This is a genomic window from Pseudomonas sp. PAMC25584 (genome assembly GCF_058135675.1).
In genome coordinates, this window is record NZ_CM176870.1 from 1594817 (window position 1) to 1818843 (window position 224027).

The following is a 224027-nucleotide window of genomic DNA, read 5'->3' on the forward strand; positions in this document are numbered from 1 at the left end:
GGAGGGGGCTTGCTCCCGATAGCAGAGGTGAAGTGCGCCCCAAAAGTTGGACAGTGATTGTTAGGCTACAGCGGACCTGGCTCTGTACGCTACAGGGCTCAGTCCGCCAAGTTTCGTTTTGATTCGCTTATGGTTGTAGTAATGGATGTATTCAGCCAGTCCAGCCTGCAACTGAGCCACACTCTCGAAGCTTTCCCGGTAGTAAAACTCTGACTTCAACGTGCCGAAGAAGCTCTCCATTGTGGCGTTGTCATAGCAGTTTCCTCTGCGTGACATGCTCTGTTCCAACCCTGCTTTTTCTAGTCGATCCCGGTACTTCGGGTATCGATAGTGCCAACCTTGATCCGAGTGCAACATGGGCTTGACGCCCTCAGGCAAGCGCTCAAGAGCTTGTTCCAGCATGTCGCCCACCAGGGCATATTGGGGGCGCGTGGCGGTTTGATAGGCCACAATTTCTCCGTTGTACAAGTCTAAAACTGGAGACAGATATAGCTTTTCGCCTGCCACTTTGAACTCGGTGACATCCGTTACCCATTTCTGATTCGGTTGCTCAGCCTCGAACTGACGAGCCAGGATGTTAGGCGATACTTCTCCCATTGGTCCTCGATACGATCTGTATTTCTTCGGTCGCACCGTACATTTCAGACTCAACTCCCCCATCAGTCGCCGCACAGTTTTACTGTTGATCAACTGTCCGTCGCTCCGCAGAGCTAAAGTCATACGGCGATAGCCGAATCGCCCCTTATGCTCGTCTTGAAGGCTCTGGATAGAGGCTTTTAGCGAAACGAACCGGTCTGCTCCGTCCATCGCCTTGAGTTGGTAGTAGTACGTGCTGCGGGCGAGCCCAGCCAGCTTGAGCAAATGGTCCAAGGGGAAGCTGTGCCTCAACTCAGAGACTAATTGGGCTTTTTCTTCGCTTCTTTCTCGCGCCTCATCACTGCCTCGCCTAACTCCCCAAGCTTTTTTAGGTAGGCGTTCTCCATGCGCAAATACTGGAGTTCATCAAGTAAAGCCTTGTGAGCACGTTCTTGGTCGGTGAGTGGAATGGCCGTTTTTCGAGGTTTAGCAGGTAGCTTGGACATAGCGGTATTCGATCCTTTTTCCCCTGAGGCCAGGGCTTCAATACCGCCACTGTAATACTGCTGCTGCCATCTGCCCACTTGGGTAGAGTCACCCAGATTGAAGAGTGCCGCTGCGCGGCGAAAAGAAAGGGAGTCACGCCACATGCGTTGCAGAACGGAGAACTTGAACAAAGCACTGTAACGTCCACCGGTACTACTCAGACTGGCCTCACCGTGCAGCCGGTAAGCTTCCACCCAACGGCGAAGTAAAGTGGGGTCCATTTGAAATCGAGCAGCAATATGGCGAAAGCCTCGGCCTCGTTCCAGGAAGGCGGTAATGGCGGAAAGCTTGAACTGCGTTGTGTACTTGCTCATGAAAAAGCCCCAGGAGTTGGATGGGTGTCCAACTTCTGGGGCGCACTTCACCGGAGTGGCCAAATAGCCAAAAAGGTGTGCGTATCAAACACAATCAGGAGGAAGACGGGGCAGGCGAAAAAAACCACACATGCGAATGAAAAATATTCTCATGTTGGCCGTTTCGGGGCTATTTCCGCAGTTCGATTCTGACAATGCCCTCGGCCGAGGTCACGGTTTTCACCGGCAACAAGGCGGGTAGGGCGTTGAGCAGGGCATCCGGGTCATTCACGTCCAGATTGCCCGACACCTTTAGATGCGCCACGGCGTGACTCACCTGCAGCGGAGGTTGGGGGCGGTACAAACTCAATTCATCGATCAGGCTGGCCAGTTCGCGATTGCGGAACGACAAGTGCCCGCTGCGCCAGTCGGCGACCACCTCGGCGGTGAGAATTTGTTGTTGCACGGTGCCCTTGGCATAGTCAAAGGTGGCGCGTTGCTGGGCGCCGAGCAATGCCACCGGGTTTTTCGCATCTGGCGCAAACGCCACCTGGCCGTGGGCAACACTGACCACCAGCTGCTGCTGGCTGCGGCGCACGTCAAAAGCGGTGCCCACCACGCGCACCGTCGCCTCGCCGGCTTGCACGTACAGGGGGCGTTCCTTGTCGGCTGCCACTTCGATATACAGCTGGCCCTTGTCCAGGTGAACGATGCGTTGGTGGGCACTGAAGTCCACGCGCAGGCGGGTGTTGGCATTCACGTAGAGGTTGCTGCCATCGGGCAGGTTCAGGGTGCGCATGCCTTTGGCGTGGGCTGCGACCTGGGTGTGATACAGCTCGCGCGGGGCGCCGACGGGCGTGGCCAGTACGGCGCAGAGCACGGCGGCAGCCACGGCCAGGGCCGGGCGCCAGATCGCGGTTTTGCGCTTGGGCAGCGCCACGGGTGTGTTCAGTTGCTGCAATTGGCCAAGGTCGGCCCACAGCTGTTCGAATTCGGCATAGGCACGGGCATGGGCCGGCACGGCCTGCCAGGCGGCAAAGGCCTTGCGGTCGGCGCGTCCCATGGCGTTGCGGTTACGTGCAAACCATCTGGCGGCTTGGGCATCGACGGCGTCGCTCGCGTCGATGTCCAGGGCGTCGATGTCGCTCAGACGGTTCATGCTGGCTGCTCCGTGCCGGGGTCAGGTTGAAGGCGTCGCTTGCAATGCAGCAGGGCAAACGCGATGTGCTTTTCCACCATGCTGATCGAAATGCCCATGCGTTCGGATATCTGTGCCTGACTCATACCTTCGAAGCGATGCAGCATAAGGGCTTCTCGCCTGCGGGGCGAGAGTTCGGCGAGGACTTCTTTCAACTGTTCCAGGCGTTGCAGGCGAAGCGCTGCGGCCATGGGCTCGTTCTGCGCGTCAATGACCGGCTCGGCACCCCTTTCAGCCTGATCGGCGTGGACGCTCTGCCGCACCTTCTGTTTGCGCCAGTGATCGCGCAACAGGTTGCGCGCCATCTGGAACAGAAACGCCCGCGGCTGCTCAACCTTAGCCCGGTCGCGGTAGTCCAGCCATTGGGTAAAGACATCCTGGGTCATGTCCGCTGCGTCGCTGGCGTTGTCCGTGCGCTTGCGCAGGAAAAACAGGATATCTGCGTAAAACCCGCGAAAGGCATCGGCCGACAGCGGGTCGGGCTTGGGACGCGACATGGATATCCTTCTTGACGAAGCACGACGTAGAAAAGTCGCAAATGATATCGAGAATTATTGTCGTTTGTCTCCAGGCAAATACGCTGACCCTGTGGGAGCGCTCAGGACCTCAGCGTTCGACCGGCACCGACAGTGCAGGATTGCCCAGCGCATGGGTGCGCGCAGCAAAGAATCTCAACGCCACGCCGCTGCCATCAAACAACTGCGAATACCGCCGCTTCTGCTGGCGGATAAACCCATCACTGCGCCCCGATACCGCGATCGCGAGGGTCGTCACCCTGGCCTGGCGAATCGCATCCACCAGGTGTTTGTCCTGCGGCCCCAGGTCATGGCCGAAGATGCACAGCGCACCCTCGTGGCCGAGCAATTGCTCATAGCAGAACGACAGATAATCCGAACTGCGGATGGTCTTGAGCTTCTCCTCCACCTTGCCCTCACTGACAAACAACGGCACGTCGTCCAGGGTCTTGATCGTGTTGTTGATCGCAAAACTGCTGAGCAAGGTGCTGTCGGTGGTGGGTAATTTACGTGCGGTGCCGTCGAGGTTGCGCACCAGGTGCAGGCCGCCGTGCAGGTAGAGGATGCGCGTGGTGTCGGTGCGGGTGTCACGCAGGTCGAAGCTGGCGTCGGCGCTGCGGAACAGGTCGTCGATGCCGGGGGTGTGCAGGATCGCCCAGTAGTTGAGCAAGTCGTAGTTGCTGGTGAATACCGTGGCGTAGTTGGTCAGCTCCGCGTTGATTGTCGCCAGCGTCGATGGCTGCACCAAGCGCCACGGAATGTGTACGGCGTGGATGGTGTTGATCAACGCTTCCTTGATCGCGTAGTAGCGATTGCGCGGTGCCGCCGAGCTGACTGCGAGGGCTTTGTTGACCCGGCTGGTGGTCTTCAGCGCGCTCAGGGCTTGCTCGAAACTGCGGGTTTGCAGGGCGTCGAACACGCTCAGTTCGGATTGGCTCAAGGGTTTTTCTTCAACGGTGCGTGCGTTTTCGAACAGCGAGTCGTAGGCAAAGTCTTCCCAAATCGCCCGGCTGGCGCCGTTGCCGATCAGAATCCCATTGAAGTCGATAGCGCTGCGCAGTGCGCTCCAGTCTTCAAGGTGGGCGTCAATATCCTGGAAATCCTTCATTGCGGCGGGTCTACTCAAAATCGGCGGGGCGGTGACTTTATCACGAGCGTGGGTTGATCCTGATCAAGATGGGCCATGTGATGACGGTTGATGCTGTCGGCATAACGCCTCTGAGGATTAGCCATGAGCAGCACCTTCTTCATTCCCGCCGTCAACATCATGGGCACTGATTGCCTTGACGATGCGATGGTCGCCATTCGCAACTACGGTTTCCGTAAGGCCCTGATCGTCACCGACGCCGGCCTGGCCAAGGCGGGCGTGGCCCGCATGATTGCCGAAAAACTCGCGATGCAGGACATCGACTCGGTGATCTACGACGGCGCCAAGCCCAACCCCAATGTGGACAACGTCGAGAAAGGCCTCGCGCTGCTGCAGCAGAGCGCCTGCGATTTCGTGGTGTCCCTGGGTGGTGGTTCGCCCCATGACTGCGCCAAGGGCATCGCACTGTGCGCGACCAACGGCGGGCATATCGGCGACTACGAAGGGGTCGACCAATCCAGCAAGCCACAACTGCCGCTGGTGGCGATCAACACCACCGCTGGCACCGCCAGTGAGATGACCCGCTTCTGCATCATCACCGACGAAACCCGCCACGTGAAAATGGCCATCGTCGACCGCAACGTCACGCCGCTGCTGTCGGTTAACGACCCGTCCCTGATGGTCGGCATGCCCAAGGGCCTCACCGCCGCCACCGGCATGGACGCCCTGACCCACGCCATCGAAGCCTACGTGTCCACTGCCGCCACGCCGATCACCGACGCCTGCGCGATCAAGGCCATCGAACTGATCAGCGCCAACCTGCGCCTGGCGGTACGCGACGGCAGCGACAAGGCCGCACGGGAAAACATGGCCTACGCACAGTTCCTCGCCGGCATGGCGTTCAACAACGCCTCTCTGGGCTTCGTGCATGCCATGGCCCACCAACTGGGCGGTCTGTATGACTTGCCCCACGGCGTGTGCAACGCGGTGCTGCTGCCTCATGTGCAAAGTTTCAACGCCAGCGTCAGTGCCAAACGCCTGAGCGACGTCGGCCGTGCGCTGGGTGCGGACATCACCGGCAACTCGCCAGAAGAGGGCGCCCAGGCCGCCATCGCGGCCATTCGTGCTTTGTCTAAGGACGTTGAAATTCCCGCCGGCCTGCGTGAGCTGGGCGCCAAATTGCAGGACATTCCGCTGCTGGCCACCAACGCGCTGAAGGACGCGTGTGGGCTGACCAATCCGCGGCGGGCGGATCAGCGTCAGATTGAGGAGATTTTCCGCAGCGCGTTCTGATCCGACCGGCAGCGTGCGACGCACACAAACGCGCCGCCCGCCAGAGCCACACACAACAGCGCCAACGGCCATGCCTGCTGACTCACCAGCAGGCTTGCCACGCCACCGATCAACGCCGCCATCAACTGATGTATAAAACCACTCAACGCCATGGCATAGGAGCCGCTGACCGGTGACTCATCATTGGCCACGGACAAACTGATGGGGTAACTCATCGACTGCCCCAGTACCGCCAGGCAATAGGGTAACCACAGCAACAATGCGAGCCCGCTGGCAAACACACTGCCAAGCAGCATGATCGCGGTACCAAGCAACACTAACGCCACGCCCCAGCCCATCATCGTCAACCGTCCCGTGTGCGCGACGAAGCGATTGACCATCAACGCTCCCGCCAGATACGCCCCGCTGATTGGCCAGCCCAGCCAGCCATATTGCGCGGCACTCCACTCGAAATGCCCCTGCAAAATCAGCGGCGCGCAGGTGTTGAACGCAATGATCACCCCATACCCCAATCCGCCGGCCAACGCCGCATGCAGGAAGGCGGGGTGTCGCACAATTTGGGTGTAAATTCGCCAGGCTGACGCCGACGAATCGGCCTTCAGCAGTGTCGGAAAAATTACGCGTGGCAACACCAGCATCAACATGACGGCGCCGATCGCCAGACCATAAAAGATTGCCTCCCAGCCAAACGCTATCTGCAATAACGAGCCCACGAACTGGCCGATGCCGAGCGCGATCACAAAGGTCATCCCCAGCCAAGAAAGGCCCTTGGCCAATAGCGCACCGCTGAAACTGTCCCGCACCAACACCCGTGCCATCACCGATACGCCGCCCGCGCCCAGGCCTTGAATCAGGCGCAACGCCAGAAAAGATTCAACATTGAACGCCGATGGAATCGCGGCACTCGCCGAGGCATACACCGCCAGCGCCGCCAGCAACACTGGCTTTCTGCCAAAGCGTTCGCCCAGGCTTCCCCACAGCAACATCGGAAGCGCCATACCCACCAGGTACACTGCCAAGGCCAGGGCAACGTGGTCTTCGGCCGCCGGTAGGGACTGGGCAATGGCCGGGACCGCCGGCAAATAGCTGCTGATACCGACTTGGGAAAGGAAGGCGGCGCTGCAGGCGAGGGTGAGGGGTGTGGTGCTTTTCAATAGGCTCGTCCTTCACTCTAAATTTCGAGAGAGTTGTTATAAATCTTATATGGTTATCAGGATTTTAATCGTGTCTAGTTCTTAGGGGTTTTAATAATCAATGCAAGTAGGTGGGTGCTGCTTTTTTAGTCGGGGGGAGTATTAACTATTGATTTCGTACTTGTCCAATAGGGAGGTTAGGTGCGAGCAGAATAATATTATTGTTGTGGGGGCCATGTCTGACCGAAGAGTGACGCGTATTGCAGCTTTTCCTCTTGGTACTACCGGGAAAAATACGGCGGATGTAAAAAAGCCTTTTTCCGCAAGATGAGTCGCGAGGGTGTTTGCTTTTTTCGCTTCACCACAGGTAATCAGCCGTATTGCGCTACTCGTACCGTATTGGTCAGTATGTAATAGGCTATCAAATAATTTAATGTTGACTTGTAGTTTTTCTTGAAGTAGAAGTAACTCTTCTGTTTGATGTATTTTTATTGAGGCTAGTCCTGCTCCTATAGCTGCCGAGTTTAGGCTTTGGGACCAGTTGCTAGGGCCCCCATATCGGTGCATTGAGCTCTTTTGTCTTTCGCTGCCCAACATTATTAGTCCCCCGCTAGCGCCAAAGGACTTACCTAGGGAGGCTACAATTAAAGTTTGATCGTCTAACGTGTGCATGTGTGGTCGGATGAAACCACTTCCATTTTTTCCAAATGCTGATAGCGCGTGGGAATCATCCATGTAAAGAAATAGCCCGTAACGCGCTTTTAAATAAAGTAACCCCTCGATGTCCGCAATTCCGCCCATGCTATATATGCCGTCGCCTATGTAAGCGACTTTTTTTCGTCTTTTACATAAGTCCTCTATGAAGGAGATGTCATTATGGGGGGCTGTTATTACTTCGGTCTCATCAGCGCATGAGGCTTTAATATGATTCATGGAGTAGTGAGATTGCTTGTCGAACACCATCGTGGGTGGACAGTTATTTGTAAACGCCCCGCTGGCGAGTAAGGGGAGCAGGCCGGAACTGGCCGAGCTGCAAGATAAAGTACTCAAACAGATCGAATCGAAGTGAGTCGAAAGCGCCAGTTCGTACCGTTCCAGAATTTCAAGTTTGCATCGGTTTTTTGAGTTTGCAATTCGAAGGGTTTTGGCTTCCCTTATACCGCCAATAGCCCCCTCTATTATGTCCTCATGGTAATCAAGGCCGAGATATGAGGTTGTGCAGAAATGATGGAATTCGCGTCCATGCTGGTCGGTCAGGTAGTTATTGTTTTTGACGGTGACGTTGAGTTGGCATATTCGGCCTGTCTTCGCTGAATGCCAGTCTGCTTCAGCTAACTCGATTAGTTTTTTGTAGTTTGAGAATTTGTTCGTGAGCGATGTATTTTCCATTTTTTATTCGTCCTTGGAGATTGGCGAAAAACAGTAACGGGGAAAACCTTGTGAGATAAGTCAGGTGTTTCCTTTGCGCGCTACTCCAGATGGAGTTTTTGGCGTGAGTAAGGTCCTACTTTTTGTGATGGCGAATGGACATCCCAACAGATGCCTTCTAAAGCTGTATCTGGTGTATCAAAGGCGTGTTCGGTTGTGTCGCTTTCGTATGTGGTGATTTTTGTGGGGGTGAGCGCATGCAATTTATTGAGGTTGTGCATCACGGGATTGGGTAAGGTGTCAGCGTGCAAACGGATGTGCCGATAGCGTTCAAACGATTTGTCTGTCGGCTAGGCAAAACTAGCGGGATGAAGGGGGATTTGATGAGAGTTCTGTTATTCGGTGCCACCGGCATGGTCGGCCAGGGCGTTCTGCGCGAGTGCCTGCTGGCCGCTGACGTGCAGGAAGTCGTCGCCGTCGGCCGCACGCCGTTGACGCAGGAGCACGGCAAACTGCATCAGGTGCTGCACACGGACATGCTGGATTTTCAACCGCTGGAGAACCTGCTGCAAGGCTTCGATGCCTGTTTCTTTTGCCTCGGTGTTTCATCGGCGGGGATGAATGAAACCCGCTACACCCATCTCACCTATGATCTGACCCTGGTCGCCGCCAGCACCCTGGCGCGGCTCAATCCGCAGATGACGTTTATCTATGTGTCCGGCGCCGGCACCGACAGTTCCGAAGCGGGCCAGTCGATGTGGGCGCGGGTCAAGGGCAAGACCGAGAATGCCTTGCTGCGCCTGCCGTTCAAGGCGGTGTATGTGTTCCGGCCGGGGGTGATTCAGCCGTTGCACGGCGTGCGTTCGAAGACGCCGTTGTACCAGGCCTTCTATACCGTGCTTGGGCCGTTGCTCTCGTTGGTGCGTCGGATAAAGCCGGGCTGGGTAGTCAGCACCGAGACCGTCGGCCGTGCGATGTTGGCGGCGGCGCGTAACGGCGCGTCGCAGCCGGTGGTGGAGCAAGCCGAGATCCATCGGCTGGCCGCCGGCAAGCTCTGAGCCCTGCGCACCAGCGTTTATCAGCCCGCCGTCGCCAGTGCGCAGGCGGGCGTGGCGCCGCCGTTTCATATTCCGTCGTTTGCGTTTGAGCTGGCGTGGCATGCGCGGCGGGTTGGGGATTCGGGGTTGCAGTGGTTGAAGGAGCTGGTGCAAAAGGTATTGCGTGCGTAAACCCGTATTACCAGGATTTTGGTGGCTGGCGTCGGGTATGAAATATCCGCATGACCTGTAACCGTCCATCTCGAATACGATACGGAACGATATAAGGCCATTTAGGCACTACCCATTCCCGAGTGCCGGGAATACGCCCCTCTTTACCCATTGAGGGAAACTCCGCCACGCGCTCGAGTCCCGTTAGCATGGCCTGCACAAATTCGTGCGCAGCTTTGGGGTTTTCCTGAGCAAGGTAAGCGGCTTCTTCATCGAGGTTGCGCAGTGCTGTTCTTAGCCACTCAACTTGCATGCTTACGCCATTTGTCAGCGATGGCTTTCACGTCAGCGGTACTCGCAAAATCACCGGCGTCGGCCTCTTGCAAGGCTTTTTGGATTTCCTCGATTTGCCAGGCTTCACGTGTCAAGTATTCACGTATGGCATCGACCGCCAGAAAGGATTTGCTGCGCCCGGTAGCCTTGGCGAGACTGGCGAGCGTATCGGCGATATCTTCAGGTATGCGTAAGGACATAACCGACATAAGTGCCTCGATGTAGTGGAATGTAGTGCAGCATACTACATCGTAGTTGGCGCACGCTTCTGCGCCGTTCGTCTGCGCAGAGTTGAAACGGAAAAGGATGTTTTCATGCTCACCGGCCTCAACCACTTGACCCTGGCCGTCACCGATTTGCCGCGCAGCGTCAGTTTTTACCATGACCTGCTGCAACTTCGCCTCGACGCCACCTGGGACAACGGCGCCTACCTGTCATTGCCGGGGTTGTGGCTGTGCCTGTCCCTCGACCCGCTGCGCCCGTCGGTGCCGGCGGCTGAATACACCCACGTGGCCTTTACGGTCGGCGCGGACGACTGCGCCGCGCTGGTGCAACGCCTGCGAGCCTCCGGCGTAGTGGAGTGGCGCGACAACCGCAGCGAGGGCGCCTCGTTCTATTTTCTCGACCCCGATGGCCACAAGCTCGAAGCCCATGTCGGTGATCTGGCCTCGCGCCTGCAAGCCTGTCGCGTCAAGCCTTATGCCGGTATGAAGTTTTACCCGTAGCGCGCGAAGGTGCAGAATCCCTCCACCTCTCAACTGTTTGTCAGAGTCGCGCCCATGACCCCATCCTTGCTGCTTGCCGTCCTCGCTTCGGGTTTTATCTATGGCATTACGCCGGGCCCGGGGGTGTTGGCCGTGTTCGGTATTGGCGCGGCCCGGGGCCGTCGCGCCGGGGCCGGTTTTCTGTGCGGGCATTTGCTCGGCGATGTGCTGTGGTGCAGCACCGCGCTGATTGCGATCGTGGGTGCGCGGGAAGTCGGCAGCAGCGCGTTTGATGTGCTGGGCGTGCTCAGTGGCACGTACCTGTTCTGGCTGGGCTGGCGCGCGATCCGTACCCAGCGCCGTAGCAGTGATGCACCCCAGGGCGCGGCGCGGCATCCGTTCTGGCACGGCATCCTGTTTGGCCTGACCAACCCCAAGGCGTACCCGGTGGCCGTCGCCACGTTTACCGCGTTGCTGTCCAGCCGTGCCGAGTTGCTGACCTGGGCAATGCTGCCGTCGTTGATCTTGCTGAGCTTTATCGGTGGGCTATTGGCCTACGCGATTCTGATCGGCGTGGTGGGCGCACAGCGGGTGCGCACGGTGTATCAGCGTCACGAAATCCTGATCACCAAGCTCTGCGGGGTGATGTTTATCGGCTTCGCCATCAATGCGCTGGCCCACGCGTTGCCGGGCCTGTTAGGCAGTAAACCGGCCTGAGGCGGCCACGACCGTTCGTCGCACAGGCAAGTTTTTTCTAAACCTTTGCAGCTGTTAAAATTCGAATCCAGAGCGGGGTGTCTGTCCCCGCACCTATTTTTGCCCTGGAGGAACCCATCATGAGCCGCATGGCTATCCGGTTACGCACCGCCAGTTTCGCGATGCTGCTGGGCCTCGGCGCCAGCAGTGCTTTCGCCCAGTCGCCGGCTGAATTCATCGAGCAGGCGTCGGCCAAAGGCATGGCCGATATCGAAACCAGCCGCATGGCTCACGCCAAAACCTCGTCCCAGGAAATCAAGGACTACACCATCGAGGTGATCAACGAGCGCACCTTGGCCAACCAACACCTGGCGGCCATCGCCAAGAAGCTCGACCTGCCCGTGGCGCCGCGCGAGAAGATCGTCGATAAAGCCGAAACCCTGATGCCCGAGCTCAAGGACGGTGACTCCTTTGACGCCGCCTACACTGCGCAGCAGGTCAAGGAAAATGAAGACGCTATCGCCCTGTTCAAACAGGAAGGGGCCGCGTCGGATGTTCCGGAAATAAAGGCGCTGGTGGATGAGACGCTGCCCAAGCTCGAAGAGCGTCTGCAAAAGGCTCGCGCCTTGGCCTCTACCTACGGCAAAGGCCATCAAGGCGACGGTTGAGGCCTGTACTTGATATGGAAAACGGCGGTTGGAGCCTGAGGGATCCCCACAAATTTACTCCAAGCTCTGCGCCTGATGATGCACCTCATCACGCAGAGCATGCTCCAATATTTCCAAGTGTTCTCGGTCACCTAAACCAGTGCAACTGCGACAATACTCCAGGCCTAAACACCACAATGAAAGTACGATGGCCACCCAGACCATTTACTCCTTCGGTAGCCCATATTTTGTTCACGGTTAGGAGTCTGACAGACCAATAGGTAAACTTTTCTAAAATAGCCCCCAAGTTCTTCACCTTCAGCCCTGAAATTTTGGACGCGAACCCCCTACTGTGATTTTCGGAAATTAATTTGCTGGGTAATATCCTCCCATGCCTTTTATATATCGTGAACCGCAAGGGTCTTGGTAGCTATTGGTACAGAGATGGGTTTTTGTCGGATCGCCGTTTTTAAAATTTAGCTCTCCCATGCACCATTTTTTAGAAACCGGGTCTGTCACGTCATCACAAGCTCCAGGGTAAGCGGGTGTTCTTGTGTACACATTTACTATGTGTGAATCATTAACGAGCGCAACATTAGCAAACAAAAAACTAATAACATATTTACCATTCGACAAACCAAACCCAATGTGAAAAGCCACTTTGTCTTCGACGTAGAACTTGTTCCGATTAGGAATTGGGCTATTGCCATACACATACCTTATGCATTCAATGATGGCATCGTATATCGGAGCAGGGATAAATACGACCCTATTGTTATTAGCAAGCAAACCCAGTGCGCCCAAATTAAGTTTATATTCATCTATAGGCCGAAACGAGCTTTCTTCCCATTTATTTTCCTCCATGCAACCAGCGATTGGCAAACCTGCTACAAGGTCCTGATCGTCATAATCGTACATGGCTTTTGCATAGTTCATCTTATTCACCGTCAGCATTAGGAGCGAAAACAAAAAGCTTGCCGCCCAGCCTTTTCGATAAGAACTGACCATGATGTACTCCACTTAGTGATTTTCGTATTGGGCGATTTCAGTATGGGTGCCAAGAAAAAAACCGAAAACTGTAAGAATTAACAGTTCTTTATAAAAATTCTCGATTATCACTATAGCCAATCTGAATTAACAATATTTAGCACCCTAGAAATGAGATATTTCTACCTCTCTGTGACAGGCTAGTGAACCGCGTTCAAACTCTCATTCTCTTTGCACAAATATCCCCATAAGCATGAGCAAATTGATTCTGACTGAGAGGGAAAGCTTTTTCGAAAGCAGCATGCCAGCGGGCCATGGGAATAGGGGGTTGACCCTGAGGGATCCCCACAAATTTACTCCAAGCTCTGCGCCTGATGATGCACCTCATCACGCAGAGCATGCTCCAATATTTCCAAGTGTTCTCGGTCACCGAAATCAGTGCAACTGCGCCAATACTCCAGGTCTAAACGTCACAATGAAAGTACTCGCCTTTCTTTGAGGCTGTTGCTTTGATAGCGCCGCTCCAATTGGTTCTCCCGTGCCTGCAACCCCGCTAAGAAGATGAGGTAGTTGGCCAAAATGGCAATCAACAACAATACTTCGATGCGCTTTGGACAATGGCTTCGATGCAGATTCAGACCCAATCCCAGGTGTTCACTTTTTACGTCTCGGAAGCCTTCTTCGATCTACATACGGCGCTTATAAATCGCCACGATTTTTGCTGGGCTCCACTCGATTTGCGACAAGTTACTGGCAAGTAACCACGGCTCGCGCTCACGTTTGGCGGACTGCCGGCTGAGTTTGCTTCTGGCAATTGAGCCCGTAACGCGTTGGTGTTTGCGCCCCTTGGCTGAATGGCGGACGCGGTAAAAACCGATGAAGTGAGGGGCGCTACGCGTCATCTCGACACGGCCTAACGACTTAGGGAAACTCCGAACAAGTCCTCAGATGTGCTGAAATACACTTTCACCACCTGACCCGAGCCACGCATGAGCCAGATGAGCTTTTCCGACTTTGAATACGCCGGCAAGCGCAGGCAAACCCGCCGTGAACGCTTCCTTGCCGAAATGGATCAGGTGGTGCCCTAGAGTGGTTTGTTGGGGTTGATCGAACTGTATTACCCGAAGGCTGGTGGTGGCCGTAAACCGTATCCGCTGGAGACCATGTTGCGCATCCATTTGCTGCAAAACTGGTTCTCGCTGAGCGACCCGGCCATGGAAGAAGCGCTTTATGAAATCACTCCCATGCGTCAGTTCGCCCGCCTTACATTAAGCGCGCCGATCCCTGAAGACACCACAATCATGAACTTCCGGCACTTGCTGGAGACGCATCAACTCGAACCTGCGATCCTTGCTTGCAGGAAAAAGGTCTGTCGCTGCGCCAGGGCACCATCGTCGATGCCACCATTATTCACGCTCCTAGTTCGACCAAAAACGAAGAGGGAAAGCACGATCCCGAGATGCAACAAACCAAGAAAGGTAATCAGTACTTCTTTGGAATGAAGGCCCATATTGGCGCGGCTGCAGAGTCAGGATTGGTTCATCACGTCCACGGCACAGCCGCGAATGTGGCTGACGTAACCCAAGTTGCTGAGCTGCTACATGGCGAGGAAAGCGCGGTCTATGCAGACGCTGGTTACACCGGCGTCGAGAAGCGTGATGAGCACGAAAATCGTAAAGTGATCTGGCAGATCGCGGCGCGACGTAGCACTTATTCACGACTGAATAAACGGAGCCGACTCTACAAGGCCAAGCGCAAATTCGAGTACTGCAAAGCCCTGACGCGGGCCAAGGTCGAGCATCCGTTTTGGGTGATCAAGCGCCAGTTTGGTTATGTGGAAGTACGCTTTCGTGGGCTGATGAAAAACACCGCTCAACTGACCATGCTGTTTGCTCTGTCGAACCTTTGGATGGCTCGAAAACAGCTGATGGGTATGGGCGAGTTACGCGTGTAACGCGGGGATCTGGGCTGAAAAGCCCGACGAAGCAGTGCCGACGGGCCTTTGTGTGTTAAGCAACGCTGAAAGTCGTGTTTGTTTCGACTAACAGCACGCTCACCGCGATGTTGATCGGAGTTTCCTTAGGTGATGAGGTAGCCAGAGCGTACAAATTTTTCACCGGTTGCCAGTCATTTTCTTCGCGACAATAGAGCTCACGACTTCGTATTCGGGCCACGTAATACCAGCCCTGCGCCGCTACGGCCTTCATCCAGAGGCGCCGGAAACCGGCATCAGTGACCAGGACTGGAACGCATCCATCAGGCAGTAATTCAGCCAACATTTTGATCAGGCGGCTTTGATATTTTGGGCAACTCTAGCGCTCATGAACGCTTTCATAAATAGGAAACGAGCGCCCCGCAAACGGGACTGCAGCCCTCAACAAAAAGGCGTCGCCAGGTGTATCAATTCTCGACCAGTCGACCAAAATTAAAGAATGCTTCAGGGAGCCCAATAATGCCTGCAGCATCACCCAATAGAACAGTGGCCTCTCTGCTCTCAGGTGTTGATTACCCTACAATCGGTCCACTCGCTTGATCGCGTGTTTTAGATACGCCTGACCTGGCATAAAACGTCCCAGCGCTGTCAGCGTCAGGCGACGGCCTTGTAGTAACGAACTGACACAACTCATCAGCGTTGTCAGGCGGCGAGAATGGATTGAAGGCAGTGCTTGAGCGAGCGCTCTGTGTAAAAAACGGGTGGCCTGTATGGGTTCGGTTTCTTGTTTTTGTGTGGTGCAAACCAAGTTGCCGACTCATGTAGGCTTCTTCAATGTTCCTACTTCTTGATTTTCGGTAAGAAAAATCGGGGATACCTCAGGGTCGGAGCTCATCCCACCGCCGTTTTTTATGCCGGGTTCTGGTCGGTCGCCGGCGCACTCAGAACCGCATTTCTGCCTGGCCTGTGCCTTCCAGTGCGAGCAGATACTGCTTGGCCGCAAGCCCGCCGGCAAACCCGGTCAAGCTGCCCGACGCGCCAATGACCCGATGGCACGGTGCAATGATCGAAATTGGATTACGCCCATTGGCCGCGCCCACTGCGCGCACGGCTTTCGGGTTGCCGATCTGCTGGGCGATCTGGCTGTAGCTGCGGGTTTCGCCGAAGGGGATGGTCAGGAGTGCCTGCCAGACTTGCTTCTGAAAGTCGGTGCCGGTGAAGTCCAGTTCCAGCTCGAACTGATGACGGGCGCCGGCGAAGTATTCCTGCAACTGGCGCGCGGTTTCCAGCAACACGGGGTTGTGATTGGCCTCGTGCAATTCACCCAGGCGTACACGGTTGGCGCGCTCGCATTCCCACAGGATGGCGTTGAGTTTGCCATTGCGCGCCACCAGGGTGAGCTCGCCGACGGGGGAGGGCATGAGTGTGTATTCGTAGGGCATGAGCGGGCTCCTGGGCGAGTGGGTGATGGCTCAGTCTAGAGCAACCCATTCCACTGGAAACTGCGTTTCTTGCGGTCGAATTCTCCGCCACCTTAGACGTTCCAGTAAATCCAATCGGCAAGAGAGTGATACCAATAAGGCCATGAAAGGTCATGGAGCGCCATGAGTGGCGAAGCGGTCCCCAGCACAACCATCGAGACGATGTTAAGTAGGGTGCCGATCAACGCCAGCACCATCACACGCCGGCTGGCATGGCGCCTGGCAAACCTGACGCCATACGCGGACGCAACGATCGACCCGAGCGCCAGGACCAGCCCCAGGGGAAACGGAAGCCTTACCAGAGCGACCAGCAAGGGCAATACCAGCACCCAGCCGAGCACTTGGCGCAGTACGGGTTTTGGCGTTCGGTGTTCAGGTTCAAGCATGGCAATCATCCCGGTCTTGCGGGTTGGACAGGGCGACATCATCCCGCTACGCAGGCGCTGCTGCATTCAGACTTTGCTTGAGTTGCAGCTAGCGATCCTGTTGCAGCACCTTGAGCGCCGCCGACACGAGGAACCCCGAACGGCTTTTTCACGGGGCTTTCGCAAGCGCGCTTTGCGAAGGCGATTGATGTGCCCGTGGGAACGCTTCAGAACGGGGAGCAGGGGCGCCGTGAACCTGAAGGACCGGCAAGGGCATTATTGCGTGCCCTCTACAATGATCCTGGTCACGTATTGGCGGCCCTGGAGCATAGATAACCGTCTGTGATGACCGTGTGGATTAAGCCGAGTAAGTTCTTTCGCGCAAGGCACTAGGCTGATCTTCCCTGGCCGGGAAGGTCAGCCAAAGAATGAAACGCGCCTTAGAAGGACTGGGCCAACGTAAACGGAACACGCAACGCACCGATGGGGCCTTCACGTGTACCGCACATTTCATCGTGGACGCAGTGCTGCACCAGCACACACGGAAACGGCGGAACCCGTTGCAACAGGTCGCGCAAATGCGTGGTGGAGCCGATGCGCATCGGCTTCGCATCCTCGTCCAGCAGCGTCATCGCCGTATGCTCGAGCCTGACGCGTGCGATGTAGAAACCGCCCTCCAGCGACAGCAGTTCCAACTCGCGTACTTCACCCTTCACGGCCAGTTCGGTCAGCATTTGCATATTCATGATTCACCCTCGCAGTGGGTCGTTCATTGGCGACGAAAGAACAGCGTGACCTGGCCCCATTCGACGCCAAACTTGGTCATGCTCGAACGGTTGATCAACGTGTCTTCGTCCATCAAGTACATCCAATCGTCAAAACCGACTTCGTAAACCGAGCCATCCACCGCCAGGTTGAGGCGGTAGCGCCAACGCAATGCGTTGCCGGCGACCTCGCCAATTGCCTCGCCAACCACATCACCCGCGCGCCCGCGCCAGCGCCCGGGGCCATCCGGTGTCAACGTCCACACCCGCTGCTGGCGCGTGCCATCGCTGTAGAGAAAACGCTCGTCGAGAATCAAAGCATCGCCCTCGCGTCGGCTGGCGATATCCACCTCAAAGCGCTTGGCCACTTCCCCCGAACGCTTCTGGAATATGCCCCAGGCCTTGACGGGTTTGCTGAAGAAACGCTCCAGGTCCAACTGCGGTTGCTGGTCGGCGTAGTGGTCGACCTCTACGTTGCCGCAACTGCTCAGGCTCAATACCAGAAACAGTGAAATCAGTAGGCGTGCCATGGACCGGCTCCTTGATCGTGTGGGGCTGAGTGTCGACGTTCAAGGTGTGATAGTTGTACATAAAAATATATTTGTACAGGTTTTTAGTGGGCGCTATTTTGGGAGGCTGGAAAGGTAGGGAAGCGCTGAGCGCAAATTTCACTCATAAAAAAACCGGCCACCAAGGACCGGTTTTTTACATCTCCCGTCAAAACCATCCTGACGCGAGACCAATATCTGAGTGGAGCGGGTGAAGGGAATCGAACCCTCGTTATCAGCTTGGGAAGCTGGAGTAATGCCATTATACGACACCCGCTCAGAGCGGCTGACTTTGTACCAGATGTGCGCCGGGATTTGAAGTTTTTCTTCGAAAAATGTGCAGGTTGCGTGTGTTTGCGTAGGCGACGCGCCGACCGACTGTAGGCGCGGGCATGCTCGCTCCTGCAGTCGGCTGTGTTTCAGAGTGCAAAGGCATGTTGCGTCTGGCTCGGGTGATAGCGCAATCGGCTGGCCTGCCGCGCAGGCTTCAGAAAGCCCACCACGGCGTCCCGGCTGTCGCGGCAGGCGGCTTTGTGTTCCATGTCCAGAAAATGCCCGGTGGCCTGGATTGTGCTGAAGCTGCTGTTCGTCACGTATTGCCCGAACAACTGGGCATCCTCGGCGCTGGTGTATTCGTCCCATTCGCCGTTCAAAAACAGCACCGGCACGCTGATCTGGCGCGCGGCCTTGAGGTAGCACAGACGGTCGCTATTGAGGACGTGGCTGATGTGGAAGTGCATCTGCCCGTACTCGTGCTCGGCCAGGCTGCTGACGTGGCGGTAGTTGAAGCGCTTGAACAGCGACGGCAGGTGTTTGCCGATGGTGCTGTTGACGAGGTGGCCGACGCGGTCGCGGTCGAGGTTGCCGAGGTAGTCGACGCCGCGTTCGAGGTAGTCGCGCATGGGCGCGTTGATCACCGGCGAGAATGAGCTGATCACGGCTTTTTCCACGCGGCGCGGGCGCTGGGCGAGGGCGACCAGGGTGGCTGCGCCGCCCCAGGAGAACGACAGCACGTGTTCGGCGGCGAAGTGGTCGATGAGTTCCAGGAGGATCTGGCCTTCGACTTCCTTCGTCAGCATCTGCTCATGGCGGTTATGGATTTTGGAGCGACCGGCGTAGGGCTGGTCGTACAAAACCACATTGAACTGCGGGTACAGGCTTTTCACGGTTTGGGCGAAGGACGCCGTGGTGGCCATGGAGCCGTTGACCAGGATGATGGTCTTTTCAGCCGCGTCCGCGCGATAGAACTCCGTGTAAACCCGATACTGACCCTGTATATCCAACACAGCGATTTCTGGCCTCATGTCGTAAGACTCCTGGCAAGCGGGTAGTGCGCGCAGATCACTCTGCACGAGCTTTATGACAGGTAGGCATACGCCTGGAAGATGAGTGCCCATGTCGAGCCGATGACGGCTGGCCGACGGGTGTTATCAGGGCGGGCTGTTTGCCGGGGAGGCCCGTGGATCAAGCGCGGGCGGGGCAAGGTGTTTCTTGGAGGTTATAGGCGACTCGCCAGTCATAATTTGGCTGACGGTTTGATTCAAGCAGTCGGTTCGGGATGTCGCAAGTCGCCGAGATGGGTTTTAGCCATCACCGGCCGAACGGTCGTCAGACCAGCAAAATTTCATCGGCGCTCAACGCCCGATATTCACCGGGCGCCAGCGCGCCATCCAGTTCCAGCGGCCCCATGCGTTCCCGATGCAGGCCGATCACCTTGTTATTGAAATGCCCGAACATGCGTTTCACCTGGTGATAGCGGCCTTCGATGATACTCAGGCGGGCCAGGCGCGGTGCCAACACTTCCAGCTCGGCCGGTTGAGTCGTCAGGTCTTCAAACGCGAAATACACCCCCGCCGCGAAGGTGGCGGCGTATTGCGCACCGATCGCCTGCTCGGTCTCCACACGGTAGACCTTGGGCAGTTTGGTCGTCGGTTGCGTCAGGCGCCGCGACCACTGGCCGTCGTTGGTGATCAGCATCAGCCCGGTGGTGTTGAAGTCCAGGCGACCGGCGATATGCAGTTCGTCTTTGTCCGGTTCATCCAGCCAGTCCAGCACGGTCGGGTGCTGTGGGTCGGCGGTGGCGCTCACGCAGCCCGGCGGTTTGTGCAGCATGAAATAGCGCGCCGGTTTACCCGCCTGCAGCACCTCATCGTCCACGCATACCCGGCTGAATTCGCGCACTTCATGGTGAGGATCACTGACCGGCACGCCATCGACGCTCACGCGCCGTTCCACCAACAACAGGCGGACTTGCTGGCGATTGAAACGCGGCAGGTTGCTGAGGAATCGATCAACGCGCATTACAACGGCTCATCCCCACGCAACTGCGCGTCCACCTGGGCACAGCGCGGGCACAGGCAGGCCTGGTTGCGTAATGCATCGGGCAGGGCTTCGAGCACCGCCGGGTCGATGGTGACGCTGTAGCACCAGCAGGCCTGGTCGGCGGTGCGCGGGTCGGCCAGGGTGCAATCGTTGCGGGCGCCGCAGGCGGGGCAGAGGGTGGCTGTGGTCATTGCTCGGTTCAGGCTGGATCGGGCAGGGCGCCGAAGGTCCCTGCACGATACAGCGCCGCTCAGTCGCGTTCCAGCACCACGACCCGCTGGCCGGCGCCAATCCCGCTGCCGGGCTGCACCGGGATCTCCCGCACCACGCCGGCAAACGGCGCCAGCAGTGGAATCTCCATTTTCATCGACTCCAGCACCACCAGCACAGCGCCCGCCGCGACGCGCTCACCCGCAGCCACCTGGACCTGCCAGAGATTGCCCGCGATATGGCTGTCGATGCTGTACTCATTGGCCTTCAGCGGCGTGTCTTGCCCGAGCGGCGCTGGCGGTTCCTCGCTGTCGAAGTGCGCCTGGCCGCTGGCGATCCAGCGTTCGCGCTCGGCATTGAAGGCCTGTTGCTGGTGCGCCCGAAACGCATCGATACCCGCCGCTTCACGCGCCAGAAAATCCTGGTAATCCGCCAGGTTCAACACGCTGTCCTCGATGTTCAACGCAAAGCGCCCCAGCGGAAAATCCCGACGAATCTGCACCAGCTCTTCGGCACTCACCGGGTAGAAGCGGATCTGGTCGAAAAACCGCAGCAGCCACGGTTTGCCGTCGAAGGCCGCGACTTCCCGGTAGCGGTTCCACATCTGCAACGTGCGCCCCACGAACTGATAACCGCCGGGGCCTTCCATGCCGTACACGCACAAATACGCGCCGCCGATGCCCACCGAGTTCTCGGCGGTCCAGGTGCGGGCCGGGTTGTATTTGGTGGTCACCAGCCGATGACGCGGGTCCAGCGGCGTGGCCACCGGGGCGCCGAGGTAGACGTCGCCCAGGCCCATCACCAGGTAGCTCGCCTCGAACACGCTGTGGCGCACCGCGTCGAGGTCGGCCAGGTCGTTGATGCGGCGGATGAATTCCAGGTTGCTCGGGCACCACGGCGCGTCCTTGCGCACGGTGGTCATGTATTTTTCGATGGCCAGTTGGCACGCCGGGTCATCCCAGGACAGCGGCAAGTGGACGATGCGCGAAGGCACTTGCAGGTTGGGCGTGGCGCATACGGCCGTCCATTCGCCGCTGATCAGCGCCAGCAGGTCGGCCAGGGGCAGTTGTTCTGGCTGGTAGTGGACCTGCAGCGAGCGGATGCCCGGCGTCAGGTCGATTACGCCATGCCGTGCGCGGGTTTCGAGGGCCTGCATCAGCGCGTGGCCACGAAAACGCAGCACCAGGTCGAGCTCGGGCGCGCCGATTTCCAGCAGCAGGTGGGTGTCGCCGGCCAATCGGGCAACCAGACGCGTATCTTCCTGGCCGATATCCAACACCACCGGCGACGCCGGCCAATGTGGGAGCGGGCTTGCTCGCGATGGCATCTCCTCGGTGTTGCTGTGAGACCGCGTCGCCTGCAGTGCGGGCACGCCCGGCGCCCACAGTTGATCCCATTTCAGCGCGAGATCGCGGGCGGTCTTGAGGTCCACCGGTTCGAAGCGCAGTTTGTCGCCGGCCTTGAGCTGTCCGAGTTGCCACAGGTCGGCTTCGATCACCGTCACCGGGCACACGAACCCACCCAGGCTCGGCCCATCCGGCCCGAGGATTACCGGCATGTCTCCGGTAAAATCCACCGCGCCGATCGCATAAGGGTTGTCGTGGATATTCGACGGATGCAGCCCGGCTTCGCCGCCATCGGTGCGCGCCCACACGGGCTTGGGGCCGATCAACCGCACGCCGGTGCGGCTGGAGTTGAAATGCACTTCCCACTGCGTGGCGAAGAACGTGTCGATGTACTCCGGCTGGAAGTATTCCGGCGCGCCGTGGGGGCCATAAATCACCCGCAGCGTGCGCACCTGCGCCAGCGGTTCAGCGCGCAACTGCTGGCCCGCGTTGACGTCGACCAGCGGCAACAGATGCAGCACGTCGCCCGCGCGCAAAGCGCGCCCGCCGTGCCCGCCGAACTGGCCCAGGGTGAAGGTACTTTTGCTGCCCAGATAGTCCGGCACTTGCAGCCCGCCGCGCAGGCACAGGTAACTGCGCGCGCCGGCTCCGGCGAGGGTGCCGAGGCTCAGCACCGATCCGGCTTCGATCAGCAGCGCGGTGTTCATCGGCACGGGTTGATCGTTGAGCAGCAGCGCAATATCCGCGCCCGTCACGGCCACCACGGCGGCGCAATTGAAGCGCAACAGCGGCCCGCTCATGGTGATTTCCAGCGCTGCGGCGCCTTCGCGATTGCCCAGCAGACGATTGCCCAAGCGCAGTGCGCGGCTGTCCATCGGCCCGGAAGGCGGCACGCCGACGGCCCAATAGCCGAGCCGGCCGGGATAGTCCTGCACGCTGCTCTGCGTGCCTGCGCTCAGGACTTCAACGGTGTCGGCGTGGTAGACCAGATCTTCCAGGCAGCGCGTCCACGGTTGGCCACTGGCAAAGGGCGCGGCCAGCAGAATCTGACGCAGGTAGTCGCGGTTGGTTTCCACGCCATAGAGCTGGCTGTCGCTCAAGGCTTGATGCAGCGCCAGGCGCGCCTGTTCGCGGGTGGGCGCCCAGGTGATGAGCTTGGCGATCATCGGGTCGAAGTACGGCGGGATCTCGCAACCGGCCTCGACCCACGTGTCGATGCGCAACCCTTCGGCCACTGGAAAGTCCACGTGGGTCAGCAAGCCCGGGCTCGGCTGGAAATCCCGGCCCGGGTCTTCGGCATACAGGCGCGCCTGGATCGCATGCCCTTGCGGGTTCAATACCAGACTGGTCAACGGCGGCAGTTTACCCGCCGCCAGTTGCACCATCCAACGCACCAGATCGACGCCCCACACTTGTTCGGTGACGCCGTGTTCCACTTGTAAGCGCGTGTTCACTTCGAGGAAGTAGAAGCGGCCGTCGGCGCGGTCGAAGATAAATTCCACCGTGCCGGCGCTGCGGTAATTCACAGCCTTGGCCAGGGTGATTGCCGCCGCGCACAGGGCCTCGGCCATGCCCTCCGGCAGGTTGGGCGCCGGGGTTTCTTCGAGGACTTTCTGGTTGCGCCGTTGCACCGAACAGTCGCGCACGCCGAGGGCGATCACCTCGCCTGCGCCGTCGCCGAACACCTGCACCTCGAGGTGGCGGGCGTGTTCGATGTACTTCTCGATAAACACGCCGGCATCGCTGAAATTGTTCTGCCCCAGGCGTTTGACGGCCTCGAAGGACTCGTTCAACTGCGCGATGTTGCGGCACACGCGCATGCCGATGCCGCCACCGCCGGCGGTACTCTTGAGCATCACCGGGTAGCCCACGCGGGCGGCGGCGAGCAAGGCCGCGTCGAGGCTGTCGAGCAGTTCGCTGCCTTCGAGCAAGGGAATCTGCTGTTGCTTGGCCAGCGCCCGGGCCGTGTGCTTGAGGCCGAAGACGCGCAGTTGTTGCGGGGTCGGCCCGATAAAGGCGATGCCGGCGTTTTCGCAGGCTTGTGCGAAGGCGGCGTTTTCCGAGAGAAAACCGTAGCCGGGATGAATCGCCGTGGCGCCGCTGGCTTTGGCGATGGCGAGGATTTTGTCCACCGCCAGGTAGGTGCCGGCCGCTGCGCCTTCACCGAGGCTGTAGGCTTCGTCGGCTTGTTGAATGTGCAGGCTGGCCGCATCGGCTTCGGCGTACACGGCGACGCCCTTGACGTGCAGTTCACGCAAGGTGCGCAGGATGCGGCAGGCGATGGCGCCACGGTTGGCAATCAAGAGTTTTTCGAACATGGGCAAAACCCTGCGGGCCGTCCCGCAAAGTGAGGGAGCACTACGGTCGTCCGCAGTGCCTGTCATGAGTGTGGGAGGGTGCTTGCTCCCCCCTCAGGGTTCAGCGGTTTCGCAGGCACTGCCCGCTGCGGGCCTGGCACAGCGCAAACAGCCAACCGCGCAAGCGCTTGAACTTCAGTTCCATACGAGTAACTCCGCCGGGGTCGGGTTGTAGGCATTGCACGGGTTGTTCAATTGCGGGCAGTTGGAGATCAGCACGATCACGTCCATCTCGGCGCGCAGGTCGACGTACTTGCCGGGGGCGGAAATGCCGTCTTCGAAGGTCAGCCCGCCGTCGGCCGTGACCGGCACATTCATGAAGAAATTGATGTTCGGCCCGATGTCGCTTTTGCCCAGGCGGCCGTCGTGGGCGCAGGCCCGCAGGTAGTTGTCGCGGCAGCTGTGCATGTAGCGCTTTTCCAGGGCGTAGCGCACGGTGTTGCTCTCTTGGGCACAGGCGCCGCCGAGGGTGTCGTGGCGCCCGCAGGTGTCTTCGACGAGGGTCAGCATCGGCTGGCCGAGGTTGGAATACAGCACGCTGCCGGTGCCCAGGTACACGTTGTTCTGGCGGCGCAACGTGCGTTGCACGTCGTAGCGCTCGCGCGGGTTTTTTGCGCTGTAGAACAGCGTATCGACCGCCTGGTTGCCCTCCAGATCAAGGATGCGCAGGGTCTGCCCGGCCTTGACCTCCATCAGCCACGGCTCGCCGGCGGGGATGGTGGCGCGGTACACCGCTGCGTCCGGTTGTTTCAGTGCGATAGACATGGCAGCTCCTCAGGCGAACAGGCGGTCGGTGTTGATAAAACCGCGCGCGTTTTCCGGGCGCGAGGTGCGGCAGTGTTCGGCGACGCTTGGGTCGGCGTTCATCCAGCTCAGTTTCAGCGGTTGTGGGGCGTATGCGGGGTTGGGGTCCATCGGGTGTTGCAGGGCGGTGAGCACCACCAGGGTGTCCATCGGTGCGTAGAGTTCGATGTAGTCGCCAGCGGTGGAATTGCCCGGCACGAAGTGCAGGCCACCGTCGTCATCCACGCTGACTTTGCTGAACAGGTTGAGGGTCATCAGCAGGTCGGACAGGCCCAGGCCCCACTTGCCCAATTCCACCAGCAGGTTGTCGGCGCCGTTGCGGTAGAAGCCGTTGCGCAGTTCCTGGTAGCGCCCCTGGCCGTACTTCTCGGCCACCTCGGCCGCGCACAGCACGCCGCCGATGCTGTCACTCCAGCCGCAGGTGTCGGCGGTGATCGCCGCCAGTACGCGGCCCATGTCCGAGTACAGGCAATGGCCGCGGGTGAGCTTGGCGGTGTGTTGGCATTTGAGGCTGTCGGGCAGGTTCAGGCGTTCGGTTTTTTCGTTGGCGTTGAGCAGGGTCAGGCTGACGTTGGCGCCGCCGCGAATATCGGTGAGGCGCAGCAGTTGGCCGCGCTTGAGCACGAAGGAACGGTGGCCGCCGCCGGGCAGCATTTCTTCGGCGAACGGCGGGAACAGTTGAGTCGAATCGGTCATTGGGAAGTCGCTCCAAGTTCGGCAGCGAGCGCCTTGCGGCGTGCGCTGTTCAAAGGGATGTCGTAGGTGATACGCGCGCCATAGGCGCCGGGGGCGTGGGGGTCGACGCGGACTTTGTCGAACACCAGCAGGCGCGTGCCGAGGCTGAAGCCTTCGCTGAGGTCGTGGGTGACCATGAACACCGTCAGCCGGGTTTCGCGCCACAGTTCCAGCAGTAGCTGGTGCATGTCTTTGCGAATGCCGGGGTCGAGGGCGCCGAAGGGTTCGTCCAGCAGCAATACGCGCGGTTTCATGATCAAGGCCTGGGCGATGGCCAGGCGTTGTTGCATGCCGCCGGAGAGCTGCGCCGGGTACTTATCGAGGGCGTGGCCGAGGCCGACTTTGTGCAGCAGCGTGGTGGCCTGTTCGCGGGCGGCTTTTTTGGCCTTGCCGAACAACCGTCCGAGCAACGGCGAGCGTGGTAGCTCAAGGCCTAGGGTGACGTTGTCGAGCACGCTCAGGTGCGGGAACACCGAGTAGCGCTGGAACACCACGCCACGGCTGGCATCCGGCTCGCCGGCGAGCGGTTGGCCGTCCAGCAGGATCAGGCCCTTGCTCGCGGTTTCCTGGCCCAGCAGCAGGCGCAGAAACGTCGATTTGCCACAGCCCGAGGTGCCGACCAGCGTGCAAAATTCGCCCTCGGCGACCTGCAGATTCAACCCCTCCAGCACCACCTGATCGCCATAGCGCTGCCACACGTTGTTGACGCTGATAAAGCTCATGCCCGCGCTCCTTCGTACCAGGGGAACGCGCGCCGGGTCAGGGCCTTGAGGCCCCAGTCCATCAGCCAGGCGAGCAGGGTGATCCACACCACGTAGGGCAAGATCACGTCCATCGCCAGGTAGCGGCGCACCAGGAAGATCCGGTAACCCAAGCCGTCGGTGGAGGCGATGGCTTCGGCGGCGATCAGGAACAACCACGCTGAGCCCAGCATCAGCCGCAACGAGATCAGCAGGCGCGGCAGCAATTGCGGCAACACCACGCGCAGCATCAGGGTCCAGGTCGAGGCGCCGAGGGTCTGTGCCTTCACCAACAGCTCCAGCGGAATCTCGCGTGCGCGCTGTTCCAGGTCGCGGGCCAGGCACGGTGTGACGCCGATGACGATCAGCATCACCTTGGACAACTCCCCCAGGCCAAACACGATGAACAGAATCGGCAGGATCGCCAGCGGTGGCACCATCGACAGCACCGTCAGCAACGGTGACAACGGCGCGCCGAACAACGGCAACGTACCGGCGGCAATGCCCAGGCACAGGCCGGCGAGGGCGCTGATGCCCAGGCCGAGCGCGAGGCGGCGCAGGCTCGACGCGCTGTCTTGCCACAGTACGTAGTCGCCGGTGCGGCTGTCGGCGCTGAACGCCAGGCGCTTGACCGCCTCGAACATTTGCCCGGCACTGGGCAGCAGCTTGTCGTTGGGGTTATCCGCCAGGCGCTCGGCCGAGCCCACGAAGTAGGCGAACAGCAGCAGGGCGAACGGCAGCAGCACCAACAACAGGCGGCTGGAACGGTCCGGGTGACGGTTGATCAGGCGCATGGCCGGGTCCTCTTACAGCGTGCCGTCGGCGGCCATCTGCACGTAGCGGGGGTCGAATTGCAGCTTGAGGTTGGCTTTGTCGCCGCTGGTCACGCCGTTGGCGAAGCTCATGCCCACGGCGCTGGTGTCCTTGGCGCCTTCACCCAACAGGCCGTGTTGGAAGGAGAACTCGGCGACCTTGCGCATGGTCGCTGGCAGCTGTGCGCTGGTGGCGAAGGCCAGGGCTTCCTTGGGGGTGGCGAACAACTTGGTGGTGTCCAGTTGCGACTGGAACCCCTTGAGGTCGGTACCGGAGGCCTTGGCCATATGCTCCAGGGCTTCGCTGCTGGCGGCGCCTTTGGCGTTCATCAGCGCGACCACTTCGAACCAGGCGCCGGTGAGGGCTTTGCCCAGGGCCGGGTTGTCCTTGAGGGTCTGGGTGTTGACCACCATCATGTCCATGATTTCGCCGGGCACTTTGCTGGAGTCGAACACCTGGGTGACGCCGGGCTTGACGTTGATCTCGGAGAGCATCGGGTTCCAAGTCGTCACCGCTTGCACCTGGTCGGTGTTGAAGGCAGCGGCGATGTCGGCGTCGGAAGTGTTGACCACTTTCAGGTCTTTCTCGCTGAGGTCGGCCGACTCCAGCGCACGGGCCAGCAGGTAGTGCGACACCGAGAGTTCCACCAGGTTGACGTTCATGCCCTTGAGGTCGGCCACGGTCTTGCCGCTGCCTTTGAGCACCACGCCGTCGTTGCCGTTGGAGAAGTCGCTGACGATCAGTGCGGTGCTGTCGACGCCACCGGCGGCGGGGATGGTCAGGGCGTCCATGTTGGTCATGGTGCAACCGTCGAACTGGCCGGCAGTGTACTGGTTGATGGATTCGACGTAGTCATTGAGCTGCACCACGTCGATGCTGATGCCGTACTTCTTGGCCCACTTGTCGAGGATGCCTTGGCTGCCGGCATACTCCCATGGCATCCAGCCGGCATAGATCGTCCAGCACACGCTGAAGTGGTCTTTGGCGGCGGCTTGGGTCTGGACGCTCAGTAGAGCGGCAAAGGCGGCGGCGAGCAGGGCGGGTAAACGGATTGCGGGCATGGGGCTTCTCCAGTTGATCGAGGGCGAGCAGGAGCAACGCGGCACCGTGAACGGTGGCTTGTCTCCCGGGCTTTTATCCCGCCGTGTAACCTCAACTGGAGGTCGCCAACTCTCGGACCAGCCACTCGCGTTTCGCGAGCCGGAACCCTAGTCGGCCATTGCAAATTGTGGTGCCGCGAACCTGTGATGAATCCTGCACGCAAGAGACAAAGCGAGAGTCGTGCCAAGTAGGACGCGGGCGTGTAGATCGCGGGTTTGCGCGAAACGCCCCACGTCTGAGTGCGGGCGGGTGCGTTGCACTGGTGCGTCGCCGCACTGCAATGAGGCGCTCGGTTTGCCCGAAACAGATGTTTCAGTCTGTGTCGAAATCGCACCAGTTTCGCTTTTTGATGTCAGATGTTTCGTCATTCAGCAAACGCTGAATGCCGCTCCCCAGCGTCGCTGGCGGTGCTCTTTCGCGGTCCAGGAGGCCGCCATGTATCGACGACTGCTTCTTCTCGCTGTGCTCGGTCTGACCCTTTCTGCGTGCGTGCCCTATTACGATGGAGGCCCAGGTTATTACCGTTCCGAGGTCTATACCGCACCGGCCCCGGTGTATTACTACGGCGGCGGCCCGGCGTATCAATATCGGCGTGACTATTACCCGGCACCGCGTTACTACGCGCCCGCCCCGCGTTATTACCCGCCGGCGCCGCGTTACTATCCAGGGCCCCGCATGGGGTACCGGTCTTATCCAAACCAGGGCTGGGGTGATCGCTGGGGCAATGGCGGGCGTGGTCGCGGTGGCGATCATGGCGGAGGCCGCGGTGGCCATCGTTGACAGGTCTTGAAGACAAGCGGCGCAGGAAGCGCCGCTTTTTCGTGGCGTTTAGCGCTACTGTCAGATTTAACAGCTATTGTTTGGGGTTCTAGTGTATTCAACTGGGAGAGGCCGTTGCGCCTTTTCGATTGCCCAGTGAGCGAATGGAGCCCAGATGATCAGACAATTGGTGTGCGTTTTACTCCTGATGGTCGGTGGCGTTGCCCACGTGCAAGCGGAGCAAGGCTGCCCTTATCCCTCGGCAATCAAATATGTCGACGGCTACTTCCAGGCGACGGCTGGAACATTGGTGTGGCAAAGCCCGAAGATCGGTCATCGGCAGTTTGTCGACCAGTTTATTGGCGCCATTTTTACCCCGGGCTGGGAGCAGGATCGGGACGGCGGCTATATCGACAAGTGCAGCTACCTCACCAACGAAGGGCAGAGGGTGGACTTGCGATACGGCAGATCGGGGGAGGTGGAGACGATGTCGCTGACCGGCACGTTGCATTGGCGCCTCGCCAGCGACCCCTTCGACCTGCCGGTGTATATCTGCCAGGACAGTCAGCCGGACAATTGTTCATTCAGCGTTAAAAAGCCAAAAACCTGACTGTCAAAAGTAGGAGAAATCCGCAAGCGGATGGCGGCCTTCCCAGGCTTTGTTGAAGTGGGCCTGTACCACGGCTTCTGGAATGGCATTGATATCCGGCCAATGCCAGTGAGGCTTCTGGTCTTTGTCGATCAACCGCGCGCGGACCCCTTCGCTGAATTCCGGGTGGCGGCAGCAATTCAGGCTCAGGGTGTAGTCCATCTGGAACACCTCGGCCAGCGACAGGTGACGGACGCGCTGCTGTTGTTCCCACACCAGGTGCGCGGTCAGCGGGCAGCCTTCGCTGAGGGTCGTGCCGGCGCGGCTGAACAATGGGTCTGCGTGGTCGCGCAACAGGCTCAAGGCACGCCAGGCACAGCGCACGTCACTGACATCCAGCCATTCATCGATCTGCGCTCGGCGTGGCAGCCATTGCGCCTCGGGTTGCTGGTCGACGGCTTCCTGGGCCAAGGCCTTGAGCAGGCTGTTGAGCTGCATCGCGGTCTGTTCCTGCCAGTTCAGTTGCAGCAGGCCTTCGAGCAGTTCGTCTTGCTGGTCCTCCCGCAGGAAACGGTCGGCCAGGCCCAAATCCAGCGCGTCGCGGCCGTTGATATGCGCGCCGGTAAGGCCGAGGAACAACCCGAGCTTGCCTGGCAGGCGCGACAGGAACCAACTGGCGCCCACGTCCGGGTACAGGCCGATGCTGATCTCGGGCATGGCCAAACGGCTGCTGGGGGTGACGATGCGCACCGATGCGCTTTGCAGCAAGCCCATGCCGCCGCCCAGCACATAACCGTGGCCCCAGCAGATCAACGGTTTGGGGTAGGTGTGCAGGCGATAGTCGAGGCGATATTCCGCCGCAAAAAACTGCGCGGCCAGGTCCGGCACCACGCCGGGTTGTTCGCGGCAGGCCTGGGCCAGGCTGCGCACTTCGCCGCCGGCGCAGAACGCTTTGGGCCCATTGCCGCGCAATAGCACGCAGACGATGTTCGGGTCTTTGGCCCAGACGTCCAGGCGTTCGCCCAGGGCCAGGATCATCGGCAGGGAGAGGGCGTTGAGGGACTTTTCGGCGTCCAGGCTGGCGATGCCGATGCGAGCGCCACCGCTGCCGGTCAGCTCTTCGAAGTGCAGGTTCATCGTGACCTCAATCGGGAAGGTGAAGATTCAGTATGATCGCTTCATGGGAAAGCGCCGGTTGTGTGTCAGATCAATTGACAAGCGGGGTCGGCTTTCCTAGGGTTCGCCTCATTCTTTTTTACAAGACAAGTCAATCATGACCGAAGGCGACCGTATCAAACTCGAACCCAGCTGGAAACACGCCCTGCGCGATGAGTTCGAGCAGCCCTACATGACCCAACTGCGTGAGTTCCTGCGCCAGGAGCACGCGGCCGGCAAGGAGATCTACCCGCCTGGCCCGTTGATCTTCAACGCCCTCAACTCCACGCCGCTGGACAAGGTCAAGGTGGTGATCCTCGGCCAGGACCCCTACCACGGCCCCGGCCAGGCCCACGGCCTGTGCTTCTCGGTGCAACCGGGCGTGCCGGCGCCGCCGTCGCTGGTCAATATCTATAAAGAGCTCAAGCGCGACCTGAACATCGACATCCCCAACCACGGCTGCCTGCAACGCTGGGCCGACCAGGGCGTGTTGCTGCTCAACACCACCATGACCGTGGAACGCGCCAACGCCAACGCCCATGCGGGCAAGGGCTGGCAGTTCTTTACCGACCGGATTATCGAAGTCGTCAGCGAGCACCAGCCGCATTTGGTGTTCCTGTTGTGGGGCGCCCATGCGCAGAGCAAGCAGAAGCTGATCGATGCGACCAAGCACCTGGTGCTGACGTCGGTACACCCGTCGCCGTTGTCGGCGTATCGCGGGTTTCTGGGCTGCGGGCATTTCAGCCGCACCAACAAGTTTCTTGAGCAAAATGGTGAAGCGCCGATTGATTGGGTGTTGCCACCGGTCTGACGCTAGGGCTGCGATGAAAGACTGTCTTTTGATATAAGTTTTTGATATTTAAAGTATTTTTTGTTTTTCATGGCGCACCCTTTTTCTTCAGTTGGCGGATGTACCTGTTAGTTCTGACAGTATTCACCTTGAGCTCAAGCGTATTAACTATTCTCTCTGACCTCCGGATCGGGTAACCCCCCAGGCGGTGGTCAATGGCCGTTTTTTGAAGATCGCCAAGGAGACTAGACATGACCGAACCGACTCCGCTTACCTCGAAACCCCGCCGTAGGATAGACCCCGGTGTCTTGGTGCTGGATGCGCCCGAAGCGCCTGATGCGTTACCCCTGGAGGCAGATGATACCGGCCATAAAATACCGGTGACCTTTCAAAGCACGGGGTTACGGGTTGAGGTGCCCGCGATGTGGTCCGGTGCTGACCTTCTGGACCCCGGGGATATCACTCTCGTTGAATGGCTCTTGAATGGCGTGCCGTTTCAGAGCAAAAGATTGACGGCGCCTTATGATGCGACCGACCTTCCCGATGCCGATGGTTTGGTCCCTCCAGCTCTGATGGATGTTCCTGGTCTGCATCGCTTGCAATACCAAGTGATATTAAGAGAAAGCAGCGGGAATGACCCCGTTCCTTCATTCGTCACCTTGTTGGACAGTGACAAGGTCGGGCCCAATCAGGGGCAGCGCGGTACGCCATTACAATTCGATATTGATATTCAGACCCAGGGTGTCACCGATGCGTATCTTGACAATCCCGCCAACAACGACAGGGTTGTCGCGACCATTACCCCAGCGTGGCTGGACATACGCCTAGGCGATGTTGTCGAGGCTGACCTCACGCCACTGCCTTTCAGCAGGCCTTTGCGCAAACGCCCACGGCAACTGACCGTGGTCGCCACCACGACTATCGTCCAGGCGCACAAGGACGGCACTTTGCCCATTGAGATTCATTTCCCGGGCGACTTTCTGCGCGGTTTGGCCAATCGGGAATACAACGCCCATTATTACCTGCGAGACCGCTCGGGCCGCGAGTCTGGCCCATCGCGTACCGCCGTGCTGTTAATCAATCTGACGCCCACGCCCGTCAACCTGCCGATTGTGGATATCCCTCAATTGGATGATGGGTTGATCAACCTCAGTGACGCCCGTGAACTTGGCGGCGTGTTTATGAATATCCCTGAAGTGTTCGGTACGGCACCGGGCGACTTTCTCCTGCCCTCATGGGATCTTAACCCCCTGTCGCCTATCCAGATTGCTGATGTTCAGCACTGGCCTATCACGGTGCCCATCCCGTATGCGGTTTTGGCCAGTGGTGGCGCTGAGTTCGTCCGTGGGACCGTCAGGGCAGAATACCGCTGGCAGCGTGGCACAGCGCCCGCCAGGCCATCGCCCATCCGGTTTGTGCCAGTAGACCTTACGGTTGCCGGCGCCGTGAGCCCGAATAATCCAAACCCCGTCAACCAGTTACTGGAGTTGGTGACGGTCAAGGGTAGGGATGGTGACAACCGGTTGACCATCAATGACGTGGGGTTACAGGTGCGTGTGGTAACCCGCCTTTATAACGCGCCTGTTGCCGGCCAACTGCTGGAGTTAATGGTAGGCATCCATCCCGACCCCCTCGCGACGTACCAGGTGCTAGCGAGTGACGTTGCTGGGCAGGAAGTCGAGTGGCTAGTCGATTGGGATGTGATTGAGCCTTTGTTGATTGGCGGCACGGTCCCCTTCTTCTATTGGACGTTCAACGGTGTTAACCGCCAGCGTGCGCAAGACACCCAGGTGGACGTCAATATCGTAGCCATCGTTGACGTGAAAGACCTTGAATACGTAGGGGTCGACTACGGTCCAGGGCCCGATGCAGGGTTTATCGGTTGCGCGTTGCGGCCTTGGGTGAACGGCGTAGGTGTCTACATACCCGCAGACAACCGCTGGGACGATGGGGATGAGGTGGTTTTGCACTGGGCAAGCTATGCAAACCCGAGCGGAAACCCAGGCGGCATTATCCCTGAAGCGGTTCAGATGTTCAGTCATACGTTGACGGCGGAGGAGGCCCGTGACGGGTATGAATTCCGGGTGCCGTTCGACCCCTATATCCTGCTTCCAGGGTTGGTGAAACCGCCGGCAGGTGAGCTTAATCCTCGACATGGCTCTGCCGTAGCACGCTACCAAATTATCAAAGCCGGTGGAGGCGGGATGGGCTACTCCCCATTTAGGTTGGTGTTTATCAAGTTGATTCGGCCGGGTGGTGCGCCGCCTTGCCTGTCGGACGATTAAACCGCTTCGGAAGGGCGCAATGCCCTTCCGTTTCTTGGGCGGGTTGATTATTAAAAACCAGTTGAGCCGCGTTAGATTATTTTGGTGTTAAGGGGCCACGGTGAACACTCCGTTATTGCGCTGCTGATGCAATTTGTATGTTCGTCGGCAGGCAGCACACTTGGGCGGGGGGGCGATACTGTCAAGTTTGACAGTTACGGGGCGACGATTAATTTCATTTAATAAGTGGGCTGTCAGCAACTATACCGACTCGGCGGTGTTGATGATTGTTGGTGTATTCCGAGAAATGATACCTGGGTGTGCAGTCACGCAGAGGTTTTATACCCGGATAGATACTTTTCCTTATCAGGAGTTTTAATCATGTCCAACAAAACGCCTCCGATTGTTAATAATCAACCCATCACTCCCAATGAGGACTGGGATGATCCCGACAATGATCCCTCTTTGCATGAGGCTCCGATTGTTATTGGTTTGCTTCAACCCGTCCCGGGGGATCCTCACAGGAATGTCGTGCCACGGGCGATGCAACTGGCGGGGCTTGTACTGAGACTTCGTCCGTGGAACCGGGGTACTGAAGTGGAGGATGAAATACTTAGCGTGTTTGTAGACAATAAGCGTGTGTTTATAGACTTCTATCCGCGGTTGGACCCCCTGCCCGATCCCGTCGTTATTGATCTCGGGCCTAAGTCCGCGCTACAAAGCCATGGGGTCAAAGACATCGACGTCCATGTGATCAACTCCTCTGGCAACCCTGAAGACTACAACACCCTGCGTGTTTATGTAGACGTTCAGGACCCGAACCAAAACGTACAGCCCGGTATCATTGAATTTGAAGACTACGGTTCTGAGCTGACCCCCGGCTTTCTGGTCGGAAAGACTGGCTTGACCTGTACCATTCCTGAACCTGCAGACCGTCGCGGTGGTGACACCTATCGTATTTGGGTGGGGGACTCCACGGTTTCACTCGACGGTACTGTGCCGCTGACGGGGCCCATTACTGTCATTATCCCAACGAATATTATTCTGGCGAAAGCCGGTGTGATTGAAGTTGCTTATAGCCTGACTGATCGGGGCGGTACCGCCACTGTTCGTTCCCTTCCCAACTATGTGCGAGTCAGCCTCAACGAAGCACCGGTATTTGGCACCATTTCGGTACTCGAAGGGCCGTTGATCGATAAGGAAGAAGCGCGTAACGGCGTGACGGTTCGACTGCAAACGTTGACCGGCCATCTGCCAAATGATGTTTTGGTGGCTCGCTGGGGGACAGTTGAGATCTACCGTCAATCTATTGGCATGGCCATTGTCCCTATTGATATTCCGGCAAATTATGCCGCTATTGCAGACGGCGGCAACTTCTACACGGCGACTGTCCAACTCACGATTGAACGCACGGGGGGGCCAATCTACCCAGCGGCACCGGTGATGGTGGATGTTGACTTGCGTGAGCCGGGCACCACAAACCCTGGTGAAGGCCCTGTAGACCCCGCCCTGGCTAAACCGCAGCTTATTGGCGGCGGGCCGCTGCCCAGCCCGCCCAACCGTCTCTCTGAAAAAGATCGTGGTTTTGATGCAACGGCCACTTTCCTGTTGCCAGAGGGGTTGGAGTCAGGTGATTTCATTGATCTCGTCTACAAAGACATAGTGGTCGGCACCTACCCCGTAACAGGCACAGAGGCGGTAGGGTTTCTAGTGCCTTTTACGGTGGATTGGGACGATATTGACACTGTGGGCAACGGTACCATCATGCTGTATTGCGTCATCCGGGATGCCGTCAATTACAAACACTCGCCCCATGAAGATGTCATCGTGGAAATCTTCAATTTGGCAGGGCTGGCCGATGCGGCCTTTATCAGATTCAGGCCCGTCACAGGCAATCCCAACTACAACGCGCTCATCAATTGTACGCATGTTCCATGGACGGGCGTTCCCATCAAAGTCCTGGACCCTTTGGTGCTCGAGGTGAATGACAGGGTCATCGTTGAGGCCACTCGGTATGCTTTCCCCCTGGTTGGGATGCCTATCGGCGCGCCTGTCGGCACACCCGTGGAGAGTGCTGAGTTCACGATCGACAGCAGCCATGTCAACCTCGGGCTGGACGTGCCCCTGAATTTGAATGCCTGGTTCGAAGACTTCACGGGGACTAACGGTCGAGGCATTGTCGGCATACGTTGGAAACTCTTTCGGCCCTCGACGGGAGACCGGGGTATTTCCGACGAGGTCCGGGCAGGTTGGGATCTTTTCAGTACCGGCAGCACACCTCCGACCTGTGTTCCTGGTGCGACCCGTCGCAGCGGAACACTTTGATAGATGACTTGGCCCGCGCTCCTCTCGTGAGGGGCGCGGGCCTTTCTATTTAAGCGGTGAACTATCGCCGTTATTACTGGATACCTTAAGGAAAGTCCTACACGCATTGGGAACTCAGGTCATTAGTCTCTGCGCCGTGGAAAACGGAAACCTCTTCGATACGGGTTCCGGGTTCAAACTGGCACTTACTTCTGAGACTACATGACATGACTTTTTCGGCTTCTCATTGTTTTCGTTATTCGCGTTTATCGACCTTTGTCAAACTTATGGCTGTTGCGCCGTTGTACCTGCTGAGTCAGCAGGCGTTTTCAGCGGTGATTGTGGATGGCGGCATTGGCAGCGGCAAACTTGACGTCGGCCCTGGAACCGCTGCCCAGGAATATATTGCCCGCAATAATGCAACCCTCAATGTCACCACGGGTGCTGTTGTCAAACGCCTTCAGGCTACCACCGGGTCGACGCTGAATGTGACGGCCGCCACGGTGACCTCTGCTGATAGCACCCAGCCGGCGATTTCGCTCAGCAATTCGACCGCCACGATTTCGAACTCCCAGGTTACGAGTCATAACAATGGTGGTTTGAACGTCGCTCGTCAGGTTGACACCACCACCGGCTCCTATGCCCAGGTAAACAGCAGTGGGATCACTGGGGCGACTTATGGCGCCAACGTCACCTCCCACAGCGTGCTGGAACTCAACAACTCGGTGCTGACCGGGAAAAGCCGAGAGGGCTTGAGGCTGCTGGGTGGCTCGGCCATCGCGACGGGCAGTGAGATTACCGGCGCCACCAGTGGTGTTCGCATGGGCCGTGATACCTTGACGGCAAGCGAGTCGCCGCATTTGACGCTGGACGGTTCTCGGGTGATCGGTCTTAACGGCCCGGCGATCAACGTGGACGGCCCGATCACGGCGGAAATCGACATACTGAATGGCTCTACCTTGAACGGCCAGAATGGCAACATGCTGGAGCTGACCGGCGGCGGCAATGCCAACATGCGCGTCAACAACAGCGCCTTGGCCGGCAACATCCAGGTGGGTGCGGGCAGTGCCCTCGACCTGAGCCTTGACGGCGCATTCATGAACGGCGACGTGATCAACACTGGTGGCAACGCGAGTGTCGGTCTCAACAACGGCTCGATCCTTACCGGCCGCCTGGAGAACGTCGACAAACTGGCGATCAACAGCGACGCCACCTGGGTGATGGTCGACCACCAGCAGGTCGGCGACTTGTCCCTGAGCGGCGGTAACGTCAAGTTCGGCGAGACCGGTACGTTCTACCAGTTGGACGTGGCCAACCTGTCGGGTAACGGCACCTTCATCATGAGCGCGGACTTTGCCACCCTGACCGGCGATTTCCTTAACGTGACCGGCACTTCGTCGGGCGACCACAAACTGCTGATCGCCAGCAGCGGCGCCGACCCGTTGAGCGGTGACCGCCTGCACGTGGTACACACCGCAGACGGTGGCGCCCAGTTCAGTCTGATCGGCGACCGCGTGGATGTGGGCACCTACTCCTACAGCCTGATCAATGAAAACGCAGGCCAGGACTGGCTGCTCGACCCGGACAGCAAGGTGATCAGCCCGGGCACCAACTCGGTGTTGGCGTTGTTCAACGCAGCGCCCACTGTGCTCTTGGGTGAAATGACCACCCTGCGTACCCGCATGGGCGAACTGCGTTTCAGCGAAGGTCAGTCGGCCGGGTTCTGGACCCGCGCCTACGGCAACAAGTATGAAGTGTCCAACGACAAGACCGGCCTGGGTTACAGCCAGTCGCAACGCGGCTTCGCGCTCGGTGCCGACGCGCCGGTATCGGGTGGCGATGGCCAGTGGTTGATCGGTGCAATGGTCGGTCACAGCACCTCGGACCTGGACTTGAAGCGTGGCAGCAGTGCAACCATCAACAGCTACTATGTAGGCGGTTACGCCACCTGGCTGGATGCCGAGAGCGGGTTCTACTTCGACGGCGTGCTCAAGTTCAACCGCTTGCACAACGAGTCCGATGTGGCCATGAGCGACGGCAAGAAAGCCAAGGGTAACTACACGCAAAACGCGGTGGGCGCCTCGGCGGAAGTCGGTCGCCACATCACACTGGACGACGGTTTCTTCGTTGAACCGTATGGTCAACTCGCTGCCGTGATCACCCAGGCCCAGAGCTACACGCTGGACAACGGCCTGGACGCCAAGGGTGACCGCTCCAGCACCGTGATCGGCGAACTCGGTACCACCGTGGGGCGCAATATCCAGCTGGAAAGCGGCGGCGTATTGCAGCCGTACTTGAAGGCGGCGGTGGCCCACGAGTTCGATCAAAGCAACAAAGTGTTCGTCAACGACAACTCGTTCAACAACGACTTGTCGGGTTCGCGCCTGAAACTGGGTGCGGGTGTGGCGATGTCGGTGTCGCAGAACCTGAAGCTGCATGCGGATCTGGAACACAGCACGGGTAAGAATATCAAGCAGCCGTATGGGGTGAATGTGGGGTTGCGGTATGACTTCTAAAAAGCCGTAGTGCTCGGTTGTGGTTTAAACGGGAAAGTTAGTAAAAAAGCCCCGCATCTTAAGATGCGGGGCTTTTTTTGGGTTTTAAAATAGATTGCAGGTGCCTAGTTTAAATATCCACCACATCTACGGTCGTGCCGGCGGAGTTTGAGACATATGCTAACTTTCCGTCGGGCGAGATCACAATATCAAATGGTTGATCAAAACCGTCAATAGCACCCTCGACCTCCTCTGTATCTGTATTGATGACTATAACGCGGTTATTCGCCAATTCTGTTACATAAACTCGCGGTTGGGTGGGGTGAAAGGCAGCGTTTTGAGGCGCCATGATCCCGGTCAGGGATTTGACCACTTTCAGTTGGTCTTCACTGGTATCGAAGATGAGGACCTTGTTTTCGGTCGATACGGGCACGTAGAGTCGTTGGCGGCTTGCGTTGCTGGGGCTGTGGGCAAGCCCAGAAGCGTATCCGGAGTTGCCAACGCTTTGAGTACGTTGGCCACTGCTTAGAATGAACCGTTCTGTGACGGTACCTGTTGTAAACAATGCTGTGCCGTTTGGGTTAGTTGTGATCGCGCGAGCGGGGGATGTTCCGGTGTAACTTCTGTCTAAGGTGTTGTTAGCTGTGACATAGCCAGAGGTTACATTGCTACCGAGTCGCGCTATAAATACTCGTGAGCCGCTGGGATTAAAGGCAATATCGCCAGCATATCCGAAGCCAGGGAATGGGCTTGTCCAAGTGTTGGTAGCTGTATCGAAAACGCCAAGACTTGTATTGCCCGTGTAGAGCTGATTGATCGAGAAGTACAACTTTGGCTGTGTAGGGTTCAGACCTAAATATGCAACGGTCCCATTAGCCGGGGAATTGCGGGTTGTATAGCTGGGGAGGTCGATAATAGTACTGCCGAGCGAACGCGAGAGCGCGACACAGATCATTGAGCCATCTCGATTCATTTTTAGCAGCTTAGGGCCATTTCCAACGTTGATACTACGAATGATCTCCCCCGATCCCTTACGCGTCACATAAGTGGCCACCTTGAAGTACTGGGCCGTTTCCAGGCTGTTGGATTCATCCATCGATACGAAGGCTACGACCTCGACCTTGCTGTTGTTATCCAGGCTCGACAAATAGCTGGCGGGTATCAGGTCAAGCGTGCGCCCGGCATTGAATTCCGCCGATGTCACGCCGACCGCAAGCCGCAGGTCGCGATTGGTCGTGCTGCGTAACTGAATCCACACGGGCTGCCCGACCCTGCAAAACGGCCATTTATCAATCCGCACGTTGTTCGCCACCGCCGTATTGATCACCCCACCCGAGGCTTCAGGAATGCTGACCAAGTCGAAATCCTGCTCCGACAGGTTCTCGACTTCCAGCGTCAATTCCCGGGACGGGGTGGTGGCGCCGTCGCGAGTCACCTCGAAAAATACCCGGCACGTGCGACCCAGGTTTGCCCCTACGAATACGTTGGTCGTGGTGAACGTGATGTAATCCGTCCCTGCATCAGGGATGCCGGGTTTCATCGGGATATTCGGTGTCCCAATCCCGAAACCGTTTGCTCCGATGATGTGCACTTTGACGTTATCGCTGGCGAGCATGGCATAGGTCACGCGGACCGTGACAATGGCAGGGCGCGGCGGCAGTACATGTTGGGGGTTGATCGAGGCGAGGCTGGGCGGCTTGATCGGGGTAGCCTCCAGTACGACCGGTTCTGGCAACTCCAGTGCGCCGCCTACGGTAATCACCAGGTCATGGGAGATGAGCTGGCGTGGCTGTCCAGGTGCATCGACGGTGTAGTAGAGGCGTGCCGAACCGTTCAGGTTATTCAGGACGATATTTCGGGGAATCGTGAAGGGCAGGTCGGTCCCCAACCAGTTTGAATCGATCGGGAAGGCGATGGGCGGATTGCTGCCGCCCGCCTTACTGCCCTCAAAGTGCAGGGTCACAACGGCATTCAGTACGAAACTGACATGGTGGTGAACGGTGACGTTCAGGTTGGCCTTGCTGACGAGCGGGTTGAACACATGATCGGGCGGCACAGCCTGCCGCGTGGTCGGGGCGAGCAATGAGGCCTGGGTCTCGCCGATACTGAGCTCCAGTCGACGTGATGGCGGCCGATTGTTGACTCGGTAATAAAGCACGAGAGAGCCGCCATCCAACTGAGCGATGGGCCCGCTGGGGCCGTTGGGCAAGTCAAAGTAAATGTTACCGGTGCCTGCCATATCGCTGTATTCGGCGTAGTAAGGCTTGCCATTGGCGAAGGTACCTTCCAGTACCAGCGTGACGCGATCGTTGGAAAGCTGGCCAGGGTAGGGCTTGATGAGCACTTCAAACGGGTTGACGGTGGGATCAGGCAGCGTGCCGCCAATGGCGGCATCAACAATGGGGGCTGCCAGGCCGGTCTCGACGGGCGTGCCGATGATGTTGAGTTTCGCGCTCTCGGAGTTTTGCGGTAGAACGCCTGTGCGTATGCGCTGATAGGTTAGCTGAATGCGGCCTTTGACCAGCGGCAGGATGTCTGCGAACGGCCAGGGGATCTTTGCGGTGAGGATGGTCGGTGAGACGACCGGGAAATCGTAAAACGTGATAATCCGAACACCATCGGCGGTGAGGCCGTTGACCCTCACACGAATCGTATCGTTGGCGAGATAACCTTCATTGCGTACTGCAACAATAATCGTCGCCGGTTTGCCATCGAGCGCATCGGCATCGAGTTGATCGTGACCGTCGGCATCCTGCTCGGACTCATCAATATAGGCTTGACGCAGCAGCGGCTGCGTCCCATTGTCAAGGCGCACCTCCAGTTCTTGGTCGGGTGAGAACCCTAGGGACGCGTTGCCTACCTCGTCGATAACGTTGTATTCACAGATATGAACCCCGCTGCCCACGGTGGCCCAGGTGCTCGCGTAGACCCAGATGGTAATGGGTGCAGTACCCGCAGCTTCAAATTCGCTGACACTGTGTTCAACCACCACCCCGCCGATGCTCAGGCGAATGCGATCTCGTACCTTGCGGTGGTTGACGACCGGTAGCCCGCGGTCCACCGGGTAATAGTCGATGATCACCGGTACGCCTTTACCCGCGGTGTCGCTGTCCACGCCAAATTGTATGACGTCGTCGGGAAATATCGGCTTGGGCAAGTTTTCGTTTTGCCCTGTGTTGGCTATCGGGTCGCGGCCACCGGGGTGTTCGATGTCAACCTTGATATTGAAGCGTTTGGTCTGTTGGCCGTTGCCTCCCAACGGTGTTACGAATGCCTGCAGCGTATTGCCTGCCTCCCGGATGAAACGCTCGCTGGGTGCGTACAGGACAATCTGCGTGCCTTTGACGGCTTCGTCTTCGGTCACGGTGTGAAAACCAACCCGATCGTCGTTGAGCTTCAACTCGATGAAGTCGTTTTCTGCCTGGTTCAGGTAGCTGAACAGAATGCAGGTGACACCTTTGTCACTCACCTCCAGCGCCGCCCAGTTAAGCCCGCCGTCGAAACTGACGACAGGGTTACTCAGCGTCGGCAGGTACAGGGGAAGGTCGGCGAACGGCGTCTGGCGAAACGACTGAGGGGTCAATACCGCGCCGTCGACTTGAGGCAACGTGAAGCCTTCCGGCCGTGGCTCGTCTGGCTCGCGTGTGCTGTATTGATCGTTTGGAGGATCGTAGGGCAACACGGGCAAAGCGTCGTTGGCGGGAATGAGCGCTTGGTCATCGGAGACTGTAGTCATGATCGTAATCCTCAGCAGTTGATTGGACGACTGACGCGAGGCGTCGGCTCGTTCGATTCAACGCCGTGAGCCAGGGGCTGCCTAGCTGTGAGAAATGACAGTGCCGACGAACGGTAAACCCCGACTTGTCCGTCAGCTAAAACACCACCAGCGACACTGAATCTCCGCCGATATTGGCCACGTAGCCGTGGGAACCGTCTGGAGCCACCACCACCCCGCGCGGTTTGTTGAACCCGGCATAGCTGCCAGTCACCCGTCGCAAGCGCGTATCGATAATGCCCAGCAGGTCGCCGTCGGTCTGCGACACGTAGGCCAGATCACGCCCGCGTTCGAAGGCGATGTCGTAGGGGCCCTGCAACCCGGTCAGGGTCTGGTCGATGCGCTGGGTCAAGGTGTTGCCGATCGTGACGCTGCCGCCTTCTCGGCCGCTGATGTAGACCTGCGAGCCACGGGGGTTATGGGCAATGGTGACGGGGGCGGAGCGGGTGTCGGCGCTGTTGATCAGGCTGTTGGTCGGCAGATTGATGATGGACCAGTCGAAGAATGTGGCCACGTGTGCGCGGTTGTTATCGGGGCTGATGGCGACATCGATAGGCGCACGCACAGGGATCGAGGCCACGCGTTGGTGGTTGCTTGTATCGATGACGACCAGGCGTGACGCACCTTCATCGGCCACATACAGGCGCGAGCCGTTGGCATTGAAGCGAATGCCTCGGACGGTGGTGAACCCGGTCAGCGTTTCGATCAGCGAATGGTCTTGCGTGCTGTAGAGGCGAATCGGCGTGTTGGTGGCGCTGCTGTTGTCGGTCACATACAGGCGCTCGGCCGTTGGATGAATGGCCAGGCGCAGGGGCGAGCCTGGTACGTCGAAGCTGTCGATGACGCGGTTGCGTAGGGTGTCGATGACCCAGATCGACGTGCGGCCGAAGGCGCAGGCGACGTAGAGCCGCGTACCGTCCGGGCTGAGCACCAGGGCGTTGGGTGAACTGCCCACCGGGATCGTGGCGAAAATGCCGACCGTGTTGGCAATGCGGTAGTTGACAGGGCGCAACGCGATGGCGAAATCCTTGTGGGCGCTGCCGTTCAGCGATACCCGCGCCTCAACCGTCAGGGTGCTTAGGGTCGGCAAGGAGCGCAGGTACTCGGCGGGTAACGCGACTTCCACACGTTTGGCATTGAACTCTGCGGCGGTCAGCGGCGTGCCGTTGCGCAGCACCCGATTGGCCGCTGCCTTGACGTCGATCCACACCGGTTGCCCGGTGCGCATGAACGGCCATGCCTGAATCACTGCGCTATGCGCCGCGTTGGCGTTAATGATGCCGTTCGACGCTTGGGGCACGTTGACCAGGTCCAGCACTTGCTCAGCCAGCGGGTCGATGGTCAAGGTCAGCACCTGGGATGCGGTGGTGGCACCGGCGCGGGTCACGGTGTAGGACAACTCAGCGTCTGCGCCCAGGTTGGCGGCAATCACCCGATTACCGATGATGAAGTCGACATAGCCCTTTACCGGGTCGCCTGGCAGCGGATTGACGGCGGGCGTTCCGATCCCGTATGTGCCCCTGAATCTCGGCTGGATATCATCGCCGGCCAGCATCGGCTTGTAGCTCACCCGAAACGTGCAGACCGGCGGCTCCAGCACATGTTGCGGGTTGAGCCTGGCGGTGGAGGGGTCGGCGACGTTGATCGTGCTTTCCAGAATATGCGGCACCGGCAGTTGCAGGCCGCTGCCGACGGTCATCACCCGCGCCTGGGAGTAACGGGTGCGCTGGCCGGTTTTCTCCACTCGGTAGTAAATGCGCGCCGAGCCGTTGAGGTTGGCCACGACAAACACCCGTGCGATGACAAACGCCAGGTCCTGCCCGACCCATGGCCGGGTGATAGGGAACGGGTCCGGTGGGGCACTGCCGCCCATGGCGCTGCCTTCGACGTACAGTGTGACCGTCGCGCCTTCAGTGAACGCGGCGTGCGCTGCAACCCTCACGTTGGCATTGCCTCGGGATTGCTCGGGGTCGAAGGTGAAGCCGGGGGCGGGTGCTTGCAATACCTCCGGCGCGGGCAGTGCGTCCTGGGGCTCGCCGATGTTGAGGTGCAAAATGGTCGACGGCGGGCGCTCCCCGGCGGTGTTGATGTAGTAGTAGAGCATCAGCTCGCCGCCATCGAGCTGGCGGATGTCACCGTCAACCCCGTTGCGCAGTTCGAACACGACGGTGCTTTCGCCGGCCGGCAGCGAGTGCTCCTGATAAAAACGGTGGCCATTGGCATAGGTGCCTTCCAGCACCAGCGTGACTCGATCAAACGGCTTTTGGCCGGTGTAGGCGGCGATCGTAACGCTCACCGGATCGGTCAAGGGATGCAGGACGTCGCCGCTGGCGGCCGGCACTTGCGGTGCTAAAAGGCCGGTTTGTTCGGGGGTTCCGTTCACTTGGACGAAGGTGTTTTCCGAGGGTAAATTGACCGCTCCCGTACGAATTCGCTCATAGCTCAGTTGGATCAATGCGCCGATGAGCAGGCGCACGTCAGCATTGGGCCATGGGACGTCGACGGAAGGCGTTGTGGTCGAGGTGATACTGGTGTTGTAGGTCTGTTCGACATCGACGCCTTCCGGCAAACGCCCCCGGAGGGTCAGTCGAAGACCGTCGCCCGACGCCCAGCCTTTCCCCGCGACGGTGACCCTGAGGGTTGCGTCTTTGCCTTCCAGCCTGTCCGCATCCAGCGTGCCTGTCGGGGCTTCGACAATCTGGGCGGCGTCCAGCAACCGTTCGTTGGGGTTAAGCCGCACTTCGATCAGTTGCATCGGCGAGCGCCCCGGCGCGTAGTTGCCGACCTCATCGATGACATCGTAGGCACAGGCCTGAAAGCCGCTGCCGATGCTTAGCCAGGTGCCGTAATAGACCGTGATCGAAATCGGGTTGCGGCCGCTGGCCTCGTTCTCTGTGACGATGTGCTCGATGATTTGCCCGCCGATGATCAGGCGAATGCGATCGCGTACCGCTCGGTAGGTACTCGGAGGCCGGTTGAGGTCCAGCGGGTAAAACGGGATTCTCACGACCACGCCGCGTCCGGCTGCGGCCGAGTCGACCAGGGTCTGCGCCGGTTGTGGCCGTGGCAGCTGTTCATTGACCCACGGCGGGCGGGTAATGGGGTCGTTACCGGTGGGCGCCACGGTGTCGATCTTGAGGGTCAGGCGTTGGGTTGCTTCTACGCGGTGATCAAGGTGCGTCACCCGGAAAAACACGGGCCCGGCCGCACCGTCGGCCAAACGGGCCATGGAGATGTGCAGGGTAATCGGCTTCGCTTCGCGCGCTTCTTGCTCGGTGACAGTATGGAAGTCGACCGGGACCAGCAGGTCGCCACAGAGCAACTCGATGAAATCCCCTTCAAGCTGGCCTGCGTAGGCGCGCAAGATGCAAATCAGGCCCGTGCTGCCATGGCTCTCCAACAGCAGTTGATACACGCCGCCGGAGAACCCCACGACCGGGGTCGTCAGGCCGGGAATATAAGGCGACAACTGCGAGACGAAAGGGGGGGCGTTGAGGTCTGGAGCCATCGTGATCACCTCGTGCAGGGCAAAGGGGCCGAAAAGGACCGGGGCACGCAAGGATTGAACGCAGAAGGGGCACGCGCAGGCTAGCTGTTAGAAATGACAGTGCCGACAGGCGGTAGTGACCCAGGGCGGGCCACCCTCGGCAGACGCTAGGGTTGGCGGTTCCAATGCCTGAACAACGGCTCCGCCAGAAACAACACGAACAACAAGCGCATCACCTGCATCGCCGTCACCAACGGCACCGACAGTTGCAGGGTTTCAGCGGTCAAACTCATCTCGGCAATACCGCCGGGCATCATGCCCAGCGTCAACGAGCGCAGGTCCAGTTGGGTCATCGCACTCAAGCCCACGGCGGCCAGCGTCGCCAGCACCATGGTCAAGGCGGTGCCGATCAAGGTGCGCGCCATGAACGACGGCGCACGGCGGAAGAACTGACGATTGAAGTGGCACGCCAAGCCGCTGCCGATCAGCCACTGGCCAAGCTGGCTGCCGCCGTCGGGCAGGCCGATGTGCAGGTCCCACACCACACTGGCGGTGGCACTCACCAGCAGCGGCCCGAACAACCACGGGTTCGGCTGACGCAAGCGCTGCCAGCCCCAGGCCACCAGCGCGCCGGCGGGAAACAGCAGCGCCAGCCAGGCCCAGCTCACGGGGGCTGGATGAAACTGCGGCGCGCCACCGTCGAGCACATACTTGAAGATCGCCGGTACGCACAGCACCACCACCAACACTCGCAGACTCTGCCCCGCCGCGACCCGGCTGAGCACCGCGCCATTGCGCGCGCCGAGGTTGACCATCTCGCCGGAACCGCCCGGCATGCTGGAGAAAAATGCGGTGGCGCGGTCTTCACCGCTGCGGCGCATCAACCACACGCCGACCACGCTCGACAGGCTGGTGACCAGCGCGCCGAAGAAGATCAAACCGAAGTGGCTCATCACTTGCTCGATCACCACCGGGGTGAAGTGCAGGCCGATGCCGATGCCCACCACCCATTGCCCACATTTGCGCCCGCCGGGAATCTCCGCCAACTGCCACGGCGTGAGGCAACGCACGAGGATGATCGCCAGCAATGAACCGACCATATACGGCAATGGCCAGCCGATCAGGCTGGCCAGGTAACCGCCGGCCAGACCGACCAGCGGTGTTCCCCACCAGTGTTTAAAGGTGACCTCAGACATCGGCCACGGTACGACGCTGCAGCGCTCGTTTGCGATAGATGCGTACCAGCGGGAACAGCAGCATCAAGGCGGTCAATACCCAGACGCCGAAGGTGATCGGGCTGGACCACAGGATCTCCAGCGCACCATTGGAAATCGACAGCGCGCGGCGCAGGTTCTGTTCCATCAGGCCGCCGAGGATAAAGCCCAGCAACACCGGCGACAGCGGGAAGTCCAGCTTGCGCAGGATGTAGCCGAAGATGCCGATACCAATCATCAGGAACAGATCGAACGTGGTGGCATGCACCGCGTACACCCCGATTGCGGTGATGATGGCGATCACCGGCACCAGCGCCCAGTTCGGCACGGCAAGGATGCGCGTGAAGAGGCGGATCATCGGGATGTTGAGGATCACCAGCATGGTGTTGGCGATGAACAACGAGGCGATCAGGCCCCAGACGATATCCGGTTGCTGTTGGAACAACAGCGGGCCGGGCGTGATGTTGTACAGCGAGAGGGCGCCGATCATCACCGCCGTGGTGCCCGAACCCGGTACGCCCAGGGTCAGCATCGGCACCAGTGCGCCGCAGGCGGAGGCGCCGATGGCGGTTTCCGGTGCAGCCAGACCGCGCATGTCACCCTGCCCGAATTTACCGCTGGCCCCGGCCAGGCGTTTCTCGGTCATGTAGGCCACCGCCGACGCCAAGGTCGCACCGGCGCCCGGTAATACGCCCATGATGAAACCGAGCAGGCCGCAACGGATGTTCACGGCAAACACCGACGAGGCTTCCTTCAGGTTAAACATCATCCGTCCGGTGGCTTTTACCGCTTCCTGGCCACGGTGGGTTTTTTCCAGCAGCAACAGGATCTCGCTGATGGAGAACAGGCCCAACACCAACACCACAAACTGGATGCCGTCGGTCAGGTGGATGTTATCGCCGGTAAAACGGTACACGCCGCTGTTGGCGTCGATGCCCACCGCCGACAGGAACAGGCCGATCAGCGCCGCGACAAAGGTCTTCAGCGGTTTGTCACCGGCCATGCCGCCGAGGCAGACAATCGCGAACACCATCAGTACGAAATATTCCGCCGGGCCAAAAGCAATCGCCCATTTGGCCAGCAGCGGGGCAAACAGCACCATGCCGCAGGTGGCGATAAACGCGCCGATGAACGAACTCCACGCTGACAACGACAAGGCCACACCGGCCAGGCCTTTGCGGGCCATCGGGTAACCGTCGAGGGTGGTCATCACGGTGGAGGCTTCGCCCGGGATGTTCAGCAGGATCGAGCTGATACGCCCGCCGTATTCGCAGCCCAGGTACACGGCTGCCAGCAGGATCAGCGCCGACTCCGGCGGCAGGCCCAGGGCGAACGCGATGGGGATCAACAGCGCCACGCCGTTGATCGGGCCAAGGCCCGGCAGCAGGCCGACCACGGTACCGATCAAGGTGCCGCACAACGCGGTCACCAGGTTGTAGGGGGACAGAGCAACGCCGAAGCCCTGGCCCAAATAGCCGAAAGTATCCATATCAGTTCTCCAGAACGTCGAGCAGGCCGAGGGGCAGCGGAACGTCCATGGCTTTATCGAACAGCAGATAAAGGCCGACGCTCATCAAGGTGATGATCACCGCACTGGGCAACCAGCGGCCGCCATACAGCCGTGCCATCGGAATACCGATCAACATGCTGCTGAGAATGAAACCCAGGGATTCGAAGGTGCCGGCAAACACGATCAACAGCGCGACGCAGATGCCGATCTTGATCAGGGTGGCGCGGTCCAGCGCGGGTTCGTCTTCGGTGTGCTGGGTCGGCTGCGGGCGAAACAGCATGTAGGTCAGCGCCAGGCTCATCAGCCCGAGCATCAGCAGCGGGTAGGCCCTAGGCCCCACGGGCTCGTAGGAAAACGACGCCTGGTAGGGCCAGGCCATCAATGCCAGGACCGCGCAGGCCAGCAGCAGCACGGCGGCGAATATGCGTTGTAAGAGCATCTAGAACTCCTGGGTCACGCCCCGGGTTCAGCAGGGCGTGGCCGAACGGCAGAGGGGCGTTTACTGGATCAGGCCGAACTCTTTGGCCAGCACTTTGTAGTCCGCCACCTGTTTCTTCACGTAGGTGTCCAGCTCCGGGCCGGTCATGGCGAACGGGAACAGCTCGCGCTGGTCACGCAGCTTGGCGAAGTCTTCGGAGGCCAGCAGTTTGTCGAAGGCGTCTTTCCACCAGGCGTAGTCGGCATCGCTGACTTTTGGCCCGAGGTAGAAACCGCGCACCACCGGCCAGACGATGTCGTAGCCTTGCTCTTTGGCGGTGGGAATATTCTTCATTTCCGGCTCGTCCAGGCGCTCGTCAGAGAACACCGCGAGCAGACGCATGTCACCGCTGAGGATGTGCGGCATGGAGTCGGAGATGTCGGTACTGCCCACTTGGATATGCCCGCCGAGCAGGGCGGTGGCGATTTCACCGCCGCCTTCCAGCGCCACATAGCGCAGGTCGCGCGGGTTGATCCCGGCGGCTTTGGCGATCAGCGCGGTTTGCATCCAGTCCTGGCTACCCACGGTGCCGCCGGAACCGATGACCACTTTGCTCGGATCTTTCTTGAGTGCTTGCACCAGGTCGTCGAGATTTTTGTAAGGCGAATCACTTTTTACCGCAATCGCGCCGTAGCTGGTGCCGACCGCCGCCAGCCACCGCACGGCGCTTTCATCGAAACGCCCGAACTTGCCCTGGGCCAGGTTCAGCAGCGAACCGCTGGACCAGGCCACCAGGGTCCCACCGTCCGCCGGGCGCTGCGCGACCACGGCGTTGTAGGCCACCGCGCCCACGCCGCCGGGCATGTAGGTCACGCGCATCGGTTTGCTCAGCAGCTTCTCGTTGACCAGCGCGCTTTGCGCCAGTTTGCAGGTCAGGTCAAAACCGCCGCCGGGGGAGGCCGGCGCGATGCATTCCGGACGCTTGGGTTCGTCGGCGGCCAGCAGTTGGCCGGCGAACAGCAGGCAGCCGGCGGCGAGGGCGAATTTACGCAATGAAAGGGTCATGGTGATCTCCGTCGTTGTTGTTATGAGTGGCTATTACCAGGCACTGCTTACCAGAGCGCGACGCTGTAGCTGACCAGCAGGCGTACTTCATCGGCATCACGGGCTGAATAGTTGGAGCGATACGTCGCATTGCGCAGGCGCACGGCCACATCCTTGAACGTGCCGCTTTGCACCACGTACTTGATCTCGCTGTTGCGCTCCCACTCCTTGCCGGTTTCGCCGTTCTTGAGCTTGATATTGTCACCCGAGAGGTAACGACTCATGAAACTCAGGCCGGGAATGCCCAGCTTGGCGAAGTCGAAGTCGTAGCGTGCCTGCCAGGAGCGCTCCTCGGCGCCGGCAAAGTCGTTGATCTGCACGAAGTTGACCAGGTACGGGTCGCTGCCATCCACATACGGGAACGCGCTGTCGCCGGACATGTGCTGGTAGCCGGCGCTGAGCTTATGGCCATTGAGGGCATAGCTGAACAGGCCGTTGAGGGAGGTGTTGTCGATTTTACCGCCACGGGCGGCGCCGGTGTCATCGCTGATCGCCAGGCGCAGGTCGGTGCCGAAGGTGCCGGGGCCCATCGGGCGGGCGGCCACCAGGCCGAGGAAGTGCTGACGGTACACGTCATCGAGCTGGGCGAAGTGGTAGCTGCCGGTGATCTTGTCGGCGAACTTGTAGTCGACGCCGCCGAAGTTGAAATGCTTGCCGGTGGCGCCACTCAGGAAGCGGCTGTTCTTGTTGTTGAGGGCGATGTCCTCGTAGTTGCTGTCGTCGCGGTCCTTGGCTTTATCCAGGCGGCCGCCGGTGAAGACCAGGTTCTTGAATTCTTTCGAGGTGATCAGGCCGCCGTTGAAGGTTTGCGGCAGGATGCGCCCGTCGTTGGGCTTGAGGATCGGCAGCTCGGGGATCAGCGCGCCGATCTTCAGCTCGGTGGCGGAGATCTTCACTTTGCCGGTCAGGCCCAGCTTGGAATACTCGTTGGCGGCGCGGCCATCGTCATGCGTGGGCAGCAGGCCGGTGCCGGTGCGGTCGGGGCTGGAGTCGAGCTTGACTCCGAGCATGCCCAGCGCATCCACGCCAAAGCCGACGGTGCCGTCGGTGTAGCCCGATTGCAGGTTGAGCATGAAGCCTTGGGCCCATTCGTCACGTTTGGATTGCTGGGCGCTGGTGCCATCGCGAAAGTCACGGTTGAAGTACATGTTGCGGGTTTCCAGGGTCGCGCTGCTGTTTTCGAAGAACGCGGCTTGGGCAAGCGGCGAAAAGCCGGCAAGGGTGGCGGCACTGGCGAGGGCGGTCTGGGTCAGGCGGGAAAAACGTACAGGCGGGTAAGCCTGGGGCTGTGTCGACAGCATCGTTGAGTACTCCGTTATTGTTCTTATTTTGGCGAAAACGCTTCGAGGCGTTTTTCGGGCGCTACGGGTCAGGTAGCTTGGCGGGCATGGCCTACCGTGGCTGGATGCTAAAGGGTGAAACTTTCATTAACCTTTCAGTTGCCTTTCAATGTTTTCGGGCTTCACAGGCTAGGCCGCGCCTGTAAACTGCCTCGCAAAGCGTGGCGCCGACCACCCCCGAATGAGGTAAAAATCCATGCGCGTCCTTCTGGTTGAAGACCATTTGCAACTGGCTGAAAGTGTCGCCCAGGCGCTCAAGAGCACGGGTTTGACCGTCGACGTGTTGCACGATGGCGTGTCCGCTGACCTGGCCTTGAGCAGTGAGGAATACGCGGTGGCGATCCTTGATGTGGGCTTGCCGCGCATGGATGGTTTCGAGGTGCTGGCGCGTTTGCGAGCGCGTGGGAAAAATCTGCCGGTGCTGATGCTGACGGCGCGCAGTGATGTGAAAGACCGCGTGCATGGCCTGAACCTGGGCGCCGACGACTACCTGGCCAAGCCGTTTGAGCTGACGGAGCTAGAGGCGCGGGTCAAGGCGCTGTTGCGGCGCAGCGTGCTCGGCGGCGAGCGCCAGCAGGCGTGCGGCGTGCTGGTCTACGACCTCGACACCCGCCGCTTCACGGTCGGCGGCGAGTTGATGACCCTCACATCCCGCGAGCAAGCCGTGCTTGAAGCACTGATCGCGCGGCCGGGCCGGGTGATGAGTAAGGAGCAACTGGCTTCCCAGGTGTTTGGCCTCGACGAAGAAGCCAGCCCGGATGCCATCGAAATCTACATACATCGCCTGCGCAAGAAACTCGACGGCCAGCCCATCGCCATCGTGACGTTCCGTGGCCTCGGCTACCTGCTGGAAGCCCGCGATGCATAAGCCCAGCAGCCTGCGCTGGCGGCTGTTATGGAACCTGGCGCTGTTGCTGGTGCTGTTGATGGTCGCCAGCGGCATGAGCGCCTACTGGAACGGCCGCGAAGCCGCCGACACCGCCTATGACCGCACCTTGCTGGCCTCGGCACGCACGATTGCCGCCGGTCTGACCCAGGTCGACGGCACTTTGAGCGCGAATGTGCCATATGTGGCCCTGGACACGTTTGCCTACGACAGCGCTGGGCGTATTTATTACCAGGTCAATGACATCAATCAGAAGCTGATTTCCGGTTATGAAAACCTGCCCGGCCCGCCGCCTGGCACGCCGCGCACCGATGACTACCCGGCGTTGGCACGTTTTTACGACGCTACGTACCAGGGCCAGGCAGTGCGCGTAGTGAGCCTGCTCAAGGCGGTCTCCGAACCGAACATGAATGGCATGGCGGAAATCCGCGTGGCCGAGACCGATGAAGCGCGCGTCAGCATGGCCCGCGGCCTGATGGCCGACACCTTGCTGCGCCTGGGCATGCTCGCCATCGGCGCATTATTGCTGGTGTGGTTTGCCGTGAGCGCGGCGTTGCGCCCGCTGGAGCGCCTGCGCACGGCCGTGGAAGAGCGCCAGCCCGATGACCTGCGGCCATTACCGCTGGTCGAAGTGCAGCTTGAGTTCGGCCCGCTGGTGCGTTCCCTCAACCATTTCACCGAACGCCTGCGGGGCCAGTTCGAGCGTCAGGCGCAGTTTATCGCTGACGCTGCCCACGAACTGCGCACGCCACTGGCCGCGCTCAAGGCACGCCTGGAACTTGGCCTGCGCGCCGAAGATCCGGCCATCTGGCGCAGCACCTTGCAAACCGCCGCGCAAGGCACCGATCGCCTGACCCATCTGGCCAATCAATTGCTGTCCCTGGCGCGCATCGAAAACGGCGCACGGGCGATTGCCGAAGGTGGCGCGCAACTGCTCGACCTCAGCCAGTTGGCCCGCGAGCTGGGCATGGCCATGGCGCCGTTGGCCCATGCGCGTGGGGTGGCGCTGGCGCTGGAGGCGGACACACCTGTGTGGATGCGCGGGGAGCCGACGCTGCTCAACGAGCTGCTGAGCAACCTGGTGGATAACGCCCTGGCCCATACGCCGCCCGGCGGCAATGTGATCCTGCGCGTGACGGCACCGGCGGTGCTGGAAGTGGAAGATGATGGCCCAGGCATTCCGCTGGACGAGCGCGACCGCGTGTTCGAGCGCTTCTATCGTCGCAGCCAGCAGGGCATGGGCTCTGGCCTTGGCCTGGCGATTGTTGGTGAAATCTGTCGCGCGCATTTGGCCCAGATCAGCCTGCATGATGGCGAATCGGCAGGCTTGAAAGTGCGGGTCAGTTTTATCGCCGGTTGATCAGTAGAACATCGACCGTGCTTCGTCCAGCTCTGCACGCACGCTGTCGCTGTAAGGGTCCAGGCGCAGCTTCTTGATCGCCGGCAGGCTGGAGACCGGCACATCCGCCAGTGGATGCGCGGTGCCACGATGGCAATACAGCACGGCAACTTGGACCAGGTCGATATAGTCGAGGCGCGCAGAGTCGCGTTCCAGGTCGAGGTATTGGCCTGGCAGTTTCGCCAGCATTTCCGGGAAGTCCCAGACCGCTAGCAGTTTGTCGCCGAGCATCGGGTGGATGCTCTCGATCATGTGGTTGAGGCTGACCGAATCAGAGAGCAATTCGTAATGGTCTTCGGCGTAGGTCAGGATCGGCAGCACACCGATCTGATGCACCAGCCCGCCGAGCGCTGCCTGGTCCGGCTTGAGCTGGCTGTGGCTGCGGCACAAGGCATAGCTGACGCCGGCCACTTCCAGGCTGCGGCGCCAGACGTCGCGCATTTTCTGTTCGACCACTTCGGAGCGGGCGTGGAAGATCTGCTCCATCACCAGGCCGATCGCCAGGTTGCTGCTGTAGTTGGTGCCCAGCCGGGTGATGGCGGTGTGCAGGTCGGTGACTTCCTGTGTCGCCCGCAACAGCGGGCTGTTGACCACTTTGATCAAGCGCGCCGACAACGCGGTGTCGCGACCGATCACTTTGCTCAAGTGGCTGATGCCGATCTCCGGGTCTTCGGCGGCCTGACGAATGTTCAGGGCCACTTCCGGTAATGTCGGCAGCACCAGGTCATCGTTGTTGATTGCCGCAATCAAAGCCTGTTGGACTTTTTCCGCCAGCTCGTTCATTCATGCTCTCTAAGGTGTTGCAAAGGGGTGCGGCGATCAGTGCTGGATCTCTCGATCCCGGTCCAGTTGGTATGGCAGCTCAAGCAGTTGCAAGCCGGGACCTTCGAGGGTGCCTAAATGCACATCGCCACTCTCGGCAGCTTCGGCTTGCAGCACGGCCAGAAGTTCAACCCCTTGGTCAGCTTTTGCCGCGATCACCACTTCGCCGATCGAACTGTTGTGGCTGGGAGAAAACAGTGGGGTGCCGGGCTCGGGCAATTCTGCGGCATTCAGGCTCAGGCGGTACAGGCGACGCTTGAGTTTGCCCAGGTACTGCATGCGCGCGACGATTTCCTGGCCGGTGTAGCAGCCTTTCTTGAAGCTGACGCCGCCCACGGCCTGCAGGTTGAGCATCTGTGGGATAAACAGCTCGCGGGTCTGCGGCATGACCTGGCCGATGCCGGCGCGGACCTGGCCCAGCAGCCATTCATTCAAGTCAGCCTGTTGCAACTGCGCGGCCAATTGGCTGCGCACGGCTTCGGCTTGCTCGGCGGGCGCCCAAAGTTCGATGCGACCTGGGGATACGCGGATAGCGATCAACTGTTCGCTGCGGGCGACGCTGTCGGTCGCGGCTGGCAGCTCCAGACCGAGGCTTGCCAGCGCCTGATCCGCGTCCTCCAGGCCGAAACGCGCCCAGGCGGCGCTTTCGTCGGTGAGTTTGGATTTGGAGAACACCGCGTACTTCTTCAGGTCCGCCAGTTGCGGTTCCAGCAACTCGGTGGCCATGGCAAGCAGCACGCCATCACTTTGCAACAGGATGCGAAAGCTCGACTGCATGCGGCCTTTTTGCGTGCAGCGCGCGCCGAGGCTGGCCTGAGTGTCGCTCAGATAATTAAGGTTACAGGTGAGTTGGCCCTGCAAGAACTTGGCAGCGTCGGCACCGCGGACGGCGAGAACGCCTTCGTGGGTGATGGGGCAGAAGAAAGCAGAGTCAGCCATGGGTCATCGCAGGTCAAAAAGTCTAGGTGCATCATAGAGGGGCGCCCGGCAAATGGATAGTTTCTGTAGGGTGCGACCAAAGCCGACTGTTCCGGTGCCTTAGGGCCTGTATACTTGCGATCTATTTGAGGAGCGTTCCATGGTCGAAGATGTAGAACTTAATCGCCTCTACTGGCACAGCCGTCGCGGCATGCTTGAGCTGGATGTGTTGTTGGTGCCGTTCGTCAGAGAGGTTTACTCGACCCTCAACCAAGTGGATCGCGACTGTTACGTCCGCCTGCTGGAATGCGAAGACCAGGACATGTTCGGCTGGTTCATGGAACGTGCCGAATCGGAAGACCCGGAGCTGCAGCGTATGGTTCGGATGATTCTGGATCGTGTCCAGCCCAAGTAATCCCGTCTTCGAATGCCGCTGGCAGGCCTCGCGGCGTTTGCTGGCGGCCTATCTCCTTGCCCAGTCGTTCGCGCTGGGTGCGCTGCTGCTTCTCGACCTGCCTTATTCAAGCCTTGGCCTGTTGCTGTGCCTGGCTCACGCCGCCTGGGTTGTCCCGCGCCATATCCGGCTGACTCACCGTTCGTCGATTCGCGGCCTGCGCCGTGATGAAAACGGGTGGCAGCTATGGAGCGCTGCGCGTGGCTGGCACCGCGTGCAGCTACGTCCCGATAGCCTGGCGCTGCCGTTGATCGTAGTGCTGCGCTATCGGGTACAGGGCGAATGGGCGGTGCGGTCGATCTGCGTGCCCAGCGATTCGCAGGCCGCCGATGTCCACCGGCGCCTGCGGGTTCGCCTGAAGTTCAGTCGCCGTAGGTGGTTGGCACCAGAATAGTGTCCCGGGCCTCGGGCAGCATCTGCGGGTAGTCGAGCGTGTAATGCAGGCCCCGGCTTTCCTTGCGCTCCATGGCCGAGCGGATCATCAGTTCGGCCACTTGGGCCAGGTTGCGCAACTCAATCAAGTCGCGGCTGACTTTATAGTTGCTGTAGAACTCGTCGATCTCATCCAGCAACAGGCGCACGCGGTGTTGCGCGCGTTGCAGGCGTTTGTTGGTGCGCACGATGCCTACGTAGTCCCACATGAATCGCCGCAGTTCGTCCCAGTTGTGGGCGATGATCACGTCTTCGTCTGAATCGGTCACCTGGCTGGCGTCCCAGCGGGGCAGGGCGTCGGGTACGGTGATGTGCGGCAGTTGTTCAAGAATGTCTGCCGCCGCCGAACGCGCATAGACGAAACATTCGAGCAGCGAGTTGCTGGCCATGCGGTTGGCGCCGTGCAGGCCGGTGAAGCTGGTTTCGCCGATTGCGTACAGGCCGGGAACGTCGGTGCGCCCGTGTTGGTCGACCATCACGCCGCCGCAGGTGTAGTGCGCGGCCGGCACCACCGGAATCGGGCCTTTGGTGATGTCGATATTGAAAGTCAGGCAGCGCTCGTAGACCGTCGGGAAGTGGGTCTTGATGAATGCTTCGGGTTTGTGGCTGATGTCCAGGTAGACGCAGTCGATGCCCAGGCGCTTCATTTCATGGTCGATGGCGCGGGCGACGATGTCGCGCGGCGCCAGTTCGGCGCGCGGGTCGAAGCGCTGCATGAAGCGCTCGCCATTCGGCAGTTTCAAGTGTGCGCCTTCGCCGCGCAGGGCTTCGGTGATCAGGAAACTCTTGGCCTGCGGGTGGTACAGGCAGGTGGGGTGGAACTGGTTGAATTCCAGGTTGGCCACCCGGCAGCCCGAGCGCCAGGCCATGGCGATGCCGTCGCCACAGGCACCGTCGGGGTTGCTGGTATAGAGATAGACCTTGGCCGCGCCGCCCGAGGCGAGAAGGGTGAAGCGGGCGCCGTAGGTGTCGACTTCGCCGCTGTTGCGGTTGAGCACGTAGGCGCCGAGGCAGCGCTCGCCCGACAGGCCCAGGCGTTTCTCGGTGATCAGGTCGACGGCGACCCGTTGCTCCAGCAATTCGATGTTCGGGCGTTGGCGGGCTTGTTCGAGCAGGGTCTTGAAGATCGCGGCACCGGTGGCGTCGGCGGCGTGGATGATGCGCCGATGGCTGTGCCCGCCTTCGCGGGTCAGGTGGAACTCGAAGCCGCCGTCATCAGTGCCCGCGTGATCATCACGGGTAAACGGCACACCTTGGTCGATCAGCCATTGAATGGCTTCGCGGCTATGTTCGACGGTAAAGCGCACCGCGTCTTCGTGGCACAGGCCGCCGCCGGCGTTGAGGGTGTCATCGATGTGGGACTGCACCGTGTCGGTGTCGTCCAGTACGGCGGCAACACCGCCCTGGGCCCAGAACGTCGAGCCATTGGCCAGGTCGCCTTTACTCAGCACTGCAATGCGCAGGTGGCTGGGGAGGGTCAGCGCAAGGCTTAAGCCGGCTGCGCCGCTGCCGATCACCAGCACATCGTGTTGAAACTGTTGGCTCATTTGAAGGATTCCGCAAAAAGCGATCCACAGGGGCTGGCGCAAACAGGACGCCTGGATCGGCGAATCAAAGGGTCACACGGGCTACTAGTATATAGAGGGGGGGAGCGGCACAATAGCCGCGCATTCGTGGCAATGTGAAATTACGGTGCACGGCCAAGGTAAATAGACCGGTTATTGAAGTGGGAACTTTTTGCATAAGCCCCGACTCAATAGCAGGTTGCCCGAAAGCTGGGAAAACGTTGAGTTTATTGGCCCGTCGGGAGCATTGGACGCGTCAGGAAACCGGCGACAAGATTATTCGCGCAGCCGGCGTTGCCCGCGCTGCGTTTTTCGTGTGTGCCAAATCAGTGCATGCCGGAAACTTGCTTGGAGGGGAGAACTTTTGCGAAAAGTACGAGTCTATGTTTGCAAGCCTGATCGTTCAGTTATGCGAGCCTCCTTTAAGTACAACGAGGAGTGTTCATGCTAACCCAGGAAGAGGATCAGCAGCTGGTCGAGCGCGTTCAACGCGGCGACAAGCGAGCTTTTGATCTGCTAGTGCTGAAATACCAGCACAAAATTCTCGGGTTGATCGTGCGGTTTGTGCACGACACCCATGAAGCGCAGGACGTTGCACAGGAAGCCTTTATCAAGGCATACCGTGCACTGGGCAATTTTCGCGGTGACAGTGCGTTTTACACGTGGCTCTACCGCATCGCCATCAACACGGCGAAGAACTATCTGGTGTCTCGCGGACGCCGCCCACCGGATAGTGATGTCAGTTCGGAAGATGCAGAATTTTACGATGGTGATCACGGCCTCAAAGATCTCGAGTCGCCGGAGCGTGCATTGCTGCGCGACGAGATCGAAGGCACCGTTCATCGCACTATTCAGCAACTGCCAGAAGATTTGCGTACTGCGTTAACTTTACGTGAATTCGATGGTCTGAGTTATGAAGACATTGCGAGCGTCATGCAGTGTCCGGTGGGGACTGTAAGGTCACGGATTTTCCGGGCCCGGGAAGCCATCGATAAAGCCTTGCAACCGTTGTTGCAGGAAAACTAAAGACAGCGGCGACAGCCAAGAGAGGAACCGCCATGAGTCGTGATGCCCTGCAGGAATCGCTGTCCGCAGTGATGGATAACGAAGCGGATGAACTGGAACTTCGTCGGGTGCTCAACGCATTCGATGATGCCGAAACCCGTGATACCTGGTCTCGTTACCAAGTCGCTCGGGCGGTGATGCACAAGGATCTTCTAATCCCTCGTCTGGATATTGCTGCGGCCGTTTCTGCTGCACTGGCTGATGAAGCCGTTCCGGCAAAAGCTGCACGGGGTCCATGGCGTAGCCTGGGTCGCCTGGCAGTGGCCGCCTCGGTGACTGTTGCCGTACTGGCCGGTGTTCGCCTGTACAACCAGGACGAAATCGCCGGTGCCGAACTGGCCCAGCAGACTCAGCAACCGATCATGGCGGGTCCGCAAGTCAAAGGCCCCGCCGTACTGGCAGGCTACAAGGAAAGCTCCGACACTACCGGCCCGATGGCGAACGGTGTGCTTCAAGGGCAATCCGGCTGGCAAGATCAGCGTCTTCCAGGCTACCTGCGCCAACACGCACAGGAATCAGCCTTGAAAGGCACTGAAAGCGCTCTGCCATATGCTCGTGCGGCAAGCCTGGAAAACCGCTAAACCGTTGAGGAGCCCTATGCGCGCCATACCGCTCCTTACGCTTTTGCTCGGTGGTTGGTTTGCACTCCCCGCCCATGCTGATGAAGCCCAAGACTGGCTGACTCGACTTGGGCGTGCAGAGCAACAGCAAAGCTTCCAAGGTACGTTCGTCTACGAGCGTAACGGAAATTTTTCTACCCATGACATCTGGCATCGTGTCCAGGACGGTCAGGTCCGCGAGCGGCTTTTGCAGCTCGATGGTTCGGCTCAGGAAGTCGTGCGGGTAGACGGTCGGACGCAATGCGTCAGCGGTACTCTTGTCGCCGGCCTCGGCAATTCGCGTGATGCACCGTCACGTGCGCTTGATCCGCAAAAACTCACGCAATTCTACGAACTGGCCGTCATCGGCAAATCTCGCGTGGCCGGTCGAAATGCGGTGATTGTATCGATCACCCCACGTGACCAATACCGCTATGGTTTTGAGTTGCACCTGGACCGGGATACCGCGTTGCCTCTTAAATCCCTGCTGTTGAACGACCAGGGGCAGTTGCTGGAGCGTTTCCAGTTCACCCGATTGAACACCTCGGTCACGCCGGATGATCGCGACTTGCAACCTACTGGCGATTGCACGCCGATTGCAGTCGCTACGGCTAAAACGGCAGAGGTGCAACCTACCGAAGAATGGCATCTGGAATGGCTGCCGCCGGGTTTTCAGCTAACCAACAGCAGTGCGCGCAAAGACACCCAGACCAAAGCGACGGTCGACAGTCGGATGTATGAAGATGGGTTGGCACGGTTTTCGGTGTTCCTTGAACCGATCAGCGGGGCAAGCGTTACGGAGACCCGTACCCAGTTGGGCCCGACGGTGGCGGTGTCGCGTCGGCTGAATACGGTGGATGGCGAAATGATGGTCACGGTGGTTGGCGAAATTCCCATCGGCACCGCTGAGCGCCTCGCGCTGTCGGTGCGCGTTGAAAAAATGCCTGCCGCCAAGCCGTGAATCGTTAATCTTATGTTCATCCTGGCCTTTCACTCTAATTCCATGCGAGGTTGGCTGCCGATAGACATGAAATGTCTGGATCAGCATTTTCACTTGCAAAAATCCCTCATGTTTTTTATAGGTCAAGGCTTGTCGGCGCTGACCTTGTTTTGTTCGCGGAACAGAGATGTCGGTCGCAGTTTCCGGCGTTTTTTGAACCCTGTCGCTCAACCCTGCACGTCGTAACGGGAGCTGTATGTCGATACCACGCTTGAAGTCTTACTTATCCATAGTCGCCACGGTGCTGGTGCTGGGGCAGGCCGTGCCCGCGCTAGCGGCCGAACTGCCTGATTTCACCCAATTGGTCGAGCAGGCCTCGCCTGCCGTGGTGAACATCAGTACCACGCAAAAACTGCCAGAGCGCAAAGTCTCCGACCAGCAGACGCCGGACCTGGAAGGCCTGCCGCCGATGCTGCGCGAGTTCTTCGAGCGTGGTATGCCGCAACAACGCGCGCCCCGTGGCGGTGGTCAGCGTGAAGCGCAGTCCCTCGGCTCCGGCTTCATCATCTCGCCCGATGGCTACATCCTGACCAACAACCACGTGATTACCGGTGCTGACGAGATCATCGTCCGCCTGGCTGACCGTAGTGAATTAAAAGCCAAGCTGGTCGGCACCGACCCACGTTCCGACGTGGCGTTGCTGAAAATCGACGGCAAAGACCTGCCTGTACTGAAACTGGGCAAGTCCCAAGACCTGAAAGCCGGACAGTGGGTCGTGGCTATCGGTTCGCCGTTTGGCTTTGACCACACCGTGACGCAAGGCATCGTCAGCGCTATCGGGCGCAGCCTGCCCAACGAAAACTACGTGCCGTTCATCCAGACCGACGTGCCGATCAACCCGGGTAACTCCGGCGGTCCGTTGTTCAACCTGAACGGTGAAGTGGTTGGCATCAACTCCCAGATCTACACGCGCTCCGGTGGCTTCATGGGCGTGTCGTTTGCCATCCCGATCGACGTGGCCATGGACGTTTCAAACCAGCTGAAAAGCGGCGGCAAGGTCAGCCGTGGCTGGTTGGGCGTGGTGATCCAGGAAGTGAACAAGGACCTGGCTGAATCCTTCGGCCTCGACAAGCCGGCCGGTGCGCTGGTTGCACAGATCCAGGACGACGGCCCGGCTGCCAAAGGTGGCCTGCAAGTCGGCGATGTGATTCTGAGCATGAACGGCCAACCGATCGTCATGTCGGCAGACCTGCCGCACCTAGTGGGCGCGCTCAAGGCGGGCAGCAAGGCCAAGTTGGAAGTGATCCGCGAAGGCAAGCGCCAGAACGTTGAGCTCACCGTCGGTGCCATCCCTGAAGAAGGTGCGACCCTGGATGCCCTGGGGAATACCAAGCCGGGCGCCGAGCGCAGCAGCAACCGCCTTGGCATTGCCGTGGCCGAGCTGACGGATGAGCAGAAGAAAACCTTCGACCTAAAAAGCGGCGTGGTGATCAAGGAAGTGCAGGACGGTCCTGCTGCCTTGATTGGCCTGCAGCCAGGCGATGTGATTACTCACCTGAACAATCAGGCCATCGACTCCACCAAGCAGTTCACCGACATCGCCAAGGCGCTGCCGAAGAACCGTTCGGTATCGATGCGTGTCCTGCGTCAGGGCCGTGCCAGCTTCATTACCTTCAAGCTGGCCGAGTAACTGGCCAATAAAAAGCCCCGCCTTCGTTTAACGAGGGCGGGGCTTTTTTGTGGGCGATGGGTTTAGCTCATCATCCCTTTCACCAGGCGTTCCTGTTCGATCAGCTCACGCTGGCGTGCGTCGATACGCGACGACAGTGGGAAGTTGCTGCCGGCACGGCGCTTGGCGAAGTCCAGTTGTTGAATGGCTTGCTGGAAATCGCCGACCAGGGCGAAGTACTCGGCGCGCGCCTGATGCAGGCCGATGATGTTGCCGGACAAACCGCGCGTCTCGGCGACTTGGTACCACACGTCCGGATCGTCCGGGCGCGACTTGAGCAAGCCGTCCAGGGCTTTTTCCGCATCGGCGGTACGGTTCTGTTTAAGCAAAAGGTCCACTCGCACCTGGTTCAGCGGATAGTTGCCGGGGTATTGGGTGAGCATCCGGTCAGTGCGCTGCTGGGCGTCCGGCAAGCGGTTGTTAGTGATGTCCAGCTCGATCTGCGCCAGGTTGTAGGTAATGTCGTTGGGCGACTTGGCCAACAACGGGGCCAGGTTTTCCCGGGCTTCCTTGAGTTTGGTGCCCTTGATTTGGGCGATGGCCAGACCATAACGCGCCACGTCGTTTTTCGGATTTTCATCCAGTTGGGCCTGGAAGCGCTTGGCAGCGAGGCCTGGCGTGTCTTCGTATTTCAACTGCACCCGTGCGCGAATCAATTGATAGCGCAAGCTGTCTTCCGTGCCGCCAGGCTTGGCCTGTTCGGCGCGGTTGCGGGTGTCGGCGATGCGCGACTCTGTCACCGGGTGAGTCAGCAGGAATTCCGGCGGTTTGGCGTCGAAGCGGTATTGACGCATCAGGCGTTCGAACATGGTCGGCATGGAGCGTGGGTCGTAACCGGCTTTCTCCAGGTTGAGGATGCCGATGCGGTCCGCCTCTTGTTCGTTCTGGCGTGAGAACCGTCGTTGTTCCTGGATCGCGGCTGCCTGAGTGCCGGCAATCGCGGCAATACCGGCATCGCCCGCACCGGCTGCGGCGGCAATGATGCCGCCGAGCATCGCGGCCATCATCGGGATCTGCATGCGCTGTTGCGCTTCGACGCCCCGGGCGAAGTGGCGCTGAGACAAGTGAGCCAATTCGTGGGCCAGCACCGAGGCGTATTCACCTTCGGTCTGAGCGTTGAGGAACAGCCCGCCATTGACCCCGACTATACCGCCAGGCGCGGCAAAGGCGTTGAGCTGCGGGCTATCGATCAGGATGAATTCCAGGCGGCGGTCATTGACCTGGCTGGTCTCCACCAGCTTGTACACGCTGGTTTCGACGTAATCCTTGAGCTGCGGATCGTTGAGCTGCGAGACCTGGCCGCGCAAGTAGGCAAGCCAGGCGCGCCCCAGTTGGTATTCCTGTTGTGGCGAGACAATGGCAGAACTGGCGTCGCCAAGAGACGGCAGGTCGTCAGCGAAGCCCGGGGAGGCCAGCAGGCAGGCCAGCGTCAGCAGGGTGGGGCGCAAAAAAGTCATGCACAGAGCCTTTCGACAAAGAGCTTACTGTAGCCGGACACTGAGCTTCGGACCAGATATTCTAAGCAGCCTGAACGCTTGCCCGGAGTAAAACCATGACCGACGCTGTAGCCTTTGATGCCGAACTCGATGCCAGCGGCCTCAATTGCCCGTTGCCCTTGCTCAAGGCCAAGCTGGAGCTCAATCGATTGGCCAGCGGCGCAGTGCTCAAGGTGATTGCCACGGATGCTGGCTCCCAGCGTGATTTTCGCACCTTTGCCAGGCTGGCCGGCCACACTCTGCTGCATGAAGAAGACGTCGCCGGTGTCTACCGTTATTGGTTGCGCAAGGCCTGAACTGTTCGCCCCACCACCCGAGGTTGATTGATGTTCAAAGTGTTACGAGACTGGATTCAGCGCTACTTCTCCGACGAGGAGGCCGTGGTGCTGGCGGTCCTGCTGTTCCTGGCCTTTACCGCCGTTCTCACCCTGGGTGGCATGCTCGCCCCGGTGCTGGCAGGGATGGTGCTGGCCTACCTGATGCAGGGGCTGGTCACCACCCTGGAGCGTCTGCGTTTACCGGGCGCGGCGGCAGTGGGGCTGGTATTCGCCTTGTTCATGGGGCTGTTGCTGGTGTTTATCGTGGTGGTCGTGCCGTTGCTATGGCATCAGTTGATCACCTTGTTCAACGAGTTGCCCGGCATGCTTGCCAAATGGCAGTCGTTGTTGCTGCTGTTGCCGGAGCGCTACCCGCACTTGGTGTCGGATGAGCAGGTACTGCAAGCCATCGAAGTGGCGCGCGGCGAGATCGGAAAGTTCGGGCAATGGGCGCTGACCTTTTCCCTGTCCAGCCTGCCGTTACTCGTCAACATCATGATTTATCTGGTGCTGGTGCCGATCCTGGTGTTTTTCTTCCTCAAGGACCGCGCGATGATCGGCCGCTGGGTCAGTGGCTATCTGCCGCGTGAGCGGGCGTTGATCACGCGGGTAGCCGAGGAGATGAACCGGCAGATCGCCAACTACATCCGTGGCAAGGTCATCGAGATCATCATCTGTGGCGGGGTTACCTACATCGCCTTTATTGCCCTGGACCTGAACTACGCGGCCCTGCTGGCACTGTTGGTCGGTATTTCAGTGGTGGTGCCGTATGTTGGCGCTGTGGTGGTGACGGTGCCGGTCACATTGATCGCCTTGTTCCAGTGGGGCTGGAGCGATCAGTTCATCTACCTGATGGCGGTGTACGGCATCATCCAGACCCTGGACGGTAACGTGCTGGTGCCGCTGCTGTTCTCGGAAGCCGTCAACTTGCATCCGGTAGCGATCATCTGCGCGGTATTGTTGTTTGGCGGGTTGTGGGGGTTCTGGGGGGTGTTCTTTGCGATCCCCCTGGCGACGCTGTTCAAGGCGGTGCTGGATGCGTGGCCGCGGCAGGAACCGGTGGTGGCGCCCTTACTATGAAACGAAGGTGAGGGCGCTTGCGCCCTCACCCGATGACGCTCAGGCGCTGTGCAAAGCCTGAGCGGCAGCCAGCACCGCGTCCACATGCCCCGGCACTTTCACGCCACGCCATTCCTGGCGCAGCACGCCATCGGTGTCGATCAGGAAGGTGCTGCGATCTACGCCCAGGTATTCCTTGCCGTACAGCTTCTTCAGCTTGATCACGTCAAACAGTTGGCAAACCGCTTCGTCCTTGTCGCTGATCAGCTCGAAAGGAAACGCCTGCTTGGCCTTGAAATTCTCGTGGGACTTCACGCTGTCGCGCGACACGCCAAACACTTCGGTGTTGGCGGCCTTGAACGCTGCGTACTGGTCACGGAAACCCTGGCCCTCGGTGGTGCACCCCGGGGTGCTGTCCTTCGGGTAGAAGTAAATCACCACTTGCTTGCCCTTGAGGGCTTTGATACTGAAGGTTTGGCCGCTGGTGGCCTGGGCTTCGAAATCGGCTACGGGTTTGTCGATGACTACCGCCATGGGGGCTTCCTTACATTGGGTTCTGTGGGCGCCAAGGCTCGATCAATGCGTCGAGGTTCAACGCATCGGCGAAGTCCAGGAACTGGTCGCGCAGCCAACTGATCTGCACGCCGGCCGGCAAGGTCACGGTGAACGTGGCGTTGAGCATGGTGCCGCCGGTTTGCGGGGCCTGGTAGGTGTCGCAGGTGAGGTTTTCCAGTTCGACGTTTTGGTCGATAAAGAACTGGCACAACTCGTTGACGATGTCCGAGCGGTAGGCAGAGCTGACATACGCCACATAAGGCAGGGCCTGTGGGCGATTTTCCAGCGCGGCACTGCGTACCACATTGACGGTGAAGTTGTGCTTCTTGGCCAGGCCCGGCAAGCCGGTCTCCAGGCGCGCCAAAGCATCCCATGTGCCGGAAATCTGCAGCACCAGCGCGCTGCACTCGCCATGGCGCGTGAGGCGGGAGGTTACGACGGCGCAGCGGTTTTCATGGCTGGCGCGGCACAGGACGTTGGTCAGCTCCATGGGGTTGGCGCCGAGGGCACTGATAACAAGGAATTGTTCGCGAACTGTGGGGGTGGACATGCAGCCTTCCTAAAACGATGAGCGGTCGATACGGTGAGGGCTGTATCGATCAAAGCATGAAGGGTAGCGAAAAGCGTCGCCAAGGGATAGGAGGTGGCGTTTTCATTGCGTGATCAGCGGCTTTTTACTCCGCCTCGACCCGTACTTTCACGCAATGATGGCATTGCCCGTCGTTTAGTTGATCCAGAACGCGTCCTCAGGCGGTACTTCGCTTGTACAAGCATCTTGGCGCCAGTACCATTACGGCTCTCTTTTTCCGGCAGGAGCGGTTGCATGATTGCGGGCAGTATGGTGGCACTGGTCACACCCATGGATGCACAAGGTCGTCTCGACTGGGATAGCCTGGGCAAACTGGTGGACTTCCACCTGCAAGAGGGCACCAACGCCATTGTGGCGGTCGGCACCACAGGTGAATCGGCCACCCTCGACGTGGAAGAACACATCCAGGTTATCGAGTTCGTGGTCAAGCGTGTCGCGGGCCGTATCGCCGTGATCGCCGGTACGGGCGCCAACTCGACGCGCGAAGCGATCGAGCTGACCAAAAACGCCAAGAAGGCCGGCGCCGACGCCTGCCTGCTGGTGACCCCGTACTACAACAAACCGACCCAGGAAGGCCTGTACCAGCACTTCCGCACCATTGCCGAAGCGGTCGATATCCCGCAGATCCTCTACAACGTGCCGGGTCGCACCGCGTGCGACATGAAGGCCGAGACGGTGATCCGCCTGTCCACCGTGCCAAACATCATCGGTATCAAGGAAGCCACCGGCGACCTGCAACGCGCCAAGGACATCCTGGCCGGCGTGAGCAGCGACTTCCTGGTGTATTCCGGTGACGATGCCACCGCTGTCGAGCTGATCCTGCTGGGCGGCAAGGGCAACATCTCGGTGACCGCCAACGTGGCCCCGCGCGCCATGAGTGACATGTGCGCCGCCGCCCTCGCCGGCGATGCCGTGACCGCGCGTGCGATCCACGAGAAGTTGATGCCGCTCAACAAGACACTGTTTATCGAATCCAACCCTATCCCCGTGAAATGGGCGCTGTTTGAAATGGGCATGATGCCGGACGGTATCCGTCTGCCGCTCACCCGTCTCAGCGAAGCCTGTCACGAACCGCTGCGACAGGCCCTGCGCCAGTCCGGCGTCCTGGTTTAATTGAGGAAGCACTACGCATGAAGCGATTGGCCGGACTTTCCGCACTTGCCTTGATTATCTCCAGCACCAGTGGCTGCGGTTGGATCTGGGGCCCGGAAGGCTACTTCCGTGACCGCGGCAGCGATTACCTGGAAGCACAAGCAACCAAACCGATGCAACTGCCGCCGGACGTCAGCGTCGCCAAGCGCCTTGATCCGTTGCTGCCGATTCCGCGCAATGTCGCCGACGACACCGCCAAGGGTGAGTACGTGGTGCCGCGTCCACAGCCGATCTCGGCCGTGGCGAATACCAGCGACTACAGCCTGCAGAAGAGCGGCGACTCGCGCTGGATCGTGGCGCAGCGCCCACCTGCCGAAGTCTGGCCGGTGGCGGTGCAGTTCTTCCAGGACAACGGTTTCCGTATCGACGAGCAGCGTCCGCAGACGGGTGAGTTCACTACAGCGTGGCAGCAAGGCAGCGAGCTGTCGGCCAGCATGGCCAAGCGCCTGCAGTCCGGTGGCGTCGCCGCTGACGCCGAAGCCCGCGTGCGTGTGCGCATCGAGCCTGGTGTGCAGCGCAATACCAGTGAAGTCTATGTGGTCAGCGCCGAGCGTCCGGCTGGCAGCACCTCCAACGTCGAGTTCACCAATCGCTCGGTCAACACTGGCGTCGATGCTGCACTGGTCGACGAGATGCTGGCCAGCATGAGCCGTATCTCCGAGAAGGGCGGTTCTATCTCCCTGCTCGCCGCGCGTGATTACGACACCCCGAGCCGCGTCAGCCTCACCGAAGACGGCAGCGGCAACGTGGTGCTGAACCTGGGTGAAGACCTGGACCGTGCCTGGGCCAGTGTTGGTCGCGCGTTGGAACAAGGCCCTTGGCGTGTTGAAGACATCAACCGCAGCCTGGGCCTGTACTACATCAACGTGGCGGAAAAAGCCGAGAAGAAAGACGACGAGCCAGGTTTCTTCAGCAAGTTGTTCGGCAGCGCTCCGACCAAGGAAGAGATCGAAACCCGCGCCGAGCGTTATCAGATTCGTTTGAGCAAGGTTGGCGAAAGCGTGCAAGTCACCGTCGAGAAGAACATCAACACCGTTGCGCCGGCTGAAACAGCGCGCAAAGTGTTGGGCGTGATTCAGGACAACCTGGGCTGATCCGATGCGTTTTGCCGTTCTCGGCAGCGGTAGCCAAGGGAACGGCACGCTGGTCGCTCATGACGACACGTATGTGCTGGTGGATTGTGGTTTCTCGTTAAGAGAAACCGAGCGGCGCCTGTTGCGCTTGGGGGTTCACCCCTCGCAGCTGAGCGCGATTCTGGTGACCCACGAACATGCAGACCATGTGCATGGCGTGGGTTTGCTGTCTCGGCGCTACAATCTTCCGGTGTACCTGAGTCGCGGCACTTTGCGCGGGATGCGCAAACCCATTGAACCCGCAGGCTTCCTGGCTGGTGGCGAGCAACTGCAGATCGGTGCCTTGAGCATTGATGTGATTGCCGTGGCGCATGACGCCCAGGAGCCGACGCAGTATGTATTCAGTGGCGGTGAGCGACGTTTCGGCGTACTTACCGACCTGGGTTCCTACTGCGCCAACGTGCTGGACGGCTACCGGAACCTCGATGCATTGATGATCGAGTCCAACCACTGCCGAGATTTGCTGGCTCGCGGTCATTACCCGTACTTCCTCAAGCAACGGGTGGGCGGCGAACTGGGGCATTTGAACAACCACCAGGCGGCGTACCTGGTGTATGAGTTGGGCTGGCAAGACCTGCAACACCTGGTCCTGGCCCATCTGAGCAGCAAGAACAACCTGCCGCAGCTGGCCCGGCAATGTTTTGTCGATACCCTTGGGTGCGACCCGGACTGGCTGCAACTGGCCGATCAAGATTCAGGGCTCGACTGGCGACACATCGCCTAGCCCACCTCACTCAAAGCGGAGCCCATCATGGAAAAACGTGAAGAACTCTACCGCGGCAAAGCCAAGTCGGTGTACAAGACCGACGACGCCAACCGCCTGATCCTGCTGTTTCGCAACGACACTTCGGCGTTCGACGGCAAGCGCATCGAACAACTTGATCGCAAGGGCATGGTGAACAACAAGTTCAACGCGTTCATCATGCAAAAACTCGAAGCGGCAGGCATTCCGACCCAATTCGACAAGCTGTTGGGCGACAACGAGTGCCTGGTCAAGAAGCTGGACATGATCCCGGTTGAATGCGTCGTGCGTAACTACGCCGCCGGCAGCCTGGTCAAGCGCCTGGGCGTGGAAGAGGGCATCAAGCTCAACCCTTACACCTTCGAATTGTTCCTCAAGGACGACGCCAAGGGCGACCCGTTCATCAACGAATCCCACGTTGTGGCGTTCGGCTGGGGCACCGCCGAGCAACTGGCGCGCATGAAGGAATTGTCCCTCAAGGTCAACGACGTCCTGAGCAAACTGTTCGACGACGCCGGCCTGCTGCTGGTCGACTTCAAGCTGGAATTCGGTGTGTTCCACGATGGCTCCATCGTCCTTGGCGACGAGTTCAGCCCGGACGGCTGCCGCCTGTGGGACAAGGACACCAAGAAGAAGATGGACAAAGACCGCTTCCGCCAAGGCCTCGGTGATGTGATCGAAGCCTACGAAGAAGTCGCCAAGCGCCTCGGCGTACCGCTGTAATCGACGCAAGCATCTGATAGCACGGAAAAAAATCGCTTCTGCGCTTTGCTTTCCTGAGATGGGCTGTTATGATGCGCGCCGTTGGAGAGATGCCAGAGTGGCCGAATGGGACGGATTCGAAATCCGTTGTACCTTCACCGGTACCTAGGGTTCGAATCCCTATCTCTCCGCCATTATTAAAAGCCCTTGTAAATCAATGAGTTACAAGGCAGAAAAACGGTAATTATGTAGCAAAATTCTGTAGCAGCGCCTTTGAAGGCGGTGGAACAGAAAAAGCCTACAGATTGCCGTTTTTTTTCGCCCGCCTTTTTCTGGGTTGCCTCTCAGTCGCTGAATCACGTTACCTTGCCCTTGTGGTGGCCTTTGGATAGCATCGGGGCTTATCACAAGGATGTTTGACTATGCTTACTCGCTCGTTCAAAGAAACGGTCAGGTCCGTGGTGGAGGCTTCTCAGCAGCCTCTGACACCGCAAGAGATCAAAGAGGTCGTAAAGGCCCAATATCCAGAATTCCATGGTACGCCTTCACACCTTCGCAACGTTGAGCGGGGCCACTACACGACCTTAGATCATGCACTGTTAGCTCAGATTTATGGCGTGGTGAAGACCAATGATGAGTTCTTCTGTGACGACTCAACTAAACCTTACAAGGTATCACTGACTACTGGCGAGCTTGCTGAAGATGCACCTGAGCTAGAAGACTTTGACGTACCCATCGGCAACGTTTACGTGTTGAAAACAGGAACCTATACTCAGCAGGGTCGCGAGATCATCAAAATAGGTTTCACATCTCAAGCTATAGAAAAGCGAATTTTGCAGCTCTACACAACTGGTGTGCCTTTCGAGTTCTCTGTTCATAAGGTTTACTCAACTCGCAATTTTATTGAGCTTGAGCAAGCGCTGCACAAGTTGCTGACAGACTTTAGAATTAATAAGTCTCGAGAGTTTTTTACTGATGATGCTCTTCCATTTATTGATGGGGTAGTCGAGATACATAGGTTGATTCAGGCGGAAGCTAAGCAGTAGTTTTGTGCGATAAGGAGTTTGAAATGCCAAGAATTACGCTAACAGATGTTGTAGATATTATTTCTAAGTCCGGTACGCCTAAGGCAACGAAGGTAAATCAGATAAAGTATCGTCAGGCTTATTCTCCGCAGACTGACTTTTATAAGCCTCTAAGGGAATGGATTGTCTCTATCCATCAAAAAAATCATCCTAAAAGTCAGCTGGGTGATGTACTAAAGTTTCTCACGGACGAGAAAAAAATAAAAACTACCCCAAAGCTATTAGCGGTTATGAGAAATGGTGGGGAAGAAAGATTATTAGTTGGAATTCTTCTTTTAGTGCGGTTTATAGTTATCAGAATATCGATATAGGCATAAATCCGGAGCTTGGGTTGGTGGTAGATGGAGTTCCGCATCTCATGAAGCTTTATCTGAAAGACGAGCCCCTCCATAAGCTTCGGGTCGATGTTATTTTGGCATTAATGCAATCTGCATTAAGTTCTGGCGCGCCTGAAGATTGCAAGATGGCTATTTTAGATGTTAGAAATAGCAAGTTATTTTGCGCCAGTTACGATTCCGCGGGTCTAGAAAAGCTGATGAAAATGGTTAACGCCGAATTGGCGTATATTTCTGTTCTTTGGGATCAGATCTAAGTGTTGTATTGATTTTCGTGTCAGGTTAGAAATGTGGTGGCTGTAGGTTGGTTTGATATGCGGGTAATTTAAACTAAAGTGTTTTCTACGGCTCTGTAATCCAGCTTTTCTTCATTGGTTTAAGATAAGCTGGATCTGTATTTAAGCATTTGTGTTAATTGATATGCTATTCCGCTGTAGGGTAAGGCCTTGTTCCGTGAGAACTCGTCCAGCATGAGCGTACTCAGTACTGTAGGCCTTTTCTATCTGTCGTTTCATTGGGGAATCTGGAATTTTTCGAATAGCGTTGATGTCAGTTGTCGCTTCGATAGTTTGTAGCGTTTGAGCGATTTTTATCTCAGTCTCAAAATTCTTCAGCTCTTCACCATGAATTTGTGTTTGGATTAGTTTTATCTCTTCCTCCTTCTTCTTCTTTTCTAACTCGTGGAGTTCTTTTGCCCTTTTTTCTTGATTAATCGCTTGATATAGCGCTGCACCTCCTTCGATTATTGCTCCTAACGGGCTGTTACGTTTTATCTCTTTGAGTTCTAGGCCATTTTGTTCTTCTTTGTTTACAAGGGATCTGCCAAGGATCCTAATATTGTTGTTCCCTATTCGGGCACATACTAAAGGTCTGGTTGTTGTGTCAAAGCTTGTAAAAAACTCTGATAACATGCTTTTTAATCGTTTATCACCTTTGTGGGTGGGCGAAATTATTGTGCTTTTTTGATCATCACTTAACGTTAGGATGATGTCTAGGCTTGAAAAAATATATTCCTTATTTTTTCTGTATTTTTCTAGAGATTTTTCAAAGATCCCAGGATCTGGTTTATTTTTCTTCTCGCCGCGCTTTACTGCGTTTTCGTAACTTTTATCTGCTCTCGCTATAGCGAGATTGATTATGTAGTCTTCAGCAGCGGTAAGGCCTTCTGTTTGCAGTGCCTCAAATGCTGATGCGACTGTCTGAGTTCTGAACGGTTGAACGTGGGTTTTTCTCAGTGTTGAATTTATTGTGTGGAATGCTTTGTAGAAACAGTTGAACTCATATATATATTTGCTTGGAATTAACGGTATCGGCATGCCGATAGGGTAGAAAGTCTTCGCCGCGTTAGGTTCTGAGAGTAAGTTCATTTGCGAATACCGCTTATAAAGCGGAAGCGAATGGTCGAATATGAATATGTCTTCGGGAGGTATGCCGTGCTCTATTGCGGAGCATATGGAGTTTAAAAGTTCAAATTTGTAATATACGGTGTTGAGTTTGTTAAGAAAGCCAGCAATTTCCCAGGGGTACATAGGCTCATCTCTTTTTTGGATGAACTTCAGTTTTATCCTTGTGGAGGTGTTTTTGTAGTCGTAGTCGTCAAACATTTTATCTCCCTGATTTTTTAACTCATTATATCGGACGTATTTTTTTCTTTAGCACACAAATCATATCGACTGATATAAACCGCCGCATTGTACCTCGGGATAATCACAATCGGTAGTGGCGTATGGCCTTCTTGGTGCAAGGCAGCAGTAAGGCTACTGAGCTGAGATAGGGGGAGCGACGATCGTCTTGCGCGTGCATTGGGCGTTCGACCAATAGCTGCTGAGTTTACAGATGAGTAAATTCATCAAGAGATTTACGGTATTTCTGTAGCAAAAATATGTAGCAAAATCTGTGGAAACCCCCGCATATCCAGTGTTTACGGGGCTTTTAGAGCATTTGTCCACTGCTCCCTATCTCTCCGCCATTATTTGAAGAGCCCCGCAGATCAAGGTCTGCGGGGCTTTTTCGTTTCTGGATTGTACTGCTCGGTTGTACTGCTCAAACCCCTTGCCGCACTCCAAACCCTTCGCTACGCCCTCGATTTCCAATCAACTGATAACCAGGGCGTCTTCAGGCTCCACCAGTGAGTTCGCCTGCTAATGGCGGGCAATTGGAGCGCAGCTCTGCAATCTGCTTCAGCGTACCCTGGGGTTGACTACATTTGGCCAAAAGAGGCAAGGACGCTTCCAGCGTTTAGCCACGATGTACCGGGTTGTGCATTAGAGAAGCCTTACGAAGGCTGAATTTGAATCAGCACTCGACATTGAATTTTTGACATGCCACGCACAGTTCAATTGTCTTTAAGCCAATCATCTATGTGCGAATGATGCATGGGGTGCGAAAAGTAATACCCTTGGACAAAAAAGCAACCTAAGCTAATCAAGGTTTCCAATTCCTAGCGAGTTTCAACGCCCTCGGCTATACATTCCAGTTGCATGTCACTGCTCAAAGCAACTAAAGACTTTACAATTTTGTAGCTGGTGGGGTTTTCATCAATGCCAGCAACAAAGGTTCGATCTATTTTTATTTTGGTGAGTACCAGCGAAAGTAGTTGGCTAAGGCTAGAGTATCCAGTACCGAAATCGTCAAGGGCAACTCCGCAACCTAGCCGACAGAACCTGTCAATAGTATGTTGTACCTTAACAACATCCTGCATGATCGCTGTTTCGGTTATTTCCAGGTCAAGTCGCCTGGCGTCGAAATGGCTGGCTTTAATTATTTCGATTATTTGTCCGGCGATTTCGTCTGAAGCGCAGTCGTGTGTGGACAAATTAAAAGAAAGGCAAATGTGGCGGGGCCAATCAGAGGCAATCAGCAATGCCTTGCCGAGCAGGTGAATGGTCAGGCGATTTATTAAGCCAATCCGCTCGGCAATCGGAATGAATTGGCCGGGAGGGACGTCACCTAGCGCTGGGCTGCTCCAGCGTGCCAATGCCTCGAACGCGACAGTCCGCCGGCTACGCAAATCAATCACTGGCTGAAAAACCAGGCTGAATTCGTGCTCAATATCGACCTGACGCAACGCCTGTTCGATCATGCCTTGTCGTGTCAGTTGTTGATTGTGGGAAGGTGTGAGCATGAGCGTGAACCCCCCAGTTACCCAACCATAGGCAATAGGAGCGGTATTTTTTGACCGATAACGACAAATAAGTTCTTGCTGCTTCTCAGGCTCGGATACCTGCAGGCACCAAAAATCAATCGCATTTTCCTGCAGGCATAATTTTCGGCGTCCATGGGAAAATTCCTTAGCAATTCAACATCGTTCAGATAGTCAAAAAATGACTATACTGAAATTGGCTATAAAATAATAGTAATCTAGCCTTTTTATGATCTTCCTGGGGGGATGATTAGGTGTAAGCATTTGATTTTAAGTGATATTTACTATGAAGCAAAATGCCACCATCAGTATAGGCAAGCGAATCAAGCACTTACGACTAGACAATAAATGTACACAGGCCGCCCTTGCCGAAGCATTGGGGTGCGAGTCGATGACAGTGAGTCGTTACGAGAGAGGCGAATACGCCCCTAGCATCGAAATGTTGGAGCGAATTGCTGACGTCCTAGGCGTGGGACTGGAGGCTTTTTTCCCGAACCGGGATCACGCTGAACCAACAACCGCGAACCTTCGCCATTGCCTATGCGACATTGCCTATCAGGCAGATGAAACGTCGCTCAAAGAAATTCTTGGAGCCGCAAAACGGATCCTAAAAAATCGAGTGCAATAGACGTACTCGGTTCAATTCACCTAATAGCGAATACGCTCTTTTCAAGTTTGATCTTGGCAGGTGTGATAGATGTCATTAATTTGCAAAGCAAAGAGCAATTGTCTCAACGAACAGAACTTGCATTGACGCGGAAGGAACTTACAAAATTCACCGAAGCCCAGCATGAGCAAGCCAAAGTTCTATTGGGCTCCCCTGCGAGAGCCGTCTGGTCTCTCCGTCAGGTAAATCGCTAAATACCTCCGACTATCGCACCAGACGAGCCAAAAGACTGTCGATAAACACCGTTTCCGCCCGACTCATCTTCTGCTCCCGGTGCCACAACACATGGATATCCACATCCGCAATCCCCTCATCCGGCGGCAAGCGCCAGAGCAGTCCGTTCTGCACATCTTCCGCCACCACGTGAATCGGCAGGCAGCCCAGGCCAAACCCGGCAATCACCAGACGGCGCACTTCTTCCAGGCTGGATGACGACGCCACGATCCGCCCGCTGAAGCCCTGTTGGTCACGGAATATCGTCAATGGCGAGAGCATCCCGCCGATCTGGTCACTGGTAAAACTGACGAAGTTTTCCGACTGCAAATCCCTTTCGGCCAAGCCGTGACGCCCGAACAGTGGGTGGTGTTTTCCGCAGAAAAAACCATAACGTTGGTGCAGGAACAGATGTTGTTCCAGGCGCGGCTGTGGCCGGCGGTTGAGGCTCAGGCCCAAAGTGGCGGTTTTTTCCAGCAGGGCAGCGACGATGTCGGAGCTGCGCATCACCTCAACGTCCAGGTCGACCCGAGGATGTTCGCGGTGAAAGTCGGCCAGAAAGTCATCGAAAGTGTCGGAGTTGATGCGGCTGATCATCAGCAGGCGCACCTTGCCGATCACCTCATCGCCGGGTTTTTGCAGGGCGTTGCTCATCTGCGAGACCTGGCCGTACATCTCGCCGGCGATGGCGAAGATCTGTTCGCCAGCCTCGGTCAGTACGAAGCGCGGGCCACGGCGCGCGATGAGTTGGCAGTCGAGTTGCTCTTCCAGGCGTTTGAGGGCCTGGCTGATGGCTGGCTGGGTCAAGTGCAGACGCGCGGCAGCGCGGCTGATGCTCAGTTCCTGGCCGATGACGCGGAAGGTGCGCAGCAGGTTCCAGTCCAGGCGGTCGTTGAGCAACGGATGAATATCGCGGCGGGTTTCGGGCATGGCGCGGCTCAATAATAAGCAGGGTTTATAATTGGAATAATAAATAGAAAATTGACTAATTATAGACCGGCGACGATAAATCACCCTCAACAAGCGCCATCAGAGCGCATGCGTTCGACCTTTCTCCTGCCAAAAAAATAACCAAAGGAGCCAGCCCCATGAAGCCTTCCGCTTCGCCCCAGCCTCGCCGCGCTGCGGCCGCCGCGTTCATCGGCACGATGATCGAGTGGTACGACTTTTACATCTACGCCACCGCCGCCGCGCTGGTGTTCGGTCAGCTGTTTTTCCCTTCCGAAGATAAATTGTTCAGCACCATGGCTGCGTTCGGCACCTTTGCCGTGGGTTTTTTCGCGCGACCGTTGGGCGGCATTGTGTTCGGGCATATCGGCGATCGGATCGGGCGCAAGAAGTCGCTGGTGATCACGCTGGTCATGATGGGCGTGGTCACCGTGTGCATCGGGCTGTTGCCGACCTACACGCAGATCGGCGTCGCGGCGCCGGTCCTGCTGGTCTTGTTGCGCATCGTGCAGGGCATTGCCGTCGGTGGCGAGTGGGGTGGGGCGGTGTTGATGGCCGGCGAGCATGCCCCAAAGGGGCGGCGTAACTTCTTTGCCTCCTTTGCCCAGTTGGGTAGCCCGGCGGGGTTGATCCTATCGCTGCTGGCGTTCAGCGCGGTGACCCGTTTGCCCGAAGAAGACCTGCTCAGTTGGGGCTGGCGCCTGCCGTTCCTGGCCAGTGCCTTGCTGTTGATCGTTGGCCTGGTGATTCGCCTGGGGGTGAACGAGTCGCCTGAGTTCCTCGAAGACAAAGCCTTGGCCGAAAAGGCGCGGGTGCTCAAGCCGGACCAGGCCCCGGTGATCGAAGTACTAAAAACCGCCTGGCGCCCGCTGCTGCTGTGTATCGGTGCCAACACCCTGGGCATCGCCGGCGTGTATTTCACCAACACCTTCATGATTGCCTACAGCACTCAGCAATTGGGCCTACCACGTTCGTTGATTTTGGAATGTCTGTTCGTGGTCGCCATCATCCAGTTCTGCGTGCAGCCCCTGGCGGCCTGGGTCGCGGAGAAGGTCGGCGCCACGCGTTTTCTCTGCGCGATGACAGTGCTGGCGATGGCGTCACCTTACCCAATGTTCGCGCTGGTCAGCAGCGGCCAGGCGCCGTTGATCATCCTCGGCATCGCCCTGGCGGTGGTGTGCATGGCCTCGTTTTATGCGGTGATCGCAGGCTTTGTCAGCGGCCTGTTTGAAACCCGCGTGCGCTACACCGCGATTTCCCTGGCCTATCAGGTGTGCGGTGCGCTGGCTGGTGGCCTGACGCCGTTGATCGGCACCTGGCTGGCCCACGAATACCAAGGCCAATGGTGGCCGATGGCAGTGTTTTACAGCCTGATCGCGGCGGTCTCGCTGGTGTGCGTATTGGCCTTGTCGCGCCGCCACGCCACCGCCCACCGCCTGGAAATGGCCCCCAGCGTTTAATGGAGCGGGTGCAATGTTGAAGATTAAGGGTGAGCGTCTATGGGCCAGCCTGATGGCCATGGCCGAAGTCGGCGCGACCGCGCGCGGTGGTAGTTGCCGCCTGGCGTTGAGCGCCGAAGACCAAGCCGGTCGCGAGCTGTTCAGCCACTGGTGCAAGGCTGCCGGGCTGACCCTGAGCGTGGACGCCATCGGCAACCTGTTCGCCCGGCGCGCCGGTACGGATAAGGACGCCGCGCCGGTGATGATCGGCAGCCACCTCGACACCCAGCCCGAAGGCGGGCGCTTCGACGGCGTCTACGGTGTGTTGGCTGGCCTGGAGGTGATGCGCAGCCTCGACGACCACGGCATCCAGACCCGCAAGCCGCTGGAAATCGCGGTATGGACGAACGAGGAGGGCGCCCGTTTCACCCCCGCCATGCTCGGCTCCGCCGTGTTCACCGGTACGTTGGCGCTGGACCAAGCCCTGGCCACCACCGATGCCGACGGCGTCTGCGTGGCCGACGCCTTGCGCATGATCGGCTACCACGGCGAGCGTGTTTTGGGCGGGGCGGTGGATGCGTATTTCGAAGCCCATATCGAGCAAGGCCCGATCCTTGAGGACAACGCCAAGAGCATCGGCGTGGTCAGCGGCGGCCAGGCGATTCGCTGGCTCGACGTGCGGGTCGAAGGGCTGGCCGCGCATGCAGGCACCACACCGATGCCGCTGCGCAAGGACGCACTGTATGGCGCCGCAAAAATGATCCAGGCCCTGGAATGCCTCGCCACGGATTTCGCTCCCCAGGGCCTCACCACTGTCGGCGAGTTGAGCATTGCCAAGTCTTCGCGCAACACCATTCCCGGTTTGCTGACCTTCACCGTCGACCTGCGCCATCACCGCGACGCCGACATTGAGGCGATGGAGCAGCAGGTCAGGGCGCGCTTGCAGGCCATCGCGCGCAAGCGCGGCCTGAGCGTCACCATCAGCCCTCATTGGATCAGCCCGGCCACGCCATTCGATGCCGAATGCGTGGCCTGCGTGCAAGCGGCGGTGGACGCCTTGGGTTACAGCCAGCAGCCCATTGTCAGTGGCGCGGGCCATGATGCCATCCACCTTGCACGCTATTGCCCGACGGCAATGATCTTCATTCCCTGCGTCGGCGGCCTCAGCCACAACGAAGCCGAAGACGTACTGCCCGAGGACGTGCGCCAGGGCGCCGATGTCTTACTCAACGCCGTGTTGAAACGTGCCGGCCACGCCAACTGACCACCTCATTCTGGAAGACTGAAGACGATCCGCTATGGGTGCAGGCAAGTCAGCACCCACAGGCCACCGTGCTCACTCAGGAGATGCCCATGCAAACGTTTTTCCACCCCGAACAACTCCTGCATCATCCGCGCAGCTACTACTCCCGTGGTCAGATGCGCACGCCGCAGGAAGTCCCCGAGCGCGCCCGCAACCTGCTGCAGGCCGCGCAAACGCTGGGCTTTGAGATCGTGTCACCCGAGGACCAAGGTCTTGAGCCACTGCTGGCCGTACACGGCGCGTCCTATCTGGCCTTCCTACAGGAGGCTCACCTGCGCTGGAAGGAAATCCCTGAAGACTGGGGCGACGAAGTCATGTCCAACATCTTCGTGCGTGAGCCCAACGCCCTGCGCGGCATCCTCGCTCAAGCCGCGCGCTACCTGGCAGATGGCAGTTGCCCGGTCGGCGAACTGACCTGGCGCTCGGCCTATTGGTCGGCCCAAAGCGCCGTCGCCGCCGCCAAGGCCGTCCTCGATGGCGCGCCCGCCGCCTACGCGCTGTGCCGCCCGCCCGGTCATCACGCGCGCTTCGATGCGGCGGGTGGCTTCTGCTACATCAACAACGCGGCAGTGGCGGCGCAGGCGTTGCGCAAGGGCTTCCAGCGCGTCGCGGTCCTGGATACCGACATGCACCACGGCCAGGGCATTCAGGAGATTTTCTATGATCGCGACGACGTGCTCTACGTGTCGATCCACGGCGACCCCACCAACTTCTATCCCGCTGTCGCCGGTTTCGCCGACGAGCGCGGCAACGCGACGGGCGAGGGCTTCAACCTGAACCTGCCGATGCCCCACGGCGCCAGCGAGGCGGTGTTCTTTGAACAACTCGAACGTGCCCTCAAAGCGCTGAAGGACTTTTCTGCAGATGTGCTGGTGCTCTCCCTGGGCTTCGACATCTACGAACTGGACCCGCAAAGCAAAGTCGCGGTGACGCGGGACGGGTTTGCGCGGTTGGGTGAGTGCATTCGTGGGCTGGGGCTGCCCTGTGTGATCGTGCAGGAGGGCGGGTATCACCTGCAGACGTTGGACAGCAATGCGCAGGCTTTCTTCGGCGGCCCGCAGGCTTGGGCGAAGTAACCGGGTATCAGTCTTGCGGAGGTGTGATATCTTTGTGCCATCATATGTCGTGACGATCACGGAGGATGGTATGAAGAAGCTGTTATTGGTGGGGGTATTGGTGGTGTTGGCGTTTAGCCCGTTTATTGCGGCGGCGTGCCCGAAGGGGACGCATCCGGTTGGGGGCACGGGGTCGCATCACAAAGGTGGGACTTGTCAGTAGTCGATTGATCGACGATGCGTGTGAAATCACGGTTCGAGCGTCAACCCTTGCGAGTGCGCTTGAGGGCGGTTAACCGATGACCGCACCGAAAGGCCTGCTGAACTGAATGTTCTGCAGGCTTTTTCGTTTCGGATGGAGAGATCATGGTCTTTCCCGTGGACGGATTTTTCCGTATACGCAATTCCCCCTGTAACCCTGCATGACTGATCCCCGGCGCATGAGGGCGAAATGAATGACGTCTCTAAAGTCTTGTTCCTTGCGGCCGAAATATCCTTGTATGACATCTGATCACTAATAAGAGCCTCGAAAAATGTCCTTACGTAGCCTGTCCATCGCCCGCCGCGCGGGCCTGGGTTTTGCTCTGATTGCTTTGCTTGTGGCCATACTCGGGTTTTTTGCGCTCTCGAACATGGCCAGCATTCGTGAAAGTGCGGTCCAGGTTGAGCGCGGGCTGGTGCCTAAAATGCGTCTGGTCTCGGATCTCCGCGAGATCATGTTGCGCATTCGCACGATCTCTTTGCGTATGGCGCTGGACCCGAACCCGGCAAGCATCCCGCAATACCGCAGCCAGATGGACACGCGCAGCCAGGACCTGAGCAAAAGGCTGGCCGACCTCGATGCTGTGATCGACAGCCCCGAAGTACGCGCGTTGTATGAGCAGTTCCAGGTCTCGCTACGCCAATACCAGCAGGGCCTGGCCCGGTCGTTTGCGCTGGCCGACCAGCAGCAGGGCGCTGAACTCAACAAGTTGTTGCTGGTGGACATGAAAACCGTGGTCGACGGCTCCGGCGCCCAGCTCAATGCGTTGGCCGACTACTACAACGCGCAGATCAGCCAACAGGGGCAGGCGGCCGAGGCGCAGTATGGCCGTTCGCGCACGATGGTCTTCGGCTTTGTACTCCTGGCCGCCTTGAGTACCGTGGCGCTGGCGTGGCTGCTGACGCGCAGCATCGTCGGCCCGCTGAGTCATGCGGTGCGGGCGGCGGAAAACGTCGCCCGTGGCGATCTGACCGAAACGGTGGCGGTGACCGGCGACGACGAAGTGACCCGCCTACTCGTGGCTCTCCAAAGTATGCAAGCCAGCCTGCGCGGCACCTTGCAGCTGATTCGCCAGTCGGCCGGGCAGTTGGCGTCGTCCGCTACCGACCTGAACGGCATCACCGACCAAAGCAGTCGCAGCCTGCAAAAGCAGACTGCGGAAATCGAGCAGGCCGCCACCGCCGTCAACGAGATGACCTCGGCGGCTGATGAGGTGGCGCGCAACGCGGTGTCCACCTCCGAGTCCACACGTATGTCCAACGAAACGGCGCGCGAAGGCCAACATCGCGTGGGCGAAACGGTCAGCGCCATTCAAGCCCTGAGCACCAACATCGGCGAAACCTCGACCCTGGTGCAGCACCTCGCCGAGCAATCGCGGGATATCGGCAAGGTACTCGACGTGATTCGCTCCATCGCCGAGCAGACCAACCTGCTGGCGCTCAACGCCGCCATCGAAGCGGCACGCGCCGGGGAGTCCGGACGTGGTTTTGCGGTCGTGGCCGACGAAGTGCGCGCCCTGGCGCACCGCACCCAGCAATCGACCCTGGAAATCGACCAGATGGTCAGCGCCATGCGCGCGGGTTCCGACCACGCACTGACTTCGATGCAGTCGAGCACCGCACGCGCCACCGACACCTTGGCGTTGGCGGAAGGGGCCGGCGGTGCCTTGAGCCAGATCACCGATTCCATCGATCAGATTCACCAGCGCAACCTGGTCATCGCCAGTGCCGCCGAGGAGCAGGCTCAGGTCGCCAAGGAAGTTGATCGCAACATCGTCAACATTCGCGACTTGTCGGCGCAATCGTCTTCCGGTGCCGGGCAGATCAATGGCGCGAGCCGGGAACTGGCGCAACTGGCGGTCGCGCTGAACGAGGCGGTGGCACGCTTTCAACTGTAGTGAAGTGCGTCGCGAGTGGCGGCGCGCAGGATGGCGCTAATTCAGCGTCGGTTCTTCCACGATCTCAATATTGACCGCTTGCCACTCGCCCCCCGGCCCCCGTTCCACTTCGTAAGTGACGGTTTGCCCTTCGCGCAGCACCTGACCGCCCTGGGCGGTGCTGCTGCGAAAGAACACGTCTTGCGTATCGTGGACGGCAGTTTCGCTGCTGATGAATATTGCAGTCTGTGGAGTTTTACTGGGCATAGCCGTTCTCCTTTTCCAGTGCAATGCATGGCCCGTGGTGGGCGGGGTGAAGCGGTCATTCGAGGGCTTGTCAGTTGACCACTTGGACTTTTTCCGCCTGCATGCCTTTAGGCCCTTGAATCGCTTCGAAGCTGACTTTCTGCCCCTCTTTCAGTGATCTGAATCCATCGCCTTCAATCGCCTTGAAGTGTACGAACAGGTCGGGTCCGCTCTCCGGAGTGATGAACCCAAAGCCTTTTTCGTCGTTGAACCACTTCACTGTGCCGTTCTGTCTATCGCTCATTGTTCGTCTCCTCTAAACCCTTGTGTCCTGCTATGCACCGACGCGTTGTCGAGTGCGGCATGCATAATCAAAGACCCGCGCGAGCCAATCGTCAACACAGCGCGAGACCAGCGGTACTGTCATTTCTGACAGGTTCGCAGGCTATGAAAACGCGCCATACTGCGCAGTTTCATGCTGAAAATCTGGCGTATTCGAGCGGCAGTCCCCGCGCACATGGCGCCTCGTTACCGCCCATACGATAATCCCCCCATCCCGATCCCCATTGGCCGCCCTCCGTGATCATCAACTTCGACCTCAACGACCTCCAAGCCTTCCGCGCCGTAGTAGACAAGGGTAGTTTTCGCGCTGCCGCCGATGCCATCCGGATCTCGCAGCCGGCGCTCAGCCGTCGCATCGAAAAGCTCGAAACTGCCCTCGGTGTGAAGTTGTTCGAGCGCACCACGCGCCGAGTCAGCCTGACCATGGTCGGGCGCGCCTTCCTGCCGCAGGTCGAGCGCATCCTCGATGACCTCGACATCGCCCTGATGGGCATCAGCAACGTTGCCTCCACGCGTATGGGCGACGTGACCATCGCGTGTGTGCCGTCCACCGCGTATTACTTCATGCCTCATGTGATCTCGGCATTCCACAAGCTGTACCCCAAGATCCGCCTGCGGGTGCTGGATGCCAGTGCCGGCGAGGTGTGCAACGCGGTGGAAAGCGGCGAGGCGGATTTCGGCGTGAGTTTCAGCGGCAGCCTGGCCGATGAGGTGGAGTTCGAATTGCTGTTTCAGGAGCGTTATGTGCTGGCCTGCCGCCGCGATCACCCGCTTGCCGAGCGCGCCAGCGTAAGCTGGGCCGAGGCCTACGAGCATGACTACATCACGGTGGACAAAACCTCGGGCAACCGTTTCCTGCTGGACCAGGCCTTGCGCGGGGTGCGGGTGAAAAAGCCGAGCATCTGCGAGACGCACCACGTGACCACGATGCTCGGTTTGGTGGAGGCGGGGCTGGGCTTGGCGATGGTGCCGTCGATTGCCATGCCGGGCTCTGAACACTCGACTTTGCTGAGTGTGCCGCTGGAGGAGCCGCAGGTGATGCGCAATGTGGGTTTGATCAAGCGCCGCGGGCGGACGTTGCCGCCGGCGGCGCTGGAGTTGGAGCGGTTGGTGCGGGAGCTGCCGTATCGCTCAGCGTGATACCGAGTCCAGGCCGGTGGATTGCACCACCGGTTGCGCCTCGGGCGAGGCGAGGTACTGCAGCAGCGCCTTGGCCTGCGCCGGGTGTTCGGCGTTGACCGGAATGCCCGCCGCAAAGCGCGTCACCGATTGCACGTCTTCGGGGATCTTGCCGACGTAAGTCACCCCCGGCACCGGCAACAGTTCCGCCACCTGTTGCAAGCCCACCTCGTAGTCACCCTTGGCGACCTGTTCGGCCACGGGGATGCGTTCGATCATGGTGCCCTTGGCCGGCATGCCGAGTTTCTTGAACAGTTCCTTCTCGACATACACGCCGCTGGCGCTGTCCGAATACGCCACGGACTTGGCCTTGAGCAACACCGCTTTGAGTTCGGCATCGGTGCCGATGGCCGGTTTGGCCGCGCCTGCTTTCACCACCAGGCCGATCCGCGAATCCGCCAGTTCCACGCGGGACGCTTTGTCGACCTTGCCTTGTTTGATCAAGTCATCCAGGGCGTAGCCGACCATGATCACCACATCGGCGTGTTCGCCACGGGCCAGGCGGTTGGGAATCGCTTCCGGCGCCTTGCCCATCGACGGGCCGAGGACGGTGTCGAGGGTGTCGCCGCTGCGCTGGGCGTATTGCGGGCCCAGCAGCGTGTAGGCAGCGGTGAAGCCACCGGAGGTCATCACCGTGAGTTGTTCGGCCTGGGCCGTCAGCGCCAGGGCGCTGAGGGCGAGGACCGTCAGGGTGTTCAACAGCGCTTTCATTGCGCCGCTTCCGGCATCACCTGCCCACGGGTGTTGGCCCGGTAATACAACGCGAGGGTCGAGCACAGGGCGCACAGGGCGGCGAACATCAACCAGTAGGCCGGCGAAGCCTTGTCGTCGGTGATGTGAATGAACCAAGTGGAGATCGCCGGGGTGAAACCGCCAAAGACTGCGGTCGCCAGGCTATAGGCGAGGGAGAAGCCCGCCACGCGCACTTCCACCGGCATGATTTCGGTCAGCGCCGGGATCATCGCGCCGTTGTACATGCCATACAGGAAGGAGAACCACAGCAGGGTTTCGAGCATATGCGCAAAGCTCGGCGCGTTTACCACGTAGGACAGCGCCGGATAAGCCGTGAGCACCGTCAGCGCGGTCATGGCGACCAGCACCGGTTTGCGCCCGAAGCGGTCACTCAGGGTGCCGCCGATGGGCAGCCAGACAAAGTTCGATACGGCCACCAGCAAGGTCACCAGCAACGCATCCGACGTGCTCAGTTGCAGCACGGTTTTGCCGAAGGTCGGCGCGTACACGGTGATCAGGTAGAACGCAGTGGTGGTCATTGCCACCATCAACATGCCGCCGATGACCACGGACCAGTTTTTCGCCAGGGTCGCCAGCACTTCGCGCATGCTCGGGCGATGCTTGCGGTTGGCGAACTCTTCGGTCTCTTCAAGGTTGCGCCGCAGCACAAAGATGAACGGAATGATCACACAACCGACGGCGAACGGAATACGCCAGCCCCAGTCGGCCACAATCGCCGGTTCCATCCACACGTTCAGGCCATAACCCAGCGCGGCGGCGACCACGATGGAGATCTGTTGGCTGCCCGATTGCCAACTGGTATAGAAGCCTTTGCGGCCGGGGGTGGCCATTTCTGCGAGGTATACCGACACCCCGCCCAGCTCCGCACCGGCCGAGAAGCCTTGCAGCAGACGGCCGAGCAACACCAGCGCCGGTGCCCACAGGCCAATGGTGTGATAACCCGGCACCAGCACGATCAGCAGCGTGCCGCTGGCCATGATCGACAGGGTCACGATCAGCCCTTTGCGACGACCGACATCGTCAATGTAGGCGCCCAGGATTACCGCGCCCAACGGACGCATCAGGAAGCCCGCGCCGAATACGGCGAAGGTCATCATTAATGACGCAAACTCATTAGCGGCGGGGAAGAACGCGGCAGCGATGTAGGTGGCATAGAAGCCGAACAGGAAGAAGTCGAACTGTTCGAGGAAGTTGCCCGAAGTAACGCGGAATACCGCACCCACTTTTGAACGGGCAGAGTCGGGTCGGGTAGGGCTTGTCATGGTTTTGTGTCTCCAGCGTTCTTTTTAAAGTGCTTGTTTCGCTTAGGACTGAGGATAGTGGCTGACACATTTGGAAATGATAAGTGAGTAATTTGGATTGATTGATGCGTTTTGATTATCAATTGTCAGCGCAGACCCATTGTGCAGTCCTTGTTCTATGCTTGCAGGCGTAACCAACTCTTACGGCCGGGGGTGCCTATGACTGACGAACAGAAACAGCGGGACGAGCGGGAGCGGGAGCAACGTCGGCGGCGCTTGGAGGAAGAAAAGCCGCAGACCTGGAAGCATCCCGAGGACGGTACGGAGCTTTCGGAGCAGGATCAGGAAATTCCGCTGAAACCCTGATGCCCCAAGTGTGGGAGCGGGCTTGCTCGCGTTTGCGCTATATCCGTCAGCCAATCGAGCACCCTGTGTGTGGGGTTGCTGACCCTGGCGCTGCGTTTGCGCCCGGAACAGCCAACGGCCCCTCGGGTGGTTATGAGACCAGCAACGAAATAGGATAACCTGACGCCAGCACCAGATACGCCACCACCGCCGCCAGGCACAAACCGACGAATACCCGCAACAAAGTGCGGGCGGTGGGGTGCGCGATAAACTGGATGATCCAGATACAGAACCCGGCCAAGAGGGTGGCCGCGGCGAGAGTGACCAGCACGAGAGTGTTCCTGCGAGCTTGAAGAGCTGATTTATAGTCGCAAAGCTGTCTATTGAACAGAGTGCGCATAGACGCAGCCCCTTCGGGCTTTCTAAACTGCGGCTTGTCGTGGGGAAAGAGCAGGCGCTGATGAATCGCAATGAATTACGTAAGGCCGACATCAACTTGATGGTGGTCTTCGAAGCACTGATGCTCGAGCGCAATGTGACGCGGGTGGCGGAGAAGCTGTTTCTCGGCCAACCGACCATCAGTTCGGCGCTCAACCGGCTACGCACCTTGTTCAACGATCCGCTGTTTATTCGCGTCGGCCACCGCATGGAACCTACCGCGCGGGCCGAGGAAATCATCCTGCATTTGTCGCCAGCCCTGGACTCGCTGTCATCGGCCCTGAGCCTGACCCACGATTTCGACCCGTCCGTCAGCACCATGACCTTCCGTATCGGCCTGTCCGATGATGTCGAGTTCGGCCTGTTGCCGCCGTTGCTGCGCGCCTTGCGCCAGGAAGCGCCGATGGTGGTGTTCGTGGTGCAGCACGTCGACTACTGGCGGATTCCCGATCTGCTGGGGTCCGGTGATATCACCGTCGGCATCACCCAGACCCGTGGCCTGCCGGCGAATGCCAAGCGCAAGTTGCTGCGCCATATCCGCCCGCGCCTGTTGCGCGCCGACGCGTCCGACCGGCCGCTGACCCTCGATGAATATTGCGCGCGGCCCCATGTGCTGGTGTCCCACACCGCCAACGTGTCCGGGTTTGCCGATGAGTGGCTGGCGGAAATCGGGCGCAAGCGTCATGTGGTGTTGTCGGTGCCGCAATACAGCGCGCTGCCGGCACTGCTGGCCGGCACCGACCTGATCGCCAGCCTGCCGGACTACACCGCCGAAGCCATGTCGCTGTCGGGCAACCTGTTTTGTGAGCCATACCCGTTCGAGACACCCACCCTGGATTTGTCCATGGTCTGGCTCAGCCATGTGGACACCGACCCTGCCGAGCGCTGGATGCGTTCGCGGCTGGAGGCGTTTATGAGCGACCGCGACCTGGTGAAAAAGGCCTGACGCTTTTATCCGTGGTATATCTAGGAATCTTCCTACGGTTACTTCGGAGACTCCCATGCCACACCTGCACCTGGAATACACCGCCAACCTGACGCAACTGGACACCGATAAGGCTCTATTGCGTCTGAACCACGCGTTGGTGGCCTCCGGTCAGTTTGGCGCCGAGTTCGATATCAAGAGTCGTTCGATCAAGGTCGAGAGCTTTCGCGTGGGCACCGGCATGAACGTGCGGGGGTTTGTCGCCGTGCGCCTGGCGTTGCTCAGTGGGCGCTCGGCGCAGGTCAAGAAGCAGTTATCGGAAAGCCTGTTGGCCGTGGTGCAGGAGCTTGGGCCATGGCCGGAGGGGGTGCAGGTGCAACTGAGTGTCGAGTTGCTGGATATCGATCGCGATGCCTACAGTAAAGTTGCGATCGGCTGAGTGCTTCCGTCCTCCACAACCCTGCCGCTCTGCGTCGGTGCGTGAGCTTAGAGTAATCCCTGCTCAGCGCAGACTTTCACGACTTGTTCCCTGAACCAGGTATTGGCGCTGTCCTGTTCACTGGTTTCGTTCCACTGCATGTCCAGGGTGAACCCCGGCAACCCGTTGGGCGCCTCGCAATGGCCGAACACTGCGGCGGGTGCCAGCAGTCTTTGCACACGGCGGGGCAGGGTAACGATGAAGTCGGTGCCGGCGATCATCTTCAACGCGGCGCTGTAGCTGTTGGCCCGGGCGACCACTTGGCGCTTGTGAGCCTGGCGCGCCAGCCAGCCGTCGATCATGTTGGTGTCGGAGGTCCACGGCGTGGGGAATACGTGGCGTCGCTCGACGAAAGACTGCAGGCTGAACGCCGCCTCACGGGGCGCTGCACGTTTGTCGAAGACACACACCAGGTCGTCTTCGAGCAGCATCTGGGTCTTGAAGTCTTTATGGGCGCGGTGAAAGTGCGGGCCAAAACACATCACCAGGTCAAGGCGGCCTTCGCGTAGGTCGTCGGCGGGGATCTCGGTTTCCAGCTTGCGCACATTGACGATCACCGGCAGGTCGGCGCGGTCGAAGTTCTTCAACAGGCGCGGCAGGATCAACTGCTCGAAATACTCCGGGGCGCACACGTTGAAGGTCACGGCTTTCTGGGTGGGATCAAAGGCCTGGCCACCGGCGTGGCACAGGTTGATGCTTTCGAGGATTTTCTGCACATGGCCGTACATGGTGCTGGCCTTGTACGTCGGACGCATACCCGCCCGCGTGTTGATAAACAGCTCATCCTCGAAGCTGGTGCGCAGCTTCTTCAAGCTGTAGCTCACGGTTGACTGGCTGACGAACAGCGTTTCTGACACCTCGGTAACGCTGCTCTGGTCGTAGACGGCGATAAACACCATCAAATCCTGCATATCGAGCTTTCTGAGCAAGTTACTGTTTAGCATCCATTCCATCCGGTAAGCCTTGGCACTGTGGCAGCGCGCGACAAGGGTAGAAGGTTAACGGAACGGGCGTGCCAATAGAAAGCTCTGTAGGGTGTTTCTATGTTTTGTGTGGGACAAAAAGTGTTTGCAATACGACGTCAGCGAATGTGGTCCGCGTAATGCTTCGGATCGAAGCGCGTGACGATCAGCAGCATCACCCCGATCACCGCCGTCAGCGACCACCATGCCCATTCGAAACTGCCCAATTGATCGCGGATCATCCCGGCGATCAACGGCGACAGGCCGGCAATCAGGTAGCCGATGCCTTGCACAAACGCCGTCAGGCCACCGGCGCGGCGCGGGTGGTCGAGGTGGTCGAGGGACAGGATCAAACTCATCGGGAACAGCCCGCCGATGCCCAGGCCGAGTAGGCAGGGCCACAGCAAACTCAGGTATTGGGGCGCCAGGATCAGCCCGCAGAAACCGAGGATGATCAGCACCAGCAATACCGCCACCACTGCGCGTTTATCCTGGCGACGGTTAGCGATGGCCGGGGTCACGAGGCCCGAGATGACTTCCATCGCGGTGAGGAAACCCAGGAGCAAACCGGCATGCTGTTCGCTCCAGCCTTGTTCGACGTAGTACGGCGCCAGCCACGCCAGGACGCAGGTGTAGGAGGCTGTACCGAGGCCAAAAAAGATCGCCAGCAACCAGGCGCGACCATTGCCGAAAAATCCTTCCTGCTTGTCAGAACCGGCCTGGGGCAGGGCGGGCAGCGCCGCACGCTGGGCGGACCAGAAAACCAGGGCGAGCAAGGCCAGCCCTGCCCAGATCGCCAGGCCGATGCGCCAACTGCCGGTCTGCACCTGCACGAACGGCGAGAACGACGCCGCCAGCGCCGCACCGCCCATGATCGCCGTGACGTACAAGCCCATGAACAATGAAACGTTAGCGCTGAAACGCGACTTGATCAGCGCCGGCATCACCGCCTGGATCATCGCGATGCCAACCCCCGCAGCGATCGCGCTGACGATCAATTCCAGCGCCGAATCGAGGAACAACCGCGACAGCGTCGCCGCGCCGATCACCAGCAGCGACACCGCGATGCTGCGATGTTCGCCGAAGCGCTTGGCCAGGCCCATGCCGAAAAACATCGCCAGGCCCATGGCCATGACCGGCAACATGGTCAGCAACGCCGCGCTGCTGAAACTCAACGGCACCTCGCCGCGAATCGACGCTAACAACGGCCCTACGGCCGCCATCGACGGGCGCAGGTTAAGCGCGACCAGCACGACGCTGATCATCAGCCAGACGGCGGTGGTGGATTTTACGTGAACGTTTGCCATGAGCCTGCCTTGAGTGAACAAGGGCGAATCAGGCCACGCACGGGGAGCGGGGGCAAATGAGAAAGTCGCAGGGGCTATCTAAAAAACGCAGTTAACTGAAATACCGCACATCAAAATGTGGGAGGGGGCAAGCCCCTTCCACATTGGGCCACATTCCATAGGGAGGCAGCGTCGTCAGTTAGACCGGATCACGTGCTTGATCTCCTGAAACGCCGCCAACCCCCACGGGCCCAGCTCGCGGCCGATGCTGCTCTGCTTGTAACCGCCCCACGCCGTTTGCGCGAAGATCAGCTGCGGCGCGTTGATCCACACCATGCCGGCCTGCAAGGCATTGGCCACGCGTTCGGCGGCTTCGCCGTTGCGGCTGACCACGCTGGCGACCAGGCCGAAATCGCTGTCGTTGGCCAGGGCGATGGCCTCGTCTTCCGTGGTAAAGCGTCGTACACACAGCACCGGGCCGAAGATTTCTTGCTGCCACAACGCGCTGTCCAGCGGCACGTCGGTGAACAGCGTGGGACGAATGAAATAGCCCTTCGCCAAGTGTGCCGGGCGCTCACCGCCGCACAGCAAGCGGGCGCCGTCCTGCACGCCGCGCTGGATATGCGCCAACACCCGTTGGTACTGCGCGTGGTTGATCAGCGCGCCCATTTCCACGTCTTCGGCAAACGGGTCAGCGACGCGAATCCCTTCAACCCGCGCGGTCAAACGCTGCAGGAATTCATCCGCGAGACTGTCCGCCACCAGCACGCGGCTGGTCGCCGAACACATCTGCCCAGCGTTGAAAAAGCCGCCACCACAGGCCAGCTCAAGCGCCAGGTCGAGGTCGGCATCTTCCAGCACCAGCAGCGAGGATTTGCCCCCCAGCTCCAGGCTCACGCCCTTGACGGTTTCGGCGGCGCGTTGCATCACCTGCACGCCCACCGCATTGCTGCCGGTGAAGGAAATCTTCGCCACGCGAGGCGCCGCTGCCAGTGGGGCGCCCACGGCCAGGCCGGTGCCGCAGACGAGGTTGAACACCCCCGCCGGGAAGCCGGCGCCGGCGATGATCCGCGCCAGTTGCAATTCCGCCAACGGTGTCACTTCCGACGGTTTGAGCACCACGCAACAGCCGGCGGCGAGGGCCGGGGCGAGTTTCCAGGCGGTGGTGACCATGGGGAAATTCCATGGCACGATCAGGCCCACCACGCCGCAGGGTTCGCGGCGCAGGCGGGCGCTGAAGGCGTCACTGGGCAGCGCCACCGCACGGTCTTGCTCGGCGTCCAGCGCCTCGGCGAGACCGGCGTAGTACTCGAAGGTGGCGATCACGTCGTCCACATCGATACCCGCTTCGAACAACGGTTTGCCGCTGTTGCGCGACTGCACGCGCATCAACGCCTCACGCTGTTCGCTCACACCCTGAGCCACTTTGCGCAGCAGGGCGCCGCGCTCACGCCCGGTGCTTTGCGACCAGCCGATAAACGCCGCGCTGGCCGCATCGACCGCCTCGGCCACGGCGCTCGCATCGCCGACGCTGACCTGGGCCAACGTCTCCTCGGTGGCCGGGTTGATCACCTCCAGCACGTCATGGCCCGCACGCCACGCACCATTGATATACAGACCGTTCATGACTGCGCTCATACCGCCACCTCCTGCATCCAACGTTGCTGGTCGATTTCAATCAGCGTCGGCCCCTGGCGATCAGCGGCGGCCCGCAAGGCAACGCGCAGCGAGTCCACGCCCTGGATGCGCTCGGCGGCGCAACCGAGGGCCGTGGCCACGCCGATAAAGTCCGGAGTGTAGATGTCGACGCCGACCGGTTCGATGGCCCGGTTGAGCATGTACTTCTTGATCTCCTCGTAGCCCTGGTTATTCCACAGCAGCACGATGATCGGCGTGCGTGCTTCCACGGCGCTGGCCAGTTCCGGCAGAGTGAATTGCAGCCCGCCGTCACCGATCAGGCACACCACCGGCTGGCCATCACCACGCCCCAACCAGGCGCCGATGGCCGCAGGCAGCGCGTAGCCCAAGGTTCCGTAGCCGGTGGAGGCGTTGAACCAGCGGCGCGGGTGGTCGAGGTTCAGGGTCAGGTTGCCGCTGTACACCGGCTGCGTGGAGTCGCCCACCAGCACCGCATTGGGCAGTTCCTCCAGCACGGTGTGAAGGAAGCGGGTTTGCGCACGGGTGGCGGTGTCCCAGGCCGGCGTCAAATCGGCCCATAGGCGGGCGACGCGTTGAGCACCCCAGGCGCTGTGGCGAGGCGCCAGCGGCAGGCGCTGGAGTTCAGCGAGCAAGGCCTCGGCGGCGATCTGTGCGTCGGCCACCAACGCCTGTTCGGGCGGGTAATTGCGCACGGTTTGGTCCGGGTCGATATCGATGCGCAGCAGCGCGCCGGGAATCTCGAAACCGCCGGCGAAGGTCACGTCGTAGTCGGTCTCCGCCAGCTCCGTGCCGATCGCCAGCACCACATCGGCCTCGGCGACCAGGGCGCGGGTGGCGAGCAGGGTCTGGGTCGAGCCGATCAGCAGCGGGTGGGCCGCGGGCAGCATACCTTTGGCGTTGATGGTCAGCGCCACGGGGGCGCCGAGGGTTTCTGCCAGGCGGGTCAACGCCGCAGCGGCCGCGATGGCACCGCCGCCGGCCAGGATCAACGGGCGTTTGGCGGCGGCGAGCCGTTGGCTCATTTGCTTGACCGCCGACGGTGCCGCCCCGGCACGCGCCACGCTGACGGGTGAAGTGCCGAGCAACGCATCGGCGTTTTCCACCAGCACATCCAGCGGGATTTCGATGTGTACCGGGCGCGGCCGCCCCGCCTGGAACAGCGCAAACGCCCGCGCCAGTACGCCGGGTAATTGCGCTGCCGACATCAAGGTGTGGGAGAACGCCGCCACGCCGGCGACCAGCGCGCTCTGGTTCGGCAGCTCATGCAACGTGCCGCGCCCGCCGCCCAACTGGCTGCGCGACTGCACGCTGGAGATCACCAGCATCGGGATCGAGTCGGCATAGGCCTGGCCCATGGCCGTGGTGATGTTGGTCATGCCGGGGCCGGTGATGATGAAACACACGCCGGGCTTGCCGCTGGTGCGTGCATAGCCATCGGCCATAAAGCCCGCGCCCTGTTCGTGGCGCGGGGTGACGTGGCGGATGTTCGAGCGCGCCAGGCCGCGATACAACTCCACGGTGTGTACTCCAGGGATACCAAACACCTGGTCCACGCCGTAGCGTTCCAGAAGGTTGACCAGTACTTCGCCGCAGGTCGCCATACATGTCGCTCTTATTGTTGAGGTTGGGCGGTATTGGACCGGCTGGCCGTAGCGGCAACAATCGATAAAAAGTCATACTTGCCATGTCCTCACGTCATGGCTGCTTGCCCCTATGAAACGCCTTCCGCCGCTGCCCGCGCTGCACACCTTCTGGGTCACCGCCCAGTGTTGTAACTTCACCCGCGCCGCCGAGCAGTTGCACATCACCCAGGGTGCGGTAAGCCGGCAGATCGCCGGGCTGGAAAGCTATTTGGGCTACGCGCTGTTCCTGCGTCAGGCGCGGGGCTTGAGCCTGACTGAAGAAGGCCGCGAGTGGTCGCTGCGGGTGCAGCAGGTGTTCGGCCTGCTCGGTGACGCGCTGGAGCAGATCGGCAGCCGCCGCGACACCCTGCAGCTCAAGGCCTCCACCTGCGTGATGCGCTGGCTGCTGCCGCGCTTGATGCAATGGCAACGCGAACGCCCGGATGTGCCGGTGGAGCTGACCACGACCGTGGCCTACACGGTGGACTTTCGTCGCGAGCAGTTCGATGCGGCGGTGATCTATGCGCCCAGCGCGGAACAATCGGCCGAGGCTCGGCATCTGTTCGATGAACAACTCACACCGGTATGCGCGCCGGCTTTACGCGACTGTCTGAGTACGCCTGCGGACCTGCAGCAACAGGTGCTGTTGCATCCCACGCGGGACGAGCGGGACTGGGCGTTGTGGCTGGAGGCGGCGAAGACGCGCTTGAGCAATGTGAGCCAGGGCCATCATTTCGAGACGCTGGATCTGGCCATGACCGTGGCGTCCCAGGGCTCAGGCGTGGCGATTGGCGACGGTGCGTTGATTGGCGAAGACGTGAAGGCGGGACGGTTGGTGACGCCGTTTGAATTGCGGGTGCCGACGGGGATGGGCTATTACCTGGTGTATCCGCCGGGGACAACCCCTTCGGCCGGGCTTGAAGCGCTGATGGATTGGTTGGTCAACCAGGCGCAACAGGCGTAGCGCTGAAGATCCACATGGGGGCGCCGGCAACGCAGCGCCCCCATATTTTGATCGCGTTGGCTCAGTAACCGACGGTGAAACGCTGGCGCGAGTGCTTGGGTGTTTCCACTTCATCGAGCATCGCGATGGCGAAGTCGGCGAAGCTGATCCAACTGCGGCCTTCGCTGCTCACCAGCAAATCATCCTGGCCCAGGCGGAACGTGCCGGTGCGCTCGGTTTCAACGAATTCGGCCGACGGCGACAGGAAGGTCCAATCCAGTTCCTGCTCCTGACGCAACGCATCGAGGAACGTCGCGCCGGCACTGGCTTCTGCCTTGTACGCTTGCGGGAAACCCTCGCTGTCGATCACCCGAGTGCCATCCGGCAGCAGCAGCGAGCCCGCGCTGCCTACCACCAGCAGGCGTTTCACCGCAGCTTTTTTCACCGGGCCGATCACCGCGCTGGCGGGCAGGGTGGCGAAGTGCGCCGCGCTGATCACCACATCGCTGCCGCTGATGGCCTGTTGCAAGGCCTCGGCATCCAGTGCATCGACCTGTTTGACGCTGACGCCAGGGCGCACGGCCAGTTTGTCGGTGTTACGCGCGATGGCGGTGACGCTATGCCCACGCCGCAGCGCCTCTTCCAGCAGTTGACTGCCCGCACGGCCAGTGGCCCCAATGATTGCGATCTTGCTCATGACGTTCTCCAGTACGGTTAAGGTGTGAAACGCTTCACCACTTCATTTCGCCCTTGGCGACTTTGGCGCTCAGTTCCAGCGAGCTTTCGTCGGCGAGGGTCGGGTAACGCTTTTGCATTGCCGCGATCAGGGCGGCGGAATCCTTGGCCTTGGCGGTTTCTTCGTCAAAGGCCTTGATGTAGTCGGCGGTAAAGGACACGGATTGCAGCGCCGGGCTGCCGAGGAAATGCCCCGGAACCACCGTGCGCGGCTTCAGCTCGGCGATGCGTTGCAGGGTGGCCAGCCAGTCTTTATGCGACTGCGCGCTCTGAGTATCGGCCATCCACAGGTGGATGTTGTCGGCGACCACCACGCCGCCGATGACGGCCTTGATCGATGGAACCCACACAAAGCTGCGATCCGGCTGCGGGCCGTCCAGGCCGATCACTTCCAGGTGTTGCCCTTCAAGCGTCAGGCGGTGGCCGGCGAGCACCTGCGGCACGATGGTTTTGCCCGGCTTGTCGGCGCCCATTTTCGGGCCCCAGAACGCCAGTTTGCCGGCGACGGTAGCGTTGATATGGTCGACCACCGCTTGCGGGGCCAGCACCTTGGCATCGGGGAATGCAGCGGTCAGGGTGTCGAGGCCGAAGTAGTAGTCCGGGTCGCCGTGGCTGATGTAGATGGTGGTCAGGTGTTTGCCGCTCGCGCGGATCTTCTGCACCAGTTGTTCGGCCTGGCTTTTACCGAACTGCGCGTCGACCAGGATCGCGTCTTTCGCGCCGCTGACCAGCACCGAACTGACCGGAAAGATCGCGGCTTCGCCGGGGTTATACACGTCGAGGGTCAGCTCGGTGGCGGCGGCCTGGGCGGCGAAGGCCAGGGCGGCGGTCGCCAGGGTCAGGCGCTTGAGGGTGGAAAACATCGGGCAGCTCCGGCAATCGGTAAGGGATGCACAGAGCTTAGTTGCACCAAACACAACAAAAAATGCGATGCTGGGACATAGTTTGTTTCTAAAATCGGGCAGATCATGGATCGTCTTCAAGCAATGCGCGTGTTTGTGACGGTGGTGGATTTGGGCAGCCAGTCCGCCGCCGCCGACCATCTGGACCTGTCGCGCCCGGTGGTCTCGCGCTACCTGGCCGAGCTGGAAGACTGGGTCGGCGCGCGCTTGCTGCATCGCACCACGCGCAAGCTGAGCCTCACGGCCGCCGGCGGGGAAACCCTGCCACGTTGCCGGCAATTGCTGGAATTGTGCGGTGACATGCAGGCCGCCGTTCGCGAGCCGGATGACGCGCCCCGTGGCCTGTTGCGCCTGAGTGTCAGCACCTCGTTCGGCCTGGCGCAGCTGGCCGAGGCCATCGCTGAGTACGTCAAGCGCTACCCCTTGGTGACGGTCGACCTGCAGATGCTCGATCGCACGGTCAACCTGGTGGATGAGCGCATCGATCTGGCGATCCGCACCAGCAATGACCTGGACCCCAACCTGATCGCACGGCGCCTGACCGTCTGTCGCTCGGTGGTGTGCGCGACCCCGGCCTACCTGCTTGAGCATCCGACGCCGCAAAAGGTCGAAGACCTGGCGCTGCACAACTGCCTGACCCACTCGTACTTCGGCAAAAGCCTGTGGCATTTCGAGGAAGGCGGCGAGCACGTTTCGGTGCCGGTCCACGGCAATATCACCGCCAACGAAGCCAGCACGCTGTTACGCCTGACGCTGGCCGGTGCCGGGGTGGCGATGTTGCCCAGTTATCAGGCCGGGGAGCACATCCGTCGTGGCGAACTGGTGCGCCTGCTGCCCGCAGCCGAGCCGCGGCAGATGAACATCTACGCGGTGTACGCGTCGCGCAAACACATGCCGTCGGCGCTGCGCAGCCTGCTGGATTTCCTGGTGCAGAGGTTTCCGGAAACGCCGGCGTGGGATAGGGGCCTCTGACCCGACATACAGATGTTGAATGTCGTCCAATAATGGCAACTCGCCCTGACTGACCTATGCTTTAAACAGCGTCAAATAGATCCTTCAGAGGTCTGTGCCATGACCGTCAAAACCAGAAAGTACCTGATGATCTTCATCCTCTGCGCCTTAGCCAGCGCGCTGTACGGCACTGCCGCCTATCGCGTGGAGCAGACCCGGATGCAGCCGAGCTTTGCGATCAGTTGCAATCAGGACCAATGCATTCCGCACACCGGCAGTTTCAGCGCGTTGCGCTAATGGCCTAAAGAGGACGATCCCACCTTTAACCCTGGGGTGTGTCGGCCTTGAGTTGCTCGCGAAACGCCTTGGGCGAAAACCCGACCCGTCGGCGGAACAGCCGCGAGAAATTGGTCGGGTCGGAAAAGCCCAGTACCTCGGACATTTCATTGATGGTCATGCTCGTGTAGGTCAGCAGTCGCTTGGCTTCGAGCAATTGGCGGTCATGCATGATCTGTAGCGCAGGTTGCCCGCCCAATTCCCGGCACGTGCCGTTCAGGTGTGAGACCGAGATGCCCAGCTTGTGGGCTAGGTCTTCAATCTTCGGGTGTTCGCGATAATGCTGCTCGACCAATTGGGTAAAGCGCCGGAAATATTCTTGCCCGCGCGGTGCTCGTGGGTGACGGCGCTGGATCGCCTGGCGGCTGATCCACACCAGCAGTACGCTGACCAGGGCGTGCATCATCATGTCCCGGGCCGGCTGTTCATCGGCGTATTCGTCCTGCAGGCGGGAGAACAGGCTGTGGAGGTAGTCACGGTCCTTGCCTGCCGGGTAAGTGCCGAGCGCCTGCAGGCCGTCCACCGTCGCGCCCAGTTGCGCTTGCAGATGGCTGACCAGCGGGGCCGCCAGGGTCAGCACGTAGCCTTCGACCTCTTCAGCAAACCGAAACCCATGCACGCACAGCGGCGGCAGCACCTGCAAGGTCGCTTCGTTGAGGGTGGTGCGCTGGCCTTCGATCTCCAGTTGCGCCTGGCCTTTGTGGACGTACAGCAACTGGCACAGATCCGCGTGCCGGTGGGGCTGGATTTCCCACTGATAGTCCCGGCTGCGTCGGGAAATCGTTTCGCAGTGCAACAAATCCGGCGTCGGCCATTGCTGGTTTTCCCCATACAACTTGAACACCGGAATCGCGGAACTGGCAGGTTTAGTCATAGTTTCAATCCGATACTCAGGCAAGTGGTTCGGTAATCGCCCCGATTGGCAAAAAGCGCAGGCTTTGGCGCAGTTTTCACCTTCTTATAGCGGCCACTCAAGTGAAAAATGTCAGCAACACGACCAATGACAACTCTTTCACCTGATCCGTTCGGGTGAAACTTGCGGACCACAAAAATAATGAAAACACTGAAAACTCAAGTCGCCATTATCGGCGCCGGTCCCTCGGGACTTCTGCTCGGCCAACTGCTGCATCAGGCCGGTATCCAGACCCTGATTCTAGAGCGCCAAAGCGCCGATTACGTGCTGGGTCGCATCCGTGCCGGCGTGTTGGAGCAAGGCATGGTCGACCTGCTGCGCGAGGCCGGCGTCAGCCAGCGCATGGACGCGGAGGGCCTGGTCCACGATGGCTTCGAACTGGCGCTCAATGGCCAATTGACCCACATCGACCTCAAGGCGCTCACCGGCGGTCAATCGGTGATGGTCTACGGCCAGACCGAAGTGACCCGCGACCTGATGGACGCGCGCGCCGCCGCAGGTGCCATCACCTTGTATAACGCCCGTGAGGTGCAACCCCACGGGCTCAAAACTGATCAGCCCTGGTTGACGTTCGAACATGAAGGCGAAACCTTTCGCCTGGAGTGTGACTACGTGGCCGGTTGCGACGGTTTTCACGGTGTCGCCCGTCAAGCGATCCCGGCCGAATCGCTGAAGGTCTTCGAACGGGTGTACCCCTTCGGCTGGCTGGGTATCCTGGCCGACACGCCGCCGGTCCATGAAGAACTGGTGTACGCCAAGCATGCGCGTGGGTTTGCCTTGTGCAGCATGCGTTCGCCGACACGCAGCCGTTACTACCTGCAAGTACCCGTTGAGGAATCGGTCGACGCGTGGTCGGACCAGCGTTTCTGGGATGAACTGAAAGTGCGCCTGCCGAGCCACCTGGCCGAACAGTTGGTGACCGGGCCGTCGATCGAAAAAAGCATCGCGCCGCTGCGCAGCTTCGTGGTCGAGCCGATGCAGTACGGGCGTTTGTTCCTGCTGGGGGATGCGGCGCACATCGTGCCACCCACCGGGGCCAAGGGCTTGAACCTGGCGGCGAGTGACGTGAGCACGCTGTTTCGGATCTTGCTCAAGGTCTACCGCGAGGGGCGTGTGGAGTTGCTGGAGAAATACTCGGAGATCTGCCTGCGGCGGGTGTGGAAGGCCGAACGGTTTTCCTGGTGGATGACGTCGATGCTGCATCAATTTCCCGAGGCGGACGGGTTCAGCCAGCGCATTGCCGAGAGCGAACTGGCGTACTTCATCCACTCCCACGCCGGTCGCACGACCATCGCCGAAAATTACGTCGGGCTTCCTTACGAAGCTATCGAATAGCCTGCTATCGTATCGAGCATCCCCGCAGGTCGCCTTTTCCTGCGGGCCTTGCTCGAAGGTTTACCGTGACTCAACTCAATCAACCCACCCCAGCCGTGCCCGCCGTGCGCAGCATCCTCGTCTCGTTGATGATGGCGATCTTCCTCGGTGCCTTGGACCAGACCATTGTCGCGGTGTCCATGCCGGCCATTTCCGCGCAGTTCCACGACGTCAACCTACTGGCATGGGTGATCTCCGGCTACATGGTGGCGATGACAGTGGCGGTGCCGATCTACGGCAAACTCGGCGACCTGTACGGGCGGCGGCCGATGATGCTGATCGGCATGGGCCTGTTCACCCTGGCGTCGCTGTTCTGTGGCATGGCACAGAGCATGGAGCAACTGGTGCTGGCGCGGGTGCTCCAGGGCATCGGCGCCGGCGGGATGATTTCGGTGAGCCAGGCGATCATCGGCGACATCATCCCGCCCCGCGAGCGCGGCCGTTACCAGGGCTATTTCAGCAGCATGTACGCAGTGGCCAGCGTGGCCGGGCCGGTGCTGGGCGGTTATATGACCGAGTACCTGTCCTGGCGCTGGGTGTTTTTGATCAACCTGCCCTTGGGCGCCGGTGCTTGGTACGTGGCCCATCGCTCCCTCGTCGGGCTGCCGTTACCGCAACGCAAGCCGATCATCGATTACCTCGGTACTGTGCTGATGATCATCGGCTTGAGCGCCTTGTTGCTGGGCATCACCGAGATCGGCCAGGGCCATTCTTGGCGCGATGACTCGGTGCTAGCGTTGCTGGCCTGCGCGCTGGTGGCGCTGAGCATATTTGTCTGGCATGAGCGGCGTGCGCGGGAACCGTTGCTGCCGATGCACCTGTTCGCCAACCGCAGCGCGGTGTTGTGCTGGTGTACGATGTTTTTCACCAGTTTTCAGGCGATTTCCCTGACGGTGCTGATGCCCCTGCGCTTTCAGACGGTAACCGGTTCCGGTGCCGACAGCGCCGCGCTGCACCTGCTGCCGCTGGCGATGGGCTTGCCGATGGGCGCCTACTTTGCCGGGCGCATGACCTCGGTGACCGGGCGCTATAAACCGCTGATCCTCAGCGGCGCCGTGTTGAGCCCCTTGGCGATTCTCGGCATGGCCTACAGTGCGCCGCAGGCGTTGGGGCTGACGGCAATGTTCATGTTGCTGTGCGGCATCGCTGCCGGCATGCAGTTCCCGACCTCGCTGGTGGGCACACAGAATTCGGTGGGCCAGCACGATATCGGCGTCGCCACCAGCACCACCAACCTGTTCCGCTCCCTGGGCGGGGCAGTCGGGGTGGCGTGCATGTCGGCGTTGTTGCTGGCGCTGTTGCAGGACTCCAGCTTTGCCCACCTGGCCAGCGGTGCGCTGGTGGCCGAGGGCGGCTCCGGCAACGTCCTGCTCGACGGCCTGAACGCCGCCCCGGGCCCGGCGCAGGACGCCCTGCGCGGGGAACTGGCGGTGACGTTCCGGCATTTGCTGATGGTGAGTGCGGCGGTGTCGTTGCTGGGGTTGGCGGCGGCGATTGCGATGCCTAATCGCGTGCTGCGCGGTCGGGAAGACAGCGCCGAGTAGCTGGCTTGATCAAGCGCCCATGCTTGATCGCCTGCCACTTTGGATCAGGGGCTGTAGTACCCGACCGCCACCATGAAATGCCCGACTTTGCGCAAATACGCATGCTTGTGCTCGACCTTGCCGGTCACCGGGTTTTTCCAGCGGTACTTGTACTCACCCTGGTCTTGCTCCGTCATCAGCTTGAGAATCGGTTCGCCCACCGGCTTGCCGTCCGGGTCCTTGATCGTGCTGAAGTCGGTGTTGACCAGTCGCAGGTTGGTGCCATGGGCGACATAGCGCTGGGTATCGAGGTTCACCACAAACACGTAGAGATCATCCTGCAGGAAACCGCCCTGCAATGAGTTGATCGCCTTCAGCGTGCCCGCTTGATCCTTGACCAGCGCCTTGACAGCCTGGTCGCGCAGTGCCCGCGCCTGTTCCGGCGTGGCCCGTGGCAGGTAATAGCCCACCGCCAGGATGCGCTCGCCCACGCGCTGATAAAACACATGCTTGTGCTCGGTCTTGCCGTCGTTCCAGTTCTGCCAGCGGTAGTCGGCCTGCTGGATGCCCTGGCCTTCCGGCACCTTAAGCGCGTCCTTGAACGACTGGCGCAAATCCGGCCCCAGCACTTCGGAAATATCGCGGCCGATCAACGCGGAGGAGGGCCCGCCGCTGGCCAGCAACACGCCCTGGGTGTCGACCACGAACACATAGCGGTCATGGTCGATAAACTCGCCCTGGCGGCTGAAGGCGGCGAAGGCCTTGTCGCCATTGCTCTGGTAGTAGGCCAAGGCTTTCCCCAGCAGGGCCTTGGCCGCCTGGGCGTCCTCCTCCGGCAAGGTAGCGGCGTGGACCTGGCTGAAACCCAACAGCAGCAGCCAGGTGAATCGGAGCAGTCCCTTCATTGTCCGTGCCTCGTTCTTATAGGTGTGAGCACAGCGTAGACGGCTGCGGCTCAGGGCGCTGCCAGCCATTGATTGACGATGCCGTCGTACACCCCGGTGGCCACGCTCAGGTGCAACCACTGGTCGACATAGCTTTTCCAGGCCACATCGTCGCGGGGCAGCAGGAAGGCTTTTTCGCTGTACTGCATCTGCCGCTGCGGGTTGACCGCGCACAGCCCCGGCTTGAGCTTCTGCTGGAAGCGCGCCTCGCTGGCGTCGGTGATCATCACATCAGCCTTGCCCGCCAGCAGTTCGTCGAAGATGCTCACGTTGTCGTGCAGGCGTATCTGCGCCTGGCCCAGGTGTGCCCGGGCGAACACTTCGTTGGTGCCGCCCGCCGGTTCGATCACCCGCACCTGCGGCTGGTTGATCTGCTCGACGGTCTGGTAACGCTGTACATCGGCGCAGCGCACCAGCGGGATCTTGCCGTCGACCCCGAGGGACTGGCTGAAGAAGGCTTTTTTCTGGCGTTCCAACGACACCGAAATACCGCCCACGGCGATGTCGCAGCGTTGCGCGAGGAAGTCCGGCATCAGGGTTTTCCAGGTGGTGGGCACCCAGGCGATCGTTGCATTGAGGCTCTTGGCCAGGGACTCGGCCATGGCGATATCGATGCCCTCGTAGTGGCCATCGGCACGCAGGGAGGTGTAAGGCTTGTAGTCGCCGGTGGTGCAGACGGTGAGCGTGCCGCTGTCGAGGACGGTGTCCAGGCGCGAGGGGGCAGTGTCCGCCAGGGCAGGCGTCGCTAGACTCGCCAATACACACAGGGCTAAGGGAGCTTTCATGCAGTCGAGTCCTTGGGCATGATCGGGCGGCCATTATTTCCAGCAAGATGGCAGGGTGGCAAGGACGGCGAATGTTTAGCCAACGTGTAACCAAACTCCAGCAACCCTGAATTGACCCACCTGACCCAGCATGTGACGCTGCCGGGCAACTCCACCACTGTGATTCGCCCATGGACGGTTGCCCCGACACTTACCCCGAGACACTGCCTGGCGTCGTCGCGCCGAGCGGTCCGGCGGATGTCGAGGCGTTACCCTCTGCGCTGGCTTTCTGGGCCCTGTTCCACTGTCGACATGCGCGCCCACCAGATACCTCTCTCCTACGTTGATCTATCCGATGGATGACGCGCACCTGCGCGCATCCGCCCGGCGGCGCCTGTGTGCCTGCCTGACGCAAACGTATGAGAATTGCCATGAGTGTTTTTGCCAGCCTGCACGAAGCCCACTCCTTCCTTGAGCAGAACCCGGACATCGAGATGTTCGAGCTGTTTATCCTCGACAACAATGGCGTGCCGCGCGGCAAGTTGCTGCATCGCGACGAACTGCTGGCGGTGTATGAAAGTGGTCGCCCGCTGCCCAGCACGATCCTTGGCCTGACGATCCACGGCGATGACGTGGAAAACTCCGGGCTGGTGTGGGAGGTGGGCGATATCGACTGCCGTGCCTACCCGATCAGCGGCAGTTTGCAGCGCATGCCATGGCGGTTGATTCCGACGGCAGCGGTGCAAGTCAGCATGCACCCCACCGAAGGCTTGCCCGCCACCGTGGCCGACCCCCGGCATGTGCTGGCCAAGGTGATCGAGGGGCTCAAGGCCGACGGTTACTACCCGGTGATGGCGGCGGAACTGGAGTTCTACCTGCTCGACCAGAAACCCGACAGCAACGGCCGCCCGCAACCGGCACGCGACATTGACGGCGGCCGCCCGCGTGCGACCCAGGTCTATGGTCTGCGCGAACTGGAGCAGATCGAGCCGTTTCTCGCCGACCTTTACAGCGCCTGCAAACTGCAAGGCATCCCGGCCCGCACGGCGATTTCCGAATACGCCCCGGGCCAGGTCGAAATCACCTTGGAACACCGCGCCGATGCGCTGCAAGCGATGGATGAAGCGGTGCGTTACAAGCGCCTGGTCAAAGGCGTGGCGCACAAACACGGGATGACAGCGTGCTTCATGGCCAAGCCGTTCGACGACCTGGCCGGCACCGGCATGCACATGCACGTCAGTCTCGCGGATGCCGAGGGCAATAACCTGTTCGCCAGCGAGGCCGCCGACGGCACGCCGTTGCTGCGCCAGGCGGTGGGCGGCATGCTCAGCACCTTGCTCGATTCGCTGCTGATGTTCTGCCCCAACGCCAACTCCTATCGCCGCTTCCAGACCAACAGCTACGCGCCGCTGGCCGCCACCTGGGGCGTCGATAACCGCACCGTCTGCCTGCGCGTGCCGGGTGGTCCGGCGCAGTCGCGGCATATCGAACACCGCCTCTGCGGTGCCGACGCCAACCCCTATCTGGCGGCGGCGGCGATCCTCGCCGGTATCCACCGCGGCATCCGCGAACAACGCGACCCCGGCGCCCCGGTGGAAGGCAACGGCTACGCCCAGGCCAACGCCAACGCGTTACTGCCCACCGACTGGCTCACCACCCTGCGCGCATTGGAAGATTCCAGCTGGGCACGGGAGGCGTTCGGCAGTGAGTTCCTCGGGGTGTACCTGGCGGTGAAACGTGCTGAATATCGGCAGTTCATGGGTGAGGTGGGGGAGCAGGATTGGCGCTGGTATCTGCACTGCGCGTGAGTGGAATGGCAGGGGTGGCGTTTTCGACCTTTTTTTCACGTTGCAGTGGGTAAGCTGCGAATCAAGGTCGTTCACTACCGTTCCACTCATATGAGTCCGTGATGTCGTCACCACCACTTTCTTCCATCGAGATTGAATACGCCGAGCGCTGTGACCGCGAGCACGCCAGGATCTGCGGCGATACGCACCCGCCTGGGTTGCGTCGGCGTCTGGCGGCGTGGCGTCACGGGCGGCTGGTGCGCAATGCCCTCAAGGTCGCCGGCGAGCCCGGTTTGGTCCTCGACCTGGCCTGCGGCTCGGGGCGGTTCTGGCCGGTGTTGGCCGAACACGTCAACCGGGTGATCCTCGCCTCGGATAACTCCCAGGACATGCTCGACCACGCCCGCACCCACCACCCGACGTCGCTGCTCAAACGGGTCAAGACCTTTCAAGGTTCGGCGTTTTCCATTGGCCTGTCGGCGAATGCGGTGGATTGCATTTTCTGTCTGGAATTGTTTCGCCATGTACCCAGCAGCGAAGCGCGCCAGGCGCTGCTGCAGGAGTTTCATCGGGTCAGCCGCGACACGGTGATCGTGTCGGTCGCCTCTCATACGCCGGTGGAGGACGAGTTCCGGCGGGCGGGCTTCGAGGTCCTGAATTACCAGGAGTTCATCCCCGGCTCCAGTGTGTGGCGTGTCTACATTCTGCGTAAGACGGGATAACTCCCCTCGATCGGACTATTCTTCGCTCGCTGTCGGAGTTTTCATGATTGCGTGTGCACTGCGGATGCTCGCAAGTCCCTTCCGCGATATATACTGCGCGCCATTCTTCAAGGGAGAGCCGTGTGGCCATCGATATTCACTGGATCTGCGACAACGATAGCCTCGGCCAGCATTGCGCCGAATGGCAGCAGTTGCCATTCGTCGCCCTCGACACCGAATTCATGCGGGTCGACACCTTTTATCCCATTGCCGGGCTGATCCAGATCGGTGATGGCGTGCGCGCTTACCTGATCGACCCTCTGACCATCGACAACTGGCAACCGTTGGCCGCTTTGCTGGAAAACCCGGCCGTGATCAAAGTGGTCCACGCCTGTAGCGAAGACTTGGAAGTATTGCTGCGCCTGACCGGCAGCCTGCCGGTGCCGTTGTTTGACACCCAACTGGCTGCGGCTTACCTGAACCTCGGGTTCTCCATGGGCTATTCGCGCCTGGTGCAAGCCGTGCTCGATATCGACTTGCCCAAGGGTGAAACCCGCTCCGACTGGCTGCAGCGCCCGTTGTCCGAGACCCAGGTGAGCTACGCCGCCGAAGACGCGGTCCACCTGGCCGAGGTCTTCATTCGCCTGCGCCCGCGGCTGTCGGACGACAAATACGCCTGGGTCCTGGACGACGGTGCCGAACTGGTGGCCAACCTGCGCCGCGAAGTCGACCCTTACGAGGTGTACCGCGACGCCAAGCTGGCGTGGAAACTGTCCCGTGCCCAACTCGCCGTGCTGCGTGAACTGTGCGCCTGGCGCGAGCAGCAAGCGCGTGCCCGCGACCTGCCGCGTAACCGCATCATTCGTGAACACTCGCTGTGGCCCCTGGCCAAATCCCAGCCGGATAACCTCGCCGCCCTGGGCAAAATCGAAGACATGCACCCGCGCACCGTGCGTCAGGATGGCCAGTTTCTGCTGGACCTGATCAAGCGCGTCGGCAGCGTGTCCATGGACCAATGGCCGCCCGCCGTGGCTGAACCGCTGCCGGTGGATGCCGCTGCGCTGATCAAGCAACTGCGCGCCTTGGGCCAGGCTGAAGCCGAACGCCTGGACATGGCGCCGGAACTGATGCTGCGCAAGAAAACCCTCGAAGCCCTGGTCAAAAGTGGCTACCCCGATGGGCCTTATAAACTGCCAAACTCGCTGCGTGGCTGGCGCCGCGAGTTGATGGGCCAGGCGCTGCTCGACAGCCTGGCCACTGCCGGAGAACAGCCTTGAAACGTATTTGCTCCATCTATCGCAGCTTGAAACGCAACGAAATGTACCTCTACGTGCTGAAAAGCGATGCCCTGGAGCGCGTGCCGGAACCCTTGATGGAAGCCTTCGGCAAAGCCCATCACGCGTTCGACATGGTGTTGACGCCCGAGCGCAAGCTGTCGCGCGAGGACATCGCGGTGGTCCTGGAAAACCTCGAAAAGCAGGGCTACCACCTGCAAATGCCACCGGCCGAAGACGAGTACATCGAACACTTGCCCGAAGAGTTGCTGCGACGCAACGACCCGATGTGATCGCTCAGTGCCCTGTCCTGGGCGCATTTTTCCATGGAATCGTATTAATGGACGGTGGCCGTAAGGATGCGGGCGGCCGTCTGCATTGTTTTTGAAAGGTTTGAACCATGCGTGTTCTGATTGCTGAACAGGATCACCCGCTCTACGCTCGGTTGCTGGGCGAAGCGGCACCGGACCTTGAGGTGTTGACCAGCGGCGACTCAGCCGAACTGTCGCGCCTGGCCGCCGATTGCCCGGTGTGGCTTGGCCAGCCGGACCTGCTGGCCACCCTGTTGCGCCAGGGGCACCACCCGCAGTGGCTGCAATCGACCTGGGCCGGCGTCACGCCGCTGCTGGCTGAGGGCTTGCCTCGCGACTATCGGCTGACCCGTGCGGTGGGAATTTTTGGCCAGGTCATGGCGGAATTTATCCTCACCTACATGCTGGGCCATGAACGCGAAGTGTTGGCGCGCCTGGTCAGCCAGGTCGAGCGCAAGTGGGACAGCCGCATGGGCCAGAGCCTCGCCGGGCGCACGGTGTTGATCGTCGGCTGCGGTGATATCGGCCAACGCGTGGCGCAGTTTCTCGTGCCGTTTGGCGTCAAGCTATATGGCATCGCCAGTCAGGCACGCGAGCAGGCACCGTTTATCGAAGTGGCCGGGATCGATCAACTGGGTCGGCTGGTGGGCGAAGCGGACTACGTGATCAACCTGCTGCCGAATACGCCGAACACCCATGACCTGTACGACGCGGCGTTGTTCAAGCAGTTCAAACCGAGCGGGTTGTTCATCAACGTCGGCCGTGGCGTCGCGGTGGTCGATGCCGATCTGGTCGAAGCCTTGAAAGAAGGGCATCTGGCCGGTGCGGTGATCGACGTGTGTCGCCAGGAACCGTTGCCGCAACGCCACCCGTTCTGGACCGCCTGGGGCCTGCTGCTGACCGGGCACAGCTCGGCACCGACCTCGCCGCCGATGATGGTGCAACTGTTTCTGGAGAACGTGCGCGCGTACCAGGCCACGCAAGCCTTGCGCGGTGAAGTGGATTTCGAGCGCGGATACTGACACGACGCTGAGCAAAAATGTGAGAGCGGGCTTGCCCACTCCCACATTGGGTATCGCCTCAGCTTCAGAGGCTGAAGTCACCCTCCGACACCAGTTCGCTCAATGGCTTACGCGGGCTTGGCGTCTCACGGCCTTGCAGGTACTCGGGCAAGGTCGACTTGTCGCCCAGCTTGCCGATCGCGACCGCCGCATGCAGCGCATAACCCTGTGGAATCTTCAGCGCCTTGCGTGTCAGTTCCTGATCGAAGCCGGCCATGCCATGCGTATGCCAGCCGCTGAGGCTGGCCTGTAGCGCGAGGTAGCCCCAGGCCGAACCGGTGTCGAAGGTGTGCCACAGGGCCGGGGTTTCTTCGGTGGCGCCGGGGGCGATGAAGTCGGTTTTCGAGGCGATGATCACCAGGGCCGACGCATGCTGCGCCCAGTTGCGGTTGAATTCGTTCAACAAGCCCAGGAAGCGCTCCCAGTCCGGCGTGTCCCGGCGCGCGTAGAGGAAGCGCCAGGGCTGCGAGTTATAGGCCGATGGCGCCCAGCGCGCGGCTTCGAAAAAGCTCAGCAGGGTTTCCTGCGGGATGCTCTCGCCGGTGAAGGCGCGGGGCGACCAGCGGTCAGTGAACTGGGGGTTGATCGGGTAATCGGCAGCGCGGGGGTTGGTGCTCATGGGCAGTTCCTGATTGTCAATTCGGCGCCCAAAGCTACTGCGCCCCCGCTAGACTGACAAGTCTTGTAACACCGCCAGTCGTAAGCGCTTGGCCGCAGTGGTCTTGGGCACTAGACTGACGGCCTTTTCACCTACCGATACTGATGTAGAGCCATGGCCGCCAAAGTCGAACCTTTCTGGATACGCAAAACCCTTGAACACCTCGATCAGGAGGAGTGGGAGTCGTTGTGCGACGGCTGTGGCCTGTGCTGCCTGCAAAAGCTCGAGGATGAAGACGACAACAGCGTTTATTACACGCGCATCGCCTGCAAACTGCTCGACCTGAAAACCTGCCAGTGTACCGATTACCCTAACCGCCGCGCGTCGGTGCCCGACTGTATCCAGCTCACCCCGGGCCATGCCGACCAGTTCAAGTGGCTGCCGCCCACCTGCGGCTACCGCCTGGTCAGCGAGCGCAAGGACTTGCCGCTGTGGCATCACCTGGTCTGCGGCGACCGTGACGCCGTGCATCACGAACGCATTTCCCAGTCCGGACGCATGCTCGCCGAAGGCAGCGTGCCCGAAGACGACTGGGAGGATTACCTGATCTTCCGCGCGGGCTGAACAAGGAGTGAGTATGAGGGGGCTGACCCAGTTGGCGGCGAGCCTGGTGTTGCTGGCGCTGAGCACGCCGGCGTGGTGCGCGAAGAAAGTCGACTTGGACTATCACGTCAAACTGCTGCCCCAGAGCGATCAGGCGCAGGTGCGCGTGAGTCTGTCCCAGGGTTCGGCGGTGCGCAGCCTGGATTTCGAGCTGGGTCGCGACGGTGACTACAGCGATTTCCAGGCCGACGGCCAATGGACAGTCAGTGGCCATCTCGGCCTTTGGCAACCTAGCGCCGACAAGGCCAGCCTGACCTACCGTGTACGCCTCAGCCATGCGCGCAAGCCGGGTGCCTATGACGCGCGGATAACGCCGAGCTGGGCGCTGTTTCGCGGGGAAGATTTGGTGCCAACCGCGCACCTCGACCAGCAGGACGGCGTCGAACTGGTCTCGCGCCTGGTGTTTGAGCTGCCAACCGGCTGGAAAAGCGTCGAAACCGCCTGGCCGCGTATCGGCAAGCACACCTTCCGGATCGACAACGTCTCCCGCCTGTTCGACCGGCCCACCGGTTGGATGCTCGCCGGCAACCTTGGCAGCCGCCGGGTGCGCCTGGGGGAAACCGACGTCACCGTGGCCTCGCCCAAGGGCCAGGCCATGCGTCGTATGGATGTGCTGACGTTGCTGACCTTCGTCTGGCCGCAGGTGGAAGCCGCGTTCCCGCGTCACCCCGCCAAGCTATTGATCGTCGGCGCCAGCGACCCGATGCGCCGTGGCGCCTTTTCGGCACGCGACTCGATCTACCTCAACAGCCGCACGCCGCTGGTCAGTGAAAACGGCAGCAGCCCGTTGATCCGCGAAGTGGTGCAAGCCATTGGCCGCTTCAACAACCATGACACCAGCGACTGGATCGGCGAAGGCCTGACGGAGTATTACGCGATCGAACTGCTGCGCCGTGGCGGCGGGATCACCGATGAGCGTTATGCGGCGATACAAGCGCGGCTGACCCGCGAAGGCAAGGATGTCACCACCTTGCGCGGCGAGCACGTCAGCGGCGCAACCGTGGCGCGGGCGGTGGTGGTGATGCAGGAGCTGGATCGCGAGATCCGCGTGAAAACCCACAACAAGCGCTCCCTGGATGATCTCGCGCAAGCGGTGATGCGTGCGAACAGCATAAACACCCGGGCGTTCGTGCAGTTGGCCGAGAGCATTATCGGCGAGTCGTCGGTGGTGCTGGACTCCAAGCTGTTGCGCTGACCCAGAATAAAGGTGGGAGGGGGCTTGCTCCCGATAGCGCTGGTTGCGTCACTGTAGGTGGCGACTGACACTCTGCTATCGGGAGCAAGCCCCCTCCCACATGTGGATCACCAACAGGCAGAAGACTTGGCTCAGACGGTGGTTTTTGTGGCCTTTTCGGCCCCCACTTGCGCCTTGGTCTTCAGGTTTTTCAACGCTTCGCCGGCCCGCTCGATTTTCGTGCGCACGCTGTTCATTTCCTGGCGGCCTTGTTCCAGCTTGTCTTTGAGCGAACTGTGCCCGGTAAAACCACGCGCCAACGCTACGCCGCCAATCGCCACCTGAAGCAGCCCGAAAATCCCGCCACGGCGCAGGCCTTTGCCGACCATCATCACGCCGCCGGCTACCGAGCCGATGCGCTCCCAGCCGTGTACGTTCTGTGTAGGGCGGGCCTGGAACGGGGTGGATTCAATGATAGGTCGCAGGGTTTTGCTGTCGCTCATGGTCTGTCTCCAACAAGGGCTAGTGATACGCAACTGACTGTGTGCAGACGCCGGATGTTCCCGAAAAATCAGTACTTGGGGCCAGAGCGGGTGTTATTGCCCTTGGCCATGCGGTCGTAGAGCACCACGTTGACGGTGGCGGCGAGGTTCATGCAGCCGGTGGTCGGGATATACACCACGTCTTCACACCAGTCGCGGATCTCTTTGTCTAGGGAGCCATCTTCGGGGCCAAAGATGTACAGCGCGCGGTCGGGGTGGGTGTATTCAGGCAGTGGGCGGGCGCCTTCCACCAGTTCGACGGCGACCGGAATGCAGCCCAGCGGCAGGACTTTTTTTAGGTCGTCGATGCCGATCAGCGGAATGTCGTGGTGGACCTTCTTGGTGTCGGTGATGAAATCCCGGGCGCGCTCGTAGCGCTTGCCGGTGTAGAACACCGAGGCCACGCCGTAGCAGCCGGCGGCGCGCATCACCGAACCGACGTTTTCGGGGGATTTGGGGTTATACAGACCGATGCAGCTGTAGCGTTTATTGCCCACGGGGAAGGGTGCCTTGGAGAAAAGCGGCGATTATACGGGGATTGGTCGGGCTGTTGTCGCTATCGAGCGGTGTGTCGCTAGCGCTGCCGCCTTCGCGAGCAAGCCCGCTCCCACATTGGTCCGTGTCCATGCTCTGGAATGCGGTCGAGGGTGCGAGCGGGCTTGCCCGTGATGAGGCCGGGACAGGCAGCGACGCGCGCTTCAGTCGTCCTTCTTCATCAACCCTGCCAACGCAGCAAAGGGGTTGTGCGTGGCCTTGGCGATCGTCGGGCTGCTGGTGGAGCCTTCGCTGAAGTACTGCTGGTCGGTGTAGCGTGAGTGCTCGTTGTCGTGGCAGTACAGGCACAGCAACTCCCAGTTGGAACCGTCCTGGGGGTTGTCGTCATGGTTGTGGTTGCGGTGGTGTACGGTCAGTTCGCTCAGGCGCTTGCCGGCGAATTCACGGGCGCAGCGGCCGCACACGTGGGGGTACATTTTCAGGGCTTTGTCGCGGTAGCCCATTTCCCGGTCGCGCTGGGCATCGGCGAGGATGCGGTCCAGCTTGGCGGTGTGGGAGGGCGGGTTGGTCGAGCTCATCATGGCTCCTGTCTTTGGGTGGTTCACGGATAAGGTTGATTCTAGCCAATCGCGGCGCAATTAGCCCTTGAGCTTTTCCGCAATCCAGATGGTGTGCCGCGTGCCCTTGTTGCCATGGGCGAACACCTGCACTTCTTCGGCCTTGAAGCCGGCCTTGCGCAGCTTGTCGCTGAACAGCTTGTCGGCGCTGGCCGACCATACCGCGAGCACGCCCTTGGGGCGCAGGGCCTTGGCGCAGGCGGCCAGGCCACCGGCGGAGTAGAGCCAGCTGTTGGCTTTTTGCGTGAGGCCTTCGGGGCCGTTGTCTACGTCGAGCATGATCGCATCAAAGCCGTGGGGCTCGGCTTGCAGCACCTTGGCCACGTCTTCCATGCGGATCACGGTGCGCGGGTCGAGCAATGGGCGCCCGGCCTTTTCGCCCAAAGGGCCGCGGTTCCATTCCACGACGCCGGGCACCAGCTCCGCCACCACCACTTCGGCGGTCTTGCCCAGGTGCTTGAGGGCCGACGCGAGGGTAAAGCCCATGCCCAGCCCGCCGATCAATACCCGCGAACCGGGGCGGCCGGCGACTTTGCGACAAGGAATTTCCGCCAGCGCGTCTTCGGAGCCATGCATGCGCGTGTTCATCAACTGGCCGCCGTCGCCGCCCTGGATCTTGATGACAAAATCCTCGCCGTATTCGAACAGGCACAAAGCACCGCCGTTGTCGGGGATCGGGGTGGTGTCCAGCAGAACGAAACGTTTCATGGAAATCTCATTGGGAAGGGCATTCTTGCGCGGTTGGGAGTAGCCTTACGACATTCCGGTCAGGCCATGGAGCCATCGATGAAGTGCAGCATTCTAACGGTCATTGTGCTCGGCGCGCTCACATTGGGTGCGGTGCAGGCTCAGGAGTTGCAAACCGTACCGGTTGCGCCGACACCAACCCCTGGCGCGCCGGGCACCGCCACCCCGACGCTGTATCCGCAAGTCACCCCGCCGGCCGTGCCCAAGACGAACGGCTCGCCGCCGTTGGTGCCCATCGTGTTACCTGCGCCACCGAAGGACCAGACGGTCCCCGGTGTATCGCCGAACGACAGCAAGCCAAAGACGCCCGGCGGTTAACACGGTAGGGCGGTCCAGTGTTCAGACGGGACCACCGTACAAAGCTGCTAAACCAACCCCAGCGCCTTGAACACAAATGCATATTCGAGCGCTACGTCACGTAACCCCTGATAACGCCCGCTCATGCCGCCGTGGCCGGCCCCCAGTTCGGTCTTGAGCAGCAGCAGGTTGTCGTCTGTCTTGGTGTCGCGCAGCTTGGCCACCCACTTGGCCGCTTCCCAGTACTGCACGCGGCTGTCGTTGTAGCCGGCAATCACCAGCAGGGCCGGGTAGGCCTGGGCGCGGACGTTTTCATACGGCGCATACGCCTTGATGCGGGCGTAGACCTCGGGTTCTTGCGGGTTGCCCCACTCGTCGTACTCGGTGACGGTCAGCGGCAGGTCTGGGTCGAGCATGGTGTTGAGCACGTCGACAAACGGCACTTCGGCAATCGCCGCCTGGAACAGCTCCGGCCGCTGGTTGAGCACCGCGCCGATCAACAGGCCGCCGGCGCTGCCGCCGCTGATTACTAGCTGTTTGGCGCTGGTCAAACCCTGTGCAATCAGGTGTTCGGCACAGGCAATGAAGTCGCTGAACGTGTTCTGTTTGTGTTCCTGCTTGCCATTGCGATACCAGGCTTCGCCCAGCTCGCCGCCGCCGCGCACGTGCGCAATGGCAAACGCGACGCCACGGTCCAGCAGGCTCAAGCGGGCGTGGGAGAACCACGGATCAAGGCTCTGGCCGTAGGCGCCGTAGCCGTAGAGGTACAGCGGCGTCGGCTTGCCGAGCTGGTCGCGCTTGACCACTAGGCTGATCGGCACCTGGGTGCCATCGGCGGAGGTCGCCCACAAACGCTGGCTGACGTAATCGTCGGCGTTGAACACGCCGAGTACCGGGGTTTCCTTGAGCACCTGTTGTGCACCGCTGGCCAGTTCCAGCTGGCGCACCTGGGCCGGGCGGTTCAGCGCTTCATAGCGCAGGCGGATCTTGTCGCTGGGGAATTCCAGGCTGTTTTGTACGTAGAGGCTGTAGGCGGCGTCAGGCAATTCCACGCGGTAGGTCGGCAGACCCTGGGGATGCACTTCGATGACCGGCAGTCCGCCAATGCGCAGGCTCAGGGTCATGGCGCTGGCGTTCAGGCTCACGCCGTCGAGCATTACCTCATCGCTGTGGGGGATCAGGTTTTGCCAGTCGGCTTGGGTCGGCACGCGGCCGGTGTCGGCGGCGACGAACAGCGCGTAGTTGATGCCGTCGCGGTTGCTGCGGATAAACCATGTCCACGCGCCGTCGAGCTGGCCGTGGTCGACGTCGTACTCGTGGTCTTCGACCCGTGGCGCCAGGCAGGTGAAGTCCAGGTGCGGCTGGTCGGCGTCTAGCGCCCAGATTTCACTGGTGGTCTTGCTGCCCAGGGCCACCAGTAACTGGCGCTCGGAGCTGGAACGGTAGCAGTGCAGGAAGAAACGCCCGTCGGTCTCGTGGAACACTTCCTGCGCTGCCGTGCCGTCCAGGCGATAGCGGTAGAGTTTGTGCGGGCGATGGGTGTCGTCCAGCTCGCCGAAGAATAGCGTCAGGCTGTCATTGGCCCAGGTCATGCTGCCGTCGCAGTTGTCGAACGCCAGTTCGCTGACTTTGTCGGTGGCCAATTCCTTCACGTACAGGGTGTAGATCTCTTCGCCACTGGTGTCGAGGCTGTAGGCCAGGCGCTGGTGGTCGGGGCTGATGCTGAACGCGCCGAGGGAGAAAAAGCCGCCGTTGGCCAACGCATTGGGGTCGAGCAACAGCTCTTCGCTGCTGTCATCCACCAGGCTGCTGTCATCGGCCGGGCGGCGGCAGCGGTAGTGGCGGGCGTATTCGTCGCCGGCGGTGGTGCGCGTGTAATACAGGTACGGGCCCCAGGGGGAGGGCAGCGACAGGTCGGTTTCGAGGATGCGGCTCTTGATCTCTTCGAACAGGGTTTCACGCAGCGCCTGTTGCTCGGCGAGCTGGGCTTCCTGCCAGGCGTTTTCGGCCTTGAGGTAATCCATGACTTCAGCGCTGTCACGCGCTTGCAGCCAGGCGTAAGGGTCCTGGCCCGTGGCCTTGCGGGCAATCGGGGCGGCAGTGATGTGGGTCGATGACGGCATGGATCACTCTCTGTCTGGAGGATGGTGGCAGGCATTGCAGCCGCGACACGCAAAAGCCGTTATCATAGCGGCCTGTTTGCCTACCTTGCCATGGACACCATGACCGAGAACGACTATCTGACCGCTTGGGGCCTTTACGCCTTCGCCGCTTTGGGCTGCTTGTTGGTGTGGTGGCGCATGACCCGCTGGATCTGGCGCTGGTTGCGCGAGCCACTGCAATTACTGATGGCCGTGCTGCTGTTGAGCCCGACCGTCGTCGACCCGGTCAAGACCCAGTTCGCGCCCGCCGTGGCGATTACCGCGTTGGACCTGGTGCTCAAGGTCGGCAATAACGCCTGGCGGGCCGTCTCCGACTTGTTCATGTACACGATGATCGCTTTTGGCGTGTACCTCGTGTTTGTGTTGATACGCTGGCCCATCGAGCGCGCCGCCAAGGCGCGCCGTGAGCGCAAGGCGGCGGTCGATGCGGCCTTGGCCGCCGAGCCGGAAGAGGATGACGAGCCGTTCCGTCGCCCCGCGCCTGTGAGCGGTATGCGGGTCGAACCGCGCCTTTAACGTTGTCTGCCCTGCAGCGAGAGCCCTGGCATGTGTGAATTATTGGGCATGAGTGCCAACGTCCCCACCGACATCGTGTTCAGCTTTACCGGGCTGATGCAGCGCGGTGGGCGTACCGGCCCCCACCGCGACGGTTGGGGCATCGCCTTCTATGAAGGCCGCGGCTTGCGCCTGTTCCAGGACCCGGCCGCGAGCAGCGAGTCGGAAGTCGCGTTGTTGGTGCAGCGTTATCCCATCAAAAGTGAAGTGGTGATCGGCCATATCCGCCAGGCCAACGTGGGCAAGGTGTGCCTGTCCAATACCCACCCGTTCGTGCGCGAACTGTGGGGGCGTAACTGGTGCTTTGCGCACAACGGTCAATTGGCGGGCTTCAACCCACGCGCCACGTTTTACCGCCCGGTGGGCGACACCGACAGCGAAGCGGCGTTCTGCGACTTGCTCAACCGGGTCCGCGAGGCGTTCCCGGAGCCGGTGGAGATCGAACAGATGCTGCCGGACCTGGTCGCTGCCTGTGCCGAATACCGCAGCAAAGGTGTGTTCAACTGCCTGCTCAGCGACGGTGATTGGTTGTTTTGCTACTGCTCGACCAAACTGGCGCAGATCACCCGACGCGCGCCGTTTGGCCCGGCGCGTTTGAAAGATGTCGACGTGATCGTCGATTTTCAGGCCGAAACAACGCCTAATGATGTGGTCACGGTGATCGCCACCGAACCGCTGACCGACAACGAAAACTGGACTCGCTACGAACCGGGCCAGTGGAGCCTGTGGCGGCGCGGTGAATGCGTCAGCCAGGGCATTACCGAGTAAGGAAGTCGACTATGTTGCTCAGCTATCTGCGGTTGGTGTTGTTTGCCATTGGCTTGTTGGTCGGTGTGCAAGTGCCGGGTTTTATCAATGACTACGCCAAGCGCGTCGAAGCCCATCTGATCGAGGCCCAGACCGGCCTGCGCGGCTTTGAATCCACCGCGCAACAGTTCTTCAACGGCGACTTGCAGGCCCTGGTCGCCCACTACCGCGCCAGCGACGACCCGGTGTTTCGCAGCGATGCCAATAGCCTCGGCACGTTATTGGATCGCCAGTTGGCGTTGGACAAGCAATTCCAGGCCATGCAAGGCCCCTGGTACATCCGCGCCCTGCAGGTGGCGGTGGCGGCCGACCCGGCGATCCGCCTGGAAACCTGGAACGGCTACAGCTACCAGATCCTGCTGACCCCCGAAGCCATGGGCTGGGGCCTGGGCGGGGCGATGTTGTTGTCGTTCGGCCTGGAGTGCCTGTTCCGCTTGATCGACTGGGTGGTGTTGGGGGGTAAGCGTCTTCGCCAGAGCCGGCCGATCGAAGAGCGCGACCTTAAGGGCCTCTAACGCCCAACTCGGTCAAATGTGGGAGGGGGCTTGCCCCCGATAGCGGTGGATCAGCTAAAAATAAGCTGACTGACACCCTGCTATCGGGGGCAAGCCCCCTCCCACATTTGGATTGGGTTCCTTCAGTTGCTCAGTACCATCCGCTCTTCGCCGACTTCCTCGGCATAGCGGGCAACGACCTTCTGGCACAGCCCCACAATCTCCTCCACCAGTTCTACCCCCACGCGCCACGACACCACCACCTGCAAATTCGGCAGTTTCTGCGCCATCGGCAGCATCACCAGTTCCCCGCGCGCCAGCTCTTCGCGCACCAACACAGGCGGCAGTGCACCAATGCCGAAACCATCGCGCAGCAAGCGGGTAATGGCCGACACCGAATTCACGCAGTTCATACGCGGTGCCGCGACGCCGTTGGCCTGCATCAGGCTCAAGACATCCTGGTGCGGGTGGGAATTTTTCGAGTAGGTGATGATGCGCTCCTGGGCCAGTTCGGCGAGGGAGGCGTAGTTGCGGTTGTAGATCGACTGGCTGGCGACGATCCAGGCCATGGGGTGGCTGGCCAGTTCCAGGCTGCGCACGGTTTCCAGGCGCAGCAGGTCCGTTTGCAGGATCAGATCGAGGAAGCCTTTTTGCAGTTGGTCGCTGAGGTTGAGTGCGGTATCGGCGACCAACTCGATTTCCACCCGTGGGAAATGGTCCATCAATTCGGCGACCAACGGGCTCAGCCAGGTGTGGATCACCGTGTCCATTGCACCGATACGAATTCGCCCGACCTTGCTGCTGGTGGTCTCCAGGGACTGTTTCAAACCCTGCATGGTCACCATCATTTGCTCGGCGTAATCGAGTACCTTCAAGCCTTCCGGCGTCAGGCTGACGCCGCGCGAATCACGCAGAAACAGCTTCACCCCCAGTTCGCTCTCCAGCACGGCGATGCGGCTGGAGATCGAGGCCTGTGTGGTGAACAGTTTCTCGGCGGTCAGGCGGAAACTCTTGAGCTTGGCCACCCAGACGAAGGTTTCGAGGAACTTCAAATTCATGGGATCAACTTTTTCTTATGCATGGATCGGTTTTTATTAGTTGGACGCCGCACCGGGCAAACGCCAAAAATCGAGCCGTTCCACGATAAGCGTCGTTGGGGTGTCAGGACAAGTTGCGAGTCTTGCGTAAAAGATCCCACACTACAAAAAAACAAAGCCTACAGGAGTAACCAGCGTGAGCCGCCTGCTATTAAATTGCGACATCGGCGAAAGTTTTGGCAACTGGACCCTGGGTCTGGACGCCGAGGTTATGCCGTTCATTGATTGCGCCAACGTGGCCTGCGGCTTCCATGCCGGCGACCCGGGCATCATGCGCAAGACCGTCAGCCTGGCGCTCAAGCATGGTGTGCTGGTCGGTGCGCACCCGGCGTATCAGGACCTGCAAGGTTTTGGTCGCCGTTCCATGGCCTACACGCCTGAGGAAATCCAGGACCTGTTGCACTACCAGATCGGCGCGCTCGACGGCATCTGCCGCGCCCAGGGCGGACGGGTCAGCTACGTCAAACCCCATGGCGCGATGTACAACGACATGATGGCCAATCCCGCGCAGTTGCGTGCAGTGATCCAGGCTGTCGCCACTTACGGCGACCTGCCGCTGATGCTGCTAGCCACCCGTGACAACCGTGCGGCCCAGGCGCTGGGCGACGAATACGGCGTGATCCTGTGGTTCGAGGCCTTCGCCGACCGCGCCTACGACAACAAGGGCCATCTGGTTTCCCGCCAATTGCCGGGCGCGGTACACCACGATACCGAGACCATCATCCAGCAATCCCTGACCATTTCCCGTGGCGAACCCTTGACCGCCAGCGACGGCAGCCCTTTGGTCCTGCGGGCCAATACCCTGTGCGTGCATGGCGATAACGCCAGTTCGGTCGCCGCCGTGCAGCGCATTCGCGAGGCGTTGAAGTGCCAATGAAGCCACGCATCGAAGTGGTGGCCATCGACTGCTTGATGGTGCGTCTGTTTGAGGTGATCGCCGAAGCCAATATGCCGTGGATGCTTGCCGCTACCCAGCGTCTGCGGCAAGGGTTTGGCGCGGCGTTGGTGGACCTGGTGCCGTCCTACACCACCTTGATGGTGCATTACGATCTCACCGTGTTGAACCCGGCCCAGTCGCGGGAATTGATCGCCCAGGCCCTCACCGACCTGCAACCCCAGGCCCAGGGCAGCGGCCACTGCCATGTGCTGCCGGTGTGGTACGACCTGAGCGTCGGGCCCGAACTGACCTTGCTCAGCCAGCGCAGTGGCCTGGCGGTCGATGAGGTGATCCGCCGCCACAGCGGCCACGAATACCAGGTCTTCGCCCTCGGCTTTGCCCCCGGTTTTGCCTTTATGGGGCTGGTGGATGAAAGCCTCGCCACCCCCAGGCTCAACACTCCGCGCAAGCGCGTGGCGGCCGGCAGTGTCGGCATCGCCGAGCGGCAAACGGCCGCCTACCCAGTGGTCTCTCCCGGCGGCTGGAACCTGATCGGTCGCACCCCGACCCAGCTGTTCGAGCGCGGCCGCGACGGTTACAGCCTGATGCAGCCCGGCGATACGGTGCGCTTCGAGGCGGTCGACCACGCCGAATTCATCAAGCTGGGTGGCGATGACGCGCCGTTGGAGGCGCAGGCATGAGCGGCTTGATCATTGAGGCCAGCACCCCGCTGTGCCTGTTGCAGGACACCGGCCGTTTTGGCGTGCGACACCTGGGCGTGACTCAGGGCGGCGCGCTGGATTGGGTGTCGATGTCCTGGGCCAATTGGCTGTTGGACAACGCCCTGGATGCGCCGGTGGTGGAAATCACCCTGGGCGGTTTTACCGTGCAGGCCGAGGATTATTGCTTGCTGGCCTTGGCCGGTGCGGACTTGGGCGCCTACATCGATGCGCGCGCCATCATCCCCGGGCGCAGTTTTATCCTGCAAAAGGGCCAGCGGCTGCGCTTTACCCAGCCGTTCAGCGGCGCGCGGGCCTACCTGGCGGCGCCGGGCGGGTTTGATGCGCCGCAGGTGCTGGGCAGCTGTGCCACCGTTGTGCGTGAGGCACTCGGCGGGCTGGACGGTTTCGGCAAACCCTTGGCGCAAGGCGGGCGGCTGGCTTATTCCGGTGGTGGCGGGGCGATGAAAGTGCTCAGCACCCCAAGCCTGCCGGCCAAGGCGCCGTTGGATGTGATTATCGGCGCGCAGATCGGCCAGTTCAGCGGGCAGAGTCTGTTCGATGCGTTCAACACCGAATGGACCCTCGACAGCCGCGCCGACCGTATGGGCATGCGCTTGCTGGGCACGCCGCTTGAATACCAAGGGCCGTCGTTGATCTCCGAGGGGATCCCGCTGGGCGCGATCCAGGTGCCGCCGGACGGGCAGCCGATTGTGTTGCTCAATGACCGGCAGACCATCGGCGGCTACCCGCGCCTGGGAGCGTTGACGCCGTTGGCACTGGCGCGGCTGGCGCAGTGTGTGCCGGGGGAGAAGGTGCGGTTGGCGCCGGTGGTGCAGGAAACGGCGCATAGGCAGCATGTGGACTTTTTGCAGCGGTTCACCGCCGCCTGAAGAACACTGAAATCCAAACTGTGGGAGGGGCGGTGCGACGATTCGACTTGCTCCCGATGGCGGTGGTTCAGTCACTGATGTATTGACTGACACACTGCTATCGGGGGCAAGTCGAATCGTCGCACCGCCCCTCCCACATTGGTGTTGGGTTGAATGGGAGATATCGGTTTATTTGGAAAGAAACCGCATGCCTTCTTCCAGCCCGCGCAGCGTCAACGGATACATCTGATCCTCGACCAGCTCCCGCACAATCGCGGTCGACGCCGTATAGCCCCAAGTGTCCTTGGGGTACGGGTTTATCCAGATCAGCTTCTTGTACTTGGCCATGAAGCGCTGCATCCACACATACCCAGGCTCTTCGTTCCAATGCTCGACGCTGCCGCCGGCCTGGGTGATTTCATACGGCGCCATCGACGCGTCGCCGATAAAGATGACTTTGTAATCGGCGCCATACTTGTGCAGCAGGTCCTGGGTGGAGGTGCGCTCCGAGGTGCGGCGTTGGTTGTTCTTCCATACCGACTCGTACACGAAGTTGTGGAAGTAGAAGTACTCCAGGTGCTTGAACTCGGTCTTGCACGCGGAGAACAGCTCTTCGCAGGTCTTCACATGGGCGTCCATCGAACCGCCGATGTCGAACAGCAACAGCAGCTTGATGGTGTTGCGCCGCTCCGGACGCATCTGGATGTTCAGCAAGCCGGCATCGCGGGCGGTGTGGTCAATGGTGCCGTCGATATCCAGCTCTTCCGCTGCACCCTGGCGTGCAAACTTGCGCAGGCGGCGCAGGGCGATCTTGATGTTGCGCGTGCCCAGTTCCACCTGGTCGTCGAGGTTCTTGTACTCGCGCTGCTCCCAAACCTTGACCGCCTTGCCCTGGCGCGTGCCCGCATCGCCGACGCGGATGCCTTCCGGGTTGTAGCCGCCGGAGCCGAACGGGCTGGTGCCGCCGGTGCCGATCCACTTGTTGCCGCCGGCGTGGCGCTCTTTCTGTTCTTCCAGGCGTTTCTTGAATTCCTCGATCAGCTTGTCCAGGCCGCCGAGGGACTGGATCTGTGCGCGTTCTTCGTCGCTCAGCGAGCGCTCGAACTCCTTGCGCAGCCAGTCTTCGGGGATCAGCGCCTGCAGGTGCTCGTCGAGTTTTTCCAGGCCGTTGAAATAGGCGCTGAAGGCGCGGTCGAACTTGTCGAAATGGCGTTCGTCCTTGACCAGGATCGCCCGGGCCAAGTAGTAAAACTCGTCCATGTCGGCGAAGGTCACCCGCTGTTTCAGGGCGTTGATCAGGTCGAGCAGCTCGCGCACCGATACCGGCACTTTTGCGGCACGCATTTCATTGAACAGGTTGAGCAACATGGCAGGCGCCCTTATCGGTTACCGCGACGGCTCATGAACGCCAGGCGCTCGAGCAATTGCACGTCCTGCTCGTTCTTCACCAGCGCACCGGCCAGGGGCGGGATGGCCTTGGTCGGGTCGCGTTCGCGCAATACCGCTTCGCCGATATTGTCGGCCATCAGCAGCTTGAGCCAGTCGACCAGTTCGGAGGTGGAGGGCTTTTTCTTCAGGCCCGGGACTTTGCGCACGTCGAAGAACACGTCCAGCGCTTCGCTGACCAGGTCTTTCTTGATGTTGGGGTAATGCACGTCGACGATTTTTTGCAGGGTGGTGCGGTCGGGGAAGGCGATGTAATGGAAGAAGCAGCGGCGCAGGAACGCGTCCGGCAGCTCTTTTTCATTGTTGGAGGTGATGATGATGATCGGGCGCTTCTTGGCCTTGATGGTCTCGTCGATTTCGTAGACGTAGAACTCCATCTTGTCGAGTTCTTGCAGCAGGTCGTTGGGGAACTCGATGTCGGCCTTGTCGATTTCATCGATCAGCAGGATCACCCGCTCCTCGGACTCGAAGGCCTCCCAGAGCTTGCCCTTCTTCAGGTAGTTGCGCACGTCGTGCACCTTGTCCACGCCCAACTGCGAGTCGCGTAGGCGGCTGACCGCGTCGTACTCATACAAGCCCTGGTGGGCCTTGGTGGTGGACTTGATGTGCCAGGTGATCAGCTTGGCGCCGAAGGATTCGGCCAGTTGCTCGGCGAGCATGGTCTTGCCGGTGCCCGGCTCGCCCTTGACCAGCAGCGGACGCTCCAGGGTGATGGCAGCGTTGACGGCCAGTTTCAGGTCATCGGTGGCAACGTAGGCCGGGGAGCCTTCGAACTTCATCGGTCATTCCTCGAATTCATCAATGCCCGACTATACCGTGCGGCCCCGGCGACTGTGAACGCAGACGGGTTATTCAGTCTCTGAATGGCCGGTCAGCTTAATCCGCCGATGGCTTGGGCTGTTCATACCGTGCAGTGAATGCCTGGATGAACCCATTACGCAAAATCTGCAAAAACGCGGAGAACGCGCTGATGTCTTGCTGGTGTACGCTGCCGCTCAGCTCAACACGGGTGGCGAACTGGTTTTTGCTCTGGTTCTTCAGCACGGTTTCGCTGGCGCCGACCACGGCTTCCCAGATCGAGCGGAAGATGTTCTTGTCCTTGTTTTGCACGTCCTGCTGCCAGTCGAACACTTCCACATCACGCAGCAGCGGCTTGATGTAGCCGGTCAGTTGGCCTTTCTGCGCCTGGGCTTCGATTACCACGTCGCCGGTGCCGGCCTTGAAGTCGAATTTGCCATAGGCCGAGGCGAAGTCATTCATGCGCTTGAGCTGCAAATCGCGTGCGCGAAAGCGAAATTCAAAGTCTTCGAAATTGCTCAGTGGGTCAAAAGTGGCGGTGGCTTCCAGCGGCGCCTGGCCCTGCAGCAGGGCTTTGCCGTCGAAGCTGGCGTCACGCTTGCCTTTGACGTCAACGACATTGGTCAGGTTATAGACGCTGGCGTTAACCGAGGTGGCATTGATGTTCACCGGCGGCTTGGAGCTGAAGTTGTGGAAGGCGATCTTGCCGTCCTGGATGCGCACTTCGTTAAGGGTGATCGGCAACAATTTGCTCAGTTGCGCGCGCCAGTCGGTGCCCTGACCGGTCTGGGACGCCGCTTTGTTGGCTCCGCCGTCGACAAAGTTCAGCTCGGGCTGGATGAACTGGACCTCGGCCACCACGGCACGGTCGTACCACAGCGAATGCCAACTCACCGACAGGTCGATCAACGGCGCCTTGACGAAGGGCACCGGCACCTTGCCGTCGACTTTGACGATCTGCAGCCCATTGATCCGGTAGGCGCCGCGCCACAGGGCCAGGTCCACATCGGTGATCTGGCCGCGGTAGTCGCCCATGTCGGCGAGCTTGTCATTCAGGTAGTTGCGCACCAGGTAGGGCAGGGCGAGGTCCAGCGCAACCAGCACCACCACCAGCGTAGCGATGGTCCAAATCGGCCAACTGTAGCGACGTTTCATGGGGCAGATCTCCGTGCGTGTAGGAGATTGACTGTTGTGATGCTGCCAACGTTCCTCTGACTGGACGCTTTGGAAGACGAGGCATACCCTTGGGGCTTTCTTCAAACCGCCTCAAGGACCCGTTATGAGCCGCATTTTTGCAGACAACGCGCACTCCATCGGTAACACGCCCCTGGTTCAGATCAACCGCATCGCACCGCGTGGCGTGACCATCCTGGCCAAGATCGAAGGGCGTAACCCGGGTTATTCGGTGAAGTGCCGCATTGGCGCAAACATGATCTGGGACGCGGAAAGCACCGGCAAACTCAAGCCAGGCATGACCATTGTCGAACCCACCTCGGGCAACACCGGTATCGGCCTGGCGTTTGTCGCCGCCGCCCGTGGCTACAAGCTGTTGCTGACCATGCCTGCGTCGATGAGCATCGAACGCCGCAAAGTGCTCAAGGCCCTGGGCGCCGAACTGGTGCTGACCGAGCCGGCCAAGGGCATGAAGGGCGCAATCGACAAAGCTGCGGAAATCCTCGCCAGCGACCCGGCCAGCTACTATATGCCGGGGCAGTTCGAAAACCCGGCCAACCCGGCGATCCACGAAAAAACCACCGGCCCGGAAATCTGGAACGATACCGACGGTGCCGTAGATGTACTGGTGGCGGGCGTGGGCACCGGCGGCACGATTACCGGGGTGTCACGCTATATCAAGAACACCGCGGGCAAGCCGATTCTGTCGGTGGCCGTCGAGCCGATCGTGTCGCCGGTGATCACCCAGGCGCTGGCGGGTCAAGAGATCAAGCCCAGCCCGCACAAGATCCAGGGCATTGGCGCCGGGTTCGTGCCGAAGAACCTCGACCTGTCGATGATCGACCGCGTGGAGCTGGTGAGCGACGAAGAATCCAAGGCCATGGCCCTGCGCCTGATGCGGGAAGAGGGGATTCTGTGCGGGATCTCCTGCGGCGCGGCCATGGCGGTCGCCGTGCGCCTGGCCGAGAAGCCGGAAATGCAGGGCAAGACCATCGTGGTGATCCTGCCGGACTCCGGCGAGCGCTACCTGTCGAGCATGCTGTTCAGTGATTTGTTTACCGATCAAGAAAACCAGGCTTGATGCACATGTGGCGAGGGAGCTTGCTCCCGCTGGGGCGCGAAGTGGCCCTGTACGTTGTTTAAAAGAGTGAGACTGCTGCGCAGTCCAGCGGGCGCACGCTCCCTCGCCACAAGGTTTGATGTATGTCAGCCGGTCGGCCAAGGCCTTCTGCATAATGGCCCAAGTGTTTATCATGGCCGGCTGCTACGTCTGGTTTCCCCTCGACGGGAGGTTGTTGGCCAGGCGCTTATTTCCAGGAGTTGCTGCATGACCTTTTCTTTGGCCGCCAAACTGTCGGTGTTGCTGGTGTTTATCGGCAGTACGCTTTACGTACACCTGCGCGGCAAGGCCCGTTTGCCGATGTTGCGCCAGTTCGTCAACCACTCGGCGCTGTTTGCCCCGTATAACGCCTTGATGTACCTGTTCTCGGCGGTGCCGTCCAAGCCGTACCTGGACCGCAGCAAGTTCCCGGAACTGGACGTGCTCAAGGACAACTGGGAAGTGATCCGCGAAGAGGCCATGCACCTGTTCGACGAGGGTTACATCCGCGCTGCTGAAAAGAATAACGACGCCGGCTTCGGTTCGTTCTTCAAGAAGGGCTGGAAGCGTTTCTACCTCAAGTGGTACGACAAACCGCTGCCGTCGGCCGAGGCCCTGTGCCCGAAAACCGTGGCGCTGGTCAGCAGCATCCCCAACGTCAAGGGCGCGATGTTCGCGCTGTTGCCGGGCGGCAGTCACCTCAACCCGCACCGCGACCCGTTTGCCGGCTCCCTGCGTTATCACCTGGGGCTGTCCACGCCGAACTCCGACGACTGCCGCATCTTCGTCGATGGTCAGGAATACGCCTGGCGCGACGGTGAAGACGTGATGTTCGACGAGACCTACGTACACTGGGTAAAGAACGAGACTGAAAAGACTCGCGTGATCCTGTTCTGCGACATCGAGCGCCCCCTGAGCAGTCCCCTGATGACCCGCGTCAACCGCTGGGTCAGCGCGCAACTGGGCCGCGCCACCGCGCCGCAGAACCTGGATGACGAACGCGTCGGCGGCATCAACCAGGCCTATGCCTGGAGCAAGTCGTTCAGCGACAAGATCAGCGGTGTGGTCAAGCAGTGGAAGCGCAAGCATCCCAAGGCCTACCGCATTGCGCGGCCGGTGCTGGCGGTTGTCGTCTTGGTACTGCTGTGGAAGTGGCTCTTCGGCTGATCTGAAAGGTTGAGCTCGGTCAAAAATGTGGGAGGGGGCTTGCTCCCGATGGCGGTGTGTCAGGTTGAATAACTGTGCCTGATTCACCGCCATCGGGAGCAAGCCCCCTCCCACATTTGGCCTCCAGCGACCTTTAGCTGGCGATCAACTGGCGCAGCACATAGTGCAGAATGCCCCCGGCCTTGAAGTATTCCACTTCATTGAGGGTATCGATCCGACACAGCACGTCGACCTTCTCGCTGCTGCCATCCTCACGGGTAATCACCAGGGTCAGGTTCATGCGCGGCACGATCTCCACAGCGGTCAAACCGAGGATGTCGATCTTCTCCTTACCAGTGAGATTGAGCGCCTTGCGGTTCTGGTCCAGCTTGAACTGCAAGGGCAGCACGCCCATACCCACCAGGTTGGAGCGGTGAATCCGTTCGAAACTCTCGGCGATCACCGCCTTGACCCCCAGCAGGTTGGTGCCCTTGGCCGCCCAGTCGCGGCTTGAGCCGGTGCCGTATTCCTGGCCGGCAATCACTACCAGCGGTGTGGCGGATGCCTGGTATTTCATGGCCGCGTCGTAGATCGGCATTTTCTCGCCGGTGGGGATATACAGCGTGTTGCCGCCTTCCTCGCCGCCGAGCATTTCATTGCGGATACGGATATTGGCGAAGGTCCCGCGCATCATCACTTCATGGTTGCCCCGGCGTGAGCCGTAGGAGTTGAAGTCACGCGGTTCCACGCCTTGTTCGCGCAGGTAGCGACCGGCGGGGCTGTCGGCCTTGATGTTACCGGCGGGGGAGATGTGGTCGGTGGTCACCGAATCGCCCAGCAGGGCCAGGATGTTGGCACCGTTGATGTCTTTGATCACCGGCAGCGGGCCGGCGATGTCGTCGAAGAACGGCGGGTGCTGGATGTAGGTGGAGTCCTTCTGCCACACGTAGGTCGCGGCCTGCGGCACTTCAATCGCTTGCCACTGTGCGTCACCGGCAAACACCTCAGCGTATTCCTTGTGGAACATGCTGGTGCTGACCTGGGCGACGGCCTCGGCAATTTCCTGGCTGCTCGGCCAGATGTCCTTCAGGTACACCGGATTGCCTTGCTGATCGTTGCCCAACGGTTCGCGGCTGATATCGATGCGCACCGTACCGGCCAACGCATACGCCACCACCAGCGGCGGCGAGGCCAGCCAGTTGGTTTTCACCAGCGGGTGTACGCGGCCTTCGAAGTTGCGGTTGCCGGACAGCACCGACGCCACGGCCAGGTCGGCTTTCTGGATGGCTTTTTCAATCGGCTCGGGCAACGGTCCGGAGTTGCCGATGCAGGTGGTGCAGCCATAACCCACCAGGTCAAAGCCGAGCTTGTCCAGGTATTGAGTGAGGCCGGCGGCCTTGTAGTAGTCGGTGACTACTTTGGAGCCGGGGGCCAGGGAGGTTTTCACCCAGGGTTTGCGGGTCAGGCCTTTTTCCACGGCCTTTTTCGCCACCAGCCCGGCCGCCATCATCACGCTGGGGTTGGAGGTGTTGGTGCAGGAGGTGATGGCGGCGATGACCACGGCGCCGTTTTTCAGGCGATAGGTCTGGCCGTCATCTTCATAGTCGGCCTCGCCCACCAGGTCGGCATTGCCCACGGCGACCCCGCCACCGCCTTCGCTTTCCAGGCGGCCTTCTTCTTTGTTGGTCGGCTTGAATTGCAGGTCGAGGAAGTCGCTGAACGCCTGGCTGACATCTGGCAGCGACACGCGGTCTTGCGGGCGTTTCGGCCCCGCGAGGCTGGCTTCGACGCTGCCCATGTCCAGGGCCAGGCTGTCGGTGAACACCGGCTCCTGGCCCGCGTTGCGCCACAGACCCTGGGCCTTGGTGTAGGCCTCGACCAGTTTGACGGTCTGCGTCGGGCGGCCGGACAGGCGCAGGTAGTCCAGGGTTACCTCATCCACCGGGAAAAAGCCGCAGGTTGCGCCGTATTCCGGAGCCATGTTGGCGATGGTGGCGCGGTCCGCCAGGGGCAGGTCGGCGAGGCCGTCGCCATAGAACTCGACGAATTTGCCGACCACGCCTTTCTTGCGCAGCATCTGGGTGACGGTCAGCACCAGGTCGGTGGCAGTGATGCCTTCTTTCAGTTTGCCGGTGAGCTTGAAGCCGATCACTTCCGGAATCAGCATCGACACCGGCTGGCCGAGCATCGCCGCTTCCGCTTCGATCCCGCCCACGCCCCAGCCAAGCACGCCGAGGCCGTTGATCATGGTGGTGTGGGAATCGGTGCCGACCAGGGTGTCGGGGAAGGCGTAGGTACGGCCGTCTTCATCCTTGGTCCACACGGTGCGGCCGAGGTATTCGAGGTTGACCTGGTGGCAGATACCGGTGCCCGGCGGCACCACGCTGAAGTTGTCGAAGGCGCTTTGGCCCCAGCGCAGGAAGGCGTAGCGTTCGCCATTGCGCTGCATTTCGATGTCGACGTTTTGCTCGAACGCGCCGGTAGTACCGAACTTGTCGACCATCACCGAGTGGTCGATCACCAGGTCCACCGGCGATAGCGGGTTGATGCGTTGCGGGTCGCCACCGGCCTTGGCCATGGCGGCGCGCATGGCGGCCAGGTCGACCACGGCGGGCACCCCGGTAAAGTCTTGCATCAGCACGCGGGCCGGGCGGTACTGGATCTCGCGGTCGGACTGGCGTTCTTTGAGCCAGGCGGCGATGGCCTTGAGGTCGGTGCCGGTGACGGTCTTGTTGTCTTCCCAGCGCAGCAGGTTTTCCAGTAGCACTTTGAGGGACATCGGCAGCTTATCCAGGTCACCCAGGCTCTTGGCGGCTTCGGGCAGGCTGAAATAGTGATAAGTCTTGTCGTCGATTTGCAGGGTTTTAAGGGTTCTCAGGCTATCAATGGATGACATTACATGACTCCTTATGGTCCGCACGGCTACGGACCTGACGGGACGAACAGAGCTATCAAACTAGCGCTGTTTTCAGTAGCTGGCTAATTACTGGACTCTATGGACAGATCCAAGGTTCCGAAGTCAGCTATCATGCGCGCGTTTTCATGACAGACATTGCGATAGCGCACGTCCGTTGAGTCGCCAGGAGAATTGATGAACACCCTTTTTATGCACTGCCGCCCGGGTTTTGAAGGCGAGGTCTGTTCCGAGATCGCGGAACACGCCGCGCGCCTGAACGTTTCTGGCTACGCCAAGGCCAAGACCGGCAGCGCTTGCGCCGAATTTGTCTGCACCGAAGAAGATGGCGCCCAGCGCCTGATGCACGGCCAGCGTTTTGCCGAGCTGATCTTCCCGCGACAATGGGCACGCGGGGTGTTCATCGACCTGCCGGAAACCGACCGCATCAGCGTGATCCTCGCGCACCTGCGCGATTTTCCGGTGTGCGGCAGCCTGTGGCTGGAGATGGTCGACACCAACGACGGCAAGGAACTGTCGAATTTCTGCAAGAAATTCGAAGTCCACCTGCGCAAAGCCCTGCTCAACGCCGGCAAGCTGGTGGACGAGCCGAGCAAGCCACGCCTGCTGCTGACCTTCAAGAGCGGTCGCGAAGCGTTCATCGGCTTGGCCGAATCGAACAACTCGGCGATGTGGCCAATGGGCATCCCGCGCCTGAAATTCCCCCGCGACGCACCTAGCCGCTCGACCCTGAAGCTGGAAGAGGCCTGGCACCACTTCATTCCCCGCGACCAGTGGGACGAGCGCCTGCACGGCGACATGACGGGCGTCGACCTGGGCGCCGCGCCCGGCGGCTGGACCTGGCAGTTGGTCAACCGGGGCATGCTGGTGACCGCCATCGACAACGGACCCATGGCCGAAAGCCTGATGGACACTGGCCTGGTGCAGCATTTGATGGCCGACGGCTTCACCTTCGTGCCCAAGCAGCCGGTGGACTGGATGGTGTGTGACATCGTCGAAAAACCGGCACGCAACGCCGCCTTGCTGGAAACCTGGATCGGCGAAGGTTATTGCCGTGAAGCGGTGGTCAACCTGAAACTGCCGATGAAACAGCGTTACGCCGAGGTCAAGCGTTTGCTCGAGCGCATCGAAGACGGCTTCAAGGCGCGTGGTATTCGCGTGGAGATCGGCTGCAAGCAGCTGTACCACGACCGCGAAGAAGTGACCTGCCACCTGCGCCGCCTGGTAGATGTGAAGAAAACCAAGGCCCGTTAAACTGAGCGCCTGCTGCAGGAGTAATCAATGAGCGATATGACCGACACCGCCGTCGACGGCACCCTTGATGCCACGGGCCTCAACTGCCCGGAGCCGGTGATGATGCTGCACCAGCACATCCGCGACCTGCCGCCTGGCGGTCTGCTCAAGGTGATCGCGACCGACCCGTCGACCCGCCGCGATATTCCCAAGTTCTGCGTGTTCCTCGACCACGAACTGGTGGCTCAGCAGGAGCAGGCCGGTACGTACCTGTACTGGATTCGCAAGAAGTCCGCTTAACTCCGCGCCTTGTCCCGGCGAATGCGTCGGCGTGCGCTGCGCGCCAGGCGCACCAGCAACATCCCCGCCGCGCAGCTCAGGCCCACGATCAGCCCCTGCCACAAACCGCTGGGGCCGCTCGGCTCGCCCAGCCAGTCGGTCAGCCCCAGGGCGTAACCCACCGGCAACCCCACGCCCCAGTAGGCAAACAGGGTCAGCACCATGGTCACCCGGGTGTCCTGATAGCCGCGCAACGCACCGGCGGCGGTGACCTGGATCGAGTCGGAAAACTGGAACAGCGCTGAAAACACGATCAGCGTCGACGCCAGGTGGATCACCACGGGGTCCGGGGTGTAGATCGTCGCGATCTGTTCGCGGAACAACAGCATCAGGCTGCAGGACAGGCAGGCATATACCAGCGCTGTGCCCATGCCGACGCCGGCGGCAAAGCGCGCTTCGCGCGGCTGGTCACGGCCGAGGGCCTGGCCGACGCGCACGGTGACGGCCATGCTCAGGGAGTAGGGGATCATGAACACCAGGGAGCTGACGTTCAGGGCGATCTGATGGCCGGAGACCACCGTGGCGCCCAGGCTGCCGATCAGCAGGGCGATCACCGCGAAGATGCTCGATTCGGCAAAGATCGCGATGCCGATCGGCAGGCCAATGCCCAATACGCGCTTGATCACCGCCCATTGCGGCCAATCGAAACGCTTGAACAGTTCGCTGCTCCGGTACGCCGGCCCCCAGCGCGTCCAGCCTGCCAGGCCGAGCATCATCACCCACATCGCAATGCCCGTGGCCCAGCCGCAGCCCGCTCCGCCCATGGCCGGCACGCCCAAATGGCCATAGATGAAGATGTAGTTCAGCGGGATATTCAGCGCCAACCCGCACAGGCCCATGACCATGCTCGGTCGTGTGCGGCCCAGGCCATCACTGAAACAACGCAACACGTAATACACCGCAACGGCCGGCATGCCCGCAGCGATGCCGTGCAGGTAGCCCATGGAAGGTTTGATCAGGTCGGGTTCAACCTTCATCGCGTGCAGGATGGGTTCGGCGCTGAGCAGTAACAGCGACGCGGTGATGCCGACCACCACCGCCAGCCACAGGGATTGGCGCACCAGCGGCCCGATCTCGCTGTGCTGGCCGGCGCCGTAGTGCTGGGCGACTTTCGGCGTGGTGGCCAGCAAGGTACCGGTCATCAGCAGGTACACCGGAATCCAGATCGAATTGCCCAGGCCCACCGCCGCCAGGTCTTGCGGGCTGACGCGCCCGGCCATCACCGCATCGACGAAGCTCATCGCGGTGGTTGCCAGTTGGCCGATCATGATCGGCAGGGCGAGTCTCATCAGGCCGCGCACTTCCCGGCTGATGCGGGCGGGACGGGTGAGGGTGGCGGTGGCAGTGTTCACGTACAGATGTCCAAGAAAAGAGCGCAGGACGGCGGATTCTACGCGTTGACACAGCGGTCAGGAAAAAACCTGTGTTAACGATTTGTAAGCAATCTTCCAGGCAGCGCAATTCCCTGTGGGCGCTGGCAAGCCGGCTACCACCTTCGATCTGCGGTGGAACACCGATCGCATCCCTGTACACTGCTGATCCGCCAAAGGAGCCTGCCATGCTGATTGTTGCCGACGAAAATATTCCGCTACTCGATGCTTTCTTCCAAGGATTTGGCGAAATCCGCCGGGTGCCCGGCCGTTCCATTGACCGCGCCACCGTCGAACAGGCTGATGTGCTGCTGGTGCGCTCGGTGACCAACGTCAACCGAGCCTTGCTCGAAGGTTCCAAGGTGCGCTTTGTCGGCACCTGCACCATCGGCACCGATCATTTGGACCTCGATTATTTCAAGCGGGCCAGCATTCAATGGTCCAGCGCGCCCGGCTGCAATGCCCGTGGCGTGGTGGACTATGTGCTGGGCAGCTTGCAGACCCTGGCCGAAATCGAAGGGGCCGACCTCAATCAGCGGACTTACGGTGTCGTCGGCGCCGGTGAAGTGGGCGGGCGCCTGGTCAAGGTGCTCAAGGGCCTAGGCTGGAACGTGCTGGTCTGCGACCCGCCCCGGCAGATCGCCGAAGACGCTGACTACGTCAGCCTGGAGCAGATCATCGAGCAATGCGACGTGATCAGCCTGCACACGCCGTTGACCAAGTCCGGCAATGGTTCCACCTGGCACTTGCTCGATCGCGACCGCCTCAACCGCCTCAAGCCCGGTGCCTGGCTGATCAACGCCAGCCGTGGCCCGGTGGTGGATAACGCCGCCCTGCGCGACGTGTTGCTGGAGCGTGAAGACCTGCAAGCGGTGCTGGATGTGTGGGAAGGCGAGCCCGAAGTGGATGTCGACCTGGCCGACCTCTGCGTGCTGGCCACTCCGCATATCGCCGGTTACAGCCTGGATGGCAAGCAGCGTGGCACGGCGCAGATCTACCAGGCGTTTTGTGCGCATCTGGGTCAGGAGCCCGCGATTGAATTGAGCGATTTGCTGCCGCCGCCGTGGCTGGCCGAGGTCCACTTGAATGCGTCTACCGACCCGGCCTGGGCGCTGGCGACGTTATGCCGCAGCGTGTACGACCCGCGTCGCGACGATGCGGATTTCCGTCGCAGCCTCGTGGGAACGGTGGATGAGCAACGCAAGGCATTCGACCTGCTGCGCAAGCATTATCCGGAGCGCCGTGAGATCGATGGCTTGAAGGTGCGCATCCATGGGCAATCGGCGCGGTTGTCGGGCATCGTTGAGGCATTGGGCGCTGAACTGTTGTAGGAACGAGTCCACAAAAAACCGGCCATCAAGGCCGGTTCTGAAAGAGCGTGGACACTTCAGCCTTGCGGGGCAGGCTTGACCAGTCGCTGTTCCAGCTCACGGCACGCTTGCTGGATCATCTCTTCGGTAATCTGCACTTCGCGGCCTTGGGCGTCGATGACGGAGCAAGGCAGGTATTGCGGTTGGCGGATTACTTCAATCTTGGCATCGCTGCTGTTTTGCAAGGTCATGGCCTGTCTCCTCATCAGGTTGTGTACCAACTTTAACCCCCCTGCGTGACCAAGCTGTTACAACTCCTTGCAAGATCATCGCTTCGAATACCCAGTCCACCAGAAACCGTTACAAATTTCCAGACGGGCGTTAGACCGATAACCTCTAGGGCGCAGGGTGGGCGGGCATAATTAACCTGACTCATTGTTATTTACCCAAGTTCCCCCAATGTTATCTGCAGGTTCCTATCTCCCATCATCAGGTGATGCCCTCCATGTTCTCAGTCCGTCAACGCCGCGCGATTCGCCTCGCCAGCCGCTTCATTGCGCCCTACCGCTGGCAGGCGTTCGGTGCGTTGGTGGCGCTGATCGTCACCGCGGGTATCACCTTGTCCATGGGGCAGGGCATTCGCCTGCTGGTGGACCAGGGGTTCATGACCCAGTCACCGCACTTGCTCAACCAGTCTATCGGCCTGTTCATGATCCTGGTGCTGGGCCTGGCCGTCGGCACGTTTGCGCGGTTTTACCTGGTGTCGTGGATCGGCGAGCGGGTGGTGGCTGACATTCGCCGGCAGGTGTTCAATCACCTGATCTACCTGCATCCGGGTTTTTATGAAAACAACCGCAGCTCGGAGATCCAGTCGCGGTTGACCACCGACACCACCCTGTTGCAATCGGTGATCGGCTCCTCGTTGTCGCTGTTCCTGCGCAACGCCTTGATGGTCATCGGTGGCATCGTGCTGCTGTTTGTCACCAATCCCAAGCTCACCAGCATCGTTGTGGTGGCGCTGCCGTTGGTGCTGGCGCCGATCCTGATTTTCGGCCGCCGCGTGCGCAGCCTGTCGCGCTTGAGCCAGGACCGCATTGCCGACGTCGGCAGCTACGTGTCCGAGACGCTCGGCCAGATCAAGACCGTGCAGGCCTATAACCACCAGGCACAGGACGAACAACGCTTTGCCGTGACCGTAGAGGACGCTTTCGCCACGGCGCGCAAACGCATCGCCCAGCGCGCCTGGCTGATCACCCTGGTGATCATGCTGGTGCTCGGTGCTGTTGGGGTGATGCTGTGGGTCGGCGGCATGGACGTGATCAGCGGGCGCATTTCCGGCGGCGAGCTGGCGGCGTTTGTGTTTTACAGCCTGATCGTCGGCAGCGCCGTCGGCACGTTGAGCGAAGTGCTCGGCGAGTTGCAGCGCGCCGCCGGTGCGGCGGAGCGAATCGGCGAGTTGCTGCAGTCGAATAACGAGATCCAGGCGCCCGCCAGCGGCACCGTGCAGTTACCAGACCGCGTCAGCGGCCGCATGGAGCTGCAAGACCTGCGCTTTTCCTACCCCTCGCGGCCGGACACTTACGCCATCGACGGTTTGAACCTGATCATCAATCCCGGTGAAACCCTGGCGCTGGTGGGGCCGTCGGGGGCTGGCAAGTCGACAATTTTTGATCTGCTGCTGCGCTTTTATGATCCCCAGCACGGTCGCATCCTGCTCGAAGGCCACCCGCTGACCGAACTCGACCCCCAGGACCTGCGTCGCCACTTCGCCCTGGTGTCCCAGAGCCCGGCGCTGTTCTTCGGCAGCGTTGAGGACAACATCCGCTACGGCAACCCGACCGCCACCCGCGAGCAGGTCGAAGCCGCCGCGCGCATCGCCCATGCCCACGACTTCATCCTGCAAATGCCGGATGGTTACCAGACCCACCTCGGCGACGCCGGCATGGGCCTCTCCGGCGGCCAACGGCAACGCCTGGCGATCGCCCGCGCGTTGCTGGTGGACGCGCCGATTCTGCTGCTGGACGAAGCCACCAGCGCCCTCGACGCGCAGAGTGAACACCTGATCCAGCAGGCGCTGCCGCAACTGATGCACGGCCGCACCACGCTGGTTATCGCGCATCGCCTGGCGACGGTGAAGCATGCGGACCGGATCGCGGTGATGGACCAGGGCAAGCTGGTGGCGATCGGCACGCATCAGCAGTTGATCGCGAGTAATCCGCTGTATGCGCGGTTGGCGGCGTTGCAGTTCAGCGATGGCGTGGAGGAACAGGCTTCACACTGAAATCACCGTGCATAAAAAATGCCCGCATCGTTCGATGCGGGCATTTTTGTGTGTGCGTCAGGCTTTATTGATCATCGAAATACCGCTCATGCCAGTCCACCAACGGCTGTGGCGAATTGAGCTTCTGCCCGTAGATCACCGAATAAGACAGCACGTTCTGCACATACTGGCGGGTTTCGTCGAACGGGATGCTTTCCACCCACACGTCGAAACTCAGGTGATCGGCACCGCGCAGCCACTGGCGCACGCGGCCGGGGCCGGCGTTGTAGGCGGCGGAAGCGAGGACGCGGTTACCGTTGAATTGGCTATGCACCTGGCTCAGGTAAGCAGCACCGAGCTGGATGTTTTTGTCCGGGTCGAGCACCTGGGCCGGGGAGGCCAGCGGGATGCTGAACTTGCGCGCGGTGTCTCTGGCGGTGCCGGGCATCAGTTGCATCAGGCCGCTGGCGCCGACGCCGGAGCGGGCGTCGTCCATGAACGCGCTTTCCTGGCGGGTGATGGCAAACACCCAGCTTGAATGCAGGCCGCGGACCTTGGCTTCGCGCACCAGAGTGTCGCGGTGGGCCATCGGGAAACGGATGTCGAGGTCATCCCAGTACTGCGCCTGGCTGATGGTGCGGATCGCCGGGAAGTACCACTTCATGTCGTAGGCCAGCCTGGCCTGGGCGACCATTTCGTCGCGGTTGAAGTGACGGCTGACGTGGTACCACTCGCGCCGGCCGTCCACCACCTGGCCACGTGCATAGAATTCCAGGGCCCGCCGCACGCCGGGGGTATTGCGCACTTTGTTGATCAGCGCCGGGCTCATCAACAGCGGCTTGTTGATCAACTGGTAGGGTGCTTTGGAGCGGTCAGCGGCGAGGAAACCGTAGAAGTCCCGCTCCCGCGACAGGTTTTTGTACAGCACCAGGGCTTGCGGGTTTTTCGGCTCGGCCAATTCAAGGCTGCGGGCCTGCCAGTAGCGCCAGCGGTTGGTGGTGGCCAAGTCTTGTGGGAGTTTGCGCGTGAGTTGGTAGGCGTCTTCCCAGCGAGCCAGGCGCAACAGCAGGCGCAGGCGCCATTCGGACACGGTGTTGTCGCGCAGTTCGGGGTCGTACTTGGTCATCACCTCAAGGGCGCGTGGGTCAAAGCGCTTGGCCAGGGTCAGGCCGATCTCGCGGGCAATCGCCACTTTTTCGTCACGGGAGAAGTGCATGCTGGTGGCGTAGCCGTCGAGCATGGCCATGGCCTTGTCCGGGTCCTGGCGCGCCAGGCGGCGCAGGCCCAGGCCCACGGCGTCAGACATCGCCTCGGTGGCTGGCAGGAAGCGCGACGGGTCGCTGAGCATCTCGGGCTTTTGCGCCACGTCCACCATCAGGCGGCCTTGGGCGCCGAGGGTCGGCAGGCTTTTCACCAGGCTGTTGGCCAGCGCGTAGTTGCGGGCTTCGGCGGCGAGCTTGGCGCGGTCCCAGATTTTCTGTTCGGTGAGTTGGCCATCTGAGGCCCACTGCGCAAAGGTGGCATCACAGGCCGCCGGTTGGGATTTGCCGGTCAGCCAGAGTTTCTCGGCGGTCTTGTAGCCTTCGGCCTTCAGATTGTGCGTGAGCTGGAACTGGCCATGCAGGCAATCCAGTTCGACGAAATTGAGCTTGGGGTCGTAGTACTTTTCAAAGGTCTGCCAGTCGCCACGGTCGGCCAGCCAGCGCAACCAACGCAGCTTCATCCAGTTGGCTTGGGGCAGGTCGCCGTTTTTGGCGAGGAATTGTTCGATTTCCTCGTTGCTGGCGGTCTTCAGGCGGGCGGTCAATTCGTCGTAGGCCAGGTATGGCGTCAGCGGATAATCGGCGAGGGCCTGGCTGTATTGCATGTACGGCCCGGTATCGCCCTTGGCCAGGGCGCGTTTGGCCTCATCGTAATATTGACGTTGGGTGGTGATGTCCACGGCCAGGGCGGATTGAGCGGCAGTGGCGGTAAGAAGCAGACAAGATAAAAAGTTGAAAAGGCGACTGCGCATGAGACGTCCGTGCAGAGAAATCACGACTAGCGCCGGCACTGCCGACACTCATTACCCCTAGCTTAGCCTTTTGCCTGCGGCCGGTGAAAGCTTTGCTGACCGGTTCGTTCAAGTTCGCCGAAATTGTCCTACAGAACGCGTCAGTAGCGAAAATGCCGGCCGCATCCCACCCTCAACTCAGGTAGAATGCGCGCCCAGTTTTTGGAGAAGCGTATGACCCTGCTCAAATTCAGCGATGTGTCCCTTGCTTTCGGCGCTATGCCGTTGTTGGACAAGGTGTCCTGGCAGATCGCCCGTGGTGAGCGGGTGTGCATCATCGGCCGCAACGGCACCGGTAAATCCAGCATGATGAAGCTGGTAAAGGGCGACCAGAAGCCCGATGAAGGCTCTGTTTGGCGTGCCCCCGGCCTCAAGATTGGTGAATTGCCGCAGGAATTGCCGGTGGCCGACGGACGGACAGTGTTCGACGTGGTCGCCGAAGGCCTCGACGGCGTTGGCGAGTTGCTCGCCCAGTACCATCACCTGGCGCAGAACTGCGTCACCGAAGAAGACCTGGACAAGCTGATGCACGTCCAGCAAGACCTCGAAGCCCGTGACGGCTGGCGCTTGCAGCAACTGGTGGACAGCACCCTGAGCCGCCTGCAACTGCCGGCCGACAAGACCCTCGCCGAATTGTCCGGCGGCTGGCGTCGTCGCGTGCTGCTGGCCCAGGCCCTGGTGTCCGAGCCGGACCTGCTGCTGCTCGACGAACCGACCAACCACCTGGACATCGGCGCGATTGCCTGGCTCGAAGAAGCCCTCAAGGATTTCCAGGGTGCCGTGCTGTTCATCACGCACGACCGGTCCTTCCTGCAGAACCTGGCGACACGCATCCTCGAACTGGACCGTGGTGGCCTGATCGACTGGAACGGCGACTACGCCAGCTTCCTGGTGCACAAGGAGGCCACCCTGGCCGCCGAAGATACCGCCAACGCCTTGTTCGACAAGCGTCTGGCCCAGGAGGAAGTGTGGATTCGCCAGGGTATCAAGGCGCGCCGCACCCGTAACGAAGGCCGTGTACGCGCACTGAAAGCCCTGCGCGTTGAGCGCGGTGAGCGTCGCGAGCGCACCGGCAAGGCCAACATCATGCTGGAAACCGCCGATAAGTCCGGCAAGCAGGTGATGGTGCTGGATAACGTCAGCTTCCATCACCCGGACGGTCCGTTCCTGATCAAGGACTTCTCCATGGTCCTGCAGCGCGGCGACCGCATCGGCCTGCTCGGCGCCAACGGCACCGGCAAGACCACGTTGCTCAAGCTGATGCTCAGCGGCCTGCAGCCGACCAGCGGTAAAGTGGAAGAAGGCACGCGCATCGATGTGGCCTACTTCGACCAGTTGCGTCACCAGTTGGACCTGGAAAAAACCGTGATCGACAACGTCGCCGAAGGCCGCGACTTTATCGATATCGACGGCCAGAGCCGCCATGTGCTGAGCTACCTGGGCGACTTCCTGTTCAGCCCGCAGCGCGCCCGAACGCCGGTCAAGGCCTTGTCCGGTGGTGAGCGCGCGCGCTTGCTGCTGGCCAAGCTGTTCAGTAAGCCGGCCAACTTGCTGGTCCTCGACGAACCGACCAACGACCTCGATGTGGAAACCCTCGAACTGCTGGAAGAGGTGCTGCTGACCTTCAACGGCACCGTGCTGATGGTCAGCCACGACCGGGCATTCCTCGACAACGTGGTCACCAGCACCCTGGTCTTCGAAGGTGAAGGCAAGGTGCGCGAGTACGTCGGTGGTTACCAGGATTGGCTGCGCCAGGGCGGCTCGCCGCGCCTGCTGGGCGTGACCGAGAGCAAGTCCGGCAAGGCCGACTTGAGCTCCGCTGTCGTGGCCCCTGTGGCCGCCGCTGCACCGGCTGCGGAAGCCGCGCCTGCCGCGAAGAAGAAACTCAGCTACAAACTGCAGCGTGAGCTGGAAGCCTTGCCGGGTGACATCGACGCCAAGGAACAGCAGATCGCCGCGGTCGAGGCGGAAATGGCTGACGCGGGTTTCTACCTGCGTCCGGCGGCGGAAACCGCCAAGGTCATCGCATCCCTGGAGACATTGAACCAGGAGCTGGAAGGGCTGGTTGAGCGTTGGGCCGAGCTGGATGCCTGATTGATTCCAGTGCATTAAAAAACCCGGTGTTCATCTGATGAACACCGGGTTTTTTATAGGAGATGAGTTCAAATGTGGGAGCAAGCAAGCCCCCTCCCACATTGGATCTCCACCGGTCTTACGAGCTTTTTACCAGCTTCACCGCCAGCACATCGCACGGTGCGCCGTGCAGTACGTCATTGGCGGTGGAACCCAGCAGCAATGCCAGCCCGTGACGGCCATGGCTGCCGACGACGATCAGGTCGCAGCCCTGTTCCTTGGCCAGGTGATGGATTTCCTGGCGCGGCTGGCCATAGGTCAGGTGGCTCTGATCTTTTTTCAGGCTCGGGTACTTGGCGATCAGGCGCTCAAGGCGTTCCTTGGCTTGATCGAATTGCTGCTGTTGCAATTGAGACAGGTCCATCGGCACGTCGCCGCCAAAGGCCATGGCCATCGGTTCAACGATATGCACCAGGGACAGCGTCGCAGTGTTGCCAGCCAGGTCCACGGCGCGCTTGATCACTGGATCGCACTCTTCGGTCAGGTCGACGGCGACCAGAATATGTTCGTATGACATGGGGCGTTCCTCCAGGGGACTGCAATAAGTTCAGTATGGCTGCTTTCAGGCGGATGGGGTTGCGTCAGGTCAAATCCGCTCATCTAGAAATTCGGGAGTACACATATGACGGTCTGGATAGTGGTGTCAATCCTCGCGGTGGTTTTGAGCCCCCTGGCATGGCTGCGCCCGTCGCGTCATCAGAGCGGGCGCATGGCCCTGCGAATGGAGGCGCGCCGCATGGGCCTGGCGATGCAACTGTCGCCTCAGCAGTGGCCGCACTGGCTCAAGCAGGAGCCACCGAGCCCATGTGCGCAATACCACCGGCCACGGCGCGGCAAGGTTCCTGCGCTATGGAGTTACTGGCAGTTGGAGCCTGGGGTGTGGGTCAACCAATGGCAGGAACAGTGCGTCGATGAGAAGTTGTTGGCGCATTTTGCGACGCTGCCGGCCAACGTCTACAAAGTCGAGGCGGACCGGCAAATGATCGCGTTGTGCTGGGGCGAGAAGGGCGAGGTGAGTGATCTGCAGGCTATTGATGCGTTGCTCAAGGCCCTGGCCTGAACGCCAGGCAATAAAAAGCCCGACATCATCATCGGGCGGGGTTGGCCAGGCAGGCCGGTAACTCTGCGTGTTCCACGCCGGGTATTCATCCAGACGCTTTGACTATTCTTTCATGGCTGCCGCAAGCCTAGCCGGATATCCGGATCTGTACAGCCATTTTCAACATCGTGTTGATTATTGATTTTGTGAATAATTGAATATTGGCGAGGCATGGGCTGCGGGTTTGGGTTCTGAAATGACTGGAAAGTCGCGTTTTTCCTAGCGCTTTCGAGCGATTGACAATTGCCCGGAATTGGATGAAGGTGGCGTACCCAAATCAAACGGGCGTATGAATTGAGCGTTTGTCTGTCAGATGTCTCATACAGAATCCCGACTATCGCATTGGCGGGTGTGCCTGGCGCATTGGGGTGAGCATTGACGAAATTTTCAATGTCCATCCAGAGGCCAGCGTCCAATGTGTACTGTTCAGCTTCCATATCGTGGAGATCAGTTGATGATTTACGAAGGTAAAGCCATCACGGTTAAGGCTCTTGAAAGTGGCATCGTCGAACTGAAATTCGACCTCAAGGGTGAGTCCGTCAACAAGTTCAACCGTCTAACCCTGAACGAACTGCGTCAGGCCGTAGACGCCATCAAAGCAGATGCTTCGGTCAAGGGCGTGATCGTCTCCAGCGGCAAGGACGTGTTTATCGTCGGCGCCGACATCACCGAATTCGTCGAGAGCTTCAAGCTGCCCGATGCCGAGCTGGTGGCTGGCAACCTCGAAGCCAACAAGATTTTCAGCGATTTCGAAGACCTCAACGTGCCGACCGTTGCCGCGATCAACGGCATCGCGCTGGGCGGCGGCCTGGAAATGTGCCTGGCCGCGGATTTCCGCGTCATGTCGGCCACTGCGAAAATCGGCCTGCCAGAAGTCAAGTTGGGCATCTACCCAGGCTTCGGCGGCACCGTGCGCCTGCCGCGCATCATCGGTGCCGATAACGCCATCGAGTGGATCGCCTCCGGCAAGGAAAACAAGGCTGAAGACGCGCTGAAAGTCGGTGCTGTCGATGCCGTGGTTGCTCCGGACAAACTCGCCGAAGCGGCACTGAACCTGATCAAGGGCGCCATCAACGGCGAATTTGACTACAAGGCCAAGCGTCAGCCGAAGCTGGAAAAACTCAAGCTCAACGCCATCGAACAAATGATGGCGTTCGAAACCGCCAAAGGTTTCGTGGCCGGCCAGGCCGGCCCGAACTACCCGGCACCGGTTGAAGCGATCAAGACCATCCAGAAAGCCGCGAACTTCGGTCGCGACAAAGCCCTGGAAGTGGAAGCGGCGGGTTTCGTCAAACTGGCCAAGACCTCTGCTGCCCGCAGCCTGATCGGCTTATTCCTGAACGATCAGGAACTGAAGAAAAAAGCCAAGGCCTACGATGAAGTCGCCAAAGACGTGAAACAGGCCGCCGTACTCGGCGCCGGTATCATGGGCGGCGGTATTGCCTATCAGTCGGCGTCCAAAGGCACGCCGATCCTGATGAAAGACATCAACGAGCACGGCATCGAGCAGGGCCTGGCAGAAGCGGCCAAGCTGCTGGTGGGTCGCGTTGATAAAGGTCGCATGACCGCTGCGAAAATGGCTGAAGTGCTCAACGGCATTCGTCCTACCCTGTCCTACGGCGATTTCGGCCACGTCGATCTGGTGGTCGAAGCGGTTGTCGAAAACCCGAAGGTCAAGCAAGCGGTGCTGGCTGAAGTGGAGGCCCATGTTAAAGACGACACTATCTTGGCGTCCAACACCTCGACCATTTCCATCACGCTGCTGGCCAAGGCCCTTAAGCGTCCGGAAAACTTCGTCGGCATGCACTTCTTCAACCCGGTACACATGATGCCGCTGGTGGAAGTGATCCGTGGCGAGAAGTCCAGCGAACTGGCCGTCGCCACCACCGTTGCCTACGCCAAGAAAATGGGCAAGAACCCGATCGTGGTCAACGACTGCCCGGGCTTCCTGGTCAACCGCGTGCTGTTCCCGTACTTCGGCGGTTTCGCCAAGCTGGTCAGCGCCGGTGTGGACTTTGTGCGTATCGACAAGGTCATGGAAAAATTCGGCTGGCCCATGGGCCCGGCGTACCTGATGGACGTGGTCGGCATCGACACCGGCCACCATGGCCGCGACGTGATGGCTGAAGGCTTCCCGGACCGCATGAAAGACGACCGCCGCTCGGCGATCGACGCGCTCTACGAGGCCAAGCGCCTGGGCCAGAAGAACGGCAAGGGTTTCTACGCCTACGAGACCGACAAGAAGGGCAAGCAGAAGAAAGTGGCCGACCCGTCGGTTCACGAAGTACTCGCGCCGGTCATCTACGAGCAGCGTGAGGTGTCCGACGAGGACATCATCAACTGGATGATGATCGCCCTGTGCCTGGAAACCGTGCGTTGCCTGGAAGACGGCATCGTTGAAACCGCAGCCGAAGCCGACATGGGCCTGGTGTACGGTATTGGTTTCCCTCCATTCCGTGGTGGTGCGCTGCGTTACATCGACTCGATCGGTGTGGCCGAGTTCGTTGCCCTGGCTGATCAATACGCTGATTTGGGCCCGCTGTACCACCCGACCGCGAAGCTGCGTGAGATGGCCAAGAATGGCCAGAGCTTCTTCGGTTAAGCGTCCCATACACTTGAGCGAGAATATTTATGAGCTTGAATCCAAGAGACGTCGTGATTGTCGACTTCGGTCGCACGCCGATGGGCCGCTCCAAGGGCGGCATGCACCGCAACACCCGCGCCGAAGACATGTCGGCGCACCTGATCAGCAAATTGTTGGAGCGTAACGTCAAGGTCGACCCGAACGAAGTCGAAGACGTGATCTGGGGTTGCGTCAACCAGACCCTGGAGCAGGGCTGGAACATCGCGCGTATGGCCTCGTTGCTGACCCAGATCCCGCACACTGCGGCCGCCCAGACGGTCAGCCGCCTGTGTGGCTCGTCGATGAGCGCGCTGCACACTGCCGCCCAGGCGATCATGACCGGCAACGGTGATGTATTCGTGATCGGTGGTGTGGAGCACATGGGCCACGTCAGCATGATGCACGGCGTCGACCCTAACCCGCACATGTCGCTGTACGCGGCAAAAGCCTCGGGCATGATGGGCCTCACCGCGGAAATGCTCGGCAAGATGCACGGCATTACCCGTGAAGCCCAGGACGCGTTCGCCGTGCGCTCCCACCAACTCGCCCACAAGGCGACCGTGGAAGGCAAGTTCAAGGATGAAATCATCCCGATGAACGGCTACGACGAGAACGGTTTCCTGAAACTGTTCGATTACGACGAAACCATTCGTCCGGACACCACCCTGGAAAGCCTGGCCGCCTTGAAACCGGCGTTCAATCCAAAGGGCGGCACCGTGACAGCGGGTACTTCGTCGCAAATCACCGACGGTGCTTCGTGCATGATCGTGATGTCGGCGCAGCGTGCCCAGGACCTGGGTATCCAGCCGATGGCGGTGATTCGTTCGATGGCAGTCGCGGGTGTGGACCCGGCGATCATGGGCTATGGTCCAGTACCGGCGACACAAAAAGCCTTGAAACGCGCAGGCCTGACCATCGCCGATATCGACTTCTTCGAGCTCAACGAAGCGTTCGCCGCACAGGCCCTGCCAGTGCTGAAAGATTTGAAAGTGCTCGACAAGATGAACGAGAAGGTTAACCTGCACGGCGGCGCGATTGCCCTGGGCCACCCGTTCGGTTGCTCCGGTGCGCGTATCTCCGGCACTTTGCTCAACGTGATGAAGCAAAATGGCGGCAACCTTGGGGTTGCAACCATGTGCATTGGTCTCGGCCAAGGCATTTCCACCGTCTTCGAACGCCTCTAAGCGTTTAGTTGACGGAAGCCGGGGCCCAGTGCCCCGGTTTTTGTTTTTCGGTATGTTTATTATTTTTTTTTAACAAAATTTGTAAGGTGGCCAGAGCATGAAAGTCGAACCAGGGCTCTACCAACATTATAAAGGTCCGCAGTACCGCGTTTTTAATGTGGCGCGGCACTCCGAGACCGAAGAAGAAGTGGTGTTCTACCAAGCACTGTATGGCGATTACGGCTTTTGGGTGCGCCCTTTGAGCATGTTCCTCGAATCCGTCGAAGTTGACGGCGAACAGGTCCCGCGCTTTGCTTTGGTACAGGCCGAACCCAGTCTTTTTTCAGGGCAATAACGGCAGGCCGCGCAGAATGCTGCGCTTGACCTCACCCTGTTGCCACTATATATAGCGTTGCCGCGTCAGGCGCCAACTGCCTTTCACTTCTCGAATTCAGGAATTTTCCGATCCATGGGCAAATCGCTGGTCATTGTGGAATCCCCGGCTAAGGCCAAGACCATCAACAAGTACTTGGGTAACGAGTACGTGGTGAAGTCGAGTATCGGCCATATCCGAGACCTGCCCACCAGCGGTTCGGCTAGCGCCAGCAAGGAGCCAGCCGCCAAGCGCGGCAAGGCGGCTGCGGGCGAAGGTCCGGTACTCACGCCTAAAGAGAAAGCGCGCAAGCAGCTGGTCTCGCGCATGGGTGTGGACCCGGAACATGGCTGGAAGGCCAAGTACGAAATCCTTCCGGGCAAGGAAAAGGTCATCGAAGAGCTGCGCCGGCTCGCCAAAGATGCCGACACCATCTATCTCGCAACGGACTTGGACCGCGAAGGGGAAGCCATTGCCTGGCACCTGCGGGAAGCCATCGGCGGTGATGACAGCCGCTACAAGCGTGTGGTGTTCAACGAAATCACCAAGAAAGCCATCCAGGAAGCCTTCTCCAAGCCGGGCGAACTGGATATCGACCGTGTCAACGCCCAGCAGGCCCGTCGTTTCCTCGACCGCGTCGTGGGTTACATGGTTTCGCCACTGCTGTGGGCCAAGATTGCCCGTGGCCTGTCCGCCGGCCGTGTGCAATCGGTAGCGGTCAAGCTGGTGGTAGAGCGTGAGCGCGAAATTCGTGCGTTCAACCCCGAAGAGTATTGGGAAGTCCACGCGGACCTCGGTACCGCCAAGGGCAACAACGTGCGTTTCGAAGTGGCCCGCGAGAAAGGCGAGGCCTTCAAGCCGCTGAACGAAGCCCAGGCCATGGCTGCGCTGGAGAAGCTCAAGTCTTCCAGCTACAGCATCGTCAAGCGCGAAGACAAGCCGACCAGTAGCAAGCCGTCGGCGCCGTTCATCACGTCCACCCTGCAACAGGCCGCCAGTAACCGCCTGGGCTTCGGCGTGAAGAAAACCATGATGATGGCCCAGCGTCTGTACGAAGCCGGCTACATCACCTATATGCGTACCGACTCCACCAACCTGTCGCAAGACGCGGTGGCGATGGCGCGCACTTATATTGAAAGCGAGTTCGGCAAGAAGTACCTGCCGGAAAACCCGAACGTCTACAGCAGCAAAGAAGGCGCCCAAGAGGCTCACGAAGCGATTCGTCCTTCCGACGCCAACACCGAGCCGAGTAAGCTGACCGGCATGGAGCGTGACGCTGAGCGTCTCTACGAGCTCATCTGGCGCCAGTTCCTGGCCTGCCAGATGCTGCCGGCGCAATACCTGTCCACCACCGTCAGTGTGGGCGCAGGCGACTTCGAGCTGCGTGCCAAAGGCCGTATCCTCAAGTTCGACGGCTACACCCGCGTGATGCCGCAAATCGCCAAGCCAGGCGACGACGATGTGCTGCCGGACATGGCCCAGGGTGACACGTTGAAGCTGATCAAGCTCGACCCGTCCCAGCATTTCACCAAGCCGCCGGCGCGTTATTCGGAAGCCAGCCTGGTGAAGGAGATGGAGAAACGCGGTATCGGTCGTCCTTCGACCTATGCGGCGATCATCTCCACCATCCAGGACCGTGGCTACGTGGCGCTGCACAACCGTCGTTTCTATTCGGAAAAGATGGGCGACATCGTCACCGAGCGTCTGTCCGAGAGCTTCTCCAACCTGATGGACTACGGCTTCACTGCCGGCATGGAAGAGAACCTCGACGACGTGGCCCACGGCGAGCGCGACTGGAAGAGCGTACTCGACGAGTTCTACGGCGACTTCAAGAAGAAGCTCGAAGTGGCCGAAAGCCCGGACAGCGGCATGCGTGCCAACCAGCCGGTGATGACCGACATCCCGTGCCTGACCTGCGGCCGGCCGATGCAGATTCGTACCGCGTCCACCGGCGTATTCCTCGGTTGCTCGGGCTACAGCCTGCCGCCGAAAGAACGCTGCAAGGCCACCGTCAACCTGGTGCCGGGCGATGAAATCGCCGCCGACGACGAGGGTGAATCCGAATCGCTGGTCCTGCGTGGCAAGCACCGTTGCCCGATCTGCAGCACGGCGATGGATGCCTACCTGTTGGACGAGAAGCACAAGTTGCACATCTGCGGTAACAACCCGGATTGCGACGGCTACGAGATCGAAGAGGGCAGCTACCGCATCAAAGGCTACGAAGGCCCGAGCCTGGAATGCGACAAGTGCGGCAGCGAGATGCAGCTCAAGACCGGCCGTTTCGGCAAGTTCTTCGGGTGCACCAACGCGACGTGCAAGAACACCCGCAAACTGCTGAAAAGCGGTGATGCGGCGCCGCCGAAGATGGACCCGGTGAAGATGCCTGAGCTCAAGTGCGAGAAGGTCAACGACACCTACATCCTGCGTGATGGCGCTTCGGGGCTGTTCCTGGCTGCCAGCCAGTTCCCGAAAAACCGCGAGACCCGTGCGCCGCTGGTGCTGGAGATCGCGCCGCACAAGGATGAGATCGATCCGAAGTACCACTTCCTGTGTGAAGCGCCGAAGAAGGACCCGGACGGTCGCCCGGCCGTGATCCGCTACAGCCGCAAGACCAAGGAGCAGTACATACAGTCCGAAGTGGACGGTAAGCCTACCGGTTGGAAGGCGTTCTACGACGGCGGCAAGTGGAAGGTCGAGGACAAGCGCCAGGGCGCTTGATCCGTTAAGCTGCGAAAAACAAAGGCCGCCTGCCCAGGCGGCCTTTTTTTGCCCTTGCAGTGGGCTTGGCTGATCCGTGACACTGTTGAGCCAGCATCACGCCTATTCGTTGTGGAGATTGCCGTCATGGCCAACGAACTCTATACCCGTACCAATCAGAAAATTTACTTCGCGGGTTTGTCCCTGGAAGCCCTTGGCCGTGCCGAGGAAGGGAAGGAGATGAACGCCATTGCGCTGGTCCAGGCGGGGCGTGAGGCGGCCTTGTTTCACCTCTACGGCGCCTTGCTGGGGCTGTGTCATGAAATCGCCGGGTTCTACCGTTTACCCCAGGCCGGTTCGCCGCGTGCGGAAATGATCATGAATCGCGAAGTGCTGGACGCCATGGCGATTCCTGAGCTCGCCGAGCTGGTGGAAATGGCGCAAAGCCCCGACAGTTGGGTAGCGCGCCTGCTCAAAGCGCATGCCGATATGTTCCAGCCGCCACGTGTTCCTCATGTCCCCAAGGGCGATGTGACCCAGCCGTTGATCGTGGCGCTGGCGCTGGAAGAGGATGAGCCGAAGCCGTTGAGCCGCGAAGAGCTGGAAGGCTGGCGCCAAGCGCTGAAAAAGATGGCGCTGCGTTTTCGCGAAGGTTTGAACGAGTGCTGAGCTAAGTTATCTGCCAATTGCTCTGGGCAATGTGGGAGCAGGCAAACCAGCTCCCACCGCGGTAGCGGTGATCCAACGGACACCATTCATCCAGCCGTAAAGAAACCTCGCCAGATCCTCTGCGAGGTCCGGCAGATGACTGATATAATCCCGGCCTTTCGTGGAGAATAGACTTTTATGCCGACGTCCTTTCTGGAAATTGTTGAATTGCCTGACGGCCGAATCGAGCTGCGCCGGGCTGAGGACGAGGGTTCTCTGGTTATCTTGGACTTTTCCGAGGACGCCAAGGCGTTCCTGCAAGGCCAGCACGTGGAAGTGGCAAAAGCCATGTTGAGCGTTGGTGTGCAGATGGCTGGCCGCCTGGCGGAAGGCGAACCGGAGAAGGACGACGGTCCACGGGTTCTGCACTGAGTCTCGCTGGTCGCTTTTTCGGCTGTATGTTGCAGATCGGCTTCTCAGCCTGAAGAAGCCTCGCGTCGATCGCGGGCACTGACCAAGGTCAGCTAGCCGCGAGTCTGACTGTTGCATTTACCCCAAACGAATATTCAAGCTCTGTGCATCGCCAGTGCGCGCTGCACTGATCAACTGCTGCTTGGCGTTCGCATTCAGCGGGTTCAACCAGCTCACGACCGTATGGCTGCGGCCCAGGCGCAGGGCTTCGCAGGTCAACTGCTGCGCGCTTTGCGCTCCGCGTGGTTGTAGCAACAGGATGCGCTCTCGGTTGAGGCCGGCATCCCGCAGCCAGGCTTGGGTCAGGCTGGCGGGCGGGGCGATCAGCGTCAACCAGCGTGCATCCTGTTCCTGGCTCAGTTCGCGAAGGATCGGCGCCAGCAGGCTCAGGCAGCTCCCGGCCGCACCGCGCAACGACAGTTCACTGAACGCCTCAGGCTCGGCGCACCAGGGCGCCTCGACCGTTTCCTTGAGGATGGGCGCAAGGGGTTGGGCCATAAAGGCCTCGAACAGCGACAGTTGTGTGTGTTGGGGTGTGTGCACGAGCTGCATGATGCCTCCTTTAGCGGCGAATGACGCCGACGCTCAGGCCTTCGATCACCAGGTCCTGGTCTTTCAGGTTGACTTCAATCGGGGCGAACTCAGGGTTCTCGGCCAGGAGCCAGACCTTGCTGCCTTCGCGCTTGAAGCGTTTGACGGTGACTTCGTCACCGATACGGGCGACGACGATCTGGCCATTACGGGCTTCACGAGTGGTGTGGACAGCCAACAGGTCTCCGTCGAAAATGCCCACGTCCTTCATGCTCATGCCATGGACCCGCAACAGGTAGTCGGCGCGAGGATGGAAGAAGGTCGGGTTGATGTTGCAGGACTCCTCGACGTGCTGCTGCGCCAGGATCGGCGCACCGGCAGCGACGCGGCCGATGATCGGCAGGGTCGATTCGTCGGCCTTGGCTTCGAAACCGGGGATACGAATGCCCCGCGAAGCGCCCGGGGTCATCTCGATCGCGCCTTTGCGAGCGAGGGCCTTGAGGTGTTCTTCGGCGGCGTTGGGGGATTTGAACCCCAGTTCCAGCGCAATTTCCGCGCGCGTCGGCGGGTAGCCGTTGTCGTCGAGGCAGCGCTTGATAAAAGCCAGAATCTCAGCTTGGCGTGGCGTCAGTTTTATCATGTTGATCGCTCTGTCTTTTTATACAGTGACTGGGATTATATACAGTGAACTGCGCTTGGCAATCATCCTTTTTTTTGCGTCCGCTGGACGGTCATTCGTTATCCCTCTTACAAGGTAGAGACAGCGCTGCCTACAGAGTTGAACGGATGTGATTTAATAGCGCTCAAATAGATGACTGCCCGGCCGGAAAGCGAACCCACAGGCTTGACAAGACACAACCTGAAACGTATGTTTCAAACAAGTGTTTGTCAGGCGGAGTAGCCATGGCCCAGTCGGAAACCGTTGAACGCATTCTCGATGCTGCCGAGCAATTGTTCGCGGAAAAAGGATTTGCTGAAACTTCATTGCGGCTGATCACCAGCAAGGCCGGGGTCAACCTCGCCGCCGTGAACTACCATTTCGGCTCGAAAAAAGCCCTGATCCAGGCGGTCTTCTCGCGTTTCCTGGGGCCGTTCTGTGCGAGTCTCGACCGTGAACTCGAGCGCCGCCAGGCCAAGGCTGACCATAAGCCAAGCCTTGAAGAACTGCTGGAAATCCTCGTTGAGCAAGCGCTGGTGGTACAGCCCCGCAGCGGCAACGACCTGTCGATCTTCATGCGCCTGTTGGGCCTGGCGTTCAGCCAGAGCCAGGGTCACCTGCGGCGTTACCTGGAAGACATGTACGGCAAGGTGTTCCGCCGCTATATGTTGCTGGTCAACGAAGCCGCCCCGCGCATCCCGCCGATCGAATTGTTCTGGCGCGTGCACTTCATGCTCGGTGCAGCGGCATTCAGTATGTCCGGGATCAAAGCGTTGCGGGCGATTGCCGAGACTGACTTTGGCGTCAACACCTCCATCGAACAGGTGATGCGCCTGATGGTGCCGTTCCTCGCTGCGGGCATGCGCGCCGAAACCGGCGTGACCGACCAGGCCATGGCCGCCGCCCAATTGCGTCCGCGCAGCAAATCCACGCCAATCCCCGCGAAGGTTTGACCGCCCCGGGTGTGCGCGGCCGCTGGCATCCGCTAAGCTAGCCGCCCATGCCGAATTCAGCTATTTACTCGCAACCCGTTGTTCTCGCCGCGCCCGTCGCGCCGCGAGAGTAACGGGCTGTGTGCGTTATATAAGGAAGGTTTATGACTGCTGCCCTGCAAGGTTCTTTGATGGTCGACGTTGCCGGTACCTGGCTGACGGCCGAGGACCGCCACCTGTTGCGCCAGCCTGAGGTGGGCGGCCTGATCATTTTTGCACGCAATATCGAGCATCCGCGCCAGGTGCGGGAATTGAGCGCGGCGATTCGTGCCGTGCGCCCGGACCTGCTGCTGGCGGTCGACCAGGAAGGCGGTCGTGTGCAGCGCCTGCGCCAGGGCTTTGTGCGTCTGCCGGCCATGCGCGCGCTGGCGGATAACCCCAACGCCGAATATCTGGCCGAGCAGTGTGGCTGGATCATGGCCACCGAAGTCCTTGCCGTTGGCCTGGACCTGAGCTTCGCCCCGGTGCTGGACCTGGACTACCAGCGTAGCGCCGTGGTCGGCACCCGCTCCTTCGAGGGCGACCCCGAGCGCGCTGCAGTGCTTGCCGGTGCGTTCATCCGCGGCATGAACAGCGCGGGCATGGCCGCCACGGGCAAGCATTTCCCGGGGCACGGTTGGGCTGAGGCGGATTCCCACGTTGCGATTCCCAATGACGAACGCAGCCTGGAACAGATTCGCGCCAATGACTTGGTGCCTTTCGCACGCCTGAGTCAGCAATTGGCGGCGGTGATGCCGGCACACGTCATTTACCCGCAAGTCGACGCCCAGCCTGCCGGTTTTTCGCGCCGCTGGTTGCAGGACATCCTGCGCGGCGAGCTGCAGTTTGACGGGGTGATTTTCAGCGACGACCTGTCCATGGCCGGTGCCCATGTTGTCGGGGATGCGGCCAGCCGTATTGAAGCCGCACTGACGGCAGGTTGCGACATGGGCCTGGTGTGCAACGATCGGGCGGCTGCCGAACTGGCACTGAGTGCGGCCCAGCGCATGAAGGTCATTCCCTCGGCGCGGATTGCGCGGATGCGTGGGCAAGCGATTGCGTCGACGGACTATAAGCAAGATCCGCGTTGGCGGGTGGCGCTTGGGGCGCTGCGCGAGGCGCAGTTGATCGATTGAGACGGCGGCGCATCTATCGCGGGCAAGCCCGCTCCCACACTTGATTGCGTGCATCCTGTAGAACCGCGGTCGAATGTGGGGGCGGCCTTGCCCACGATAGGCGATCTAACCGTCAGCGCTTTTCTTGTTTATTGGGCAACGGCGCAAACAGCGCCTCGATATCCTCGTTGCCCAACTGCCAATCCCCGGTGGTCCGCCCGTCCAGCACGCCTGCTGCCAGGTCGGACTTTTCCTTCTGCAGGTGCTGGATTTTCTCCTCCACCGTGCCCCGCGCAATCATCTTGTAGACGAATACCGGCTTTTCCTGGCCGATGCGATACGCACGGTCAGTGGCCTGGTTTTCCGTGGCCGGGTTCCACCACGGGTCATAGTGGATCACGGTGTCGGCTTCGGTCAGGTTCAGGCCCACGCCACCTGCCTTCAGGCTGATCAGAAAGATCTGCAGCTTGCCGCTCTGGAAGTCCTTCACCGGCGTGCGCCGATCGCGGGTCTGGCCGGTCAGCAGCGCGTAGGCGACGCCGCGTTTTTTCAGCTCGACTTCAATCAAGCTCAGCATCGAGGTGAACTGGGAAAACAACAGAATCCGGCGACCTTCGGCAAACAGCTCTTCGAGCATCTCCATCAAGCTGTCGAGCTTGCCCGAGCTGCTGCCGCGCGCCGGCAGGGTGGCGTCGTTGACCAGGCGCAAGTCGCAGCACACCTGACGCAGCTTGAGCAGCGCTTCGAGAATGATGATCTGGCTGCGCGCCACGCCTTTGCGGGTGATCTCGTCGCGGACTTTTTTGTCCATGGCCAGGCGCATGGTTTCGTACACGTCGCGCTGGGCTTCATTGAGCTCGACCCAGTGGATGATCTCGGTCTTCGGCGGCAATTCCGTTGCCACCTGTTCCTTGGTACGACGCAGCAGGAAGGGTTTGATCCTACCGTTCAGGTGCTGCAGTCGCACATCACTGGCGCGTTTTTCAATGGGTACGCGGTAATCGCGGTTGAAACTCTTCACGTCGCCCAGCCAGCCCGGCAGCAGGAAGTGGAACAGCGACCACAGCTCGCCCAGGTGGTTTTCCAACGGCGTGCCGCTCAGGCACAGGCGCTGCCGTGCGTTGAGCTCACGCGCCGCCTGCGCCGCCTTGCTCGAAGGGTTCTTGATGTACTGCGCTTCGTCGAGGATCAGTACATGCAAGGGCAGGGCGGTGAGGTGCTCGATGTCTTTGGGCAGCAACGCATACGTGGTCAGCAGCAGGTCGTAGTCCTGCAAGTTCGCGAAGTGCTTTTTGCGCGTGGCGCCGTACAGCGCCAGGACCTTGAGTTGCGGCGTGAAGTGCGCGGCTTCGTCGAGCCAGTTGGGAATCAGGCTGGTGGGCATCACCACCATGCACGGGCGGTCCAGGCGTCCGGCGATCTTTTCGCTGAGAATATGCGCCAGGGTCTGTAAGGTTTTGCCCAGGCCCATGTCGTCCGCAAGAATGCCGCCCACATCCAGTTGGCGCAGCGACTGCATCCAGCTCAAGCCCTCCAACTGATAGGGGCGCAAGGTCGCGTTCAAACCCTCGGGCGCGACGCAGGTGAAGTCCTTGATGTCGCGCAGGCGCTGGGCGAAGTTGCGGATCTTCTCACCGCCTTCCCATTGCAGGGGCAGGTCTTCCAGCGGGTTGAGGCGGATCGCGTCGGCTTTGGCCAGGCGCAACGTGGTGGTGCCGGGTTCCTGCAGGTAAAACTCGCCGAGGGTGGCCAGTACGGGTTTCAAGCGGCCGTAGGGCAGTGCCACTTGCAGCGGGCCATGGCCGCCGTTGGGCAGGCCGGGGATGTTTACCAGGATCAGTTCGTCATCGCGGCGCCGCGCGAGTTTTTCCGGGTTGAGTATCTCGGTGTGGGAGCGCATCAGGTTCAGCAGGATCGGCAACAAGCTCAGGCGCTCACCGTTGACGATGATCCCCAGTTCCAGGTCGAACCAGTCACGCTCCGGCCCTTCGTCGACGGTGGCATACCAGTCGTCCACCGGGCTCAGGTCGAAGCCGAAGTCGTCGTCGATCTGCAACTCCCAGCCTTCTGCCCGCAGTGTCGGCGATGCGTTGAGGGTGAAGTTCAACCAGGCGCTGTCATTGACCATCTCGAACAGCTCGCCGGCACTTTCCGGCAGCGCTTTGCTCTGGCGCGTGGCGATCTTGAAGCCGAGCAGGCGCAGTTGCTCGCGATAGCGCTGTTCCTGCTCGGGGTGCCGCTTGATCCGCAGGCTCTGGGTTTCCTGGCGGACGATGATGTCGGCGTTCTTTTGCCCGCTGACGTAGTTGCCCAGATAATTGAACGACAGCGCCGCACGGTGCTGGATATAGCGCTGCATCTTGCCGTTGCGCGGCTCGAACGCGCTGAACTCGACACTCGCCAGCCACAAGCGCGGCACGGGCAGCACATCGTCCATCACCACTTGCGGCAACACCACGCGGTTGTCCAGCACGGCCTGGAGTTTTTCCAGCAGTTCGGCGTCCTGGGCCGCCGCCGGGTAGGCCAGGGTTTCCTGGACCTTGAGCAGCACCGCCGCGATGTGTTTGCAGTTGGTGTGTACCGGGCAGGTACAGCGGCTGTCCACCAGGATCAGCGTGCCCTTGGCCGATTCGCGCAACGAGATGGTCTGCCGGTAGACGTTGCTGCCCGAGCCTTCGCAACTGGCGATGATGGTGCTGTCGCCCGACTCGACGATGCGCACGCGGTTTTCCAGGGCATAGCGCCGCCCGCGCTCCAGGCTTTGTTCTTTAAAGCGATTGGCCCACGAAGGGGCCAAGGGCTTGGTCAGCGGCGACGTCAGGGGCATGGCGCTGGATCAGTCCTGAAGGTCGGTGGGCGGTGCGCTGGGCTGCTTGGCGGTCAACGAGGTGATCTTGATCAGCAGCGCCAGGTGGCCGCCATCCAGGTAGTTGAGCTGGTTGTTTTTGGTGCGCACGTCTTTCTGCGCCAGGTGCTCGCTGGCGATGACGCTGCCGTTGCCGTCGAACTGGTTGATCCAGAAGTCGGCGTCGATATCGGTAAAACGGCCCAGTTGCAGGTTCAGCACGCCCTCGATGGGAAACTGGCCGAACTGCTCCTGGCCGTCGGTGATCGCGATTTTTACCGGCTGCTCACCGAGGTTCTGTTCCCAGGCCTTGTGTGCGAGCACGGTGTAGTTGGTGTCTGCGCGAAGTTTGTCGACGATCGTACCCAGGCGCGGCGGGCTCTTTCTGTCGCCCAGGCGCACGGCACCGGCATCCCAGTCTTCCGGCGCGGCGCGACTGTTGATCACCGGCTCCATGTTCTGGCGCACCAGAACCATTTCCACTTGGTACAGGCTGTCGGCAAACGCCGAGGGTGCGAGTACCACTAATAACAAGCTCAGAATGCGGAACACGCGCATTGGGGCGTCCTTCAAGCAGATTTCGGGATGAGGCGCTCAAACAGCGCCTCCAGGGTGTTGAAGCGTTCTTCGGCGCGTTCCATCGGAATCATGAACTTGAACAGCGTAGCCCCTTCGAACTTGTAACGGTTGGGCTGGCCCTGGATCAGCTTGATCAGCACCAGCGGGTCGACCGGCGTCTGCGCTTCGAACTCGATGCGCCCGCCCTGCGGCCCGGCGTCGACCTTCTTGATGCCCAGTTGCTCGGCCTGCAATTTGAGCAGGGTCAGACGCACCAGGTTCTTGGTCGGTTCCGGCAACAGGCCGAAGCGGTCGATCATCTCTACTTGCAAGTCCTTGAGGCCTTCTTCGTCGGTGGCCGAGGCGATGCGCTTGTACAGGATCAGCCGTGCGTGGACGTCCGGCAGGTAGTCTTCGGGAATCAACGCCGGCAAGCGCAAGTTGATCTCCGGGCCGCCGCCCAGCGGTTGGTCGAGGTTCGGTTGCTCGCCCTTGCGGATGGCTTTCACCGCACGTTCGAGCATTTCCATATACAGGGTGAAGCCCACGGCCTGGATCTGCCCGCTCTGGCCGTCGCCGAGCAGTTCGCCGGCGCCACGGATTTCCAGGTCGTTGGTGGCCAGCACAAAGCCGGCGCCCAGGTCCTGGGTGTTGGCGATGGCTTCCAGGCGTTTTTCCGCGTCGCCGGTGATTTGCTGGCGCGGTGGCGTCAGCAGGTAGGCGTAGGCCTGGTGGTGACTGCGTCCGACGCGGCCACGCAGTTGATGCAGTTGTGCCAGGCCGAACTTGTCGGCGCGCTCGATGATGATGGTGTTGGCGCTTGGCACGTCGATGCCGGTCTCGATGATGGTCGAGGCGATCAGCACGTTGAAGCGCTTGTGGTAGAAGTCGCTCATCACCTGTTCGAGGTCGCGCTCGCGCATCTGCCCGTGGCCGATCGCGATGCGCGCTTCCGGCACCAGTTCGGCGAGGTCGGCGGCGCATTTCTCGATGGTCTTCACGTCGTTGTGCAGGTAATACACCTGCCCGCCGCGCAGCAATTCACGCAGCAGCGCTTCCTTGACCGTGCTGTTGTTCTGCTCCATCACGAAGGTGCGCACCGACAGGCGCCGCGCCGGCGGGGTGGCGATGATCGACAGGTCGCGCATGCCCGACACCGCCATGTTCAGCGTGCGCGGAATCGGCGTGGCGGTGAGGGTCAGAATGTCGACTTCGCTGCGCAGGGCCTTGAGCTGTTCTTTCTGGCGCACCCCGAAGCGGTGTTCTTCGTCGATGATCACCAGGCCCAGGTTCTTGATCTTCACATCGTCCGACAGCAGCTTGTGCGTACCGATCACGATGTCGATCTTGCCCTCCGCCAGGTCGGCGACGGCGGCATTCACTTCCTTGGCGGACTTGAAGCGGCTCATCACTTCCACGGTCACCGGCCAGTCGGCAAAGCGGTCACGGAAACTGTTGTAGTGCTGCTGGGCGAGTAGGGTGGTCGGCACCAGGATCGCCACTTGCTTGCCGCCATGCACCGCGATGAAGGCTGCGCGCATCGCCACTTCGGTCTTGCCGAAGCCCACGTCGCCGCACACCAGGCGGTCCATCGGCTTGGGCGCGAGCATGTCGGCGCGCACGGCGTCGATGGTGGTTTGCTGGTCCGGGGTTTCTTCGAAGGCGAAGCCGGCGCTGAAGGTGGCGTAGTCGGCTTTTGGGTCGGCGAAGGCGTAACCTTCGCGCGCTGCACGCCGGGCATAAATGTCGAGCAGCTCGGCCGCGACGTCGCGCACCTGTTCGGCGGCCTTGCGCTTGGCTTTCTGCCAGGTCTCGGAACCGAGGCGGTGCAACGGCGCCAGGGCATCGTCGCTGCCGGTGTAGCGGGCGATCAGGTGCAAGTTGGCCACCGGCACATACAGCTTGGCGCCTTCGGCGTACTCCATGGTGAGGAATTCGGCGGCCTGGTTGTCGATTTCCAGGGTTTGCAGGCCGAGGTAGCGGCCGACGCCATGGTCGATATGCACCACTGGCGCGCCTTCGCGCAGCTCGGTGAGGTTCTTGATCACGGCGTCGTTGTTGGCGTCGGCGCGTTTATCGCGGCGACGACGCTGCATCACCCGTTGGCCGAACAGCGGGCTTTCGGCGATCAGTGCCAGGGCCGGATCGTCCAGCAGCAGGCCTTCATTCAGCGGCGCGATGGTGATCGCCAGGCGCTCTTTGCTGGCGATGAAGTCCGGCCAACTGTCGACGGTTTTCGGGCGCAGCTTCAGGCGTTCCAGCAACTCCAGCAGCACTTCGCGGCGCCCGGCCGATTCGGCGGTAAACAGCACGCGACCGGGGAAATCGCCGAGGAAGTTGGACAGCGCTTCGAGCGGCTGGCTGGCCTTGGCTTCAATCGCCAGGTTAGGCAGGTTTTGCGCGGGGAAGCGCGCGCGGCCCGTGCCAGCGTCCACATCCTCTTGGCTGGCGACGACGCGCGGCCAGTTTTTCAGGCGGGCGAAGCACTCTTCCACCGGCAGGAACAGTTCGGCGGGCGGTAATAAAGGCCGGGACGGATCGACGCGACGCTCTTCATAGCGGTTGCGCACGTCGTTCCAGAAGTTTTCCGCCGCTTGCTCGATGCCCGGCAGCGAGAACACCTGGGTGTCCTGGGGTAGGTAGTCGAACAGGGTGGAGGTTTCGTCGAAGAACAGCGGCAGGTAGTACTCGATACCGGCGGGGGTAATTCCGCTGCTCAAGTCCTGGAAGATCGGGCAGCGCCGGAAGTCCACGTCGAAGCGCTCACGAAAGCGCGCCTTGAAGCGCGTCACCGCGTCTTTTTGCAGCGGGAACTCCCGCGCCGGCAGCAGTTTGACCGACTCGACCTTGTCGATGGAACGCTGGTTTTCCGGATCGAAGGTGCGCAGGGTCTCGATTTCGTCGTCGAACAGGTCGATGCGGTACGGCAACTTGCTGCCCATCGGGAACAGGTCGATCAGCGCACCGCGCACCGCGAATTCGCCGTGCTCATATACCGTGTCGACGCAGCGGTAGCCGCTGGCTTCCAGGCGCGTGCGCATTTGCTCCACGTCGAGCTTCTGGCCGATATCCAGCACCAGGCTGCTGCCCAGCAGGAACTTGGTCGGCGCCAGGCGATGCAGCGCCGTGGTGATCGGCACCACCAACACGCCGTGGGCCAGTTCCGGCAGGCGGTACAGGCTGGCGATGCGCTGGGAAATGATGTCCTGGTGCGGCGAGAACAGGTCGTAGGGCAGGGTTTCCCAGTCGGGAAAGTGCAGCACCGGCAAATCGGGGGCGAAGAAGCTCAGCTCCTGCTCCAGCCGTTCGGCACTTTGGCTGTCGGCGGTAAGCAGCAGGGTAAAGCGCTTGGCTGCGCTGGCAGCCTCGGCGATGGCCAGGCTCAGGGCGGCACCGGGCAAGTTACCCCAGTGCTGTTTACCTGCCGCGGCAGGGAGTAACGGTAGACGCAGAACGGGCACGGAAGGTTGAGCTCCAAGCGTTGCGACAAAGTCGGTAATTGTAACGGCCCGAGGTGCCGCCTGTCAGTTGCTGACTGAGCCTATTACGGTTTGTGGGAAATGTAGTGGCTAAGACAAACAATGGCGTGTTTTGACTCAATATGTAGTGCTGAAATACACATAGTTTTCGGAGGGTTACGGACAAGTCGTCCCGCCTGCTCCACTAGTGGCCTTCTGGAACCCGCGTATTTACTGGGCTGCAGCGGGGTGGCTTTTTTGGATAAGGGCTTTTTGTTGTGGGACGCGCATTGCTCCTGGGGCGGTCGGGCGGCATAATGTAGCCCCTTTTTTCAGCCCCTACATGTGGAAGGTTCCCGTGACTCAGAAGCCCGACCAGTGTCTTGGTGAATGGATCGACCGTGAAGCACTCGCTGAAGCGATGATCCCGCTTATCGGTCAGCTATACCGCAATAACAATGTGGTGAGCTCGATCTATGGCCGCAGCCTGATCAACCAATCAGTCATCGCGATTCTCAAGGCGCATCGCTTTGCTCGCCATCGTTCTGCCAACGACAGCGAACTCTCCGTCCACGAAACATTCCCTCTGCTCAAAGCCATGAGCGAGCTCAAGCTCGGCGCGGCCTCGGTAGACCTGGGCAAGTTGGCCGCCAAATTCCGCGCTGAAGCCAACGGCCGTTCCGTCGAGCAGTTCGTGCGTGAAGAAATGGCCGACGTGGTGGGCAAGCAGAACGCCTCCGCCCGCAAAGGCACTGACGTTGTGCTTTACGGCTTCGGTCGTATCGGCCGCCTGCTGGCACGCATCCTGATCGGCAAAACCGGTGGCGGCGATGGCTTGCGCCTGCGTGCCATCGTGGTGCGCAAAGGCGCCGAGAACGACCTGGCCAAGCGCGCGAGCCTCTTGCGTCGCGACTCGGTACACGGTCCGTTCAACGGCACCATCGTCATCGACGAAGAAAACAACACCATCACCGCCAACGGTAACCTGATCCAGGTGATCTACGCGAAGAACCCGACTGAGGTGGATTACACCCAGTACGGCATCAAGGACGCCCTGCTGGTGGATAACACCGGCGTATGGCGTGATGCCGAAGGCCTGGGCCAGCACCTGACCTGCCCGGGTATTGCCCGCGTTGTCCTGACTGCGCCTGGTAAAGGCAAGCTGAAGAACATCGTTCACGGCATCAACCACGCGGAAATCACCGCTGACGACAAGATCGTGTCCGCCGCTTCCTGCACCACCAATGCCATCGTGCCGGTGCTGAAGGCCGTCAATGACAAGTTCGGCATCGTCAACGGCCACGTCGAGACCGTTCACTCGTACACCAACGACCAGAACCTGATCGACAACTTCCACAAGGGCGATCGCCGTGGCCGCAGCGCCGCGTTGAACATGGTGATCACCGAGACCGGTGCCGCCACCGCTGCCGCCAAGGCCCTGCCTGAGCTGGCCGGCAAGCTGACCGGCAACGCGATCCGCGTGCCGACGCCTAACGTATCGATGGCGATTCTCAACCTGAACCTTGAGAAAGCCGCTACCCGTGAAGAGATGAACGAGTACCTGCGCTACATGGCGCTGCACTCCGATCTGCATAAGCAAATCGACTTCGTCAACTCGCAGGAAGTGGTCTCCACCGACTTCGTTGGCTCGCGCCACGCCGGCGTGGTGGACGCGGAAGCGACCATTTCCCAGGACAACCGCGTTGTGCTGTACGTGTGGTACGACAACGAGTTCGGCTACAGCTGCCAGGTCGTTCGCGTGATGGAAGACATGGCCGGGGTCAACCCGCCTGCATTCCCGCGCTAAGCGTTCAGGTTGAATGAAAAAGCCCCGACTGGTTCGGGGCTTTTTTCTGGCTGGGGATTTATGTTGTTTGCACAGGCCTCATCGCGGGCAAGCCCGCTCCCACTGGGGAGTGCAGTGCGTCAGGCGGTACGTCGTCAAATGTGGGAGCGGGCTTGCCCGCGATAGCGGTGGATCAGTCGCAGCCTTTGCCACGGCCCCGACGCCATCAGTTCAGCAACTTGCTGCGCAAACTATCGGACAGCCCCTTCGGCGCCAGCCAGATGCCCAGGTACGCCCTCGCCAGTTCCTCATCGCGACTGCTGAACACCACCTGGCCATTGATCTCTAGGTTCAGGCCGCGTCCCGGACGAAAATCCAGGGCGTAGCGATCACCGCTGCGGATGTTGCGAAAACGCGCATGCAGTTGCGCAAGCTCTGGTTTCAGGCGGGCGCTGGCCTGCTGGCGTTCAAGGGTGGCGTTCGCGGCTTTAATCACATCGTTGCGGTCGATATCGCGAAAGTAATACAGCACCAGGCGCAGGTCTTTTTGCCGATCCCAGGACTGCTTTGCGCTGATCTCGGCCGGGGCATACAGCGCCGCGGCATACACATCCGCCCAGAGGTAAGTCAGCAGCGCCTGGTTTTTCAGTACCAACTGCTCGGACTGCGCCGGAAAGTTCGCCTGGGTGAGACGATCCGCCTCATTGGCGAACGCCGGGATCGAGAACATCAGCCATAAACAGATAACTGCATGCCGCATAATGGTGGGTCCTGCAAAGGTGTGTGCCTACAGGGTAATTCAATTTTCGACGGCGATTAAGTTTATGGGCAGCCTGCGACAGATAGCGATGGTGTGCGGTTTTGCGGCGCTGGCCGGCTGTGGCGGCGATACGCTGGAGCAGTTTGGTGGCCCGACCATGGGCAGCACCTATTCGATTCAGTATGTCAGAAGCTCGACGGCACCCGCGCCGAAAGAGCTCCAACGCAAGGTGCAAAATATCCTGGCGGACGTCGACCGACAGATGTCGACCTACCGCAGCGACTCCGATATCGAGCGTTTCAACAACCTGCCGGCCAATAGCTGCCAGCCGATGCCGGCGCCGGTTCTGCAACTGGTGCGTACCGGCGAGCAGCTGTCCCAGGCCAGCGCGGGTGCGTTTGACCTGACGGTGGAACCGCTGCTGAACCTGTGGGGGTTCGGGCCTCAGGCCCGGCAACTCAGGGTGCCGGACGCCGCGACGCTGGCGCAGGTGCGCCAGCGGGTCGGTCATCAGCATCTGCGTATCGACGGCGAGCAACTGTGCAAGGACGCCGCCGTCGAAGTCGATTTCAACAGCATTGCTGCCGGTTACGCGGTGGATCGCATCGCCGAGCTGTTGAGCGGCCTGGGTATTCATCACTACCTCGCCGAAGCCACCGGCGAACTCAAGGCTGCCGGTCACAAACCTGACGGCTCGCCCTGGCGCGTGGCGTTGGAAGAACCCCGTGACGATCAACGGGTCGCCGAAAGAGTCATCAACGTCGACGGCTTTGGTGTGTCCACGTCTGGTGACTATCGTAATTATTTCCAGCAGGATGGTCGGCGCTATTCCCACACCCTGGATGCGCGGACCGGTGCGCCGATTACCCATCAACTGGCATCGGTGACGGTGTTGCATCCGTCGGCGCTGATGGCCGATGGGGTGTCGACGTTGCTGTTGATCCTTGGGCCGGAGCAAGGCTGGGATTACGCTGAGCAGCACCAGATCGCTGCGTTTTTTGTGCTTCGCGAGGGCGATGCTTTCGTCACGCGCAGTAATCAGGCGTTCGAGCAACTGACTGCGGTGAAACCGTAATCCGCGCCATGTAGTAAAGGCAAAACTGGCCTACGACGCGACCAAGGGTTAATGTGCGCGGCATTGAGCCTTATATAGACTGTGCCCCGGTTCACACACTTGAGCCAAATTGTCCTTCATGACCGCTGGCCGCGGCATGATTTAGCCAGGCGTCCAACCGTGGGCCTGGCCTGTTCTGAGGAGTATGCATGGCTGTCTACAACTACGACGTGGTAGTACTGGGTTCCGGCCCGGCTGGAGAAGGTGCGGCGATGAACGCCGCGAAGGCAGGGCGCAAGGTGGCGATGGTCGATAGCCGTCGTCAGGTCGGCGGTAACTGCACCCACCTGGGTACCATCCCGTCCAAGGCCTTGCGTCACTCAGTGCGCCAGATCATGCAGTTCAACACCAACCCGATGTTCCGGGCCATTGGCGAGCCGCGTTGGTTTTCGTTCCCGGACGTGCTGAAAAGCGCGGAAAAAGTCATCTCCAAACAGGTGGCGTCGCGGACCGGCTATTACGCCCGTAACCGTGTCGACCTGTTCTTCGGCACCGGCAGCTTCGCCGACGAGCAAACCATCGAAGTGGTCTGCCCCAACGGTGTGGTCGAGAAGCTGGTGGCCAAGCACATCATCATCGCCACCGGGTCGCGCCCGTATCGCCCGGTGGATCTCGATTTCCACCACCCGCGTATCTACGATAGCGACACCATCCTCAGCCTGGGCCACACCCCGCGCAAACTGATCATCTATGGCGCCGGCGTGATCGGCTGCGAATACGCCTCGATCTTCAGCGGCCTGGGTGTGCTGGTAGAGCTGGTGGACAATCGCGAGCAGTTGCTGAGCTTCCTCGACTCGGAAATTTCCCAGGCGTTGAGTTACCACTTCAGCAACAACAACATCACCGTGCGCCACAACGAAGAGTACGAGCGGGTCGAAGGTTTGGACAACGGTGTGATCCTGCACCTCAAGTCCGGCAAGAAGATCAAGGCCGACGCTTTGCTGTGGTGCAACGGCCGTACCGGTAACACCGACAAGCTGGGCATGGAAAATGTCGGGGTCAAGGTCAACAGCCGTGGCCAGATCGAAGTGGACGAGAACTATCGTACCTGTGTGCCGAATATCTACGGTGCCGGTGACGTGATCGGCTGGCCAAGCCTGGCCAGTGCCGCTCATGACCAGGGCCGTTCGGCCGCTGGGAGCATTGTCGACAATGGCAGCTGGCGCTATGTGAATGACGTGCCGACCGGTATCTATACGATTCCGGAGATCAGCTCGATCGGTAAGAACGAACACGAACTGACCAAGGCCAAGGTGCCTTACGAAGTGGGCAAGGCGTTCTTCAAGAGCATGGCGCGTGCGCAGATCGCCGGTGAGCCGCAAGGCATGCTGAAGATTCTGTTCCACCGTGAAACCCTGGAAGTCCTCGGCGTGCATTGCTTCGGTTACCAGGCCTCGGAGATCGTACACATCGGCCAGGCCATCATGAACCAGCCGGGCGAGCAAAATACCCTCAAGTATTTCGTCAACACCACGTTCAACTACCCGACCATGGCCGAAGCCTATCGCGTAGCGGCCTACGACGGCCTCAACCGGCTTTTTTGAGCGGCTCCGGCCGGTGGCCTGAGCCGGCCGGGGAGACCGATTTCAGTAATTCTCGAGGGTGGCAGTGGCCAAACCGGGAAAGTCTGTAATCAGGCTATCTACGCCGAAGTCGGCGAGCCTGCGCATCAGCGCAGGTTCGTTGACTGTCCACACCGACACGTGCAATCCCTGGCGCTGGGCTTTTTCCAGACGCTCGGGGGTACACAGCGTCCAGTTCAACGCCAGATACTCACAGCCGTAGTTTTGCGCGACCTTCAGCGGGTCGAGCCAGGCGTATTCGGCTACCAGCCCGCGCGACAGGTCCGGGGTGAGTTCCACGGCCGCTTTCAACACTTCCCGTGAGCTTGAGGTCACCGTGACCTTGTCCATGATGCCGAAACGCACGGCCATTTCCCGAATCGCCAGCACGGTGGTCGCGGCGCGGGTGCGCGAGGCGCTTTTGACTTCCAGTTGCCAGTGATCGAAGTCGCACTTTTCGAACAGCTCTTCCAGGCGCGGTATCGGGCAGGGGTTGACCCAGCCAGGGCCGCCTTTGCGTGCGTCCATCTTCATCAGGTCCGCTGCCGAATACTCGACGACTTTGCCGCGCCGGTCGGCGGTGCGCTTGAGGGTCGGGTCGTGGATGACCATCAGTTCGCCGTCCATGGACAGGTGCAAATCCAGTTCGCAACGGCGTACACCGTGCTTGAGGCACTGCTGGAAGCTGGTCAGGGTGTTTTCCGGTGCTTCGCCTTTGGCACCGCGGTGGCCGTAGATCAGGGTCACAGTTGCTCCTTTACGCCAGGTCGTCTGGCGGGGTGAATACGAATTCAGGTGTCTTGGTCGTCGCTCTGTTCCCGCGCCAGACGCCGTTCCTGCGCCTGTTTCTGCAGGATGTAGCGCGCCAGCAATTGGCGTTGGGCGTCGGTCATGGATTCGAATTCCGTGCCGATGGCAAACGCGGCGCCCTTGGCATCGCAATGGGTGACCCGGGCCCGCAGCAACAGGCCCAGCGCCTGGGGCATCAGCACCAGCTTGACCGCCAGGTGGGTACCGAGTGTCAGGGCGGTCGGGTGCTGGAAGTCGATGCCACCTTCGGAAATGATCACCGGCTGCGGGGCGCCGACTTCGTCCAGCAGGCCGCGCGCCATGATCTGGCTGAGCAGATCCAGGCGTTTGTTCTGGACTCTGAGGAGGGCGGCCAGGCTGCGATCTTTCTCGCTGAGCTGGCGCAACAGGTGCTGGGCTTCGAATTCGCTCAGGTGCAGTTCACTGAGCAGGTTGAACAGCGGCGAATCATCCAGTAGCACTTCCTTGCTCGCCGCTTCGGGGGCGGACAGGCTTTTGATTTGAAGTGCGATCATGTCGTCGATACGGTAGTATTCGCGGCGTTCTTCTTCATCTAATGTCGACATGGCGAACCCAAGGTAGCGGTAATGGTCTGAGTGTAAAGCTGCTTACCAGACCCCGCCACCGGGACGTCTTCTTTTCCTCCGAACAAGCCCCGACATGTTCAGACCTCTCTTCGTATTTATTGGCACGCGTTATACCCGTGCAAAGCGTCGCAATCATTTTGTGTCGTTCATTTCCTTGACCTCGATGATCGGTCTCGCCCTTGGCGTGGTCGTGATGATCGTGGTGCTGTCGGTGATGAACGGCTTCGATCATGAGATGCGCACCCGCGTGCTGGGCATGGTGCCCCACGCGACCATCGAGTCGGGTGAACCGATCAGCGACTGGCAAAGCCTGGCCGACAAGGTCAAGCAGAACCCCAAGGTCGTGGCCGTGGCACCGTTCACCCAGATGCAAGGGCTGCTGACGCATGATGGCAAGGTGCAGAAAATCCTGCTCAACGCCATCGACCCGGTTCAGGAGCGCAACGTCTCGATCATCGACAAGTTCATGCTGCAGGGCAAACTCGACGATCTGGCGCCCGGCAGCTTTGGCATCGTGATCGGCGACAAAGCCGCGGCCAAGCTCGGCGTGGGCATCGGCGACAAGCTGACCTTCGTCGCCCCGGAAGTCACCGTGACCCCGGCCGGCATGTTCCCGCGCATGAAACGCTTTACCGTGGTTGGCACCTTCCACGTCGGCGCCGGCGAGATCGACGGCTACCTTGGCCTGACCAACCTCACCGACCTCGCGCGCCTGCATCGCTGGAAGCCGGACCAGGTGCAGGGCCTGCGCCTGAAGTTCAACGACTTGTTCGACGCCCCGCGCGGCGCCTGGGAAATCGCCCAGCACCTGGGTGAAAGCCAGTTCTACGCCCGCGACTGGACCCGTACCCACGGCAACCTGTACCAGGCCATCCGCATGGAAAAAGCCATGATCGGCCTGCTGTTGCTGCTGATCGTCGCGGTGGCGGCCTTCAATATCATTTCCACACTGGTGATGGTGGTGAACGACAAGAAGGGTGACATCGCCATCCTGCGCACCCTGGGGGCCACGCCGGGGCAGATCATGGCGATCTTCATGGTGCAGGGTACGGTGATCGGCGTGGTCGGCACCTTGATCGGCACCGCAGTGGGCATTCTGGCTGCGCTCAATGTCAGCGCGGCCATCGCTGGCCTCGAAACCCTGATCGGCCACAAGTTTCTCAACGCCGACGTCTACTTCATCGACTACTTGCCGTCCCAGGTTCAGGCCCAGGACGTGCTGATGGTGGGCGGCGCCGCGTTGGTCCTGAGTTTCCTTGCCACCCTGTATCCAGCCTGGCGCGCGGCACGTACCCAGCCAGCACAGGCCTTACGTTATGAGTGAATCGGGCATGAGTGAAAAAGCAATCCTGAGCTGCCGCAACCTAGGCAAATCCTACGAGGAAGGCCCGGAATCGGTAGTGGTGTTGTCCAACCTGCAACTTGAGCTGCACCCCGGCGAGCGCGTGGCGATCGTTGGCAGTTCCGGTTCCGGCAAAAGTACCTTGCTCAACCTGTTGGGCGGCCTTGATACGCCGTCCCAGGGCAGCGTGTGGCTGGCCGGCGAAGAGCTGTCGGCCCTCGGTGAAAAGGCCCGTGGCCAACTGCGTAACCGTTCGTTGGGCTTCGTGTACCAGTTCCACCATCTGTTGCCGGAGTTCACCGCTCTGGAAAACGTGTGCATGCCGCTGCTGATCGGCAAGACCGCGATCCCGGAGGCGCGCCAGCGTGCCAAGGCCTTACTGGAGCGCGTCGGCCTCGGTCACCGCTTGGAGCACAAACCGGCCGAATTGTCCGGTGGTGAGCGCCAGCGTGTGGCGATTGCCCGTGCGCTGGTGAACAACCCGGGCCTGGTGATGCTCGACGAGCCGACCGGCAACCTCGACTCCCACACTGCCCAGGGCATCAAGGACTTGATGCTGGAACTGAGCACCCAGATGCGCACCGCGTTCCTGGTGGTGACCCATGACATGAGCATGGCCCGGCAGATGGACCGCGTATTGCACCTGCAGGAAGGTCATCTGGTCGCCATCTGACCTGTTTCAAGCCCGGGGCATGACGCCGGGCTTTTTCATTTTTTCAGGCGGTGCACGCGAATGTTCAGACCGTTATCGATTTTCATCGGCATGCGCTATACCCGCGCCAAGCGCCGCAACCGTTTTGTTTCGTTTATCTCGATGACCTCGATGATCGGCCTCGCCCTGGGCGTGCTGGCGATGATCGTGGTGTTGTCGGTGATGAATGGCTTTCAACGCGAAATGAGCTCGCGCATCCTCGGCATGGTGCCTCACGCCACCGTCGTCGGTGTGAAGCCGATCGACGATTGGCAGCCGGTAGCCGCCGCCGCGATGAAGAATCCCGAAGTGACCGCCGCAGTACCGTTCACGCAGATGGACGGCATGTTCTCCTACAAGGGCGCGATGCAGCCGATCGAGATCAGCGGCGTCGACCCGGCCCAGGAAGGCAAGGTGTCGATCGTGGCCCAGCATATCGTGCAGGGCAAACTCGAAGACTTGAAGCCCGGTGAGTTCGGCGTGGTGGTCGGCGAAATCACCGCACGGCGCTTTCGCCTGAACGTGGGCGACAAGCTGACCCTGATTGTCCCGGAAATCAGCAGCGCGCCGGGCGGCATTACCCCGCGCATGCAGCGTTTGAACGTGGTCGGTATCTTCAAGGTCGGCGCCGAGTTGGACGGCTCCATGGCGTTGATCCATATGGCCGACGCCGCAGAAATTCAGCATTGGCAGCCGAACCAGGTGCAGAGCGTGCGCCTGGCGGTGAAGGACTTGTATGCGGCGCCCAAGGTCTCGGCGGACATCGCCGCCAGCCTCGGTGCGGCCTACAAGGCGGATGACTGGACCCACACCCAGGGCAGCCTGTTCAGCGCGATGAAGATGGAAAAAACCATGATCGGCCTGCTGTTGCTGATGATCGTCGCGGTAGCGGCGTTCAACATCATCGCCACGCTGATCATGGTGGTGAACGACAAGGGCGCGGACATCGCGATCCTGCGTACCATCGGCGCCACGCCACGGCAGATCATGGCGATCTTCATGGTGCAGGGCACGGTGATCGGTATCGTCGGCACCCTGATCGGCGGCGTGCTGGGGGTGATTGCGGCGCTGAACGTCAGTGAACTGGTGGGGTGGCTGGAGCGGGTGAGCGGGCAGCATATCTTCAGTTCGGACGTGTATTTCGTCAGCAACCTGCCCTCGCAATTGCAGGGTGGGGATGTGCTGCTGATTTGCTCGGCCGGGTTTGTGTTGAGCTTTTTGGCGACGATTTACCCGGCGTATCGGGCGGCGAAGATTGAGCCGGCGCATGCCCTCAGGTATTCGTAGGATTTAAGACCGCTATCGGGAGCAAGTCGAATCGTCGCACCGCCCCTCGCACATTTTGAAGGTGTTCACAGATCAAAATGTGGGAGGGGCGGTGCGACGATTCGACTTGCCCCCGATAGCGCCAACACAGCTTGCATCAAACTCCCCGTGGCAACTCGATCACAAACCGCGTCCACCCCGGCTCAGACTCGCAATAAATCCGCCCCCCATGCGCCCGCACAATCGACTGGGTAATCGCCAACCCCAGCCCCGCATGCTCGCTGCTGCCTTCATGGCGCGCCGGGTCGGCCCGGTAGAAGCGGTCGAACAACCTCGGTAACACGTCCGCCGGGATGCCTTCCCCGCTGTTCTCCACCGTCAGCGTCACGCCGTGTGCCCCTTCCGTCAGATGCACCCGCACCTCGCCGCCCGCCGGAGTAAAGCGCAGCGCGTTATCCAACAGGTTCGACAATGCCCGGCGCAACATGCCGCGATCGCCAGTGGTGTGGGCCATACCCTCGCGCACCAGGCTGACGTGCGCGTCTTCCGCCAGCAAGACGAAGAACTCCAGTAGCGCGTCCACTTCATCCGCCAGCTTCAACGGTTCGCGCGTGGGCGCCAGCAGCCCGTGATCGGCCTTGGCCAGGTACAACATGTCGTTCACCAGTTGCGCCATCCATTGCAGCTCTTCCAGGTTGCTGTGCAGCGCCTCGCGGTAATCCTCCAGCGGGCGCGGCTGGGTGAGGATGACTTGGGTGTGGGTCAACAGGTTCGACAGGGGGGTGCGCAGTTCGTGGGCGATATCGGCGGAGAACGCCGAGAGGCGTTGGAACGCGTCGTCCAGTCGGCCCAGCATGGCGTTGAAGGCTTGGGCCAGTTCTGCCAGTTCCACCGGCATACCCTGCTCGGGCAAACGCTGGGTCAGGGAATGGGCCGACACGCCGGCCGCCACTTCGCCCATGCGCCGCAACGGCCGCAGCCCGCTGCGCGCTGCCCAGGCGCCGAGCAGCGCGGTGGCCAGGGCCGAGAGGCTGACCGTGAGCCAGATCAAATGCTGCATGCGTTGCAGGAAGTGCTGGTGGTGGGTGATGTCGAGCATCAGGCTCAGTTGCGGCGAGTCGGGTTGGCCCGGCCTTAACGGCGCGTTGTACACGCGGTAGTCGGTGCCGGCGTTCTGCAGGCCGTGCAGGCCAGGCGATTCGGGCAGGCTGATGTTCGGTGCGCCGTCAAACCAGCGCTGGCCGGCGGCGGTGATGCGTAATGCGAGGTCAGGCTGGCGATTGAGTTCGGCGCGCAGTTGCGCTTCGCGTTGGGCGAATAATTGCAGCGAGTCGACGCCCAGCAAGGTGCTGCGCAGCGCCACCAGTTTGCTCTCGAGCAGTTGCTGGTCCAGTTCGACAAAATGCGCCTCGCTGGCCCGGTTGAACAGCACGCCGGCGAGCAACGAGACCACGGCGGTGCAGGCCGCAAACAGCAGGGCCAGGCGGCTGCTCAGGGACAGGTGCTTGATCAACTGCATCGTTCCTCCAGCACATAACCCATACCGCGCACGGTGTGGATCAGCTTATTGGGGAAGTTGTCGTCGACTTTCAGGCGCAGTCGGCGGATCGCCACTTCGATGATGTTGGTGTCGCTGTCGAAGTTCATGTCCCACACCTGGGACGCGATCAGCGACTTGGGCAGCACTTCGCCCTGGCGCCGCAGTAGCAGTTCGAGCAAGGCGAATTCCTTGGCGGTGAGGTCGATGCGCTGGCCGTCGCGTTCGACGCGGCGGCGGATCAGGTCCAGGCGCAGGTCGGCCAGTTGCAGGGCGGTTTCCTGCGGTGCGCTGCTGCCACGGCGCAACAGGCTGCGCACCCGTGCGAGCAGTTCGGAAAAGGCGAACGGCTTGACCAGGTAGTCGTCGGCGCCCAGTTCCAGGCCGTGTACGCGGTCTTCCACGGCGTCGCGGGCGGTGAGAAACAGCACCGGGATGTCGAGTCCGGCGCTGCGCACGGCCTGGAGGATCTGCCAACCATCGCGGCCGGGCAGCATCACATCGAGGATCAGCAGGTCGTAGTCGCCGGTCAGCGCCAAGTGTTGGCCGCTGGTGCCGTCGGCCACCAGTTCGGTGGTAAAGCCGGCCTCGGCCAGGCCTTGGCGCAGGTACTGGCCGGTTTTGGGTTGGTCTTCGACGATCAGCAGTTTCATGGGCAGCTCTTGGCGGCGGGTCACGTCGGACTTTATACCGTGGTGGCCAGGGGAGGGGCGCAACCTGACAAAGTTGTAATCTAGCAGTCAGCTAGCTGGCAGGGGTGCAATCTTAGAGTGGTCCTCAGACCGATCCCACACCTTTGGAGAATTGAGATGGCATTGCGTACCCCCCTGTTGTTGGCAGGCTGCCTGTTGGCGTTGAGTGTCGGGGCAATGGCTGACACGGCCCACACCTATGCATTCGGCCAGCCGGCATCTGCCGATAAGGCCACGCGCACCGTGGAAGTGGTGCTGCAGGATATGTCCTTTTCGCCCAAGTCCCTGGATGTGAAGGCCGGTGAGACCGTGCGTTTTGTGCTGGTCAACAAAGGCCAGTTGCTCCACGAGTTCAACCTGGGCGATGCGGCCATGCATGCTGAGCATCAGAAGCAAATGATGCAGATGCAGTCGAGCGGCATGCTGAACGCCACCGGTATGGGCAAGATGGACCACGGCGCCATGGACCACGGTGCTATGGCCAGCATGGGCAATATGGGCGGGATGAAGCACGATGACCCCAACAGCGTACTGGTAGAACCCGGTAAAACCGCCGAATTGACCTGGACGTTCACCAAGGCCTCCGGCCTTGAGTTTGCCTGCAATATTCCCGGGCATTACCAGGCGGGCATGGTCGGCAAGCTCAACGTCCATTGAGCCTGCGAGGGCGCGCGTGCTGTGTTTCTTAGGGGCGGGGGCAAAGGCTGGTAGAATGGTCGGGTTTATTTAGCCAGGTTTCCGCCATGCATCCCGCAGCCGAACATTCGCCGCTGGGCAAGTCCAGTGAATACATCAGCACCTACACCCCCTCGTTGCTGTTCCCGATCCCGCGCGCCGCGAAATGGGCCGAACTGGGCCTGAGCGCCGAGACCCTGCCTTACAAGGGCGTGGATTTCTGGAACTGCTTCGAACTGTCCTGGCTGCTGCCGTCGGGCAAGCCGGTGGTGGCCATCGGTGAGTTCAGCATTGCGGCCGACTCGCCGAATATCATCGAGTCCAAGTCCTTCAAGCTGTACCTCAACTCACTGAACCAGACCGCGTTTGCCGATACGCAAAGCCTGGAGGCGACGTTGCGCACCGACCTCAGCGCTGCTGCCGGCAAGCCGGTGGGCGTGCGCATCCGCAGCCTGGCCGAGGTTGAGGCCGAAGGCGTGGTGACGTTGCCGGGGGTGTGCATCGATGACCTGGATATCAGCGTCAGCAACTACGAACACCCGCGTCCGGAACTGCTGCGTTGCGATGACTCGCGCATTGTCGAGGAGAGCGTGCACAGCCACCTGCTCAAATCCAACTGCCCGGTCACCAGCCAGCCCGATTGGGGCAGCGTGGCGGTGCAATACCGCGGCGCACAACTGGATCACGCCAGCCTGCTGGAATACCTGGTGAGCTTTCGCCAGCACTCGGACTTCCATGAACAGTGCGTGGAGCGGATCTTCCTGGACTTGCAGCGCTTGCTGAAACCGGAGAAGTTGACGGTGTTTGCGCGCTATGTGCGGCGGGGTGGGCTGGATATCAACCCGTATCGCAGTACTGAGGATGTGGAGTTCCAAAACCTGCGCCTGGCGCGCCAGTAACCTTTACACAAACAAAAAATGTGGGAGGGGGCTTGCCCCCGATAGCGGAGTGTCAGTCACAGTCTCTGTGCCTGACCCACTGCAATCGGGGGCAAGCCCCCTCCTACCTGTTGGTTCTGTGCTTGGCTTGGGCTCGGGTTAAATGCCGATGTTGCCCAAGGTGATCACAATATTGCGCAACGTCCCGGCAATGCCCGGATGGTCCAACTCGAAACTTTCTACCGCCCGGTTCACATCATCAGCGATGCTCGGCGGCTGAGTGGCCGGTTCCAGTTCAAGTTGCACTTCAAACTTGGCAAGCAAGGCTTCCAGCGCTTCACGTTTTTCGGACGGCAGCGGTGGTTCTTGTTCCAGTTGCTCGCGCAGGATGTTGACCTGTTCTTGCAGTTTTTCGCGGGCAGGCATGGTGTTCTTCCTTTTATCGATAGGCACTGGCGTAGACCACGGCACGCCGAGAAAGGTCTACGAGAGGAGCTGTAGATTAATCTACCGGCGCCGTCTGTGCATGATCTCAATCAGGGCTTTTCGCCTTTGAGCTGGCGCAGGCTGATGTCCGCCAAGCAGGTACCGAGCTCGCCGAGGTGATCGATCACCGAATGCACCCCCAACCCATACAGCGCCACGGTGGCCTTGCCGCGTTTGTATTCGCGCTGTTGCTCGGTCAGTGCCTGCCATTGCTCTGGCGCCAGGCCGCACAGCGAACCGCAGGACGCCAGGCCGATAGTCCACAGCCCAGCGTTCAGGCCCGATTGCAGCAGGCGCGGCTCGCCGCTGACCAGTACGCAGCCTTCCAGGCGTTCGATGTTCAATTCCATCAAGGCTTGCCAGCACGCATGGGGCGCGGGCCAGCGGATGGAAGACGGTGACGTCGCCTTGAGCCAGTCGGGCAGCGCAGCGGCCAGCGGGGTTGTCACCGAGGGCGGCAGCTCATCCAGCCAGGCGCAGGGCACGCCTTGTTCCTTGAGGCTGCGCAGGCTCTTCAATGCTCCTGGCGTGGCCTCGGAATGCGGGGAGGGTGAATCGGTGCGCGCCTGGGAACCAAAATCCACCAGGCAGCCACTCAGGCCAAACAACACGGCGGTCAAGGTGGGGGCAGTGGCGATGGCAATCTCGGCGTGAGGCATTTCGACATCCCTGAAATAGCTGTGACGCTATCGGGGTGGTGTGACAAGTCGATGACACTCTCGAGTAATTGTAGGAATTTTGTACATTTTCTGTATGTCGTTTCTTGGCAGATGCCTAAAAGGACACTTCCGTCATATACTGGCGCCTTATTCAGGGCATAGCGCCCATGACAGACTATTCAAGGAGCAAAAGCTATGCGCTGGAGCCACTACTTCGCTCAGCTTTCGGTGTGTGCCACTGTCCTGCTGGCCCCTTTCGCCGTAAACGCTGCGTCGGAAGATGATCCATGGGAAAGCGTCAACCGCCCGATCTTTACGTTCAACGACACCGTTGATACCTACGCCCTAAAACCATTGGCCCAAGGCTATCAGTTTGTGACCCCGCAATTCGTGCAGGACGGCGTTCACAACTTCTTCCGCAATATCGGCGATGTCGGCAACCTGGCCAACAACGTGCTGCAACTCAAGCCGCACGCCGCCGGTGTGGATACAGCCCGCCTGTTGATGAACACCACCTTCGGCGTGCTGGGCTTCGTCGACGTAGGCACCAAAATGGGGCTGCAACGCAGCGATGAAGACTTCGGCCAGACCCTCGGTTACTGGGGCGTGCGCAGCGGTCCTTACGTGATGCTGCCACTGCTGGGTCCAAGCACCTTGCGCGACGCGCCGTCCAAATACGTGGACAGCTACACCCAACCGTACCGCTACATGAACGACATCGGCTGGCGCAACAGCACCTTTGGCCTGAACATTGTCGACACCCGTGCCAGCCTGCTCGACAGCGAGAAGCTGATCACCGGCGACAAGTACACCTTCATTCGCAACGCCTACCTGCAGAACCGCGAGTTCAAGGTCAAGGATGGGAAGGTCGTCGACGACTTCTAAGTCGAGACGTCTTGAAACGAAAAAAGGCGACCGCGTGGTCGCCTTTTTTGTGCGCGGGTATTAGCGCATTTTCAGGATCTTCAGTCCCAAATGTTGTTTATCGCCCTCGTTCTTCGCCCATACCACCTGGGTGTCCGCTTCCAGGCCCGTGAGGGCGGCATGTTCTGACTCGATGCGCACGGTCAGCAGGTCGCCCACGGTGAACTGGCGAGGTGCCTGCACTTGCATGCCGGAGCTGGAAAGGTCCACGCAAACCCCGTCAATTTCCTGCCCGGCGTGGATCAAAGAGACATCGGCATCCACTCGCATGCGGATGAAATCGCGCTTTTCAGCGTAGTCGCGCTCGTGTTCGCTCACAGCTTCCATCCTTACTTTGTGTTGTGGTGGTGGCTGTTCTTATAACTCCCTGTGATTTGCGATGTAAAGACGCCCGGCGACCATCGGCATGAGCTTGAAACCCCTGGCGGATGGGAGTACCGTCTGCGCCTTAGAAGGGCACCTCTGCTTTACAGTTGTGCGTGGGCAAAAAGCCTATGCTTTGTAGGACAGAGAGGCTAGAAAGCGAATCCAGTAGCGTGAGCACGGCCATTGCCGAGCCGCCTACGCCAACCTAATTCTGGCGCCGTTTGCCCACATGCCAAAAACCAGTGCCACGCTGCTGATAATCGATGACGACGAAGTAGTGCGCGCAAGCCTTGCGGCCTATTTGGAAGACAGTGGCTTCAGCGTCCTGCAGGCCAGCAATGGCCAACAGGGTCTCCAGGTATTCGAGCGCGATAAGCCCGACCTCGTGATCTGCGATCTGCGCATGCCCCAGATGGGCGGCCTCGAGCTGATTCGCCAGGTGACCGAGCTTGCTCCGCAGACGCCGGTGATTGTCGTGTCCGGTGCCGGGGTGATGAATGATGCCGTCGAGGCCCTGCGCCTGGGCGCCGCCGACTACCTGATCAAGCCCCTGCAAGACCTGGCGGTGCTGGAGCACTCGGTGCGCCGTGCCCTGGATCGGGCACGCCTACTGGTGGAAAACCAGCGCTACCGCGAAAAGCTCGAAACCGCCAACCGCGAACTCGAAGCCAGCCTGAACCTGCTCCAGGAAGACCAGAACGCCGGTCGCCAGGTGCAGATGAACATGCTGCCGGTCAGCCCGTGGACCATCGATGAATTCAAGTTCGCGCACCAGATCATCCCGTCGCTGTACCTGTCGGGTGATTTTGTCGACTATTTCCGCGTAGACGAGCGGCGGGTTGCGTTCTACCTGGCCGACGTGTCCGGCCATGGTGCATCCTCGGCGTTTGTCACCGTGTTGTTGAAGTTTATGACCACACGGCTGTTGTTCGAATCCAAGCGCAGTGGCACCTTGCCGGAATTCACCCCCTCCCAGGTGCTGGGCCACATCAACCGAGGCCTGATCAGCTGCAAGCTGGGCAAGCACGTGACGATGGTGGGCGGCGTGATTGATGAAGAAACCGGTCTTTTGACCTACAGCATCGGCGGTCACCTGCCGATGCCGGTTTTGTACACTCCTGACAGTGTGCGCTACCTGGAAGGGCGTGGTCTGCCCGTCGGCTTGTTCAATGAAGCCACCTACGAAGACCACATCCTGGAGCTGCCGCCGACCTTCAGCCTGACGCTGATGTCCGACGGTATCCTGGACCTTCTTCCAGAGCCTACACTCAAAGAGAAAGAAGCCGCCTTGCCCCAACGGGTCAAGTCGGCGGGCGGCAGCCTGGATGGTCTGCGGCAGGTTTTTGGATTGGCCACGCTAGGTGAGATGCCGGATGATATCGCCCTATTGGTGTTGAGCAGGAATCTTTGATGAGTACCGGAAGAATCCAATTCGCCGAGCAAGACGGGACCTTCGTCCTGAAGTTTGTCGGTGAAGTGCGCCTGACCTTGTGTTCGGCGCTGGATGCAACGATTGAGCGGATTTTCACAGCACTGAATTTCTCGGCGATCGTGATCGATCTGACCGAAACCCGCAGCATCGATAGCACCACCCTTGGGTTATTGGCCAAGTTGTCCATTCTGTCTCGGCAGAAGGTCGGCCTGTTGCCCACCGTCGTCACCACCCACGAAGACATCACCCGTCTGCTGCAGTCCATGGGCTTCGATCAAGTGTTCAACATCGTTGACCGCCCGATCCCCTGCCCGGAGTGCCTGACCGACCTGCCGTCCCAGGACCAATCCGAGGAAATCGTGCGGATCAAGGTGCTGGAAGCGCACAAAATCCTGATGGGCTTGAACGAGTCCAATCGCGAAGCCTTCCACGACCTCGTCAACGCCCTCGAACGCCACTGACCGCCCTGTTGGAATGCACTCCCAGTGTGGGAGGGGGCAAGCCCGCTCCCACATTTGACCGAGTTCCTAACTGAAAAAAAGGGCGGCACCCTCACAGGTGCCGCCCTTTTTGCTGCCGCCGCTTTTACAGCTTGGCAGACAACAACGCTTCGAGCTTCTCTTGATCCCGAGCAAACTGACGAATCCCCTCGGCCAGCTTCTCAGTCGCCATCGCATCTTCGTTGGACTCCCAACGGAACTGCGCTTCAGTCAGATGCACCCGCGCTTCACCGGCATGGCCTGGCGACAGCTTGCGCTCCAGCTTGCCGGTATCGGCCGCCAGTTTCTCCAGCAGGTCCGGGCTGATCGTCAGGCGATCACAGCCGGCCAACTCTTCGATCTGGCTCAGGTTGCGGAAGCTCGCACCCATCACCACGGTTTTGTAGTCATTGGCCTTGTAGTAGTTGTAGATGCGCGTCACCGATTGCACGCCGGGATCATCGGCGCCGGTGTAGTCGTTGCCGTTGGCTTTCTTGTACCAGTCGTAGATACGGCCCACGAACGGCGAAATCAGGAACACACCCGCTTCGGCACAGGCCACGGCCTGGGCGAAGGAGAACAGCAGGGTCAGGTTGGTCTGGATGCCTTCTTTTTCCAGCTTCTCCGCCGCGCGGATACCTTCCCAGGTGGAAGCGATCTTGATCAGTACGCGATCACGGCCAACCCCGGCTTTGTCGTACAGGTCGATCAGACGGTGCGCGCGCTTGAGTACGGCGTCAGTGTCGAACGACAGGCGTGCATCCACCTCGGTGGAGATACGGCCGGGCACCACTTTCAAGATTTCTTGACCCACCGCCACCGCAAAACGGTCACTGGCCAGGCCAACATCACCGTTGCAGTCCTTCACGCATTCATCCAGCAACTTGGCATAGCCCGGAATCGACGCGGCCTTGAGCAGCAGGGAAGGGTTGGTGGTGGCATCTTGCGGCTTGAGATTGGCGAGGGCCGCGAAATCGCCGGTATCGGCGACGACGGTAGTGAACTGTTTGAGTTGTTCCAGCTTGGAAGTCATGGGCGTGCTCTGTCCTATGGGTCTGATGACATTACCCGAGCGCTGGCAGGCGCTCAAGGGCGCAAATGCGTTCGATCGTTTGCGAGGGCAACAACCTGAAAACAGCCGTTTGAATGACTGGCCTTGCTGCTAAATAGGAGGGCAAGATCGCCCGCAGGTTCAACCCAACAGCCCAATGAACACCGCGATAAACAGGTGGGCGCCGGTTTCACCGGCCCTCCAGCAACCCCGCCGCCTGATCCAGCAACGCCAACGGATCACTCGCTTTATGAATATCCACCGACAACAACTGCCTGAACTTGCGCGCCCCAGGGAAACCCGTCCCCAACCCCAGCACATGCCGCGTAATGTGATGCATCGAGCCACCGCTCGCCAAATGCTCCGCGATATAAGGCCGCAACTGCGCCAACGCCTCTGCCCGACTGATCACCGGCCGCGCACTGCCAAACAACTGCTGATCCACCTCCGCCAGCACATACGGATTGTGATAAGCCTCCCGGCCCAGCATCACCCCGTCAAACGTCTGTAAATGCTCTTGGCACTGTTCCAGCGTCTTGATCCCACCGTTGAGAATAATCTCCAACTCGGCAAAATCCCGCTTCAACTGCGCCGCCACGTCATACCGCAACGGCGGAATGTCGCGATTCTCCTTCGGCGACAACCCCTCCAGAATCGCAATCCGCGCATGCACGGTAAAACTGGTACACCCCGCATCCTTCACCTGCCCGACGAAATCACACAACTGGGCGTAACTGTCCCGCCCATTGATCCCGATCCGGTGCTTCACCGTCACCGGAATCGACACCGCATCGCGCATCGCCTTCACGCAATCCGCCACCAACGCCGGATGGCCCATCAGGCACGCGCCGATCATGTTGTTCTGCACCCGATCGCTGGGGCAGCCGACGTTCAGGTTCACTTCGTCGTAACCGGCAGCCTCGGCCATTCGGGCACAGGCGGCCAGATCGGCGGGAACACTGCCGCCCAGTTGGAGGGCGAGCGGGTGCTCGGCGTCGTTGTGGCGCAGGAAGCGATCGTGATCGCCGTGGAGGATCGCGCCGGTGGTGACCATCTCGGTGTAGAGCAGGGCGTGTTTGGAGAGCAGGCGTAGGAAGAACCGGCAGTGGCGGTCGGTCCAGTCCATCATCGGTGCGACAGAAAAGCGGCGGGAGAGTGGAGCGGTTTGTAGGGACATTGGCGATCTGAGTCAGCGAGGCGAATGGCGCAGTTTATCAGGGATGTCTCTTGGGTGTCGGGGAGGTGTATTCCCGCTTCGTTATGCCCTATGGATGGCAACTGAGCCAATTTGTCGACGCTGGCGAAAATGGCATCGGAGACGGCATCAGCCGCGTAAGAGGCAAGATCAATGAGGCAAGATCAATAGTTAGCGTCGCCTTTCAGGGAATATCGGGGGGCGGCCCCCAGTATTACGGAGGCGGACCAGTATCACCCCGGAAATTTCCCACACTTTTCTTAGCTTGCCCGTCAGACCACCCATCGCTAACCTTCCCCAGCCGCTGTAAACCCAGCGGCCGGAGGTGGAAGTCCGTATAGCTAAGGCGTTTTAACTCCCGACAATATTTGGAGCTTCGCCCATGCACAAAAAAACACGCAATCCCTACGTCGATCACAATACTGCTCCCGTCGACACCAAGCTCCACGCCGCCGCTCAACGAGCAATCGATCATTACCTGTTCCCCACGAACAAAAACGACGACGCACCCACCAATCACCCCAGCAACAACCTATTCCTCGTCAGCCCCGACATAGACACCGAAACCCTCCTGGCCAACGCCTCCGAAAACCTCGCGTCCGCCAGCGAAATGGCCGCTACAGTGGCTTTTAACCTCGACGACTCCCAGCGCGCCATTGTCTTGGGCATTCAGCAACTGATCGACCTGAGCGCTCTACTCGTTGACCGAGCCCAGGACCAAGTCGCTCGTGTCATTCGCCCGGCTACGGCCTGACAACCCCCTCCCGCCGCCTTACCCCAAGGCGGCAACCTGAACCCATCCTGTCCCCTGGCGAAGTTTCATCATTCCCCGCGCCTTTGAGGCCTACGATCATCTCCACGGGAAGCCCCCCGCGCTTCCAGCCCATAGGGAACTGAAAAATGATCTCGAACCTCGTCAAAGTCGTGATGATCGCTGGCACGTTGTTGCTGGGTGCTTGTTCGTCGGGTTCGTCGGGCGTGAGTAGCGACCCTTGCTTTTCAGGGGGATGCCAGGCGTTTGGTGACCACAGTCCCAACAAAGCCGCCAAGATGAATTTTGGCGGCAGCGGGCTGGGGAGTAGTTATGGTGAGTACGGTTCGGGGTTGTTGCATGATGACTGATGGGGCGGGGCAGTCATTGATGTGTTGACTGACCCACCGCTATCGGAGCAAACCCCCTCCCACATTGAAGCGCGCGGTGGTTTCGCAAGTGTGGCGTTAGTGGCCGCCTTTCATGCGGCGGGCGATCAGGTAGATGATTAGGCCGACGAGCGCTGTGGCTGCGCCGATATAACCGGTACTTGTCCAGCCGAGCCCAGCGGTGATCGCCATCCCGCCAAACCACGGCCCCAGCGCGTTCGCCAGGTTGAACGCCGCGTGGTTGGACGCTGCCGCCAGGCTTGGCGCTTCGTGGGCGATGTCCATCAGGCGGATCTGCAGCGGGGCGGCCAACGACACCATGGTGCCGACCAGGCCCATGCTCAGCAGTACGCTCCACAGCGAGCCGGCGGCGAAGGGGAAGAACAGCAGCACCGCCATCGACCACACCAATATCAAACCCACCGCGCGAAACTGCAGGCGATCGAACAGCTTGCCGCCGGCGATGTTGCCGATGATGCCGCCCACGCCAAACGCGGCCAGGCCAAAGGGAATCCATTGCGGCGTGACTTTGGTCACTTCGAGCATGGTCGGGGCCAGGTAGCTGAACACGCAGAACATCCCGGCAAAGCCGATGGCGCCAATGGCCAGGGCCATCCACACCTGCGGTTTGGTGAACGCGCGCAGTTCTTTGCGTGGGTCGCTGCGCGGTTCGTCGCGGCGGTCGGGGACGAACTGCCAGACGAGGGCGATGGTGCACAGGGCGAGCACGCTGACGAGGGCGAAGGCCGAGCGCCAGCCGAGGTGTTGGCCGAGGAAGGTGGCGATGGGGTTGCCGAGCAGCATGGCCAGGGTCAGGCCCATCATGACCCGCGCGACGGCGCCGGCGCGTTTGTCGGTGGGCACCATGCTGGAGGCGACGACGGCGGCGATGCCGAAGTAGGCGCCGTGGGGCAGGCCACTGATAAAGCGGAAGGCTACCAGTGAGCCGAAGGTCGGGGTGAACGCAGTGGCGAGGTTGCCCAGCGCATACAGGCCCATCAGCAGCAGGAGCATGTGTTTGCGTAGCAACTTGGCGCCGAGGATGGCCAGCAGTGGCGCGCCGACCATCACGCCCAGCGCGTAGGCGCTGATGGCATGGCCGACCTGGGGTTCGCTTAAACCCAGGTTGTGGGCGATGTCGGGCATCAGTCCCATGATGGCGAATTCGCCGGTACCGATCGCGAAAGCGCCCACGGCCATGGCAGCTTCCATTTTGGCGGCGCTGCGCGCGGGCAGGACGTGCCCGGGTGTTTGGTGGATAGACATGGATCGCTCTGTGTTGAAGGGTGTACGAGGCGGAGCCGCCGATGCTACGCAAGCGGCAGTGAGGGTGTCTAGAACCGCCTTTTACACGAGAGTTCCCTGCCGCTGACAACCCTGTGACCCCACGTCGCGCCCGTCGGGCTTGACACTAACCCTGATCAACCTTGTCAAAACCCCTGTTTTAGAGCTGTCTATTAGCCAAACAGCGCATATCGGCGGTATGGCGTGATATTCTGCGCGCCATCTTGGTCTAGTCTTTCTCCGGAACGTACACCCGTATACGTCCCGGCGGCTGGCTGTCGCCCAGGTAGCTGAAGCCAATAATGATAAGAAGTCAGCGCAGAAGGGACATAAAAGTGAGGTCGATACGTCGGCCTTGTGTGCCCACCCTGCGGTCCTTGAATGAATGTGCAAACCCCACGGTGCGTTGCCTGGCGCAGCGTGATCGAGGGTTCGCCAGGCTCAGGGGCAGTGGGGCGGATGGCGTTTTATCATAGGTGCTACTGATGTTTAAGAAAGTAAACACTGCCCTGCTGGGGTTGGCTTTGTCGATGGGGATCACGTCCGTTCACGCGGAAGAGGCAAAGAAAGTCGATGTGCTGCTGATCGGCGGCGGCATCATGAGTGCGACCCTGGGTGTCTGGCTTAACGAGCTGGAACCGAGCTGGTCGATGGAAATGGTCGAGCGCCTCGATGGCGTCGCCGAAGAAAGCTCCAACGGTTGGAACAACGCCGGTACCGGTCACTCGGCCCTGGCTGAGCTGAACTACACCCCGGAAGACAAGAACGGCAACGTTGAGATCCCGAAAGCGGTCGAAATCAACGAAGCGTTCCAGATCTCCCGTCAGTTCTGGTCCTGGCAGGTCCAGCAGGGCGTGCTGAAGAACCCGCGTTCGTTCATCAACTCCACACCGCACATGAGCTTTGTGTGGGGCGATGACAACATCAAGTTCCTGAAAAAGCGTTACGAAGCCTTGCAAGCGAGCCCGCTGTTCGCCGGCATGCAGTACTCCGAAGACCCGGCGCAGATCGCCAAGTGGGTTCCGCTGATGATGGAAGGGCGTGACCCGAACCAGAAAATCGCGGCCACCTGGAGCCCGCTGGGTACGGACATGAACTTCGGCGAGATCACCCGCCAGTTCGTCGCTCACCTGCAAACCACGCCCAAGTTCGACCTGAAACTGTCGAGCGAAGTGCAGGACATCACCCGCAACGCCGACGGTTCGTGGCGTGTGAGCTACAAAAACCTGAAAGACGGCACCAAGACCGAAACCGACGCCAAGTTCGTGTTCATCGGCGCGGGCGGCGGTGCACTGCACCTGCTGCAAAAGTCGGGCATTCCTGAAGCCAAGGACTACGCTGCCTTCCCGGTTGGCGGTTCGTTCCTGGTGACCGATAACCCAGCCATCGCCGAGCAGCACCTGGCCAAGGCCTACGGTAAGGCTTCGGTTGGCGCGCCGCCGATGTCGGTTCCGCACCTGGACACCCGTGTGCTGGATGGCAAGCGCGTGATTCTGTTTGGCCCATTCGCGACCTTCTCGACCAAGTTCCTGAAAGAGGGCTCGTACCTGGACCTGCTGACCAGCACTACCACCCACAACATCTGGCCAATGACCCGCGTCGGTGTGCGTGAATACCCACTGGTCGAGTACCTTGCTGGCCAGTTGATGCTGTCGGATGACGACCGCTACAACGCCCTGAAAGAGTACTTCCCGAACGCCAAGAAAGAAGACTGGCGCCTGTGGCAAGCCGGTCAGCGCGTGCAGATCATCAAGCGTGACGAAGAGCAGGGCGGCGTGCTGAAACTCGGCACCGAAGTGGTCAGCTCTGCTGACAACACCATCGCCGGCCTGTTGGGCGCATCGCCAGGCGCATCGACTGCGGCGCCGATCATGCTGACCGTGCTGCAGAAAGTGTTCAAGGACAAGGTGGCGACCCCGGCCTGGCAGGAAAAACTGCATCAGATCGTGCCAAGCTATGGCACTAAGCTGAACGACAGTCCTGAGGCTGTTGCCAAAGAATGGGCCTACACCGCCGGTATCTTGCAACTGACCCCACCACCTGCGATTCCGCAGATGACCGCTCCCAAGGCCACCGAGGCTGCCAAGCCTGCGGCTGAGCCGAGCAAGCCGGCGTCTGATCTGGCGCTGTAAGAAACACCCAATAAAAAGCTCGCTGAACCGTTAACGGTCAGCGAGCTTTTTAGTGGGCGGCTGTTTAAGTCAGGGTGTGCGCCCGGTTGACCGCAGGCAGCTCAACGGTGCGTTCGGCCGCAGCCAGGGCCACCCTCAGCTCGGCCTGGTCCAGCGCCACGCAATACGCCGGTTTGGCCCGCTCAAACCGCCAGCTTTCATCCAGCCCACCGGCATCCACGGCGTCAAAGCCGAGCTCATCGAGCAACTGGATCACTTGCGCTTTTGCCGCAGCGTCATCCGCAGCCACCGGCAGTGCGCGGCGGTCGGGGGCGCCGTGAGGGCGGGCATCCTGCGCCAGGTCTGGCGCAAAGATCGCGTTGAACACCTTCACCACGTGCGAATGCGGCAAATGCTCGGCGAGCAGCCGGCTGGTGGTGGTTTCAAAACGGTCCAGCTCAGGGATGTGCCCGTCGCGATCGGGGTAGTAATTGTTGGCGTCCATCACTGTTTTGCCTTCCAGCCACTGCGCGGGCACGCTGCGGTAATGTTCCAGGGGAATCGCCACGAGCACCACGTCACCAAATTGTGCCGCGTCTTGCGCGCTGCCCACTTGAACGCCCCAAATGCCGCTGAGTACGCTGCTCATGGTCTGGGGGCCACGGGAGTTGCTCAACATCACTTCATGCCCGGCCGCCAGCGCCAGTTGGGCCACCGCGCGCCCGATGAAACCTGCTCCAATCACGCCAATCTTCATGGCCTAGCTCCTGCAAAGTAGGGGAGCGGTTATGATGATTGGTAGCCAATGGGTGATAAATGAGCGTTGTGACGTGGCTGTTATTACTGGGAGTGGGGAATGATGGACCGTCTTTCGAGCATGAATGCCTTTGTGACTGCCGCTGAGTTGGGCTCTTACGCGCGAGCCGCGGTGCGTTTGAACATGTCAGCGCAGATGGTGGCCAAGCATGTCGCCGCGCTGGAACAGCGCCTGGGCGCGCGCTTGCTCAATCGCACCACGCGCCGGCAGAGCCTGACGGAGTTGGGTAGCGCTTACTACGAGCGTTGCAAACATATCCTGACGGAGGCCGAGGCCGCCGACTCCCTGGCGCAGATCATGAATGACACCCCACGCGGCAAGCTGAAAATTACCGCCCCGGTGACCTTCGGCTCCTACAGCCTGATGCCTCTGGTGACCGCGTTTTTGCGTGACAACCCTGAGGTAAGCATCGACCTGCACCTCACCGATCGTTTCGTCGATCTGGTGGAAGAAGGCTACGAAGCCGCCTTCCGCATTGGCCCCCCAGCGATCACGGGGTTAACCGCCAGACCCCTGGCGCCGTATCGTCTGGTGGCCTGCGCGGCGCCTGCCTACTTGGCGGCACGGGGCACACCGCTGCGGCCGGCGGACCTTCAACAGCATGAATGCTTGGGCTATGCCTTCTGGTCACGTCCGGCGGATCGCGAATGGGTGTTCCACCAGGGCTCGGTCCCGCACACCGTACAGGTTGCCAGCCGTTTGCAGATCAACGAAAGCAGGGCCTTGATGTCGGCTGCGCTGGACGGGTTTGGCATTGTGCTCGGAGCGGAAGATTTTCTGCGCCCCGCCCTAGCCAGGGGCGAGTTGGTACAGGTGCTGCCGGACTTTGAGGCGCCGAGCCGGCCCATGCATTTGGTCTACACCGCCAACCGCCAGCGTACCGCCAAGTTGCGAGGCTTTGTCGAGGCTGTGCTGGAGCGTTTCGGCCCGGCTTGAGTGTTCAAACCGCGACGCTGCCTCCCGTCTGTTCCTGTGGATGCACTGTCAGCAGGTTCAGCAACCTGACAGACACCACCTGTTAAAAAGTACCCAGGCCTTGCAGGAGCGCGGCTGCAACAAAGGGGGATTTTTTACTGATGCAGGTGTTGGGCGTTAGCGCCCGAGGGGTTTATATGTTGCTACGTTATGCAGCATTGGTGGCCATGGTCGTCGCGGCATCCGGCTGTGTGCAAGAGCGTGTCGTGCATGAGCGGCGACCGGTGCAACGTGAGTACGTCGAAGTGGTCGCCCCACAACCGCCGCCGATGCAAGTGATCGAAGTCGAGCCGGTTGTACGCGAAGGTTATGTATGGTCACGCGGGTATTGGCGTTGGGAAGGTGGACGCTATGTGGCTGTACACGGCCATTGGGAGGCGGTGCGTGAGGGCTACCGCTATGTGCATCCGCACTGGGTGCAGCGAAATGATGGTTACCACTGGCAGCATGGTGGCTGGGTTCGCTGAACCCCGCTCAGGCCAATCGCTTCATGCCCGGGGCCTTGGCCGCGTCGAGGTCAAAGGTGGCGGTGTACTCGCAGCCGGCTGCGTGTGCGCAGCGCGCGATCAAACAGTCGGCGAAATCGGCTTTGTTTGCCGAGAACCGCCGGAGCGCCTGCCAGACGATCTCGGCATGTTCGATGATCAATTCACGGGTACGCAGCAGCGTTTCCAGCACCGTCACCACGTCGCTCTTGGCGCACTGATAGCAACTTTGTAAAACCCATACCAACTCCACCACCGACACCAGGCTGACAAAGCCTGGCGACAGGGTGGTGAGGGATTCGATCAGCTCGGACGCCTTGGCGGATTGGACCGGATCATCCTGAGTGACATAGCGCACCAGCACATTGGTATCCAGGCCGATCATTGGGCTTTTGCTCCCTGTGCCGCAATGGCGCGGTTCATGTCCTCGATGGAGATGGCCTGGGCAGGCTTGCGGATCAACCCCTTGAGGTCTTGAACGGTTTTGCTCGCGGCAATAATGGAAAATTTGCCGTCTTCCATTTCGACGAATTCGACCCGGTCTCCCGTTTCCAGGCCCAGGGCGGTCCTGACTTGGACGGGGATGGTGATTTGTCCTTTTGAAGTAAGCGTGGCGGTCGCCATGTTGAAGGTCTCCAGCGTGATGCTCCTTACCTTAGGGTAAGGAGTGTGGGAGAACAAGATCCGTTGGTCCATAGGTCGCTCCTCGGGTGTGGGTCAGTCGGGCTTCGTAAAAACGATAGCCCGACGCTTCCCGCCGACAAGCCTGAACACAAGGTTAAAGCACTACAGCATGTGTGGGCTGACTTACTGCACCACGCGGTAGCACGGCACATACGCCGCGCCGCCCGGCAACTTCATGCGGTGCTGGGCGACGAACGCCTGGAGCAGTTCATCCAGTGGCTTCATGATGGCCGGGTCGCCATGGATCTCGTAAGGGCCGTTCTGTTCGATCAGGCGAATGCCCTTGTCCTTGACGTTGCCCGCCACGATCCCCGAGAACGCGCGACGCAGGTTGGCCGCCAGTTCATGGGGCGGCAGCGCGTGACTCAGTTGCAGGCTGGCCATGTTTTCGTGGGTCGGGTCGAACGGGCGCTGGAAGCCTTCGTCGATCTTCAACAGCCAGTTAAAGTGGAACGCATCGTTGCGCTCGCGGCGGAACTGCTTCACGGCCTTGAGCCCGGCGGTCATCTGGCGGGCCACTTCGGCTGGATCGTCGATGATGATCTGGTAGTGCGCCTGCGCCGCTTCGCCCAGCGTGGCGCCGACGAATGCGTGCAACTGTTGCAGGTACGGCGCCGCGTGTTTTGGCCCGGTGAGGATGACCGGGAACGGCACGTCGCGGTTGTCCGGGTGCATCAGGATGCCGAGTAAGTAGAGGAACTCTTCCGCCGTGCCGGCGCCGCCCGGGAAGATGATGATGCCGTGGCCGACGCGCACGAAGGCTTCCAGGCGCTTCTCGATGTCCGGCAGTATCACCAGCTCATTGACGATCGGGTTCGGCGCTTCGGCGGCGATGATGCCCGGCTCGGTCAGGCCCAGGTAGCGCCCGCCGCTGATGCGTTGCTTGGCGTGGGAAATGGTCGCGCCCTTCATCGGGCCTTTCATCACGCCGGGGCCGCAGCCTGTGCATATGTCGAGGCTGCGCAGGCCCAGTTCGTGGCCGACTTTCTTGGTGTATTTGTATTCTTCGGTGTTGATCGAGTGCCCACCCCAGCACACCACGATCTTCGGCTCGACACCCGGGCGCAGCGTGCGGGCGTTGCGCAACAGGTGGAACACGTAGTCGGTGATGCCCTGGGAGTTGCTCAGGTCGATGCGTTGGCTGTCCAGTTCGTTCTCGGTGTAGACGATGTCGCGCAGCGCGCTGAACAGCATTTCGCGGGTACTGGCGATCATTTCGCCATCGACGAAGGCGTCGGCCGGCGCGTTCAGCAGTTCCAGGCGCACGCCGCGATCCTGCTGGTGGATACGCACTTCAAAGTCTTTATAGGCGTCGAGGATGGTCTTGGCGTTGTCGATGTGTGCGCCGGTGTTGAGGATGGCCAGGGCGCACTGGCGGAACAGGGTATAGATGCTGCCGGAGCCGGCTTCGCTTAGTTGCTGGACTTCACGCTGGGAGAGTGTTTCGAGGCTGCCCTTGGGGCTGACGGAGGCATTGATGACTTGACGTTGGGGCATTCTGATTCCTTGAAAACGCAGCCACCGCGCCCTTCAGGGTGGCGCGATGGCTTGAGAATGGTGGGCGCCGAATTCGGTCGCACGAGACGGTTATTCTGGCCGCCTCGCGGGCAGGGCGCAAACACCGTCCAGCACCATCATGCCGCAGAACCTACTGAATCAGCTTCCAGTTTTTGTAGAAAAACCGCCGCAGCGTGAACACCACGCCTGCAAAACCTGCGATCACGGCGTTGAGGACGGAGGGCAACACGGTCGGCCGCACGATATCAATGAACAGGCAGTAGCGTTTGGCGTCGTTCTTGTTGAAGGATGCATGCATCAGCGTGTCATCGAAAATAAACAGCGGATCGTCGTGCCAGTAATGTTTGTGCTTGCCCACTTGGATGTACACGCCCTCGTGGTGGGGCGCCGGGGCCATGTTGTAGAGCACCCGGAACATCATGCGCAGTGGGCCGAAGTGGAAGGACGTCGAGCGGTTTTCGTTGAACACCGACACGCCGATGGTCTTCACGAACGGCAACTTCTTGCGCAGCTCCGGGATATCCAGGGTGGTTTCGATCGGTCGGCCGTACCATTGGAAAAACAGCATGCCGCGTTTCTTCTCGGCCATGCGCTCGTCCAGGTAGCCGATGATTTCATCCTTGTGGGCCATGGCGTCGTCGATCACCTGTTGCAGGTCTTCACGCCAGGCGGGCGGCAGGTCGCGCATCGTGTAGACGTGGCGGTTGCGGTTGCTCAGCAGGTCGAACAGGGTGTTGAACGGTGCCAGCAGCCAGGTATTGCGGCCGCTGCCGATGAAATATTTCTTGAACGTGTCGCCGTCATACAGACCGTTGCGCAGGAAATCATAGACCCCGCAGACCAGTACCAGGCCGAGGAACACCACGGTGGTCAGGGGGAAGAGGTAAATAATCAGCAAAACGCCGAGTGCCCAGGCGATCGACACGGCTTTTTTGCGTAAGGCAGACTTGTTCATGAAACTCAGCTCCAGCTGGACGCCATTCGACAGATCCAGGTCCGTGGCTGCGAGTGGTGGGGTGGCGAAACATATTGAAATAACCCCGTCATGATAAGGCGTTCTCAGCTAGATGGGCGTGTTAAATATTGCGAAATTGTGAAGAATTGACACGGTTTTTCACCCAAGACGAGGCTAATGCGGCGAGTTTTGGATTGGATTTTGTAAACAGAAGATTTGCGACTATCGTGACGCTTCGGTTTTTTGGACGTCATAGACCGGTACGATTACGTTGAATGGCCACCATTGGCCTTCGGCACCTTGGAAGAGGCAGAAATTTTATGATCATCAAACCGCGGGTTCGTGGCTTTATCTGTGTGACCGCTCACCCTGTTGGCTGTGAAGCGAACGTCAAGGAACAGATCGACTACGTGACTCAACACGGCGTCATCGAAGGCGGCCCGAAAAAGGTGCTGGTCCTCGGTGCTTCCACCGGTTATGGCCTGGCCGCGCGCATCAGTGCCGCGTTTGGCTGCGGCGCCGATACCCTGGGCGTGTTTTTTGAGAAAGAAGGCGAAGAAGGCAAGCTGAGCTCCGCCGGCTGGTACAACAGCGCCGCGTTTGAGAAGTTTGCCGTCGAAAAAGGCCTGTACGCCAAGAGCATCAATGGCGACGCGTTCTCCGACGAGATCAAGCGCCTGACCATCGAGACCATCAAGAAAGACCTGGGCAAGATCGACCTGGTGGTCTACAGCCTGGCCGCGCCACGCAGGACTGACCCGCAGGGCGTGGTGCACAACTCCACCCTCAAGCCGATCGGCAAAGCCGTGACCCTGCGCGGAATCAACACCGACAAGGGCGTCGTCGTCGACACCACCCTTGAGCCAGCCACCCAGGAAGAAATCGACGGCACCGTGAAAGTCATGGGCGGCGAAGACTGGCAGTTGTGGATCGACGCCCTGCGTGATGCGGACGTGTTGGCCGAAGGCGCCAAGACCACGGCATTCACTTACCTCGGCGAGAAGCTGACCCAGGATATCTACTGGAACGGTTCCATCGGCGAAGCCAAGAAGGACTTGGACAAAAAAGTCCTGACCCTGCGCGACAACCTGGCCGCACTGAAGGGCGACGCCCGGGTGTCGGTGCTCAAGGCAGTGGTCACCCAGGCCAGCTCCGCGATCCCGATCATGCCGCTGTACCTGTCGTTGCTGTTCAAAGTGATGAAAGAGCAGGGCACCCACGAAGGTTGCATCGAGCAGGTCTATGGCCTGTTCAAGGACAGCCTGTACGGCCGCGAGCCGACGCTCGACGCCGACGGCCGCCTGCGTGCCGACCTGGCCGAGCTGGAGCCGAAAGTCCAGGACGCCGTGGCCGCGCTGTGGAACCAAGTCACCGACGACAACGTCAACGAAATCAGCGATTTTGCCGGCTACAAGGCTGAGTTCCTGCGCTTGTTCGGCTTTGAGATCGACGGCGTGGACTACGAGGCTGACGTGAATCCGACCGTGAAGATCAACGGTCTGGTCCAAGCCTAAGTACGTTCGAAAAAAATGTGGGGGCGGGAAAACCCGCCCCACATTGGTTCTGCATAAGCCTCCCTATTTCGGAGTCTTCCTACACTCCATCGCGCTCCCGCTGCCGCCCTCGATCTGCCAGACTCCGTCCGCTATCAACTCACGCTAACGGAGGATCTGATGACGATTCGTGCAGTCGTTTTTGATTTTGGCGGTGTTCTGTTCGATTGGAGCCCGCAGCACCTGTACCGCAAGCTGATCGCCGATGATCAGGAACGGCAATGGTTCCTCGACAACATCTGCACCCAGGCCTGGAACACCGAGCAAGACGCCGGGCGCACCCTGGCCGAGGCGACGCGCAGCCTGGTCGCGCAATACCCCCATCACGAAACCTTGATCACGGCCTACTACGAGCGCTGGCATGAAATGCTGCGCGGGCCATTGCCGGAGGGCGTGGCTATTCTCAAGGCGCTGCATCACGCCGACATGCCGCTGTTCGGGCTCACCAATTGGTCGGCCGAGACGTTCCCCTATGCGCGGGCCAACTACTCGTTCCTGCAGTGTTTTCGCGACATTGTGGTTTCCGGCGAGTTGAAGCTGATCAAGCCCGACGCAGCGATTTATCACGCCAGCCTTGGCCAGGTGCGCGCTCACCTGCCGGATATCCAGCCTGGCGAAGTGGTGTTTATCGATGATGTCGCGGGCAATATCGACGCGGCCATTGCCCTGGGCTGGCAAGGCATTCACCACGTTTGCGCCGAGCGTACCGCTGAGCGACTGCGCGAATTGGGCGTGGGCTTTTAGCGCGCCCACTTCTCCAGGGCGAAATCCACGAAAGCCCGTAGTTTAGGCAGGCGATAACGATCCTGCCCGTACAGCAGATGCATGGGGCGGCAGGGCAGTTGATAGGTGGTCAGTAATGCCTCCAGCTTCCCGCTCTGCAGGTCGGGCTGCACCAGGGCATCGGGCAGCATGACGATGCCCATGCCTTGCACCGCCGCCTGGCGCAGGGCTTGCGAGCTGTTGATGGTCAGCGAGCCGGACACGGGGATCTCCACTTCGCCGTCCGCGCCGCTCATGCGCCACAGTTTGTCGGCGTTACGCCAATCGTCGCTTGAGGGGTAGGCGAATGCCAGGCAGTCGTGCTGTTGCAGATCTTCCGGCGTTTGCGGCGTGCCGCGTCGCGCCAGGTAATCCGGCGCGGCGCACAGGGTGATGGTGTAGTCCTGCAGGGGCCGGGCGATCAGGCTTGAGGGTTCCAACTCGCCCAGGCGGATGGCCACGTCAAAGCCGCTGTCGACCAGGTCCATGCGCTGATTACTGAGCACCACGTATAACTTGATCAGCGGGTAACGCTGGGAGAATTCGCTCAAGGCCGGCGCCAGGCGTTCGGTGCCGAAGGCGGGCGGTGCGGTGATGCGCAGGGTGCCCTTGGGCACGTCGCTGTGGGCCTGTTCGGCCAATTGCTCGGAGTCGGCCACCAGCCCCAGCACTTCGAGGCAGCGCTGGTAATACTGCCCGCCGAATTCGGTGAGGCTTTGCTTGCGCGTGGTGCGCTTGAGCAGGCTGACCCCCAGGCGTTGCTCCAGGGCGCGCAAGTGGTTGCCGACCATGGTGGTCGACATCCCGCAGGCCTGGGCCGCGGCGGTCATGCTGCCGGTCTCGACCACCTTTACGTACACCGACATCGCCTGGAACAGGTCCATTATCAAACCCTGGTTTAAAGTCATTGCATGAAAGCGCAGTTTATCCAGCTTGGGTGGCTAACGATACTGTCCCCATCCCAACCTGCACTGGAGCTTGCCACCATGACCGCCGCTTGCCTGATGACCACTTACCAACCCTTGGCCTTGAGCTTTGTGCGTGGCCTGGGCACGCGCCTGTGGGACCAGCAGGGCCGCGAATACCTGGACGCCGTGGCAGGCGTGGCCGTGACCAACGTCGGCCACTCGCATCCGAAACTGGTGGCTGCCATCAGCGAACAGGCTGGGTTGCTATTGCACACCTCCAACCTCTACAGCATCGATTGGCAACAACGCTTGGCCCTGCGTCTGACCCAACTGTCCGGGCTGGATCGCGCGTTCTTCAACAACTCCGGCGCCGAGGCCAACGAGACCGCGCTAAAACTGGCGCGGCTGCACGGCTGGAAAAAGGGCATTGAGGTGCCGTTGGTGGTGGTGATGGAGAACGCTTTCCACGGCCGCACGCTGGGCACCATGGCGGCCAGCGACGGGCCCTCGGTCCGCTTGGGGTTCCAGCGCTTGCCGGGGGATTTTCTCAAGGTCGGCTTTGGCGACCTGGCGGCGCTGGAGGCGATCACGCGAGCGTTTGGCACGCGCATTGCGGCGGTCTTGCTGGAACCGATCCAGGGCGAAAGCGGGGTGCAGATGGCGCCAGCCGGTTACCTGAAGGCCCTGCGCGCTCACTGCACGCGCCACGGTTGGCTGATGATGCTCGATGAAATCCAGACCGGCATCGGCCGCACCGGCGCCTGGTTTGCCTTCCAGCACGAGGGCATCGTGCCGGACGTGATGACCCTGGCCAAAGGCCTCGGCAACGGCGTGCCCATCGGCGCTTGTCTGGCCAGGACCGCCGTGGCCGAGTTGTTCACGCCGGGCAGTCACGGCAGCACCTTCGGCGGTAACCCATTGGCCTGCCGCGTAGGTTGCACCGTGCTGGACATTATCGAGGCGCAAGGCCTGTTACAGAACGCCGCGCAACAAGGCGAACGCTTGCTGGCGCGGCTGCGGGTGGAATTGAGTGAGCACCCGCAGGTCCTGGCGATTCGTGGGCAAGGCTTGATGATCGGGATCGAATTGGCCAGCCCTTATCGCGACCTGGCCCTGCGCGCCGCCCAGGAGCACGGGCTGCTGATCAACGTGACCCGGGGTAAGGTGATTCGCCTGCTGCCACCGCTGACCCTGGAGGCCAAGGAGGTAGACATGATCGTGCGGGCCATCACCCGCTTGCTGGATTGAAATGAGAGCCCCTGTGGGAGGGGGCTTGCCCCCGATGGCGGTGTGTCAGTTGCAGATTGGCCGACTGACACAGCGATCGGGAGCAAGCCCCCTTCCACAAGGGATTCCGCTGATCTTCAGAGGTCACTCCCATTCAACCACTCTTGGTTCATCGTCTCGCTATCCCCCAGGTATTCCAGCAACCAACTCATCGCCGGTGACAGTTTGTTCTGCGCCCACGCCACGCACGACGGGCTGGCCGGGAACGGCCGGCGCAGTTGCAGCGCGACCAACTCTCCACGTTCGATCCACGGCAACACCTGATGCGCCGGCGCCATGCCGACGCACAGACCGTCGCGCAGGCAGTCAATGGCCGAGGCCCAGTTCGGCACTACCAGACGGCGCTGGTTGTCCAGGGTCCAGGTATCGCGCTTGGGCAGGTTGCGCGACGTGTCGGTCATGCACAGGGACGCGAACGGGCGCAGTTGATCGTCACTGAGCAAACCGTCCAGCGCCGCCAGCGGGTGTTTCGCGCTGACCACACACAACCAGTTCAACAGGCCCATATCGCGAAACGTGAAGTGACTCGCCACCGGCACCGCGCTGGTGGCGCCGATCACGATGTCGGTGCGCTCATCGGCGAGGGCATCCCACACGCCGTTGTACACCTCGTACTCCAGCAGCAATTCCACGTCTGGGAACTGCCGATAGAAATCCAGCACCAACTGCCGGCAGCGCTGCGGCTTGACGATGGAGTCCACTGCGACCTTCAACTGGCCGCTCCAGCCATTGGCCACTTGCTGGCACAGGCGCCGTGTGCCGAGCATGGTTTTCATCACGCTACGGGCTTCGTCTATAAATAGACGGCCGGCGGGGGTGAGCTCTACGTCACGATGGCGCCGCACAAATAGGGGCACGGCCAGCCATTCTTCCAACTGACGCACCGTGTAGCTGATGGCTGACGGCACCCGGTGCAATTCCTGGGCGGCGGCGCTGAAGCTGCCATGGCGCGCGACGGCATCGACCACATCCAGGGAATATTCGGACCACATGGCGGCTGCCTTCAAATTAATTGATAGAAGTGTCCAATTATTATCGCTTCACAGCGAAACTGTCAGCTTCATAATGGGTAGTAGTCAGCAAATTGTTTGATGGCAAGATCTACAAGGCTTCAATGAAAAATTCTTTTGGTTTCACCTGGTACCTGGCGGGGCTGAGCATGCTCGGTTATCTCGCCATGGACATGTACTTGCCGGCGTTCGGCGCCATGGGCGAGCAATTACACATCGGCGCGGGCGCAGTGGGCGCCAGCTTGAGTATTTTCCTCGCCGGCTTTGCCGTGGGGCAGTTGTTGTGGGGGCCGCTGTCTGACCGACTGGGCCGCAAACCGATCCTGCTTACGGGCCTGAGCCTGTTCGTGCTGGGTTGCATCGGCATGTTCTGGGTCGAGACCGCAGCGCAGTTGCTGGCACTGCGCTTTATCCAGGCGATTGGCGTGTGTTCCGCCGCTGTGAGCTGGCAGGCGCTGGTGATTGACCGCTACCCGGCCGACAAGGCTCACCGCGTGTTTGCCAGCATCATGCCGCTGATGTCGTTGTCGCCAGCCCTGGCGCCGTTGCTGGGGGCCATGGTGTTGAATCATTTTGGTTGGCAGGCGATTTTCGCGGTGTTGCTGGGCGTGTCGCTGCTGTTGCTGCTGCCGACTCTATTCCTGCGTTCTGCGCCGAAACGGCTGGCGGAGGAGGGCGAACCTACGCGCCTCGGTTATGGGCAGTTGCTCAGCTCCCGCGTGTTCACCGGCAACGTCATGATCTTTGCCGCCTGCTCCGCCAGTTTTTTCGCCTGGTTGACCGCCTCGCCGTTCATCCTTGGCGACATGGGCTACAGCCCGAATGACATTGGCCTGAGTTATGTGCTGCCGACCCTCGCGTTCCTGATCGGTGGCTACAGTTGCCGCAGCGCTTTGCAGCGTTTTCAGGGCAAGACGTTGTTGCCCTGGCTGCTGGTGGCCTACTGCATCAGCATGTTTGCGTTGTACCTGGTCGCCACCTTGAGCGTGCCGACCCTGACCACCTTGCTGATTCCGTTCTGCCTGATGGCCCTGGTCAACGGTGCCAGTTACCCCATCGTGGTGGCGAATGCGCTGATGCCGTTTGCGGAAAACTCCGGCAAGGCGGCGGCGCTGCAAAATACCCTGCAACTGGGCCTGTGTTTTCTCAGCAGCCTGTTGGTGTCGTCAATGCTCGAGCAGCCGCTGCTGATCACCGTGATGGTGATGCTGGCGACCGCACCGCTGGCGGTGCTGGGCTATTGGCTGGCGCGGCCGAAAACCGATCATTCGCAGCTGGAAAACGCTTGAGTTGACTATGCATTCCAGCATGTGGGCACTGGCTTGCCTGCGCTGGCAGCGGCTCGGTGAACCTGATGCGCCGCGTTGTCTGCATCGCAGGCAAGCCAACGCCCACATGTGTTTGCGCTTTCTTCAGCGTCTTGAGCGATATGCCCTGGAACGTCACGTCCAGATTCAGCGTGGTCGTCGACGTGCGATTGCGGTTTTTGTAACGCCGTGGGATGGGATCTTGTTCGGTTGATTGTATACAACTCTATGGACATATAGTCTCGGTATTGCATACAGTGGCCCCACAACAAAAACAGAGACCCGCTCACCATGACTATCCCGAAGGCGTCACCGCAACGGCCCGAAGATGAGAATCTCGGCGTCGCCGCCAACATGGCTTACGGCCTGCAGCATGTGCTCACTATGTATGGCGGCATCGTTGCCGTGCCGTTGATTGTTGGCCAGGCGGCCGGGTTGTCGCCGGCGGATATTGGCCTGTTGATCGCCGCGTCGCTGTTTGCCGGCGGCCTGGCCACGCTGTTGCAAACCCTTGGCCTGCCGTTCTTTGGCTGTCAGTTGCCGCTGGTGCAGGGGGTGTCGTTTTCCGGGGTGGCGACGATGGTGGCGATTGTCGGCAGTGATGGCGCCGGTGGGGTGCCGGCGATTCTCGGCGCGGTGATGGCTGCGTCGTTTATCGGGCTACTGATCACGCCGGTGTTCTCGCGGATCACCCGGTTTTTCCCGCCGTTGGTGACCGGCATTGTGATCACGACCATCGGCCTGACCCTGATGCCGGTGGCCGCGCGCTGGGCCATGGGCGGCAACAGCCGCGCGGCGGATTTCGGCAGCATGGCGAATGTTGGCCTGGCCGCGCTGACGCTGGTGCTGGTGTTGTTGCTGAGCAAAATCGGCAGCGCGGCGATCTCGCGGTTATCAATCCTGTTGGCGATGGTGATCGGCACCGTGATTGCGGTGTTCCTCGGCATGGCGGACTTTTCCGGCGTGAGCCAGGGGCCGATGTTCGGCTTCCCTGCGCCCTTTCATTTCGGCGTGCCGACCTTCCATGTGGCGGCGATCATTTCCATGTGCATTGTGGTGATGGTGACGCTGGTGGAGACCTCGGCGGACATCCTGGCCGTGGGCGAGATCATCGACACCAAAGTCGACTCCAAACGCCTGGGTAACGGCTTGCGTGCCGACATGCTGTCGAGCGTGTTTGCGCCGATTTTTGGTTCGTTTACCCAGAGCGCGTTCGCCCAGAACGTAGGCCTGGTCGCGGTTACTGGGGTGAAAAGTCGGTTTGTGGTCGCGACGGGCGGGGTGTTCCTGGTCATCCTCGGCCTGCTGCCGTTTATGGGGCGGGTGATTGCGGCAGTGCCGACCTCGGTATTGGGCGGTGCCGGGATTGTATTGTTCGGCACCGTGGCGGCGAGTGGCATTCGCACCTTGTCCAAGGTGGATTACCGCAACAACATGAACCTGATCATCGTTGCCACCTCGATCGGCTTCGGCATGATCCCCATTGCCGCGCCGAATTTCTATGATCACTTTCCCGGCTGGTTCGCGACCATTTTTCATTCGGGCATCAGTTCGTCGGCGATCATGGCGATTCTGCTGAACCTGGCGTTCAACCACTTCACTGCCGGCAACTCGGACCAGCAGTCGGTGTTTGTGGCGGGGACTGAGCGCAGCCTGTGTTTCCAGGACGTGGCAGTCTTGCGCGAAGGCGATTACTTCAGGGGTGGCAAGCTGTTTGATGCCGAGGGGAAGGAGATTCCGCTGCTGGCCGAGGTGTTGAAAAAAGCGCCGAAGGCCGAGACCAGCGAGGCCTGAATGGGTGGGAGCGAGCAAACTCGCTCCCACAGTGGACCTCAGCCAGCCTTAAGGGCTTTGTGCGGCACAGAACACGCCTCGTCCAGAAACTTCACCACGGTCCCCATGCACGCCTGGCGCTCTTCCACATGGGGCATGTGGCTGGAGTCTTCAAACAGCGCCCAGCGCACATCCGCGATTTCATCCAGAAACGGCTTGACCACCAACGGTGTGGCTTCGTCATGCCGGCCGGAGATCACCAGGGTCGGTACCTTGATTGCCGACAAACGGCCAATCACGTTCCAGTCCTTTAAGCTGCCGATCACATGAAACTCGGTCGGGCCGCTCATGGCGTGGTACACGGTCGGGTCTGCATCGACCTGGGCGAAGGTGCGCGCGACCTCGTCCGGCCATGGGTTGACCCGGCAGACGTGCTGGTCGTAGAACATTCGCGAGGCGGCGAGATACTCTGGGTCTTGGTAGGTGCCGGCGGCTTCATGCTTGAGCAGGGTTTCATCCACGCCTTCGGGCAGCAGCTTACGCAGGCGGTTGGCTTCGCTGACCCAGGTGCGCATGCAGGTGGGCGAGTTGGCCGGGATAAACGCACGCAGGCCCTTGGGTTGCAGAATCGCATGTTCGCTGCCGAGCATGCCGCCCCAGGATTGCCCGAGAATTGCGTAGTTCTGGCTGATGTGCAGGTGGTCCAGCAGGTTGTTCAGTTCGTCGAGGAACAGGCTGACAGTCCAGAAGGACGGGTCTTTGTCGGGCAAATGGGTGGAGCGGCCGTTGCCCAGTTGGTCGTAGTGAATGACGGCATGGCCACTGGCGGCAACGTCCTTGAAGGCGTCGACATAATCATGGGTGCAGCCGGGACCGCCGTGGATGATCACCAGCGGTGTACGGCCGGAGGTCAGGTCGCCGGTGATGCGGTACCAGGTCTGATAGGGGCCGAAGGGCGCATACCCTTCGCGGACTTTCTCGATGAATTCCATTTCGTACCCTGCTTTGAAAAAAAAGGATCAGGACACGATAATCGGCACGGAACGTTTAGGTAACTAGCAAAACAGCTAGGTTTTGCCGAGGGGTCAACCCTCCAGCAAGCGGTAATGGGTGGCGCGCACCACGGCCTGTACGCGATTTTTTGCCCCCAGTTTGTGCATCGCCGAGGCGAGATGCAGGGTGACTACCGCCAGTGAGCGGCTCAGTTGCGTGGCGATTTCGGCGGCGGTCAGGCCGTCGGCGGCCCATTTCAGGCACTCGCGCTCACGTTTGGTCAGACGGATATGCGGGTAGGTGCGTAGTTCATTGCTGAACAGCGGGTAGGCCGCTTCCTGCAATGCATGGGAAATCAGGTTGAAATCCGACAAGGTTTGCTGCGCATCCTCCAGCACCGTGTGCGCCTTGCCGGTGCGCAAGCCGGTCAACGATGCGAAGCCGCCCCGGGGCAGGTGAATCGGCACGCTGACGCCGCAGGTCAGTTGCTGATCATGCAGGTAAGACGAGACGGGGGCGTGGCACGGGTCGATGATCTTCTGCAGCGCGGTTTGCGCCTTGGCCTCGTAGGACCAGACAAACGGCGACACCGTGCTCAAGGCCAGGTGCTGCACCGGATCGATCTGGTAAAACCCTTCGCTGCACCATAAGGCGTGCCAATCGGAAGGGGTGTTGCGCAGTTGCAGCACCGAAGGTGTGATCAGCGCACCGTTGAGGTCGATGGGCACCGGCGAATAGTCATACACCAGCGCATCGAAACCCAGCTGTTGGGCGAGGATAAACGTATTGTCCATCTGCTCATCCAGGCTCCTGCCCGGCATGAGACGGTGATTGAAGGCAGTTAGCTTGGCCAGCATCCGTTCTGCTCCCGAATTCATTTGAATCTCGACTTCCTGCAAGTAGAATGCCACGCCCCGGCGAAGGACTGCCAGGCCAAACCTATAAGAAATACTAGGTTATGGATGCACGGCATCCTCGGTAGTGTTGGCCTCATAAGCGGCCGCACCCCGCCAGGCTGATACAACACAAGGAATGTATGGATGTGGCGTGAAATTGCCCCCGACCAGCAGTACACCGTGCAAGTCGATGGCCATGACCTCATGGTCTACAGCTTTGGCGCAGGCGATGAGGTGCTGTTGTGCCTCAACGGCGGGCCGGGGCTGCCGTGTGACTACTTGCGCGACGCCCATGGCTGGCTCAAAGAGCATGACCTGCGAGTGGTTGCATTCGACCAGCTTGGCACCGGTGCTTCAGCCAGACCGACCGATGTTTCCCTGTGGGAAATCGGCCGTTATGTCGAAGAAGTCGAAACCGTGCGCCAAACCCTGGGCCTGGGCCGTGTGCATCTGCTCGGGCATTCCTGGGGCGGCTGGCTGGGCATCGAATACGCCATCCGTTACCCCGATGCGCTGAAAAGCCTGATCCTGGAAAACACCGTCGGCGACATTCCGCACCTTTCCCGGGAGCTTGAACGCCTGCGCGGCGCCCTCGGCAGCGAAACCGTGGCGATGATGCAGCGCCATGAAGCGATGGGCACGCTGGATCACCCGCAGTACCAGGCCGCGATCACCTTGCTCACCTACCGCCACGTGTGCCGCCTGGACGAATGGCCGGCGCCGCTCCGGCGCTCCCTCGACGACTGGAACATGGGCCCCTACGAAACCATGCAGGGCCCCAACGAATTTCTGTATATCGGCAACCTCAAGGACTGGAACCGCATCGCCGAGATGGCCGACTTCAACATGCCGATGCTCATCACCACAGGCCAGCACGACGAACTCACCCCGGCCTGCGCCCTGCGCATGAAGCAGGCCGCCCGGCACGCCGAGCTGCATGTGTTCCCCAACAGCAGTCATATGCCCTTTTATGAAGAACCCCAGGCGTACTTTCCGGTACTGCTGGACTTCCTCGCGCGTCACCGAGGCTGACGGATGAACCTGGCGCGCTACCGTTTCGTGCTGTCCCGGCCGCTGCAATTGCTGCCGGTGCTGTTTGGCATCAGCCTGATCACCTTCGTGCTGGTGCGCTCGATTCCCGGTGACCCGGCGCGCGCGCTGCTCGGCTCGCGCAGCACGCCGGATGCGTTACTGAAGATCCGCGCACAGTTCGGACTCGACCAGCCCCTGTGGCTGCAATATTTTTACTTCCTGAAAAACCTACTCAAGGGCGACCTCGGCCAGTCGCTGCTGTACAAGGTCGATGCGTTGAAGCTGATCGTCACCCGTATCGAGCCGACTCTGGTGCTGGTGCTCGGCAGTGTGCTGCTGGCGCTGCTGATTGCAGTGCCGCTGGCCACCGTCGCGGCGCGTCGCAAAGGCGGCTGGGCGGACAACCTGATCCGCGTGTTCACCACCGTCGGCCTGGGCATGCCGGCATTTTGGCTGGGGTTGATGCTGATCCTGCTGTTCAGTGTGCAATGGGGTCTGTTTCCGGTGTCCGGCTACGGTCGCACCTGGCTGGACAAGGCGCACCATATGGTCCTGCCGTGCCTGACCATTGCCCTAGCCCTGTCGGCGGTGCTGGTGCGCAACCTGCGGGCGAGCATGTTGATGGAGTTGCAGGCGGACTATGTCACCGCCGCCCGGGCGCGCGGGTTGTCGGAAGCGGCGGTGTTTCGCCGGCATGTACTGCCCAATTCCCTGGTGCCGGCGGTCAACCTGCTGGCGGTGAATATCGGTTGGCTGATCAGCGGCACGGTGGTCATCGAAAGCCTGTTCGCCATTCCCGGCATCGGCCAGTTGCTGGTGCGCGGCATCTTTACCCGCGACTACATGGTGGTGCAGGGCGTGGCCATGGTGCTGGCCTGTGCGACGGTGCTGGTCAACTTCGTGGCGGATGTAGTGACCGTCGCCCTCGACCCGCGGGTGAAGATGCAATGAGCAGCCGTCCGCTGATTGCCCCATGGCGCTTGCGCCTGCGCTTTGGCTTTCGCGACGGTCGGCTGACCGCCGCGTGGGGCTTACTGATTCTGTTGACGTGGCTAGGCCTGGCGCTATTTGCGCCGTGGATCGCGCCGTTCGACCCGATTGCGCAGAACACCGATATGAGCTTGCTCGGGCCGAGTCTGGGCCATCCCTTCGGTACGGATAACTACGGTCGCGACATTCTCTCGCGGGTGATCTGGGGCGCACGCATCGATCTGCAATTGGCGATTGTCGGGGTGATCTTCCCGCTCATGATCGGCACCTTTATCGGCGCGGTCTCCGGCTATATCGGCGGGCGTTTCGACAGCGTCTGCATGCGCATCATCGACGTGATCCTGGCGTTCCCGTTCCTGGTGTTGATGCTGGCAATCATGGCCATCCTCGGTCCGGGCTTGAAGAGTTTCTATATCGCCATGGCACTGGTGGGCTGGGTGTCGTATGCGCGGTTGATCCGTTCGCAGATCCTGGTGCTCAAGGAAAGTGACTTCGCCCTGGCGGCGAAAAGCCTCGGCTTTGGTCACGGGCGCATTCTGTTCCGGCATTTGCTGCCGAATGCGATGTTTGGCTCGATTGTGTTTTCCATGTCTGACGCGGTGCTGGTGCTGCTCAATGGCGCGGCCGTGAGTTACCTGGGCCTGGGCGTGCAACCGCCGACCGCCGAGTGGGGGACGATGGTCGCCGAAGGGCAAGCCTTTATCACCACTGCCTGGTGGATCTGCACCTTCCCGGGCCTGGCCATCGTGACTTTGGCCATGGGCTTCAGCCTGCTGGCCGATGGCGTGGCGCAAGTGCTGGGAGCGCGCGCATGAGCCTGCTTCAAGTGCGCGATCTGAGCGTAATTGCCAACAATGCCGGGCGCGAGGTGACCCTGGTCGACCGCGTCTCCTTCGACTTGGCCGAAGGCGAAATCCTCGGCCTGGTGGGCGAAAGCGGTTCGGGCAAGACCATGGCCTGTCGCGGGCTGATACGTCTGTTGCCGTCGCCCAACCTGCGCGTGCAGGGCGGGGCGGTGCGTCTGGCCGGCCAGGACTTGCTGCAACTGGACGACGCGGGCATGCGCGCAATACGCGGCGGGCAATTGGGCATGATTTTCCAGAACCCCAGCAGTCACCTCGACCCGCTGATGCGCATCGGCGAGCAGATCGCCGAGGGCATTCGCCTGCATCAAGAGGCGTCGAAAAAAGACGCGCGCCGGCAAGCCATCGAGGTATTGCGCCAAGTGGGCATTCCCGATCCCCAGGCACGGGTCGACAACTACCCCCATGAGTTTTCCGGCGGCATGCGCCAGCGCGCCATGATCGCCGTGGCATTGGGCTGCAACCCGAGAGTGCTGATTGCCGACGAACCCACCACGGCCCTCGATGTGACCGTGCAAGCGCAAATCCTGCGGCTGTTGCTCGACCTGCGCGACCAGCGCGGTCTGTCGATCATCATGATCACCCACGACCTCGGCGTGGTGGCGCAAACCTGCGACGCCATCGCGGTGATGTACGCCGGGCGCCTGTGCGAGCACGGCAGTAAATACGAGCTGCTCGCCCATCCCCGGCACCCGTATACCGCGGGCCTGATCGACTGCCAGCCGGCCCACAGCAGCGGCCACGCCTTGCTGCGCACCATCGCGGGTCAGCCGCCATTGCTGGATGCGTTGCCCGCCGGATGCCGCTTCCACCCGCGTTGTCCGCAGGTCGGCAGCGGGTGTGCCGAAGTGTTGCCGGAAGGTGCGCGGGTGGCCTGTCACTATCCGTTGGGAGGTCGCCCATGAGCCTGTTGCAGATCAAGGACTTGGAGGTGCGGTTTGCCGCGTCCGGCAGCGGCATGTTCGGCCTGAACAAGCAGTGGGTGAGGGCGGTCAACGGTGTGTCGCTGAACCTCGCGGCGGGCGAGACCCTGGGCCTGGTGGGCGAATCCGGCAGCGGCAAAAGCAGCCTTGGCCGGGCGATTTTGCACCTCAACCCGATCAGCGCCGGGCAGGTGCTGTTCGACGGCATCGACATGGCACACGGCAGCGCCATCGACATCGCCCGCCTGCGCCATGAAACCGCGATGATCTTCCAGGACCCGTATGCCGCGCTCAACCCACGCCACACGGTCGGCGAAACCCTTGCCGAAGTGTTACGGGTACAGCGCAAAGTCGCGCCGCAGCAGATCGCGCGGCGTGTCGACGAGTTACTCGAGCTGGTCGGCCTGCGCCCTGAATTGGCCGCTCGTAAGCCCGGCTCCCTCAGCGGCGGCCAGTGCCAGCGGGTCGGCATCGCCCGGGCGCTGGCGGTGGAACCGCGCTTGATCATTGCCGATGAGTGCGTGGCGGCCCTGGATGTATCGATCCAGGGCCAGATCATCAACCTGTTGCTGGAACTGCAACAGCGCATGAACCTGGCGATCCTGTTTATCGCCCATGACCTGGCCATCGTGCGCCGCCTGTGTGACCGGGTAGCGGTGATGTACCTGGGCAAGATCGTCGAGGAGGGGCCGGTGGAAGCGGTCTTCACCTCACCGCGTCATCCGTATACGGCGGCGCTGATCCAGGCGATTCCCGAGATCGATCCGCATCGGCCGTTGCCCACAGAACTGTTACCCGGCGAGCCACCGAGCCCGCTGAACTTGCCTACAGGCTGTGCGTTTCACCCGCGTTGCCGGTATGCCCAAACCCTGTGTTCCGTGGTATTGCCGCCTACTCGTTTCCTGCACGAGCATCGGTACAGTTGCGTGCTTGAAGAACCTTTGCTTCAGCCCACCCCTGCCATTCTTGAACAACCGCCGTTATAAACAAGGAGTTATGACATGCAATCACACCACTTGAAGTTGCTCGCCGCCGCGACATTGACCGCCTGGTCGCTGACCGCCGGTCTTGCCCAGGCCGCCGGTGTCCTCACCATCGGTTGCCGTGAAGACAGCACCACGTTCGACCCGATCAAAAGCGCGCAAAACCGCGACACCTGGGTATTCGCCAACGTCTACGACACCCTGGTACGCGTGGATAACCTGGGCACCAAGATGGAGCCGGGGCTGGCAGAAAACTGGGAGATTTCCAAGGACGGCCTGACCTACACCTTCAAGCTGCGTGCGGCGAAGTTCTCGGATGGCACGCCGATCACGGCAGAGGATGCGGCGTTCAGCCTGTTGCGCATCCGCGACAACAAGGCCTCGCTGTGGAGCGACCCATTCAGCCTGATCGACACGGCCAAGGCCGCCGACCCGCAGACCCTGGTGGTGACGCTGAAGACCCCGGCGGTGGCCTTCCTCTCGCAACTGGCGTCGCCGACGGTGTCGATCCTGTCGGAAAAGGCCATGACCAAAATGGGCGAAGACGCCTACGCGCAAAACCCGGTGACCTCCGGTGCGTTCACCGTGGACGAATGGCGCAAGGGCGATCGGGTGATCCTGAAGAAAAACCCGAACTTCTGGCAGGCCAAGAACGTCAGCCTGGATGGCGTGGAGTGGGTCTCGGTGACCGACGACAACACGCGCATGCGCATGGTGCAGAACAACGAACTGGACACGGCGATCTTCGTGCCGTTCTCGCGGGTTGAAGAGCTGAAAAAAGACAAAAACGTGGTGATCCATTCCGACCCGTCCACCCGTGAAGATCACCTGTTGATCAACCATGAGCACGGCCTGCTGGCCAAACCGGAAGTTCGCCAGGCGCTGGACATGGCCATCGATAAACAATCGCTGGTGAAGACGGCCACTTACGGTCAAGGCACCGTGGCCTATTCCTACATCCCCAAAGGCTCGCTGTACCACTACGCCAACAACCTGCAACGCCCGTATGACCCAACCGCCGCGAAGAAACTGCTGGCCGATGCCGGTGCCAAGGACTTGAAGCTGAACTACGTGGTCAACGCTGGCAACGAAGCCGACGAGCAGATTGCGGTGATCATCAAGGACCAGTTGGCCAAGGTCGGCGTGACGGCCAACCTGCAGAAAGTCGACCCGACCCAAAGCTGGCAGATGCTGGTGGACGGTGAGTACGATATTTCGGTGATGTACTGGACCAACGACATCCTCGACCCGGACCAGAAGACCACCTTCGTACTGGGCCACGACACCAACCAGAACTACATGACCCGCTACAAGAACGACAAGGTCAAGGCGTTGGTGACGGCGGCGCGTATCGAGGCCGACCCGGCCAAGCGTGAGCAGATGTATGTCGAACTGCAGAAACTGGCGAAACAGGATGTGAACTGGATCGACCTGTACTACAGCCCGTACATCAACATCTCACGCAAGAATGTGAGCAACTTCCTGCAAAACCCGCTGGGCCGTTTCACCCTCGAGGACGTGGTGAAAAACTAAAGAACACTGCTAAATAAATGTGGGAGGGGGCTTGCCCCCGATAGCGGTGGGTCAGTCACAGATACAGTGACTGACGCCCTGCCATCGGGGGCAAGCCCCCTCCCACATTTTATTCCGGTTGTGTCAGCGGTTACTGCGCGTCGAACGCCTGTCCGTTGATCCCGGTACTGTCCGGCCCCATCAGGTACAAGTACACCGGCATGATGTCTTCCGGCGCCGGGTTGTCGGCCGGGTTTTCCCCCGGATAGGCCTGGGCCCGCATGCTGGTGCGCGTGGCGCCGGGGTTGATGCTGTTGGCCCTTACCGGCGCAACGGTGTCGAGCTCGTCAGCCAGGGTTTGCATCAGGCCTTCGGTGGCGAATTTCGACACGCCATAGGCCCCCCAATACGCCCGGCCCTTGCGCCCGACGCTGCTGGAGGTGAATACCACCGAGGCGTCCTGGGACAGCTTGAGCAGCGGCAACAGCGTGCTGGTCAGCATGAACATCGCGTTGACGTTGATGTGCATCACCCGCATGAAGTTCTCACCGGACAACTGCTCGATCGGCGTGCGTGGGCCGATGATCGAGGCGTTGTGCAGCAGGCCGTCGAGGTGGCCGAACTCCTTTTCGATCATCGCCGCCAGCTCATCGTACTGATGGGGCAGGGCCGTCTCCAGGTTGAACGGGATCACCACGGGTTGCGGGTGGCCGGCGGCTTCGATCTCGTCGTACACCTGGGCCAGGTTGGCTTCGGTCTTGCCCAGCAACAGCACGGTCGCGCCATGGGCGGCATAGGTTTTCGCCGCCGCCGCGCCAATCCCGCGACCGGCACCGGTCACCAGGATGACGCGGCCTTTTAGCAGTTCGGGACGTGCAGAGTAATCAAACATAAATAGCCTCGACAAAATTCAGTAGGTGACCAACACGGAGCTGGAAAACACTGAAGATCCCCTGTGGGAGGGGGCTTGCTCCCGATTGCGGTGGTTCAGTCAATGAATGTGTTGAATGACACACTGCAATCGGGAGCAAGCCCCCTCCCACATTGGATCTTCATAGGTCAGCAAGACCGGTAGACCATCAGCAACTGCACAGCGCGTTATCCAGCACCTTGCGCAATTCCAGCGGGTGGTCCACCACCACATCCGCGCCCCAGTGACGCGGGTTGTCGTCCGGGTGGATGTAGCCATAGGTGACCGCCGCCGTGCGGGTGCCGGCGTCGCGGCCGGACTCGATGTCGCGCAGGTCATCGCCGACAAACAGCACGCTGGCCGGGTCCAGGTTGAGCATCTGGCACGCCAGGATCAGCGGCTCCGGGTGCGGCTTGCTGTGTGTCACATGGTCCGGGCAGATCAGCAGTGCCGAGCGCTCGGCCAGGCCCAACTGCTGCATGATCGGCTCGGCAAAACGCAGCGGTTTGTTGGTGACCACGCCCCAGATCAGCTTGGACTTTTCGATGTCTTCCAGCAGCTCGGCCATGCCGTCGAACAGCACGCTGTGGATCGCGCAGCCCTTGAGATAGCGCTCGAGGAACTCCAGGCGCAGTTCTTCAAAACCTGGGGATTCGGGGTCCATCGAGAACGTCACGGCGACCATCGCCCGTGCGCCGCCGGAGATTTCATCGCGGATATGCTGGTCGTTGATCGGTGCCAGGTTGCGGTCGGCGCGCATGGCCTGGCAGATGGCGATAAAGTCCGGCGCGGTGTCCAGCAGGGTACCGTCCATGTCGAAGAGAACCGCTCGCAACTTCACAGGCTTACTCCTCGCGCAGGGTCTGGATCATGTAGTTGACGTCGACGTCGCTGGCCAGTTTGTAGTGCTTGGTCAGCGGGTTGTAGGTCAGGCCGATGATGTCCTTGACGGTCAGCCCGGCCTGACGGCTCCAGGCACCCAGCTCGGACGGGCGAATGAATTTCTTGAAGTCGTGGGTGCCGCGCGGCAGCAGCTTCATGATGTATTCGGCGCCGATGATCGCGAACAGGTAGGCCTTGGGGTTGCGGTTGATGGTGGAGAAGAACACCTGGCCGCCGGGCTTGACCATGCGGAAGCAGGCGCGGATCACCGAAGACGGGTCCGGCACGTGTTCGAGCATTTCCAGGCAGGTGATCACGTCGAACTGCTCGGGCATCTCCTCGGCCAGGGCTTCGGCGGTGATCTGGCGGTATTCGACACTCACCCCGGATTCCAGCTGATGCAACTGGGCCACGGCCAACGGCGCTTCGCCCATGTCGATGCCCATCACGGTAGCGCCGCGCTGAGCCATGGCTTCGCTGAGGATGCCGCCGCCGCAACCGACGTCCAGCACCTTCTTGCCGGCCAGGTTGATGCGCTCGTCAATCCAGTTGACCCGCAGCGGGTTGATGTCGTGCAGGGGTTTGAACTCGCTTTCGCGGTCCCACCAGCGGTGGGCCAGGGCTTCGAATTTGGCGATTTCGGCGTGGTCGACGTTGCTCATGGTGGTTCCTCTAAATCTGATAAATCGGTTTGTCGGCCCTGAACACGGGTTCAGGACCGGCGTTATTCGCGGTGCCCGCTGATGCGCTGGCCCCAGGCAATGGCCGTGGCGGTCAACTGTTGTTCATCCATGCGGGTCAATTGCCGGTTGTCGAGCAACTGCTTGCCGGCGACCCAAAGGTGTTTCACGCAATCGCGTCCGGTGGCATATATAAGCTGTGAGACCGGATCGTAGATCGGTTGTTGCGCCAACCCTGAAAGATCAAAGGCGACGATATCGGCCGCTTTGCCGACCTCCAGCGAGCCAATCTCGCTCTCCTGGCCCATGGCACGGGCACCGTTGAGCGTCGCCATGCGCAAGGCGCGGTGGGCATCCAGGGCGGTAGCCGAGCCGGCGACGGCCTTGGCCAGCATCGCCGCGGTGCGGGTTTCGCCCAGCAGGTCGAGGTCATTATTGCTGGCGGCGCCGTCGGTGCCGATGGCCACATTGACGCCAGCCTGCCACAGACGCTCCACCGGGCAGAAGCCGCTGGCCAGTTTCAGGTTCGATTCCGGGCAATGGATGACGCTGGTGTTGCTTTCTACCAGCAAAGCCAGGTCGTCCTCGCTGATTTGGGTCATGTGAACGGCCTGGAAGCGTGGGCCCAGCAGGCCGAGGCGACCGAGGCGCGCCAACGGGCGTTCGCCGGTCCGCTCGACAGCCTGTTGTACCTCAAGCGCGGTTTCGTGCACATGCATATGGATCGCGGCGTCCAGCTCCTCGGCGATCACCCGGATCTTTTCCAGGTTGGCATCGCTCACGGTGTAGGGCGCGTGGGGGCCGAAGGTGATCTTGATGCGCGGGTGATGCTTGAGGTCGCCGAACAGCTCGATGCCCTGGCGAATCGCCTCATCGGCGGTGCTGGCGCCGGGAATCGGGAAGTCGAGGATCGGAATGGCGATCTGCGCGCGCATCCCGCTGTTGTGGACGCAGTCACTGGCAATCTTGGGGTAGAAGTACATGTCCGAGAAGCAGGTAATGCCACCCTTGAGCTGTTCGGCGATGGCCAGGTCGGTGCCGTCGCGCACGAAGGCTTCATCGACCCACTTGGCCTCCGCGGGCCAGATGTGCTTTTCCAGCCAGGTCATCAGCGGCAGGTCATCGGCCATTCCGCGAAACAGGCTCATCGCCGCGTGGCCATGGGCGTTGATCAGGCCGGGGCTGAGCAGCATGCCCGGCAGCTCGCGCACTTCGCCGGCGGAAAGTTTCAACGCCGCGGCCCGTGGGCCGATAAAGGCAATGCGCCCATCGCGGATGCCCAGGCCATGCTCCTTGAGCACCACGCCGGCGGGTTCGACAGGTACCAGCCACGTCGGCAGTAGCAATAAGTCGAGCGGGGCGGCAGTGGAGGTCATCGCAGGCTTCTTCCCGGGCAGCTATAAAAGAAGGGCGAAGTATACCCGAGCGTCCTGGCTGGCGGATCGCTATAATCGGCGGCTTTTGTTCATGAGTGCGGGGTGAGGGATGCGCGATCGACTGTTGGCTGCGGAGAAAGTGAAGGCCATCGATTGGCGCGATGGCGCACTGCACCTGCTCGACCAGCGTGTTTTGCCGTCCCGGGAAAGCTGGGTGATCTGCACCACGGTCGACGAGGTGGCCACGGCGATTCGTTCGATGGTCGTGCGCGGCGCCTCGGCCATCGGCATCAGTGCAGCCTACGGCCTGGTACTCGCCGCCCGCGAACGGATCGCCGAAGGCGGCGATTGGCAGGCCGCATGGGAAGAAGACTACGCACTTCTGGCCGATACTCGCCCGACCGCTGCGAACCTGTTCTGGGCCCTCAAACGCATGCGCGACCGCCTGGACCGCCTCAAGAAACACGCCAATCCGCTGGCTATGCTGGAAGCCGAAGCGATTGCGATCCATGAAAGCGACCGCGAAGCCAACCTCGTAATGGCCCAGTTGGGCGTCGAGCGGATTCGCAAGCACCAGGGCAACGCTCAGGCGATCCTGACCCACGGCAACGCCGGCGCCCTGGCGACGGGAGGGTTCGGTACGGCCCTCGGGGTGATTCGTGCTGCCTTTCTGGAGGGATTGGTCGAGCAGGTCTACGCCAACGAAACCCGGCCCTGGCTGCAAGGTTCGCGGCTGACCGCCTGGGAACTGTCGGGCGAGGGCATCCCTGTCACGGTCAACGCCGACTCGGCGGGCGCGCATATCCTCAAGACCAAGGGCGTGACCTGGCTGATCGTCGGCGCCGACTGCATTGCGGCCAATGGTGATGTGATCGGCAAGATCGGCACCTATCAATTGGCGGTGTGCGCCATGCACCATGGCGTGCGTTTCATGGTGGTGGCGCCGAGTTCGACCCTGGACCTGATGATGGCTGCGGGCGACGACGTGGCCCTGGAAGAGCGCGATGCGGGCGAGTTGCTGGAAGTCGCCGGCCAGCGCTTCGCCGCCGATGTGAATGCCTTCAACCCGGTATTTGACGTGACCCCGGCCGACTTGATCGATGTGATCGTGACTGAAAAGGGCATTGTCGAACGGCCGGACACCGCCAAAATCGCCCAGTTGATGTGCCGTAAGCGGCTGCATTGAGGACGTTGGTGCCTGCCAGATTGCTATCGGGGGCATGCCCCTTCCACATTTTGACGGTGTTCACAATTGGAGTGTGGGAGGGGGCTTGCTGCCGATTGGCGTTAAAAGGCCATAAATCCTTCGGATCTGCACCGCAAAAACAGCACCACCCTAGCTCTGAGGCCCTCTCGTCGTCCTCAAGCCTGTCATCCGTCAACTTACTACGCTCCATGCCCGTCAGGGGGATAGGTGCGTGGCGGCGATTGTGATAACATCCGGCGGTTTCCAGGGCCGCCCCGAGGGGCTGCCCTTAACGTGCAGATCCGTGTCATAACTCGTTGATTTGTCGTAAGTCGTTGCCAGGCACCATGCCGGCAGCGGCGAGCTTCGTTCGTCCCATATGGATGTGACGAGGTTTCACCCGAAAAAGGAATCAGGCTTCTCATGGGCGAACTGGCCAAAGAAATCCTCCCGGTCAATATCGAAGACGAGCTGAAACAGTCCTACCTCGACTACGCGATGAGCGTAATTGTCGGTCGGGCACTGCCTGATGCGCGCGATGGCTTGAAGCCCGTGCACCGGCGTGTGCTGTTCGCGATGAGCGAGCTGGGTAACGACTGGAACAAGCCGTACAAGAAATCTGCCCGTGTTGTCGGTGACGTGATCGGTAAGTATCACCCTCACGGCGACACTGCGGTGTACGACACCATCGTTCGGATGGCCCAGCCGTTTTCCCTGCGCTACCTGCTGGTAGACGGCCAGGGCAACTTCGGTTCTGTCGACGGCGACAACGCCGCGGCCATGCGATACACCGAAGTGCGCATGACCAAGCTGGCGCACGAACTGCTGGCCGACCTGCACAAAGAAACCGTGGACTGGGTGCCGAACTACGACGGCACCGAAATGATCCCGGCGGTCATGCCGACCCGGATTCCCAACCTGCTGGTCAACGGCTCCAGCGGTATCGCCGTGGGCATGGCCACCAACATCCCGCCGCACAACCTCGGTGAAGTCATCGACGGTTGCCTGGCCCTCATCGACAACCCTGAGTTGACCATCGATGAGCTGATGCAATACATCCCCGGTCCGGACTTCCCGACCGCCGCGATCATCAACGGTCGCGCCGGCATCATCGAAGCCTACCGCACCGGTCGTGGCCGCATTTACATGCGCGCCCGCTCGATGATCGAAGACATCGACAAGGTCGGTGGCCGTCAGCAGATCGTCATCACCGAGCTGCCTTACCAGTTGAACAAGGCGCGTCTGATCGAGAAGATCGCCGAGCTGGTCAAGGAGAAGAAGCTCGAAGGCATCACCGAGCTGCGCGACGAGTCCGACAAGGACGGTATGCGCGTCGTGATCGAGCTGCGTCGTGGCGAAGTGCCTGAGGTGATCCTCAACAACCTCTACGCCCAGACCCAGCTGCAAAGCGTGTTTGGTATCAACGTCGTGGCCCTGATCGACGGTCGCCCGCGCATCCTGAACCTCAAGGATCTGCTGGAAGCCTTCGTCCGTCACCGTCGCGAAGTCGTGACCCGCCGTACCGTGTTCGAACTGCGCAAGGCCCGCGAGCGCGGCCACATCCTGGAAGGCCAGGCGGTTGCGCTGTCGAACATCGACCCGGTCATCGCCCTGATCAAGGCTTCGCCGACCCCGTCGGAAGCCAAGGAAGCGCTGATCAAGATGCCGTGGGAATCCAGCGCCGTCGTGGCGATGGTTGAACGTGCCGGCGCCGATTCCTGCCGTCCCGAGACCCTGGACCCGCAATACGGTCTGCGCGAGGGCAAGTATTTCCTGTCGCCGGAACAGGCCCAGGCCATCCTGGAACTGCGCCTGCACCGCCTGACCGGTCTGGAGCACGAGAAGCTGCTGGCCGAGTACCAGGAGATCCTCAACCAGATCGGCGAGCTGATCCGCATCCTCAACAGCGCCGTGCGCCTGATGGAAGTGATCCGCGAAGAACTGGAAGTGATCCGTGCCGAATACGGCGACGTGCGCCGCACCGAAATCCTTGATGCCCGTCTCGACCTGACCCTGGGTGACATGATCCCGGAAGAAGAGCGCGTCGTGACCATCTCCCACGGTGGCTATGCCAAAACCCAGCCATTGGCTGCGTATCAGGCCCAGCGTCGTGGTGGTAAAGGTAAATCGGCTACCGGCGTGAAGGATGAGGACTACATTGCTCACCTGCTGGTCGCCAACAGCCACACCACGCTGCTGCTGTTCTCCAGCAAGGGCAAGGTGTACTGGCTGAAAACCTACGAAATCCCGGAAGCCTCCCGCGCCGCCCGTGGTCGTCCGTTGGTCAACCTGCTGCCGCTGGACAGTGATGAATACATCACCACCATGCTGCCGGTCGAGGAATACACCGAAGGTCACTTCATCTTCATGGCCACCGCCAAGGGCACCGTGAAGAAGACCCCGCTGGAATCCTTCAGCCGTCAACGCAGCGTGGGCCTGATCGCCCTGGAGCTGGATGAAGGCGACGTACTGATCTCCGCGGCCATCACCGATGGCGAGCGTGAAGTCATGCTGTTCTCCGATGGCGGCAAAGTGACGCGCTTCAAAGAGTCCGACGTGCGAGCCATGGGCCGTACCGCCCGCGGTGTGCGCGGCATGCGCCTGCCGGAAGGGCAGAAGCTGATTTCCATGTTGATCCCGGAAGAAGGCAGCCAGATCCTCACCGCTTCGGCGCGTGGTTATGGCAAGCGTACCGCCATCAGCGAGTTCCCGGAGTACAAGCGTGGTGGTCAGGGTGTTATCGCCATGGTCAGCAACGATCGCAACGGCCGTCTGGTCGGCGCGGTCCAGGTGCTCGATGGCGAGGAGATCATGCTGATTTCCGACCAGGGCACCCTGGTGCGTACCCGTGTTGCCGAAGTGTCGAGCCTGGGTCGTAACACCCAGGGCGTGACGCTGATCAAGCTGGCCAGCGACGAGACGCTGGTAGGTTTGGAACGCGTTCAGGAACCGTCGGAAGTCGAAGGCGAAGAACTGGAAGGCGAGGAATTTGACGGCGAGGTGATCGCAACCGGCGATGACAACGTCGACGAACCGACCCTCGACGCTGCCGCAGACGAAGAAGAACCGCAGGAATAAGCGGACAAGCAGGGGGCGGATGAAGATTCGCCCCCTTGTTGTTTGTCCCTTGTGAAAGTATTAAAAACCGATTTATTGCACCACCCCACCAGATCAGAGTGAGATTGGATGTGAGCAAGAGAGCCTATAACTTCTGTGCCGGTCCCGCGGCGCTTCCTGAAGCAGTCCTGCAGCGCGCGCAGGGTGAACTCCTCGATTGGCATGGAAAAGGCCTCTCTGTGATGGAAATGAGCCATCGCAGTGATGAGTTCGTGTCCATCGCCACCAAGGCCGAGCAGGACCTGCGCGACTTGCTGGACATCCCCTCCGACTACAAGGTGCTCTTCCTGCAGGGCGGCGCGAGCCAGCAGTTCGCCCAGTTGCCGCTGAACCTGCTGCCGGAAGACGGCACCGCCGACTACATCGACACCGGTATCTGGTCGCAGAAAGCCATCGAAGAAGCCGCGCGCTACGGCAACGTCAACATCGCCGGTACCGCCAAGCCTTACGATTACTTCGCGATTCCAGGTCAGAACGAGTGGAAGCTGTCGAAGGATGCGGCCTACGTACACTACGTGGCCAACGAAACCATCGGCGGCCTGGAATTCGACTGGGTGCCTGAAGTGGGTGATGTGCCGCTGGTGTGCGACATGTCCTCGGACATTCTCTCGCGGCCGATCGATGTGTCCCGCTACGGCATGATCTACGCCGGCGCGCAGAAGAACATCGGCCCGAGCGGCGTCGTGGTCAACATCGTCCGGGAAGACCTGCTGGGTCGCGCCCGCTCGCTGTGCCCGACCATGCTCAACTATAAGGTCGCGGCCGATAACGGCTCGATGTACAACACGCCGCCGGCGTTTGCCTGGTACCTCTCGGGCCTGGTGTTCGAGTGGCTCAAGGAGCAGGGCGGTGTTGCTGCCATGGGCAAGCTCAACGAAGTGAAGAAGCGCACCCTGTACGACTTCATCGACGCCAGCGGCCTGTACAGCAACCCGATCAACCTGACCGACCGCTCGTGGATGAACGTACCGTTCCGCCTGGCCGATGACCGCCTGGACAAGCCGTTCCTGGTGGGTGCAGAGGCGCGTGGCCTGCTGAACCTCAAGGGTCATCGTTCGGTGGGCGGCATGCGCGCCTCCATCTATAACGCTGTCGATATCAACGCCATCAACGCGTTGGTGGCCTACATGGCAGCGTTCGAAAAGGAACACGGCTAATGTCTGAGCAAGAACTCAAGGCCCTGCGCGTGCGCATTGACAGCCTGGACGAGAAAGTCCTGGAGCTGATCAGTGAGCGCGCGCGCTGCGCCCAGGAAGTGGCGCGGGTGAAGATGGCGTCCCTGGCGGAAGGCGAAGTGCCGGTGTTCTACCGTCCGGAGCGTGAAGCCCAGGTGCTCAAGCGCGTGATGGAGCGCAACAAGGGGCCGTTGGGCAACGAAGAGATGGCGCGGTTGTTTCGTGAAATCATGTCTTCCTGCCTGGCGCTGGAGCAGCCGCTGAAAGTGGCTTACCTCGGCCCGGAAGGCACCTTCACCCAGGCGGCGGCCATGAAGCACTTCGGTCACGCGGTGATCAGCAAGCCGATGGCGGCGATCGACGAAGTGTTCCGTGAAGTGGCGGCCGGTGCGGTGAACTTTGGCGTGGTGCCGGTGGAAAACTCCACCGAAGGCGCGGTCAACCACACCCTGGACAGCTTCCTTGAGCACGACATGGTGATCTGCGGCGAAGTCGAGCTGCGCATCCACCACCACTTGCTGGTGGGTGAAAACACCAAGACCGACAGCATCAGCCGCATCTACTCCCACGCCCAGTCCCTGGCCCAGTGCCGCAAGTGGCTGGATGCGCATTACCCGAATGTCGAGCGCGTGGCGGTGTCCAGCAACGCCGAGGCGGCCAAGCGGGTCAAGGGTGAGTGGAACTCGGCGGCGATTGCCGGCGATATGGCTGCGGGCCTGTATGGCCTGACGCGCCTGGCCGAGAAAATCGAGGATCGCCCGGACAACTCCACGCGCTTCTTGATGATCGGCAGCCAAGAAGTGCCGCCCACTGGCGACGACAAGACTTCGATCATCGTCTCCATGAGCAACAAGCCCGGCGCGCTGCATGAACTGCTGGTGCCGTTCCACGACAACGGGATCGACCTGACGCGCATCGAGACTCGTCCTTCGCGCAGCGGTAAATGGACCTACGTGTTTTTTATCGACTTCGTCGGCCATCACCGTGACCCGCTGGTCAAAAGCGTGCTCGAGAAAATCAGTCAGGAAGCCGTGGCACTCAAGGTGCTGGGCTCTTACCCGAAAGCGGTTTTGTGAGGCGTTAACATGAGTGGCAACTTCCTCGCCCTGGCGCAGCCGGGCGTGCAACAACTGTCGCCTTACGTGCCAGGCAAGCCTGTGGACGAGCTGGCGCGTGAGTTGAACCTGGACCCGTCGAAGATCGTCAAGTTGGCCAGTAACGAGAACCCGCTGGGCCCAAGCCCCAAGGTGCTGGCGGCGATTCGTGAAGAGCTGGCCGAGCTGACCCGTTATCCGGATGGTAATGGCTTTGCACTCAAGTCCCTGCTGGCGCAAAAGTGTCGGGTCGAGCTGAATCAGGTGACCCTGGGCAATGGCTCCAACGACATTCTTGAGTTGGTCGGCCGTGCTTATCTGGCGCCGGGCCTGAACGCCGTGTTCAGCGAGCACGCGTTTGCGGTCTACCCGATCGTCACCCAAGCCGTCGGTGCCGAAGCGCGGGTGATTCCTGCCAAGGACTGGGGCCACGACCTGCCGGCCATGCTGGCGGCGATCGATGCGCAGACCCGTGTCGTCTTTATCGCCAACCCGAATAACCCGACCGGCACCTGGTTTGATGCGCAGGCATTGAACGACTTCCTGCAGGATGTGCCGGAGCATGTGCTGGTGGTGCTGGACGAGGCCTACATCGAGTACGCCGAAGGCAGCGACATGCCCGACGGCCTGGATTTCCTCGCGGCCTACCCGAACCTGCTGGTTTCGCGCACGTTCTCCAAGGCTTATGGCCTGGCATCGCTGCGCGTCGGCTACGGCCTGTCGACGGCGGTGGTGGCCGATGTGCTCAACCGTGTGCGCCAACCGTTCAACGTCAACAGCCTCGCCCTGGCGGCGGCCTGTGCGGCGTTGCAGGATGCCGAGTACCTGGAAGAAGGGCGTCGCATCAACGAAAGCGGCATGCTGCAGTTGCAGGCCGGCTTTGGTGATCTGGGCCTGGGCTGGATTCCGTCCAAGGGCAACTTCATCTGCGTCGATCTCGGCCAGGTGGCGGCCCCGGTGTTCCAGGGCTTGCTGCGCGAAGGTGTGATCGTGCGTCCGGTGGCCAACTACGGCATGCCGAACCACCTGCGCATCACCGTCGGTCTGCCGGCTGAGAACAGTCGCTTCCTGGAGGCGCTGGCCAAGGTTCTGGCTCGTGGTTGATGTCACTGCATTGCAACCTGCTGTGCCTATGATCGGTCGCCTGGTGGTGGTCGGTCTGGGCTTGATCGGTGGTTCCTTCGCCAAAGGCCTGCGTGAGAGCGGGTTGTGTGGCGAAGTGGTCGGCGTGGACCTGGACCCGCAATCGCGCAAGCTGGCGGTTGAGCTGGGGGTCGTTGATCGCTGTGAAGCCGACCTGGCGCTCGCGTGCCAGGGCGCCGATGTGATTCAGCTCGCCGTGCCGATCCTGGCCATGGAGAAGTTGCTGACGGTGCTGGCCGGCATGGACCTCGGCCAGGCGATCCTCACCGACGTCGGCAGTGCCAAGGGCAATGTGGTGCGTGCGGCGCAGCAGGCCTTTGGCGGCATGCCCGCGCGTTTTGTGCCGGGCCACCCGATTGCCGGTTCCGAGCAGAGCGGGGTGGAGGCGTCTAATGCGCAGTTGTTCCGTCGCCATAAAGTGATTCTGACACCCCTGGCGCAAACCGATCCGGCAGCCTTGGCCCTGGTCGATCGTCTGTGGCGCGAGCTGGGCGCGGATGTGGAACATATGCAGGTCGAGCGCCACGATGAAGTGCTGGCGGCGACCAGTCATCTGCCCCATCTGCTGGCGTTCGGCCTGGTGGATTCGTTGGCCAAGCGCAACGAAAACCTCGAGATTTTCCGCTATGCCGCCGGTGGCTTTCGCGATTTCACGCGGATCGCCGGCAGCGACCCGGTGATGTGGCACGACATCTTCCTCGCCAACCGCGAGGCTGTGTTGCGCACCCTGGACACCTTCCGCAGCGACCTTGACGCCTTGCGCGACGCGGTCGATGCCGGGGATGGCCACCAGTTATTGGGCGTGTTTACCCGTGCGCGGGTGGCGCGTGAACATTTCAGCAAGATCCTGGCGCGCCGGGCCTACATGGAAACCGCTGTGAACGCCGATGACCTGACCTTCCTCGCCAACCCGGGCGGCCGCTTGAGCGGGCGTATTCGGGTGCCGGGCGACAAGTCGATCTCCCATCGGTCGATCATGCTGGGTTCGTTGGCTGAGGGCGTGACCGAAGTCGAGGGTTTCCTTGAGGGCGAAGATGCCCTGGCGACCTTGCAGGCGTTTCGCGACATGGGCGTGGTGATCGAGGGGCCGCACCACGGGCGCGTGATCATTCATGGTGTCGGCTTGCACGGTTTGAAGCCTGCGCCGGGGCCGATCTATCTGGGCAACTCCGGCACGTCCATGCGCCTGTTGTCCGGCTTGCTCGCCGCACAGCGCTTCGACAGCGTGCTGACCGGCGATGCTTCGCTGTCCAAGCGCCCGATGAATCGCGTGGCCGAGCCGCTGCGGGAAATGGGCGCAGTGATCGAGACGGGCCCGCAAGGGCGTCCGCCGCTGACCATTCGTGGTGGCCAGAAGCTGAAAGGCCTGACCTATACGCTGCCGATGGCCAGCGCGCAGGTCAAATCCTGCCTGCTGCTGGCGGGTCTGTATGCCGAGGGCAAGACCTCTGTCACCGAGCCGGCCCCGACCCGCGATCATACCGAGCGCATGTTGCGCGGTTTTGGGTATCCGGTGGAGGTGGTAGGCGCAACGGCGACGGTCGAGTCGGGTCATGCGCTGACTGCCGCCCATATTGAAGTGCCGGGGGATATTTCCTCGTCGGCGTTTTTCCTGGTGGCGGCTTCGATTGCCGAAGGTTCCGAACTGTTGCTGGAACATGTCGGGATCAATCCGACGCGCACCGGGGTAATCGACATCCTGCGGCTGATGGGCGCGGATATCACCCTGGAAAACCCGCGCGAAGTAGGCGGCGAGCCGGTGGCCGACCTGCGGGTACGTGCTGCCGCGCTGAAAGGGATCGAGATCCCCGAAGCGCTGGTGCCGTTGGCGATTGATGAGTTTCCCGTGCTGTTTGTTGCTGCGGCCTGCGCCCAAGGGCGAACCGTCTTACGTGGTGCGCAAGAGCTGCGCGTCAAGGAGTCTGACCGTATCCAGGTCATGGCCGACGGTCTGCTGGCGCTGGGCGTGAAGTGTGAACCCACCCCTGATGGGATTATCATTGACGGTGGCCTGATGGGCGGTGGTGAGGTCCATGCCCATGGCGATCATCGGATTGCGATGGCGTTCAGCGTGGCTTCGCTGCGAGCAACGGCGCCGATTCGTATCCGTGACTGCGCCAATGTTGCTACGTCTTTTCCGAACTTTCTTACACTGTGTGCCCACGTCGGCATCCGTGTTGCCCAAGAGGCTCAATTGTGAATATCAAAGCACCGGTGATTACCATCGACGGGCCAAGCGGCTCGGGCAAGGGCACGATCGCCGGCATCCTGGCCAAGCGCCTGGGCTGGTGCCTGCTGGATTCCGGCGCGCTGTACCGTCTGCTGGCGTTTGCTGCCCGCAACCACGGCGTCGACCTGACCAACGAAGAATCCCTGAAGCTGCTGGCGGCGCACCTTGACGTGCAGTTCGTCGGTGCGACAGAAGGTCATCCCCAGCGCATCATCCTGGAAGGGGATGATGTGACCGATGACCTGCGTAATGAGCAAGTCGGTTCCTGGGCCTCCCAGGTTGCCGCGCTGCCCGCCGTGCGTGATGCGCTGCTACAGCGCCAGCGCGCGTTTCAGGAGCCGCCGGGCCTGGTGGCCGATGGCCGCGACATGGGCACGGTGGTGTTTCCCGAGGCGCCGCTGAAGATTTTCCTGACCGCCAGTGCCGAGGAACGTGCGCGTCGCCGCTACTTGCAGTTGAAGGGCAAAGTCGATGGTGTTAGTCTGTCGAGTCTGCTAGATGAGATCCGTGCACGCGACGAGCGTGATACCCAGCGCGCAGTAGCCCCGCTCAAACCGGCGGCTGATGCCATACAGCTGGATTCCACGGAGTTGTCCATCGAGCAGGTGCTGGAACGCATCTTGAGTGAAATCGCCCTTCGCGATATCGCCGGGTGACCAAGAAGTCTGCAGGGGACCAGTCATAGTCCTGCGGTGCTTCTTTTAATTGAAACTAACCCACACCGTCTGGGGCGTGGAGATGGGCGTATTCTTCGCCCTTATCAACAGGAATTAAAATGAGCGAAAGCTTTGCGGAACTCTTTGAAGAAAGCCTAAAAACCCTGAACCTTCAGGCAGGCTCCATCATCACCGGTGTTATCGTTGATATCGATTACCAAGCTCGCTGGGTAACCGTTCACGCTGGTCTGAAGTCTGAAGCACTCATCCCGCTTGAGCAGTTCTACAACGACGCTGGCGATCTGACTATCAATGTCGGTGACGAAGTTCACGTTGCTCTGGACTCGGTTGAAGACGGTTTCGGTGAAACCAAGCTGTCCCGTGAAAAAGCCAAGCGCGCTGAATGCTGGATTGTTCTCGAAGCAGCCTTCGCAGCTGAAGAAGTGGTCAAGGGCGTTATCAACGGTAAGGTTAAAGGCGGCTTCACTGTCGACGTTAACGGCATCCGTGCGTTCCTGCCAGGTTCTTTGGTCGACGTCCGTCCAGTGCGCGACACCACGCACCTGGAAGGCAAGGAACTCGAATTCAAGGTCATCAAGCTCGATCAGAAACGCAACAACGTTGTCGTTTCCCGTCGCAGCGTCCTGGAAGCAGAGAACTCCGCCGAGCGTGAAGCTCTGCTGGAATCCCTGCAGGAAGGCCAACAAGTCAAAGGTATCGTCAAAAACCTCACCGATTACGGCGCATTCGTCGATCTGGGTGGCGTCGATGGCCTGCTGCACATTACCGACATGGCTTGGAAACGTATCAAGCATCCTTCCGAAATCGTCAACGTTGGCGACGAGATTGATGTCAAGGTTCTGAAATACGATCGCGAACGCAACCGTGTTTCCCTGGGCCTGAAGCAACTGGGTGAAGATCCATGGGTCGCTATCAAAGCCCGTTACCCAGAAAGCACCCGCGTCACCGCGCGTGTTACCAACCTGACTGACTACGGCTGCTTCGCTGAGCTGGAAGAAGGCGTTGAAGGCCTGGTACACGTTTCCGAAATGGACTGGACCAACAAAAACATCCACCCTTCGAAAGTCGTACAAGTCGGCGACGAAGTGGAAGTTATGGTTCTGGACATCGACGAAGAGCGTCGTCGTATCTCCCTGGGCATCAAGCAGTGCAAATCTAACCCATGGGAAGATTTCTCTGGCCAGTTCAACAAGGGCGATAAAATCTCCGGCACCATCAAGTCGATCACCGATTTCGGTATCTTCATTGGTCTGGACGGCGGCATCGACGGCCTGGTTCACCTGTCCGACATCTCCTGGAACGAAGTGGGCGAAGAAGCTGTTCGTCGCTTCAAGAAGGGCGACGAGCTGGACACCGTTATCCTGTCGGTTGACCCAGAGCGCGAGCGCATCTCCCTGGGTATCAAGCAACTGGAAAGCGATCCGTTCTCCGAGTACGTTCAAGAGAACGACAAAGGCGCAATCGTTAAAGGCATCGTGAAAGAAGTTGACGCTAAAGGCGCCATCATCACCCTGGCCGACGATATCGAAGCGACTCTGAAAGCCTCCGAAATCAGCCGTGACCGCGTTGAAGACGCGCGCAACGTTCTGAAAGAAGGCCAGGAAGTAGAAGCCAAGATCATCAGCGTTGACCGCAAGAGCCGCGTGATCCAACTCTCCATCAAGTCCAAGGACGAGATCGAAGAGAAAGAAGCTATCCAGAGCCTGCGCGACAAGCCAGCTACCTCTGACATCGCTTCGGGTCCGACCACTCTGGGCGACCTGCTGCGTGCACAAATGGAAAAACAGAACTAAGTTCTGTCAGACCATAGAAAAAGGGCGACTTCGGTCGCCCTTTTTTGTGCCTGAAATTTGTTGAATCAACAACTTAGAACGACGTAGAGCCGACTGATGTCAGAACTGATTATAGTCTTCAGAGAAGCTATTCACGTGTTGCTGATTCAGTAAGGATTTTCAATGAACAGGCTCATTTTAGTGTTCTCAATCGCAATGCTTGCAGGCTGCACCGCCACCAGTGCCAAGACCCACGCCCGGCATGGCGTCAGCGGCATCGAGATCGACTGCTCAGGCTTGGGTTCCAATTGGGAGAAGTGCGAGAAGCGTGCGGCTCGAGAGTGCAAGATGCAGGGGTACAAGGTCATCACCAAGTCCAGTGATGCTAAGGACGAGGAGGGCGATTACTTGTTTGGCTGGAACCCGGCAGGCGCAGTTACCCGCACGATGCTGGTGATCTGCAATTGAGCGTGTAAGCGCTTGATAGTGGAGTCGATCTAGCGCGTAGATAAGTTATTGCATGGGCTGTTCAAATTCATCAAGTCATGCTAAAACCTTTGAAGCGCTTTTCCTAGCTGCTTGAAAAAGAAGGGAAAAATATGACGAAGTCGGAGTTGATCGAACGAATTGTCACCCATCAAGGGCTGCTCTCATCCAAGGATGTGGAGCTGGCCATCAAGACCATGCTTGAACAAATGTCCCAATGCCTGGCCACAGGCGATCGCATTGAGATCCGAGGGTTCGGTAGCTTCTCGCTGCACTACCGCGCCCCACGCGTAGGCCGTAACCCTAAAACCGGACAGTCCGTCAGCCTGGATGGCAAGTTCGTGCCTCACTTCAAGCCGGGCAAGGAATTGCGTGATCGAGTGAACGAAGACGAAGAAGAAAACGTCTGAGTGTCTTTGGGGTAGGAGAAGAGTATGCGTGGGATTAAGCGCGCCGTAGTGTTGCTGACAGTGCTGGTGGTTGCACTGGTGGTTATAGCGTTTGTACTCGAAAACCAGCAGGGTGTGTCTCTCTCGTTCCTTGGCCTGGCGACCGGGCAGGTGCCGGTGTCGGTGTTTGTGATCGTGGCGTTGATTGTCGGCATGCTGATAGGGCCATTGTTAGGCGTATTGGTGCGGAGTCGGCGTCATAAGTCGGTTCCTGTAGGGCGTGGCTAGGAGGAGGAGGCTCTGCCGTTCTGCAAAAGTCGTGTGCATGCTGAGGCAACCGCTCGTCAGAAAATAGCATCAAAGTAGCCCATCAATTTCAGCACTGCCTTGTAATGATGCGGCCACCCTCAAGTAGAAAACCCCGGATTCATTGGGTTTTAGCTCGATGATTCGGAAAAACCTTTCTGTTTTCACTC

Annotated in this window: 208 protein-coding genes, 2 tRNA genes, 6 pseudogenes and 1 riboswitch; of the genes and pseudogenes, 115 read left to right on the plus strand and 101 right to left on the minus strand. The window is 60.5% G+C overall.

From position 1 onward, the window contains the following. Positions 1–60 precede the first annotated feature (60 nt). The 4 genes from ACS5Q8_RS07345 to ACS5Q8_RS07360 form a co-directional block, all read right to left on the minus strand. A protein-coding gene (locus ACS5Q8_RS07345) for an IS3 family transposase (protein ID WP_465159113.1) occupies positions 61–1436 on the minus strand; the annotation gives its coding sequence in 2 pieces (ribosomal slippage) (positions 61–933 and positions 936–1436; 1374 coding nt in all). 169 nt (positions 1437–1605) lie between these two features. Next, positions 1606–2574 carry a FecR family protein gene (locus ACS5Q8_RS07350; RefSeq protein ID WP_443695836.1) on the minus strand — a complete coding sequence of 323 codons (969 nt, stop codon included), beginning with the start codon at positions 2572–2574 and terminating at the stop codon, positions 1606–1608. Beyond that, the gene (locus tag ACS5Q8_RS07355) at positions 2571–3110 is read right to left on the minus strand and encodes an RNA polymerase sigma factor (RefSeq protein WP_443695838.1); all 540 of its coding nucleotides are present in this window, start codon (positions 3108–3110) and stop codon (positions 2571–2573) included. The genes ACS5Q8_RS07350 and ACS5Q8_RS07355 overlap by 4 nt, the downstream gene beginning before the upstream one ends. Positions 3111–3219: 109 nt before the next feature. After that, complete coding sequence (locus ACS5Q8_RS07360) at positions 3220–4236, minus strand: DUF4917 family protein (protein ID WP_276196934.1); 1017 nt, start codon at positions 4234–4236, stop codon at positions 3220–3222. A 123-nt stretch (positions 4237–4359) separates the two neighbouring features. Between ACS5Q8_RS07360 and yiaY the strand changes: the two genes are divergently transcribed. Continuing rightward, entirely contained in the window at positions 4360–5508 is a 1149-nt protein-coding gene (yiaY, locus tag ACS5Q8_RS07365; protein ID WP_276196935.1) for an L-threonine dehydrogenase, read from the plus strand. On the opposite strand, the gene ACS5Q8_RS07370 is transcribed toward yiaY, so the two are convergent. Then, positions 5475–6662 carry an MFS transporter gene (locus ACS5Q8_RS07370; protein ID WP_276196936.1) on the minus strand — a complete coding sequence of 396 codons (1188 nt, stop codon included), beginning with the start codon at positions 6660–6662 and terminating at the stop codon, positions 5475–5477. The genes yiaY and ACS5Q8_RS07370 overlap by 34 nt on opposite strands. Before the next feature lie 141 nt (positions 6663–6803). Beyond that, positions 6804–8030, minus strand: a complete 1227-nt coding sequence (locus tag ACS5Q8_RS07375; RefSeq protein ID WP_465160009.1) for an aminotransferase class I/II-fold pyridoxal phosphate-dependent enzyme — start codon at positions 8028–8030, stop codon at positions 6804–6806. A 362-nt stretch (positions 8031–8392) separates the two neighbouring features. Between ACS5Q8_RS07375 and ACS5Q8_RS07380 the strand changes: the two genes are divergently transcribed. Continuing rightward, a complete protein-coding gene (locus tag ACS5Q8_RS07380; RefSeq protein ID WP_276196937.1) occupies positions 8393–9067 on the plus strand; it encodes an NAD(P)H-binding protein in 675 nt (224 codons plus the stop codon). 51 nt (positions 9068–9118) lie between these two features. Beyond that, positions 9119–9238, plus strand: a pseudogene (locus tag ACS5Q8_RS07385) (LysR family transcriptional regulator); the annotation flags it as partial. Positions 9239–9245: 7 nt separating this feature from the next. Here the strand turns inward: ACS5Q8_RS07385 and ACS5Q8_RS07390 are convergent. Together ACS5Q8_RS07390 and ACS5Q8_RS07395 are read right to left on the minus strand one after the other, a co-directional pair. Then, positions 9246–9530, minus strand: coding sequence for a type II toxin-antitoxin system RelE/ParE family toxin (locus tag ACS5Q8_RS07390; protein WP_247406971.1), 285 nt, complete (start codon positions 9528–9530; stop codon positions 9246–9248). Beyond that, complete coding sequence (locus ACS5Q8_RS07395) at positions 9520–9759, minus strand: CopG family ribbon-helix-helix protein (protein WP_247406968.1); 240 nt, start codon at positions 9757–9759, stop codon at positions 9520–9522. Before ACS5Q8_RS07395 ends, ACS5Q8_RS07390 begins: the two co-directional genes overlap by 11 nt. A 105-nt stretch (positions 9760–9864) precedes the next feature. Here ACS5Q8_RS07395 and fos point away from each other — a divergent pair, with 105 nt between their 5' ends. The 3 genes from fos (at position 9865) to ACS5Q8_RS07410 (ending at position 11618) form a co-directional block, all read left to right on the plus strand. After that, positions 9865–10275, plus strand: coding sequence for a fosfomycin resistance glutathione transferase (gene fos, locus ACS5Q8_RS07400; protein ID WP_276196938.1), 411 nt, complete (start codon positions 9865–9867; stop codon positions 10273–10275). 54 nt (positions 10276–10329) lie between these two features. Then, positions 10330–10971, plus strand: coding sequence for a LysE family translocator (locus ACS5Q8_RS07405; RefSeq protein WP_465160010.1), 642 nt, complete (start codon positions 10330–10332; stop codon positions 10969–10971). A 119-nt stretch (positions 10972–11090) separates the two neighbouring features. Beyond that, a complete protein-coding gene (locus tag ACS5Q8_RS07410) occupies positions 11091–11618 on the plus strand; it encodes a DUF4142 domain-containing protein (RefSeq protein WP_443695843.1) in 528 nt (175 codons plus the stop codon). Between the two features lie 345 nt (positions 11619–11963). Here ACS5Q8_RS07410 and ACS5Q8_RS07415 read toward each other — a convergent pair whose 3' ends face one another. Both ACS5Q8_RS07415 and ACS5Q8_RS07420 read right to left on the minus strand, forming a co-directional pair. Further along, positions 11964–12605 (minus strand): hypothetical protein, encoded by a 642-nt coding sequence (locus ACS5Q8_RS07415; protein WP_247405289.1) that lies wholly within the window; start codon positions 12603–12605, stop codon positions 11964–11966. Between the two features lie 332 nt (positions 12606–12937). After that, positions 12938–13525: pseudogene (locus ACS5Q8_RS07420) on the minus strand (transposase); the annotation flags it as partial. Between the two features lie 48 nt (positions 13526–13573). Between ACS5Q8_RS07420 and ACS5Q8_RS07425 the strand changes: the two are divergent. Beyond that, positions 13574–14538 (plus strand): annotated as a pseudogene (locus ACS5Q8_RS07425) (IS5 family transposase). A 124-nt stretch (positions 14539–14662) separates the two neighbouring features. Here the strand turns inward: ACS5Q8_RS07425 and ACS5Q8_RS07430 are convergent. The 3 genes and pseudogenes from ACS5Q8_RS07430 to ACS5Q8_RS07440 all read right to left on the minus strand — a co-directional run. Continuing rightward, positions 14663–15289 (minus strand): annotated as a pseudogene (locus ACS5Q8_RS07430) (IS4 family transposase); the annotation flags it as partial. Positions 15290–15458: 169 nt separating this feature from the next. Beyond that, positions 15459–15959 (minus strand): methylated-DNA--[protein]-cysteine S-methyltransferase, encoded by a 501-nt coding sequence (locus ACS5Q8_RS07435; RefSeq protein WP_276196941.1) that lies wholly within the window; start codon positions 15957–15959, stop codon positions 15459–15461. A gap of 92 nt (positions 15960–16051) precedes the next feature. Next, on the minus strand, positions 16052–16384 hold the full coding sequence (locus ACS5Q8_RS07440; protein WP_276197909.1) for a hypothetical protein: 333 nt from the start codon (positions 16382–16384) through the stop codon (positions 16052–16054). Positions 16385–16534: 150 nt separating this feature from the next. Between ACS5Q8_RS07440 and ACS5Q8_RS07445 the strand changes: the two are divergent. Then, a pseudogene (locus ACS5Q8_RS07445) lies at positions 16535–16699 on the plus strand (helix-turn-helix domain-containing protein); the annotation flags it as partial. Positions 16700–16803: 104 nt separating this feature from the next. Here the strand turns inward: ACS5Q8_RS07445 and ACS5Q8_RS07450 are convergent. The 12 genes from ACS5Q8_RS07450 to ACS5Q8_RS07505 form a co-directional block, all read right to left on the minus strand. Then, positions 16804–17109 (minus strand): DUF6482 family protein, encoded by a 306-nt coding sequence (locus ACS5Q8_RS07450; protein ID WP_276196942.1) that lies wholly within the window; start codon positions 17107–17109, stop codon positions 16804–16806. A 23-nt stretch (positions 17110–17132) separates the two neighbouring features. Further along, positions 17133–17657 carry a DUF3833 domain-containing protein gene (locus tag ACS5Q8_RS07455; protein WP_276196943.1) on the minus strand — a complete coding sequence of 175 codons (525 nt, stop codon included), beginning with the start codon at positions 17655–17657 and terminating at the stop codon, positions 17133–17135. Between the two features lie 221 nt (positions 17658–17878). Beyond that, a tRNA-Gly gene (locus tag ACS5Q8_RS07460) sits at positions 17879–17952 on the minus strand. A 142-nt stretch (positions 17953–18094) separates the two neighbouring features. Then, entirely contained in the window at positions 18095–18979 is an 885-nt protein-coding gene (locus tag ACS5Q8_RS07465) for an alpha/beta fold hydrolase (protein WP_276196944.1), read from the minus strand. Between the two features lie 304 nt (positions 18980–19283). Continuing rightward, positions 19284–19976, minus strand: a complete 693-nt coding sequence (locus ACS5Q8_RS07470) for a pseudouridine synthase (RefSeq protein ID WP_276196945.1) — start codon at positions 19974–19976, stop codon at positions 19284–19286. Beyond that, positions 19976–20188, minus strand: coding sequence for a cysteine-rich CWC family protein (locus tag ACS5Q8_RS07475; protein ID WP_426099537.1), 213 nt, complete (start codon positions 20186–20188; stop codon positions 19976–19978). Before ACS5Q8_RS07475 ends, ACS5Q8_RS07470 begins: the two co-directional genes overlap by 1 nt. Before the next feature lie 59 nt (positions 20189–20247). Further along, on the minus strand, positions 20248–23871 hold the full coding sequence (gene uca / locus ACS5Q8_RS07480; RefSeq protein WP_443699145.1) for an urea carboxylase: 3624 nt from the start codon (positions 23869–23871) through the stop codon (positions 20248–20250). Between the two features lie 174 nt (positions 23872–24045). After that, on the minus strand, positions 24046–24675 hold the full coding sequence (locus ACS5Q8_RS07485) for an urea amidolyase associated protein UAAP2 (protein ID WP_443695054.1): 630 nt from the start codon (positions 24673–24675) through the stop codon (positions 24046–24048). 9 nt (positions 24676–24684) lie between these two features. Further along, a complete protein-coding gene (locus ACS5Q8_RS07490) occupies positions 24685–25410 on the minus strand; it encodes an urea amidolyase associated protein UAAP1 (RefSeq protein WP_247398062.1) in 726 nt (241 codons plus the stop codon). Then, positions 25407–26171, minus strand: a complete 765-nt coding sequence (locus ACS5Q8_RS07495) for an ABC transporter ATP-binding protein (protein ID WP_465160011.1) — start codon at positions 26169–26171, stop codon at positions 25407–25409. Before ACS5Q8_RS07495 ends, ACS5Q8_RS07490 begins: the two co-directional genes overlap by 4 nt. Beyond that, entirely contained in the window at positions 26168–26983 is an 816-nt protein-coding gene (locus ACS5Q8_RS07500) for an ABC transporter permease (RefSeq protein WP_253393967.1), read from the minus strand. Before ACS5Q8_RS07500 ends, ACS5Q8_RS07495 begins: the two co-directional genes overlap by 4 nt. A 12-nt stretch (positions 26984–26995) precedes the next feature. Continuing rightward, positions 26996–28063 (minus strand): putative urea ABC transporter substrate-binding protein, encoded by a 1068-nt coding sequence (locus ACS5Q8_RS07505; protein ID WP_465160012.1) that lies wholly within the window; start codon positions 28061–28063, stop codon positions 26996–26998. Positions 28064–28123: 60 nt separating this feature from the next. Continuing rightward, a riboswitch (guanidine-I (ykkC/yxkD leader) is annotated at positions 28124–28225 on the minus strand. A 313-nt stretch (positions 28226–28538) separates the two neighbouring features. Here ACS5Q8_RS07505 and ACS5Q8_RS07510 point away from each other — a divergent pair. Both ACS5Q8_RS07510 and ACS5Q8_RS07515 read left to right on the plus strand, forming a co-directional pair. Continuing rightward, positions 28539–28883, plus strand: coding sequence for a hypothetical protein (locus tag ACS5Q8_RS07510; RefSeq protein WP_276196951.1), 345 nt, complete (start codon positions 28539–28541; stop codon positions 28881–28883). A 154-nt stretch (positions 28884–29037) separates the two neighbouring features. Continuing rightward, complete coding sequence (locus tag ACS5Q8_RS07515; RefSeq protein WP_465160013.1) at positions 29038–29472, plus strand: DUF3757 domain-containing protein; 435 nt, start codon at positions 29038–29040, stop codon at positions 29470–29472. Positions 29473–29475: 3 nt separating this feature from the next. Here the strand turns inward: ACS5Q8_RS07515 and dspII are convergent, their stop codons facing one another. Next, entirely contained in the window at positions 29476–30588 is a 1113-nt protein-coding gene (gene dspII, locus ACS5Q8_RS07520; RefSeq protein ID WP_465160014.1) for an enoyl-CoA hydratase/isomerase DspII, read from the minus strand. A 136-nt stretch (positions 30589–30724) separates the two neighbouring features. Here dspII and ung point away from each other — a divergent pair, with 136 nt between their 5' ends. The 4 genes from ung (at position 30725) to ACS5Q8_RS07540 (ending at position 38480) form a co-directional block, all read left to right on the plus strand. Further along, the gene (gene ung, locus ACS5Q8_RS07525; protein WP_276196954.1) at positions 30725–31417 is read left to right on the plus strand and encodes a uracil-DNA glycosylase; all 693 of its coding nucleotides are present in this window, start codon (positions 30725–30727) and stop codon (positions 31415–31417) included. A gap of 230 nt (positions 31418–31647) precedes the next feature. Continuing rightward, the gene (locus ACS5Q8_RS07530; protein WP_465160015.1) at positions 31648–33681 is read left to right on the plus strand and encodes a hypothetical protein; all 2034 of its coding nucleotides are present in this window, start codon (positions 31648–31650) and stop codon (positions 33679–33681) included. A gap of 360 nt (positions 33682–34041) precedes the next feature. Further along, on the plus strand, positions 34042–35985 hold the full coding sequence (locus tag ACS5Q8_RS07535; RefSeq protein WP_465160016.1) for a hypothetical protein: 1944 nt from the start codon (positions 34042–34044) through the stop codon (positions 35983–35985). Positions 35986–36251: 266 nt separating this feature from the next. Beyond that, positions 36252–38480, plus strand: coding sequence for an autotransporter outer membrane beta-barrel domain-containing protein (locus tag ACS5Q8_RS07540; RefSeq protein WP_465160017.1), 2229 nt, complete (start codon positions 36252–36254; stop codon positions 38478–38480). A gap of 109 nt (positions 38481–38589) precedes the next feature. On the opposite strand, the gene ACS5Q8_RS07545 is transcribed toward ACS5Q8_RS07540, so the two are convergent. From ACS5Q8_RS07545 to ACS5Q8_RS07575, 7 genes are all read right to left on the minus strand, one after another. Further along, positions 38590–42195: a YncE family protein gene (locus ACS5Q8_RS07545; protein ID WP_465160018.1), complete on the minus strand. Its 3606-nt coding sequence runs from the start codon at positions 42193–42195 to the stop codon at positions 38590–38592. 136 nt (positions 42196–42331) lie between these two features. Beyond that, positions 42332–45742 (minus strand): YncE family protein, encoded by a 3411-nt coding sequence (locus tag ACS5Q8_RS07550; RefSeq protein WP_465160019.1) that lies wholly within the window; start codon positions 45740–45742, stop codon positions 42332–42334. 146 nt (positions 45743–45888) lie between these two features. Beyond that, the gene (locus tag ACS5Q8_RS07555) at positions 45889–46917 is read right to left on the minus strand and encodes an AbrB family transcriptional regulator (protein ID WP_465160020.1); all 1029 of its coding nucleotides are present in this window, start codon (positions 46915–46917) and stop codon (positions 45889–45891) included. Further along, the gene (locus ACS5Q8_RS07560) at positions 46910–48424 is read right to left on the minus strand and encodes a tripartite tricarboxylate transporter permease (protein ID WP_247407932.1); all 1515 of its coding nucleotides are present in this window, start codon (positions 48422–48424) and stop codon (positions 46910–46912) included. Before ACS5Q8_RS07560 ends, ACS5Q8_RS07555 begins: the two co-directional genes overlap by 8 nt. Before the next feature lies 1 nt (position 48425). After that, a complete protein-coding gene (locus ACS5Q8_RS07565; RefSeq protein WP_443697057.1) occupies positions 48426–48884 on the minus strand; it encodes a tripartite tricarboxylate transporter TctB family protein in 459 nt (152 codons plus the stop codon). Between the two features lie 60 nt (positions 48885–48944). Further along, on the minus strand, positions 48945–49934 hold the full coding sequence (locus ACS5Q8_RS07570; protein ID WP_443695072.1) for a Bug family tripartite tricarboxylate transporter substrate binding protein: 990 nt from the start codon (positions 49932–49934) through the stop codon (positions 48945–48947). 41 nt (positions 49935–49975) lie between these two features. Next, on the minus strand, positions 49976–51268 hold the full coding sequence (locus tag ACS5Q8_RS07575) for an OprD family porin (protein ID WP_465160021.1): 1293 nt from the start codon (positions 51266–51268) through the stop codon (positions 49976–49978). 235 nt (positions 51269–51503) lie between these two features. Here ACS5Q8_RS07575 and ACS5Q8_RS07580 point away from each other — a divergent pair, with 235 nt between their 5' ends. Further along, positions 51504–52175, plus strand: a complete 672-nt coding sequence (locus tag ACS5Q8_RS07580) for a response regulator (protein ID WP_253393997.1) — start codon at positions 51504–51506, stop codon at positions 52173–52175. Further along, entirely contained in the window at positions 52168–53553 is a 1386-nt protein-coding gene (locus ACS5Q8_RS07585; RefSeq protein WP_465160022.1) for a sensor histidine kinase, read from the plus strand. Before ACS5Q8_RS07580 ends, ACS5Q8_RS07585 begins: the two co-directional genes overlap by 8 nt. Here the strand turns inward: ACS5Q8_RS07585 and ACS5Q8_RS07590 are convergent, their stop codons facing one another. Together ACS5Q8_RS07590 and ygfZ are read right to left on the minus strand one after the other, a co-directional pair. Next, the gene (locus ACS5Q8_RS07590) at positions 53554–54375 is read right to left on the minus strand and encodes an HDOD domain-containing protein (protein ID WP_276196965.1); all 822 of its coding nucleotides are present in this window, start codon (positions 54373–54375) and stop codon (positions 53554–53556) included. A 36-nt stretch (positions 54376–54411) separates the two neighbouring features. Then, positions 54412–55353 carry a CAF17-like 4Fe-4S cluster assembly/insertion protein YgfZ gene (gene ygfZ / locus ACS5Q8_RS07595; protein ID WP_465160023.1) on the minus strand — a complete coding sequence of 314 codons (942 nt, stop codon included), beginning with the start codon at positions 55351–55353 and terminating at the stop codon, positions 54412–54414. 139 nt (positions 55354–55492) lie between these two features. On the opposite strand from ygfZ, the gene ACS5Q8_RS07600 reads away from it, so the two are divergent. Further along, positions 55493–55747 carry an FAD assembly factor SdhE gene (locus ACS5Q8_RS07600; protein ID WP_247400426.1) on the plus strand — a complete coding sequence of 85 codons (255 nt, stop codon included), beginning with the start codon at positions 55493–55495 and terminating at the stop codon, positions 55745–55747. Then, positions 55731–56180, plus strand: a complete 450-nt coding sequence (locus tag ACS5Q8_RS07605) for a protein YgfX (RefSeq protein WP_276196967.1) — start codon at positions 55731–55733, stop codon at positions 56178–56180. The genes ACS5Q8_RS07600 and ACS5Q8_RS07605 overlap by 17 nt, the downstream gene beginning before the upstream one ends. On the opposite strand, the gene nadB is transcribed toward ACS5Q8_RS07605, so the two are convergent. Beyond that, a complete protein-coding gene (gene nadB, locus ACS5Q8_RS07610) occupies positions 56149–57765 on the minus strand; it encodes an L-aspartate oxidase (RefSeq protein ID WP_276196968.1) in 1617 nt (538 codons plus the stop codon). The genes ACS5Q8_RS07605 and nadB overlap by 32 nt on opposite strands. Positions 57766–58227: 462 nt before the next feature. On the opposite strand from nadB, the gene rpoE reads away from it, so the two are divergent. From rpoE to ACS5Q8_RS07630, 4 genes are all read left to right on the plus strand, one after another. Beyond that, the gene (gene rpoE, locus ACS5Q8_RS07615) at positions 58228–58809 is read left to right on the plus strand and encodes an RNA polymerase sigma factor RpoE/AlgU (protein WP_003172477.1); all 582 of its coding nucleotides are present in this window, start codon (positions 58228–58230) and stop codon (positions 58807–58809) included. Between the two features lie 32 nt (positions 58810–58841). Continuing rightward, the gene (locus tag ACS5Q8_RS07620; protein WP_247400432.1) at positions 58842–59429 is read left to right on the plus strand and encodes a sigma-E factor negative regulatory protein; all 588 of its coding nucleotides are present in this window, start codon (positions 58842–58844) and stop codon (positions 59427–59429) included. A 16-nt stretch (positions 59430–59445) separates the two neighbouring features. After that, entirely contained in the window at positions 59446–60408 is a 963-nt protein-coding gene (locus tag ACS5Q8_RS07625) for a MucB/RseB C-terminal domain-containing protein (RefSeq protein WP_276196969.1), read from the plus strand. Positions 60409–60643: 235 nt separating this feature from the next. After that, positions 60644–62077 (plus strand): DegQ family serine endoprotease, encoded by a 1434-nt coding sequence (locus ACS5Q8_RS07630; RefSeq protein WP_276196970.1) that lies wholly within the window; start codon positions 60644–60646, stop codon positions 62075–62077. A gap of 62 nt (positions 62078–62139) precedes the next feature. Here ACS5Q8_RS07630 and ACS5Q8_RS07635 read toward each other — a convergent pair whose 3' ends face one another. Beyond that, positions 62140–63573, minus strand: coding sequence for a M48 family metalloprotease (locus ACS5Q8_RS07635; RefSeq protein ID WP_276196971.1), 1434 nt, complete (start codon positions 63571–63573; stop codon positions 62140–62142). Positions 63574–63668: 95 nt separating this feature from the next. Between ACS5Q8_RS07635 and ACS5Q8_RS07640 the strand changes: the two genes are divergently transcribed. Beyond that, a complete protein-coding gene (locus ACS5Q8_RS07640; RefSeq protein ID WP_276196972.1) occupies positions 63669–63908 on the plus strand; it encodes a sulfurtransferase TusA family protein in 240 nt (79 codons plus the stop codon). Positions 63909–63938: 30 nt separating this feature from the next. Continuing rightward, positions 63939–65009 carry an AI-2E family transporter gene (locus ACS5Q8_RS07645; RefSeq protein WP_247400440.1) on the plus strand — a complete coding sequence of 357 codons (1071 nt, stop codon included), beginning with the start codon at positions 63939–63941 and terminating at the stop codon, positions 65007–65009. 39 nt (positions 65010–65048) lie between these two features. Here the strand turns inward: ACS5Q8_RS07645 and ACS5Q8_RS07650 are convergent, their stop codons facing one another. Beyond that, positions 65049–65522 (minus strand): peroxiredoxin, encoded by a 474-nt coding sequence (locus tag ACS5Q8_RS07650; protein ID WP_426099520.1) that lies wholly within the window; start codon positions 65520–65522, stop codon positions 65049–65051. Positions 65523–65532: 10 nt separating this feature from the next. Next, positions 65533–66093, minus strand: a complete 561-nt coding sequence (locus tag ACS5Q8_RS07655; RefSeq protein ID WP_247400444.1) for a glycine cleavage system transcriptional repressor — start codon at positions 66091–66093, stop codon at positions 65533–65535. Between the two features lie 273 nt (positions 66094–66366). Between ACS5Q8_RS07655 and dapA the strand changes: the two genes are divergently transcribed. The 8 genes from dapA to ACS5Q8_RS07695 all read left to right on the plus strand — a co-directional run bounded on the left by dapA (position 66367) and on the right by ACS5Q8_RS07695 (position 71538). After that, entirely contained in the window at positions 66367–67245 is an 879-nt protein-coding gene (gene dapA, locus ACS5Q8_RS07660) for a 4-hydroxy-tetrahydrodipicolinate synthase (RefSeq protein WP_247400446.1), read from the plus strand. A 17-nt stretch (positions 67246–67262) separates the two neighbouring features. Beyond that, positions 67263–68378: an NlpB/DapX family lipoprotein gene (gene bamC / locus ACS5Q8_RS07665; RefSeq protein WP_276196974.1), complete on the plus strand. Its 1116-nt coding sequence runs from the start codon at positions 67263–67265 to the stop codon at positions 68376–68378. Positions 68379–68382: 4 nt separating this feature from the next. Further along, on the plus strand, positions 68383–69141 hold the full coding sequence (locus ACS5Q8_RS07670; RefSeq protein ID WP_247400458.1) for an MBL fold metallo-hydrolase: 759 nt from the start codon (positions 68383–68385) through the stop codon (positions 69139–69141). A gap of 27 nt (positions 69142–69168) precedes the next feature. Next, on the plus strand, positions 69169–69882 hold the full coding sequence (gene purC, locus ACS5Q8_RS07675) for a phosphoribosylaminoimidazolesuccinocarboxamide synthase (protein ID WP_247400460.1): 714 nt from the start codon (positions 69169–69171) through the stop codon (positions 69880–69882). A gap of 83 nt (positions 69883–69965) precedes the next feature. Beyond that, positions 69966–70055, plus strand: a tRNA-Ser gene (locus ACS5Q8_RS07680). 228 nt (positions 70056–70283) lie between these two features. Beyond that, positions 70284–70907, plus strand: a complete 624-nt coding sequence (locus tag ACS5Q8_RS07685) for a GIY-YIG nuclease family protein (RefSeq protein WP_426099519.1) — start codon at positions 70284–70286, stop codon at positions 70905–70907. A 23-nt stretch (positions 70908–70930) separates the two neighbouring features. Further along, a complete protein-coding gene (locus ACS5Q8_RS07690) occupies positions 70931–71257 on the plus strand; it encodes a hypothetical protein (RefSeq protein WP_465160024.1) in 327 nt (108 codons plus the stop codon). Between the two features lie 47 nt (positions 71258–71304). Further along, complete coding sequence (locus tag ACS5Q8_RS07695; protein ID WP_465160025.1) at positions 71305–71538, plus strand: hypothetical protein; 234 nt, start codon at positions 71305–71307, stop codon at positions 71536–71538. 141 nt (positions 71539–71679) lie between these two features. Here ACS5Q8_RS07695 and ACS5Q8_RS07700 read toward each other — a convergent pair whose 3' ends face one another. Next, complete coding sequence (locus ACS5Q8_RS07700) at positions 71680–72885, minus strand: hypothetical protein (protein WP_465160026.1); 1206 nt, start codon at positions 72883–72885, stop codon at positions 71680–71682. Between the two features lie 836 nt (positions 72886–73721). Beyond that, positions 73722–74405, minus strand: coding sequence for an EAL domain-containing protein (locus ACS5Q8_RS07705; RefSeq protein WP_465160027.1), 684 nt, complete (start codon positions 74403–74405; stop codon positions 73722–73724). Between the two features lie 304 nt (positions 74406–74709). Here ACS5Q8_RS07705 and ACS5Q8_RS07710 point away from each other — a divergent pair, with 304 nt between their 5' ends. Beyond that, the gene (locus tag ACS5Q8_RS07710; protein ID WP_426099515.1) at positions 74710–75051 is read left to right on the plus strand and encodes a helix-turn-helix domain-containing protein; all 342 of its coding nucleotides are present in this window, start codon (positions 74710–74712) and stop codon (positions 75049–75051) included. Positions 75052–75294: 243 nt separating this feature from the next. Here ACS5Q8_RS07710 and ACS5Q8_RS07715 read toward each other — a convergent pair whose 3' ends face one another. Next, positions 75295–76233 (minus strand): LysR family transcriptional regulator, encoded by a 939-nt coding sequence (locus ACS5Q8_RS07715; RefSeq protein WP_276196985.1) that lies wholly within the window; start codon positions 76231–76233, stop codon positions 75295–75297. Between the two features lie 158 nt (positions 76234–76391). Between ACS5Q8_RS07715 and ACS5Q8_RS07720 the strand changes: the two genes are divergently transcribed. From ACS5Q8_RS07720 to ACS5Q8_RS07740, 5 genes and pseudogenes are all read left to right on the plus strand, one after another. Further along, positions 76392–77711, plus strand: coding sequence for an MFS transporter (locus ACS5Q8_RS07720; RefSeq protein ID WP_276196986.1), 1320 nt, complete (start codon positions 76392–76394; stop codon positions 77709–77711). A 13-nt stretch (positions 77712–77724) separates the two neighbouring features. Continuing rightward, positions 77725–78954, plus strand: coding sequence for a Zn-dependent hydrolase (locus ACS5Q8_RS07725; protein ID WP_276196987.1), 1230 nt, complete (start codon positions 77725–77727; stop codon positions 78952–78954). An 89-nt stretch (positions 78955–79043) separates the two neighbouring features. Further along, entirely contained in the window at positions 79044–80069 is a 1026-nt protein-coding gene (locus ACS5Q8_RS07730) for a histone deacetylase family protein (protein ID WP_276196988.1), read from the plus strand. A gap of 512 nt (positions 80070–80581) precedes the next feature. Then, positions 80582–81349, plus strand: a pseudogene (locus tag ACS5Q8_RS07735) (MCP four helix bundle domain-containing protein); the annotation flags it as partial. Further along, complete coding sequence (locus ACS5Q8_RS07740) at positions 81344–82207, plus strand: methyl-accepting chemotaxis protein (protein ID WP_426099730.1); 864 nt, start codon at positions 81344–81346, stop codon at positions 82205–82207. The pseudogene ACS5Q8_RS07735 and the gene ACS5Q8_RS07740, both read left to right, overlap by 6 nt. 36 nt (positions 82208–82243) lie before the next feature. Here ACS5Q8_RS07740 and ACS5Q8_RS07745 read toward each other — a convergent pair whose 3' ends face one another. Together ACS5Q8_RS07745 and ACS5Q8_RS07750 are read right to left on the minus strand one after the other, a co-directional pair. Next, the gene (locus ACS5Q8_RS07745; RefSeq protein WP_276196990.1) at positions 82244–82453 is read right to left on the minus strand and encodes a cold-shock protein; all 210 of its coding nucleotides are present in this window, start codon (positions 82451–82453) and stop codon (positions 82244–82246) included. A 70-nt stretch (positions 82454–82523) separates the two neighbouring features. Further along, positions 82524–82736, minus strand: coding sequence for a cold-shock protein (locus ACS5Q8_RS07750; protein WP_276196991.1), 213 nt, complete (start codon positions 82734–82736; stop codon positions 82524–82526). Between the two features lie 275 nt (positions 82737–83011). Between ACS5Q8_RS07750 and ACS5Q8_RS07755 the strand changes: the two genes are divergently transcribed. Beyond that, the gene (locus ACS5Q8_RS07755) at positions 83012–83914 is read left to right on the plus strand and encodes a LysR family transcriptional regulator (protein ID WP_465160028.1); all 903 of its coding nucleotides are present in this window, start codon (positions 83012–83014) and stop codon (positions 83912–83914) included. On the opposite strand, the gene ACS5Q8_RS07760 is transcribed toward ACS5Q8_RS07755, so the two are convergent. Further along, complete coding sequence (locus tag ACS5Q8_RS07760; RefSeq protein ID WP_443694466.1) at positions 83906–84664, minus strand: substrate-binding domain-containing protein; 759 nt, start codon at positions 84662–84664, stop codon at positions 83906–83908. The two genes, ACS5Q8_RS07755 and ACS5Q8_RS07760, sit on opposite strands and share 9 nt — an antisense overlap. Then, positions 84661–85968 (minus strand): MFS transporter, encoded by a 1308-nt coding sequence (locus tag ACS5Q8_RS07765; RefSeq protein ID WP_276196993.1) that lies wholly within the window; start codon positions 85966–85968, stop codon positions 84661–84663. The genes ACS5Q8_RS07760 and ACS5Q8_RS07765 overlap by 4 nt, the downstream gene beginning before the upstream one ends. Before the next feature lie 198 nt (positions 85969–86166). On the opposite strand from ACS5Q8_RS07765, the gene ACS5Q8_RS07770 reads away from it, so the two are divergent. Next, positions 86167–86313, plus strand: coding sequence for a hypothetical protein (locus tag ACS5Q8_RS07770; protein WP_247402874.1), 147 nt, complete (start codon positions 86167–86169; stop codon positions 86311–86313). Between the two features lie 130 nt (positions 86314–86443). Here ACS5Q8_RS07770 and ACS5Q8_RS07775 read toward each other — a convergent pair whose 3' ends face one another. Further along, positions 86444–86692 carry a hypothetical protein gene (locus ACS5Q8_RS07775; RefSeq protein ID WP_465160029.1) on the minus strand — a complete coding sequence of 83 codons (249 nt, stop codon included), beginning with the start codon at positions 86690–86692 and terminating at the stop codon, positions 86444–86446. A gap of 60 nt (positions 86693–86752) precedes the next feature. Between ACS5Q8_RS07775 and ACS5Q8_RS07780 the strand changes: the two genes are divergently transcribed. Together ACS5Q8_RS07780 and ACS5Q8_RS07785 are read left to right on the plus strand one after the other, a co-directional pair. Then, a complete protein-coding gene (locus ACS5Q8_RS07780) occupies positions 86753–87676 on the plus strand; it encodes a LysR substrate-binding domain-containing protein (protein WP_276196995.1) in 924 nt (307 codons plus the stop codon). 55 nt (positions 87677–87731) lie between these two features. Then, positions 87732–88094 carry a 5-carboxymethyl-2-hydroxymuconate Delta-isomerase gene (locus ACS5Q8_RS07785; protein WP_276196996.1) on the plus strand — a complete coding sequence of 121 codons (363 nt, stop codon included), beginning with the start codon at positions 87732–87734 and terminating at the stop codon, positions 88092–88094. Positions 88095–88141: 47 nt separating this feature from the next. On the opposite strand, the gene ACS5Q8_RS07790 is transcribed toward ACS5Q8_RS07785, so the two are convergent. From ACS5Q8_RS07790 to ACS5Q8_RS07805, 4 genes are all read right to left on the minus strand, one after another. Next, a complete protein-coding gene (locus ACS5Q8_RS07790; protein WP_276196997.1) occupies positions 88142–89077 on the minus strand; it encodes a LysR family transcriptional regulator in 936 nt (311 codons plus the stop codon). A 137-nt stretch (positions 89078–89214) separates the two neighbouring features. Further along, on the minus strand, positions 89215–90402 hold the full coding sequence (locus tag ACS5Q8_RS07795) for a cyanate transporter (protein ID WP_276196998.1): 1188 nt from the start codon (positions 90400–90402) through the stop codon (positions 89215–89217). 174 nt (positions 90403–90576) lie between these two features. Continuing rightward, positions 90577–92019 (minus strand): aldehyde dehydrogenase family protein, encoded by a 1443-nt coding sequence (locus ACS5Q8_RS07800; RefSeq protein WP_276196999.1) that lies wholly within the window; start codon positions 92017–92019, stop codon positions 90577–90579. Beyond that, positions 92016–93641 (minus strand): 5-guanidino-2-oxopentanoate decarboxylase, encoded by a 1626-nt coding sequence (locus ACS5Q8_RS07805; protein WP_465160030.1) that lies wholly within the window; start codon positions 93639–93641, stop codon positions 92016–92018. Before ACS5Q8_RS07805 ends, ACS5Q8_RS07800 begins: the two co-directional genes overlap by 4 nt. 112 nt (positions 93642–93753) lie before the next feature. Here ACS5Q8_RS07805 and ACS5Q8_RS07810 point away from each other — a divergent pair, with 112 nt between their 5' ends. After that, positions 93754–94626: a LysR substrate-binding domain-containing protein gene (locus ACS5Q8_RS07810; protein WP_465160032.1), complete on the plus strand. Its 873-nt coding sequence runs from the start codon at positions 93754–93756 to the stop codon at positions 94624–94626. 61 nt (positions 94627–94687) lie between these two features. Here the strand turns inward: ACS5Q8_RS07810 and ACS5Q8_RS07815 are convergent, their stop codons facing one another. Together ACS5Q8_RS07815 and ACS5Q8_RS07820 are read right to left on the minus strand one after the other, a co-directional pair. Continuing rightward, entirely contained in the window at positions 94688–95302 is a 615-nt protein-coding gene (locus ACS5Q8_RS07815; protein ID WP_465160033.1) for an NAD(P)-dependent oxidoreductase, read from the minus strand. A 34-nt stretch (positions 95303–95336) separates the two neighbouring features. Further along, positions 95337–96203, minus strand: coding sequence for an MBL fold metallo-hydrolase (locus ACS5Q8_RS07820; RefSeq protein ID WP_443694473.1), 867 nt, complete (start codon positions 96201–96203; stop codon positions 95337–95339). A 105-nt stretch (positions 96204–96308) separates the two neighbouring features. On the opposite strand from ACS5Q8_RS07820, the gene ACS5Q8_RS07825 reads away from it, so the two are divergent. Both ACS5Q8_RS07825 and ACS5Q8_RS07830 read left to right on the plus strand, forming a co-directional pair. Then, a complete protein-coding gene (locus tag ACS5Q8_RS07825; protein ID WP_276197004.1) occupies positions 96309–97214 on the plus strand; it encodes a LysR family transcriptional regulator in 906 nt (301 codons plus the stop codon). A 99-nt stretch (positions 97215–97313) separates the two neighbouring features. Then, positions 97314–97490, plus strand: coding sequence for a hypothetical protein (locus tag ACS5Q8_RS07830; protein ID WP_276197005.1), 177 nt, complete (start codon positions 97314–97316; stop codon positions 97488–97490). A 25-nt stretch (positions 97491–97515) separates the two neighbouring features. Here the strand turns inward: ACS5Q8_RS07830 and ACS5Q8_RS07835 are convergent, their stop codons facing one another. Continuing rightward, entirely contained in the window at positions 97516–98403 is an 888-nt protein-coding gene (locus ACS5Q8_RS07835) for a helix-turn-helix domain-containing protein (protein ID WP_443700059.1), read from the minus strand. 189 nt (positions 98404–98592) lie between these two features. Here ACS5Q8_RS07835 and pobA point away from each other — a divergent pair, with 189 nt between their 5' ends. Continuing rightward, positions 98593–99777 carry a 4-hydroxybenzoate 3-monooxygenase gene (gene pobA / locus ACS5Q8_RS07840; RefSeq protein ID WP_443700063.1) on the plus strand — a complete coding sequence of 395 codons (1185 nt, stop codon included), beginning with the start codon at positions 98593–98595 and terminating at the stop codon, positions 99775–99777. Between the two features lie 65 nt (positions 99778–99842). Then, complete coding sequence (locus ACS5Q8_RS07845) at positions 99843–101360, plus strand: MDR family MFS transporter (RefSeq protein WP_276197007.1); 1518 nt, start codon at positions 99843–99845, stop codon at positions 101358–101360. A gap of 44 nt (positions 101361–101404) precedes the next feature. Here ACS5Q8_RS07845 and ACS5Q8_RS07850 read toward each other — a convergent pair whose 3' ends face one another. Next, positions 101405–102244, minus strand: a complete 840-nt coding sequence (locus ACS5Q8_RS07850; RefSeq protein WP_465160034.1) for a cache domain-containing protein — start codon at positions 102242–102244, stop codon at positions 101405–101407. A gap of 50 nt (positions 102245–102294) precedes the next feature. Further along, complete coding sequence (locus ACS5Q8_RS07855) at positions 102295–103068, minus strand: transporter substrate-binding domain-containing protein (protein WP_426099504.1); 774 nt, start codon at positions 103066–103068, stop codon at positions 102295–102297. 410 nt (positions 103069–103478) lie between these two features. Here ACS5Q8_RS07855 and ACS5Q8_RS07860 point away from each other — a divergent pair, with 410 nt between their 5' ends. From ACS5Q8_RS07860 to ACS5Q8_RS07880, 5 genes are all read left to right on the plus strand, one after another. After that, the gene (locus ACS5Q8_RS07860) at positions 103479–104855 is read left to right on the plus strand and encodes a glutamine synthetase family protein (protein WP_426099503.1); all 1377 of its coding nucleotides are present in this window, start codon (positions 103479–103481) and stop codon (positions 104853–104855) included. A gap of 101 nt (positions 104856–104956) precedes the next feature. After that, complete coding sequence (locus ACS5Q8_RS07865) at positions 104957–105556, plus strand: class I SAM-dependent methyltransferase (RefSeq protein ID WP_276197010.1); 600 nt, start codon at positions 104957–104959, stop codon at positions 105554–105556. Between the two features lie 122 nt (positions 105557–105678). Beyond that, on the plus strand, positions 105679–106812 hold the full coding sequence (gene rnd, locus ACS5Q8_RS07870; protein WP_276197011.1) for a ribonuclease D: 1134 nt from the start codon (positions 105679–105681) through the stop codon (positions 106810–106812). After that, positions 106809–107102, plus strand: a complete 294-nt coding sequence (locus ACS5Q8_RS07875) for a YcgL domain-containing protein (RefSeq protein ID WP_017848744.1) — start codon at positions 106809–106811, stop codon at positions 107100–107102. The genes rnd and ACS5Q8_RS07875 overlap by 4 nt, the downstream gene beginning before the upstream one ends. Positions 107103–107209: 107 nt before the next feature. Continuing rightward, positions 107210–108142, plus strand: a complete 933-nt coding sequence (locus ACS5Q8_RS07880; RefSeq protein WP_276197012.1) for a D-2-hydroxyacid dehydrogenase — start codon at positions 107210–107212, stop codon at positions 108140–108142. Positions 108143–108206: 64 nt separating this feature from the next. Here the strand turns inward: ACS5Q8_RS07880 and ACS5Q8_RS07885 are convergent, their stop codons facing one another. Beyond that, complete coding sequence (locus ACS5Q8_RS07885) at positions 108207–108800, minus strand: nitroreductase family protein (protein WP_276197013.1); 594 nt, start codon at positions 108798–108800, stop codon at positions 108207–108209. A 153-nt stretch (positions 108801–108953) separates the two neighbouring features. On the opposite strand from ACS5Q8_RS07885, the gene ACS5Q8_RS07890 reads away from it, so the two are divergent. Further along, positions 108954–109403, plus strand: coding sequence for a YcgN family cysteine cluster protein (locus ACS5Q8_RS07890; RefSeq protein ID WP_276197014.1), 450 nt, complete (start codon positions 108954–108956; stop codon positions 109401–109403). 13 nt (positions 109404–109416) lie between these two features. Continuing rightward, on the plus strand, positions 109417–110637 hold the full coding sequence (locus tag ACS5Q8_RS07895; RefSeq protein ID WP_465160035.1) for a M61 metallopeptidase family protein: 1221 nt from the start codon (positions 109417–109419) through the stop codon (positions 110635–110637). Positions 110638–110768: 131 nt separating this feature from the next. Here ACS5Q8_RS07895 and ACS5Q8_RS07900 read toward each other — a convergent pair whose 3' ends face one another. The 4 genes from ACS5Q8_RS07900 to ACS5Q8_RS07915 form a co-directional block, all read right to left on the minus strand. After that, the gene (locus ACS5Q8_RS07900; protein WP_276197016.1) at positions 110769–111119 is read right to left on the minus strand and encodes a YgaP family membrane protein; all 351 of its coding nucleotides are present in this window, start codon (positions 111117–111119) and stop codon (positions 110769–110771) included. A 68-nt stretch (positions 111120–111187) separates the two neighbouring features. Next, positions 111188–111655 (minus strand): RNA methyltransferase, encoded by a 468-nt coding sequence (locus ACS5Q8_RS07905; protein ID WP_465160036.1) that lies wholly within the window; start codon positions 111653–111655, stop codon positions 111188–111190. A 201-nt stretch (positions 111656–111856) separates the two neighbouring features. Next, positions 111857–112231 (minus strand): YajD family HNH nuclease, encoded by a 375-nt coding sequence (locus ACS5Q8_RS07910; RefSeq protein WP_048725827.1) that lies wholly within the window; start codon positions 112229–112231, stop codon positions 111857–111859. A gap of 60 nt (positions 112232–112291) precedes the next feature. Next, the gene (locus ACS5Q8_RS07915; protein ID WP_247406490.1) at positions 112292–112978 is read right to left on the minus strand and encodes a spermidine synthase; all 687 of its coding nucleotides are present in this window, start codon (positions 112976–112978) and stop codon (positions 112292–112294) included. Positions 112979–113056: 78 nt separating this feature from the next. Between ACS5Q8_RS07915 and ACS5Q8_RS07920 the strand changes: the two genes are divergently transcribed. Next, the gene (locus ACS5Q8_RS07920) at positions 113057–113335 is read left to right on the plus strand and encodes a hypothetical protein (RefSeq protein ID WP_465160037.1); all 279 of its coding nucleotides are present in this window, start codon (positions 113057–113059) and stop codon (positions 113333–113335) included. A gap of 47 nt (positions 113336–113382) precedes the next feature. Here the strand turns inward: ACS5Q8_RS07920 and ACS5Q8_RS07925 are convergent, their stop codons facing one another. Beyond that, positions 113383–115437, minus strand: a complete 2055-nt coding sequence (locus ACS5Q8_RS07925) for a S9 family peptidase (protein ID WP_465160038.1) — start codon at positions 115435–115437, stop codon at positions 113383–113385. A gap of 21 nt (positions 115438–115458) precedes the next feature. Here ACS5Q8_RS07925 and ACS5Q8_RS07930 point away from each other — a divergent pair, with 21 nt between their 5' ends. Genes ACS5Q8_RS07930 through ACS5Q8_RS07940 form a run of 3 tightly spaced genes read left to right on the plus strand, consistent with a single transcriptional unit; the run spans position 115459 to position 117353 of the window. Continuing rightward, complete coding sequence (locus ACS5Q8_RS07930; RefSeq protein ID WP_276197019.1) at positions 115459–115992, plus strand: MFS transporter; 534 nt, start codon at positions 115459–115461, stop codon at positions 115990–115992. 30 nt (positions 115993–116022) lie between these two features. Continuing rightward, a complete protein-coding gene (locus tag ACS5Q8_RS07935) occupies positions 116023–116799 on the plus strand; it encodes a class II glutamine amidotransferase (RefSeq protein WP_276197020.1) in 777 nt (258 codons plus the stop codon). Positions 116800–116810: 11 nt separating this feature from the next. After that, positions 116811–117353 carry a DUF2937 family protein gene (locus ACS5Q8_RS07940; protein ID WP_017848756.1) on the plus strand — a complete coding sequence of 181 codons (543 nt, stop codon included), beginning with the start codon at positions 116811–116813 and terminating at the stop codon, positions 117351–117353. A 122-nt stretch (positions 117354–117475) separates the two neighbouring features. Here the strand turns inward: ACS5Q8_RS07940 and ACS5Q8_RS07945 are convergent, their stop codons facing one another. Beyond that, on the minus strand, positions 117476–118390 hold the full coding sequence (locus ACS5Q8_RS07945; protein ID WP_426099497.1) for a LysR family transcriptional regulator: 915 nt from the start codon (positions 118388–118390) through the stop codon (positions 117476–117478). A 175-nt stretch (positions 118391–118565) separates the two neighbouring features. Between ACS5Q8_RS07945 and ACS5Q8_RS07950 the strand changes: the two genes are divergently transcribed. From ACS5Q8_RS07950 to ACS5Q8_RS07960, 3 genes are read left to right on the plus strand one after another with little or no spacing between them, the layout of a single operon-like run. After that, positions 118566–119306: a 5-oxoprolinase subunit PxpA gene (locus tag ACS5Q8_RS07950; protein ID WP_276197022.1), complete on the plus strand. Its 741-nt coding sequence runs from the start codon at positions 118566–118568 to the stop codon at positions 119304–119306. Continuing rightward, a complete protein-coding gene (locus ACS5Q8_RS07955; RefSeq protein WP_443694483.1) occupies positions 119303–120007 on the plus strand; it encodes a 5-oxoprolinase subunit B family protein in 705 nt (234 codons plus the stop codon). Before ACS5Q8_RS07950 ends, ACS5Q8_RS07955 begins: the two co-directional genes overlap by 4 nt. Beyond that, entirely contained in the window at positions 120004–120918 is a 915-nt protein-coding gene (locus tag ACS5Q8_RS07960) for a 5-oxoprolinase subunit C family protein (RefSeq protein WP_443694485.1), read from the plus strand. The genes ACS5Q8_RS07955 and ACS5Q8_RS07960 overlap by 4 nt, the downstream gene beginning before the upstream one ends. Before the next feature lie 168 nt (positions 120919–121086). Here ACS5Q8_RS07960 and ACS5Q8_RS07965 read toward each other — a convergent pair whose 3' ends face one another. The 3 genes from ACS5Q8_RS07965 to ACS5Q8_RS07975 all read right to left on the minus strand — a co-directional run bounded on the left by ACS5Q8_RS07965 (position 121087) and on the right by ACS5Q8_RS07975 (position 124296). After that, positions 121087–122265, minus strand: coding sequence for a vWA domain-containing protein (locus ACS5Q8_RS07965; protein WP_276197025.1), 1179 nt, complete (start codon positions 122263–122265; stop codon positions 121087–121089). Between the two features lie 11 nt (positions 122266–122276). Further along, entirely contained in the window at positions 122277–123122 is an 846-nt protein-coding gene (locus ACS5Q8_RS07970) for an AAA family ATPase (RefSeq protein WP_465160039.1), read from the minus strand. A 97-nt stretch (positions 123123–123219) separates the two neighbouring features. Beyond that, entirely contained in the window at positions 123220–124296 is a 1077-nt protein-coding gene (locus ACS5Q8_RS07975; protein WP_276197026.1) for a DUF748 domain-containing protein, read from the minus strand. 124 nt (positions 124297–124420) lie between these two features. Here ACS5Q8_RS07975 and cysK point away from each other — a divergent pair, with 124 nt between their 5' ends. Next, positions 124421–125395, plus strand: a complete 975-nt coding sequence (gene cysK, locus ACS5Q8_RS07980; RefSeq protein ID WP_276197027.1) for a cysteine synthase A — start codon at positions 124421–124423, stop codon at positions 125393–125395. 246 nt (positions 125396–125641) lie between these two features. Beyond that, positions 125642–126580 (plus strand): aspartyl/asparaginyl beta-hydroxylase domain-containing protein, encoded by a 939-nt coding sequence (locus ACS5Q8_RS07985; protein WP_276197028.1) that lies wholly within the window; start codon positions 125642–125644, stop codon positions 126578–126580. A gap of 133 nt (positions 126581–126713) precedes the next feature. On the opposite strand, the gene acnA is transcribed toward ACS5Q8_RS07985, so the two are convergent. Further along, positions 126714–129455: an aconitate hydratase AcnA gene (acnA, locus tag ACS5Q8_RS07990; protein WP_443700025.1), complete on the minus strand. Its 2742-nt coding sequence runs from the start codon at positions 129453–129455 to the stop codon at positions 126714–126716. A 195-nt stretch (positions 129456–129650) separates the two neighbouring features. Here acnA and rlmM point away from each other — a divergent pair, with 195 nt between their 5' ends. Beyond that, positions 129651–130727, plus strand: a complete 1077-nt coding sequence (gene rlmM / locus ACS5Q8_RS07995; RefSeq protein ID WP_253394109.1) for a 23S rRNA (cytidine(2498)-2'-O)-methyltransferase RlmM — start codon at positions 129651–129653, stop codon at positions 130725–130727. A gap of 27 nt (positions 130728–130754) precedes the next feature. Beyond that, positions 130755–131006: a sulfurtransferase TusA gene (tusA, locus tag ACS5Q8_RS08000; RefSeq protein ID WP_373423728.1), complete on the plus strand. Its 252-nt coding sequence runs from the start codon at positions 130755–130757 to the stop codon at positions 131004–131006. On the opposite strand, the gene ACS5Q8_RS08005 is transcribed toward tusA, so the two are convergent. Further along, the gene (locus tag ACS5Q8_RS08005) at positions 131003–132397 is read right to left on the minus strand and encodes an MATE family efflux transporter (RefSeq protein ID WP_276197030.1); all 1395 of its coding nucleotides are present in this window, start codon (positions 132395–132397) and stop codon (positions 131003–131005) included. The genes tusA and ACS5Q8_RS08005 overlap by 4 nt on opposite strands. 206 nt (positions 132398–132603) lie before the next feature. Here ACS5Q8_RS08005 and pdxB point away from each other — a divergent pair, with 206 nt between their 5' ends. Then, positions 132604–133746 carry a 4-phosphoerythronate dehydrogenase PdxB gene (gene pdxB / locus ACS5Q8_RS08010; protein ID WP_443697306.1) on the plus strand — a complete coding sequence of 381 codons (1143 nt, stop codon included), beginning with the start codon at positions 132604–132606 and terminating at the stop codon, positions 133744–133746. A 56-nt stretch (positions 133747–133802) separates the two neighbouring features. On the opposite strand, the gene ACS5Q8_RS08015 is transcribed toward pdxB, so the two are convergent. Further along, positions 133803–133976 (minus strand): PA1571 family protein, encoded by a 174-nt coding sequence (locus ACS5Q8_RS08015; RefSeq protein WP_276197032.1) that lies wholly within the window; start codon positions 133974–133976, stop codon positions 133803–133805. A gap of 245 nt (positions 133977–134221) precedes the next feature. Between ACS5Q8_RS08015 and ACS5Q8_RS08020 the strand changes: the two genes are divergently transcribed. After that, the gene (locus ACS5Q8_RS08020) at positions 134222–136006 is read left to right on the plus strand and encodes an ABC transporter ATP-binding protein/permease (RefSeq protein ID WP_276197033.1); all 1785 of its coding nucleotides are present in this window, start codon (positions 134222–134224) and stop codon (positions 136004–136006) included. A 64-nt stretch (positions 136007–136070) separates the two neighbouring features. Here the strand turns inward: ACS5Q8_RS08020 and ACS5Q8_RS08025 are convergent, their stop codons facing one another. Continuing rightward, entirely contained in the window at positions 136071–137999 is a 1929-nt protein-coding gene (locus ACS5Q8_RS08025; protein ID WP_276197034.1) for a transglycosylase SLT domain-containing protein, read from the minus strand. Between the two features lie 213 nt (positions 138000–138212). On the opposite strand from ACS5Q8_RS08025, the gene ACS5Q8_RS08030 reads away from it, so the two are divergent. Beyond that, positions 138213–140132, plus strand: a complete 1920-nt coding sequence (locus tag ACS5Q8_RS08030) for an ATP-binding cassette domain-containing protein (protein ID WP_276197035.1) — start codon at positions 138213–138215, stop codon at positions 140130–140132. Between the two features lie 118 nt (positions 140133–140250). On the opposite strand, the gene ACS5Q8_RS08035 is transcribed toward ACS5Q8_RS08030, so the two are convergent. Beyond that, on the minus strand, positions 140251–140688 hold the full coding sequence (locus ACS5Q8_RS08035) for a universal stress protein (protein ID WP_276197036.1): 438 nt from the start codon (positions 140686–140688) through the stop codon (positions 140251–140253). Between the two features lie 105 nt (positions 140689–140793). Between ACS5Q8_RS08035 and ACS5Q8_RS08040 the strand changes: the two genes are divergently transcribed. Then, positions 140794–141231 (plus strand): hypothetical protein, encoded by a 438-nt coding sequence (locus tag ACS5Q8_RS08040; protein WP_276197037.1) that lies wholly within the window; start codon positions 140794–140796, stop codon positions 141229–141231. A 110-nt stretch (positions 141232–141341) separates the two neighbouring features. On the opposite strand, the gene ACS5Q8_RS08045 is transcribed toward ACS5Q8_RS08040, so the two are convergent. After that, on the minus strand, positions 141342–141707 hold the full coding sequence (locus ACS5Q8_RS08045) for a hypothetical protein (RefSeq protein WP_443697073.1): 366 nt from the start codon (positions 141705–141707) through the stop codon (positions 141342–141344). Positions 141708–141724: 17 nt separating this feature from the next. Between ACS5Q8_RS08045 and fadB the strand changes: the two genes are divergently transcribed. The 6 genes from fadB to ACS5Q8_RS08075 all read left to right on the plus strand — a co-directional run bounded on the left by fadB (position 141725) and on the right by ACS5Q8_RS08075 (position 149206). Further along, on the plus strand, positions 141725–143872 hold the full coding sequence (fadB, locus tag ACS5Q8_RS08050) for a fatty acid oxidation complex subunit alpha FadB (RefSeq protein ID WP_443697072.1): 2148 nt from the start codon (positions 141725–141727) through the stop codon (positions 143870–143872). A 29-nt stretch (positions 143873–143901) separates the two neighbouring features. Beyond that, complete coding sequence (gene fadA, locus ACS5Q8_RS08055; RefSeq protein ID WP_276197039.1) at positions 143902–145077, plus strand: acetyl-CoA C-acyltransferase FadA; 1176 nt, start codon at positions 143902–143904, stop codon at positions 145075–145077. A gap of 97 nt (positions 145078–145174) precedes the next feature. Next, positions 145175–145411, plus strand: a complete 237-nt coding sequence (locus tag ACS5Q8_RS08060) for a DUF1653 domain-containing protein (protein WP_010563748.1) — start codon at positions 145175–145177, stop codon at positions 145409–145411. 114 nt (positions 145412–145525) lie between these two features. Further along, the gene (gene topA / locus ACS5Q8_RS08065) at positions 145526–148147 is read left to right on the plus strand and encodes a type I DNA topoisomerase (RefSeq protein ID WP_276197040.1); all 2622 of its coding nucleotides are present in this window, start codon (positions 145526–145528) and stop codon (positions 148145–148147) included. Positions 148148–148273: 126 nt separating this feature from the next. Next, complete coding sequence (locus ACS5Q8_RS08070; protein WP_276197041.1) at positions 148274–148795, plus strand: DUF6586 family protein; 522 nt, start codon at positions 148274–148276, stop codon at positions 148793–148795. 177 nt (positions 148796–148972) lie between these two features. Continuing rightward, positions 148973–149206 carry a hypothetical protein gene (locus ACS5Q8_RS08075; protein WP_053255041.1) on the plus strand — a complete coding sequence of 78 codons (234 nt, stop codon included), beginning with the start codon at positions 148973–148975 and terminating at the stop codon, positions 149204–149206. Positions 149207–149323: 117 nt separating this feature from the next. On the opposite strand, the gene sulA is transcribed toward ACS5Q8_RS08075, so the two are convergent. Further along, on the minus strand, positions 149324–149797 hold the full coding sequence (gene sulA, locus ACS5Q8_RS08080; protein ID WP_276197042.1) for an SOS-induced cell division inhibitor SulA: 474 nt from the start codon (positions 149795–149797) through the stop codon (positions 149324–149326). A 10-nt stretch (positions 149798–149807) separates the two neighbouring features. After that, complete coding sequence (lexA, locus tag ACS5Q8_RS08085; RefSeq protein WP_247401992.1) at positions 149808–150416, minus strand: transcriptional repressor LexA; 609 nt, start codon at positions 150414–150416, stop codon at positions 149808–149810. Positions 150417–150679: 263 nt separating this feature from the next. Between lexA and ACS5Q8_RS08090 the strand changes: the two genes are divergently transcribed. Together ACS5Q8_RS08090 and nagZ are read left to right on the plus strand one after the other, a co-directional pair. Beyond that, positions 150680–151387 carry a TetR/AcrR family transcriptional regulator gene (locus ACS5Q8_RS08090; protein WP_253394130.1) on the plus strand — a complete coding sequence of 236 codons (708 nt, stop codon included), beginning with the start codon at positions 150680–150682 and terminating at the stop codon, positions 151385–151387. A gap of 143 nt (positions 151388–151530) precedes the next feature. Continuing rightward, the gene (nagZ, locus tag ACS5Q8_RS08095; RefSeq protein ID WP_276197043.1) at positions 151531–152541 is read left to right on the plus strand and encodes a beta-N-acetylhexosaminidase; all 1011 of its coding nucleotides are present in this window, start codon (positions 151531–151533) and stop codon (positions 152539–152541) included. A gap of 112 nt (positions 152542–152653) precedes the next feature. On the opposite strand, the gene ACS5Q8_RS08100 is transcribed toward nagZ, so the two are convergent. The 3 genes from ACS5Q8_RS08100 to mfd are packed head-to-tail and all read right to left on the minus strand — an operon-like array spanning position 152654 to position 159384. After that, complete coding sequence (locus tag ACS5Q8_RS08100; protein WP_443693699.1) at positions 152654–155347, minus strand: DEAD/DEAH box helicase; 2694 nt, start codon at positions 155345–155347, stop codon at positions 152654–152656. 9 nt (positions 155348–155356) lie between these two features. Beyond that, entirely contained in the window at positions 155357–155923 is a 567-nt protein-coding gene (locus ACS5Q8_RS08105; RefSeq protein WP_426099483.1) for a CsiV family protein, read from the minus strand. Between the two features lie 11 nt (positions 155924–155934). After that, positions 155935–159384: a transcription-repair coupling factor gene (gene mfd / locus ACS5Q8_RS08110; protein WP_276197046.1), complete on the minus strand. Its 3450-nt coding sequence runs from the start codon at positions 159382–159384 to the stop codon at positions 155935–155937. 340 nt (positions 159385–159724) lie between these two features. On the opposite strand from mfd, the gene ACS5Q8_RS08115 reads away from it, so the two are divergent. Then, the gene (locus ACS5Q8_RS08115) at positions 159725–161188 is read left to right on the plus strand and encodes a glyceraldehyde-3-phosphate dehydrogenase (protein ID WP_247399966.1); all 1464 of its coding nucleotides are present in this window, start codon (positions 159725–159727) and stop codon (positions 161186–161188) included. Between the two features lie 205 nt (positions 161189–161393). Here ACS5Q8_RS08115 and ACS5Q8_RS08120 read toward each other — a convergent pair whose 3' ends face one another. After that, positions 161394–161927, minus strand: coding sequence for a chalcone isomerase family protein (locus tag ACS5Q8_RS08120; protein WP_276197047.1), 534 nt, complete (start codon positions 161925–161927; stop codon positions 161394–161396). A 64-nt stretch (positions 161928–161991) separates the two neighbouring features. On the opposite strand from ACS5Q8_RS08120, the gene ACS5Q8_RS08125 reads away from it, so the two are divergent. Next, positions 161992–163002, plus strand: coding sequence for an FAD:protein FMN transferase (locus ACS5Q8_RS08125; protein ID WP_276197048.1), 1011 nt, complete (start codon positions 161992–161994; stop codon positions 163000–163002). Between the two features lie 188 nt (positions 163003–163190). Then, positions 163191–164585, plus strand: a complete 1395-nt coding sequence (sthA, locus tag ACS5Q8_RS08130; RefSeq protein ID WP_247399972.1) for a Si-specific NAD(P)(+) transhydrogenase — start codon at positions 163191–163193, stop codon at positions 164583–164585. A 42-nt stretch (positions 164586–164627) separates the two neighbouring features. Here the strand turns inward: sthA and ACS5Q8_RS08135 are convergent, their stop codons facing one another. Both ACS5Q8_RS08135 and ACS5Q8_RS08140 read right to left on the minus strand, forming a co-directional pair. Then, positions 164628–165350 (minus strand): glycerophosphodiester phosphodiesterase, encoded by a 723-nt coding sequence (locus ACS5Q8_RS08135; protein ID WP_247399974.1) that lies wholly within the window; start codon positions 165348–165350, stop codon positions 164628–164630. Between the two features lie 44 nt (positions 165351–165394). Next, on the minus strand, positions 165395–165979 hold the full coding sequence (locus ACS5Q8_RS08140) for a PilZ domain-containing protein (protein WP_276197050.1): 585 nt from the start codon (positions 165977–165979) through the stop codon (positions 165395–165397). Positions 165980–166073: 94 nt separating this feature from the next. Between ACS5Q8_RS08140 and ACS5Q8_RS08145 the strand changes: the two genes are divergently transcribed. Genes ACS5Q8_RS08145 through ACS5Q8_RS08155 form a run of 3 tightly spaced genes read left to right on the plus strand, consistent with a single transcriptional unit; the run spans position 166074 to position 169320 of the window. Next, a complete protein-coding gene (locus ACS5Q8_RS08145) occupies positions 166074–167324 on the plus strand; it encodes a lipoprotein-releasing ABC transporter permease subunit (RefSeq protein WP_247399978.1) in 1251 nt (416 codons plus the stop codon). A gap of 7 nt (positions 167325–167331) precedes the next feature. After that, entirely contained in the window at positions 167332–168015 is a 684-nt protein-coding gene (gene lolD / locus ACS5Q8_RS08150) for a lipoprotein-releasing ABC transporter ATP-binding protein LolD (RefSeq protein ID WP_017477213.1), read from the plus strand. A gap of 60 nt (positions 168016–168075) precedes the next feature. Beyond that, positions 168076–169320, plus strand: a complete 1245-nt coding sequence (locus ACS5Q8_RS08155; protein WP_276197051.1) for a lipoprotein-releasing ABC transporter permease subunit — start codon at positions 168076–168078, stop codon at positions 169318–169320. A 136-nt stretch (positions 169321–169456) separates the two neighbouring features. Here ACS5Q8_RS08155 and ACS5Q8_RS08160 read toward each other — a convergent pair whose 3' ends face one another. Both ACS5Q8_RS08160 and ACS5Q8_RS08165 read right to left on the minus strand, forming a co-directional pair. Next, positions 169457–170812: a heavy metal sensor histidine kinase gene (locus tag ACS5Q8_RS08160; protein ID WP_465160357.1), complete on the minus strand. Its 1356-nt coding sequence runs from the start codon at positions 170810–170812 to the stop codon at positions 169457–169459. Beyond that, positions 170809–171489, minus strand: a complete 681-nt coding sequence (locus ACS5Q8_RS08165) for a heavy metal response regulator transcription factor (RefSeq protein WP_253394144.1) — start codon at positions 171487–171489, stop codon at positions 170809–170811. Before ACS5Q8_RS08165 ends, ACS5Q8_RS08160 begins: the two co-directional genes overlap by 4 nt. Before the next feature lie 156 nt (positions 171490–171645). Here ACS5Q8_RS08165 and copI point away from each other — a divergent pair, with 156 nt between their 5' ends. Together copI and queF are read left to right on the plus strand one after the other, a co-directional pair. After that, positions 171646–172185 carry a copper-resistant cuproprotein CopI gene (gene copI, locus ACS5Q8_RS08170; protein ID WP_443697496.1) on the plus strand — a complete coding sequence of 180 codons (540 nt, stop codon included), beginning with the start codon at positions 171646–171648 and terminating at the stop codon, positions 172183–172185. Positions 172186–172271: 86 nt separating this feature from the next. Beyond that, positions 172272–173102, plus strand: coding sequence for an NADPH-dependent 7-cyano-7-deazaguanine reductase QueF (gene queF, locus ACS5Q8_RS08175; RefSeq protein ID WP_276197053.1), 831 nt, complete (start codon positions 172272–172274; stop codon positions 173100–173102). A gap of 138 nt (positions 173103–173240) precedes the next feature. Here the strand turns inward: queF and ACS5Q8_RS08180 are convergent, their stop codons facing one another. Then, entirely contained in the window at positions 173241–173507 is a 267-nt protein-coding gene (locus ACS5Q8_RS08180) for a DUF4404 family protein (protein WP_247402236.1), read from the minus strand. Positions 173508–173617: 110 nt separating this feature from the next. Beyond that, positions 173618–174226, minus strand: coding sequence for an HAD superfamily inactivated hydrolase PcrP (pcrP, locus tag ACS5Q8_RS08185; RefSeq protein WP_276197054.1), 609 nt, complete (start codon positions 174224–174226; stop codon positions 173618–173620). Between the two features lie 195 nt (positions 174227–174421). Here pcrP and ACS5Q8_RS08190 point away from each other — a divergent pair, with 195 nt between their 5' ends. After that, positions 174422–175111, plus strand: coding sequence for an MlaA family lipoprotein (locus ACS5Q8_RS08190; RefSeq protein ID WP_247402242.1), 690 nt, complete (start codon positions 174422–174424; stop codon positions 175109–175111). A 60-nt stretch (positions 175112–175171) separates the two neighbouring features. On the opposite strand, the gene ACS5Q8_RS08195 is transcribed toward ACS5Q8_RS08190, so the two are convergent. After that, positions 175172–175468 carry a PilZ domain-containing protein gene (locus tag ACS5Q8_RS08195; protein WP_247402245.1) on the minus strand — a complete coding sequence of 99 codons (297 nt, stop codon included), beginning with the start codon at positions 175466–175468 and terminating at the stop codon, positions 175172–175174. 277 nt (positions 175469–175745) lie between these two features. On the opposite strand from ACS5Q8_RS08195, the gene rssB reads away from it, so the two are divergent. Both rssB and rssC read left to right on the plus strand, forming a co-directional pair. Then, positions 175746–176927, plus strand: coding sequence for a two-component system response regulator RssB (rssB, locus tag ACS5Q8_RS08200; protein ID WP_247402248.1), 1182 nt, complete (start codon positions 175746–175748; stop codon positions 176925–176927). Then, positions 176927–177409, plus strand: coding sequence for an anti-sigma factor antagonist RssC (rssC, locus tag ACS5Q8_RS08205; RefSeq protein WP_017848891.1), 483 nt, complete (start codon positions 176927–176929; stop codon positions 177407–177409). The genes rssB and rssC overlap by 1 nt, the downstream gene beginning before the upstream one ends. Positions 177410–177533: 124 nt before the next feature. Here the strand turns inward: rssC and tal are convergent, their stop codons facing one another. Continuing rightward, entirely contained in the window at positions 177534–178460 is a 927-nt protein-coding gene (gene tal, locus ACS5Q8_RS08210; protein WP_247402250.1) for a transaldolase, read from the minus strand. Positions 178461–178668: 208 nt separating this feature from the next. Further along, a complete protein-coding gene (dusA, locus tag ACS5Q8_RS08215; protein ID WP_247402252.1) occupies positions 178669–179655 on the minus strand; it encodes a tRNA dihydrouridine(20/20a) synthase DusA in 987 nt (328 codons plus the stop codon). Positions 179656–180055: 400 nt separating this feature from the next. Between dusA and ACS5Q8_RS08220 the strand changes: the two genes are divergently transcribed. Next, complete coding sequence (locus tag ACS5Q8_RS08220) at positions 180056–180427, plus strand: DUF6124 family protein (protein WP_465160040.1); 372 nt, start codon at positions 180056–180058, stop codon at positions 180425–180427. A gap of 146 nt (positions 180428–180573) precedes the next feature. Next, on the plus strand, positions 180574–180795 hold the full coding sequence (locus tag ACS5Q8_RS08225; RefSeq protein WP_276197099.1) for a hypothetical protein: 222 nt from the start codon (positions 180574–180576) through the stop codon (positions 180793–180795). Between the two features lie 96 nt (positions 180796–180891). On the opposite strand, the gene ACS5Q8_RS08230 is transcribed toward ACS5Q8_RS08225, so the two are convergent. Then, complete coding sequence (locus ACS5Q8_RS08230) at positions 180892–182079, minus strand: MFS transporter (protein WP_465160041.1); 1188 nt, start codon at positions 182077–182079, stop codon at positions 180892–180894. A gap of 503 nt (positions 182080–182582) precedes the next feature. On the opposite strand from ACS5Q8_RS08230, the gene mqo reads away from it, so the two are divergent. Then, positions 182583–184229 carry a malate dehydrogenase (quinone) gene (mqo, locus tag ACS5Q8_RS08235; protein WP_276197101.1) on the plus strand — a complete coding sequence of 549 codons (1647 nt, stop codon included), beginning with the start codon at positions 182583–182585 and terminating at the stop codon, positions 184227–184229. Positions 184230–184293: 64 nt separating this feature from the next. On the opposite strand, the gene ACS5Q8_RS08240 is transcribed toward mqo, so the two are convergent. Next, positions 184294–184965, minus strand: coding sequence for an NADPH-dependent F420 reductase (locus ACS5Q8_RS08240; RefSeq protein ID WP_465160042.1), 672 nt, complete (start codon positions 184963–184965; stop codon positions 184294–184296). A gap of 99 nt (positions 184966–185064) precedes the next feature. Here ACS5Q8_RS08240 and ACS5Q8_RS08245 point away from each other — a divergent pair, with 99 nt between their 5' ends. After that, on the plus strand, positions 185065–185961 hold the full coding sequence (locus tag ACS5Q8_RS08245; protein ID WP_276197103.1) for a LysR family transcriptional regulator: 897 nt from the start codon (positions 185065–185067) through the stop codon (positions 185959–185961). A gap of 176 nt (positions 185962–186137) precedes the next feature. After that, complete coding sequence (locus ACS5Q8_RS08250) at positions 186138–186467, plus strand: hypothetical protein (protein ID WP_276197104.1); 330 nt, start codon at positions 186138–186140, stop codon at positions 186465–186467. A 7-nt stretch (positions 186468–186474) separates the two neighbouring features. Here ACS5Q8_RS08250 and ACS5Q8_RS08255 read toward each other — a convergent pair whose 3' ends face one another. The 4 genes from ACS5Q8_RS08255 to ACS5Q8_RS08270 form a co-directional block, all read right to left on the minus strand. Beyond that, entirely contained in the window at positions 186475–186870 is a 396-nt protein-coding gene (locus ACS5Q8_RS08255) for a type II toxin-antitoxin system VapC family toxin (RefSeq protein ID WP_276197105.1), read from the minus strand. Beyond that, positions 186867–187181, minus strand: a complete 315-nt coding sequence (locus ACS5Q8_RS08260; RefSeq protein ID WP_465160043.1) for an AbrB/MazE/SpoVT family DNA-binding domain-containing protein — start codon at positions 187179–187181, stop codon at positions 186867–186869. Before ACS5Q8_RS08260 ends, ACS5Q8_RS08255 begins: the two co-directional genes overlap by 4 nt. Positions 187182–187292: 111 nt before the next feature. Continuing rightward, positions 187293–188666: a nucleotide 5'-monophosphate nucleosidase PpnN gene (gene ppnN, locus ACS5Q8_RS08265; protein ID WP_276197107.1), complete on the minus strand. Its 1374-nt coding sequence runs from the start codon at positions 188664–188666 to the stop codon at positions 187293–187295. A 151-nt stretch (positions 188667–188817) separates the two neighbouring features. Continuing rightward, positions 188818–189642 carry an aspartyl/asparaginyl beta-hydroxylase domain-containing protein gene (locus tag ACS5Q8_RS08270; RefSeq protein WP_276197108.1) on the minus strand — a complete coding sequence of 275 codons (825 nt, stop codon included), beginning with the start codon at positions 189640–189642 and terminating at the stop codon, positions 188818–188820. Between the two features lie 320 nt (positions 189643–189962). Here ACS5Q8_RS08270 and fabV point away from each other — a divergent pair, with 320 nt between their 5' ends. Continuing rightward, on the plus strand, positions 189963–191156 hold the full coding sequence (gene fabV, locus ACS5Q8_RS08275; protein WP_276197109.1) for an enoyl-ACP reductase FabV: 1194 nt from the start codon (positions 189963–189965) through the stop codon (positions 191154–191156). Positions 191157–191315: 159 nt separating this feature from the next. After that, positions 191316–191939, plus strand: coding sequence for an HAD family hydrolase (locus ACS5Q8_RS08280; protein WP_465160044.1), 624 nt, complete (start codon positions 191316–191318; stop codon positions 191937–191939). Here ACS5Q8_RS08280 and ACS5Q8_RS08285 read toward each other — a convergent pair. Further along, a complete protein-coding gene (locus tag ACS5Q8_RS08285; protein ID WP_276197111.1) occupies positions 191936–192841 on the minus strand; it encodes a LysR family transcriptional regulator in 906 nt (301 codons plus the stop codon). The two genes, ACS5Q8_RS08280 and ACS5Q8_RS08285, sit on opposite strands and share 4 nt — an antisense overlap. A gap of 102 nt (positions 192842–192943) precedes the next feature. Between ACS5Q8_RS08285 and ACS5Q8_RS08290 the strand changes: the two genes are divergently transcribed. After that, positions 192944–194113, plus strand: coding sequence for an aspartate aminotransferase family protein (locus ACS5Q8_RS08290; RefSeq protein ID WP_247401556.1), 1170 nt, complete (start codon positions 192944–192946; stop codon positions 194111–194113). Positions 194114–194229: 116 nt separating this feature from the next. Here the strand turns inward: ACS5Q8_RS08290 and punR are convergent, their stop codons facing one another. Beyond that, positions 194230–195144 (minus strand): DNA-binding transcriptional activator PunR, encoded by a 915-nt coding sequence (gene punR, locus ACS5Q8_RS08295; protein WP_247395832.1) that lies wholly within the window; start codon positions 195142–195144, stop codon positions 194230–194232. A 122-nt stretch (positions 195145–195266) separates the two neighbouring features. Between punR and punC the strand changes: the two genes are divergently transcribed. Both punC and ACS5Q8_RS08305 read left to right on the plus strand, forming a co-directional pair. Beyond that, positions 195267–196451, plus strand: a complete 1185-nt coding sequence (gene punC / locus ACS5Q8_RS08300; RefSeq protein ID WP_465160045.1) for a purine nucleoside transporter PunC — start codon at positions 195267–195269, stop codon at positions 196449–196451. 309 nt (positions 196452–196760) lie between these two features. Further along, positions 196761–198263 carry a nucleobase:cation symporter-2 family protein gene (locus ACS5Q8_RS08305; protein WP_465160046.1) on the plus strand — a complete coding sequence of 501 codons (1503 nt, stop codon included), beginning with the start codon at positions 196761–196763 and terminating at the stop codon, positions 198261–198263. Positions 198264–198301: 38 nt separating this feature from the next. Here ACS5Q8_RS08305 and ACS5Q8_RS08310 read toward each other — a convergent pair whose 3' ends face one another. Further along, positions 198302–199234: a proline iminopeptidase-family hydrolase gene (locus ACS5Q8_RS08310; protein ID WP_276197114.1), complete on the minus strand. Its 933-nt coding sequence runs from the start codon at positions 199232–199234 to the stop codon at positions 198302–198304. A gap of 93 nt (positions 199235–199327) precedes the next feature. Beyond that, entirely contained in the window at positions 199328–200092 is a 765-nt protein-coding gene (locus ACS5Q8_RS08315; RefSeq protein ID WP_276197115.1) for a LuxR family transcriptional regulator, read from the minus strand. Between the two features lie 183 nt (positions 200093–200275). On the opposite strand from ACS5Q8_RS08315, the gene ACS5Q8_RS08320 reads away from it, so the two are divergent. From ACS5Q8_RS08320 to ACS5Q8_RS08345, 6 genes are read left to right on the plus strand one after another with little or no spacing between them, the layout of a single operon-like run. Then, entirely contained in the window at positions 200276–201163 is an 888-nt protein-coding gene (locus ACS5Q8_RS08320; RefSeq protein ID WP_276197116.1) for a proline iminopeptidase-family hydrolase, read from the plus strand. Positions 201164–201166: 3 nt separating this feature from the next. Further along, on the plus strand, positions 201167–202114 hold the full coding sequence (locus ACS5Q8_RS08325) for an ABC transporter permease (protein ID WP_443700358.1): 948 nt from the start codon (positions 201167–201169) through the stop codon (positions 202112–202114). After that, entirely contained in the window at positions 202111–202968 is an 858-nt protein-coding gene (locus ACS5Q8_RS08330; protein ID WP_276197118.1) for an ABC transporter permease, read from the plus strand. Before ACS5Q8_RS08325 ends, ACS5Q8_RS08330 begins: the two co-directional genes overlap by 4 nt. Further along, entirely contained in the window at positions 202965–203921 is a 957-nt protein-coding gene (locus tag ACS5Q8_RS08335) for an ABC transporter ATP-binding protein (RefSeq protein WP_426099467.1), read from the plus strand. The genes ACS5Q8_RS08330 and ACS5Q8_RS08335 overlap by 4 nt, the downstream gene beginning before the upstream one ends. Further along, on the plus strand, positions 203918–204925 hold the full coding sequence (locus ACS5Q8_RS08340; RefSeq protein WP_426099466.1) for an ABC transporter ATP-binding protein: 1008 nt from the start codon (positions 203918–203920) through the stop codon (positions 204923–204925). Before ACS5Q8_RS08335 ends, ACS5Q8_RS08340 begins: the two co-directional genes overlap by 4 nt. Before the next feature lie 15 nt (positions 204926–204940). Continuing rightward, positions 204941–206455 carry an ABC transporter substrate-binding protein gene (locus ACS5Q8_RS08345; protein WP_276197121.1) on the plus strand — a complete coding sequence of 505 codons (1515 nt, stop codon included), beginning with the start codon at positions 204941–204943 and terminating at the stop codon, positions 206453–206455. A 130-nt stretch (positions 206456–206585) separates the two neighbouring features. Here the strand turns inward: ACS5Q8_RS08345 and ACS5Q8_RS08350 are convergent, their stop codons facing one another. The 4 genes from ACS5Q8_RS08350 to ACS5Q8_RS08365 form a co-directional block, all read right to left on the minus strand. Next, complete coding sequence (locus tag ACS5Q8_RS08350) at positions 206586–207326, minus strand: YciK family oxidoreductase (protein ID WP_128192170.1); 741 nt, start codon at positions 207324–207326, stop codon at positions 206586–206588. Positions 207327–207513: 187 nt separating this feature from the next. After that, on the minus strand, positions 207514–208185 hold the full coding sequence (gene mupP, locus ACS5Q8_RS08355) for an N-acetylmuramic acid 6-phosphate phosphatase MupP (protein WP_276197122.1): 672 nt from the start codon (positions 208183–208185) through the stop codon (positions 207514–207516). 4 nt (positions 208186–208189) lie between these two features. Further along, positions 208190–208888 carry a bifunctional 2-polyprenyl-6-hydroxyphenol methylase/3-demethylubiquinol 3-O-methyltransferase UbiG gene (gene ubiG, locus ACS5Q8_RS08360; protein ID WP_276197123.1) on the minus strand — a complete coding sequence of 233 codons (699 nt, stop codon included), beginning with the start codon at positions 208886–208888 and terminating at the stop codon, positions 208190–208192. A gap of 62 nt (positions 208889–208950) precedes the next feature. Next, the gene (locus tag ACS5Q8_RS08365; protein WP_426099465.1) at positions 208951–210282 is read right to left on the minus strand and encodes a TRZ/ATZ family hydrolase; all 1332 of its coding nucleotides are present in this window, start codon (positions 210280–210282) and stop codon (positions 208951–208953) included. Between the two features lie 109 nt (positions 210283–210391). On the opposite strand from ACS5Q8_RS08365, the gene mtnA reads away from it, so the two are divergent. From mtnA to ACS5Q8_RS08420, 11 genes are all read left to right on the plus strand, one after another. Next, positions 210392–211468, plus strand: coding sequence for an S-methyl-5-thioribose-1-phosphate isomerase (gene mtnA, locus ACS5Q8_RS08370; protein ID WP_465160047.1), 1077 nt, complete (start codon positions 210392–210394; stop codon positions 211466–211468). A 423-nt stretch (positions 211469–211891) separates the two neighbouring features. After that, positions 211892–214546 carry a DNA gyrase subunit A gene (gene gyrA / locus ACS5Q8_RS08375; protein ID WP_247403407.1) on the plus strand — a complete coding sequence of 885 codons (2655 nt, stop codon included), beginning with the start codon at positions 211892–211894 and terminating at the stop codon, positions 214544–214546. A gap of 110 nt (positions 214547–214656) precedes the next feature. After that, the gene (gene serC / locus ACS5Q8_RS08380; protein ID WP_426099462.1) at positions 214657–215742 is read left to right on the plus strand and encodes a 3-phosphoserine/phosphohydroxythreonine transaminase; all 1086 of its coding nucleotides are present in this window, start codon (positions 214657–214659) and stop codon (positions 215740–215742) included. Beyond that, on the plus strand, positions 215742–216836 hold the full coding sequence (pheA, locus tag ACS5Q8_RS08385; RefSeq protein WP_247403410.1) for a prephenate dehydratase: 1095 nt from the start codon (positions 215742–215744) through the stop codon (positions 216834–216836). The genes serC and pheA overlap by 1 nt, the downstream gene beginning before the upstream one ends. A gap of 9 nt (positions 216837–216845) precedes the next feature. After that, positions 216846–217958, plus strand: a complete 1113-nt coding sequence (gene hisC, locus ACS5Q8_RS08390) for a histidinol-phosphate transaminase (RefSeq protein ID WP_276197128.1) — start codon at positions 216846–216848, stop codon at positions 217956–217958. A 28-nt stretch (positions 217959–217986) separates the two neighbouring features. After that, positions 217987–220197 (plus strand): bifunctional prephenate dehydrogenase/3-phosphoshikimate 1-carboxyvinyltransferase, encoded by a 2211-nt coding sequence (locus tag ACS5Q8_RS08395; protein WP_426099459.1) that lies wholly within the window; start codon positions 217987–217989, stop codon positions 220195–220197. After that, positions 220194–220883, plus strand: a complete 690-nt coding sequence (gene cmk, locus ACS5Q8_RS08400) for a (d)CMP kinase (RefSeq protein WP_177031808.1) — start codon at positions 220194–220196, stop codon at positions 220881–220883. The genes ACS5Q8_RS08395 and cmk overlap by 4 nt, the downstream gene beginning before the upstream one ends. A gap of 119 nt (positions 220884–221002) precedes the next feature. Then, a complete protein-coding gene (gene rpsA, locus ACS5Q8_RS08405) occupies positions 221003–222697 on the plus strand; it encodes a 30S ribosomal protein S1 (protein ID WP_253394215.1) in 1695 nt (564 codons plus the stop codon). Positions 222698–222859: 162 nt separating this feature from the next. Next, positions 222860–223144, plus strand: coding sequence for a hypothetical protein (locus ACS5Q8_RS08410; protein ID WP_465160048.1), 285 nt, complete (start codon positions 222860–222862; stop codon positions 223142–223144). A gap of 131 nt (positions 223145–223275) precedes the next feature. Next, positions 223276–223572: an integration host factor subunit beta gene (gene ihfB / locus ACS5Q8_RS08415; RefSeq protein ID WP_017848846.1), complete on the plus strand. Its 297-nt coding sequence runs from the start codon at positions 223276–223278 to the stop codon at positions 223570–223572. Positions 223573–223596: 24 nt separating this feature from the next. Beyond that, positions 223597–223839: a LapA family protein gene (locus tag ACS5Q8_RS08420; RefSeq protein WP_465160049.1), complete on the plus strand. Its 243-nt coding sequence runs from the start codon at positions 223597–223599 to the stop codon at positions 223837–223839. Positions 223840–224027 lie beyond the last annotated feature (188 nt).

Excerpts from the sequence above, each read along its gene's own strand:
- nadB (WP_276196968.1), bottom strand. The coding sequence starts at position 57,765 with ATGAGCCAACAGTTTCAACACGATGTGCTGGTGATCGGCAGCGGCGCA.
- ACS5Q8_RS07765 (WP_276196993.1), bottom strand. The coding sequence starts at position 85,968 with ATGACAAGCCCTACCCGACCCGACTCTGCCCGTTCAAAAGTGGGTGCG.
- ACS5Q8_RS07470 (WP_276196945.1), bottom strand. The coding sequence starts at position 19,976 with ATGCGCGTTGATCGATTCCTCAGCAACCTGCCGCGTTTCAATCGCCAG.
- ACS5Q8_RS07600 (WP_247400426.1), top strand. The coding sequence starts at position 55,493 with ATGGTCGAAGATGTAGAACTTAATCGCCTCTACTGGCACAGCCGTCGC.
- ACS5Q8_RS08350 (WP_128192170.1), bottom strand. The coding sequence starts at position 207,326 with ATGTTTGATTACTCTGCACGTCCCGAACTGCTAAAAGGCCGCGTCATC.
- ACS5Q8_RS08125 (WP_276197048.1), top strand. The coding sequence starts at position 161,992 with ATGGGCAGCCTGCGACAGATAGCGATGGTGTGCGGTTTTGCGGCGCTG.
- pcrP (WP_276197054.1), bottom strand. The coding sequence starts at position 174,226 with ATGCCTCACGCCGAGATTGCCATCGCCACTGCCCCCACCTTGACCGCC.
- ACS5Q8_RS07585 (WP_465160022.1), top strand. The coding sequence starts at position 52,168 with ATGCATAAGCCCAGCAGCCTGCGCTGGCGGCTGTTATGGAACCTGGCG.
- fadA (WP_276197039.1), top strand. The coding sequence starts at position 143,902 with ATGAGCTTGAATCCAAGAGACGTCGTGATTGTCGACTTCGGTCGCACG.
- ACS5Q8_RS07390 (WP_247406971.1), bottom strand. The coding sequence starts at position 9,530 with ATGCAAGTTGAGTGGCTAAGAACAGCACTGCGCAACCTCGATGAAGAA.
- ACS5Q8_RS08075 (WP_053255041.1), top strand. The coding sequence starts at position 148,973 with ATGCCGACGTCCTTTCTGGAAATTGTTGAATTGCCTGACGGCCGAATC.
- ACS5Q8_RS07770 (WP_247402874.1), top strand. The coding sequence starts at position 86,167 with ATGACTGACGAACAGAAACAGCGGGACGAGCGGGAGCGGGAGCAACGT.
- ACS5Q8_RS07820 (WP_443694473.1), bottom strand. The coding sequence starts at position 96,203 with ATGTTTTCCACCCTCAAGCGCCTGACCCTGGCGACCGCCGCCCTGGCC.
- ACS5Q8_RS08255 (WP_276197105.1), bottom strand. The coding sequence starts at position 186,870 with ATGATCGGCCTGGATACCAATGTGCTGGTGCGCTATGTCACTCAGGAT.
- ACS5Q8_RS08070 (WP_276197041.1), top strand. The coding sequence starts at position 148,274 with ATGGCCAACGAACTCTATACCCGTACCAATCAGAAAATTTACTTCGCG.
- tusA (WP_373423728.1), top strand. The coding sequence starts at position 130,755 with ATGAGCGATATGACCGACACCGCCGTCGACGGCACCCTTGATGCCACG.
- dapA (WP_247400446.1), top strand. The coding sequence starts at position 66,367 with ATGATTGCGGGCAGTATGGTGGCACTGGTCACACCCATGGATGCACAA.
- hisC (WP_276197128.1), top strand. The coding sequence starts at position 216,846 with ATGAGTGGCAACTTCCTCGCCCTGGCGCAGCCGGGCGTGCAACAACTG.
- pdxB (WP_443697306.1), top strand. The coding sequence starts at position 132,604 with ATGCTGATTGTTGCCGACGAAAATATTCCGCTACTCGATGCTTTCTTC.
- ACS5Q8_RS07775 (WP_465160029.1), bottom strand. The coding sequence starts at position 86,692 with ATGCGCACTCTGTTCAATAGACAGCTTTGCGACTATAAATCAGCTCTT.
- nagZ (WP_276197043.1), top strand. The coding sequence starts at position 151,531 with ATGACTGCTGCCCTGCAAGGTTCTTTGATGGTCGACGTTGCCGGTACC.
- ACS5Q8_RS07380 (WP_276196937.1), top strand. The coding sequence starts at position 8,393 with ATGAGAGTTCTGTTATTCGGTGCCACCGGCATGGTCGGCCAGGGCGTT.
- mtnA (WP_465160047.1), top strand. The coding sequence starts at position 210,392 with ATGCGCGATCGACTGTTGGCTGCGGAGAAAGTGAAGGCCATCGATTGG.
- ACS5Q8_RS07745 (WP_276196990.1), bottom strand. The coding sequence starts at position 82,453 with ATGCCCAGTAAAACTCCACAGACTGCAATATTCATCAGCAGCGAAACT.
- tal (WP_247402250.1), bottom strand. The coding sequence starts at position 178,460 with ATGACTTCCAAGCTGGAACAACTCAAACAGTTCACTACCGTCGTCGCC.
- gyrA (WP_247403407.1), top strand. The coding sequence starts at position 211,892 with ATGGGCGAACTGGCCAAAGAAATCCTCCCGGTCAATATCGAAGACGAG.
- ACS5Q8_RS08245 (WP_276197103.1), top strand. The coding sequence starts at position 185,065 with ATGATGGACCGTCTTTCGAGCATGAATGCCTTTGTGACTGCCGCTGAG.
- ACS5Q8_RS07565 (WP_443697057.1), bottom strand. The coding sequence starts at position 48,884 with ATGCTCTTACAACGCATATTCGCCGCCGTGCTGCTGCTGGCCTGCGCG.
- lolD (WP_017477213.1), top strand. The coding sequence starts at position 167,332 with ATGAGTGAAAAAGCAATCCTGAGCTGCCGCAACCTAGGCAAATCCTAC.
- ACS5Q8_RS07650 (WP_426099520.1), bottom strand. The coding sequence starts at position 65,522 with ATGGCGGTAGTCATCGACAAACCCGTAGCCGATTTCGAAGCCCAGGCC.
- ACS5Q8_RS08100 (WP_443693699.1), bottom strand. The coding sequence starts at position 155,347 with ATGCCCCTGACGTCGCCGCTGACCAAGCCCTTGGCCCCTTCGTGGGCC.
- ACS5Q8_RS07575 (WP_465160021.1), bottom strand. The coding sequence starts at position 51,268 with ATGCTGTCGACACAGCCCCAGGCTTACCCGCCTGTACGTTTTTCCCGC.
- ACS5Q8_RS08330 (WP_276197118.1), top strand. The coding sequence starts at position 202,111 with ATGAGCAGCCGTCCGCTGATTGCCCCATGGCGCTTGCGCCTGCGCTTT.
- ACS5Q8_RS07625 (WP_276196969.1), top strand. The coding sequence starts at position 59,446 with ATGCGCGCCATACCGCTCCTTACGCTTTTGCTCGGTGGTTGGTTTGCA.
- ACS5Q8_RS07670 (WP_247400458.1), top strand. The coding sequence starts at position 68,383 with ATGCGTTTTGCCGTTCTCGGCAGCGGTAGCCAAGGGAACGGCACGCTG.
- ACS5Q8_RS08140 (WP_276197050.1), bottom strand. The coding sequence starts at position 165,979 with ATGTCGACATTAGATGAAGAAGAACGCCGCGAATACTACCGTATCGAC.
- ACS5Q8_RS07860 (WP_426099503.1), top strand. The coding sequence starts at position 103,479 with ATGAGTGTTTTTGCCAGCCTGCACGAAGCCCACTCCTTCCTTGAGCAG.
- ihfB (WP_017848846.1), top strand. The coding sequence starts at position 223,276 with ATGACGAAGTCGGAGTTGATCGAACGAATTGTCACCCATCAAGGGCTG.
- ACS5Q8_RS07825 (WP_276197004.1), top strand. The coding sequence starts at position 96,309 with ATGGATCGTCTTCAAGCAATGCGCGTGTTTGTGACGGTGGTGGATTTG.
- ACS5Q8_RS08020 (WP_276197033.1), top strand. The coding sequence starts at position 134,222 with ATGCCCTCCATGTTCTCAGTCCGTCAACGCCGCGCGATTCGCCTCGCC.
- ACS5Q8_RS08315 (WP_276197115.1), bottom strand. The coding sequence starts at position 200,092 with ATGCTGGCCAAGCTAACTGCCTTCAATCACCGTCTCATGCCGGGCAGG.
- ACS5Q8_RS07725 (WP_276196987.1), top strand. The coding sequence starts at position 77,725 with ATGTTGAAGATTAAGGGTGAGCGTCTATGGGCCAGCCTGATGGCCATG.
- ACS5Q8_RS08345 (WP_276197121.1), top strand. The coding sequence starts at position 204,941 with ATGCAATCACACCACTTGAAGTTGCTCGCCGCCGCGACATTGACCGCC.
- ACS5Q8_RS07920 (WP_465160037.1), top strand. The coding sequence starts at position 113,057 with ATGAAGTGCAGCATTCTAACGGTCATTGTGCTCGGCGCGCTCACATTG.
- ACS5Q8_RS07490 (WP_247398062.1), bottom strand. The coding sequence starts at position 25,410 with ATGACCGATTCGACTCAACTGTTCCCGCCGTTCGCCGAAGAAATGCTG.
- ygfZ (WP_465160023.1), bottom strand. The coding sequence starts at position 55,353 with ATGGCTGACTCTGCTTTCTTCTGCCCCATCACCCACGAAGGCGTTCTC.
- copI (WP_443697496.1), top strand. The coding sequence starts at position 171,646 with ATGGCATTGCGTACCCCCCTGTTGTTGGCAGGCTGCCTGTTGGCGTTG.
- ACS5Q8_RS08365 (WP_426099465.1), bottom strand. The coding sequence starts at position 210,282 with ATGACCTCCACTGCCGCCCCGCTCGACTTATTGCTACTGCCGACGTGG.
- ppnN (WP_276197107.1), bottom strand. The coding sequence starts at position 188,666 with ATGCCCCAACGTCAAGTCATCAATGCCTCCGTCAGCCCCAAGGGCAGC.
- ACS5Q8_RS07455 (WP_276196943.1), bottom strand. The coding sequence starts at position 17,657 with ATGGCACGCCTACTGATTTCACTGTTTCTGGTATTGAGCCTGAGCAGT.
- ACS5Q8_RS07720 (WP_276196986.1), top strand. The coding sequence starts at position 76,392 with ATGAAGCCTTCCGCTTCGCCCCAGCCTCGCCGCGCTGCGGCCGCCGCG.
- ACS5Q8_RS07975 (WP_276197026.1), bottom strand. The coding sequence starts at position 124,296 with ATGAAACGTCGCTACAGTTGGCCGATTTGGACCATCGCTACGCTGGTG.
- ACS5Q8_RS07805 (WP_465160030.1), bottom strand. The coding sequence starts at position 93,641 with ATGGCGACCTGCGGCGAAGTACTGGTCAACCTTCTGGAACGCTACGGC.
- ACS5Q8_RS07465 (WP_276196944.1), bottom strand. The coding sequence starts at position 18,979 with ATGAGGCCAGAAATCGCTGTGTTGGATATACAGGGTCAGTATCGGGTT.
- ubiG (WP_276197123.1), bottom strand. The coding sequence starts at position 208,888 with ATGAGCAACGTCGACCACGCCGAAATCGCCAAATTCGAAGCCCTGGCC.
- ACS5Q8_RS07960 (WP_443694485.1), top strand. The coding sequence starts at position 120,004 with ATGAGCGGCTTGATCATTGAGGCCAGCACCCCGCTGTGCCTGTTGCAG.
- ACS5Q8_RS07475 (WP_426099537.1), bottom strand. The coding sequence starts at position 20,188 with ATGACCACAGCCACCCTCTGCCCCGCCTGCGGCGCCCGCAACGATTGC.
- dspII (WP_465160014.1), bottom strand. The coding sequence starts at position 30,588 with ATGAACCTGCACTTCGAAGAGCTGACCGGCAGCGGTGGCGCTCGCATC.
- ACS5Q8_RS07730 (WP_276196988.1), top strand. The coding sequence starts at position 79,044 with ATGCAAACGTTTTTCCACCCCGAACAACTCCTGCATCATCCGCGCAGC.
- ACS5Q8_RS07900 (WP_276197016.1), bottom strand. The coding sequence starts at position 111,119 with ATGAGCGACAGCAAAACCCTGCGACCTATCATTGAATCCACCCCGTTC.
- ACS5Q8_RS07885 (WP_276197013.1), bottom strand. The coding sequence starts at position 108,800 with ATGAGCACCAACCCCCGCGCTGCCGATTACCCGATCAACCCCCAGTTC.
- ACS5Q8_RS07750 (WP_276196991.1), bottom strand. The coding sequence starts at position 82,736 with ATGAGCGATAGACAGAACGGCACAGTGAAGTGGTTCAACGACGAAAAA.
- ACS5Q8_RS08420 (WP_465160049.1), top strand. The coding sequence starts at position 223,597 with ATGCGTGGGATTAAGCGCGCCGTAGTGTTGCTGACAGTGCTGGTGGTT.
- ACS5Q8_RS07620 (WP_247400432.1), top strand. The coding sequence starts at position 58,842 with ATGAGTCGTGATGCCCTGCAGGAATCGCTGTCCGCAGTGATGGATAAC.
- ACS5Q8_RS07890 (WP_276197014.1), top strand. The coding sequence starts at position 108,954 with ATGGCCGCCAAAGTCGAACCTTTCTGGATACGCAAAACCCTTGAACAC.
- ACS5Q8_RS07530 (WP_465160015.1), top strand. The coding sequence starts at position 31,648 with ATGACCGAACCGACTCCGCTTACCTCGAAACCCCGCCGTAGGATAGAC.
- ACS5Q8_RS08155 (WP_276197051.1), top strand. The coding sequence starts at position 168,076 with ATGTTCAGACCGTTATCGATTTTCATCGGCATGCGCTATACCCGCGCC.
- ACS5Q8_RS07970 (WP_465160039.1), bottom strand. The coding sequence starts at position 123,122 with ATGAAGTTCGAAGGCTCCCCGGCCTACGTTGCCACCGATGACCTGAAA.
- ACS5Q8_RS07545 (WP_465160018.1), bottom strand. The coding sequence starts at position 42,195 with ATGACTACAGTCTCCGATGACCAAGCGCTCATTCCCGCCAACGACGCT.
- ACS5Q8_RS07965 (WP_276197025.1), bottom strand. The coding sequence starts at position 122,265 with ATGTTGCTCAACCTGTTCAATGAAATGCGTGCCGCAAAAGTGCCGGTA.
- punC (WP_465160045.1), top strand. The coding sequence starts at position 195,267 with ATGAAAAATTCTTTTGGTTTCACCTGGTACCTGGCGGGGCTGAGCATG.
- ACS5Q8_RS07815 (WP_465160033.1), bottom strand. The coding sequence starts at position 95,302 with ATGAGCAAGATCGCAATCATTGGGGCCACTGGCCGTGCGGGCAGTCAA.
- ACS5Q8_RS08250 (WP_276197104.1), top strand. The coding sequence starts at position 186,138 with ATGTTGCTACGTTATGCAGCATTGGTGGCCATGGTCGTCGCGGCATCC.
- ACS5Q8_RS07655 (WP_247400444.1), bottom strand. The coding sequence starts at position 66,093 with ATGTCCACCCCCACAGTTCGCGAACAATTCCTTGTTATCAGTGCCCTC.
- ACS5Q8_RS07910 (WP_048725827.1), bottom strand. The coding sequence starts at position 112,231 with ATGAGCTCGACCAACCCGCCCTCCCACACCGCCAAGCTGGACCGCATC.
- ACS5Q8_RS07810 (WP_465160032.1), top strand. The coding sequence starts at position 93,754 with ATGAAACGCCTTCCGCCGCTGCCCGCGCTGCACACCTTCTGGGTCACC.
- ACS5Q8_RS07690 (WP_465160024.1), top strand. The coding sequence starts at position 70,931 with ATGCCAAGAATTACGCTAACAGATGTTGTAGATATTATTTCTAAGTCC.
- ACS5Q8_RS08015 (WP_276197032.1), bottom strand. The coding sequence starts at position 133,976 with ATGACCTTGCAAAACAGCAGCGATGCCAAGATTGAAGTAATCCGCCAA.
- ACS5Q8_RS08180 (WP_247402236.1), bottom strand. The coding sequence starts at position 173,507 with ATGCCTGCCCGCGAAAAACTGCAAGAACAGGTCAACATCCTGCGCGAG.
- ACS5Q8_RS08120 (WP_276197047.1), bottom strand. The coding sequence starts at position 161,927 with ATGCGGCATGCAGTTATCTGTTTATGGCTGATGTTCTCGATCCCGGCG.
- ACS5Q8_RS08325 (WP_443700358.1), top strand. The coding sequence starts at position 201,167 with ATGAACCTGGCGCGCTACCGTTTCGTGCTGTCCCGGCCGCTGCAATTG.
- ACS5Q8_RS08285 (WP_276197111.1), bottom strand. The coding sequence starts at position 192,841 with ATGGACCTGTTCCAGGCGATGTCGGTGTACGTAAAGGTGGTCGAGACC.
- ACS5Q8_RS07705 (WP_465160027.1), bottom strand. The coding sequence starts at position 74,405 with ATGCTCACACCTTCCCACAATCAACAACTGACACGACAAGGCATGATC.
- ACS5Q8_RS07955 (WP_443694483.1), top strand. The coding sequence starts at position 119,303 with ATGAAGCCACGCATCGAAGTGGTGGCCATCGACTGCTTGATGGTGCGT.
- ACS5Q8_RS07710 (WP_426099515.1), top strand. The coding sequence starts at position 74,710 with ATGAAGCAAAATGCCACCATCAGTATAGGCAAGCGAATCAAGCACTTA.
- ACS5Q8_RS08310 (WP_276197114.1), bottom strand. The coding sequence starts at position 199,234 with ATGGAATTCATCGAGAAAGTCCGCGAAGGGTATGCGCCCTTCGGCCCC.
- ACS5Q8_RS07795 (WP_276196998.1), bottom strand. The coding sequence starts at position 90,402 with ATGGCAAACGTTCACGTAAAATCCACCACCGCCGTCTGGCTGATGATC.
- ACS5Q8_RS07580 (WP_253393997.1), top strand. The coding sequence starts at position 51,504 with ATGCGCGTCCTTCTGGTTGAAGACCATTTGCAACTGGCTGAAAGTGTC.
- ACS5Q8_RS08225 (WP_276197099.1), top strand. The coding sequence starts at position 180,574 with ATGATCTCGAACCTCGTCAAAGTCGTGATGATCGCTGGCACGTTGTTG.
- ACS5Q8_RS07500 (WP_253393967.1), bottom strand. The coding sequence starts at position 26,983 with ATGCGCCTGATCAACCGTCACCCGGACCGTTCCAGCCGCCTGTTGTTG.
- fos (WP_276196938.1), top strand. The coding sequence starts at position 9,865 with ATGCTCACCGGCCTCAACCACTTGACCCTGGCCGTCACCGATTTGCCG.
- ACS5Q8_RS08270 (WP_276197108.1), bottom strand. The coding sequence starts at position 189,642 with ATGAACAAGTCTGCCTTACGCAAAAAAGCCGTGTCGATCGCCTGGGCA.
- bamC (WP_276196974.1), top strand. The coding sequence starts at position 67,263 with ATGAAGCGATTGGCCGGACTTTCCGCACTTGCCTTGATTATCTCCAGC.
- yiaY (WP_276196935.1), top strand. The coding sequence starts at position 4,360 with ATGAGCAGCACCTTCTTCATTCCCGCCGTCAACATCATGGGCACTGAT.
- ACS5Q8_RS08045 (WP_443697073.1), bottom strand. The coding sequence starts at position 141,707 with ATGGAAGCTGAACAGTACACATTGGACGCTGGCCTCTGGATGGACATT.
- ACS5Q8_RS07415 (WP_247405289.1), bottom strand. The coding sequence starts at position 12,605 with ATGGTCAGTTCTTATCGAAAAGGCTGGGCGGCAAGCTTTTTGTTTTCG.
- ACS5Q8_RS07685 (WP_426099519.1), top strand. The coding sequence starts at position 70,284 with ATGCTTACTCGCTCGTTCAAAGAAACGGTCAGGTCCGTGGTGGAGGCT.
- ACS5Q8_RS07350 (WP_443695836.1), bottom strand. The coding sequence starts at position 2,574 with ATGAACCGTCTGAGCGACATCGACGCCCTGGACATCGACGCGAGCGAC.
- rssC (WP_017848891.1), top strand. The coding sequence starts at position 176,927 with ATGAGTACCGGAAGAATCCAATTCGCCGAGCAAGACGGGACCTTCGTC.
- ACS5Q8_RS07555 (WP_465160020.1), bottom strand. The coding sequence starts at position 46,917 with ATGTCTGAGGTCACCTTTAAACACTGGTGGGGAACACCGCTGGTCGGT.
- dusA (WP_247402252.1), bottom strand. The coding sequence starts at position 179,655 with ATGTCCCTACAAACCGCTCCACTCTCCCGCCGCTTTTCTGTCGCACCG.
- ACS5Q8_RS07790 (WP_276196997.1), bottom strand. The coding sequence starts at position 89,077 with ATGCTAAACAGTAACTTGCTCAGAAAGCTCGATATGCAGGATTTGATG.
- ACS5Q8_RS07800 (WP_276196999.1), bottom strand. The coding sequence starts at position 92,019 with ATGAGCGCAGTCATGAACGGTCTGTATATCAATGGTGCGTGGCGTGCG.
- ACS5Q8_RS08395 (WP_426099459.1), top strand. The coding sequence starts at position 217,987 with ATGATCGGTCGCCTGGTGGTGGTCGGTCTGGGCTTGATCGGTGGTTCC.
- pheA (WP_247403410.1), top strand. The coding sequence starts at position 215,742 with ATGTCTGAGCAAGAACTCAAGGCCCTGCGCGTGCGCATTGACAGCCTG.
- ACS5Q8_RS07985 (WP_276197028.1), top strand. The coding sequence starts at position 125,642 with ATGACCTTTTCTTTGGCCGCCAAACTGTCGGTGTTGCTGGTGTTTATC.
- rssB (WP_247402248.1), top strand. The coding sequence starts at position 175,746 with ATGCCAAAAACCAGTGCCACGCTGCTGATAATCGATGACGACGAAGTA.
- ACS5Q8_RS08090 (WP_253394130.1), top strand. The coding sequence starts at position 150,680 with ATGGCCCAGTCGGAAACCGTTGAACGCATTCTCGATGCTGCCGAGCAA.
- ACS5Q8_RS08305 (WP_465160046.1), top strand. The coding sequence starts at position 196,761 with ATGACTATCCCGAAGGCGTCACCGCAACGGCCCGAAGATGAGAATCTC.
- ACS5Q8_RS08025 (WP_276197034.1), bottom strand. The coding sequence starts at position 137,999 with ATGCGCAGTCGCCTTTTCAACTTTTTATCTTGTCTGCTTCTTACCGCC.
- ACS5Q8_RS07395 (WP_247406968.1), bottom strand. The coding sequence starts at position 9,759 with ATGTCGGTTATGTCCTTACGCATACCTGAAGATATCGCCGATACGCTC.
- ACS5Q8_RS07495 (WP_465160011.1), bottom strand. The coding sequence starts at position 26,171 with ATGAGCTTTATCAGCGTCAACAACGTGTGGCAGCGCTATGGCGATCAG.
- ACS5Q8_RS08220 (WP_465160040.1), top strand. The coding sequence starts at position 180,056 with ATGCACAAAAAAACACGCAATCCCTACGTCGATCACAATACTGCTCCC.
- ACS5Q8_RS08290 (WP_247401556.1), top strand. The coding sequence starts at position 192,944 with ATGACCGCCGCTTGCCTGATGACCACTTACCAACCCTTGGCCTTGAGC.
- ACS5Q8_RS07780 (WP_276196995.1), top strand. The coding sequence starts at position 86,753 with ATGAATCGCAATGAATTACGTAAGGCCGACATCAACTTGATGGTGGTC.
- ACS5Q8_RS07930 (WP_276197019.1), top strand. The coding sequence starts at position 115,459 with ATGGTGGCAGGCATTGCAGCCGCGACACGCAAAAGCCGTTATCATAGC.
- ACS5Q8_RS07645 (WP_247400440.1), top strand. The coding sequence starts at position 63,939 with ATGTTCAAAGTGTTACGAGACTGGATTCAGCGCTACTTCTCCGACGAG.
- ACS5Q8_RS08145 (WP_247399978.1), top strand. The coding sequence starts at position 166,074 with ATGTTCAGACCTCTCTTCGTATTTATTGGCACGCGTTATACCCGTGCA.
- ACS5Q8_RS08030 (WP_276197035.1), top strand. The coding sequence starts at position 138,213 with ATGACCCTGCTCAAATTCAGCGATGTGTCCCTTGCTTTCGGCGCTATG.
- ACS5Q8_RS07785 (WP_276196996.1), top strand. The coding sequence starts at position 87,732 with ATGCCACACCTGCACCTGGAATACACCGCCAACCTGACGCAACTGGAC.
- ACS5Q8_RS07450 (WP_276196942.1), bottom strand. The coding sequence starts at position 17,109 with ATGAATATGCAAATGCTGACCGAACTGGCCGTGAAGGGTGAAGTACGC.
- ACS5Q8_RS07865 (WP_276197010.1), top strand. The coding sequence starts at position 104,957 with ATGTCGTCACCACCACTTTCTTCCATCGAGATTGAATACGCCGAGCGC.
- ACS5Q8_RS07510 (WP_276196951.1), top strand. The coding sequence starts at position 28,539 with ATGTATCGACGACTGCTTCTTCTCGCTGTGCTCGGTCTGACCCTTTCT.
- ACS5Q8_RS08105 (WP_426099483.1), bottom strand. The coding sequence starts at position 155,923 with ATGCGCGTGTTCCGCATTCTGAGCTTGTTATTAGTGGTACTCGCACCC.
- sulA (WP_276197042.1), bottom strand. The coding sequence starts at position 149,797 with ATGCAGCTCGTGCACACACCCCAACACACACAACTGTCGCTGTTCGAG.
- ACS5Q8_RS07700 (WP_465160026.1), bottom strand. The coding sequence starts at position 72,885 with ATGTTTGACGACTACGACTACAAAAACACCTCCACAAGGATAAAACTG.
- ACS5Q8_RS07355 (WP_443695838.1), bottom strand. The coding sequence starts at position 3,110 with ATGTCGCGTCCCAAGCCCGACCCGCTGTCGGCCGATGCCTTTCGCGGG.
- ACS5Q8_RS07405 (WP_465160010.1), top strand. The coding sequence starts at position 10,330 with ATGACCCCATCCTTGCTGCTTGCCGTCCTCGCTTCGGGTTTTATCTAT.
- ACS5Q8_RS08060 (WP_010563748.1), top strand. The coding sequence starts at position 145,175 with ATGAAAGTCGAACCAGGGCTCTACCAACATTATAAAGGTCCGCAGTAC.
- ACS5Q8_RS08260 (WP_465160043.1), bottom strand. The coding sequence starts at position 187,181 with ATGGACCAACGGATCTTGTTCTCCCACACTCCTTACCCTAAGGTAAGG.
- queF (WP_276197053.1), top strand. The coding sequence starts at position 172,272 with ATGCATCCCGCAGCCGAACATTCGCCGCTGGGCAAGTCCAGTGAATAC.
- ACS5Q8_RS07535 (WP_465160016.1), top strand. The coding sequence starts at position 34,042 with ATGTCCAACAAAACGCCTCCGATTGTTAATAATCAACCCATCACTCCC.
- ACS5Q8_RS07695 (WP_465160025.1), top strand. The coding sequence starts at position 71,305 with ATGAAGCTTTATCTGAAAGACGAGCCCCTCCATAAGCTTCGGGTCGAT.
- ACS5Q8_RS07560 (WP_247407932.1), bottom strand. The coding sequence starts at position 48,424 with ATGGATACTTTCGGCTATTTGGGCCAGGGCTTCGGCGTTGCTCTGTCC.
- ACS5Q8_RS07855 (WP_426099504.1), bottom strand. The coding sequence starts at position 103,068 with ATGAAAGCTCCCTTAGCCCTGTGTGTATTGGCGAGTCTAGCGACGCCT.
- ACS5Q8_RS07915 (WP_247406490.1), bottom strand. The coding sequence starts at position 112,978 with ATGAAACGTTTCGTTCTGCTGGACACCACCCCGATCCCCGACAACGGC.
- ACS5Q8_RS07440 (WP_276197909.1), bottom strand. The coding sequence starts at position 16,384 with ATGCTTGAACCTGAACACCGAACGCCAAAACCCGTACTGCGCCAAGTG.
- ACS5Q8_RS07715 (WP_276196985.1), bottom strand. The coding sequence starts at position 76,233 with ATGCCCGAAACCCGCCGCGATATTCATCCGTTGCTCAACGACCGCCTG.
- lexA (WP_247401992.1), bottom strand. The coding sequence starts at position 150,416 with ATGATAAAACTGACGCCACGCCAAGCTGAGATTCTGGCTTTTATCAAG.
- ACS5Q8_RS07435 (WP_276196941.1), bottom strand. The coding sequence starts at position 15,959 with ATGCCCTACGAATACACACTCATGCCCTCCCCCGTCGGCGAGCTCACC.
- ACS5Q8_RS07940 (WP_017848756.1), top strand. The coding sequence starts at position 116,811 with ATGTTGCTCAGCTATCTGCGGTTGGTGTTGTTTGCCATTGGCTTGTTG.
- rlmM (WP_253394109.1), top strand. The coding sequence starts at position 129,651 with ATGAACACCCTTTTTATGCACTGCCGCCCGGGTTTTGAAGGCGAGGTC.
- ACS5Q8_RS07850 (WP_465160034.1), bottom strand. The coding sequence starts at position 102,244 with ATGAAGGGACTGCTCCGATTCACCTGGCTGCTGCTGTTGGGTTTCAGC.
- topA (WP_276197040.1), top strand. The coding sequence starts at position 145,526 with ATGGGCAAATCGCTGGTCATTGTGGAATCCCCGGCTAAGGCCAAGACC.
- ACS5Q8_RS08410 (WP_465160048.1), top strand. The coding sequence starts at position 222,860 with ATGAACAGGCTCATTTTAGTGTTCTCAATCGCAATGCTTGCAGGCTGC.
- rpoE (WP_003172477.1), top strand. The coding sequence starts at position 58,228 with ATGCTAACCCAGGAAGAGGATCAGCAGCTGGTCGAGCGCGTTCAACGC.
- ACS5Q8_RS07550 (WP_465160019.1), bottom strand. The coding sequence starts at position 45,742 with ATGGCTCCAGACCTCAACGCCCCCCCTTTCGTCTCGCAGTTGTCGCCT.
- ACS5Q8_RS07740 (WP_426099730.1), top strand. The coding sequence starts at position 81,344 with ATGCAAGCCAGCCTGCGCGGCACCTTGCAGCTGATTCGCCAGTCGGCC.
- uca (WP_443699145.1), bottom strand. The coding sequence starts at position 23,871 with ATGTTCGAAAAACTCTTGATTGCCAACCGTGGCGCCATCGCCTGCCGC.
- ACS5Q8_RS08280 (WP_465160044.1), top strand. The coding sequence starts at position 191,316 with ATGACGATTCGTGCAGTCGTTTTTGATTTTGGCGGTGTTCTGTTCGAT.
- ACS5Q8_RS07895 (WP_465160035.1), top strand. The coding sequence starts at position 109,417 with ATGAGGGGGCTGACCCAGTTGGCGGCGAGCCTGGTGTTGCTGGCGCTG.
- ACS5Q8_RS07830 (WP_276197005.1), top strand. The coding sequence starts at position 97,314 with ATGACCGTCAAAACCAGAAAGTACCTGATGATCTTCATCCTCTGCGCC.
- ACS5Q8_RS07410 (WP_443695843.1), top strand. The coding sequence starts at position 11,091 with ATGAGCCGCATGGCTATCCGGTTACGCACCGCCAGTTTCGCGATGCTG.
- ACS5Q8_RS07515 (WP_465160013.1), top strand. The coding sequence starts at position 29,038 with ATGATCAGACAATTGGTGTGCGTTTTACTCCTGATGGTCGGTGGCGTT.
- ACS5Q8_RS07505 (WP_465160012.1), bottom strand. The coding sequence starts at position 28,063 with ATGCCCGCAATCCGTTTACCCGCCCTGCTCGCCGCCGCCTTTGCCGCT.
- fadB (WP_443697072.1), top strand. The coding sequence starts at position 141,725 with ATGATTTACGAAGGTAAAGCCATCACGGTTAAGGCTCTTGAAAGTGGC.
- ACS5Q8_RS08115 (WP_247399966.1), top strand. The coding sequence starts at position 159,725 with ATGTGGAAGGTTCCCGTGACTCAGAAGCCCGACCAGTGTCTTGGTGAA.
- ACS5Q8_RS08190 (WP_247402242.1), top strand. The coding sequence starts at position 174,422 with ATGCGCTGGAGCCACTACTTCGCTCAGCTTTCGGTGTGTGCCACTGTC.
- ACS5Q8_RS07925 (WP_465160038.1), bottom strand. The coding sequence starts at position 115,437 with ATGCCGTCATCGACCCACATCACTGCCGCCCCGATTGCCCGCAAGGCC.
- ACS5Q8_RS07760 (WP_443694466.1), bottom strand. The coding sequence starts at position 84,664 with ATGAAAGCGCTGTTGAACACCCTGACGGTCCTCGCCCTCAGCGCCCTG.
- fabV (WP_276197109.1), top strand. The coding sequence starts at position 189,963 with ATGATCATCAAACCGCGGGTTCGTGGCTTTATCTGTGTGACCGCTCAC.
- cysK (WP_276197027.1), top strand. The coding sequence starts at position 124,421 with ATGAGCCGCATTTTTGCAGACAACGCGCACTCCATCGGTAACACGCCC.
- ACS5Q8_RS08230 (WP_465160041.1), bottom strand. The coding sequence starts at position 182,079 with ATGTCTATCCACCAAACACCCGGGCACGTCCTGCCCGCGCGCAGCGCC.
- ACS5Q8_RS07635 (WP_276196971.1), bottom strand. The coding sequence starts at position 63,573 with ATGACTTTTTTGCGCCCCACCCTGCTGACGCTGGCCTGCCTGCTGGCC.
- ACS5Q8_RS08240 (WP_465160042.1), bottom strand. The coding sequence starts at position 184,965 with ATGAAGATTGGCGTGATTGGAGCAGGTTTCATCGGGCGCGCGGTGGCC.
- ACS5Q8_RS07880 (WP_276197012.1), top strand. The coding sequence starts at position 107,210 with ATGCGTGTTCTGATTGCTGAACAGGATCACCCGCTCTACGCTCGGTTG.
- purC (WP_247400460.1), top strand. The coding sequence starts at position 69,169 with ATGGAAAAACGTGAAGAACTCTACCGCGGCAAAGCCAAGTCGGTGTAC.
- ACS5Q8_RS07590 (WP_276196965.1), bottom strand. The coding sequence starts at position 54,375 with ATGAACGAGCTGGCGGAAAAAGTCCAACAGGCTTTGATTGCGGCAATC.
- acnA (WP_443700025.1), bottom strand. The coding sequence starts at position 129,455 with ATGTCATCCATTGATAGCCTGAGAACCCTTAAAACCCTGCAAATCGAC.
- ACS5Q8_RS07945 (WP_426099497.1), bottom strand. The coding sequence starts at position 118,390 with ATGAATTTGAAGTTCCTCGAAACCTTCGTCTGGGTGGCCAAGCTCAAG.
- ACS5Q8_RS08335 (WP_426099467.1), top strand. The coding sequence starts at position 202,965 with ATGAGCCTGCTTCAAGTGCGCGATCTGAGCGTAATTGCCAACAATGCC.
- ACS5Q8_RS07835 (WP_443700059.1), bottom strand. The coding sequence starts at position 98,403 with ATGACTAAACCTGCCAGTTCCGCGATTCCGGTGTTCAAGTTGTATGGG.
- ACS5Q8_RS08165 (WP_253394144.1), bottom strand. The coding sequence starts at position 171,489 with ATGAAACTGCTGATCGTCGAAGACCAACCCAAAACCGGCCAGTACCTG.
- ACS5Q8_RS07375 (WP_465160009.1), bottom strand. The coding sequence starts at position 8,030 with ATGGAAAATACATCGCTCACGAACAAATTCTCAAACTACAAAAAACTA.
- ACS5Q8_RS07540 (WP_465160017.1), top strand. The coding sequence starts at position 36,252 with ATGGCTGTTGCGCCGTTGTACCTGCTGAGTCAGCAGGCGTTTTCAGCG.
- punR (WP_247395832.1), bottom strand. The coding sequence starts at position 195,144 with ATGTGGTCCGAATATTCCCTGGATGTGGTCGATGCCGTCGCGCGCCAT.
- ACS5Q8_RS07630 (WP_276196970.1), top strand. The coding sequence starts at position 60,644 with ATGTCGATACCACGCTTGAAGTCTTACTTATCCATAGTCGCCACGGTG.
- ACS5Q8_RS08035 (WP_276197036.1), bottom strand. The coding sequence starts at position 140,688 with ATGTCATACGAACATATTCTGGTCGCCGTCGACCTGACCGAAGAGTGC.
- ACS5Q8_RS07485 (WP_443695054.1), bottom strand. The coding sequence starts at position 24,675 with ATGTCTATCGCACTGAAACAACCGGACGCAGCGGTGTACCGCGCCACC.
- ACS5Q8_RS07935 (WP_276197020.1), top strand. The coding sequence starts at position 116,023 with ATGTGTGAATTATTGGGCATGAGTGCCAACGTCCCCACCGACATCGTG.
- ACS5Q8_RS08340 (WP_426099466.1), top strand. The coding sequence starts at position 203,918 with ATGAGCCTGTTGCAGATCAAGGACTTGGAGGTGCGGTTTGCCGCGTCC.
- sthA (WP_247399972.1), top strand. The coding sequence starts at position 163,191 with ATGGCTGTCTACAACTACGACGTGGTAGTACTGGGTTCCGGCCCGGCT.
- mqo (WP_276197101.1), top strand. The coding sequence starts at position 182,583 with ATGTTTAAGAAAGTAAACACTGCCCTGCTGGGGTTGGCTTTGTCGATG.
- ACS5Q8_RS07360 (WP_276196934.1), bottom strand. The coding sequence starts at position 4,236 with ATGAAGGATTTCCAGGATATTGACGCCCACCTTGAAGACTGGAGCGCA.
- ACS5Q8_RS08320 (WP_276197116.1), top strand. The coding sequence starts at position 200,276 with ATGTGGCGTGAAATTGCCCCCGACCAGCAGTACACCGTGCAAGTCGAT.
- ACS5Q8_RS07640 (WP_276196972.1), top strand. The coding sequence starts at position 63,669 with ATGACCGACGCTGTAGCCTTTGATGCCGAACTCGATGCCAGCGGCCTC.
- rpsA (WP_253394215.1), top strand. The coding sequence starts at position 221,003 with ATGAGCGAAAGCTTTGCGGAACTCTTTGAAGAAAGCCTAAAAACCCTG.
- ung (WP_276196954.1), top strand. The coding sequence starts at position 30,725 with ATGACCGAAGGCGACCGTATCAAACTCGAACCCAGCTGGAAACACGCC.
- ACS5Q8_RS08040 (WP_276197037.1), top strand. The coding sequence starts at position 140,794 with ATGACGGTCTGGATAGTGGTGTCAATCCTCGCGGTGGTTTTGAGCCCC.